Below are 225,463 nucleotides of genomic sequence, written 5' to 3'. Positions count from 1 at the left end.
CGTCGCCCGGCGGCGGTGGGGCTGGCGGCGGCGGTGCTGGTGCTGATGGCCGTCGGCGCGCTGGCCTACGCGGTCGCCGGCCTGGTCGCCCTCGGTGGCACTGTCGACCGGTTCCGGGCGGCGGCGGCCGGCACCACCGCCGGTTCCGGGGAGGCCGACGGCCTGGTCACCCTGCTGCGGCTGGCGGTGGTGCTCTCGGCGGTGCTGACCGTTCTGGTCGGCGTGGTGCTCGTCGGGCTGGCGTCCGGCCTGTTCGCCGGCCGGCCCGGGGCCCGGATGGCGACCTGGGTGGTCTGCGGGCTGGGCCTGGCCGTCGGCTGCTGCGGGCTCGCGGTGCTGGTCGGCCAGCGGGCCGTCCCGCTGCGGCTGTCCGGGAGCGACCAGGCCACCACCGCCGAGCTGCTCGGCCTGCTCGACAACGCCTATCCGTCCTGGTGGATTCCGGTCAACGCGGCCCTTTCCGTCGGCCAGGTGCTCGGCTACCTTGTGGTAACCGCGTTGCTGGCCCTGCCGGCCGCCAACGCGTGGTTCCGCCGAGGCCGCCCCGCGCCAATCCCGACCGGCCCCCCGCCGGCCGTGCCCCCGTACCCGATCCGCTGAGGACACCCGTGACGGCAGAGCAGGTTCCCGCCGAGCGCCGCGCGCTGGTCACCGGCGCGACCGCCGGCATCGGCGCGGAGTTCGCGCGCCGGCTGGCCGCTGACGGCTGGGCCCTCGTGCTGGTGGCGCGCGACGCCGCCCGGCTGGCGGCGGTCGCCGCCGAGCTGACCGGCCGGTACGGCCATCCGGTCGAGGTGATCGCGGCCGACCTGTCCACCGACGACGGTTGCGCCGACGTGGAACGCCGGCTGGCCGAGGGCAGCCCGGTCGAGCTGTTGGTCAACAACGCCGGGATCAGCCTCAACCAGCCCTTCCTGCGTTCCTCGGTCGCCGACGAGTCCCGCCTGCTGCGGCTGAACGTGCACGCCGTGCTGCGGCTGACCCTCGCCGCGGTCGGCCCGATGACCCGCCGGGGCCACGGGGCAGTGATAAATGTCTCTTCGGTCGCGGGCTTCGGGCCGGTGATGCCCGGCTCGACGTACCCGGCCAGCAAGGCGTGGGTCACCGCGTTCAGCGAGTCCGTCGACCTGGCCACCGCCGCCTCCGGGGTGCGCGTGATGGCCCTGTGTCCTGGTTACACCCGCACCGGCGCGCACGAGCGGCTCGGCATCGACCTGTCCGGCACTCCCGGGTTCATGTGGCTCCAGGCTGACCAGGTGGTCGACGAAGCCCTTCGTGACCTGCGGAAAGGCCGCTCGGTAAGCGTTCCGTCGCGGCGCTACAAGCTGGCCGTCGCCGGGGTCCGGCACGCGCCCCGCAGCCTGCTGCGGTTGTTCGTCCGGGACACCCGCGGTCGCGACGACCGCCGCGCCGGCTGACCTGCGGCGCAGCGCCGGCCGGCGGCCCCGACGGGACGCGTCCGGCCCGGCTCGGCGGCGGCAGTCGCACAGAGTAGCCGAACATCGCCAACCATCGGTCGCCCGCAGGACTGACCGGGGTGGACCCCACACACGGCTCCCAGAGTTGCGCAGTACCCTCTATCGCCATGGGGGACCACGACGACCTGCGTAAATTCATCACCGACCTGGCCGTGGTCCACGGGCGGGTGGTGCTCTCCTCCGGCCAGGAGGCGGACTGGTACGTCGATCTGCGGCGTGTCACGCTCCATCACCAGGCCGCACCGTTGGTCGGTCGGGTGCTGCTCGACCTGACCTCCGACTGGGAGTACGACGCCGTCGGCGGCCTGACCCTGGGTGCCGACCCCGTCGCCCTCGCAATGCTGCACGCCGCGTCGACGACCGACCGGTCGCTCGATGCTTTCGTCGTCCGTAAAGCGGGTAAGGCTCATGGTCTACAACGCCGCATCGAGGGACCGGACGTGGCCGGACGGCGGGTGTTGGCGGTCGAGGACACGTCGACCACAGGTGGCAGCGTGCTGACCGCAGTGGAGGCACTGCGCGAGGCCGGGGCCGAAGTGGTGGGTGTGGCGGTTATTGTTGATCGCGGCGCCGGCGACGCGGTGCGAGCCGCCGGACTGCCGTATCGGGCGGCCTATACGTTGGCTGACCTCGGCCTTGTGGCCTAAAAGTTTGCCGATTCGGATCTGCTGATATGCAGGCGGATCGATGCTGCTGGTGGAAGGATGGAATACGTGGGAACTGCGTTGGCTGAAATGACCATGCCTCAGATCTCGCCGCTTGCCGGCGAGCCGATCGAACGTGCCGACGCCGAGCGGCTCGCGGGGGTCCTCAAGGCCCTCGCGGACCCCGCCCGGCTGCGGCTGCTCAGCCTGATCCAGTCGGCGCCCGAGGGCGAGGCGTGCGTGTGCGACCTGACCGCACCGCTCGGCCTCTCCCAGCCGACGGTCAGTCACCACCTGCGTATCCTCACCGAGGCCGGCTTGCTGGAGCGGGAGAAGCGCGGTGTCTGGGCGTACTACCGGCTGGTGCCGTCCGCGATCGCCACGATCGCGGATCTGCTGACCCCGCCGCGCAAGCGGGCCACCAAGAAGGCCCGCTGACGAGGTTGCTGTTCCGGCCGTCCCACCTCGGGTCGGCATCGGGTGGCGTGCCAGGGGTGGCGCCACCACCGGACGGTGACGCCTGCCCGCGTCACCAGCAGCTACTTCGCTGATCCGTCCGCCGTCGATTCGACACGACTGACCGATGGCCGGTCCCCGCGCTGCGGGGACCGGCCATCGGCGCGTGTCGGCTCGCGCCGTCAGCGGCCCTCGCCCTGCTCCGGCCACCGCCCACCACCGTGCGGCGGCTGCTGCCCGTACGGCTGCTGCTGACCACCGTGCTGCTGCGGCCGGTCGGGGTGCTGGTGGTGCTGCTCGACGGTGTCCCGGACGGCCTCCACTGCGCCGGCGGCGCTGGCCGCCGCCACCACGGTCATCACCTCGCCGCGCTTGCGGGCGCGCCGGTCGCGGAGGAACTCGAAGAAGATCGGCAGCACCGAGATCACGATGATCAGCGCGACCACCGGCAGGATGTACCGGTCGATCTTGTCGCCGATCGCGTTGTAGATCTGTTCGGCGAGCAGGTAGCCGATCAGCAGGATGCCATCCACCCAGAGGATCGCGCCGACGACGTTCCAGAGCAGGAACTGCCTGGCCGGCATGCCGAGCGCCCCGGCCACCGGGTTGAGGAACGTGCGGACGATCGGGATGAACCGGGCCAGTACCACCGCCTTGGCCGGGCCGAACTTCTGGAAGTAGTACTCCGCCTTCTCCACGTACTCCCGCTTGAAGAGGCGGGAGTTGGGGCGCTCGAACATCCGCCGGCCGTACCGCGCGCCGAGCCAGTGCCCGAGCTGGGCACCGACGATCGCGCAGATCGGCCCGCCGATCAGCAGCCCGACCAGGGACAGCCGGGTGCCGTCGCCGAAGATCGCGTCCGCCACGGGCGACGCGGCGACGCCGGCCAGGAACAGCAGCGAGTCGCCCGGGAAGAAGAAGCCGACGAGCAGGCCCGTCTCGGCGAACAGGATCACCCAGACGCCGAGCAGCCCGAAGGTCTGGAGCAGGTCCTTCGGGTCGAGCGGGTTCAGGGCGACGGTCTCGACGACCGCTCGTGCCTTCTCTGCTGTGTCCACGGCCACACAGGCTACCGAACCCCGGTCCCACCCCCGGCCCGCACCGCCCCGGTCCACCCGGGCCGGTGCGTCACAGGCGGGGGTCGACCGGCTCGGACTCGCAGGCCAGGACGGCGAAGACCAGCTCGTGGCGGCGCCACAGCGGGGCGCCCGCCGCCAGCGCGTCCAGGGCGGCCAGCCCGAGGGCGTGCTCCCGCAGGGCCAGCCCCCGCTTGCGGCCCAGTGACCGCCGGCGTAGCGCGGTGAGCTGCTCGGGCCCGGTGTACCCGGGGCCGTAGATGATCCGCAGATACTCCCGGCCCCGGCACTTGATCCCCGGCTGGAGCAGCGACCCCCGCGACGACCGGGCGGCCGGCCCGGCGTACGGCTTGACCACCATGCCCTCCCCGCCGCCGGCGGTCAGCGCCAGCCACCAGTCGGTGGCGTCGGCCTCGGCCGAGGCGTCGGCCAGGTCGACGACCCGCCGCCGGGTGGGGGTGAAGAACCCCGGGTCGGCGGCGCACAGCCGGTCGGCCAGGTCGAGGTGCCAGCCGTGGTCCCGGTCGGCGTGGCTGGCACCGGCGGAGGCGAGCACCACGAACGGGGCGAGGGTCACCCCGCGCAGCCCGTCGGTCGGCGCCACGTACGCCCGGTAGGCCGCCGAGTACGCCTCGACCTCCGCGGAGCGGGCGGCCATCCGTTCCCGCAGCTCCCCGACCGGCAGGCCCCGGCCGGCCGCCGCGTCCAGGGTGGCCAGCACCGCCGGCAGGGCGGCCCGGCCGGCCGCGCCCACGCTCGCGTACTGCTCGCGGATCAGCCCGCCGGCCTTCGCCGACCAGGGCAGCAGCTCGCAGTCCAGCAACAGCCAGTCGGTGTCCAACTCCGCCCACAGTCCCGCCGCGGTCACCGCCGCCCGGACCCGGTCGAGCAGCTCGCCGTCCAGCGGCGGGCCGAAGAACGGCCGGCCGGTGCGGGTGTGCACCACGCCGCCGCCCGGCCCGAACGGGCCGCCGTCGGGGTCGCGGCAGACCAGCACCACGGCCCGCGAGCCCATGTGCTTCTCCTCGCAGACCACCCGGTCGACGCCGGCCGACCGGTAGTCGGCGAACGCCTGCGCCGGGTGCTCCAGGAACCCGTCGACGGTCGACGTCGAGCACGGCGCCATCGTCGGCGGCAGCCAGGTCAGCCAGCGCGGGTCGACCGCGAACCGGCTCATCACCTCCAGCGCGGCGGCGGCGTTCTCCGCCGGCACGGTCAGCGTCCCGTACGGGTGCTCGACGTGCCGGCGACCGGCGACGTCGCGCAGGTCCAGCACCGCGTCCGGGCGGGCCGGGGCCGGCGTGACCAGCGGCCGGACCGGGGCGTACCACTCCTGCACCGCGCCGACGGAGACCAGTTCCCGCTCCGGGTACCGCAGCGCGGTCAGCTTCCCGCCGAAGACGCAGCCGGTGTCGACGCAGATGGTGTTGTTCACCCACTCCGGCTCCAGGGCGGGCGTGTGCCCGTACACGACCATGGCCGAGCCCCGGTAGTCGCGCGCCCACGGGTAGCGCACCGGCATGCCGTACTCGTCGGTCTCGCCGGTGGTCTCCCCGTACAGCGCGAACGACCGGACCCGGCCCGACGCCCGACCCTGGTACTCCTCCTTGAGCCCGGCGTGCGCCACCACCAGCCGTCCGCCGTCGAGCACGAAGTGGCTGACCAGGCCGTCGACGAACGCCGCGACCTCCGCGACGAACTCCGCCGGTTCCGCCTCCAGTTGGGCCATCGTCTCGGCCAGGCCGTGGGTGAGCCGCACGTCCCGGCCGCGCAGCTTGCGCAGCAGCTTCTGCTCGTGGTTGCCGGGCACGCAGATCGCGTGCCCGGCCGCCACCATGCCCATCACCAGGCGGAGCACCCCGGGGGAGTCCGGGCCGCGGTCCACCAGGTCACCCACGAAGACCGCGGTACGACCAGCCGGGGGCACCGCGTCCACCGGGCGGCCCGCGTCGTCGCGGCGCAGGCCGTAGCCCAGCCGGAGCAGCAGCGCCTCCAGTTCCTCGCGGCAGCCGTGGATGTCGCCGACGATGTCGAACGGCCCGGTCAGCTCCCGCCGGTCGTTGAACAGCTTCTCGTACCGGATCTCCGCCGCGTCGATCTCCTCGACGCCGCGCAGCACGTGCACCTTGCGGAACCCCTCCCGGGCGAGCTGCCCGTACGACCGGCGCAGGTCCCGCTGCATCTGGGCCAGCACCGGCCGGCCGAAGGTGCGGTCGGCGCGGGCCTCCGTGCGCTCCCAGGCCAGCGCCTCCGGCACGTCCAGCACGATCGCCACCGGCAGCACGTCGTGCTCCCGGGCCACCCGGACCAGCCCGGCGCGGGCGTGTGGCTGGAGGTTGGTGGCGTCCACGACGGTGAGTCGGCCGCGCCGCAGCCGGATCCCGGCGACGTGGTGCAGCGCGTCGAACGCGTCCGCCGACGCCGACTGGTCGTTCTCGTCGTCGGCGACCAGTGCCCGGAACGTGTCGGAGGAGAGCACCTGACTCGGGGCGAAGTGCCGTCGGGCGAAGGTGGACTTGCCGGAACCGGAGACGCCGACCAGCGCCACCAGGGCCAGTTCGGGGATGTCGATCATCGGCCCGCCTCCTTCGGTGCGGTCGTCTGCGTCGTGGCATTCGTCGGCGTCGTGGTGAACACGGCGAGCTGGGTGGGGGCGCCGACCTCGGGGTCGTCGTCGCCGATCCCGCCGATCGTCGCGGCGTACCCGTGCGTGGCGGTGACCCGGTCGACCCAGCCGGCGAACTCCGCCCGGGTCCACTCGAAGCGGTGGTCCGGGTGCCGGAACCGGCCCGCCTCCAGCCCCTCGTAACGGACGTTGTGCTCGGCGTTCGGCGTGGTCACCACGACGGTGGCGGGCCGGGCGTGGCCGAACACCGCGTCCTCCAGCGCCGGCAGGCGCGACGGGTCGACGTGCTCGACGACCTCCATGAGCACCGCCGCGTCGTACCCGCGTAGCCGGTCGTCCCGGTAGGTCAGGGCGGACTGCCACAGCCGGATCCGGTCCCGCTGCCGCTCCGGCAGCCGGTCCAGCCCCAGCCGGCGGGCGGCCAGCGCGAGCGCCCGGGCGGACACGTCGGTGCCGACGATCTCGGTGTACCGGCGGTCGCCGACCAGCGCGGCGAGCAGCGCGCCGCCACCGCAGCCGAGGTCCAGCACCCGGCTCGCCTCGCTGGCCGCGAGGGCGGCGAGCACCGCCTCCCGGCGGCGCGCCGCCAGCGACGGCCGGTGCGGAGCCTCCCCGCCGTCGGCCTCGGCCACGCTGTCGGCCGGCGGCTCCTCGGCCAGCCGCTGCTCGGCGAGGCGGGCCATGGCCTCCCCGGCCAGGGCCCGGCGGTGGGCCAGGTAACGGCGGGTGATGGTGGACCGCTCCGGGTGACCGGCCAGCCAGCCGGCGCCCGCCCGGAGCAGCTTGTCGATCTCGTCCGGCGCCACCCAGTAGTGCTTCGCGTCGTCGAGCACCGGCAGCAGCACGTACAGGTGGTTCAGCGCGTCGGCGAGCCGCAGCGTGCCGGTCAGCGTCAGGTCGACGTACCGGCTGTCGCCCCAGTCCGGGTACGTCTCGTCGAGCGGGATCGGGTCGGCCGCCACCGCCCAGCCCAGCGGGGCGAACACCCGGGCGGCCAGGTCGGCACCGCCCCGGCAGCGCAGCACGGGCACCCGGACCTCCAGCGGGATCGCGGCGGCGGCCAGCTCCGGCCGGTCCCGCGACTCGCCGCGCAGGGCGGACCGGAACACCCTGGCCAGCGCCGAGGCGAGCAAGCTCGACGCGGCGTACGGCCGGTCGTTGACGTACTGGCCGAGGGTGAAGCTGTCCGGGGCGCTCGGCTGGCTCCGGCCGCGACCCCGGCCGCCGGCCAGCCGCAGCGGGTCCACGTCGACCAGCAGGGCGACGGTGCAGCGCCGCTCGTCCGCCTCGGGGTAGACCACGTGCGCGACGCCGACGGGCAGCTCGAAGGAGTGCACCCGGTCCGGGTGCTTGACCAGCAGGTACCCGAGGTCGGTCGCCGGCCGGTGGGTGGTGGTCAGGGTGAGCAGCACGCGCCCATGGTGTCAGGGACTTCGATCTTGCGCCGACCCGTTTTCGTCTGCCACGGTCGGGAAACGACGGTGCCCCGCCGACCCGGGTGGGTCGGCGGGGCACCGGTGATACCGGTGGGTCAGGCGACGAAGCGGGTCCGGCGGCGCTTGGCCACCAGGTAGCCGCCGACACCGGCCACGAGCAGCAGGCCGCCGATGCCAGCGAGCAGGCCGGTCGAGGTGCCGGTGATCGGCAGCGACCCGCCGCCGCCCTGGCCGCCGTCACCGGAGTTCAACAGGATCTTGGCGGTGTCGTTGCCCGGGTTCAGGTCCTTGGCGCGGCGCTCGTCCGGGCCACCGTGCCACAGCTCGATCTTGCCGACCGAGGTGCCTGCCTTCTCGATACGCACCGAGAACCGGAACTCCGCCTTCTTACCCTTGTTGACCACCTGCGGCACGAAGCAGGCGTACGCGGTGCCCCCGGGCTTGCCGGAGTCCTCACCGAACTCACCCTCGGCGTCCGCGCAGTACTCGGGGGCCTCGACGACTCTGGCACCCCTGGGCAGCGTCACCAGCGCCATCGTGGCCATGCCCTGCTCGCCGCCCGCGTTGATCGCCGCCGGCCCGTTGTTGGTGAAGCCCACCGTGAGCGGAACGGTTTTATCGACCTTGCCGTGCAGCGTGGCGCCGTTCGCGGCCACGTCCGCCTTCTGGTTGCCCTTGACCGTGAGCTGGAGCATCGTCTCGTTGTTGTACGGGTCCACGTCGGTCTGCGCGGCGCGGGACAGCACCTGTGGGGTGCTGACCGATTCCAGCCCGAGGAGTCCGTCGGTGCCCTTCTCTCCCAGCTCGCCGGCGGTCGGCACCTCGGCCCGGACCGCCTTCCAGTCGGCGGGCGTGAACCAGATTGCGAAGCCGTAGTCCCTGTTCGGCGCCCACGCGTCGCCGGGGACGGCGAAGCCGAACGAGTCGTCCAGCTTCAGGCCGGCACCCGGCTCCAGGCTGCTGTCGAGGGTGCAGGCGAAGGCGTTCACGTCGAAGTCGTCCTTGACGTACTCGCAGTTCGAGTACCGCTTGGAGGGCGTGAGGCTGTATGAGCCGAAGAAGAACAGCACCATGCCCTTGGCGGTCTTGTCGCCCTGGTTGCCGACCGTCAGTGGCGACTTCACAGTGGCGCCGGGCTTGCCGTCCAGGTAGACGAACGGCTCCGACACCAGGTCGACCCCTTCGCCGACCGAGACGGTGGAACGGAAGCTGGTCGATCCGGAGCCTGGGGTCGTGACGGTGAACGCGAGCTCACCCTCCTGCCCCGCCTTGGCCTTCTTCCTGGGCAGTACCACAAGGGAGAGCAGGTCGAGATCCGGTTCCTGGTCGTCCTTGACGGTGCAGGTCAGGACGGCGCCTGTCTCTGTGCAGGAGCCGTAGCCGACTGGCTTCTGGACCTCGGCGAAGCCGTCGACGCCGCTCCGGTCCACCTTGACGGTGTACTCGGTGAGTGGCTGGCTGATCAGAGAATAGAGCGAGACCAACTTCTCCGGGCCGCCTGGAGCGACGATGACGTCGTTCGCGTAGAGGTCGAAGCCTTTAGCCGCCTGCGCGTCGGCGGGGGTCGGGGCGGCGACGGCGGGGGTGGCGGAGGCGGCGACGAACACGCCTGCGACGCCGAGCCCGGCCAGCCAGCGCCGAGTCGAGTGCTTGAACATTGGGGGGTTCCTCCCGTGGGGGAATCAGGTGGAGTCCGTGGATCTTAAGGTTTACTTAAGTTCCCAGGTCACCCCGAACCCCCACGCGATTCCCGAACGATCCGAACGGCCGATCACTGCTGCCGCAACGTGCAGCCGGCCCTGCCCTACCGGTGCGACTTGATCCCGGAGTGTGGAACGGGCTCAGCGGTAGTCGTCCTCGTCGGGGGCGACCACCCGGGCCTGCTCCATGGCGTCCCAGTCGTCGACCTCCAGGCCCCGGCTCGGCTCCTGCTCACCGTCGGCCGGGTCGGTCGAGGCGGCCTGCTCCACGGCGTCGGCCGGGGACGCCTCCGGGTCCCGCTCCTCCGGAGCGAGGTGGTCGCTCGGAGTGAAGTCCTCGTCTGGCTGACCCATCGTCCCTCCCTGATTCCGGTGGAAAGCTACCCACACCGTACGGGCTGGCCCGGGTGTGCGCTCGGAGCCGGAAGAAGCCGAGTCGGCGGAATCGCCCCTCCGGGCCCGGCCGGCGGTGCCAGGATGGGGTGGTGGGTTTCCTGATCCGGCTGGCGATCACGGCGATCGCGTTGTGGATCACCACCCTGGTCGTGCCCGGCGTCGAGGTGGGCGGCCGATACGGCGGCCACACGGCGCTCACGCTGGTGGTGGTGGCGCTGATCTTCGGCGTGGTCAACGCCGTGCTGAAGCCGGTGATCAAGGTGGTGGGCTGCGTCTTCTACCTGCTGACCCTGGGGCTGTTCGCGCTGGTGGTCAACGCGCTGCTGTTCCTGCTGACCGACTGGATCGCCCGGCAGTTGGACCTGCCGTTCCGGGTGGACGGCTTCTGGGCCGCCTTCTGGGGGGCCATCGTGATGGCCGTGGTGAGCTGGCTGATCAGCGTCGCCGTGCCGGACCGGTGGGGGGCCCGGTGAGTCGGCGTGCGGGCGGCCCGACGCTCCGGTCACCGGCCCACGCCTCGGGCGGGCCAAGGGTCGGTTGTGCCTGTGGCCGCCTCCTACGGGATACTTCCGACGGAGGACAGCGCGGTCCGGCGCACCCACGGTAGACAGCGGCCAGTACGGCCGACAGCGGTAAGTAAGGAGCGTTCGACATGCCCATCGCTTCCCCCGAGGCCTACGCGGAGATGCTGGACCGCGCCAAGGCGGGCCGGTACGCGTACCCCGCGATCAACGTGACCTCCTCCCAGACGCTGAACGCGGCACTGAAGGGCTTCGCCGACGCGGAGAGCGACGGCATCATCCAGGTCTCCACCGGTGGCGCGGAGTACCTGTCCGGTCCGTCCGTGAAGGACATGGTCACCGGCGCCGTGGCGTTCGCCGCGTACGCCCACGAGGTGGCCAAGAAGTACCCGGTCAACATCGCCCTGCACACCGACCACTGCCCGAAGGACAAGCTGGACAAGTTCGTCCGGCCCCTGATGCAGATCTCCAAGGAGCGGGTCGCCGCCGGCCAGGAGCCGCTGTTCCAGTCGCACATGTGGGACGGCTCGGCCGTGCCGGTGGCGGAGAACCTGGAGATCGCCGCAGAGCTGCTCGACCAGGCCGCCCAGGCCAAGATCGTCCTGGAGATCGAGGTCGGCGTCGTCGGCGGCGAGGAGGACGGCGTCGAGAACGCCATCAACGACAAGCTCTACACCACCGTCGAGGACGGCCTGGCCATGGTCGAGGCCCTCGGACTGGGCGAGAAGGGCCGCTACATGGCGGCGCTGACCTTCGGCAACGTGCACGGCGTCTACAAGCCGGGCAACGTCAAGCTCCGCCCGGAGATCCTCAACCAGATCCAGGAGGCGGTCGGCGCCAAGTACGGCAAGGACAAGCCGCTCAGCCTGGTCTTCCACGGCGGCTCCGGCTCGCTGCTGTCCGAGATCCGCGAGGCGCTGGACTACGGCGTGGTGAAGATGAACATCGACACCGACACCCAGTACGCCTTCACCCGGCCGGTCGCCGAGCACATGTTCCGCAACTTCGACGGCGTGCTCAAGGTCGACGGCGAGGTCGGCAACAAGAAGCAGTACGACCCGCGGACCTGGGGCAAGCTCGCCGAGGCCGGGCTCTCCGCCCGCGTCGTCGAGGCCTGCGAGCACCTGCGCTCCACCGGCACCAGGATGAAGTAACACCCACCCGTACGACACGACGGCCGGCACCCCGGGAGGGGGCCGGCCGTCGTCGTCGCAGGGGGTCAGCCGCCGGTCAACACCCGGACCGCCTCCCGCACGTCGTCGGTGAGGTGCACGGTGCCGGAGAGGTCGCCGAACGGCGAGGTGGCCAGCAGCGGGTGCAGCAGCGCCTCGACCGGCAGCTCCGTCGTCCAGTAGGCCCGGTCCAGGAAGACGTACGCGCCGCTGGCCCCGTCCGTGCCGTAGAACGTCTTCGTCGCCGCCTGGAACACCTCCTGCACCGTGCCGGCCCGGCCGGGCGCGAAGACGATCCCGCCCCTGGCCAGCCGCAGGATGGTGTCCTCCCGGATCGCGTTCGAGAAGTACTTGGCGATCCGCCCGGCGAACAGGTTCGCCGGCTCGTGCCCGTACAGCCAGGTGGGGATGGCGAGCCCGCCGGCACGCGCCCAGTCCAGGTCGGCGCCGCGCTGCCGGGGCACGGCCGGCGGCGCCCCGTACCGGACCCGGACCTCCAGCGCGGCGGCGGTGTAGCGCTCGTGGTCGGTGAAGTCCGGCGCGGTCGCCAGCAGGTCGATCGCCGCCGTCAGCTCCTCGGCCGGCCGGCTCGACAGGTACGCGCCCAGGTTGGCCGCCTCCATTACGCCGGGCCCGCCGCCGGTCACCACCAGCCGGTCGGCCCGGGCCAGCTCCCAGCCCAGCACCGCCGCCATCCGGTACGGCGCGCTGCCCCGCCGCACGGCGTGCCCGCCCATCACGCCGACCACCGACTGCGGGCCGTACGCGGCCAGCCAGGTCCGGGTGGCGTCGGCCAGCGCGTTGTCCACACCGTGGTCGTGCAGCCGCTGGCCGAGCGCCTCCTTGACGTCCGGCAGCGCGCCACCGTGCGCCCGGAAGTGCGCGTACACGCGGGTGTCGTACATGTTCGCGAAGCCGCCCTCGACGAAGCCGGCGGCCAGCTCGTCCGGGGTGTAGAGGTGCGACGGTTGGGTCGGGTACGGCAGCCCGGAGAAGGGCGGCACCACGTTCGCGCCGCGCCGCACCAGGTCGGCGCCCACCTCGCGGGAGGCGAAGCGGCAGCCGACGAAGAGGGTGCCGGTCACCTCCGTCCCGGTGAGGTCGGGGACCGGGTCGAGGTCCAGGCGCAGGCCCTGGACGGTCAGCCCGGCCAGGGTGCCGGTGGTCAACCGCTGTTCGAAGGCGCTGCGGGTCTCGATCTCGGTGGCGCTGGTGTCGTGCGGGGAGATGACGTCCGCGGGAGGTGGGGTCGGCACCAGCCCATCCTGCCCGCCCGGGGCAACCCGCCAGACCCGCCCGCCGGCCCGCCGGACGACAGGAGCCCGGTGGCGAGGCCACCGGGCTCCTGCGTAACCGGGTCCTGGGGAGGCTCCGGACCAATAGTTGTAGTGGAGAACCGCTCCCGGCGGCATGGGCCGCAGGTCTCCCGGCATGGAGCCGCAGGCGTGACCAATGCCTCAACCGTTCAGCCAGCCGGGTCTGCCGACCCGCTCGCGCGGCGTAGAGCGAAGCGGGTTGAATGGGACGATGCAGAACCTGTTGCCTGAGCCGCCGGCCACCCTCCTGCCGGTCCACGACGAGGCCGACGCGACGCTCGCCGCCGCCACCGAGGCCGGCACCGACGAGGCGTACGCCGAGGTCGCGGCCCGCTTCCCGACCTACAGCGCCGGCTGGGCCGCGCTCGCGGGCCGCGCCCTGGCCGCCGGCCAGGTCGTCCCGGCGTACGCGTACGCCCGGACCGGGTACCACCGGGGCCTGGACCAGCTGCGCCGCAGCGGCTGGAAGGGGCACGGCCCGGTGCCCTGGTCGCACGCGCCGAACCAGGGTTTCCTGCGCTGCCTGTACGTGCTCTCCCGGGCCGCCGGCGAGATCGGCGAGGCCGACGAGGCGGCCCGCTGCGCCCAGTTCCTGCGCGACTGCGACCCCGCCGCCGGCGACGCCCTGGCCGGCGCCTGATCCCTGCGAGCCGGTGCGACGGCCGGCCCGGCGGGTGTCGGGCCGGCCGTCGCGCTGCTCAGAGCCCCTCGGCGACCGATGCGGCGATCTTCAACCAGGCGTCCCGGGTGGCCGAGGAGAGCCCTCCGTAGCGGATCGGCTCGCCGGTGTCGATCAACCGCTCGTACGGGGCCAGCAGCACCGCCCGGGTCCGGGCCGCGAAGTGTTCCTGGATGGCCGGCAGGTCGATCTCCTTGCGCGAGGGTGGCATGGACACCACCGTCACCGCCTGCCGGACGAGCCGATGCCGGCCGCTCTGCTCCAGGTGGTCGAGCATCCGGGCGGCGGTCTCCGCCGAGTCGTTGCGCGCCGACATGGTCACCACGAGCTGGTCGGTGGCGTCCATCGCGGCCTGCCAGTTCTGCGCCCGGACATTGTTCCCGGTGTCCACGAAGATCAGCTTGTAGAACCGGCTGACCACCTCCCGGATCTCGGCGAACGCCGCCGCGGTGAGCATCTCCCCGCCGGTGGCCGACTCGTCCGAGGCGAGCACGTCGAACATCCCCTCGCCCTGCGAGCGGACGTACTGCGACAGGTCGCCGACCCGCCCGTGGGCACCCTGGAACTGGCCCAGGTCGCGCAACATGTCGCGCACCGTACGGGAGTGGAAGTCCTGCTGGGCGCGCATCCCGAGGGTGCCCTGGGTCTCGTTGTTGTCCCAGGCCAGCACGTACCCGCCGCGCTTCTGCCCGAACGTCATGGCGAGCAGCAGGATCGCCACGGTCTTGCCCGCGCCGCCCTTCGGGTTGACCACGGTCACCTGGCGCAGCCCGCCGAAGTTGCGGCGCACCATCTCGATGTCGCGGCGCAACTCCTGCTCGTGCCGCCCCGGCGGCAGCTTGATCAGCCCGGTCTTGTTCACCACCGCCCGTACGCCCATCGTGGCCACCGGGTCGGCCGGGCGGACCTGCCGGCGGCGAGCGAAGTCCTCGGCGGTCGGCGCGGTCCCGAAGTCCGGCGTCCAGCCCGCGTCCGGGTACCCGGACGGCACCCGGGTCACCCCGTCCGCCTCGTGGTACGGCGGGTGCGTCACCGGGGCCACCGGCGGCTGGCCGGGCTGCGGCCAGCCCGGGGGGTACCAGCCCGGCTGCCCCGCGTCCAGGGGCCCGGGGCCGGGCTGCCCCGGCCCGGCGAGCGGCTGGTCGGGCCGGGGCGGTCCCGGTTGCGCCGGCCGGGCCGGGTCCGGCGGGGCCGCCGGGCCGGGCTGTGATCCCGACCCCCACCCCGCCGGCGGGCCCGGCACGGCCGCCGACCCTCGGGCGGCGTACGGGCCGGCTGCCGGTGGACCAGCGGCGTACGGGTCGGCCGGCGTGCCGTCGGTGGCTGGCGGATAGGGGGTCGGGGGCAGCGGCCCGGGCGGGTTCATCACCGGCGGGAACGGCCCCGGCGGGTGCGCCGCAGTTCCCGCCGGACCGGGGGTCGTACGCCCACCGGCGTCCGGCCCCGGGCCTTCCTGCCCCGTCCCGCCGGGCCGGTCGCCCGCCTCGGTCCCGCCCGCCGCCGTCCCGTCGGGTCGCCGGGCCGGCTCCGGTCCGCCCGGGCTGGGCCGCCTCGGTGGCAGCGCCCACGGGGACTCGGCCGCCCCCCGCGCCCCGTCGTTCGACTCCGGCACCGACCCACCGGTCGTTCCGTTCCGCTCGCCGGTGCCGTTCCCGGTCGCCCGGGCCGGTCCTGCCGCCGCAGCGTTCCGGGCCACCCGCTCCGGCCCGTCGTCGTCCGGGCCCGGCACCGGTGGCCCGCCACTCGCCGGCGGGCCGGTGAGCGCGGTCGGCCCACCGCCGGCGGGAGCCCCGCCCGCCCCCGGTCCGCCGCCCGTATCCGGTCCGCCGCCCGTAGCCGGGCCTGGAACCGTCGTCGAGTCGGCGACCGTCGTCGAGTCGGTCACCTGGGGGGTGGTCGGGCCGGCCGCCGGTGGGACTGTCGCCACCGGGACTGGCACCGGGGGCGCGGGCGTCGGCGGTGTCGACGGGTCGTCCGCCCCGAACGGGTCCACCGGCCGCCCGGACGGGGTCGGGGCGGTGGGCGGGGCCGGGAGCGCGGTGGCCGGCTCGTCCAGGGTGAAGGGCAGGTGTAGATCCACCGGCCCGGGCGTCGGGTGCCCGACCCGTGGGGCCGGTACGCCGCCCACGGGCGGCGGCGCCCACGCGGTCTCCGACGGCACCGGCGGCCACCCGTCCGATCCGTCCGCCACCCATCCGTCCGGCCCCGGCACGCTCCGGCCGTGGCCGTGGCCTTGGTCGTGGCCTTGGTCGTGGCCTTGGTCGAACCCGGCCTGCCCACCCTGTGGCCCGACAGCAGCCGGGTACCCGTCCTGCGGTCCAACCACGGGGTACCCGTCCTGCGGCCCGGCCTCGGGGTAGCCCGTCTGTGGCGCGGCGGCGGGCGGGTACGCGTCCCACTCCCCCGTCCCGGGCCGCGCGGCCGGCGAGGCGGTCAACGACGGGTACGCGCTCTGCGCGGCGGGCCCCGGCCCGGGGACCGGTGGAAGGGGTGTCGCCTGCTGGGGTGTCGGCTGGTGGGGCGTGCCCACGGCCCACGTGGGGCCGGAGTCGGCCGGCCCGGGATCGGTCGGTTCCGGCGGCCAGAGCGGTTCGATGTCCCGCTCCGGAGCCGGCTGCTGGCCGGGTACGTGGACCCGGTCGGCGTTGTCGTCCACGACGGTTCCTCCCCATTCCTTCTGCCGAGGATAGGCCCCGGGGCCGAACCGGCGGCCATCGACGCCGATCTCCGCCGGCCCCCGCCCGCATCTCCGCCAGCCCCGCCCGCGCCCGGAGTCGCTCCCCGGACACCCCCAGCGTGCCGGTGGCCGTACCCGGCCCGGTGGCCGTACCCGGCCCGGTGGCCGTACCCGGCCCGGTGGCCGTACCCGGGTCGGGGCGTCGCCACCGCGGACCGCCGGGGAAGTTGGTCAGGCCGTCCAGACCGCCCAGGCGCCCGGTTCGGTCCACCACGACCGCTTCCGGCTCAGCTCCCCCTCGACCCCGTCGTCGAGGTAGGGCACCCGCTCGTCGCGCGGGATGACGGCCACCGCCCGCCCCCGCGCCCGGCGTACCTCGAACCGCACCCGCTTCCTGCCCAACGCCGAGCGGGTCACCACGGGAACGGCCACCGCAACCTCGACCACGCCGTCCGTCGGGTCTCCGGCGGTGAGCAGGGGCAGCCCGTCGAGTCGGGCGTACCCGCCCGCGTTGCCGATGGCGCAGGCCAGGAGGGGATCGTCGCCCGCCGAGAGCACGGCGTCGTCGACCTCGACCCGGCCCCGCCAGTGCAGCGGCCGGCCGGCGTCGTCGGCGGCGCCGAGCAGCGCGCCGTCCAGCGTCACCGAGCCGCCGTCGTTGCGCAGCAGGTCGAGCCGGCGGGGGGCGCCGTCCAGCACCGCGGCGGCCACGGCAGCCGGGTCGCGCGGCAGCCCGAGCTGCGCCGCCAGGTCACGGTGCCCGCCGCCCCGGGCCGGATCGAGCGGGAGTACGCCCACCGGCGGCAGGTCCGGCACCGTACGGTTCCCGGGCAGGTCGGCTGGGCGGCGGCTGGGCGGTGGGGCGTACCGCCGGACGAGCCGGCGCACGACGGCGCGCAACTGGCCGTCGCTGGCCGTGGCGACGACCAGGCGGGTCTTCGAGTCGGGGTCGGGCCAGGTGAGGCCGTCGGGCCGGGGTGGGCCGTCGAGCCGGGCCAGCACCTCGTCGATCTCCGCGTCCGAGCGGGCGGTGACCATCTCCACCCGGGCGCCCCGGGCGGTCAGCGCGTCCGCGCAGGCCAGCACCGGCACCCGGGGGGTCTCGCACCGTTCCTCGGCCCGCTCGGGGGCGTCCCCGGTGGCACCGCCGCAGCAGGCTTCGCCGCTGCCGCAGCCCCCGCCGGGAGCGTCCCGCTCCGAGCCGAGGGTGAGCAGCACCACGTCGTACACGAAGGAGCCTCCTGACTCTCGACGAACCCCTGCTGGTCCCGCCGTGACCTCTTGTTAGCCTGACACCCCGGGCTCGCCGACCGGTCGCCACCTGGCACCCGAGCCTTCTGGAGGCGGAAAAGATGCCAGCGATCGTGCTCATCGGCGCTCAGTGGGGCGACGAGGGCAAGGGCAAGGTTACCGACCTGCTGGGTGAGCGGGTCGACTACGTCGTGCGCTACTCCGGCGGCAACAACGCCGGCCACACGGTGATCACCCCTGACGGGCAGAAGTACGCGCTGCACCTGATGCCGTCCGGCGCGCTCTCGCCGAGCGCGATGATCATCATCGGCAACGGTGTGGTGGTCGACCCGAAGGTGCTGCTGACCGAGATCGACGGCCTCGCCGAGCGCGGGGTGGACGTGTCCCGGCTGCGGATCTCCGGCGACGCGCACCTGATCATGCCGCACCACCGGGCCCTCGACCGGGTGGTGGAGCGGTACCTGGGCAGCTCCCGGATCGGCACCACCGGCCGGGGCATCGGCCCGGCCTACGGGGACAAGGTCGCCCGGATGGGCATCCGGCTCCAGGACCTGCTCGACCCGGGCATCCTGCGCAAGAAGCTGGAACTCGCGCTGCGCGAGAAGAACCAGATCCTGTTCAAGGTGTACAACCGCAAGGCGATCGACGTCGAGGCGACCGTCGAGGAGTACCTGGAGTACGCCGAGCGGCTCAAGCCGTACATCGCCGAGACCCGGGTGATGCTCTGGGACGCCCTCGACCGGGGCGAGACGGTCCTGCTGGAGGGCGCCCAGGCCACCATGCTCGACATGGACCACGGCACGTACCCCTTCGTGACCTCGTCGAACCCGACTGCGGGCGGGGCGTGCGTGGGCGCCGGCATCCCGCCGACGGCGATCAACAAGGTGATCGCGGTCAGCAAGGCGTACACCACCCGGGTGGGCTCCGGCCCGTTCCCGACCGAGCTGTTCGACGACAACGGCCAGCACCTGCGCAAGGTCGGCCACGAGTACGGCACGACGACCGGCCGGGAGCGCCGGTGCGGCTGGTTCGACGCCGTCGTCGCCCGGTACTCCTGCCGCCTCAACGGCGTCACCGACCTGGTCGTCACCAAGCTGGACGTGCTGACCGGCCTGCCCAAGGTGCCGATCTGCGTCGGGTACGAGATCGACGGCGAGCGCTTCGACGACATGCCGATGACGCAGACCGAGTTCCACCACGCGACTCCGATCTACGAGGAGCTCGACGGCTGGTGGGAGGACATCACCAAGGCGAGGACCGAGGCCGAACTCCCGGAGAACGCGAGACGCTACATCGCCCGCATCGAGGAGATCTGCGGCACCCGAGTCAGCATCGTCGGCGTGGGCCCAGGCCGCGAAGAAAACGTCACCCGCCACCCCCTCCTCCCCTAACCCACCCACCCACCTCCCTCCCTCCCTCCCTCCCACCCACCCCTCCAGCCCCGTTGATCATGAAGTTATTGCCCGCCATCTCGGCGTGTCGAGGCAATAGCTTCATGATCAACGCAGGCGGGTGGCGGGGGTTTTCCACAGGGGGGCGGGGGTTTTCCACAGGGGGTTTCGGGGGGCGGGTGGGGGCGGGAATCTGGTTTGGTGGATGCGGTGGGGGTGGTGCGGCGGGTTGCCGCTGCGCAGGACGGCGTCGTGACGTTGGCGCAGGCGCGTGCCGCCGGTCTCACCGTGCACGAGGTGCAACGGTTGTGCCGCTCGGGGCGGTGGCGGGCGATCGCGCGAGGCGGTTACCTCGTGGACGCCGACCTGTATGACGGCGTCCCCCGGGTGGCCCGGATCAGGGCGGCGGTGGCGTCCTTCGGCCCGGGCGCAGCCGCCGTCCTCGGGACCGCCGCCGAGTTGCACCGGATCGCGGGGCTGCCCCGGTCCGACGCAATACACCTGTCCGTGCCCGGGGCGGTCGCCAGGCCGGCCCGCGCCGCGCATCCCGAGGTGGTCGTCCACCAGTTGGTGATCGCGCCGGGTCAGCTCGGATCGGTCGGGGGGGTCGCGGCGACCGGGCCCCTGCGTACCGTCTCCGACCTCATCCTTCGTGAGCACCGCTACGCCGCTGTGTCCCTGCTCGACTCCGCGCTGAACCGAGGGCTCCTCGGGCCCGAGGAATTGCGCCTGATCCCGTCCATGATCCGGGGGAGGCGGGGAGCGGTCTCGGCCCGCCTCCACCTTACCGAGGCGGACGGTCGGGCGCAGTCGCCGTTGGAGACCCGGACGAGGCTGCGCTGCGTCGACGGCGGGGTGCCGCCCGAGGTGCTCCAGTTGGAGGTGCGTGACGCCGACGGTTACCTGCTCGGCATCGGTGACCTCGGTTGGCGTGCCGCGCGTCTGATCGCCGAGGCTGACGGGCGGGAGCCGCACAGCGGTCCGCAGGCGGTCTACGCCGACCGTCGACGCCAGAACCGACTGGTCAACGCGGGCTGGCGGGTCCTGCGTTTCACCTGGTCGGACACCCTGCGCCCCGACTACATCCCCTGGGCCGTCCGCCAGGCACTCAGGGCCGCCCACCTCCGTTGATCATGAAGTTGTTGCCCGCGACACGCCAGGCGGCCGACAACAACTTCATGATCAACGGGTGGGGGAGCGGGGGTGGGTAGGATTCCGGGTCGTGCGGGTACTTCTTTTGGGTGGTGGGGGGCGGGAGCATGCGCTTGCGCTCGGGCTCTGCGCGGATCCGGACGTCGAGGATCTGATCGCGGCGCCCGGTAATCCCGGGATCGCCGGGGTGGCCGGGGTGCGGGCGGTGGACGTTGCCGATCCCGCCGCGGTCGCCGCGTTGGCTGTGGAGACCCGGGCCGACCTGGTGGTGATCGGGCCCGAGGCGCCGCTGGTCGCCGGGGTCGCCGACGCCGTGCGCGCCAAGGGCGTCGCCGCGTTCGGGCCGTCCGCCGAGGCCGCCCGGCTGGAGGGCTCGAAGACGTTCGCCAAGGACGTGATGACCGCCGCCGGCGTGCCGACCGCGCGGGCGTACACCTGCGCCGACGAGGCGTCCACCGCCGCCGCGCTGGACGAGTTCGGCGCGCCGTACGTGGTGAAGAACGACGGGCTGGCCGCCGGCAAGGGGGTCGTCGTCACCGACGACCGGGCCGCCGCGCTGCGGCACGCGCAGGAGTGCGGCCGGGTCGTCGTCGAGGAGTACCTGGCCGGCCCCGAGGTCTCCCTCTTCGTGGTCACCGACGGCGAGGCGGCGGTGCCGCTGCTGCCCGCGCAGGACTTCAAGCGGGTCGGCGACGGCGACTCCGGCCCGAACACCGGCGGCATGGGGGCGTACGCGCCGCTGCCCTGGGCGCCGTCCGGCCTGGTCGACGAGGTGATGGCCGACGTCGTCCACCCGACCCTGGCGGAGATGCGCCGCCGGGGCACCCCGTTCGCCGGCCTGCTCTACGTCGGCCTGGCGATCACCGCCGACGGGCCGCGGGTGATCGAGTTCAACGCCCGCTTCGGCGACCCGGAGACCCAGGTCGTCCTCGCCCTGCTGGAGACCCCGCTCGGCGGCCTGCTGCACGCGGCTGCGACCGGCACGCTGGCCGCGCACCCGCCGCTGCGCTGGCGCGACGGCGCGGCGGTGACCGTGGTGGTGGCCGCCGACAACTACCCGGGCACCCCACGCACCGGCGACGTGATCACCGGTGCCGACCGTCCGGGCGTGATCCACGCGGGCACCGCCCGCCGGGCCGCCGACGGCGCGTTGCTCTCCGCGGGCGGCCGGGTCCTCTGCGGTACGGCCACCGGGGCCACCCTCGCCGCCGCGCGGGACGCCGCGTACGCGCTGGTCGGCGGCATCGGGCTGGCCGACTCGCACCACCGCACCGACATCGCCGCCGCGGCGGTCGACGGCCGGATCACGATCCCCGGCTGATCGGGCTGCCCCCGCTCCCGTCGGGTGGACGGCTCAGGGGCGACACCGGCCACTGTGGGCCCGGCTGTCACGTTCACTCCTGGTGGCGTGTCTGGGCCACCCGGACGCCGCCCCGAACGCGCGGGGCCGCGCGCGGCAGGGTGGCCGGCGTTCGCGGCGGCCGGCTCGGCCCGGCGGTCAGGCCAGGCCGAGGGCGGCGGCGATGACGGCCTGGGCGGTGACGCTCAACTCCTCGCCCTTGGCGTCCGTCGCGGTGATCGAGTACTCCACCCGGAACCGGCCGTCGCGCGTCGAGGCCACCGCGGCCAGGTAGCCGAACCGGGAGCCGGTCTTGGCCCACAGGGTCTCGCCGCTCGGCAGCGCCAGGGCGGTAAGCCCGGCGCTGTACCGGGCCGGCCCGCCCTCCGCATCGTCCACCGGCGGCAGGGTGAACATCTCGGTGAGCTGCGGCTCCGGCACCACTCGGCCGGCGAACAGCGCCGTCGTGAAGGTGTCCAGGTCGGCCAGGCTGGAGATGACGTCCCCGGAGGCCGGGGTGAAGGTCTGGCTCCAGGTGGTCGCATCCACCAGCTCGGTCGCCCCGCCGCGGACCACGGCCTGGTAGCCGTGCGCGTGCGGGCCGTGGATGCGCGGGTCGTCGCCCGGCGCGTAGGTGTCCCGCAGGCCGAGCGGCCGGGCGATCCGCCGGTCCAGCTCTGCCGCGTACGAGTGGCCGGTGACCTTCTCGATCAGCAGGCCGGCGACGATGTAGCCCATGTTGGTGTAGCGCTGCTTCTCCCCGGGCTCGAACTCCCGGCGGTTGTCCAGCCCGAGTTGGACGATCTGCTCCGGGGTCCACCGGTCGTACCGGTGGGCGAGCTGCCACTCGACGTCGCCCGGCACGGCCGGGCTGGGGATGCCGCTGGTGTGGTCGAGCAACTGGCGGACGGTCACGGTCGGGTAGTCGGCGGGCAGCAGGCCGGGCAGGTACCCCTGCACCGACCCGTCGAGGTCGACCCGCCCCTCGCTGGCGAGTCGCAGCACCAACGCGGCGGTGAAGACCTTGCTGACGCTGCCCACCCGGAACCGCGCGTGCGGCGGCACCGGGGCCTGGGTGCGCAGGTCCCGTACTCCGGTGGCGTCCGTCCAGCAGCCCTCCGGGGTGGTGATCCGCACCTGGGCGCTGGTCGCGTCGGCGCCGGGTAGGCCGGCGATCGCCGCCCGGAGGGGGCCGGGGTCGAGGGTGCCGGGCCGGCAGTCGGCGCCGCCCCGGCCGAGCGCCGCCGTCGAGGCCGCCCCGGAGCCGGCAGCCCCGGCGTCGGGGGTGCGCGGAGCGGCGGTGACCGCGCCGGGGGCGGTGATGGTCAGCAGGGCGCCGAGCGACGTGGCGACGAGGACGGTCCGGCGATTCATGATCTTCATGCCGTCGAGCCTGCCCGTCGGGGGAGCCCGGGGGCATCCGGGAGAGTCCCCCGGCACACCCCGGTCGGCGGCTCGGGAGAGACCCTGGTGTGCCCGGTCGGCGGGGAACCCCTCAGCCGTGCCGGGACGGCCCGTCAGCCGTAGTAGCGGCGCAGCTCGCGGCTCAGCACCTTGCCGGTGGCGTTGCGCGGCAGGTACTTCACGAAGACCACGTCCCGGGGTACGGAGAACCGGGCCAGGTAGTGCCGGACGTACTCGCGGACCGCCTCCGGGTCCAGCGTCTCGCCGGGACGCAGGGCGAGGAACGCGGCGAGTCGCTGGCCGTACTCGGGGTCCGGCACGCCGATCACGGCCACCTCCCGGACCTGGGGGAGCCGGGCGATCAGGTCCTCCACCTCGGACGGGAAGACGTTCTCCCCGCCGGAGACGATCATGTCGTCGGCCCGCCCGTCGACGAAGAGCAGCCCGTCAGCGTCGACCCGGCCGAGGTCCCCGGTGTCCAGCAGGCCGTCCCGGCTCTCCCGGCCCGCCCCCGAGGTGTAGCCCTCGAACAGCATCTCGTTGCCCACGAAGATCCGGCCGACCCGGCCGTCGGGGAGCGGTCGACCCTCCTCGTCGAGGATCCGCAGCCGGGTGCCGTGCGGCGGCCGGCCGGCGGTGGTGGGTGCCCGGCGCAGGTCGGCGGGGCCCGCGATGGACGCCCAGGAGACCTCGGTGGAGCCGTACAGGTTGTAGAGGACCTCGCCGTAGGCGTCCATGAACCTCGTGGTCAGCCCGCCGGGCAGCGCGGATCCGCTGACGGCGACCACCTTCAGCGGCGGCCTCCGGTCGGGCGGCGGAACCTCCATCAGCCGCTGCACCATCACCGGGACGGCGAACATGGCGTCGCAGCGCCGCGCCGCCAGCGCGTCCAGCGTGGCGGCCGGGTCGAAGCGGCGGTGCAGCACGATGGTCGCCCGCAGGGCGAAGCAGACCTGGAGGGCGGCGTACCCCCAGGTGTGGAACAGCGGCGCGGCGATCAGCACGGTGTCCCGGACGTGCAGCGGGATGCGGTCGATGATGGACACCAGCGGGCCGAAGCCGTGCGGGGTGGGCCGGCGGGCACCCTTGGGCGCGCCGGTGGTGCCGGAGGTGAGCACGACGGTCCGGCCGTCGCGCGGCGGCGGCCGGAGGTCGCCGGGCGGCCCGCCCGCGACCAGGTCCTCCAGCCGGGCCTCGTCGACCCGGTGCAGCCCGGCGGGGAGGCCGGGGAGCCGGTCGGCGAACTCGGCGTCGTGCACCAGGACCCTGAGCGCCTGCTCCTCGGCCACGGCGGCGAGCTGCGCGGCGGAGAGCCCGGAGTTGACCAGCACCGCGTCCGCGCCGAGCAGGGTGGTGGCCACCATGGCCTCGATCAGCCCGTGGTGGTTGCGGCAGAGCAGCCCGATCCGGTCCCCGACCTGGACGCCGAGCGCGCCGCGCAGCGACTTGGCCAGCCGTTCGGCCCGGTCCAGCAGGTCCCGGTACGTCAGCTCGGCGCCCAACTCGTCGACGACGGCGGTGCGGCCCGGGTCCCGGGCGGCGGCCTGGCGCAGCTCACCGGCGAGGCCCCAGCCCCACCTGCGCAGCGCGCTGAGCTGGGAGGCGACCCGGATCGGCCGGCCCGGGGTGAGCAGCCCGCGCCGGGTCAGCGTGGCGACGACGAACGGCAGGTCCATGCGCGGCCTCCTTCGGCGGTGCGTAAGGGCCCACCGGGGGCTCCTCGCCGGGCGTGGCTGGTCGGGTCGCCAGCGTCGTCCTGGGGGCCGGCCACGCCCGGCTCGCGGGCCCCTCCGGTGCCGGTCGCCACCGCGCCGGCGCTCGGTGGGGAGAGGCCGACGCGGTGGTCGCGCGTGGTGGTGCGAGGGTGCTGGGCCACAGGTCAGCGGACGTGTACGCCGGAGATGGCCCGGGAGATGACCAGCCGCTGGATCTCGGAGGTGCCCTCGAAGATGGTGTAGATCTTCGCGTCCCGGTACCAGCGCTCGACCGGGTGGTCCCGCAGGAAGCCGGCCCCACCGAGCAACTGGACCGCCTTCTCGGTGACCGACACGGCCACCTCGCCGGCCTTGAGCTTCGACATCGAGCCCTCGCCGGCGGTGAACGGGCGGTTGTTGCGGCCCATCCAGGACGCCCGCCAGACCAGCAGCCGGGCCGCGTCGATCTCCATCCTCATGTCGGCCAGCGCGAACGCGACGGCCTGGTTCTCGATGATCGGCCGGCCGAACTGGACCCGGTCCTTCGCGTAGTCGAGGGCGTACTCGTAGGCGGCCCGGGCCACGCCGAGCGCCTGCGCGCCGACGGTGGGCCGGGACAGCTCGAAGGTGCGCATCGCGGCCTGGCCGGAGGCGCGCTGGCCGGAGCGGGCCCGGTCGAGCCGCTCCAGCAGGGCCTCCCGGCCGCCGAGCAGGCAGCGGCCCGGCACCCGGACGTCGTCGAGGAAGACGTCCGCCGTGTGCGAGGCGCGCAGCCCCAGCTTGCGCAGCTTCCGGGTGGCGCTCAACCCGGCGGTCCCCGGCGGTACGACGAACGCGGCCTGGCCGCGCGAGCCGAGTTCCGGGTCGATCGAGGCGGTGACCACGTGCACCCCGGCGATCCCGCCGTTGGTGGCGTACGCCTTCTGCCCGCGCAGCACCCACTCGTCGGTGGCCTCGTCGTAGCCGGCCCGGGTGCGCATCGCGCCGACGTCGGAGCCGGCCTCCGGCTCCGTGGTGCAGAACGCCGCGACGGCGGGTGAGTCCACGTCGCCGAAGCACTGCGGGACCCACTCGACGAGCTGGTCGGGGGTGCCCGCGCCGTAGATGGCGGCCACCGCGAGCGAGGTGCCGAAGATGCCCAGGCCGATGCCGGCGTCGCCCCAGAAGAGCTCCTCGCTGGCGATCGGCAGGGACAGGCCGGTGGGGTCGGCCCAACAGGTGGCGAGGAACTCGAAGCCGTAGAGGCCGACCTTCGCCGCCTCCTGGATGACGGGCCAGGGAGTCTCCTCCCGGGCGTCCCACTCGGCGGCGGCCGGGCGCACGACCTCGGCGGCGAAGCCGTGCACCCAGTCCCGCAGGTCCCGCTGTTCCTCGTTCAGGTCGAGCGAGAACTCGGCCATGTCAGGCCTTGGGGATGTCGAACAGGTTGGCGATGTTGGCGGCCAGGCCCAGGTCGCCCTTGGCCTTCAGCTTGCCCGTCATGAACATCATGACCGGGTTGGCCCCGCCGGAGACGATCTTCAGGAACTCGACCGGGCCCATGGTGAGGCTCAGCTTCGGGTCGTGCTGCGGGGGCTCGTTGACCGTGCAGGCGCCGTCGGCGATGGCGATCTCGTACGTGTCGGTGCCACCGTCGGGGCGGCCGGTGATGTTCCAGTGGATCACCGCGTTGGTGGCCCCGGCCCGGTCGGCGCGGAACAGCGAGGGCATCCGGCCGAAGACCTCGCTCAGGACCTTGCCGCGCAGGTCGCCGGACATCACCTCGGCGATCTTGTCGTCGGGGGTGGACTTGACCAGCTGGGCGAACTCCTTCGGGCCGTAGTTGGCGAAGTTGGCCGGGTCGAAGTCGGTCATGGGAGATGCACCTCTCGGGCGGCGACTGTGGTTACTCAAGCGTAACCCTACGCATGAGTAGGTATGCTCGCAAGGTGTCCAGCACCCCCACCTTCAAGCGCCTGCCCCGGGCCGTACGCGAGCAGCAGATGCTCGACGCGGCCGTCCGGGTCTTCTCCCGGCGCGGTTTCCACGCGGCCAGCATGGACGAGATCGCCGAGGTCGCGGGCATCTCCAAGCCCATGGTCTACGCGTACCTCGGCACCAAGGAGGAGCTCTTCGTCGCCTGCCTGCACCGCGAGGGCACCCGGATGACGGAGGCCATCGCCGGGGCCGCCGCCCCCGATCTGGACGCCGACGAGCGGCTCTGGCGCGGGCTGCGGGCGTTCTTCGGCTTCGTCGGGGCGCACCGGGACGGCTGGGCGGTGCTCTACCGGCAGGCCCGGGGCTCGCAGCCGTTCGCCGGGGAACTGGCCGCCATGCGGTCCCGGCTCGTCGAGGTGGTCGCCGGGATGCTCGACCACGCGCTGCGCGCCCGGGGGCGCGAGGTGAGCGGCACCGACCTGGAGGTCGTCGCGTACGCCCTGGTCGGCGCGAGCGAGTCGCTGGCCGACTGGCTCGCCGACCACCCCGGGGCGGACCCGGAGAAGACCGCCACCCGGATGATGAACGTCGCCTGGCTCGGTGCCGACCAACTCCTGCGCGGGGTCACCTGGCGCCCGCCGGAGGAGTGAGGCCGGCACGGGACTGTCGGTGGGGTGCACGAGGATGTGGCCGTGCTTGACGGACTGGACCAGATCGACTGGCGGCGGCTCGGCCACGCCTACGGCTCGGCCGGCGACGTGCCCGGCCAGCTTCGCGCCCTGCGCTCGCCCGACCCGCAGGAGCGGCAGACGGCCATCGGCGCGCTGTACGCCAACATCTTCCACCAGGGCTCCCGGCACGAGGCCTCGGCGTACGCGCTGCCGTTCCTGCTCGAACTGGCCGGCGACCCGGCCACGCCGGACCCGGAGCTGGGGCTCTACCTGATCACGGCGCTCGCGATCGGCTACGACGAGAGGTGGCTGCCCGAGGGCTTCCCGGTGGCGGAGTTCCGCCGGGCCGCCGACGGTGGGCGGGAGCTGCTCGCCGCCAAGCCGCCCCCGTGCGACGAGGACGACGACGAGGACGACGAGGACGACGAGAAGAAGGAGTATGTCGAGTACGAGTACGTCGAGTCGCTGAGCGCGGAGGATCAGGGGCGGCTGTGGGGGTACATCGAGCTGGCCGCGTACGACGCGGCGCGGGCCGGGGTGCCCCTGCTGCGGAGCCTGCTCACCCGACCGGAACCGGGGGTGCGGGTCGGGGCGGCCTACGCCCTCGCCTGGTTCCCGGAGGACGCGGCCGGCAGCGTGGCCGCGCTGGCCGCGGTCCGCGACGCCGCGTCGGACGCCGACGAGGTGGCCACCGCCGTGGTGGCGTCCGGGCTGCTGGGCAGCGCGCCGGACGCCGGGTTGCTGGCCGACCCGCGCCCGGTGGTCCGCTGGGCCGCAGCGGTCGGCCGGGCCCGGGTGCTCGGCGCGGAGACCGACCAGGCGACGGTGGACGAGCTGCTGGCCTGGGTGGCCGCCTCGCCCGACGGGTCGCGACGTCGACCGACGGGCGACGGAGTCGGGGTGCCGTTCCACGACGGCGACCTGGCCGGGTACGCCGGGCTGTCCCTGCGCCTGGTGGACCCCCGGCACACGGACCGGGCGTTCGACGCGCTGCTCGGCCGGCTGCCCACCGTCACCGGCTCCGCGGCCCTGCCGGTGGCCACCGAGGCGCTGCGCCTCGCGTTCCCGGACGGCCGGTTGTCCGAGGGGGTGCCCCCCGCCGCGCTGGCCCCGCGCCAGCGCCGGCTCGTGGAGGTGCTGGCCCGCTCGCCCGAGCCCTGGCAGATCAACGGCCGGACGTTCGGCAACTTCAGCATGCTCGTCTGCGAGTACGGGCTGCCGCGCAGCCGGGAGGCCATGCTCACCTACCTGGGCGGCGACCCGGCCTAGCCGGCGGGCGCCAACAGGGTGCCCGTCCGGGCCGCCTTGCCCTCGGCGGTGGGCGAGCGGGAGGTCAGCACCACCGGGGTGCCCAGCGCCTCCTCCACCGCCGAGGGCCAGTCGGCCGGTGGGCCGTCGTCGTACACCGGGCGGGCCGCCAGCAGGCGGGCGGTGAGCGCGGCCTGCCGGTCCAAGTCGCCGGGCGGCCCGGGGTCCAGCCGGTCGACGCTGTCGTAGCGCCGGCATGTCCGCAGCCCCCGGTCGGCCAGGTCGAGGTGGGTGAGCGCGAGGCCGTCGACCCCGCCGGCCACCTCCAGCGCGTACCGGTGGGCGACCGCGTCGAAGTGGCCGAACCGGAACCGCCCCTGCCACGGGTTGGTCGGGTTGTGCGGGTCGGCCAGCGGCAGCGCCGGGTCCTCGGTGACCAGCGGCCCGGGGCCGTGCCGGGTGGTGGCGATCCGCAGCACGCCCAGCCGTTCGGCCCGCCCGGCCAGCCCCGCCTCGGCGAGCAGGGCCTCGGCGTTGGCGAACGTGGTGGTGCTCCACGTCGTGTACGGGTGGAAGCCGTGCCACTCGTCGAGCAACACCCCCTGCGCCCCCTCGAAGACGCAGGTCCCGGCGCGCAGCACCCCGGCCAGGTACGCCCGGTCGACGATCGCCACCCGGCCGGCGAACCCGATGAACGCGGGCAGGCAGTCCGCCACCGGCGGAGCGTCCAGCGGGCCGAGTTCGGCGGTCAGCCGGTCCCGCAGCGCGGCGAGCCGGCGGCGCAGCACCGCAGGATTGCGGCAGTCCGCCACCCGTGGTGCCTCGTCGGGGTGGGCGAGACCGTACGCGACGGCCTCGCCCACCCCCAGCCCGCAGGAGCCGTGCCGGTCGGCTCCCCGGGCCAGCTCCCGGGCCCGGTTGGCGGCCCGGTGGTACGGGGTCGCCAGCAGCGCCTCCCCGTCGACCGTGAGCCGGTCGAGCGCGTCGGGCACCCCCACCGAGGCGAGGTGGTCGGCCTCGGCGGCCAGGGCCAGCGGGTCCACCACCACGTGCCGCGCCAGGTGGGTCCGCACCCCGGGGCGGAACGTTCCCGCCCCGAACTGCGCGAACGTGTGGTGCCGCCCGTCGCTCAGGACGACGTTGTGCGCCGCCTGCGCGCCCCCGTTGAAGCGGACCACCGTGTGGACCGGCCGGGTCGCGCAGAGCCAGTCCACGACGGTGCCCTTGCCGGCGTCGCCGTAGCCGAGGTCGACCACCGTCACGTGGTTCACAGCCGGGTGACCCCCCTGGTCGCCGGCGGCGCCGACGGGGCCGGCAGCGCACACACCTGGTCCCGCGGGCCGCCGCCGAGTCGGGCCAGCGCCTTCGACACGGTGCCGGTGGCCGTCGAGCCGGCCCGCTTCAGGTCCGCCAGGCCCTGGTCCAGGTCGACGGCCTGCTCGCCGAGGCCGACGGTCAGCGCGATGGTCTCGCAGACGGCGTCCAGGTCGTCCAGCACGACGGCGTTCTGCCCGAGCAGGTCGCGCCAGAAGTCCAGCACCTTGGCGTTGCCGGCGTAGTGGCTGCTGGCGGGGAGCAGGTAGTACGTGTCCCAGCGGCGGGTCACCTCGTCGACGATCTGCCGCAGCGGCACGTCCTCGCCCAGGTCGTCGCCGATCAGGCGGCTGACCTGCCGCCGGTCCACCCTGGGGTAGGCCAGCTCGTCGCCGATGACGAACAGGTAGCCGCGCCGGCCCCGTTTCTCCCAGCAGTCGGTGACCGTGTGCCGGGCCATGTAGTACATGGCCAGCTCGTAGGACTCCGTCATCTGGCCGCCACCGCCGCCCTCCAGCACGATCCGGCCGAGGTCGTCGTCCATCCGGTTGTCCGACTCGAACTGCCCGACCTGCAACGGCACCCGGTCGCAGGTGGCGTCGCCGATCGCGCCGAACATGATCTGCGGGTCGCGGGCGTACCCCTGGCGCAGCAGCAGCCCGAGTAGCTGCGGCAGCTTGGTCTGGAGGGTGCGGGGCACGTTTCCCATCGAGCCGGTCACGTCGAACAGCACCGAGATGGCCGTCGACTGCGGGTGCTCGGCCGAGTCGCGGCTCTCCCGTACCGCGCCGCGCGGGTCGAGGGCCGGGTGCACGGTGCGCGCCCCGCTGTCGCTGTAGGAGAACGTGCTCTTGCCGGTGGCCCGGCGGTACCGGTCGGCGGCGTCGTACACGTCGGTGGACCACATTCCACTGCCCATGGCAGCCTCCCTAGGGATTGAGGGTGAAGGGTCGGAAGGTGCGCGGCCCGTAGAGCCGCTCCAGCACCTCGTCCAGCTCGCCGAGCAGCCGCCAGGCGTCGTCGGGCCGGGAGTTCAGGGCCGGTCGGCGGCAGCCGTCGGCGAAGTCGCGCAGCTCGCGCGGGGCCCGGTCGCCCATCAGCCAGGTCATGCAGCGGGCGGCCATCGCCAGGTCGGTGCCCGGCCCGCAGGGCCGCTTCGCGGCGACCTCGGGCGGGTACCAGTCCTCGTGGCCGGGCACCAGCGCCGGGACCGTGCCCTCGCCGACCACCGAGAAGCACCAGTCCACGAGCACCACGCCGTGCCCGTCCGGCTCGATCAGCACGTGCCGGGGCAGCACCGCGCCGTGCACCACGCCGGCCCGGTGGGCCAGGCCGAGGGCGACCAGCAGCCGCCGCCACATCCAGGCCGCGTCCCGGGCGTCCAGCCCGTCCGGGTACGCCCGGCGGACCTCGTCCAGGCTGTGCAGCCCGGGCGCGGTGGCCAGCACGCTGATCCGCCGCTGGGCGCCGGTCGCCGCGTCCCGGTGCCGGAAGGAGTCGACGAGCCGGGGCACGTAGGGCAGGTAGCGCGGGTCGCCCCGCTCCTCGACGGTGCGCAGGGCGTGCGCCTCGCGGTCCATCAGGTCGTTGTCGGTGGGGTCGCGGGGCAACTTGAGCAGCCGGTTCGCGCCGACGTCGTACAGGTCGGCCAGGTCGCCGGTGTGGGCGAGCGGGCCGAGCCGGTACGCCCCGAGGACGATCACCTGGTTGGCCCGCCAGCGGGTGGTGACCCGGACGAACGCGTCGGTGGCCTCGGCGCGTACCGCCTCGTCGAGCGCGCCCAGCCGGTCGGGGTGCAGGGCCGCGACCAGCTCGCGGTACCGGTGCGCCGACGCGTCGGCGCCGAACAGGTCGGCGTCGGTGCGGGCCGCCGCGACCAGCCGGATGGCCTCGTCGGTCCTCATCGCACCGTCTCCTCCCGCGCCGGGCGCAGCAGCGCCGGGTGCAGCAGCCGGGCGTCGCCGGCCCGGTAGAGCTTGGCGCGCGGGCCGCCGCGGGTGCCACCGCGCTCGGTGCTGGCGCCGGTGCTCTCCACGAAGCCCGGCACGGAGAGCACCTTGCGGTGGAAGTTGCCCGGGTGCAGCGGGTGCCCCCAGACCGTCTCGTAGACGCCGCGCAGCTCGGTGACGGTGAACTCGGCGTCCAGGAAGCGGGTGGCCAGCGGGGTGTACTCCAGCTTGGACCGGGCCCGCTCCAACCCGTCCTCGATGACCCGGGCGTGGTCGAAGGCGAGCTGCCGGCTGGCCAGCGCGCTGACCGGCAGCCAGAGCGCCTCGTCGGCGTCGCTGCCGGCGGCCGGGTCCGGCAGGTCGGGGGCGAACGCGAGGTGGGCCACCGAGACGACCCGCATCCGGGGATCCCGGTCGGGGACGCCGTAGCTGGCGAGCTGCTCCAGGTGGAGGCGGCGCAGCCGCTCGCCGCCGAGCCCGGTCTCCTCGGCCAGCTCCCGGCGTGCGCCGGCGGCCAGGTCCTCCTCGGGGCGGACGAAGCCGCCGGGCAGCGCCCAGTGACCCTCGAACGGCGGCGCGCCCCGGCGGACGAGCAGCAGGTGCAGCGCGCCCTCGCGAATGGTCAGCGCGACCACGTCCACGGTCACGGCGACGGCCGGATAGTCCCGTGGGTCGTAGCCGGCAAGGAACTCCTGCTCGTTCACGTCGTCTCTCTCACTCTGAGAACAACTCAATCTGAGAACAACCTATCCCACGAACGAGTGACCGACAAGCCCCCGGGCTCCGACAGGGGTGGGCGGTCAGTGGACGGTGCCCGCCAGGTGCGGGCGGCCGGCGCGCGCGTCGTGCAGGGCGAACGTCCAGGACGCGCCGTCGGTGGTCGCGGTGAGGGCCACCGTGGACGGCAGCGGCACCGGCAGCTTGAACGCCACGTCGACCGTGTACGCGTCCGGCAGCCGGCTCTCCAGGGCGGCCAGGCAGCGCGCCTTGCTCCACATCCCGTGCGCGATCGGGCGCGGGAAGCCGAACAGGCGCGCCCCGAGCCGGGAGGTGTGGATCGGGTTGTGGTCGCCGGAGACCCGGGCGTAGTCGGTGCCCACCCGGGGCGGCACCCGCCAGTGCGCGGTGGCGGCCGGCGCCGGGGGCCGCCCGCCCCGGTCGCGCCGCTCGCCGCCGCCGGCCGTGCGCTCCCGGCCGAGGTACGTCGAGACGCCCCGCCACACCTCCGTCCCGCCGACCGATCCGACGAGCACCACGTCGACCTGCCGGCCCCGGTCGTGCGGGCGCAGATCCTCGGCGTACGCCCGGAAGTCCAGCGTCTCGCCGGCCTCGACCGGCCGGTGCACGGTGATCCGGTTGGCCACGTGCACCACCCCGACCAGCGGCATCGGGAACTCCGGCGCGGTCATCAGCCGCAGCGCCAGCGGGAAGCCCATGACGTGCGGGTACGTCGCCGGCAGCCGGTCGGTCAGCCGGAACCCGCAGACCCGGTCGTAGTCGGCCAGGTGCGCCCGGTCGACGGCGACCCCGGCGACGGTCAGCTCGACCCCGGGCAGCGCGTCGCCGCGCCGGCGGCCGGCCCCGGGCAGGGCCCCGAGCAGGGCGCGCCGGTACAGCGGGCCGGCCTGCGGCAACCGGGCCAGCTCCACGACCGTCCTGGTCATCACGCCCCCAGCAGGCTCTGGCCGCAGACCCGGACGATGTTGCCGCTGATCGCGCCGCTGGCCGGCCAGGCCAGCCAGCCGATCGTCTCGGCCACGTCCACCGGCAGGCCGCCCTGGGACATGCTGTTCATCCGGCGGCCCGCCTCCCGGATCACCAGCGGGATGCGGGCGGTCAGCCGGGTCTCGATGAAGCCGGGGGCGACCGCGTTCACGCTGATCCCGCGCTCGCGCAGCACCGGGGCGAGCGACTGCACCAAGCCGATCACCCCGGCCTTGGAGGTGGCGTAGTTGGTCTGCCCCCGGTTGCCGGCGATCCCGGCGATCGAGGAGACCGAGACGATCCGCCCGCCGGCCGGTACGAGCCCGCGCTCCAGCAGCACGTCGTTGATCCGCTCCTGGCTGGAGAGGTTCACGTCGAGCACCTGGTCCCACCGGTCGGCGTCCATCCGGCCCAGGGTCTTGTCCCGGGTGATGCCGGCGTTGTGCACCACCACGTCGACGCGTCCGTGCCGGCCGGCCAGGTGGTCGGCGAGCCGGGTCGGGGCGTCCGGGGCGGTCAGGTCGAGCTGCACGGCGGTGCCGCCGATCTCGTTGGCCACGGCGGCCAGCTCGTCCCCGGCGGCCGGGACGTCCAGCGCGACCACCTTCGCCCCGTCGCGGGCCAGCACCCGGGCCAGCGCCGCGCCGATGCCCCGGGCCGCCCCGGTGACCAGGACGACCTGGCCGTCCAACGGTCGATCCCAGTCGGCCGGCGGCTCGGCCTGGCCCGCGCCGACCCGGATCACCTGCCCGGAGACGTACGCGGACCGGCCGGAGAGCAGGAACCGCAGGGTGGCCTCCAGGCCGGTGTCCGTGCCCGCGTCCCCGGCCGGGGTGACGTGGACGAGCTGGGCGGTCACGCCCCGCCCGAACTCCTTGCCGATGCTGCGGGTCAGCCCTTCGAGGGCGCGCTGGGCGGTCGCCTCCCGGGGGGAGCCGCACTCCTGCGGCGGGGTGCCCAGCACGATCACCCGGCCGCTGGGCAGCACCGAGCGGGCCTGCGGGTGGAAGAAGTCGTGGAGCTGGCGCAGGCCGGTGGAGTCGGTGATGCCGGTGGCGTCGTACACCAGGGCGGCGTGCCGCCGCTCCGGGCCGGGCGCGGCGGCCGGGTCGGCCAGGGCGACCCCGGCGGCGGTCAGGACCCTGCCGACCGGCTCGGCGAGCCGGCCGCCGGTTGCCGCGCCGAGCAGCACCGGCCCGGGGACCAGCGGGTCGCCGGGGGTGTGCCGGCGCAGTCGTGGCGGGTCGGGCAGCCCGAGGCGCTTGACCAGCGCGCGGCCGGCACCCGATCGGACGAAGCTCGCGTACCTGTCGGTCATAGGCGTAGCCTACTGGCCAGTAGGTTGTGGGCAAGTCCTGAATTGGAGGCGGGATCGTGCAGAGCATCCGGCGGGTCGCGGTCATCGGCGGCAACCGCATCCCCTTCGCCCGGTCCAACTCCCGGTACGCGAGCGCGTCCAACGCGGACCTGCTCGGCGCGGCGCTGGACGGCCTGGTGGCCCGGTTCGGGCTGGCCGGGCAGCGGGCCGGCGAGGTCGTCGCGGGGGCGGTGCTGAAGCACTCGAAGGACTTCAACCTGACCCGCGAGGTGGTGCTCGGCTCCCGCCTCGACCCGCGCACCCCGGCGTACGACATCCAGCAGGCCTGCGGCACCGGCCTGGAGGCGGTGATCCTGGTCGCCAACAAGATCGCCCTCGGGCAGCTCGACGTCGGCATCGCCGGTGGCGTGGACACCACCTCCGACGCGCCGCTCGCGGTCAACGAGGAGATGCGCCGCACCCTGCTCCGGCTCAACTCCGCCCGGACCCTCGGCGAGCGGCTGAGGATCGCGGCGAAGCTGCGCCCGCTCCAGCCGTTCCGGCCGGAGATCCCCCGCAACGCCGAGCCCCGCACCGGGCTGTCGATGGGCGAGCACGCCGCCCGCACCGCCCTGCGCTGGAACGTCGACCGGCAGGCCCAGGACGAGCTGGCGCTGCGCTCCCACCAGCGCCTCGCCGCCGCGTACGAGCGGGGGTTCTTCGACGACCTGATGACCCCGTACCTCGGGCTGACCCGGGACCAGAACCTGCGCCCGGACACCAGCCTGGAGAAGCTCGGCTCGCTGAAGCCGGTGTTCGGGCACCGGGGCCCGGACGCCGACCGGGCCACCATGACCGCCGGCAACTCCTCGCCGCTGACCGACGGAGCGTCGACGGTGCTGCTCGCGTCCGAGGAGTGGGCGCGCGAGCACAGCCTCCCGGTACTCGCCTGGTTCAGCTGGTTCGAGACGGCCGCGGTGGACTTCGTGCACGGCGACGAGGGGCTGCTGATGGCCCCCGCGTACGCCGTGCCCCGGATGCTGGACCGGGCCGGGCTGACGTTGCAGGACTTCGACCACTACGAGATCCACGAGGCGTTCGCCTCCCAGGTGCTGGCCACCCTGGCCGCCTGGGAGTCGCCGGAGTTCTGCAAGGACCGGCTGGGCCTGGACGGCCCGCTCGGCGCGATCGACCGGAACCGGCTCAACGTCAACGGCTCGTCGTTGGCCGCCGGGCACCCGTTCGCCGCCACCGGCGGGCGGATCGTGGCCACCCTGGCCAAGCTGCTCGCGGAGTCCGGCTCCGGGCGCGGGTTGATCTCGATCTGTGCGGCGGGCGGCCAGGGCGTGACGGCGATCCTGGAGCGCTGAAGGCGGATTCGACCCCACCGGCCGCGCCGGCCGGTGGGGTGCCGTGCGCTCGGAGCGGTCAGCCGTCCCGGTGGTAAAGCGGACTAAAGCCTACATCTAGTGCACGACCTCCTGAAGATGAGGACAGCTCGCTGTCCGAATTCTGGAGGTTCGTAATGAAGATTCCTCGTTGGGCGTTGGCCGCCCTTTCCGGGGCGGCCCTGGCGCTGGCACCCACGGCCGCGCAAGCCGCGGCCCCGAACGCCACCGATCAGGCCGGCGCGTCGGCGTCCCGCCAGGCGGGCGGGCTCCGGGCCGACGCCGGCCAGCCGCAGCCGGCGCAGGGCCTGTGCCGCCCAGGCAACCCGCCGAACGCGCCGCCCACCACGGCCCACTTCGACGACAACCCGCTGCTCGGCCCCGCCGTGCTGCCCGGCGCGCCGCCGGTCGGCCCGCTGCTGGCCGGCTACCAGCGCTTCGGCGGCCGCACCGGGACCGAGTTCCTCCGGCAGTTCGGCAACGCCACCGGGACCGGGTACGTCTACCCGCCCGCGAGCGGCTTCGTCCTCGGCCCCGACGGTCCGATCAAGAACCAGCAGACCCTGCTGCCCGGGTACCGGCTCGACCGCTTCGGCTTCCCGGGCGGCGCGTTCCTCGCCCCGCTCGGCACGCCGTTCGGCGCCCGGTCACTGCCGCCGTCGAACCTCAACACACCGGCCGGCGCCCCGCTGGCCAACTACCACGTCTACTGCGTGGTCAGGCCGTTCGCGGTCGACTCCGGGCCGATCGCGCCCTGGTTCGCCCAGTCCGGCCTGGGCACCCAGTTCCAGCTCAACCCGGGGTACCTGCCGCAGGCCGGGGCGACCCTGAGCATCACATGGCTGCTCCAGCACGGGTACCTGGTCGAGGAGGACCTGACGGCGGGGGCCTGCGCCCTTCCGCTCCAGCGCGGCTACGCTCCGGCCGTCTGCTGACGGGCGACGCGGAAGGGAGGCCGGGTGTGGACCGGTACGAGGTGCGCGGCGCCCTGCTGGCGGCGGGGCTGTCGCCGAACGCCTTCGAGATCGAGGACGTGCACGAGCACGTGCCGGTCCCGCCCGACTTCTGGTTCCTGCGCCGCTCGCCCGACGGGGGCTGGGAGATCGGCCTGTACGAACGCGGCGTGCACGACGTCCGCCAGGCGTACGACTCCGAGCAGGCGGCTGCCGCCGGCCTGTACGCCGCCCTGACCGGCCGCCCCGCACCCTACTGAGCCGGCCCCGGTCGCCGGCTCCCGCCCTCCTTCCCGCGGGGGCGTTCGCGCAGGTCAGTCGGCGTTGTCGGGGCTACCTACCGTGGGTGTCAGCCCGCCCGGACGTCCCGGTGGCGGTGCCTCCTCTAGGAGTGGTCATGCCCGGTCGAGCTCTGCTCCGCCCCGCTGCCGTCGTTGTTCTGGCCGCCGGGCTCGCGGCCAGCGGCTGCACGTCCACCGCCACGACGTCCACGGAGTCCACCGCGTCGACCACGGTGACCGAGGCCCCCGCCGCCGCGCCGGGATCGGCCGCCGCCGGCGGCGGCTCCGGCGACAACGGTCCCGGCTCCGGCGCGTCGGCCAGCACCGGCGCGAAGGGCGGCGGGTCAACGGGCGGCGGGTCGACCGGGGGCGGCGCGAAGGGCGGCGGCACCGGCAGCAGCGGTGGCGAGTCCGGCACGAAGTCGACGTCGAACGCGCCCGCCATCGCCTACTTCCGGGTCGCCGACAAGCCGTCCTGTCCGGCCGGGACCAGCGTCAACCCGATCGCCGGGAGCCCGGTCCTCGTGGAGTGGAAGGCCAGCAACGTCGACTCCGTCGCCCTCTCGATCGACGGCCCCGGCATCTACGCCGACGACTACCCGCCGGCCGGCAGCGAGGTCCTGAACTTCCCCTGCTCGGGTGGGGAGGGCGATATCCAGAAGCACACGTACACGCTGACCGTGCGCAACTCCCACGGCAAGCAGACCAAGACCATCGTGGTGAGCGCCCCGGTGCACGACGTGCCCAGGGTGTGAGCCGTGGTGGCCTGGCTGGGGTGACCAGCGCGGCGTGCGGGAGAATGAGGTACGTGACGACGATCCCGAACGTGCTCGCCCACCGGTACGCCTCGCCCGAACTGGTCGCCCTCTGGTCGCCCGAGGAGAAGGTGCGGATGGAGCGGCGGCTCTGGCTCGCCGTCCTCCGCGCCCAGCGGGACCTCGGCGTGGCCGTCCCCGACGGGGTCGTCGAGGCGTACGAGCGGGTGCTGGACGACGTCGACCTGGCCTCGATCGCCGAGCGCGAGCGGGTCACCCGGCACGACGTGAAGGCCCGGATCGAGGAGTTCAGCGCGCTCGCCGGGCACGAGCACGTGCACAAGGGGATGACCTCCCGGGACCTCACCGAGAACGTCGAGCAGCTCCAGGTGCGTGCCTCGCTGGAGCTGGTCCGGGACCGGGTCGTCGCCACGCTGGCCCGGCTGGCCCGGCTCGCCCACGAGCACTCCGGCCTGGTGCTGACCGGCCGTTCGCACAACGTCGCCGCGCAGGCCACCACGCTGGGCAAGCGCTTCGCGTCGGCCGCCGAGGAGCTGCTGATCGCGTACGAGCGGCTGGTGGACCTGATCGACTGGTACCCCCTGCGCGGGATCAAGGGCCCGGTCGGCACCGCCGCCGACCAGCTCGACCTGTTCGACGGCGACGCCGCGAAGGTCGCCGAGCTGGAGCGCCGGGTCGCCGAACACCTCGGCTTCGCCCGGGTGCTGGACAGCGTCGGCCAGGTCTACCCGCGCTCGATCGACATGGCGGTGCTCGCCGCGCTGGCCCAGGTCGCCGCCGCGCCGTCGTCGCTGGCCACCACGATCCGGCTGATGGTCGGTCAGGAGCTGGTCACCGAGGGCTTCAAGCCGGGCCAGGTGGGCTCCAGCGCGATGCCGCACAAGATGAACACCCGGTCCAGCGAACGGGTGAACGGCTTCGCGGTGATCATCCGGGGGTACCTGTCGATGGTCGGCGAGCTGGCCGGCGACCAGTGGAACGAGGGGGATGTCTCCTGCTCCGTGGTCCGCCGGGTCGCCCTGCCGGACGCGTTCTTCGCCGCCGACGGGCTGTTCCAGACGTTCCTCACCGTGCTGGACGAGTTCGGGGCGTACCCGGCGGTGATCAACCGGGAGTTGGAGCGCTTCCTGCCCTTCCTGGCCAGCACGAAGATCCTGGTCGCGGCGGTCCGGCGGGGCGTCGGCCGGGAGGCCGCGCACGAGGCGATCAAGGAGCACGCGGTCGCCGTGGCGCTGGCCATGCGGGAGCAGGGCGCCGCCGAGAACGACCTCTTCGACCGCCTGGCGGCCGACGCCCGCCTGGGCCTGTCCCGCGCCGACATCGACGCCCTGGTCGCCGACCGCACGGCCTTCGCCGGCGCCGCCGAGGCCCAGGTCAACGCGGTCACCACCCGCATCGCCAAGATCGTCACCGCCCACCCCACCGCGGCGAACTACTCCCCACCCCCCATCCTCTGACCCCACCCCCCAGCCCCCCACCCCCCGGCCTCGCCCCGCCGGCGGGTGTGGGGGCGGGGCAGGTGGGGCGGTGGGTGGGTCAGGAGTTGCGGGTGGGGGTTTCGGCGGCGGAGCTGAGGTTGGGGGCGCTGGCCGGTTCGGCGATGCCGCCGGGGGACCCGGTGATCGCCGGGTCGTTGGCCGTCTCGGCCGCGATCATGGGTTGGTCCGGAGGCATGATGTCCGGGGTCTTGGGGGCCACGATCACCGCCGTGCCGTACGCGCAGATCTCCATCCACATCTCGCCGCAGTCCCGGCTGTCGAAGCGCATGCCGATCACGGCGTTCGCGCCGAGCCGGCGGGCCTCCTCGCCGAGGCGGGCCACCGAGTCCGTCCGCCAGCGGGTCAGATTGTCCGGTGCCATCGGGTCGTACGCGCCGCCACGGAGGTTCTTCACCCCCTCGCGGTACGGGTTGCGCGTCCTGGCCATCGAGGACACCACTTCGCCGAGGATCTGGCGGATCTCGTAGCCGGGCAGTTGATCCGTCGTCACGACCAGCACGGTTCGATGCTGTCGTACCGGCCGGGGGCCGGTTCGTCGGCCGTGGTCAGCTGCCCGGATGCTGCAAAACGGGTCGGCGCGGACGGCCGGCGCTCCGCCGACCATCCGCGCCGCTCGCGGTGTCAACCACCCGACAGGCCCCAGACGGGCCGGGCAGGGTGACGGTCAGACACCGGCCACCGAGGTGATCCAGGCCCGGTTGTACGCGACGCTGCCGTAGTTCTGGATGCTCGACCCGTCGGCGGTGGAGGCCACCCCGACCTGCTGGCCGCTGTAGAACTGCGGGCCGCCCGAGTCGCCCCGCCACGCGTTGCCGTTGATCCGGGTGCTCCGGATCGCCTGGCCGCCGTACGCGTCGGTCACGCTGGTGCTGGTCACCTGGACGCTGGCGGTCTTGAGCTGGCTGGAGGCGGAGCAGCCGCTGTAGCAGGTCATACCCCAGCCGTAGATCGTGTTGGTGGAGCCGATCGGCGGGTTGCTGCTGGCCAGCGTCACGGTGGACGTGCTGACCGCGCTGGACAGCCGCAGCAGGGCCAGGTCGTAGCGGGTGTACGAGGCGCTCACGGTGCGGGTGGTGCCGCCCGAGGCGTAGTAGACGCTGCCGACCCGGACGGACATGGTGCCGCTGACGCAGTGCCGGGCGGTGAGCACCCACTGCGCGGCGATGACACTGCCGGAGCAGGTGAACGAGCCGTTGCTGAACACGGCGGCCGCCCAGGGGGCGGAGGAGACGGTGCCGCCGCCGATGATCGGCTGGGGACCGGCCGGGGCGGCGGCTGCGCCACCAGTGGCGCCCAGGACGCCGACCAGTGCGGTGCCGACCACGGCGAGCAGGGAACGGATACGCATCGGGACGTACTCCTTGCCTCACGGACCCGGGATCGCCGGGTCGGTCGCGCCGGTGGGGGTTGCGGGTCACCCGCCGGCCTTACATAGGGCTTTGTCGATGGATAGTAGGGGTCGGCGTATCTTGCGGCAAGGGCGTGATCGAGACTGGCCGATGTAACAATTTGGCATTCTGTGGCGTGGCTAACGGCCTGCTCGGGGACGTTTCACGCGGGATCGGACACCATGCCGCCCGCGTTCCGTCGGTTATGTTGATCACTGCCTGAACTGCCCCCGGCCGATGCGGCTGAGGCGGTATCTGCCAGGTAGGCTGGCTGCGCTCGCCCGTTGTGGGTCGGCACCCAACTGCGTACACAGTCAGGAGTGCCCAGTGCCTCGCGTCGTCGTCGACGTCATGCTCAAGCCCGAGATCCTCGATCCTCAGGGTCAGGCCGTCGCAAACGCGCTGCCTCGGCTCGGCGTCAGCGACGTCGCCTCTGTCCGGATCGGCAGGCGGATCGAGATCGATTTCACCGGTGAACCGGACCTTGACCGGGCCCGGGAGATCGCCGACAAGCTGCTCGCCAACCCGGTCATCGAGGACTTCACCGTCCGCGTGGTCGAGGCCGACGAGATCGTGGACGCGCACCCGTGACCGCGCGGGTCGGTGTGGTGACGTTCCCCGGCTCGCTCGACGACGGGGACGCGGCCCGGGCCGTCCGGATCGCCGGCGCCGAGCCGGTCCGGCTCTGGCACGGTGAGGCGGACCTGCGCGGGGTGGACGCCGTCGTCCTCCCCGGCGGCTTCTCCTACGGCGACTACCTGCGCTGCGGTGCCATCGCCCGGTTCGCCCCGGTGATGGAGACCCTGGTGGACGCCGCCCGGGGCGGCCTGCCGGTGCTCGGCATCTGCAACGGCTTCCAGATCCTCTGCGAGGCCCACCTGCTGCCCGGCGCGCTCACCCGCAACCAGCACCTGCACTTCCGCAACCGGGACCAGGTCCTGCGGATCGAGGCCGCCGGCACGGCGTGGACGAACACGTTCCAGCCGGGCCAGGAGGTGCTGATCCCGGTCAAGAACGGCGAGGGCTGCTACGTCGCCGACGCCGCGACGCTCGACCAACTCGAAGCCGAGGGCCGGGTCGTCGCCCGCTACGTCGGCGGCAACCCCAACGGGTCGCAGCGCGACATCGCCGCGATCACCAACCCCGCCGGCAACGTGGTCGGCATCATGCCGCACCCCGAGCACGCGGTGGAGGCGCTCACCGGCCCCTCCCTGGACGGCCTCGGCTTCTTCACCTCGGTGCTCAAGCACCTGGTGGGGGCCCCGGCGTGACCGTGCGCGGCACCACCGTTCGGCTCCATCGCCCCAGCGGCGGCGAGCGCAGCGAGGAGAGGCCATGACCACCCATCCGGACCCGGCGGTACGGGAGAACCCGGGCGGCTTCCCGGTCGCCCCGGCGGAGCCGTTCGCGGCCCCCGTGGCGCCGCAGGCCGGCCCGGTCGCCCCGGCTCGGCCCGTCGAGGCGGTCCGCCACCCCGACCAGGGCCGGTCCGCGCCGGCCGGTGACTGGGCGCACGGCCCCGACACCGTGCCGCGCGCCACGGACACCCCCGGCGAGCTCCAGCCGTACGCCGAGCTGGGCCTGCGCGACGACGAGTACGACCGGATCCGGCACATCCTCGGCCGTCGCCCCACCCAGACCGAGCTGGCCATGTACTCGATCATGTGGAGCGAGCACTGCTCCTACAAGTCGAGCAAGGTGCACCTGCGCCAGTTCGGTGAGAAGGCCCCGCCGAGCGACCGGATGCTGGCCGGCATCGGCGAGAACGCCGGCGTGGTCCAGGTCTCCGACAAGCTGGCGGTGACCTTCAAGGTCGAGTCGCACAACCACCCGAGCTTCGTCGAGCCGTACCAGGGCGCGGCGACCGGCGTCGGCGGCATCGTCCGGGACATCCTCGCCATGGGCGCCCGCCCGGTCGCCGTGATGGACCCGCTGCGCTTCGGCGCGGCCGACCACCCCGACACCGCCCGGGTGCTGCCCGGCGTGGTGGCCGGCGTCGGCGGCTACGGCAACTGCCTCGGCCTGCCCAACATCGGCGGCGAGGTCGTCTTCGACCCCTGCTACCAGGGCAACCCGCTGGTCAACGCGCTCTGCCTCGGCGTCCTCCCGGTCGACCGGCTGCAGCGGAAGGAGGCCACCGGCCCCGGCAACGTCGTGGTGCTGATGGGCGCCCGGACCGGCCGGGACGGCATCGGCGGCGTGTCGGTGCTGGCCAGCGCCACCTTCGACGAGGGCAGCGAGCAGCGCCGCCCGTCGGTGCAGGTCGGCGACCCGTTCATGGAGAAGCTGCTCATCGAGGCCTGCCTGGAGCTGTACGACGCCGAGCTGGTCGTCGGCATCCAGGACCTCGGCGGCGCGGGGCTGACCTGCGCGCTCACCGAGACCGCCGCCTCCGCCGGCACCGGCATGCGGGTCTGGCTGGAGCGGGTCCCGCTGCGCGAGGCCTCGATGGAGCCGCAGGAGATCCTGGCCAGCGAGTCCCAGGAGCGGATGCTGCTGGTCGTTGCCCCGGACAAGCTGGAGGCGGTGCTCAAGACCGCCGAGAAGTGGGGCGTCTGGGCCACCGCGATCGGCGAGGTCACCGCGCCCTCCCCGGACGGCCAGCCGGGCCGGCTGGTGATCACTTGGCGCGACCAGCTCGTGGTGGACGTCCCGCCGGGCTCGCTGGTCGACGACGGGCCGGTCTACGCCCGCCCGATGCGCGAGCCGGCCGACCTGATCCTGCTCCAGGCGGACCGGGCCGAGACGCTGCCCCGGCCGTCGACCCCGGAGGCGCTGCGCGAGACCGTGCTGCGCATGATCGCGTCGCCGAACCTGGCCGACAAGACCTGGGTCACCGAGCAGTACGACCGGTACGTGCTGGGCAACACCGTCCTCGCCCAGCCGGAGGACTCCGGCGTGATCCGGATCGACGAGGGCAGCGGCCTGGGCGTCGCCCTGTCGCTGGACGGCAACGGCCGGTACGCCCGGCTGGACCCGTACCACGGCACCAAGCTGGCGCTGGCCGAGGCGTACCGGAACGTGGCCGTGACCGGCGCGAAGCCGATCGCCGTGACGAACTGCCTCAACTTCGGCTCGCCGGAGGATCCGGGTGTGATGTGGCAGTTCGCCGAGGCCGTGCGCGGCCTGGCGGACGGCTGCCTGGAGCTGGGCATCCCGGTGACCGGCGGCAACGTCAGCTTCTACAACCAGACCGGCGCGGCGGCGATCCACCCGACCCCGGTGGTCGGCGTGCTCGGTGTGCTGGACGACGTGGCCGAGCGGGTGTCGATGGGCTTCGTCCCGCGCGCCGGCGGCGACCACGACCAGCTCTTCCTGCTCGGCGAGACGCACGTGGAGCTCTCCGGCTCGGAGTGGGCCTGGGTCACCCACGAGCACCTCGGCGGCATCCCGCCGCAGGTCGACCTGGCCCGTGAGCGGCAGCTCGCCGATCTGTTGGCCGAGGCCGCCCGGGTCGGGCACCTCAGCTCCGCGCACGACCTCTCCGACGGCGGTCTCGCCCAGAGCCTGGTCGAGTCCTGCCTGCGCCACGGGGTCGGCGCGCAGATCGCGGTGCCGGAGCAGTTCACCGGCGGCTCGATGCCGTTCGTCTTCCTGTTCAGCGAGTCGGCCGGGCGGGCCCTGGTCTCGGTGCCGCGCGGCCACGAGAAGGCGTTCACCGCCCTCTGCGCCGAGCGCGGCGTGCCGTGGGAGTTCGTCGGGGTCACCGACCCGGCCGGCGACGGCCTGGAGGTGCGCGGCCAGTTCCGGATCGACCTGGACGAGTTGCGCGTCGTGCACGGTGCCACGCTGCCCCGGCTCTTCGGCGGGTCGGAGCCGGCCGGGGCCGCCCCGGCCGGGCCGGGCGTCGCTCCGGCGGCGACCGCAGCCGCCGTGGCCCCGGTGCCGGCGGTCGACACCGTCGAGGTGGCCCGGGAGGCGGCGCCCGTCGCCGCGCCGGCCGATCAGGCAGCGCCGGAGCACACCGGGTCAGCCGTGGCCGACGGGCCGGTCGCCGACGACGCGCCGGCGCCGGCCGAGGCCGGACCCACCGCCCCGGACGCCCCAGGCTGGGGGCCCGAGCGGGTCGACGGCGCGGAGCGGGCCACCGGTCCCTCCGGGGCGACCGACCCCGACGCCGGTGGCGCCGACCGGTCCGCCGCGCCCGATCAGCGCTGAGGCGGTGGCCGCGGCCGTCTTCGCCCAGCCCGGCTCCGGCGCCCGGTTCGACTGGGGGCTGACCGGCGCGGCGGAGCTCGGTCGCGTCTGCGCCGTCCTGGTGGTGGTGGACGTGCTCTCGTTCACCACCGCCGTGGAGGTCGCGGTCGCCCGGGGGACGCGGGTGCACCCGTTCCCCTGGGGCGAGCAGGCGGCCGAGTACGCGCGCCGGGTCGGTGCGGTCGCCGCCGTGGGCCGTCGGCAGACGACCCCGGAGCATCCGTGGTCGCTCTCCCCGGCGGCGCTGCGCACCGCGCCGGTCGTCGCCGACCTGGTGCTGCCGTCGCCGAACGGCTCGGCGATCAGCGCCGCCGCCAGCGCCACCGGACTTCCGGTGGTCGCCGCCTGCCTGCGCAACGCGCGCGCCGTCGGGCGCTGGCTGTGCGAGCGGGGGTACGGCTCGGCCGACGCCCCGATCGGCGTGGTCGCTTCCGGCGAGCGTTGGCCCGACGGCTCGCTGCGGCCGTCGGTGGAGGACCAACTCGGGGCGGCGGGTGTGCTCGACGCCCTCTCCGCAGTGCCCGGCGGGCTGTCGGTGGAGGCCGCGATGGCCCTCGCCGCGCTGGCCAGCACTCCGGACGTGCCGGCCGCCGTGCGCGGCTGCGTCTCCGGCCGGGAACTCGTCGAGGGCGGCTTCGCCGGTGACGTGGAGGTGGCGGTCCAGGTCGACGTCTCGGACGTGGTCCCGGTGCTGCGCCAGGGGGTCTTCTCGGCCGCCTGAGCCGGCTGGTCCGCCCCTCGTCCGCCTTCCGCTGGCTTCGTCCCGGCCCAGACGGCGAGAGCGGCTGCCGACGGGGCAGCCGCTCTCTTCGTCGTGGTGCGGGCGGTGCGCCCGCGGGAGTCAGTCGTCCAGCCAGTCCAGCCGGCGTCCGCCCCGGTCCTGCTGCGGCGGGCCGTCCGGCCGGGCCCGACCGGACTGGGCCTGGTCGCCGTAGTAGCCGTCGCCCTGCTGGTCGTAGCCGGCCGGCTGGTCGTAGCCGCGGTCGGGGTAGCCGCCGCGCTGCTGCGGGGGCTCCTGGCCGTACCCGCCGCCCGGCTGGTCGTACCCGCCCGGCTGACCGTACCTGCCGCCGTGCTGGCCGTGGCCGCCCGGCTGACCGTGGCCGCCCGGCTGACCGTGGCCGCTCGGCTGACCGTGGCCGCCCGGCTGGCCGTAGCTGCCCGGCTGGCCGTAGCTCTCGCCACCGTAGCCGCCGCGCTGGTCGTAGCCGCGGCCGTAGCCGCCGCCCTGCTGACCGGCGTCGTAGCCGCCGCCCTGCTGGCTGTACCCGTCGCTGGCGGGCTCGCCGCCGCGGCCGTACTGTGCGGGCTCCTGCTGGCCGTAACCGTGGCCCTGGTCGGCCTGGTAGGTGCTGGTCGGGTAAGGATCCGCCGGTGGGGTGTACGAGCCGGTGTCGCCGCCGGTGTACCGGCCGGTCGGCTCGTCGTAGCGCTCGCCGTAGCCGCCGCCCTGGCCCGGCTGGACCCCGGCCGCCGCGCCCGCCGCGCCGTAGTCCCGGCTGCCGTACCCGCCGCCGGACGCCGGGGCGTCGGTGCCGTAGCCGCCGGGCGTGCCGCCGTACCCGCCGGTGGCGCCGTATCCGCCGCCGGTGGAGGTCGGGGCGTTGCCGTACCCGCCTCCGGACGCCGGGGCGTCGGTGCCGTAGCCGCCCGGCGTGCCGCCGTACCCGCCGGTGGAGGCGGGGGCGGTGCCGTAGCCGGCCCCGGAGGCGGGCGCGGTGCCGTAGCCGGCCCCGGAAGCGGGCGCGGTGCCGTAGCCGGCCCCGGAAGCGGGCGCGGTGCCGTAGCCGGCCCCGGAAGCGGGCGCGGTGCCGTAGCCGGCCCCGGAAGCGGGCGCGGTGCCGTAGCCACCGGCCGCGCCGTAGCCGCCGCCCTGGGGTTCGTCGCCGTACCCGCCGCTGCCGGCCCCCCAACCGCCCTGCTGGCCACCGGGGCCGTACGCGGGCGGCGGGGCGCCGTACGGGTCCGGCGGGACGTCGTCCACGACCGGCTGGTGCATCATGGTCGGGGCGTCGCTGAGCGAGGTGCCGCCGACCATCGTCGGGTCCGGCCCGGCGCCGACCCGGTTGACCACCCGGGTCTTGTCGTCCGCCCCGTGGTACGCCCCGCGGGCGGCGGGCACCGCGCCCGCCCCGGCGGCACCGGCCGGGGCGTCGTCACCGGTGTCGTCGCCGTTCTCCCGACGCTTCATCCAGAGCAGCACGATGGTGCCGACGCCGACGGCCACGAAGAGGCCGCCGAGCAGGATGAGCAGCCAGGACGTGAGGCCGCCGGAGTCCTCGTCGCTGGCGTTCTGCGGTGCCCCCGGGGTGGCCGCGGGGCTCTCGTCGGTGGTCTCCTCGGTCGCCTCGTCGGTGGGCAGCGGCTCCTTGGTGGCCGACGGGGTGGGGCTCGGGCTCACCTCGACCTTGATCGCCAGGCTGATCCGCTGCCCGGTCACGCTCTGCCCGGCGCTCGCGTCGAAGGACTTGGCGGTTTGGACCCCGCCCTGCACCGCACCGAGGTCGATCCGGCCGGGGGTGATCGGCCGGTCCTTGCTGCCGGTGAAGCGGAAGTTCCCGCTGCCGTCGCTGGTGGTCTCGTAGCGGTGGCCGGCACGGTCCTGGAGCATGACGATGGCGTTCGGCACCGCCTCCCCGTTGGCCGCGGCCACCACCTTGCCGGAGACCGACTTGACGGTCTGCACCTGCGGCTCCGTCGGCTCCGGCTCCGCCTTCGCCTTGACGCTGAGCTGGAAGTCCCGGCTGTTCTGGCCGCCCAGGGGGCTGGACGCGTTGACCGTCACCCGCTGGTTGTCCGCGTTCGGCGCGTCGCCGGAGGCGCGGAGCTGGACGACGTGGTTCACCGCGTCGGTGCCGTTGAAGTCGACCTTGCCGCAGCCGCTTGCGCAGCTCACGCCGCGGGGAAGACCCGCGACGCTGATGATGACGAACCTCTCGTCACCCCCCGGCGTCAGCTGCACGTTGACGGCGGTGGTGCCGCCGGCCTGGATGGTCGCTGAGCCAGGGGAGACGCTGATGTCGGCTGCCAGGGCGGGTGCGGCGGGGATGGCGAGCAGGGCGCCGATCACCAGCGCCACGACCACACCGGCCCGCTGCTTCCAGGCACGTCGGTGTGTTGACACGTCCACCGCCTTCCGGTCTGACTTCCCTGGCCGGCGGGGCGCCGGGCCGGGGATCATCACGGTACGAATACGCCGTCGGCAACTATGCCTTGTCGGACCGGATCGGCGCGACCCAGGGCCAGCGTCGAAAGCGCCGGAGCCGGGCCGTATCGTCCCGTCGTGTCCTCTCCGCACACAAACTCCGCAGCCGTGGCCGCCGCACTCGCCGCCCTCGATGAGGGTCGTACGCCCGAACGGCCGGTGTTCCGGGAGGCGGTCCGTACCCTGTTGGCCGCCCTTGCGGACCATGCCCCCGGCCGTTCGGTGGAGGTGCGTGTCCCACCTTACGGTGCAGTTCAGTGCATTCCCGGTCCCCGACACACCCGGGGCACCCCGCCCAACGTCGTCGAGCTGGACCCGACCGCCTGGCTGGAGCTGGCGACGGGCCGCCGGAGCTGGGCGGACGCGGTCGCCGAGGGCCGCGTACGGGTCAGTGGTGTCCGCGCTGACCTCTCCCCGCACCTTCCGCTCCCCCTGGGCGATTAGCCCCCGGCTCCGATTACGGAAGGGAGCGAGACCGTGACTTTCTGTATTGATACTGATTCGCGTACACTGGTGGGCGACGACAGTGGTCCCGGCCGAGGAAGCGCGGATCCGCCCCCGAGATCCCGCCCGGCCAGTCCAGACCCAGCATGAGGGAGCGGCAGGTGCCCCGAGGCGACGGCCGGCTGAGCCACGACCTTGATCCCCAACGACCCGGCCCGCAGGACGCGTGTGGCGTCTTCGGCGTCTGGGCGCCCGGGGAGGAGGTCGCCAATCTGACCTACTTCGGGCTCTACGCCCTCCAGCACCGGGGCCAGGAGGCCGCCGGGATGGCCGTCAGCGACGGCTCGGGCGTGGTGGTCTACAAGGATCTCGGCCTGGTGGCCCAGGTCTTCGACGAGCCCACCCTGGCCAGCCTGCGCGGGCACCTGGCGATCGGGCACGCGCGTTACTCGACGACGGGCGGCTCGACCTGGGAGAACGCCCAGCCGACCATCCGGTCCACCAGTTCGGGCATCACCATCGCGCTGGCGCACAACGGCAACCTGGTCAACACCGCCGAACTCCAGCGCGAGGTCGCCGAGCGGGGCCTGGTCGCCGACGGCTCGACCAACGACACCTCGCTGGTGACCATGCTGCTGGCCAGCCGGCCCGACCTCTCGGTCGAGGCCGCCGCGCTGGAGGTGCTGCCCCAGCTCCGTGGCGCGTTCAGCTTCGTCTTCATGGACGAGTCGACGCTCTACGCGGCCCGTGACCCGCACGGCGTGCGCCCGCTGGTCCTCGGCCGGCTGGAGCGCGGCTGGGTGGTGGCCAGCGAGACCGCCGCGCTGGACATCGTCGGTGCGAGCGTGGTCCGCGAGGTGGAGCCGGGCGAGCTGATCGCCATCGACGAGGACGGGCTGCGGTCCAGCCGGTTCGCCGCGCCGGAGCCGAAGGGCTGCCTCTTCGAGTACGTCTACATCGCCCGGCCCGATGCCACCATCGCCGGGCGCAACGTGCACGCCGCCCGGGTGCAGATCGGCCGCCAGCTCGCCAAGGAGCACCCGGTCGAGGCCGACCTGGTCATCCCGGTTCCGGAGTCCGGCACCCCGGCCGCGATCGGTTACGCGGAGGAGTCCGGGATCACCTACGGCGCCGGCCTGATGAAGAACCCGTACGTCGGGCGCACCTTCATCCAGCCGTCGCAGACCCTGCGTCAGCTCGGCATCCGGCTCAAGCTCAACCCGCTGCGGGAGAACGTGCGGGGCAAGCGGCTGGTCGTCGTGGACGACTCGATCGTGCGCGGCAACACCCAGCGGGCCATCGTGCGGATGCTGCGCGAGGCGGGCGCCCTGGAGGTCCACGTCCGGATCTCCTCCCCACCGGTCAACTGGCCGTGCTTCTACGGCATCGACTTCGCCACCCGGGCCGAGCTGCTCGCCAACGGGCTGGACAACGAGGGCATCCGGCGCTCCATCGGCGCCGACACGCTGGGCTACGTCTCGTTGTCGGGCCTGATCGCCGCGACCGAGCAGCCGAAGACCCGGCTCTGCCGGGCCTGCTTCGACGGGGAGTACCCGATCGAGCTGCCGGCCGGGAACCTGATCGGCAAGCACGTGCTCGAAGCGGTGGAGCGCCGGGTCGCTGGTGCCCCGGACGCCCCGGAGCACGTCGCCGCACCGCTCGTCGCCGCTCCGGGCGGCGCGACCGTACACCGCCCATAGCACCGCCCGACGCGGGCCCGCCGGTCACCCCCGGCGTCCCGCGAGAACCACAAAGGGGAGAACCGTGACGCACGTGTCCGAGCGCAGCGGCACAGGAAGCAGCCCGACCGGCGCCGGCGGCGACCGCCAGCCCTGGACGGCCGGCACCGGCCGCCCGGCGCGCAAACGCTCGGTCTCGTACGCGGACGCCGGCGTCTCGATCGAGGCGGGCGACCGCGCGGTCGAGCTGCTCAAGTCCAAGGTGAGGCAGACCCGGCGGCCCGAGGTCATGGGCGACCTCGGCGGCTTCGCCGGCCTGTTCCGGCTGGACACGAAGAAGTACAAGAACCCGATCCTGGCGTCCTCGACCGACGGCGTCGGCACCAAGCTGGTGATCGCCCAGCAGCTCGACATCCACGACACGATCGGCATCGACCTGGTCGCCATGGTCGTCGACGACCTGGTGGCCTGCGGCGCCGAGCCGCTGTTCCTGCTCGACTACATCGCCTGCGGCGAGGTCGTCCCGGACAAGGTGGCCGAGATCGGCGCCGGCATCGCCGACGGCTGCCGGTACGCCGGCTGCGCGCTGCTGGGCGGCGAGACCGCCGAGCACCCGGGCGTGCTGCGCCCGGACGAGTACGACGTCTCCGCCACCGGCGTCGGCGTGGTGGAGGAGAGCGAGATCCTCAGCCCGGACCGGGTCGAGATCGGCGACGTGGTCATCGCGATGCGCTCCTCGGGCCTGCACTCCAACGGCTACTCGCTGGTCCGGCACGTGCTGCTGGGGGCGGGCCGGATGCGGCTGGACGTGGTGATCGAGGACTTCGGCCGGCAGCGCACCCTCGGCGAGGAGCTGCTCACCCCGACCAAGATCTACGCCCAGGACTGCCTCAAGCTGATCGCCGAGGCCGAGGTGCGCTCGATCGCGCACGTCACCGGGGGCGGCATCCCGGGCAACCTGGTCCGCATCCTGCCGGAGCACGTCGACGCGGTGGTCAACCGGTCCACCTGGAAGCCGCAGCCGATCTTCGACCTGATCCAGTCCAAGGGCCGGATCGAGGACGCCGAGATGGACGCGACCTTCAACATGGGCGTCGGCATGTTCGCGATCGTCTCCGCCGAGGACGCCGACCGGGCCCTGGCCACCCTGACCGGCCGGGGCGTGGACGCCTGGCAGGCCGGCGAGATCATCGAGGGCACCGGCAAGGTGCAGATGGTCGGCCAGCACACCCGGGGTTGATCACCCAGCGCCGATCGTCCGACCACCTGATCGGGGGTTCACCCGAGTGGCCATCGCCGCCTAGCCTGAAGGGCGCCTTCGGGTCAGGAAAAGGAGGGCGATGGCTGCTCGGGGACGGCCGACGAGCGGGATGCGGGGAGTCTCCCCGGTCCCGTCGTACGTCGTGATGCAGCCGACCACCCTCTGCAACCTCGACTGCGCGTACTGCTACCTCCCGCACCGGTCGGCGGACCGCCGGATGTCGGTCGCGGTGGCCGAGGCGGTCGCCGCCTCGGTGAACCCGTGGGCGACGGCCGGCCGGTTCTCGGTGGTGTGGCACGGCGGGGAGCCGCTCGCGGCCGGCCGGGAGCACCTGGCCGCGCTGCTGGCCGCGTTCGGGCCGCAGGTCGAGCACCACGTGCAGACCAACGCCACCCTGATCGACGACGCCTGGTGCGAGTTCCTCACCGCGCACCGGGTGCGGGTCAGCGTCAGCGTGGACGGGCCGCGCGGGCGCAACGGCGACCGGGTCACCCGGGCGGGCCGGCCGGCGTACGACCGGATCGTGCGCGGGATCGAGACGCTGCGCCGGCACGGGCTGCCGTTCTCGGCGCTGGCGGTGGTCGGCGACCCGACCCCGGGCCGGGCCGCCGAGCTGTACGACTACTTCCTCGGCCTCGGCTGCGACGTGCTGGGGGTCAACATCGAGGAGACCGAGGGGGTCAACACCCGGGGCAACGCCCACGACGCGGCTCCGGTGCGCGCGTTCTGGGCCGAGCTGGTGGCCGCCTGGCGCCGGGATCCCCGGATCCACCTGCGCGAGGTGGAGTGGTCGCTGCGGTACGTGGCGGCGGTGCTCGACGGCAGCGCCGACGACCTGCTGCCGCGGCGGCTCGACCCGATCCCCACAGTGGGCCACGACGGGTCGGTGACCGTGCTCTCCCCGGAGCTGGCCGGCTTCACCGATCCCCGGTACGGCGACTTCAGCAGCGGCAACGTGCTGACCACCCCGCTGGCCGAGATCCTGGCCGGGGTGGAGCGGAGGACCCCCTGGGTGGGGGAGTTCCTGGCCGGCGTGGAGGCGTGCCGGGCGTCCTGCCCGTACTTCGGCTTCTGCGGGGGCGGGCACGCCGCCAACCGTTACTTCGAGCTGGGGCGTTTCGACGGTACGGAGACCGAGCACTGCCGCAACAGCAAGATCCACTTACTGGAGGGAGTGTTGGACCATGCCCGAGAGCACCGGAAACCGGCAGTCTGAGCGCGTCAGGGGAGTCACCGGGCAGCCGGTCGTCGACCGGGTGCGGGACACTGCCGCCGGCCTGGCCGACCTGCTCCAGGAGGCGGAGGACGCGCGCCGGCTGCGGTCGGAGGTGGCGGGGGGCGAGGGCGCGAGCGCGGTCTGCGCCTGGAACCACTTCGAGAACATCCCGACGTTCTACAACTGGAACAACCGGCCCCGCTGAGGGCGCGGGCCCGAGATCAAGGACCTGCCGCAGCGACCGGATCGGCTCCGGTACGGCAGGCCCCTGATCGTCGGGTGGGTAGGCCACCTTCCGGTGAGCACATACGTGAGCACGCGGGGGTCACCGCGTGCTCAGATGCGACCGGGGGTCAGCGGGTCGGACGGACCCAGGGATCCGGGTCCTCGTCCGCGTGGTCCTCGTCATCGTCGTCGACATACTCTTTGTAGTCGTCGTCGAAGTCGTGGTCCGACTTGCCGCTGCCGCCGAGTTCTCGCTGCAAGGCGGCGAGGTCGGTGGTCGGGGAGTGGTACTTCAACTCCCGGGCCACCTTTGTCTGCTTGGCCTTAGCACGGCCGCGCCCCATGGCTCGACCCCCTCGCACAGAATGCGGGGCAGCCCGAAGGCGGGCCCCGATGACGTCAGGCATCTCTCGTGGCTCTTACGGTACATGGGGATGCCGCTGTTCGGCACCTCGGGTTACTGTCTGCCGGCCCTGCGCGTCGCAGTGAGCCGGCCGTCACCAAGTGTACCGGGGTAAGGGGCGGATGCCGAACCGCCCGTGACACCGGACAGATGGGCAGTAATCACCCCTTCTTCCAGCTTAACGCCGCCGTCCGTCCGGTTTCGCCCGAGGAGCCCGACCCGGCACGGTTTCCGCACCGGGTCGGGCGTGGCGCTCAGCGCAGGTGGATGGTGCGCAGCCGGCCGACCTCCGCCATCCGGCGCTCGGCGAGCCGGTCCGCCGCCACCGCCGGGGGGACGCCCTCCTCGTCGGCCAGCCGCAGGATGTTCCGGGTGGTGTCGTAGATCTTCGTGGCCCGCAACTTGGCCCGCTCGAAGTTGAAGCCCTCGATCTCGTCCGCTACCTGGATCACACCGCCGGCGTTCACCACGTAGTCGGGCGCGTAGAGGATGCCCCGGTCGGCGAGGAGCTTCTCGATCCCCGGGTGGGCGAGCTGGTTGTTGGCCGCCCCGGTGACCACCTTCGCCCGCAGCGCCGGCACGGTCTCGTCGTTCAGGGTGCCGCCCAGCGCGCACGGGGCGTAGACGTCGATGTCGGCGGCGACCAGCGCGGCGACGTCGTCGACCAGCTCGACCTGTGGGTGGTTGGCGCGGACCCACTCGCGCGCCCGCGGGTCGACGTCGGTCGCCGCCACCTCGGCGCGGTCGTCGAGCAGGTGCCGGGTCAGGTGCTTGCCGACCTTGCCCAGCCCGGCCACGCCGACCCGCCGGCCGGCCAGGGTGGGGGCGCCCCAGACGTGCTCGGCAGCGGCCCGCATGCCCTGGAAGACGCCCCACGCGGTGAGCACCGACGAGTCGCCCGCGCCGCCGTGCTCCACGCTACGGCCGGTGACATAGCGGGTCTCCCGGGCGATCACGTCCATGTCGGCGACGTAGGTGCCGACGTCGCACGCGGTGTAGTAGCGGCCGTTCAGCGACTCGACGAAGCGGCCGTACGCGCGTAGCAGCGCCTCGCCCTTGAGCTGCTCCGGGTCGCCCCAGATCACCGCCTTGCCACCGCCCAGGTCCAGCCCGGCCAGGGCGTTCTTGTACGCCATGCCGCGGGACAGGTCGAGCACGTCGGCCAGCGCCGCGTCCTCGCTGGCGTACGGGTAGAACCGGGTGCCGCCGAGCGCGGGCCCCAGCGCGGTGGAGTAGATCCCGATGATCGCCCGGAGGCCGGTCTGCGTGTCCTGGCAGAACACGACCTGTTCGTGGCCGGTGGCTGACGGGCCGTCGGTGGTGGCGAATACGCCCATGGCTGACTCCTGTGTCGGTGTGCGTCCTTGTGGGGCGCGGACCTGTGGTGCGCCGGCGGGATGATGCCGGTGGGTCGAGCCTAATATCGGCCGACGCCGTACTGTCGTCCCAGCACGCCCGCCGTTCGGGCGGCCGGCGGGTGGGCAGGGATGTCGGGCGCGCGGCCGGGGCGCTGCCCGCGTCCGGATTCCGTCTCGTGGGAGGATCGCGCAGTGCCGTCGCTCTTCGCTTCGTACCTGCGGGTGTACGAGCCGCTGACCGCCTTCGACCGGGACCGCCAGTCGTACTGGCGGCGCTACGTGTCCGAGGGGCGGGCGGTGGCCCCGTCGGAGGGGCCGGGGCGGCAGCGTGCGGCGGTCATCGAGGCGCTGGGCGCGGGCTGGACCCGGCTGCCCGACCCGCCCGAGGAGGCGTACGTCCTGGAGGCCGACGACACCCTGCTGGTCTGCCCGTGGAACCTGCGGATCCGGGTGGCCGAGGCGGCGCTGAGCGCCCGCGACGGCGTGCCGTCGGTGCTGGCCGACGCGTTCGTGCCGCCGGTCCTCGCCGGTCAGGCCAAGGCGGTGGTGGAGGACTGGCGCAGCGGCGCCCGGGTGCTGGAGCACGGCGTCCCCCGGGTGCACGAGCAGATCGCCACCTGGGGCGTGCCGCTGCGCTGGTTCGTCCTGTTCGACGCCGAGGAGCGGGACCTGGTCACCCACCCGGGGCGACGCGCGTTGCGCTACCGGACGGAGATCTCCAAGGCCCGCCGCCGATCGTCCCGGGCGCTGTCGGTGTTGCGCAAGACCGTCGGTGAGGCGCCGATCACCGAAGCGGTCGAGGAGGCCGCCCGGTGGCTGGAGGAGTTCCACCCGCGCTCGGCGGTGGAGCTGGACTACGGCGGCCTCGTCCAGTTGTTGTCCGACGAGACGCTCGCCGCGGACGACTCACCCGCGCTCGTCGCGGCCGGCCTCGCCGGGCTCTCCAAGGGGGAGGCCGAGGACGCTTCCACGGCGTACGACACGTTGGTCGCCCGCTGGCGGGCGGTCCAGCTCCTGGAGCGCTGCAACTAGCCCCACCTGGGCGAAGAGCCGGCCAAGGGGCCACAAACCACCGTGGGAGCGCTCCCTACGCGAGGTGCGCTCGTAATTGGATCATCACGACCAGTGATTATGAGTCCGAATAAGGTGGTTTCTGACGCGTATTAGTCGTATAAATCGGGCATGGTTCATCCGTCCGTCTAGGGACCTTCGGCCGTTCGGCCCATGTCGGACATCGGGGACTAGCCGGACCATGGGAGACGCGTCGGCCGGCGGGACCCCGGCCGATGTCTATACCTGTGGAGGAGTGACCGATATGGCATCGCGAACGCACGAACCGGAGCCGCTGCTCACACCGGCCGAGGTGGCGTCGATGTTCCGTGTCGACCCGAAGACGGTGACCCGGTGGGCGAAGGCAGGCAAGCTCAGCGCCATCCGGACCCTGGGGGGGCACCGCCGTTACCGCGAGTCGGAGGTTCGGGCTCTACTGCAGGGGCAGATCCCCCAGCAGCGCCAGGGAGACTGACCAACGGGGATTCTACAGACGTACGAATCAGGGCGGCGGACACGGTCCGCCGCCCTGATTCCGTGTCCGGCCCGGGCGGTCACTCCGCGAGGCTGATCCGGATGCCCACCGTCCCCCGCTCCCCCCGCCGCAGCCGGCTGCCCAGCAGGCTGAGCCGACCCACCAGCCGGTACTTCTGCTTCAGCAGCTCGCGGATCCGGCGGGTGTCCGCCGGGCCGCAGATGGTCGCGTGGCCGGAAACCGCCTCGCCGTGCGGCCGGCCCCGCAGGTCGCACGGGGCCACCGTCACCTCGCCGCTGCGCCGGATCCGCTTCACCTTGCCCGAGTCGGTGACGGTCCAGGCGGCCAGCGCGTCGCCGTCGCGGACGGCCCACACCGGGGTGGGCACCGCCCGCCCGTCCCTGCGGAACGTGGTCAACAGCACGTACTTCTCCGCGGCCAGGCGGTCCAAGGTGGTCACGCCGCAAGGATACGACCGCGCGGCGTGACGCCAGTGGGGTTAGCGTGAACCCCGTGACCGGGGAACCCACGATCGGCGACGTCTTCGGCGAGCTGCTGCGCGACGCGCTCGCCGTACAGACCGGCATCGGCCCCCGGCCGATGGCCGGCGGGCGGCTGCCCCGACCCGTCATCGAGATCATCGAGCGGGACGACGGCCTGATCAACGGCGCGCCCGCCGCCCACTACCTGGCCGGCCCCGCCGAGTGGCAGCCGTACGACCACCGGGCGGTGGACCGGGTCCGGGGCGAGACGCTGGACGTCGGGATCGGCGGCGGCCGGATCGCGCTGCTGCTCCAGGAGCGCGGGGTGCCGGTGACCGGGCTGGACACCTCGCTCGGCGCGCTGAGGGTGTGCCGCCGGCGCGGAGTACGGGACCTGGTGCACGGCACGGTCGACGAGCACGTCGCCGACGGCCGGCGATACGACACCTTCCTGCTGCTCGGCAACAACCTTGGGCTGATCGAGGGGCGGGACCGGGCGCCGGCGTTCCTCGCCGCCCTCGCCGCGCTGGCCCGCCCCGGCGCGCAGGTCATCGCGCACGGCACAGACCCGTACGGCACCACCGACCCGGTGCACACCGGCTACCACGAACTCAACCGGCGCCGCGGCCGGCTCGGCGGCCAGCTACGACTGCGGCTGCGGTACCGGGAACTGGGCACCGGGTGGTTCGACTACCTGGTCTGCTCGGTGGCCGAGCTGGCCGACCTGATCCGGGGCACCCCGTGGCGACTGACCGACGTGGACGACCGGGACGCCCCGTACTACCTGGCGACCCTGACGCTGGCCGGCTGACCGGGGCGCGGGCGGCCCGGGTGCGCGGAAGGGGCCCCTGCCGGGCCGGAAGCCTCGACAGGGACCCCGTCCACACGCCTCAGACCTGGACGGTCGGGGGAAGCGGCTCGGGCGGGAGGCCACCGTCGCCGTCGACCACCTCGTCGGGGGTGCCGTCCTCGTCGATGTCGACCATGGTGATGTCCACCTTGCCGTCGCCGTCGGTGTCGAACTGGAACAGGTCAGCCCGGCCGTCGCCGTCGGTGTCGACGACCCAGACGTCGGTCTTGCCGTCGTTGTTGGTGTCGGCGCGGAGCAGGTCGACCCGCTCGTCTCCGCGGGTCTCCACGGTCTCCGCGTGCTGCCCGCTCTCCGGTGCCTGGCTCATGTTCCGGTCCTTCCCTCGGTTGACGGCCGCAGTACCCGGTTCGGCGCGCCCCCACGCATGCCGCCGATGCCGGTGCTGCATAGGGTCGCACCCATGAGCCAGCGGAGCGGGCGGCCCGGCGCGGCGGAGACCCCGCGCGTCGCCGCGCGCAGCGAGGAGACGTGATGAGTCGTTTTGTCGTCGTCGGGGCCGGCACGATGGGCCTCGGCATCGCCTACGTGGCGGCCGGCGCGGGATACCGCGTCGAACTGGTCGAGGTCGACCCCGACCGGGCGACCGCCGCCGAGGCGCGGCTCGGTGAGCTGTGGGAGCGGGCCGTCCGGCGGGGGAAGCTCGCCGCCGACGAGGCGGCGGCCAACCGGGGGCGGCTGACGCTGGTCGCCTCCCTCGGCGCCGTCGCGCCCGAGCCCGACGTGGTCGTGGAGGCCGTGCCGGAGCGGGCGGAACTCAAGCGTGCCGTCCTGCGGGAGGCCGCCGCGCTGCGCCCCGCGCTGCTGGGCAGCAACACCTCCAGCATTTCCATCGGGGAGCTGGCCGCCGGGCTGGACCGGCCGGAGCACTTCGTCGGGCTGCACTTCTTCAACCCCGTCTGGGCCATGGCGCTGCTGGAGGTCGTGGTCGGCCCGGCCACCGCCGAGGAGACCACCGTGGCGGCCGTCGCGCTCGCCGGACGGCTGGGCAAGGACCCCGTCGTCGTACGCGACCTGCCCGGCTTCGCCACCTCCCGGCTCGGGGTGGCCCTCGGGCTGGAGGCGATCCGGATGGTCGCCGACGGGGTGGCCGAGCCGGCCGACATCGACAAGGCGATGGTGCTCGGCTACCGGCATCCGGTGGGCCCGCTGGAGCTGACCGACCTGGTCGGGCTGGACGTCCGGCTCGACATCGCCCGCACCCTCCAGGCCGCGTACGGGGACCGGTACGCGCCGCCGCCGCTGCTGGAGCGGATGGTCGCCGACGGCAGGCTGGGCAGGAAGTCCGGGCAGGGCTTCTACCGCTGGGAAGGGGGCGAGAAGCGGTGAGCGGGCTACGGATCGACGAGCGGCCGGACCGGCTGGTGGTGACGTTGGACCGGCCGGAGAAGCGCAACGCGATCGACGCCGACCTGATCGGCGAGCTGCACGCCGTCTGCGCCGAGCTGGAGGCGCGGCCCCGCCTGCTGCTGCTCACCGGCGGCGCGGAGGGGATCTTCGCTGGTGGGGCGGACATCGGCCAGCTCCGCGAGCGGGGCCGGCTGGACGCGCTCGCCGCGATCAACTCCGCGGCCTTCGCCCGGATCCGGGCGCTGCCGTTGCCCACCGTCGCCGCCGTCGACGGGCCGGCGCTGGGCGGCGGCGCCGAGCTGGCGTACGCGTGCGACCTGCGGGTGTGCACGGCCCGCGCGGTCTTCGGCCAGCCGGAGGTGCGGTTGGGCATCCTCGCCGGCGCGGGCGCGACCCACCGGCTTCCGGCGCTGGTCGGCGAGGCCCGGGCGAAGGAGTTGCTGTTCACCGGTCGCCGGGTGGACGCCGCGGAGGCGCTGCGGATCGGGCTGGTCAACCGGGTGGTGGACGAGCCGGCCGAGCTGCTGCCCGCCGCGCACGGGCTGCTCGACGAGATCGCCAAGGGCTCCACCCTGGCGCTGCGGCTGACCAAACTGGCCGTGGACGCGCCGCCGGCCGCCCACCCGCACCTCGACCTGGTCAGTCAGGCGGTCCTCTTCGAGGACGAGGAGAAGCGGCGGCGGATGACCGAGTTCCTGGACCGCCGCCGGCCCCGCTGACCGCGCGCCGGCCGGCCCGGCCCGGTGCGCGCCGGACCCGCGCCGAGAACACGACGGCCGCCCCCGCGAGTCTGCCGGGGCGGCCGTCGCGCGTCGGGTCAGTGCCGGATCTGCACCCCGGAGTCGGCGAGCGCCCGGATCACCTGCGCGGACTCGGCGAAGCCGATGATCAGCACGGCCTCCGCGCCGTACTCCTTGATCTCCCGGGCGCCGGCGGTGAAGTCCAGCGGCGGGGCCTTCGCGTCGGCCGGCGGCTCGTACGTCAGCAGCTTCACCCGGTCGCTGCCGATGCCGGCCCGCTCCAGCTCGGCGCGGACGTTCTCCTGGAGACCCTCGCCGTAGGAGTCCTTCCGGGCGACCAGCGCGATCCGGTGTGGCCCGTCGCGGAGGATCACGTCCGCCAGCGCCCGGCCCTGGAGGCTGTCCGGCGGGGCGGTACGGAAGTAGAGGCCCTTGTCCTCCATCGAGGTCAGCCCGGCGTCGGTGTTGGACGGCGAGAAGAGCACCCGGCCGGCGGCCACCACGTCCGGCAGCACGGTGCGGGAGATGCCCGAGGCGCCAGCGCCGATGATGACGTGCGCGCCCTCCCGGATGTGCTTGGCCACGGTGGCCCTCGCGACGTCCGGGTTGGTGCCGTCGTCGCCGTCGAGCCAGACCACCGGCTCGCCGAGCACCCCGCCCGCGCTGTTGATCTCCTTGACCGCCAGCGCGACCCCGGCGGCCAGCGGCGGGTACGACAGGGCCAGGTCGCCGGTGCGCGGCAGCAGGCCACCGAGGACCAGCGGCGCCGAGGGGACCTTCCCGCGCTGCTTGCGCGGCCGGGGCGGGTTCTTGGTGCTCGCCGCCGAGTCGTCACCGGCGCCGACGAACTCGGTCTTGCCGTCGTCGAGCGTGCGCTCCCCGAAGGTCAGGGTGGCGTAGCTGGCCGTGGCCGGCTCCCCGGCGTCGGTGAACCCGGCCCGGTTGAGCGACACCCCCCGGTACTCGATGTCCTGGCCGTCGCGGGCCAGCCGCAGGCAGTCCGCCGCCTCCTCGCAACGCTGGCCGTTGTTGGTCACGCCGACGATCTGCTTGGCGATCTCCCCGGGCTCGGTGCTGCCGGCGAGCTGCGCGGCCAGCGCGCTGATGATCACCGCGTCGTACGACTCGCCGGCGTAGAGGTAGTCGCCGAGCTTCGGATCGACGGACCGGAGCCGGTTCTTGAAGGCGTCCGGCAGCGGCGTGAGCGGGGTGGTGCCCTTCATGCCGTCGATCAGATCGGCGCGCTCCTTCAGCTCCACGGCGTACGCATTGGTCATGTTGCCGTCGGTGCCGTAGAGGCGGACCTGGGTGGTGGTCGCCTCCTCTGGCTTGTCGGCGCCGCAGGCGGTACCGACGAGGAGCAACGCCCCGCAGGCCACCAGAGCGGCGGCGCGCGGGCCGTGTGATTCGAGCATGGTCGTCCTTCCTCCGGCGAAGGTCCGCTGCGCACATTAGCGTGCCGGGCTGTTCGGCGGGGCCGTGGATCCCGGTCAATCGCCTGCTAGTCCCGCATGTGCACGCAGGGTGACCGGGTCGGCGCTTTCGGGTGGTCACGGGTTGACCACCCGTCGTACAGTTCGCCGGGTGACGGACGTACCGCAGCAGACGCTGGACGACGCGACCCTCGTGCTCCACTCGGCCCTGGCCGGAGACGGCGACGCGGTGGTGGGCACCTTCGACGAGGTGGTCGACCGCGCCGGCCTCGCGGGGGCGTACGGGGTGGCCTGGTGCCTGGCGGCCACGATGGTCGGGGACGTGCCCGCCCCCGGCGGCGCGGCGCTGGACTTCCCCGGCATCGACGAGGCCGGCTACGACACCCGCTGGGTGGCCCGTTTCGTCAGCGCGTACGCCAACGCCGACGCCGACACCGGCGAGGCCCTGTTCGGTGCGGCGGTCGCCGACGGCCTGCTGCCGGACTGCCTGCTCACCCTCGCCGGCTCGACGGTGGCCACCCTGCGCAGCCGGGGCGCCTGACGCCCCGGCACCGGTCCGGGGGGACCGGCCGCCGGGGCGCCGCCGCTCAGAACGCGTGGTACGCGACCAGCGGCTCGTACTCGTAGCGCAGGTTGGAGAAGCGGACCCGGAAGTTCACCCCGTCCCGGACGTTGGTGGCCACCGTGATCCACCCGGACTGCGCCGGGAGATAGGTCCAGTAGTTGCAGCTGTTGGTCTTGTCGACGAAGACCACGCAGGCCTGGGTGCCGAAGCTGCTCGCGTTGCGGACGTTGACGTCCGCGCAGCGGCTGGTGGTCCGGTAGGTGCCGGCCTCCCCACCCCAGCTCCCGGTCTGGAAGTACGAGCGCACCGCGCCGCCGTAGCAGGTGGCGAGGGTGCCGGCGAGGTTCGTCACGGGCGCGCCCGCGTCGGGCCTCGTGGGCGCGGGGGCCGCCTGGGCGGGGGCCGCGAGGGCGAGCAGCGACGCCGCTGCCGTCGTCGTGGCCAGCAGGCGGACGGCCGGGGATGACATGGGCGCCTCCAACTGTCGACTGACCGTCCGTACCGGACGATTCACCAAACGCGACGATGATACGGGTCGATCGATCTCGCCGCCGGCCCCGCGGTGTCCGGGGCGGTGTGATAGCTCTGGTGGCATGTCGGAGGCCATGCTCGCCAAGGTGCGCAAGCTGCTGGCGCAGGCCGAGGACCCGGCCTGCACGCCGGAGGAGTCGGCCGCGTTCACCGCCAAGGCGACCGAGCTGATCGCCCGCTACGGCGTGGACCGGGCCCTGCTGGCGGCCCGCGACCCGGCCACCGACCCGGTCGGCGACCGGCTGGTCGAGGTCGTCGCCCCGTACGCCCGGGACAAGGCCGGCCTGCTCGCCGCCGTCGCCGCCCCGCTGCGCTGCCGCTGCGTCCGTCGCCGGCACGGCAGCGGCTTCACGATGCACCTGTTCGGCTTCGCCAGCGACCTGGAGCGGGTCGACCTGCTCTTCACCTCGCTGCTGGTGCAGGCGGCGCACGGGCTGGCCGGGGCGGTCGTCCCGGTGGGGGAGCACCCGGCCGCGTTCCGGCGCTCCTGGCTCGCCGGCTTCGCCCAGGTGGTCGGCACGCGGCTGGTCGAGGCGGAGGCCGGGGCGGTCGCCGACTCCGGCGGGCCCTCGGTCGCGCTCGTGCTGGCCGACCGCTCGGACCGGGTCCAGCGCCGGGTGGCCGAGGCCTACCCCCGGCTGCGCGCCGCCGCGCCGCGCCGGCTCGCCGGCACCGGTTTCGGCTCGGGTGCCGCAGCCGGCCGCCGCGCCGACCTGGGCGGCCAGCGCCTACCCCCCACCCGACCCCACCAACTCCCCCACTGACCGTGCGGTCGCCTGTCGGGTCAGGGCTGGGTGACCGAGGCCAGGTAGCGGGCGAGCAACTCGTGCCAGCCCGCGGTGAGCGCCTGCCGGTATCCCTCGGCGGCCTCGCCGTGCCGGTCGAAGTGCCGGTGCTCGACCTCCACCCGGGTCCGCTCCGACCCCTCCGGCAGGAACAGCACCTCCACCTCGCTGGCCCGCGCCGGGTCGGGGACCGGCACCCGGTCCGGGCCGATCTGCCAGGTGAACACCAGCCGCCGGGGCGGGTCCCAGGTGAGCACCCGGCCCCAGTCGCTCCGGAAGCCGTACGGGCCGATCTCGTAGAGCATGCCGCCGGCGCGCGGTTCGATGCCCAGCTCCGCCAGCGCCGCCGGGCCGGACCAGGTGTACTCCCGGACCCACCAGTCGGCCAGCGCCCCGGTGAACACGGCGAAGGCCTGTTCGGCGGAGGAAGGGACGAGGAGACTGCTGCGCAGCGAGTACCGCCCGACGTCCTGCCGGACGCCCGCAGGTCCGGCCATCTCCTGTCCCATAGGTCCGGACCATACCGGCTGATGCCCCAGCGTGCAGCTTCCTGCTTGCCCTGAATCGGACAGGGCGCGTCCGGATTGCGGACAGTCCCGATCCACCTGCGGACGCGACAGGGCGGTGAACGTGGGCACGATACGGGTGAAACGGGCGTCCGTAGCCGGATGCCGGATGATCGGGCGGCGCGAGCAGTTGGAAGCGCGCGACTATCGCGCCGAGATGACCGGCTCGACCCGCCCATCGTGGAAGCTGGAGAGCGTGGGGCACAGCGTCATCGAGCACCAGGGCACCTGCACCGCCCGGCTACGCGATTCGCCCTGGCCCCGCGCGCCCTTCCCAAAGGGCGCGCGGGGCGATTGCGGCCGTCAGCTAGTGCGAGAAGCTGTAGGAGGGCGAGAAGATCGTGCCGTAGGTCCGGAACACGTTGTGCTCGCCCGTCTTGATCGTCCGCGAGCCGAGGAAGACCTTCGCGCCGTTCCCGTGGGCATACACGTAGACAGGCTCAGTGCTGCCGGCGGCGAGCGTGATGCTCCAACACTTGCCCTGCGTGACCAGATAGCTGGAGAACCCGCCACGCGAGGGGAACTCCAGGGTCGCCGAGTAGGTCGCCTTGTTGCAGAGTCCGGTGCGGTTGGTGGTGGCGGCGCTTGCCGGCGTCGCGGTGGTGGCCATTCCTGCCAGGGCCAGGGCGCTGATCAGGACCGGTCGCCATACCTTGCGCGTGCGAGTCGAAGCTGTCATCTGGGCCTCCTGGGGCCTTGTCGTGGCGTAGTGCCGTGGATCAGTTGCGCCTGACACGCGTGTAGAAAGCGCGTCTATGGGGAGCACGGATGCGTCCGGTGGCTGGGTTCACGGAACCTTCATGTCGTCGGTCGCCACGCCTGTCCTCCGGTCGAGCGGCGGCCCGCAAGCGGGCCGCGCCGGTTCCGGCCCCGGCCTGCTGGCGACCTCCGGCCGGCATCGGCCGGGCCGGCCGGCCGCGTTGGTGTCCCGTCCGGACGAACCTGGCACCGTCCGGCTGTAGTCGGCACCACCGTGGCACCTGTCCGGACTGACTTGGCATCTACGCAGGGCCGCGCTGTTGATCATGACCCCGTGGCTTCCGCTCGCTGTCCACCCCCGGGGCACTCCTCCGGCGGGGCGTAGGCACGAATGGTGCCGTTGTGCCGCGCAACTCTTCCGTCAGCGGTGAGGGCTACGAGGCGTTTACAGACGGGGCACCGGCCCCGCTGGTGCTGCGAGCGCTGAGTCACCTTGCCTCCCCCGGGTAGGTCTCGTTGCACGTCTTCAGTTTCATCCGCCGAGCCATGCCGCCCATCGTTGCCGATCGAGGCTCGGAAGCGGGCTGACCACGGAAGGTGCCAGGTTCGGCCGGACGGGACAGTTGGCGGACTGCAAGAGCTATTGCCCTCCGGGCGGGGATCTTCGACAGAGACGGGGGGAGGCCCGTCCGGACGGTGCGGTAGTCGATGGTTGCGCGGGTCGCCATCTCCCCCATGAGTCCCAGGCAGAGCCGAGCGGGCCAGGGGCCGGTCACGCCCATCGACGGCGTGTAGGTACCGGCGGGCCGCAGCCATGGACGAGTGCCCGAGTCGCTTCATCAGGTCGGCCAGGGTCGCGCCGGTCTGCGCGGCGAGGTCTGCCCGGTGTGCCGCAGGTCGTGAAAGGCCAGATCGTCAAGGCGCTCCGCGCGGCGCGGGCCGGGGCGTGGTAAACGGCTCCTGCGGAGCCGCCGCCCCGCCCGCCTCCGGCGGCGGGGCGGAAAATCAACCGGCCCGGACCCCACGCCCCGCCCCGCGCGTCAGCCTGGGTCAGTGAGGTGACCCGACGGTGTGTGGGTCGGCGGCAGACGGGATGGCAGCAGCGGGGAGAGCGGGCGCGCGGCCCGTACGCAACGCTCCGGGTCAGCGAGCAGCTGAGGAGTGTGGCACCGCACCGAAACGATACAGCCGGTCTGAGAATCGATGGTGAGCTCGACGCTCGACCCAAAAGCTGTGGGAGCCGCCGTGTTATCTGCTTCAACCGTAGGAGGCCCGCAAACCGACACCGGATCAACCCGCAAGGGTCGTCCCGCCGGCTCGCCGGTGAGAAAGCCAAGGCCCAGCATCACGCCGGCTGCAATGACAAACCGAGGGTGCGGGCGTCGCAGAGGCGGCGAGCTGCGCGGTGGCACATCCAGATCAATAACGGGCATACGGCACGCTAGCGCCCTGGACTGCCCGAGGACCATCAGAAGGCTTGGACTCGCAAGCGGCGTGCAACGAACGACGGTGATCAAGGGTCAAGAGCGGTCAACCAGAGGCCACGGCGATTGATGCGCCGGGGGTACCAATAGCAAGGTCCCCACCGGCGTTTCCGCAGGTGGGGACCTCTGTAGCCCGGCGAAAGGCTATGTGGCCAGGGGCGGGGTCGAACCGCCGACCTTCCGATTTTCAGATGCGCGGAAGCTTATGCCGGGGCGTGCCGGCCGCAGCTCACGCCCCACCTCGCCCACCCTGGCACACGCCGTCATCCGTGGCTACTGCGGCCATCCGATGCGGCCACATTGTCAGCGCCCTGCTGGTCCACCAGGCAGTCGAGGTACCCCTGCCACCTGGACTCCCGAGCGGTCCGCCGCAGTGCGGCCGGCAACGCCCATCCGAAGTAGACAGCAGCAGCGGCGGCGAGGATGAGCCCCACGCCGGCCGGACGAGGGTGTGACGCGAGGGTGCTGATCGGTGCGGGGAGGGGTCGCAACGGGTTACTCCTTGGCGTGCCTGCCGTACTGGGAACCACCGATGAAACACCCGTTCTAAGCCGCCCGGTAGGCCATATGCCAGAACCTGCGCTGTGGGGCTTCCACGGGGTTTACGTGCGGGAATCCCATATGGTAAGCGTGACTCCTGGTGATCAATTGATGTCCGATTGCGCCTGGCCATACCTCCGGCGGCTACGGACAGTGTGCAAGTTGCATAGACCGGAATCGGTCAAGACGCAAGCCTGTCACAACTGCTCCATTGCAAATTGCCGAATGAAGCATCAAAACATGAAACCTGAAAGATAGCGGCCAATAAGGTCGAATCACTCAATCAGGACGGCGTACTGATGGCCCGGGTACGCCATCGGCAACCCGTCCGGAGGGGTGACCACCAGCATTGGCACGCCGTCCGGCATGCCGAACTCGGCCCGCTCGTCGGGGGTCGGCATGCGCGTCGAAACGCGGGATCCGGACTCGGCCGTGATCTCCTCCGGCTCGATCGGCTCCGGCACCCGGGTGGGGTAGCCGTGTCTCACGACCACGGCGCCATCGGCTCGCAGGGCCGCGATCGCGCGGCGCACCGTCGTGCGTCCCAGGCCGTACGCCTGGACCAGGTGCGCCTCGGACGGCAGCGCCGCGCCGGGCGGATACTCGCCCTGCCGGATGCGCTCACGCAGGTCGTCGGCCAACTGTCGCCAGGCCGGGGCCCCAGAACGGGGGTCGATCATGGACGGCACGGTATGGTGCGGCGACGGGAGGTCCACACGTGGACACGTGTACACGTGTGCACTCGAAGCGGGCGCGGCGGTTACTGGCCGTGGGCGCGGTCCAACGCTGGATCACTCGATCGCCGGTATCGTCGCCTATGGCAGGCCCGCCGGTTGTAGCGGTCGGCGGGCCGCCACCCAGACCGCTACCTGGGAAGGATGCGCCATGGCCATCAGCGCCCTCGGCCGACAGCTACGCGCCCAGCGCGGCCGCCGCCACATGACACAGGCCGGCCTCGCGTCGGCCGCCGGCGTCAGCGTCGACCTGATCCGCAAACTGGAGCAGGGACAGCGACAGCACGCCGGCCTGGACTCGATCGCCCGGCTCGCCGCCGCCCTGGACGTGACCCTGGCCGACCTCCTCGACAAGCCCCGCGGCCTGGCCGCCGGTGCTGAGGACGGCGAGCTGGGCGCCCTGCGACGAGCAATCCTCGGACTCACGCCCACCACCACCGCCGAGCCGCCGTCCCTCGACGAGATGCGGGCGGCCGTCGTCGATCTCTGGCAGACGTACTGGGCCGGCCAGTACGCCCACCTCGCCCGGCAGCTGCCCGATCGGATCACCCAGGCCCGCGCCCTGGCCGCCGCAGCAGCACCCCGTGACCAGGCAGCCGCGTCGACCTTGCTGGCGGGGGTGATGCAGCTGACGGGCAGCCTGCTGGCCCACCTGGCGCACGAGGATCTCGCCCATCTCGCCCTGGCCGCTGCGGACCGGGCCGCCGAGGCTGCCGGCGACGAACTGCTCCACGCCGCCCAGCAGGCCACCCGGGCATGGGTGCTGTCCCGGCAGGGCCTCTGGGCCGAGTCGGAGCACGTGGCCATGTCCACCGCCGCCGCGATCGAGCCCCGGCTGTCGCGGGCCACCGCCGATCACGTCGCGGTGTGGGGTGAGCTGCTGCGCTACGGGTGCACGGCGGTGGCCCGGTCGGGGCGGCACGGTGAGGCCACCGAACTGCTCGGCCTGGTCCAGGCCGCCGCCGCTCGGCTCGGCAGCGATGGGCCGACCCGCTACGTCGGTGGCGCGTTCGGCGTGACCGTGGCAGCGATGAAGGCCGTCGACGTCGCGGTTACGGCCGACCGGCCCCGAGCGGCTATCCGCCTGGCCGAGCGGGTCGAGCACCCGAACCGGGTGCCCACCGCGATGCACGCCAGATACCTGCTGAACGTCGCGTGGGCGCAGACCGCCGACTGGCGCAGCCAGGACGCCGTCGACACCCTGCGCCGCGTCGACCGGATCGCCCCCGAGGTGCTCGACCATCAGACCCTGGCGCGCGTGATCATCGAAGAGCTGCTGCCCCGCCGGTCCCGGCAGCGCCTGCCTGGCCTGATCGCACTCGCCGACCGGGTCGGCGTGCCCCGGTAGGACGCCAGTAGGACGTGGCGTCCTACTCGTCCGGACCGGCTTCCGCCCGAGTAGGACGGCGCGCCGCACCCGACCGCGTATCTGCCTGCCTACGGTCGGTCGTAGTCGTTCGGTCCGGCCCCCCGTCCAGACCGAACGGTCCCCCGGGTGGCGGCGGTGGTCCTTCCAATCACGCGATTTGTGCGAGCTGCCGTCGCCACCCTCCCACCGGACAGGGAGGCAACCGTGGTGGCGATCTGGTCCGAGCTGCGCGCGATCGTGCGATGGCTGGCACACCGTGACCCACTCCCGCCGCCCGACCCGCGGCCTGCGCGGGCGTGGGATGACGCCGACCAGGGCGCCGCGCGGCAGCGCATCCTGGACCAGGCGCAGCGGCTCCGCGCCACCCCCTGGCACTGCGAGCCGACCGTCATCCTCCCGGCGGTGCTGGAGGCCGGGCCGCGAACCCTCGGCCAGCGCACCGGCTACGGGACGACGAACGTACTTGCCGGCCTTGACCCTGCCGAGGTGCTCGCCGTCGCCCGCCTCATCGTCTCAGGCCACGACGACCGCGCCTGCCAGTGGTGCACCCCCGAGGGGTGCACGCACCTGGACTGGGGCCGCGCCCTGGTCAACCTGGCCGTGCACGAGCCGCACCAGTACCGGGCCCTGGTGGCGTCGTGGCGATGATCGAGATCCCGGCCGGTACCCGGCTGTCCCTGCGCGCCGGCGAGTGGGCCACCCACGCCGACCAGCTCGGCACCACGTCGATCGACCTGCGGGTGATGAACGTCGGCGGAGAGCCGACCGGCGTCCCCGGGTGGGTGCGGGTGCGCGGCCACGGCCTCGACTGCCGGCTGGCGCCGAGGTGCCTGCACCCGTGGTGCCTGGAGCTGCTGGTCCAGGTCGAGGCGCTCTACGACGCGGCGAACCGGTGAGCGTCGACGCGCCGGCTGCGCCGTGGTGGCAGCGGGATCTGGAGCTGCACCGGCAGCGCGACGGGCGCTGCCCGCGCTGCGGCACCCGGAAGCGGTGCTGGCCGTGGGCGACAGCCAACGCGGCGAGGGTGGTCGCCCGGATGACGGCGGGCCGGTGAGCGCGCACCGTGGATGATCTGCCCATAGGCCGCCGGGTCGCGTACTGGCGCAGCCGGCGGAAGATGACGCAGCAGCAGCTCGAGCTGGGTCGACAAGGTCGAGCGCGGTGTCCGCTCTCTGGACAAGGTGTCCAGCCTCCAGGCCATCGCCGACGGGCTCCAGATCGACCTGCGGCTGCTGCTCGGCAGGAACGCCGGGGAGGAGGTGGGCAACGGGCTGCTGGACCGGGTCAGTATCGACGAGGCCCGAGGCGCCCTGACCCGCTGGGGACCGGTGCAGCTCGCGCGCGGCCAGGCAACGCCCACTCTCGCCAGCCTGGGCAAGGCCGTCGATCATGCGTGGCTGGCCTACCAGCACGCGCGGTACGCCGACCTGGTCCGGTCGCTGCCGCGGCTGGTGACCGACGCCCAACAGGTCCGGACGGCCAACCGGTGCGCGGCCGCGGCGGACCGCCTGGCCGAGGCGTACCAGGTCACCTCGGCCGTGATGCGCAAGGTGGGAGCGGCGGACCTGGCCTGGCTGGCGGCGGACCGGGCCATGGCCGCCAGCCAGGACGCTGACGATCAGATCCTGACCGCAATGTGCGCCGTCCAGCTCGGGTACGCGCTGCTTGGGCAAGGGCAGTCCCGGCACGCGATGGAGGTCAGCATCGCGCTGGCCCACCAGATCGCCCTGCCCCGGCCGCTCGACGCCCCGGCGGCCCATCTGTCGATCTACGGGACGCTGCTCATCGTGGCCGCGCGAGGCGCTGCCGCCCTCGGGTACGCCGGCTGCGTCGCCGAGCTGATCGACCAGGCCGACGAGGCCGCGGCGGTCGTCGGCGACGGGCACGACCACTACTGGACAAGTTTCGGCCCGACCGCCGTCCAGCTGGCCCGTGTGGCGACAACGGTCGACCTCGGTGAGGGCGCCGCACTCGATCCGGCCGCGCATCAGCGGCTCGTCGAAGGCACCGCCTTCCGGCGGCTACCGCCGGAGCGCCGGGCGGCCTACCTGCTCGACGCGGCGAACGGGTTCATGCAGGCGGGTGACGTGGCCACCGCTGGCCAAGCGGTGGTGAGCGCTGATCGGGTGGCACCGGCGGAGGTCCGCCACCGGCCGCTGGGTCACGAGCTGCTGGCCACCCTTCTGCGCCGCGCGCCGACGATGAGCCTGGACCTTCAGCGCCTGGCCGACGAGATGGGAGTGGGTGTCTGATCGGTGGACCCGTCCGGCGATCCCGAGCTGGTTCGCCGACGTTCGTCGCAGCCGGTGGCACGGCCGTACCGAGATGAGGCCTTCCCACTATCGGCTGACCGACAGTGTTGTTTCGTTGCCTCTCTGCTCACCCTATCGTCGTGCCTCCATGCCCGTCCCCCTTCGATCGGGTGTGTTCAATTTGAAGGAGATTTCAGTTTTGCGTACGAAACTCACCATTCTTGGGTTTAGCCTGCTGGCGGCGACCGTCCTTGCGTGTGGCTCTGGCGAGAGCGATACCGCCGGGCCCGGCGCGCAGGATAAGGCTGAGACCGCGAAGACGGGTGGCAAGTCGATCGTGCTGGAGGTGACGGGCCCGAAGTCGGCGGATGTCACCTATGGGATCGGGACCGACCAGTCCCAGGACAACGGCGCAAAGCTGCCGTGGAAGAAGGAGCTGACCTCCAAGGAGGCGATCATCATCCCCACGGTCGTGGCACAGTCGAAGGGCTCCGGCAAGATTGCGTGCAAGATCACGGTCGATGGCAAGGTCGTTAAGGAGAACGCCTCTTCAGGCGAGTTCGCCGTGGTGACCTGCACGGCCGACAACCTCTGACAGGGACTCCACAACGTCGAAGCGGCTCCGGGCTCCCCTCACGGGAGACCGGAGCCGCTTCGCATGCTGGTCGGCGCCTGACCAGGAAGCCGCCGGCTTACCTGGGGGCGGTGAAGTCGTCGCGGTCCGGTGCCAGCGGTGCGGCCGGCGCTGCGGCGAGCCACGGCAGGAACGCGCGCAGGAACTCGTCGACGGCCGGGAGCGCCAGGACGCGGGTCACCGCGGCGGCGACGGCGAGCAGCTGCGCGACGGCGGGCACGGTGTCGACGCCGCCGGCGGCCGCGGCGACCGGGAGCAGGGTCAGCAGCGCCACGGTGACGGCGAACGCGGTGCGGACGGTTGCCCGCCACGGGTGGCGGGTCTGGGTCGGGTTCACGGGTGGGTACCTCCAGTCGGTGCGGGGTGGACGGTGCAGGATCGGCAGGCGGCCAGTTGGGCGCGCAGTTCGGCCACCTCGGCGGACAGCGCGGCGCGTTCCTCGCGCAGCCGGTCGCGCTCCAGCTCGGTGGCGCGCAGCTGGGCGGACTTCTCGATCAGGCTGGCTTCAACGACGGCCAGGCGGGCCCGGACGCCGTCGAGTTCCTTGCGCAGCAGCTCGTTGTGGGCGGTCAGGCTGGTCTGGAGCGATGTCCATACCTTTGTGCGGAACTCTTCGGCCTGGGCCTCGGTGAGTTCCGCGGTTGCGCGGTTCTGCCGCCGGGCCAGGAAGAAGGCGATCGGCGGCCCGAGCAGTGCAGCGACCCCACCGACCACCGCGGAGATCACCGCGGGGTCGGCGCCGCTCACCGGATCGGGTTCCGGTAGGCGGCCTGCCAGGTGCGCGGGCCAAGCTCGCCGTCGACCTGCAACCCCTGGTCGCGTTGGAACGCGCGCACCAGCTGGTTGTACTCGGTGCCGAACCGTCCGTCGTTGCCGGCCCGGGTCAGGTAGCGGCGGCCCTGGCCGATGGACCAGCCGCGCCGGCGCAGCTGGTTGGCCCACGTCTGGAGCCAGTACCGATCGGTGTGGCCGGCGAACCGTCGGCCGTGGAAGCCGCTGACGGACTGGTCGCCGCCGGACTCGGGGCCGAAGAAGTACCGCTTCGGCAGCGGGTAGGTGATCTCCGGGCCGGGTGCCGGGCGGGCCGGCTTGCTTGGCTGGGTCGGCGTCGGCTTGCCGGCGAGGCGGGCGGCGAGCCGCTCCACCTGGGCGACGCTGCCGACGATCTCAAAGTGCATGTCGTCGGGGCGGCCGGTGTAGTCGCCGCCCCACCGCACGACGCCGTCCAGCTCGGCCAGGATCTTGCGGATTTCGGCGCGCTGCGCCGGCGAGAACGTGTTGCGCTTGCCCATCGGGTGCTCGGGCGCGTTGAAGTCCACCGCCGTGCCGCTGGCGTGGTTGCTCAGGTCGTCGGATCCCTCGATCTGCTTGTAGTGGTAGCCCCAGCACCACCCGGGGTGGAGCGGCTCGACGCGGGTGTGCAGCTGGTAGGCCAGGAAGTGCAGCACGGTGGCGACGGGGCCGCGGCGCACGCCCTGGGGGAACGCGACGCCGGCGACCTTTGACGTGTCGAGTCCACCGATCTGCTCGGGGCTGCCGGCCTTCCAACCGTTCTGGGACAGAGGCATGTTGCTCCTTGGGCATGAAGAAGCCCGTCGGCGGTCGCCGACGGGCTGAGGGGGCAGGGGTCAGAAGAAACGAAACGACGATGACGACGCCGGGCGAGCCCGCAGGGGTTCCGGCGGCGGGTGGTTCAGGGGGATGGGTCAGAGGTGGGCCGTCAGGTCTTAGCCACCCACGTGATCGTGACGCCTGACCAGGTCTGAGCGGCGGAGCCGGCGTCCATGAGCTGAGCCCAGAGCCAGAACCCGGTCGCGGTCACGTTGTAGGCGCGAATGTCGTATCGGGCGGTCACGTTCGCCCCGGACATGATGTTGCACACCACGTTCGGCGGGCTCCTGAACGCCTCGGCGAACGTGACGGCCTGGCTGTAGGTCGCCAGGGTGGTGAAGCTGACGGATAGTTCCCCGCACTCCTCCTCACCCAGCCGGGCCGGCGTGAGCCTCATGCCGGATTTCCAGTGGGTCGAGCGCACAGCCATGAGTCCTCCTACAGCGACAGGGTGGCCGGTTCCCACACGTCAACGGCGGTGCCGGCCGGCCAGGCCAGTTGGATGCCGTTGAGTCCGCGGGCGGCGATGGTGGCGAGCTGCGGGCTGGTGGTGCCGGTGATCGTGGACAGCCGGATGCGCTCTCCACCGACCCGCACGTCAAGGGGCATGTCGACTGGGTCGGTGGTCCATGTGCCGTTCGCGGCGGTCGAGGCCAGGGACAGCGTCGCGGCGCCGGTGGCGGCCAGGGCGCCGGCGAGGGTCGACCCGTCGGCTGGCACGCGCTGGTCGGCGTCGACCACGGCCACATCCCACGGGGCCGCCGGCGAGCACGTGACCGACACGTCGAAGTCCTTGTAGCCCAGCTGCGTGGTGTGACCTTCCAGCAGTACGTCGATCAGCTGCCCGGCGACGTCGGCCGGCGGGTTGACGCCCTGGATGCGTGAGCCGATCCGGCAGTTGAGCCACGCGTCGATCAGGCCCGGCCGGGCGGCCAGGTTCATGGAGAGCTTCGGCCAGCGCAGGCCCGAGGTAGCCGACAGATGCAGGCGCCATCCGGCGACCTGTGCCACCTGGGAGTCGTAGGCTACGGCGACCTCGGCCGACTCTTCGTAGACCAGGGCGGCCCCGCTGGTGACGTCCGGTGCCTCGGCCACCGCGCTGGCCCCGTCCACGCGGTTGACCGTCCAACGATTGCGGTATCCCTGGTTGTCCGGGTCGGGTTGGGGCGCGTCGGCCAGGTCACCGGCACCGTTGAGCACCAGCGCGGGCGCCTGGTTGTACCGGGCGTCGCGGGGCTGGTAGGCCAGCCCGAACGGACGTTCGTACAACACCCCGCCGTCGACGTCTTCGCACTGCTGGTACAGCACCAGTGCCGATTCGACCGGCTGGGCGGACATGCGGGCGGCACCACCGACGTTGACGGCCGGGATGGCCAGCGGTATGCCGTCCTCGGCGCAGAAGCGCCGCAACCGCTCGTGCGCCGGCTCGGCCCGGTACCCGTCGGTGCCGCTGGCAGTGGACCCACCGCTGGTGCCGCTGGGCAGGTCGTACCCGTCGACCCAGTAGTTGTAGAGGCCGGCGGGTACGGGCGTCTGCGTGAAGACACCCAGGTGTCCGTACGGCAGTGCCAGAGTCGACGAGGCGCCCGAAGTGTTGACGCCGACGCGGGTAACACCGGCGAGGGTGCCCGACACCGTCCCGAGCAGCTCATAGCCTGCCGTCGCGTTGATGTAGCGCCAGCCGACCGAGATGGTGCCGGGGGCCGACTGCCACACCGACAGGGATGCGAAGTACGCGGACGTGGGCACACCAACCGGGGTGAAGACCTGCGTCGCCGTACCGGCGGCGTTGTAGGCCAGCACGGTCAAGCCGAACGGCGACGGGCGGTAGATCGCCTGCCACCGCACGAACGTGCCGCCGGGTGTCTCGGCCTCCAGGATCACGAAACTGCCGGTGATCTTCGACGTGTCGTACATCTGCAACACCGCACCGAGTGACCAGCGCGCCGCGGTCGCCGCAGTGACGGCGGCCGGCACAGGCGCGGCCAACTGGGCGCCGCCGGCGAGGTTAGCCAGCCGGCCGGTGCCGGGCATCGTCGCGGCACCCGACAACATGTCGGTGACCGCCGCGAACGACAGGCCGCCGGTGCTGATCGACAGCGGGGAATGCCCGGCGAACGCCGACCCGGCGACGGTGGCCGACGCGCCCTCTTCCATCGGCCAGTACGCGACGGCCTGGGCGGCAATGGACCGGCGCAACGCCGACCGCTTCGGCGGCGTACCGGTGCCCGGCTGCACCCGGTACAGGGTGCCCCGGGCGGTGACCTGCACGTACCGGTCTTTGCCCGCCTTGTCGCCCCACCGCGGCACCCACGCCGGCACGTACCCGCCGCACACGTCAACGTCGAGCCGGTAGCGGCTGTGCCGGACCAGCACCGGTGTGGGGTTGGTGTTGCCGGTGACCACCCACGAGTCGAGCCCGGCCTTACCCGCGCCGCGCAGGACGGCGTCGGTCGCGGTGAGCGTCCACGCCGGCGGCTCCGTGGCCGCGGCCGCCCAGACCTTGATGGCCAGCCGGTCGGCCACCACGCTGGCCCGTACCCGCATCGGCACGCCGGCGGTGTAGGTCAGGCCCGGCACCGGGCTGAGCGCGGCCACGTCGGTGAACGTGCCGCCGCCGGCGGTGTCGTATCGGGTGATCTTCACGGTCATGGTGCCGCCCGGGTTGAACTCGGCGCGCAGCCAGTAGTAGCCGCTGGAGTTGACCCGGTGCACGGTGCCGGTGACCACCGAGGCGCCGGCGGCCGCCACCGGCACGTCGACGTCAACGAGCTGCTCCACGTCGACCAGGTCGACGTCGAGCAGCGACCGGCGGATACCGCCGATGGTGACGTGCCGGTGCAGGCCCCGGCCGCCGGCCGCGGGGAACTGATCGGCCGGGCCGCCCGCGTGCGACCAGCCCGGCCCGTTGTCGGAGGTGCCCCACCCGGCGGGGCTGGTCCGCCCGAACTCGTCGAGCCCGCGGCGGATCCGGACCCGCAGCGGGGTGTCTCGCCCGAGCAGCCCATACCAGCGGCCCGCCGGGTTGTACTGCGAGAAGTCACCTGAGGTGTTGTCGAAGGTGAGCGAGCAGCTGCCCGCGTCGACGCTCTGGCCCCAGTCGCCGCGGCCCTCCTCGATGGTGATCCCGCCGGCGTAGCGCCAATCGCCGGTCACGTCGGCCCATGGCCAGGTGCCCGGGTCGGCGGTCAGCTGGGCGCCCGGGGCGATCTCGACGACGACGGGCAGCCCGGTGGTCGGGTACACCATCACACCCCTCCGAATCCGTACTGTCCGAACAGGCGGCGCAGGTACGCGACAGCGTCGCGGTCGCCGCCCACGACGATGACGCGCACCTCACCACCGGCCACGCCGCCGCCAGCGCCGCGGCCGCCGCCAGTGCCGCCGGTGGGCAGGGGGATAACCGACGCGCCGGCGCCCAGGTGCACGACCTCGGGCCCTTCCTCACCGACGATGGCGAGACCGGCCCGGGTGGCGGTGCCGCCCTTGGCCAGCATCGGCAGCTGGGGCATGTTGAACCCCTTCCCGCCGATACCAGGCACCCAGCTGGGCGCCTGAAACCGCAGCCTGCCAACGGTGTTGTTCCACAGGCGCGCAATCGCGTTAAAGGCGGCGCGGAACGGCGAGGAGATGATGCGGGAGATGTTGACCAGAGCCCGAATCAGCCGGCCCGGCAGCGAGAAGTACCAGTTCAGGAACGCCTTACCGCCGTTGATGATCCCGTTGTACGCACCCAAGATCCACCTGCGGTAGAGGGTGTTCACGAACCAGTCGCCGACCGCGGCCGCCGCAGCCTTGATCCACTTCCATGACGCTTTCCACGCGTCCTGAAACCACGTCGTTTTCGTAGCGATCAGGACAATGACGGCGATCAACGCCACGATGGCCAGGATGATCCACGTGGTCGGGCTGGCCATCTGCGCGATGTTCAGCGCCCACTGGGCGACGGTCTGCCAGATCGTCGCTATCCGGGCACCGAGCAGGGCGAACTTCTGGGCCACCCACGCCGCAACGGACCGCTTGGCGGCCATCTCGCCGGCGACGCTCGCCGCAGTGTTGGCCCGGCTGGCGGCCGCCGCGCCGCGAGCTACGGCGGTGTTCTCGACCAGCGCGGCGGTCTGCGCCTTGATGGCGGACCTCATGCCCCAGTTCGCGGCCACCTCGGCGGCCTTGAGCGGCAGCGACGCGACCGCGGCCACGTTCGCGCCGACCTGGGCCACACGGCTGATCACGAACCCGGCGGCGAGGAACGGCAGCGCCTTGGCCAGCAGGTCGGTGTGGTCGGCGGCAAACTTGAGCACCGGACCGGCGACGTTGAGCCCGTCGACGAACGCCGACCGGGGGCTGTCGGCCTGGGCGAACGCGCCGGCGATACCGCCGATGATGTTGCGCAGGCTGGCGAACACGGCCCGGATGCGCTCCTGACCCTCGGCCGACTCCGTCCAGGCGCGCAGCAGCGCGGCACCCCGTTGCAGGTTGGTGAGGAACGCCCCGCCGTCACCGCCGGCGCGGAAGATGGCGACCACCGACATGCCGACGTCGCGGGCGATGGCACCCAGCTGGGACAGCACGCCGAGAGCGCCGGCGATCCACTGGCGCATCCGGCCGGACTCCCGGGCCGCGGTCGACCAGCGTTCGAACCGCTGCGCGACGCTGCCCACGTTGCTGGCGAAGCCGGGCAAGAAGCTGGCACCGATGGTCGCCCACTGCAACAGGCCGTTGAGCACCGGCCGGACCGCGGCGGCGAGCCGGTGCACGGTCAGGGCGGTGGAGTCCAGGACGCGGCCGACGTCGGCCGCGGCCGACTGCGTCTTAAACAGCCCGAGGGACTCGCGGATGGCGAGGTTGAAGCCGCCGCCCATGCGCCGCAGCCAGGTCGTCACGCCGGGCAGGTAGATGCCGGACAGGGCCCGCAGGTCACCGGCGACACCGCGTAGCGCGGCCTGCTGGCCACCGCGGGCGGCGTCCTGCCACGCCGGGGCCAGGGAACGGAGTGTCCGGATCACGTCGCGGCCCGCCGGCGACAGCCGGGCGAGGGCCTCAGCGGCCGGGTCGATGCCGCCGGACGCCGCGCCGGCGGACGCCTCACCAACCGCGGCCTGCGCGTCGGCGAGGCGCTGCGCGGCGTCGGTCACGGCCTGCTGGGCGTCGCGCTGCCGCTGTAGCGCGTCCTGCACGGCGTCGCTGCCCTCGACACCCTTCTTCGCCCCGTCGGCCTGCTCCTTGCCCAGGTCGTCGACCCGGTCGCGGACCTCATCGAGCGTGTGTTGGCTCTGCCGGTACGCCAGGTCGGCGGCGATGATGTCGTCGACGTTGCCGGACATCCGGGCCGCGGCCAGCTCCCGCTCGGCCCGGGTGACGGCCTGCATCGCGGCTTCCTCGTCGAGCTTCGCGCCGACGACGGACCGGGACAGGTCCGACAGCCGCTCGGTCTCCTCCTCCCGGGCGCGGGTCACCGCGGCCTGGGCCACCAGGGCGTCGCGCTGCGCATCAGCCAGGGCCCGGGTCGCCGACTCGACCTGCCGCTGTGCCATGGCCACCCGCCGGCCGGCCCCCGCCGCGGCGCCGCCCCCACCGGTCGCCGCCTTCCCGGTCGCCGACCAGGCATCGCCCAGCCCGAACGTGACGGCCTTTGCGGCCAGCACCGTGGCGGCGGTCGCGGCGATCACGCCGGGCAGCAGCCCGATCGCCCCGACCGCACCCAGGGCCGACGACCCGAGCGCTACGGCGTACCCGGCGGCCGACGCCATGGCCCCGCCCAGCGCCACCGTCGACGCCGCGCCGGACAGGTTGACCGACCGCACGTTCTGCGCGGTCCGCTGCAACAAGGAGTTGACGCCCTTGTCCCTGCCGACCGCGTTGAACACCAGCGACGTGTCGGACACGTCACCACCCCCGATCTACTGGGCGCCGGACTGCTCGGCGGCCTGGCGGTTGAGCTCGTCGACGCGCTCGACGGCGGCGCGCAGCTGGTCGTGGGTCAGCTCGTCGAGCTGCGCCGGAGGGATGTGCAGGGCCTCCGCGATGGCCAGCCAGTACCGATCGGCTAGCTCGCGGACGGCGCTTTTCCCGGCAGGAACTCGCTCCCCGGCACCTCGCCCAGCGTGGTGACGTCGACCTGGTCGACGTCATCGGCGGCGCGCTGCTCGGCGGTGCGGATCTCGGCGTCGATCGCGGCCAGCGCCATCGCCCGCCGCTGCTCGTCGATGCCGGGTTCCGCCTCGGCGCCCGCGCGCATCTCCCGCAGCTCGGCGACGTCGAACTCCAACACCAGTTCGTCGTCGAAAAAGTCGACGTCCTCGTAGCGGGTGCGCGGGTGCTCGCGGCGGAGCAGGGTCCACAGCAGCGCCCGCCGGGCGGTCGTGGCGCCCTTGAGCAACGCCTCCTTGAACTCGGTGCCGTAGGCGAGGCCGGTGCGGCGCTCGATGGCCTCGCACTCGGCCACACGCAGCCGCCCCAGGTTGATGGGCCAGCTCTGGGTGGTCTCACCCTCGGGGCTGTAGGTCAGTCGCACGGTCAGTTCCTCCTGGCGATACGTCGTGCGCGGGCTTGTAGGGCCTTCTCGGCGGCGGCCCGCATGGCGGGGCGCCGGCGTAGCAGGGTGTCGTCGAACCAGCCCGGCTCACCGCGCTGGGTGACCCACACATCCGGGCTGAACACGGGGTGCCGCCAGCCGCGGCGGGCGTTGGTCCGCCGCGGGGCGTTGGGGAAGTTGCGCGGCATGCCGCGCTTGCGGACGCGGATCCGGGCGCCGGCGGCACCGGTGAGCCGGATCTCGGAGACCACGGCGGCGGCGATGGCCTGGCGCAGCGGCTCGCCGGCGTGCGGGAGCCCGCCCGGCATGGCGAGGATCGCCGCCCGTGCGGCGTCGACGCCGGGAGCGAGCGCAGCATGCAGCTCGGTGGCCAGCTCCCGGCGCCACTGCCGGCCGTCGGCCTCGGCGTCGAGCGCGGCCGCGACCCGCCGGAACGTGGCCGGATCGGGCCGGACCTCGACGACGTCCACGGTCAGGCCGTCGCGCGGACGACCGGGCCGCTGGTGGGGTAGGTGTGGTTGGACTCGTTGACGTCGCCCGGTGCGCCAGCGATCGGCGTCCACGACTTGACCAGGACGTTGCCGCTGTACTGCGGGTTCGACGTCCCGACGGCGGCCTGGCTGGCCCGGACCACGAACGGCACCACCGTGCCGAGCGCGTCCCACATGGCCTGATCCACGGCGGCCGCGGCGAGATCGTTCTTGAAGCTGAGCGCCAGGGATCCGGACTTGAGCCCGCCTACGACCTCCTTCCAGCCCAACGATTTGAAGGTGGTGACGTCCTTCTCTTCCACCTCGGCCGACAACTCGGCCTTGTTCAGGTCGCCTGACCGTTCGATGCCGGCGAGCGACACGTACGCGGCGGTGAGCACCATCTTGGGCATGGGGTGTCTCCTCTACTTGATGCCGACGGCGGCAGCGAACAGGAACGACGGGGCGGTGCCGGTGATGGTCCAGGACAGCCGCCAGTACGTATCGGTGATGGGGCCGGCGGCCACCCGCAGGGCCTGCCCGGTGCGGGCGGTCGCGGCGGTGAACGTGGCCCGGTCCGTCGGCGTGGTGAACCCGGCGTCGGCCGCGCTCTGCACCGTGACGGTCAGGGTCGGTGTGCCGGTGCCGGCGACGCTGAGCACGTGCAGGGACGCGTACACGTACTGACCGGCCAGCACAGCGGGACGCTGCACGGTCGTACCCGTGCCGGTCGCGGTGCGGGGTACGCCCGGGGCGTGCAGGCCCACGCCGCGCACCAGCGGCCACGTCGACGTCGCCGACGCGGCCCACGGGGCGACGTCGCCCGGCGACCCGAGCAGCGCGTACTGGGCGCGCAGCCCGTTGACGATCCACGCCACCGACCCGACGGCACCGCCGACGGGCCCGGACTCGTGCGGGTAGATCGTCCATGGGCCGATGCCGCCCAGCGCGGCCCAGGCGTCATCGTCGACCAGGCTGATGTCGCCGGCCTCCCACTGCCCGCCGGCAGTCACCTTGGCCGACCCGAGACCGCCGATCACCGACTTCCAGACGTCGCCGTTGGCGTCGACGTCGCCGAAATTCGTGGTGTCCTTGTCCTCGACCTCGGCGCCCAACTCGACCTTGTTCGACTGGCCGGTCAGGTCGGCGCCGCCGGTGAAGATGCGGACGTTACGGAGCTTGTGTACTGCCACGGCGTGCCTTCCTCGTGGGGGCCGGCGCCGGGGCGTCGGCCTGGTCGACGTCGTCGAGCGCGGCCAGCTCGGCGCGGGCCGCGATCACGCGCGGGTCGTCGTCGGGCTGGCCGTATCCGGCGAGCGCGGCCAGCTGGTCGACCAGGTGCGTACGGCGGGAAGATTTCCGCGCGCCGGCGTCCTCGAGCACGTCGCCGGCGGGAAATCCTCCGGTGGGGTCAGCCATCCCCGCCCCCGATCACCTCGACGGCCCAATCGGCACCGACGTAGGTCTCTGGCCCGAACGTGTAGAGGCGGTGGCCCTGCACCCCGGGCACGTGCAGGTCGTCGGCGGCGCCGTTCAGGGCGTACTCACCGGGGCCACCGCGGGCGGCCTCCAACGCGGCCTTGACCGACCCGGGGCCGGTGCCCATCAGGTCGAGCAGCTCGGCCTGGCCGGAGCCGTCCACGCCCAGGGACACCAGCAGGCGACAGGTCACCGTGACGGCCGCCAGGCCGCCGAACGTCTGGTCGTACCGGCCGACCACCTCGCCCGTGTAGAACGCCGGGGCGGTGATGCTGTCGGGCACGTAGGCGTACGTGGTCACGCCGGGGATGGTGGCGGCGGCCGCGGCGAGCTCGCGCAGCACGCGGCGCAGGTCCAGGGCCACGACGACTACACCTCCTCCAACACGAAGTCACGCAGCAGCGCGGCCACGTCGGGGTCGACGCGGGCCACCCGCGTGACGCCCCAGTCGGCGCTGCCAAGCACGCCCTCCGGGCTGTCCTTGCGCTTGTAGAGCCGCAGCGCCTGCATCCGGCAGGCCATGGCCACCTCGGCGGGCACGGCCGGCCAGCCGTGCAGCGCGGTGACCCGCACCCGGTCGCCTTGCCAGCCGCGCCACCGGCGCAGCAGCGTGACCGGTCGCCCGTCGGCCAGGGCGTTGCAGGGCTCGGTGTCCCAGTCGGTGACCTGCTCCCAGGTGCTGCCAGGGCTGGCCCGCAGCATCACGGCAAGGCCGGACAGGTCGCCGACGTCGTCGACCAGCAGCGCGTCGCCGTCGTCGCCGGCGACCACCCGGCCGATCGTCCGGTACTCCCGCGTGGTCGCCGTGGTGTCGAGCCAGAACCCGCGCCGGTTACACGTCTTGTCGATCTGCCGGGACGCGACGTCGAGCGCCTCGGTGAGCAGCTCGTCGCGGTCGTCGGGCCCGGCCGGGTCAAGCTTGAGCGACGCCTTGAGCCGCTCCAGCGAGGCATACCGGCGATCCGCCGGGGTTGGGCTGGTCATGGTGACCTCCGGGCATGAGACGACCGCCGGCGCGATGCCGGCGGCCGGACGTAGGTCAGGGGACAGCGGGGCGGACGGTCAGGAGTCGACCCGTGCCGGCCCGACGGGGTCAGCCACGCCGGCGGGCGCGCTTCGTCGGCGCAGGCGCCGACTCGTCGACGGACTCCGTGGGGCCCGGCGGCACCTGGTCGACGTCCTCGGCGGGCGGCTCGTCGACGGGCTGGGTCGGCGTGGGCGGCGGGTCGGCGTCGACGGCGGGCGGCTCGTTGACTGGCTGAGTCGGGCCCGGCGGCAGCAGGTCGACGTCGACGAACAGGTCCGGCCGCTCGGTGACCACCTGGGCGTCGTCGGGGTACAGCACCCCCTGATCGACCCGGGGTGCCGTGCCATCGGACAGACCGACAAACCCGGTGTATGTGCAGCGCTTCACGCTGGAGCCCCTTCTCTTCCTGGCCTGGGTACGGCGGTGGGCCCGGCGCCAGGATCGCCGAGCCCACCACTGCGCCCCGGGCCGCGCCCGGGGAGCTACTCGTCTGGTCAGGCCAGCGGGACCGCAACCGCGGGGTTGGACAGCTGGAGCAGGCGGAAGGCGTCCGGGTCGACGACGTCCGCGCCGACGCGCCAGAACGCGAACCAGCCGGCCTTGCCGGTCGGGCGGCCGTTGGCGCCCTTGAGCAGCGGATCGAACTGAATCGACATGCCGACCCGGTCGACGATGTAGTAGTTGGCGAAGTCGCCGGCGAGCAGCGGCAGGGCACCGGCGGCGATGGTGCCGGTCATGCTCGATGCCTCGCGGGCCGGCTGCCCCAGCAGCTCGTTGGGCCGCCCCATGCCCAGGTTGGCCCAGAACGCCGACCCGCCCGCCGTGTCGAACTGGCGAACCTTGTTGTAGATCCGCTTGTTCGCCAGCCACGTGGCGTTCGCGGCGTCTCGCGGCCGCAGCGCGTCGGCGACGGCGTACACGTCGGCCTGGGCGAACGCGCCGGCGGTCGCGCTGGCCACCAGGGAGCCGGCGACCGCGGCCACGGCGGCGACGACACCCCGCGGCCGGGACGCGCCGACGTTGGCCGTGGCGAACGCGGCACCCTCGTGCCGGGCCTTGGCGTCGGCCACCAGCCGGCCCAGCTCGGAGGCGAACCCCGAGTCGGCGAGAACCTCATACGTCCCGTCGATCCAGGTGTCGGCCCGCTTCGGGGTGATCTTCTTCGGCCCGAACGTCGGCGAGTTGTCGGCCACCTCGGCGCCCTCGTCCGTCCAGTTGGACGTGACGCCGGCGCTGGTGACGCCGTTCCAGTCGTCCGTGGCGATGGTCTTGATCGTGGAGATAGACCGGATGGGGTCCACGATGCCGGCGTTGGTCAGGATGATCGTGGGGTCGAGCGTGAACGGGACCAGGTAGCCGCCGTTGGCGTCGGTGAGGGACAGCGACGCGCGCAGCAGCTCGCCGGCGTAGCCGGTACGCATGTACTCGCGGAACTGCTTGTGGTAGTCCTTCGACCCGGTCATCAGGACGTGGCGGGCGATGGCCGGCGCCTGCCGGTTCCCCTCTTCGTCGTCCTCGTCGATCTCGCCGATCAGCTCGACGACGCGGGCGCGGGCGACGTCGGACATGTGCCGCGGCGCCTGCTCGACGGCGTACTTCGCCCGCTCGATCACGTCGCTCGGGGCGAACCGGCCCCGGGTGACCTCGGCGAGGGTGTCGTACGGGTCGACGGCCCGCTTGATGTACGGGCCCTGACCCGGGGTGATGCCGGCGCCGTGCTCGCGGTTGGCCGGGTTGGCCATCGCGGCCCGGACCAGCTCCATGCGCTGGTCCTGCTTCTCGGCCTCGGCGAGGTCGGCGGCGAGGGCCTCGTACTCGTCGAGCGCGGCCGCCGACCGGGCGATCTCCTCGTCGGTGGGCTCGTCGACCTGGTCCAGCTCGATGAGCTCGGCGCCGAGCGTGTCCATCGCGGCGCGGATGATGGCTGCCTTCTTCATTTGCGGATCCCCAAACGGATCATGTCGGCCCGGATACGGGCGCGACGGATGGCGAGCCGACCGGAGTGCACCGGCTGGTGCGGGTCCTCGGCGCCGGGCCCGGCGTTGGCCGGGGTGGCGGTGAGCGCGGCGAGCAGCTCGGCGCGCTGGTCGTCGTCGAGCTGGTCGACCAACTGGACGGCAGAGCGCACGGCGACGATCGCGGCGCCCTCGTAGTACGGGATCGGGGTCGGCCCGTAGTCGGACAACCCCAGCTCCAGCCGGGTGACCTTCGGCAACGGTTGGCCGGGCCGGGCTCGTGGGATGCGGCCCATCGGGTTGGAGCGGATCACGCGGCCGCGGAACGACTGCGCCTTGATGTCGCCGGCGTCGATCGCGGCCAGCACTGCGTCGGCGGTGTCCGACCGGTTGTAGCGGGTCACGGTGAGCAGCCCGCGGCCGTCCGGGCGGATCTCCAGCGGGGTACCCAGCGGCACCTGCAACGTGCCGTTGGGCTTCCCGTCCAGGGTCATGCCGTGGTTGTAGAGGCACACCGCCCGGCCCGCCTTCGCGGTCCGGTTGAACGCGGCCCGGTGGATCTCCTCGTGGTAGTGGCCGTGCTGGTCGCGGACTTCCGTGGGCGTGTCGAACACCGCGGCGTACGCGGTGACGGTCCGCCCGTCGCCGGTGCGCGACCGGCTGATGTCGTCGAGCGCCCACGTGCGCAGGTAGGTGGTCACCGCCGCTTGCCTCCCTTGCCTGAGTCCAGGAAGTCGCCCAGGTCGTCAGCCGGGTTGAACAGCGCGTCGAGCAGCGCGCCCTGGCCGTCCATCTGCTTGCGGTCATCGGCGAACAGGCCCAGCTGAACGTCGGACGTCTGCCGGCCGACCTGGGGCCGGTCGGCCAGCCCGATGGTCGACCGGGCACCAGGCCGGAAATCCGATTCAGCGCCGTCGATCGTGAGCTCTGTTGCCTTGACCTGTTCCCGGCGGCGGGCAGCGTTGGCCAGTGCCTTGCCCAGCTGGTCGGCCATACTGGCCGGTGGGGCCGCGGCGGGCGCCGCTTTCACCGCGCGTCCGTCAAAGGTGATGGTGTGGTTGTCCTCGTCGCCGATCCGCACCGCGGCCGCCCGGTCCCGGGACGTCAGGGACTTGGAATTGGTCACGGGGATGACCCTGGCATCAGGCCGGCGGGCGAGCTGCCGCAGCGCGTCGTCAACGTCCTGGCGGGACAGCCCGCGGGCGTCCAGATGGTCGCGCAGGTCAGCCAGCCCGAGCCAACCGCCCTGGGGCAGCAGCGCGTCGAACGCCTCCCGTACGGCCTGCTCAGGATCCGCCGGCGGCCGTGGGCCTGGCACTGCGGTTGAGGCGGCCGCTGGCGTGGGCGCGGCCTTGCGCGCCGGTGCCCCGGCGGGGGGTGGGCCCTTCACCGCGCGCCCGTCGAAGGTGATCGTGTGGTTGTCCTCGTCGCCGATCCGCACCGCGGCCGCCCGGTCCCGGGAGGTCAGCGACTTGGAATTGGCCACCGGGATGACCCTGACACCGGGCCGGCGGGCGAGCTGCCGCAGCGCGTCGTCGACGTCTTGGCGGGACAGCCCGCGGGCGTCCAGATGGTCGCGCAGGTCAGCCAGCCCGAGCCAACCGCCCTGGGGCAGCAGCGCGTCGAACGCCTCCCGTACGGCCTGCTCAGGATCCGCCGGCCCCACGGCCGCCGCCGGCGCGTTGGTGGCCTGGTTGGACTCCCGGCTGTGGCGTTCCCGCCGGCCCTCGGCGGTGATCTCGACGTACCGTTCAGCCTGCTCCCGGGTGCCAGTGAAGGCGTACCCGTTCTCTCTGCCGTCGGACGCCACCGACCACCGGCGGCCGTTCTTCACCACCGACAGGTCAGCCGCGTCGAGCCAGCCGGCGGGTCGCTCTACCCCGCCCACCGTCACCGGCGGCGACAGCTTGCGCCCCTCCGGCGCGACGGCGGCGGCCGCCTTCTTCGCCGGTGCGGCCTTCTTCGCCGGTGCCGCCTTCTTCGCTGGCGCGGCGTGCTCGGCCGGGTCGTGGCCGTGCAGCTTGCTGGCCAACTCCCGCAGCCCGCTGCTCTTGTCGCCGGGGACCTTGTACCGGCGACCGTGGTGCTTCTGGTCGTGCCGGCCGGGCAGATGCCGAGCCACCTCGCCGTCGACGTCGTCTTGGCCGTCGTCCTCGTCGACGTCGACGGCGGCGGCCGCGGTGGGCCGCCACCGCAGGTACTCGGCGACGTACGCGCGGGCGGCCGCCCGCTGGACGGCGTCGCGGCTGCCCGGGTGGTACGGGCAGCTGGTGACGGGGTGCCCGAGGCGGGCGGCCACCTCGCCCAGCTTCCGGGCCGTGGCCAGCATGACGCTCATCAGACGAAGTCCCTCCCGTTGCTGGCGGCCATGGCGGCCTCACGGCCGGCGTGGGCACGGCCGGACACGTTCTGTTGGAACTCCGTGAAGGTCATCCGCGGGTTCTGGGCCCAGTAGCGCAGCAGTTCTTCGCTCGCGTACTTCCGGGCCACGTGCATGGGCCCGCTGAACAGGGCAGCCGGGTCGATCTTCTTGGCCCGTCCCGCCTTGCTCAGCAGGTTGCCGCGGGTGACCAGCTCGGCGTCGAGATATTGCAGGTAGGTGTGTTCCTCGTACGCCTTGCGCAGCGCCTCCCGGGTGCCGCCCCGCTTGCCGCCGCCGGCGGCCGCGGCGGCCTCTTCGCGGCGCAGCTGGTCGACGTCGAGCCCGAGCACCTCGGCGTAGGCGTCGAGATAGTCGCGGCCCTTGGACACCAGCCGGTCAATCTCGGCGCTCTGCGCGTCGGTCGGCCCGCGCCGGGCCGGCGCCTTCCCCTTCGGGGTCCGGTCCGGCGGCCCGTACCGCAGTCGGTCGCCGGGGTCGACGTCCTGCTCTGCGGCCAGCTGCCGGTACTCGGCGAGGTACGCCGCGGCCCTCTGGGTGGGGGTGCGGTTGTCGACCCTCATGGCCTTGCCGACCTCGCGCGGGTCGGCGCCGTCGGGCAGCCCGAGGGCCCGACTGACCGCGCCCAGGTACCGCCGCGCGGTGGAGTCGTCGCCGGCCTTCCGGTCGGCGAGGGCCTGTTGCTCGATCTCGGCCCACACCTTCGCCACGCCGGCCACGTTCGCCGGCGGCAGGGGTGGCCGCGCCGGCGGCGCCGGCGGGGCGTCGGCCCAGCCGGTCAGCAGCCCGTAGTCGCGGCTGTCCTTCGGTTCCGTGATCGGCTCGGCGGCGTGCCGGGCGGCGTGCTGATACCAGGCCAGGGTCATGGCTGCCCGCTCGGCGGGCGGCCGCGGGTCGACCTTCTCCGCGGCCGTCACGGCCTTGTCGTCGGCGTCGTCGGGCAGGCCCAGCGCGCGGCGCTTGGCCCGGTCCAGCCGCACGCCGGCGGCAGCGCCGCCGTACTCGCGGAAGTTGCGGGCGTAGAACTCGACGTCGGCGACCTTGCCCATCGGGTTGAGCACCCACGCCGGGCCGGTCGGGGTGTCGGCCGCCGCGGCGGCGTCTCGGGCGGCGGCTTCGGTCCGCCGGTGCTGTTCCTTGCGCAGCGCGGCCAGGCGGGCCTGCCGGCGGTCGTTGGTGTTGTACCCGTCGGCCTCGATGTCGACGATGGCGGCCGCCACGTCGGCGTCGGTGAGGCTGGCCAGCGGGGCGCTCGCCCAGCGGTTGCGATCGGCGGCCAGCTGGTGCAGCCGTGCGGCCTCGGCGGCCGCGGCCCGGCCGCGCTCGTCCTTGCGTTCCCACGCGGCGTGGACGCGCTCGGACTCGGCGACGTCGCCCAGCTGTGCGGCGTACTGCCGGGCCTGCTCCAGCTCGTCGTCGCTCATGGCGTCGAGATCCCGCGCGAGGTACTCGCGGGCCGGCGCTTCCCGGGCGGCGACCTCCACCGCCAGGCGGCGGTCGAGCTCGGCGCCCAGCCGGTCGAGCGTCGGCATGTCCGGGTCACGGTCAACGGCGGACACCTGGGCGTACAGATCCATCACGTCGGCTTCGGGCAGGCCCCGCAGCTGCTCGCCGTCGGGCACCGACGCGACCAGCGCCCGGTACATGGCGGCCGAATCGCGCCGGTCCATCTCGTCGCCGAGCAGGTGAAACACGCGCCCGTCGTTGGCCACGGCCGGGTCATTGCTGAACTCGTGGAACAGCTCTTGCAGCCGCCGATCCGGCAGCCGGTCGACCGGCACGGTGCCGTCGACCAGGTCGGGAGCGCCGATACGCCGGAACCGGCCGCGGTGGTCGCGCGGGTGCAGCCCGGCATCCCACGCGCGCAGCAGTTCGTCGAGCAGATCCCACAGTCGAGCGCGCCGCTGCTCGTCGTCCTGCTCGTCGTCCTGGTCGTCGTCCTCGTCGTCGACGGCGTCGGGGTCGTCCTGGTCGCCGTCGTCGTCACCGGCGGGCGGGCCGTCGCCGTCGCCGACCAGGTCGGCGGCGGGGTCCGGTGGTGGGGCGTTCGGGTCGTGCATCTGGACGGAGACCATGCCCGAGTGCCGGAGCAACGACAGGTCGCCGGCGATGATCGCAGCGGTGACGCTCTCCGGTTCAAACCCGGCGGTGATCAGGGTCGACGCGGTCGCGGCCTGCGTCTGCATGGCCGTGGCCGACTCGGTCTCGCTCTCCTGGAGCGCGGCGATGTCGCCGACGTCGAACCACAACCGGTACCCGTCCGGCACGTCGACGACGCGGGCGAGCGCGGCGCACGCCGACCGCCAGTCAGGCCGTACGACCGTGTCCGCGAACGCCCGCATGCCCTGCCGGTACATCGACCAGGCGGCCGCATCCTGGCCCTGCTTGAGACCGGCCACGATGGCCGGCACGCCGATGGCCACCGCGATGCGGTTCTCCCCGGCGGCCATGATCTCGTCGAACTGGGCGTCGCTGAATTTCGACCCCACGATCATGGGGTCTGCGCCTTCGTCGAGCACCAGCGTGCCGCCGGCGTTGGCCGGGCCGGAGTGCCGGGCGGCGACGCTGTCGCGGATCCGGTCGCGCTGGTCCTTCCCCAGCTTGTTGGCGTACTTGATGATCAGGTTGGGCGTCGCGGCGTTGCGGAAGAACCGATCACGGTGCTCGGTCATCGCCATGTCCGCGTTGATCTCGCGCAGCGCCGGCGTGAGCGCGGACATGCCACGCCAGTTGGCCAACGGGTCGGGGATCGGCGCCCAGTGGGCGACCTCCTCGACCGGGTAGAACTCGGTGTCGCGCTCGGTGTCGCCGATCGGCTCGTACAGGTAGCCCACGACCTCGCGCAACTGCCGGCCGTCGGCGCCGTCGGTCACCCACGACACGATCGTGACCCAGTCCGGCCGGAGGCGCTCCAGCCGGTCGTCGCCGACCCGGCGGACGTAGGCGTTACCGGCCAGCGTGGCGTCCTGGCGCATCCGGGCGAGCAGGTCGCCGGTCGTGCCGTTCGGCCACGGCTCGTGCAGCAGCCGCAGGCACTCGTGGTCGACCAGCTTCTTGTTGGCGTCGCGCAGCCTGAACGTCGCTTCGCTGAACAGCCGGACCAACGCGTTGACGATGCCGAACACCGCGGCGTTGCCGCCGTACGCCCGTTCGGCGTACTGCTGGAACGAGGTGAGCACCTTCTCCGCGTTGGGCTCGCCGTAGGTCGAGAACATCCGCCAGTCCACCGGGCGGGCGGCCCGCTCGATCAGCTCCACCGTGGCATCCCACGCGGTACGGATCCGCTGCATGATCGCCACGGCGCGGCCTCCTCAGACGTAGAACGCGGACGGGTCGAAGTCCTCTTCAACCGCCAGGTGCTTGCGGGTTTCCAGCGTCAGTAGGGCGCCACCGAAGGCGACCCATGGGCTGATGTCGACGGCGCCCAGCCGTCGCGCGAACGCGAAGCGGTCGCCCAGCGGGCGGGTGCGCGCGTTTTCGAACGCGGCCGTCATCGCGGCCTGGCCCTCCTGGCGGATGGTGTCCTGCCGGATGCCGTCGACCAGCATCCCGGCGGCCGCCGCGGCCTCCCCGGCGTTGAGCACGACCAGGTCACCGCGCTCCGGCTCGCCGGCTCTCTTGGCGATGCCGACTTCAGCCAGGTCGGGCACGAGGGACATGGCGGGGCTCGCGCCGTCGATCGCCCAGCCGACCGGCTTCCATCGCTCGTTCAGCTCGGCGGCCCGCGCGGGTACCCAGTCGCTACCGGGCCGGTACTCGACCAGCTTCCCGTGACGGTGCGCCCCGGCCTGCTCGCTGCCGTCGTCGTAGGCGGTCCGGGTCGGGCAGCGCTCGATCTCGCACAGCCACACGGCGACGATGGCCGTTGCCGCCCGGCTCGGCGGCATGTCGATGGCGAACGCGACGACCTCGCCGGGCGCGGCCCGGTCGTCGAGGACTGCGGCCCACTCCTCGGGGGTGGGCATGTTCGGGTCCGGCGGCAGGCTCGATCCCTTGCGCCGGTTGAGGTACGCGCGGGAGAACTCTTCGCGGCCCAGCTTGCCCAGTTCGGCGCGGACTGCGGCCAGGCGCACGGTGTGCCGCCACCATCGGCGGCCGGTGCTGTCGACGCCGCAGATGCACTCGCCGGCCAGCTGGGGGCACAGGGCCGGCATGCAGGACAGCCAGGTGTCCGGACTGTTGTACGGCCCGTCGAGGTTGGACCATTCAAAATAGGCGCTCGTCGACGGCTCGCCGCTCTCGACGAGCGCGCGGCCCTTCTCGACCTTGTCGGCAAGGTAGAGAGACGCCTCCGTGCCCTCGGTCGAGACCCGCCAGTGCTGCGGCGACCACCGGGTGATCATCGCGGGCGAGAAAGCCTGCTCCAGGCGGGCGTCGATCGCCGCGAAGAACTCATCTTCGAAGCTCAGATCCAAGACCTTGCCGTGCCCGGCGGTCTCGGTGTTGCTGGTGATCCCGTCGTACGCGCCCGCCTTCCAGATCAGCGCTTCGGACCCGTTGGCCAGCCGCTTGCGGTACTTCGTGCGAAACGGGCTCGCCTCCAGGATGGGCAGCTGGTCGTCGACCCACTTCTCTCGGGCGTCCTGGCGGCGCTGGGCGGCGTACAGGATCCGCTGCCGGCCCTGCTGGTGCGGCGCGTACTTGCGGACCTCGCCGGGCATCGCCACGGCGCGGTGAACGCGCACCGGCAGGACGATGGTCGTCTTGCCTGACTGGCGGGGCAGCAGGCCCGTCACATCCCGGTAGACCAGTGCGTGCGACGCCGGGTCGACCTCCATCGAGGTGTCGGCGATGTACCGCTGGTGCGGCATCATCGGCTGGCCCAGCTGTGAGGAGATCCGGGCGATGGACGGCCCGTAGGTACGGCGGGACGGGTCGCGCAGTGTCGCCACCCGGGGCGGGCACGTCAGCCCGTACGCCTGGTAAATCTCCTCGCGGGTCATCCCCGGCCGTAGGTCGATCTGCTGCGGCGCGTGCGGGTCAGGTCGGGCCGTAGTCCTCCGCTTCGTCTTCGTCTTCACCGTCGCGGCCCTCCCACAGCTGTGTGAGCGCGGCGCGCAGCTCCTTGCTCACCGCGGCGGTTGCCATGCCGGCGCCGTCGTCCAGGGCGCGGGCATCGGCCAGCGCGATGGCCGCTAGCGGCTCCTCGATGCCGTCCAGGTCGCCGAGATCCTCGATTGCCTTGCGGGTCGCGGCTTCCACCTCCCCGCCGATCGGGGCGGTCGGGGCGTCCTGGCCGAAGAGGCGGGCGTACTCGCCGAGCAGGTCGCGGGGCGAGACGTCCAGGGCGGCGGCCAGCTGCACCAGCTCGTCGACGGTCACGCCGCGGCGGCCGGTTTCGACGTTGCGTAGCGCCGACGCGGTGAAGGTGGACGGGGCGCCGGCTTCCTGCGCGGCCGCGGCCAGTTCGTCGCGGGTGAGGCTGCGCCGGCGCCGTTCGGCGACCACCTGGGCGGCGATCACGGCGCTGATCCGATCGGTGATTGGCCCGCTCACCTGCTGATCACCAGGCACGATCACGGCCCCCCCTATGGCCCAGGGGGGAGAAAAAAGGAGACGGGGACGCGGGGTCTCCGCCGATGCCGCCCAAACTTCCCACCCCTACCCCCTTGTTTGTGCAGGTCAGAGGCTTGATGCATTGCGTTACGTTGATGCATGTGCTCACCAGTCAGGCGAGGTGACCCACAACGAGGGCACCTGCTTGGCCTGCCTGCTGCTGTTGCACCCGTAGTGCGCTGGCCTGCAATTGGCCAGGTCATACACAGCGCCACCCTTGGATCTGGGCACCACATGATCAACGCTGTAGCTCTTGGGGTGACGTGCTGGCCAGCCCTCGCTGATGGGCTGGTGGCACAGCCAGCACACCCAGGGATAGGCCCTCTTGACCTCGGCCACCAGGGCCCGCCAGCGGTGCCCGCTCAGGCCCCCCGCCACGGGCGACCCCCTCGGATGTGTCGCGCCCCAGGGGATAGGCAAGGGCCCCGATCATGTGATCGGGGCCCTTGGCCGGGAGCCTGTCTCCGGCATCGGCAAATCAAGCTTGTCGTGGGCGCACTGGTCCCACTGGCAGGTGAGCGTACGCCCAGCTCAGCGAATGATCAAGCCGGGACGTCCACCTGGTGCTTCGCGGCCTCCTCGGCGGCCTTCCGGGCCCTTTCGGCGGCCCGCTGGGCCCGCTCCAGCTCATCTCGGCGCCGCTGCTCGGCGACCTGGTCGAGGACGTCGAGGACGTCGCCGAAGCGGTAGCGGGCCCGGCCCCATTCGTCCCGGTCGACCTCCTCCGGTCCCTCGATCCCGTCAGCGAGCGCGACGGTGGCCGGCAGCAGCCGGCCGCGCTGGGCGAGGGCCCGTAGCTGGCCCGCCGTGCACGCCCGACCGAGCCGGGCCGCCGCGGTGGCCAGCTGCGTGGCAGTGCCCCGGACGTCGCGGGCCTCGGCGAGCAGCCAACGCACGCGCGGCCCGGTCTGGTGCACGGTGCCGCACCCGGGGCAGCGGACCCACGTCACCCCGGGCCAGGCGTACAGCTCGGTGGTGCACAGCTCGCCCGGCTTGTCGGGGAGCGGCTCGCAGCACGTACCCGCGTACCAGCGATCGGCCGGGTTCTCGACGACACGCCGGACGGCCGCAGCGGCGCCGAGGAGTTCCTCCCCGGCGTCCGAGGCGTCGGGCGTGTGCCGGAGCCACTCCAGTTGGCCGGCGACGAACCGGGCCGCGGCGGCGACGGGGTGCTCTCGTTGGTGGTGGCGGATGGCGTCGCAACTCGGGTGACCGCACCGGCCGGCCAGCACGGCCCCGGCGGCGCCGGCGCACAGCGGCCCGACCGGCCGCCGGTCGCGCTTGGGCAGCGGCACGCCGCGGGTCGTGGCGATGTGGTCCATCCACGTCACGACGACATGCGCGGCCGCCCACGAGGCTGCCGAGGCGTCCAGGTCGACAGGGATAGGCGGCTCGGCCGAGCGGGGCCCGTTCGTGGACCCGTAGCGGGCCTGCCGGGCGATGTTCACGGCCGGCTCATCGGCAAGCCGGACCATCTCCCGCAGGGCCTCGCCCACGGGCCGGAAGCAGGTCGGGCAGACGTAGCCGCCGGTCGGATCGGGCCGGGTGCACCAGGCGCAGGGAGGCGGGTTCGTCATCGGTTCTCCTGGTCGGGCTGGGGCGGGTGTCCGGCGTGGTGTTCAGGGGCGGGGCGGGAGGTACGCAGGTACGGGGAGCCGTGGATAGGTCCGCGGGGCGTGGTCGGGGGTCCGATGCGGTAGGCCGTGGGTTGGCCGGGGCGTGGGGGACCTGTAGAGGGAGCGGTGCCCGACCCGACCCGTCCCGTCCCGGGAGACGCGGCGACCTGAGTAAGAGCGCTGGTCTCGGTGCTGCTCTGCGGATAGACCGCCGCGTCGGTGCTGGTCGCAGGCGTTGTGACGGGTGGGGGACTTGGGTCCGGAGCTGAGTTCGGACTTGAGTCGGGACCTGGGTTCGGACTTGGATCCGGACCTGGGTCCGACGTAGGTCCGGGTGCAGGTTGCGCGTCGCCGGGTGCGGGCAGCAGCACCAGGCCGGCGGCCTCGGGGGTGCGCTTGCTCTTGCGCCGGTTGCAGCCGCGGCAGGCCACCACGAGGTTGGACATGCCGTCGGCCACCTCGGGGTCGACGTGGTCGAACGTCAGGCCGGCATCGCTGACGCGGTCGGAGTGCTGGCAGGCCCGGCCGCAGTACCGGCAGATGTCCCCGTCACGGGCACGCACGGCGGCCTTCAGCGCGGAGTTCTTCAACTCCTTGGCCTTGGCCCGGTGGACGTCGTTCTCACTGCGGCTGGGGTTGCGGTCGAGGTAGTCGTGGATGAGGAACTCGTAGTCGTCGACCCAGGCCCGGCCGGTCATGCACTCGCACTGTTCGCCGTCTTCGCGGCGGTGAAGAAGGGGCGCCCGGCCGTAGCGGGCGCGCAGTAGCCGCGCGTTGGCCTCCTCCCAGCCGAACAGGTCGAGGATGTCGGCGGTCAGGAAGCCGTCGCTACGTTCGCCGGACACCCAGGACAGCAGTTGAACCCACACGCCGAGGGCCTCGGCGCGCTGCCGCTTCGCGCGTAGCCCGGTGGCGCCCGGGTCTGCCAGCCCGCGAACCTTGACGGACATCGCCAACCGGTCGTCGATGCGTCCCCACGGCATTAGCGGCCCCCCGTCCGGACGCGTTGCCTACTGATCAACATCTATGGATCTCCCGGTATGGCGAGGCGCGGCCACCGCATCTCGGTGGCCGCGCCTGGGGGGTGTGGAACAGGGGACGGTCAGACCGCCAGCGTGTCGGCCGGTGAACCGGCCGGCTCGGCGAGCGCCGCGGCCTGCTGCGCGCGGGCCTCGGCAAGCACCCGCTCACCCAGACTGGTGAGCTTGTACGGGCGGACGCCGTCGCTGTCGGCCTCGTCGACCAGGACCACGAGCAGCGCCTTGCGCAGCGGCCGGAGCCGGGCGGTAGCGCGGCGGGTGTGGTGGGCGTTCTCGCTCAGCCGTTCGAAGTCGGGCCGGCTGAACCGAGGGTCACTGTGGACGCGGCCCTCGGCCACGGCGGCGAGTAGCTCCACCTGCTCCAGGTTGAGGCTGATCTCCATGCGGGGTGTCTCCGTTCGGTGGTGCGGGGCGGCCATGCCGCCGCAGTAGCGGGGGGTGGGGCGGCGCCGGGGGCGGTAGCGGTGGTGGGCCGAACCGCTCCAGCACGAGGGCGTCGATCAGCTCGTCACGAGTCACACGGCGGGATCACCTCGTGCCGCGGCCGCCACGGCGCAGGCCGCGCACTGACGCGGCCGCAACCGCACGGTGGCGGCGGTCATCAGGCCCGTGAGGGTGACGCCGCAGATGTGCGGGTACCGCTCGTCGACGGGCACCGGCCGGCCCAGCGCGATGCTCGCCGCGAGCCACCGTCCGGTCGTCACGGTGCGGCCCGCCCGTCGATCGCGTCGCCGGCGCGGATCCCGGCCCGCACGCCGGCGGCGTAGAGGGTCGACAGGTGCGCCGGGAGCAGGCCCAGGGCGCACAACACGTCAAGGGCCTGGTCGATGCCGGCCGCGTAGAACTCGGTGGAGGTGACGCAGTACCGGCCACCGCCGGCGAGGAACCGCACGTGCACTTCACCGTCGGGCCACCACTGCACGTCGGCCAGTTCGACGGTGCGGCCGGGCTGGCTGAGCACCGGCGCGGACGAGGTGAACGGGTGCGCGTACTGGCGGGGCACGGTCCGGGTACCGGCGTGCAGGACGTACGCGACCGCGGCGCGGAGCCGACTGATCTGCTGGACGGTCAGCCGGGCCGGCCCGTCGACGGGCGGCTGCTCGGCGGTGCAGCCCGCCGCGAGCGCCGGGGCGGGGGCCGGCGCCGGCCGGACGAACTCCGGCGCGACCTCGGCCACGGCGGCGATCCGCCGGCGCGGGTCGGTCTCGTACTGCTCGCCGACGCCGGCGAGCGGATCCGGGTCGGGGGTTACCCCCGCCCCGCCGGAGGAAGACGGCAGGGCGGGGGCTGGAGCGGCGCTGTCGACGTCGGGCACCACCGGCGTACCGGGTCGAACGGCCTCGGTGTCGACGTCCGCTCCATCCGTCGAGGGCGCCGGTCCCGCACCCTCAACGGCCGTTCTCGGCCAGCACTGCGCGCACCAGGTGGCCGCGTACGCCTCGCTGGCCAGGCCGGCGGTCGTGGTCAGGCCGGTCCGGGTCGACCGGTTGCACCGGGTCGACGTCTTCGACCGCGGGGCATGGCCGGTGATGCCCTGTCGGGCCGTGGCCATCCACACCTGGTCACCGGGGGCCGGCCCGACCACCGCGGCGGCGGGCGCCGGCGCGGGCCGGGTGGCGGCGTACGCCTTGCCGTCCGTGCCCCGGACCTTCCGAGGTGTTGCATCTGCAACACCTGCCGCTCGCAGGTCCCGGTTCACCGTGGCGGCATCCACGGCCAGCGCGGCGCCGATCGCACGCTGACTCATCCCGGCCAACTGCAACTCGACCACAGCCCGCTGGCGGTGCTCGACCGGCAGGCGTAGCCGCTCCGCACCGAACTCGCCGTCGACGTACCCCGCCCAGGACTCGTAGCCCAGGGCCGCCCAGTCCCGGCGCTCCCACGCAAGGGCGATCTCGGCGAGAGTCTCCAGGTAGCTGTGGATGCCCGCCCGGATGCGCTCGGCGCGGGCCCGCGCGACCGGCTCGGTGGACTGCTCGACCAGGTCGACGACGCCGCTCACCGCGACCACCGCCGGGACCACCGGGCCGACCGGCGGTAGGCACCGGCCCGCGTCCACGTGTAGCCGCAACGGATCTGCCCGCTGGCAGCGATGACGGTCCACGACCACCGCCGGCGCCACCACCGGCCCGAGGTCCGGGCCGGGCGGAACACGAACGGCGCGGTCCGGACCTTCCCCGGCGTCGAGCCGCCCGCGGGCTGCCCCTGATCGAACGGTGCCACCATCAATCCTCTCGGTCGGTCTCGCCCAAGATCGCGGCGTCGCGGGCCCGCCCCGCGGCCAGAAGCACCGGCGACACCGGCCGCCGGGCGGGCCGGGCCGGCGGGTGTCCGGGGTCGCCCGGCTCGCCCACCCGACGGCAGTTCCGGCAGGTGCGCCGGCGGCGGTGGTCCTCTGGGATGCCCGGATCGGGGTCGAACGCCTTGCACAGGCGGGGCTTCCTCACGGCTGCAACTCGCCGTTCAGGTCGTCGAGCAGGGTCGGGCCGACCTGGCCGGGGCCGCCCCGCCCGGCGAGGCCGGGCAGGGCGACCGGGGTGGCCTGGGCGCGGGCTTGGCGCCGGCGCTCACGCCAGCACTCCGACCCGATCCGCCGCGCCCGGGACGCCGCGTTGCGCAGCGGCCGGTCGCAGTCCAGGCACAACACCCGTGGCATGTCAGGCACGGCAGTCCGCACCCGCGACGTCGGCGGCCAGGGGCAGCACCGCCGTGGTGGCGACCACCGGCAGCGGGTCGTCCTGGGCAGCCCGGTCGGCCAGCTGCTGGATCCGGTCCCGGGCCTCCTCCGGCGAGCGGCTGGCCAGCACCACCCGGGCCGCGTCGCTCAGGGCATCCACCCGGCCGTCTCGGTAGCCGACCGCGTGCCCGTCGGCACGCACCGCGGCCGGGGTCACCGTGGGCCTGGTGTCGTTGTCGAACGGCGCGGCCTCGGCCACCAGGACCAGCTGCCCGTACTCGTCCACCGCCTCGGCCGGCGTGTAGTACCGGCCGCCATCGGCGGCGATCAGCATCTCCACGCCGACGTCGTCGGACTGCTCACGCCACGACACGGCGAAGAACAGGAATCCGTCCTGGGCGGTCCGCCAGGTCTGCCCGGCGTGCACCTTCGGCACGTGCGGGTGGACCTCCACGAGCGGCTGGTAGTGCTCGTCGACCAGCGGCAGGTGGATCACGTCCCGGTGACCCGGCAGCCGCACCTGGAGCTGGAGGTTGCCGTGCGCGACGATCTCCGCGCAGGGGATCACCAACCGCACCAGCGTGCCCGCCGGCGTACGCCCGTGCTGGTCGCTCATCGCAGCACCTCCGGGATGACCAGGTAGTCGGTGCACCGGCCCCGGTCGAGCAGCGGCCCGCCGGCGGCGTGCAGGCCGCGGTACCGGGCGACCTGGTCCCGGCGCTCCGCGACGGACGCGACCACGACCACCGCCCCGACCCACGCCAGGATCAGCACCGCCAACCCCGTGACCGCGGTCAACCCCGGCGGCCCCGGCACCGCCAACACGGCGGCGACGAGCGCGACGATCGCTGCGGCGGCCACCACCAACCCGACCACCGGAGACAGCCGCCGGCGCGGGGGCGGCGCCGGCCGCCGCGTCCGCAGCCGAGGCAGCCGCGGCGCCGCCAACGGATCGTGACCGGCCAACGCCGGATCCATCCGGCGCGGAAAGGCGGGGTCACCGTTGACGCGACGCAGCGGAGGCACGGACGACTCCGCCGCCGTCACCGGCACCAACGGCGACCCGCTGGCGAACACCTGACGCCGGACCGTTCGGACTACCGGGGGCCGCCGCCGGGTCCGCCAGGCGTCCAGGCGCCCCCGGATCCGCACCGACACCACGACCAGCGCCACCGCCAGCAGCAGCCCGCCCACCTCCGGGCCCGCCGCGCGGATCCCCAGCACGATCCCGGCACCCATCACGACACCGCCACAGGCGACGACACCACCGTGGCGGGCGCGTCGACCGGCGACGGCCGTACTGCCAACGGCACCGGGTCACCCTCCGGCGGCACCACCGCCGCCAGCACCAGCGCGTACCCACGCCACTGCGCCCACGCCGTATAGACGCGCACCTGGTGGCCGGACGCGGTGATCGTGTCCGCGATCTCCGCACCCTCGACGACGTCGAAGCGGACGGCCCACTGCGCGGCCTCATCGATCGTGTCGCAGCGGACCAGCACGACCTGGTCGTCGTGATCCATGAACCGGACCGTCACCGGCGCGGGCAAGGCCACCTGGTCGTCGACGGAGTACAGCAGCCGGGACAGCGACTGCAGCATTCCCGCCCGGGCGATCCGCCGCCCGGCCGGCTGCGGCACCGGCACCGGCCACACCAGCGGGCCAGCCGCCGCGTCCGGCGGCGTCAACAGCACCATCTGCACCGCGTGCCGCAGGTCGACGCCGTCGCCGCACCGCCGGCCGCCGTCACCGGCCATCACGCACGACGTCAGCCCGGCGGCGGCCACCGTGGCCAGCACGTAGTCCAAGTCGCCGGTGCACACGTACACCGAGCCCTCGGGGCGACCGTCGGGCCGCCCGGCGGCCGGACTGGCCAGCCCGACCCGGAGCGTCGCGGGGCCCCCGCATACGGGCAGCTCCGGCAGACCGCCCGGCACACGGGTGGCGAGGGCCTCGGGCGGCTGCGCCACGGCAGGTTGGGGTTGTAGGTTGGTCATCTCGACCGTCCTTCCTGACTGGGTTGGATCGGATGGGAATTCAGGGGTCACGGCTTGTCCGAGCCGTGACCCCGCCTTACTGATCTGGTTGAGCTCGTCAACCAGCTGCTGCCGCTCCCACGCCCGCTCCTCCGCCGGCGTCGCCGGCCGAATCGGCCGCGGGGCCTGCGTCACCGGAGCGGCCGGGGCGATCCCGGCCACGATCAGCAGCACTCCAACTACGAGCAGTGCGACTGCACGGACCAGGACCAGGGCGGCGTGGAGCTTTGGGCCCGTTCCTGCGCCTCCGGCCGGCCCGGAGCCGGCAGGTCCGGTCGGGTGGGTCATGCCGCTGTCCTGGTGCGTCGCTTCGCGGCCGCCTCGTCGCGGAGCCGCTGGCCGTACGCGTGGAGCGATTCAACAACGATGAGTCGCCGCCGGCCCCGCTCGACCGATTCGATCTCGTCGGCGTCCATCAGCCGATACACCTCGCGGCGGCTGAGGCCCAGAGCCTCCGCCCCCTCGTGGACCGATACGAAGATCGGGCCGAGTCGGGGCGGGGTGCCAGCGGTTCCGTTCATGGTGCCTGGTGTGCCAGGGGTTCCGTGCATGGAACCACCGTAGACATGCTCCGTGCGGGGAACCTCTCATCCTTTCGGCCAATTCTGCTGGCCAAGAAGTGGCCCTACTCTCGGTCCATGCGACTTCTTGTCACTGCTGGCACACGCAAGCGCGGTACGACACACCCGGGCAGGGGTGGGAGGTTCCGCGAAGAGAACTTGCGCCGTCCACGGGACGGACGTCCCGCGAACGGCACATATCGTCTGCTCATGCCCCCGTCGCTTGAAGTGCGGCGCGTCGCGTTCGCACGCTTCGTTGAGCGGGCCTTGCATGACGCGAAGGTCACCCGTGGCTGGAATCAGCGGCGGGTGATCGAGGAGTCCGGCGTCGGCAGGACGACTCTCTTTCGTTGGCTCAAGGGCAACTGGGTCGAGGATCCGGAAGCGGCGAAGGTCCGAGACTTCTGCGATGCTCTGGACATTCCGCCGGCGATTCCGTTTCTGATCCTGTGGCCGGGCAAGCGCAACCGCGTGGAACAGCCTGAGCCGTCGCCGATGGACCCCGATGTGGAGCGCGTGCTGCGGAAGCTCGCCGACCCGAACGTCCCGGACGTCGAGAAGTACCTCATCCGCGAGACCATCCGGTCCCTCGCCGCGCGGCCATCTCGGCCCGGCAGTCAGACCAGCTAGACCCCCACACCCTCTCAGCCGTATCCCTTGGTACAGCGGTGCGGCTGCCTCCGCCTGCCCTCGAAAGGGGAGTCATGGCATCCCGCCAGCCCAACCGCCGCCCGAAGATCCGCCCGTACGGCACTCGGTGGCGCATGGACGTCACGGTCGGCACGAAGCCCGACGGCGGCCTGGATCGCCGGAAGATCACCGGTAAGACCGCCGGCGCCGTCGCCGAGAAGTACGACAAGCTCATGAGCCAGCTTGCCCAAGGCCACGTGCCCGAGATCGGCAAGGCTCCCACCTTGGCCGAATGGCTGACCCACTGGCTGGAGCACATCGTCAAGCCGCAGCGGAAGTACAAGACCTACCGCGCCTATCAGCCGATCGTGAACCTGCACCTGGTCCCCCGGCTCGGCCAGTGGCGAATCGCCGGCAGCACCAAGACCCTCCAGCCGGAACACGTCGAGGCCGCGTACGCAGACCTACTGGAGTCCGGCATGGCGCCGGCCTACGTGCTCCAGTGCCACCGGGTCCTCTCGCGGGCACTCAAAATCGCGCACCGGCGCGGCCGGGCCTCCAGGAACGTCTGCACCCTCATCGACCCGCCCGACGGCACTGCCAAGCGGATCAAGCCCTTGGAGCTGGAACACGTCCGCAAGGTCATCCAGACCATCGGCACAGACCGCCTGGAAGCGCGCTGGCTCATCGCCCTGATGCTGGGCCTCAGGCAAGGGGAGACGCTCGGCTTGCACTGGAGCGTCGTGCATCTGGACGGGGCCACCCCATACCTGGAGGTGGAGATCCAGGCGCAGCGGCGCACCTGGAAGCACGGTTGCAAGGACCCGGCGGCCTGCGCCGCCGAGCGGTGCCGGACGAAGCCCTGCCCAACCCGGTGGGCGCACGGATGCGACGACGAGGGCACCTGCAAGGGGCGGCCGCACTACTGCCCCAAGCGGACCGCCCTGCCTGGTTGCTCGCGGCACACCCGTCCTTGTCCGCCTCTGTGCCCGACCGGCTGCACTGACCACGCCCGCGGCTGTCCGCAGCGTCGCGGCGGCGGCATTGTGTACACGGGGCTCAAGAGCGGGGAGAAAGGTGTCCGGCCGATCGGTCTGGACCCGGTCCTGGTCGCGGCGCTGCGCCGGCAGCAGGAGCGCCAGGAGGTCGAGCGGACGGCGGCCGGCGATCTGTGGGAGGAGCACGGGCTCGTGTTCACCCAGCCGACCGGGCGCCCGTACGACGCCCGGCAGGACCACGCACTCTGGGAGGAACTGCTCGTCCGGGCCGAGGTGCCCGATGCTCGGCTGCACGCCGCTCGACACACGGCCGGCACCCTGCTTGTGGCCAGCGGTACGGACATCCGGGTGGTTCAGGAACTGCTGGGCCACGCGCGGATCACCACCACGCAGCGGTACGTGGATCCGAGCGAGGAGATGAAGCGCCAGGCAGTCACGCGGCTGGGGGAGATGCTGATGTCCGGCCAGGTGGAGCTGTCGCTACTGCGGCCGTCTGGTGCGGCCACTCCGGGCATCACGTGATCTACGCAGCCAGACATAGCGAAAGCCCCTCATCGCGTTGCCGCAGATGAGGGGCTTCCTGTAGCCCGGCGAAAGGCTATGTGGCCAGGGGCGGGGTCGAACCGCCGACCTTCCGATTTTCAGTCGGACGCTCGTACCAACTGAGCTACCTGGCCGTGCCGCTCGGCTCATGGTACCCAAACGGCGGGATCACCGCCGGCCGGGGACCTGCTCCGATACGCAGAACGCCGCGCATGGTACGCGCGGCGTCAGCGCTTGCGGTCCTGACGGGACTTGAACCCGCGACCTCCGCCTTGACAGGGCGGCGAGCACTCCAACTGCTCCACAGGACCTGGCTGGTGTTGCTCCGGCTTGCGCCGGTCGTGCCCCCAACGGGATTCGAACCCGTGCTACCGCCTTGAAAGGGCGACGTCCTGGGCCGCTAGACGATGAGGGCGGCCCCGCCATCATTGCACACTCGCAACTTCAAGCGGACTTGCTCCCATCCGGCCCCGCCGGAGGCTTGGAAAGCATACGTGACGGGCGGCCCGCGAAACAAATCGGTATGGCCGAGGGCACGCCCGCCCGAAAACTCGCAGGTCAGGGCCGGTTCTAGCTGAGTCGCACCAGCCCGTAACGCCGCTTCAGGTCGCCGATGAGGTGGGCGCACGCGGAGATCGTGGCGGCCCGGTTCCCGCCGCCGTCGTGCATCAGCACGATCGCGCCGGGGCGGACGGCGCCGGTCACCCGACGCGTGATCGTCGAGGCGGACGGCTTGGCCCAGTCCTGCGGGTCGACGCTCCAGTGCAGCGGTCGCATGCCGAGCTGTCGGCCCACCGCCACGACCTCCGGGGTCCACTTCCCGCCCGGCTGGCGGTAGAACGGCACCTTGGCGCCCGGCACCGCCGCCTGGATGGCGCGGTTGGTGCGTACCAGGTCGGCCCGGATATCGGCGACCGGCCGCCGGCCGAGCTCCAGGTCGTGCCGCCAGCTGTGGTTGCACAGCTGGTGGCCCTCCCGGACGATCCGCTCGACCAGCTGGGGGTACGCCCGGGCCCGGGTGCCGATCACGCAGAAGGTGGCCTTCGCCCCGGCCCGGTGCAACTGGTCCAGGATCTTCGGCGTCCAGATCGGGTCGGGCCCGTCGTCGAAGGTCAACGCGACCGCCCGCCCGCCGGAGGTCCGGCGCAGCCCGGCCGGGAGCGTGGTGGGCGCCGGACGCAGCCTCGGCGGGACGGTCCGGGTCGGCTTGGGTGACGCGGTCGGCTTCGGTGTCGGTTTCGCTGTCGGCTTCGGCGATGTCGAGGCCGTCGGTGCGGGGGCGGCTGCCTCCGGGGAGCCGCCGGTCGTCCGCTCGCCGCAGCCGGCGAGGAACAGGATCAGGCTGATGCCGAACGCCAGGGCGGCGCGTGCACTCATCGTCACTCCGAGGGGCGGGTACGTGGGCTACTCGACGCTAGTGGACGGGACGCGAAAACGGCAGGGCGGTCAGTGCCCCGCCGGCTGGCCCATCGAGTCGCGTACCGCGAGGGCGAGCGCGACCGCCTCGGCGAGGTCGACCGGGCGGACCACGCCGGCCGGCAGGGAGTCCGCCCGCCAGCCCGGGCCGGCGGCCAGCACCAGCAGCGGCCGGCGCGGGCTGGCCAGCAGCACGGTGAGCTGGGCCGGGTCGGCGGTGGCCTGGAGGTGTGACCAGACCACCACGGCGGCCGGGCCGGTGCGGTTGACCGCCTCGACCAGGGCCGCCGCCGGCACCCGGGCACCGAGCATCCGGTACGCCACGCCGGCCTCGGCCAGCGCGGCGGCCAGTGCCTCCAGCGGCAGGGTGTGTTGTTCCTCATCGGCGCAGGAGAGCAGGATCCGGGCCGGGCCGGTGACCGGGCCGGCCCGGGTCACCGTGGCGAACGCCTCGGAGACGCACCGGGACACCACGTGCTCCACCTCGACCAGCCCGCCCGTGGCGGCGTGCCGCTCTCCGATGCCGACGAGCACCGGCCGCAGCAGCCCGTCCCAGGTGGCGACGACGCCGTCGGCGGCCAGGGCGCGGGCGATCGTCTCGCCGATCGCCACCGAGTCCAGCCGCATGGCGGCCCGGGCCAGCCCGCGGGCCGCCGGGCCGGCCCGACCGACCGGGATGGTCTGCCCGCCGCCGTCGCGGACCCCGAGGGGGCGGACCTCGACGAGGGTGCCGGTGGACACCTGGCCGGCCGGACCCGGGGCCGGCGTCTGCCGGGCCCAGCGGGCCGCCTCGGCCGGGGTGATCCCCTCCGCAGTCAGCCTGCGCATGATCTCCAGGCGGGCGAGGTCGGCCGCCGTGTACCGCCGGTGGTGGCCCGGCACGTGCTGGCTGGGGCCGAGTCCGTAGCGCTGGTGCCAGGTGCGCAGCGTGGTGACCGCGACGCCCAGTCGGCGTGCCACGGCCCCCGCGCTCAGCGCCTCATCGGCCACCCGACCGCTCCGACGCGTCATCCGCCGGAAGGCCGGCCGGGGCCGCGCTGGGACCGGGGGTGCCCGCCGAGGGACGCAGCAGGCGGTTCACCACCCCGCCCAGCCAGGGCGCGTACGCGCGGGGGTCGACGTCCAGGTCGGCCTCCAGCGCCGCCGGGTCGACCCAGCGCAGCTCGGCCACCTCGTCCGGGTCGGGACGCAGGGGCACGTCGGCCGGCACGTCGGCGCGCAGCACGTGGTCGTACTCGAACTCGACCCGCCCGGTGGTGGGGTCCTCCGCGTAGTAGACGTACACCCCGACCTCGGTGAGGTCGACGGGCCCGGCACCCAGTTCCTCGCCCAGCCGCCGGTTGGCGGCCTCGATCGGCGACTCACCCGGCGCCGGGTGGCCGCAGCACGAGTTGGCCCAGCGTAGCGGGAACCGGGTCTTGGCGGCGGCCCGGCGTTGCAGCAGCACCCGGCCGTCCGGGGCGACCAGCAGCACCGAGAAGGCCCGGTGCAGCCGGCCCGGCGGCTGGTGGGCGGCGGCCACCGAGGCCGCGCCGTGCGCCCGGCCGCCGTCGTCGACCAGTTCGACCAGGTGGCCCTCCCGGCCGCTCACCGGTTACCGCCCGTGACGCGGGCGGCGGCCAGCTTGCCGGAGATCAGGACCATCGGCACGCCGACGCCCGGTTGGGTGCCGGAGCCGACGAACACCACGTTGTCGAGCGTCCGGTGCAGGTTCGACGGGCGGAACGGGCCGGTCTGGAAGAAACTGTGTGCCGACGCGAACGGGGTGCCGGCTGCCATGCCCTGCTCGGCCCACTCGGCCGGGGTGACCGCGCGCAGCACCTCGACGCCGTCGCCGAAGCCGACGTACCCGCGTTCCTGGAGGGTCCCGACGAGCTGGTCGGTGTAGCGGCGGGTCAGGTCGCCGCGCCAGTCGAACGGGGCCCGGTCGAGGTTGGGCACCGGGGCGAGCACGTAGTAGGTGTGGCGGCCGGCGGGGGCGACCGCCGGGTCCGTTCGGCTCGGGTTGGTGACCAGCAGCGACGGGTCGGTCATCAGCTCCCCTCGCCGGATCACCTCGTCGAACGTGCCCTTCCAGGATCGTCCGAAGTGGATGTTGTGGTGGGCGATCTTCTCATAGCCCTGGCGGGACCCGATGTGCAGCACCACGCAGGACGGCGAGTAGGTGAGCCGGCGCCGCCGGGCCGCGGGGAGCAGGTCCCGGTAGGCCACCGGCAGGTCAGGGTTGAGCACCACCACGTCGGCCGGGATGAACTCGCCGTCCGCGGTGACCACGCCGGTGGCCCGGCCGTTCGCGGTCTCCACCCGGGTCACCGTGGTGCCGTAGCGGATCTGCACGCCGTGCTTCTCCGCCGCACCGGCCATCCCCTGGGAGACCGCGTGGATGCCGCCGCGCGGGAAGTAGACCCCGGCCACCGAGTCGAGGTACGCGATGACCGCGTAGATGGCCAGCGCGTCGTGCGGGGCGAGCCCGGCGTACATCGCCTGGAAGGAGAAGATCCGCTGGGTGCGCGGGTCTTTGAAGAACTGGCCGATCTTCGTCTGGAGCCGGCGGAACGCGCCGTTGGCCAGCAGCTTCAGCAGGTTGCCGGTGAGCAGGTCGGTCGGGGCGTCGAGGTTGCGCTCGATGAAGTCGGCCCGCTCCAGCCGCCACAGCTCGCGGGCGTAGTCGACGAAGCGCAGGTACCCGTCGGCCTCCCGGGGCCCGCAGACGGAGGCGATCTCGGCCGCCATCCGGGTGCTGTCGGTGATCACGTCGAGCGTCGAGCCGTCCGGGTAGTACGCCCGGTACGCGGGGTCCAGCGGCATCAGCTCGACCCAGTCGCCCAACTCCTCGCCGACCGCGCCGAGCGCCTCGGCGATCAGGTCGGGCATGGTGAGCACGGTCGGGCCGGTGTCGAACTCGTACCCGTCGACGCTGAGCCGGCCGGCCCGGCCGCCCGGCACCGGCTCCCGCTCGACCACCGTCACCTGCCGGCCGTCGCCGGCCAGGTGCAGCGCGCAGGCCAGCCCGCCGAGCCCGGCGCCGACGACCACCACCCGGTCGGTACGTCCCGTCACGGTCCGCACGTGACCACCTCCCTCGAAATGTCGCTCATCATGCCCACCGCTCGGTGGCGGCGGTGGCGAGGCCCGTCAGCGCGGTGCGCGCGGTACCCGTCGACCGGCGCGCTGTCCAGCCCGACCAGCCGGGCCACCTCCACCCCCTGGGCCAGGTCGTTCGGGAACGCGGCCAGTACGCCGCGGACCGGTTCGTCCGTCGCCTCCGGCTGTGCCGGCGCGACGCGGAGCGCCTTACCCGCAACTGCGTCGTTGGCCATGCGGGCGAGCGTACCCTAGGGTTACGAGTTGCGTCGATTCCTGCGTCGTTATCCGAGGAGGGCCGGTGAAAGTCGACCTCACCGCTGCCTATGATCGCTGCCGCGAGCTGCACAAACGTCATGGCCGCACCTACTATCTCGCCACCCGCCTGCTCCCCGCTTGGAAACGTCGGCACGTGCACGCCCTGTACGGTTTCACCCGGTACGCCGACGAGATCGTCGACCGCACCGAGGACCTGCCGCCCGCCGGGCGGGCCGCCCGGCTCGACGACTGGTCGGCCCGTTTCCTGGCCGGACTGCACGGCGCGCCGGTCGACGACCCGCTGCTGCCCGCCGTGCTGCACACCATCGCCGTCTTCGACCTCGACCGGGCCGACTTCGCGTCGTTTCTGCGCAGCATGGCGATGGACCTGACGGTCACCGCGTACCCGACCTACGACGACCTGCTCGACTACATGGAGGGCTCGGCCGCCGTCATCGGCAGCATGATGCTGCCGATCCTTGGCAGCTCCGACCCCGCCGCCGCCCGGGAGCCGGCCCGCCAGCTCGGCCTCGCCTTCCAGCTCACCAACTTCATCCGCGACGTGGCCGAGGACCTGGCGCGCGGCCGGACGTACCTGCCGGACGAGGATCTGGCCAAGTTCGACGTCACCCGCGAGGACCTGTCCGGCGCCGCCGCGCGCCGCCGCGCCAGCGCGAAGATCCGCGAGCTGATCGAGTACGAGGTGACCCGCGCCCAGGCCCACTACGAGGCCGCCGCCCCGGGCGTCACCCTGCTCTCGCCGGCCTCGCAGGCCTGCATGCGCACCGCGTACGCGCTCTACGGCGGCATCCTCGACGAGGTGGCCGCCCAGGACTACGACGTGTTCACCCGACGGGCGCTGGTGCCCCGGCGGCGGCGGATGGCCGTCGCCGGTTGGGCCCTGCTCACCCCGGCCGGCACCCCGGTCGCGGTCCCCGGGCCGGCCCTGGTGCCAGCCCGTAGCTGACCCGTAGCTGACCCGTACCTGCCCCGGACTCACCGTCGTCGAGCCCGGCGCGCTGCGCCCGGCCAGCGGCGACCGGGTCTGGCGCCGGTGGCCGCCGGAACGCGTTGGCCTGCGGGGCGGCGCGGTGGTGGCCGGTCGCGCGGTGCGGAATGCTGGCGGCATGGCGGAACCGGAACTGGTGGACGTGGTCGTGGTCGGGCTCGGCGTCGGCGGTGAGGAGGTGGCCGGGCGGCTCGCCGAGGCGGGCCTCAGCGTCGTCGGCATCGAGCGGAGCCTGGTCGGCGGGGAGTGCCCCTACTGGGGGTGCATCCCGAGCAAGATGATGATCCGGGCGGCGAACGCGGTCGCCGAGGCCCGGCGGGTGAACGACTTCGCCGGCGCGGCGCAGGTCCAGCCGGACTGGGCGCCGGTGGCGAAGCGGATCCGTGCCGAGGCCACCGACACCTGGGACGACCGGGTCGCGGTGGAACGGTTCACCGGCAGGGGCGGCCGGTTCGTGCGGGGCAGCGGCCGGCTCGACGGCCCCGGCCGGGTACGCGTGGGCGACCAGGTCTTCCAGGCCCGGCACGGAATCGTGCTCGGCACCGGCACCCGGCCCTCCGTGCCGCCGATCGCCGGGCTCGCCGACACGCCGTACTGGACGAACCACCAGGCCGTCGCGGTCGAGGAGCTGCCCGGGTCGCTGCTCGTGCTCGGCGGCGGCGCGATCGGGCTGGAGCTGGCCCAGGTCTTCGCCCGGTTCGGGGTGGCGGTGACGGTGGTCGAGGCGGCGGACCGGGTGCTCGCCGTCGAGGAGCCCGAGGCGTCCGAGGTGGCCACCGCCGCGCTGCGCGCGGACGGGGTGCGGATCTGCACCGGGATACAGGCCGAGCGGGTCGACCACGACGGGCGGGCGTTCACCCTGGGCGCGGCCGGCGGCGTCGAGTTCACCGTCGAGCGGCTACTGGTGGTGACCGGCCGGCGGGCGCACCTCGACGAGCTGGGGTTGGACGGCGTCGGGGTGGACCCGTCCCAGCGGTACCTCGCCGTCGACGACCGGATGCGCGTCGCCGAGGGCCTCTGGGCGGTCGGCGACCTGACCGGCGAGGGGGCGTTCACCCACATCGCCATGTACCAGGCGGCCATCGTGGTCGCCGACGTGCTCGACCACGTCCGGCGGGCGCGCTCCGGCGCGGACGCCAGCGGCACCGCCAGCGCGGTCGGCGGCGCGGCGAGCACGGCGGGGGCCGGGACCGCCGGCGGGGTGCCGCACGCCGACTACCGGGCGCTGCCCCGGGTCACCTTCACCGATCCCGAGGTGGGCGCGGTCGGGCTGACCGAGCGGCAGGCCCGCGAGCGCGGCCTCAACGTGCAGGTCGGCGTGAGCCAGCTCGGCTCGTCCACCCGGGGCTGGATCCACCGGGCCGACGGCCTGATCAAGCTGGTCGCCGACGCCGACCGGGGCGTCCTGGTCGGCGCGACCTCGGTCGGCCCGGCCGGCGGTGAGGTGCTGTCGGGCCTGGTGGTGGCGGTGCACGCGGCGGTACCGCTGAGCCAGCTCCGGCACATGATCTACGCGTACCCGACGTTCCACCGCGCCATCGAGGACGCTCTGCGCAACCTGAGGTAGCGCCGCGCGCTCCCTGATCGTCCGCCGTGACACCTCCCCGGCGGGTCGGGCCGGTGCGGTGCGGACGGTCAGGATGACGCGGGCGCGCCGTGCCGGCCGGCGCCTGCGGCGAAGCGGGCCGCGCCCGCCGCCCCGTCGGCCGCCAGCGACTCCGCGCCGTGGGCCAGCTCGACCGCGAGGGCCTCCGGCTCGGGCAGGTTGGCGCCGGCCAGCACCGCCGCCCGGTCGTTGCGCAGGCAGGTCTGCGGGTGGCGGGCGATCCCGGCGGCCAGCCGCTCGGCCTCCGCCCGGGCCTCACCCGGTGCGACCAGCCGGTTCACCAGACCCATCGCGTACGCCTCGTCGGCCGGCACCGGGCGGCCGGTGAGGATCAGGTCCATCGCCCGGCTCTCGCCGATCAGCCTCGGCAGCCGGAAAGTCCCCCCGTCGACCAGCGGCACCCCCCAGCGTCGGCAGAAGACCCCGAGCACCGCGTCGGCCTCGGCCACCCGCAGGTCGCACCAGAGGGCCAGTTCCAGCCCGCCGGCCACGGCGTACCCGGAGATCGCCGCGAGCACCGGCTTGGACAGCCGCATCCGCGTCGGGCCCATCGGGCCGTCGCCGTCCGGCTCGACCCGGTTGCCGCTGGGGGTGCCGATCGCCTTCAGGTCCGCCCCGGCGCAGAACGTCCCGCCCGCTCCCCAGAGCACGGCCACCGCCGCCTCCGGGTCGGCCTCGAAGGCGCGGAACGCGTCGGCCAGGGCCCGGGCGGTCGGCCCGTCGACGGCGTTGCGGGCCGCCGGTCGGTCCAGGATCACCGTGGTCACGGCCCCGGCGCGTTCGACCCGTACCCCCATCGGTGGCCCTCCCGGTCCGGCGGCTCGCCCCTCGGCCGCAGCCCATGTGGTGGTGTGCCCACCCCGATGTCGACCGTAGCGGTCCCGCCCGTCCCGACGGAGCACGGCGGGCGCGCACCGGTCCCGACGGATCCGGGCCGGGCCGCCACCGGGCGGCGCGGAAGCGGCCCCTCGCCGAGGCGGCGTGCCGGGACCGTTGGGCGACAACTGGCCGGCGAACGGTTGATTCATGAACCTCGATTACTGGGATAGCGTGACGACAGCCCTCGGTTACCGGCCGGCTACGTACGGGAGGATCTTCATGCGTGCCACCGTCAGGGTCCTGCTCGCCTCCGTCCTCACCACCCTCGGCCTGACCGCTGCCGTCGCCACCCCGGCCCTGGCCAGCGCCCCCGCGCCCTTCTGCGAGTCCGGCGCGTCGCAGTTCTACTGCGACGCCACCAGCACCGGCACGACGACCTGGACCGTCACCTGGTACTCGGGCAGCGTCGGCACCTTCACGACCGCCGGCTCGACCCTCTTCGCCGGCTGCCCGGCCTCCAACATCGGCCTGCCGGTGCGGGTCAGCTACAGCTACTTCGACGGCAGCGTGACCCAGTACAGCGACACCGGTAGGTTCACCTGCCGCAGCGGCCCCTGGCAGTAGCGGCGGGGTCCCGCGCCGCCGGAAGGTTCGGCCGCGCGGGACCCTCCGCCGGCACCCGGACGGGTGAGGTACGGCGGTGCCGGCCGCGTCCCCGGACGACCGGTCGACGCGTACGGCGACGGGCTCGTCACCGCCGCCCGGTTTGCGACCGCTCCTGCCGGGAAGTCGGACGGAATGCGGGCACTCTTGACGAGAATCGAACAGAATTCGGCGCTGGACCGGGTCGGGGACCGGTTGCAGCGTGCCGTTCAGGCCACCATCCGTCCGCAGCGGGTACGCGACCTGCTGCACGGCGTGTTCCTCGGGCATCCGCTGCATCCGGCGCTGGTGCAGGTGCCGGTGGGCTCCTGGATCAGCGCTGCCGTGCTGGACCTCATGCCCGGCCAGCGCCGGGCGGCCACCACACTGGTCGGGCTGGGCACGGTCAGCGCCCTCCCGGCGGCGGTCGCCGGGCTGAACGACTGGGCGGCCCTCGCCCGGGACCAGCGCCGGATCGGCCTGGTGCACGCCGCCGCCAACACCGTCGGCCTGGCCCTGTACGCGGGCTCGCTGGCGGCCCGGCTGCGTGGTCGGCACGGGACCGGGCGGGCGCTGGCGTACCTCGGGCTGACGGCGGCGAGCGCGGGGGCGTACGTCGGGGGGCACCTGGCGTACAAGCAGGGGGCACAGGTCAACCAGAGCGTGTCCGAGCTGCACCGGATCAGCGACGGCTGGCATCCGCTGGCGGACCTGGCCGGGCTGCCGCAGCGGAAGCTGGTCACCCGTGAGGTGGACGACGTCTCGGTGATCCTCTACCGGCACGGCGACGAGGTCACGGTGATGCTGGAGCGCTGCCCGCACCAGAGCGGCCCGCTCGGCGAGGGCGAGGTCACCGAGATCGACGGGCACGCCTGCGTGGTCTGCCCGTGGCACGGCAGCGCGTTCCGGCTCAACGGCGGCGAGGTCGTGCACGGGCCGTCCGGGAACGACCAGCAGATCCTGCCGACCCGGGTGGTCGACGGGGTGCTACAGACCCGCCTGCCCTGAGCGTTCCCGCCCCGCCCACGCCCCCGCCACCGCGCCGCCACCGCCACCGCGCCGCCCCCGTCGCCCCGCCGGGCCCGTCGCCCCGCACTTTCACGGAATGTGTGGCATCGGCGCGCGCCATGGCCACACATTCCGTGAAAGTGCGCGCAGGGGAGGGGGCCGGGTGCGTGGGCGGGGTGGTCGGGGTCAGCCCCGGCGGTGCCGGCCGGAGACCAGGGACCGTGCGCCGGCGGCGGCCCGGGCGACGGCCGGCCGGCGGCGCAACCCGAGGACCGCGCCGATCTGCGCCCCGACGATGCTGGCCACTGCGAGCACCGCCGAGACCGCGAGCGGCCGGTTCACCTGGTCCTCATCGCCCGCCCGGGAGGCTCCGGCGGCCATCGCCGGCTGCGGCCCGGTGGGCGGCTGGGCCACCTGCTGGGTGCCGCGGGTCGACCCGGCCGACGGATGGGCGGCCGACGGCGCGGGTGCCGGCCGGGTGGCCCGCGGCGTCACGGGCGGCGTCGCCGCCGGGGTCGTGGGTGCCTCGGCTCCCGGCGGGGACGTGGGTGTCCCGGCGGCTGGCGGGGTCGCGGGTGCCTCGGCTGCCGGCGGGGGAGTGACCGCGCCGCCGGGGGCGGGGGCCGTGGGCCGGACCACCAGCCGGCCGGTGGCGTGCGTACGGGCCCCGGCGTCGGCCGCGCCCTCGGGGAGCCTGATGAGCTGCCCCGGGCGGATCCGGTCGGGGTCGTGCAGCCGGTTCAGCTTCGCCACGTCCCGGTACCGGTCGAAGTCGTCGAGGTAGCGCTCGGCGACCTCGCCCAGGTAGTCGCCCTTCGCCACCCGGTACACGGTCGGCTGAGCCGGGTCGGGGAGCTGGGCCGCCGTGGTGACCACGACCGGCGACGCCGGCCGCGCGCCGACCGGGAGCGTCGTGGTGACCGCGCGCGCCTCGGCCGCCGCGACGACGGCCGGCTGTGCCGCGGTCGGGTGCGGGCCGGCCAGCACCGTCGCCGCGCTGGCGGCGGCCGGGCTCGCCGCGATGATCAGGGCCACCGACCCGACCAGCGCCGCCGCGGCCCGCTGCTGCCGGCCCATCCCGGGCAGCCGGGGCGCCGGCCGGCGCAGCGACTGCGCGCCCAACTCCACGAGCACCGAGAAGGCGAAGGTGGCCCAGCCGAACCAGCCGACCAGGGCCAGCGCCCGCAGGAAGAGCTGACCGTCGTCCCGGCTGGTCAGCGTGGTGCCGATCTCGGCGAGCGTGGGTACGTGGTCGGGCAGCGGGTTGCCGGCGAACGCGATCAGCGCCACCGGCCCCCCGACCAGCACCGCGATCAGCACGACCAGCGCGCCGAACCCGGTGAGAACCTGTCCGGTCCGCCGTGCGGCGGAGCGACCCGGTGCGGCCATGGCGTGCCTTCCTTCCTACGGGCCCTCGGTGAGGGCCCGCGCGGTGGCCTCACCGGAGACGGTGACGGTGTTGCCGAAGCCGAAGAAGCCGAGCATGTACCGGTCGTAGGTGACCGTGACGTGCACCCGGACGAGGGTCTCCCCGCCGACGACCGGGAACTCGACGGACGAGGCCGTCACCCCGGCCGCGTCGAGGTAGCTGTCCACTGCGGCCCTGGCGGCCACCTGGTCGATCACCTTGGGCCCGCCCTCGATGGCCTTCGCCCGGTCGATGGACTGGCCACCGGTCCGGGCCGCCTCCGCGGCCAGGTTGTCGGCCCGCTGCATGGACCGCAGTTGCCCGGCGCCGTCGAAGGCCAGCCCGATGATCGCGAGGACGCCGATCATCCCTGCCGCGAGGAACAGGCTGACCCGGCCGTCGTCGCCGCGGAGCCGGCGGGCGGTCACGACCGGCTCCGGTAGCGGTCCAGTGGGGAGGTGAAGGCGGCCGAGATCGTCCGGCTGGACGGCATCGCCGGCAGCAGCGACAGCTCGATGTCGGTGAAGGAGACCGTGCAGGCCACCCGCACGGTGACGGCGGCGGGGTCGCCGGGGTCGCTGGCGAATGCCTCGTCGAAGCTGACCGCCACGCCGTCGACCGAGCCGCTGAAGGTGAGCGCCGGCTGGCCGGCGCAGTTCGCCCGCTGCCAGTCGAGCTGGTTGTTCGCGGCGGCCAGGGCCTGCTGTCGGGCGGTGGTGGCGTCCCGGGAGATGGAGGCGGCCCGGGCGGCGTCGTGCGCCGCCGACTGGATCGCCTCCTGGGCGATCGCCGTACGCCCGGCTACGCCGGCCAGCACGAGCAGCGCGAGGAACGCCGGGGCGAGCACGGCCACCTCGACGGCGACCGAGCCGCGATCGTCCCGCCGTGGGTGGCGGGCGGCGACCGGAGCGTGTTCGTGCCGTTGGGAGCCGGTGGCCAACGGACCACCCCGGTCCCGTCCCGGGCGGTGGGCGGCGTCCGGGTCGCCGTCGGGGCGGCGCCGGCCGCGGACCACGGTCCGCGCGTACCGCAGGAGCCGGGCGGCCCGGAATCGGCGCCGCTCGCCGGCCGGCACGGCAGGCACCCGCACATCGCTCATCCCGTCGTCCACCGTTCGACCGTGCCGTGGGCGGTCTGCCGCACCGGGAACTCGACCCACGGGATGACCGACAGGGAAGTGCCGGTCACCGTGCAGGTCACCTCCGTGGCGGCCGTCTGGCAGTCGGGCCCCGGCGCGTCCCAGCCGACCAGCCAGTCGCCGGCAGAGCTGAGGAAGTCGGTCGCCCGCTGTGCCCCGGCCCCCTCCGGGGCCTGGTGGACGCGCTGGGCGTTGACCGCGCTCTGCGCGGCGTTCAGCGCGGTGGCCCGGGCGACGAACCAGGCGGCGGCCTGGATCGAGGCGAAGAGCAGCACCAGGATCGCCGGCATCACGACGGCCAACTCCACCGGGTTGGCGCCCCGCTCGGCCGGGCCGTCGGCGAGTCTCCGTCGGGCCCCGGCCAGCAGCCCTCGGGGCGCCTCCCCGGTTGGCCGCCGTACGCCGTCGCGCGCCCACCCGCCCGGTCGCCGCCGTACGCCGTCGCCCGCCCGCCCCGGTGCGCGCAGGCCGGTGGGCCGGTCGGCGGGTGCCGACCGGCTCCGGTCCGCGCGGGCGGGGCGGCCCGTCACGGTTTCGGGGCCTGCGGGGCGGTGTTGCTCGGGATGGCGTCCATCCAGTCTTTGGCCTTGGCCAGGGCGAGGCCGGTGACCGCCATGGCGACCGCGACCAGGCCGAAGATGATCACGGCGGTCGGTACCGGGCTGTCGCCGCGCTCGCCGTCGCGGCGCAGCTCGGTCAGCCGCGTCGTCAACGCGATGTGCAGATAGGCGATGAGGTGCATGACGTGCTCCTTCGAACTGGGGAGGGGGTTCACAACCGGGCGAGGAACGGGTAGACGGCGAAGCCGAGCAGCACGAAGACCAGCAGCGAGCCGGGGATGTCCAGCCGGCTGGTGACCGCCTCGGCCCGGGCCAGGTTGTCGGTGCGGATCTGGTCGCGCAGCGAGTCGGCCCGGCTGCGCAGCGTCTCGTGTACCTGCGCCCCCTCGCTGCCCGAGGAGCGCATGATCGCCCCGACGTCGCCCAGCTCCGGGATGCCGATCTTGTCGGCAAGTTCGCGCAGCTCGTCCCAGGGCGAGTGCATCTGCATCTGGGCGATCCGCAGCGACTCCCGGATCCGGTCGAAGACCCAGCCGTCGCAGACCGCCGCGGCCCGCTCCAGGGCCTGCACCGGGCCGTGCGCGGCGGAGAGCTGCAACGCCACCAGGTCCAAATAGGTGCAGACCGCCTGGCGGAACTCGCACCGGGCGGCGTCCGCGCGGGTCAGCACGCTGCGGTGCGCCACCAGGGCGGCGACCAGCGCCATCCCCAGGCTTCCCAGCAGCGGTACGACCACCGGCACGGACACCCCGCCGAGGAAGAGCACCGCACCGGCCAGGGTCGGGGTGACCAGGCCGATCAGTGCGGAGAGCAGCAGGGACAGGGCGTACTGCTCCGGGGTGCGGTCGATCAGGGCGAGCTGCCGGTGCGGCGGACGCAGCCAGCGGGCCAGCCCGCCGACCCAGTCGAGGTGCTGCGCACCGCTCGCGGCGGTCCGGCCGGTGCCGGCCGGCTGGTGCAGCCGGCGCAGGGCGGGGCCGAGCGCCGGGGCGGCCGGCAGCGCCTCCCGGACCACCAGGAACACCCCGAGCCCCACCGCCGCGCCGCCGCAGACGGCGACGGTGAGCTGCCAGTTGAGGATCAAGGGTGCCGCCTTTCGTTCGCGACTGCGGGGCTCGCAGGCTCACTCACGCGATCGCCTCCGTCGGGTCGGGGGCGGGCAGGAACCGCGCCGGCCGGGGCGGCTGGCTCATCGCCCGCACCCAGGCCAGCAGCCCGATGAACGCCCCGCCGAGCACGGCCATCACGAGCTGACCCACCGGCGTGCCGTACGGGCGGACGTACTCGGCGTTGACCAGGCCGTATGCCAGGGTCAGCAGGGTCATCCCGGTGAGGAAGCGGACCGCGAACCGGGGCTGGGTGCGTTTGGCCTCGATCTCGCGGCGGGTGGCCACCTCGGCGCCGGCCGCGCTCGCGATGGAGCCCAGCACGTCGCCGAGCCGCTCGCCCCGGTCGGTCAGGTGCAGGATCAGTGCCGCCACCACCTGGTCGGCGACCGGGTCGCCGATCTCGTGGGCGAACGCGAGCAGGGCCGTCCGGGCCTGCCAGCCCGCCTGGAGCCGGGCGGCGAGCGTCCGTACCTCCTCCGCGATCTCCTCGGGCGCGGTGGCGATGGTGCCGAGGATGGCCTGCTGGAGGCCCTGGCCCGTGGACGAGACGTCCTTGAGTCGGCGGGTCCACTCGCCGACCGCCTCGATCCGGGCAATGGCCCGCTGCTCGGCGCGGCCGACCGCGAACAGCCACGGCGCGCCGGGCACCGCGACGGCGACCAGCAGGCCGACCACCGGCAGCCCGGTGAGCAGGAACGCCAGCGCACCGGCGAGCACCGCCCCGCCGAGCAGCGCCTGGTGGTTGCGCTGCTCCCGGGCGGTGCTGCCGGAGCCGAGCCAGAGCCGGCGCAGCCCGCCGCCCGGGCCCGCCCCCGGAGCCGGGCCGGCGGGCCGGGTGGTGCCGACCAGCGCCACCACCGCCAACACCAGGCCGGCCACGCACGCCGCGCCGGACACCACGGCGATCAGCTCGATGTTCGCGGTCACCGGGCCACCGGCCGCGCGCCGAGCCGGCTGTGCCGGGGACGCTGCCACGCCCCGGCCCCGGCCTCGATCCACCGGCCCAGCAGCCGGGCGTCGTAGCCCACCCGCAGGAGTTGGTCCCGGACGCGTTCGGGCAGGTGCCGGGGGATGGCCCGGCCGTCCGGTCCCGGACCGAAGACGCTGGTGGTGGTGATCCGGCTGCCCTCGCCGACCCCGATCACCTCCTCCACGTGGGAGACGAAGCGGTACTTGCGGCCGCCGATCGCGGTCTCGTCCTCGACGGTGACGTAGACGATCAGGTCGAGGGCGTTGCCGGCCATCCGGCGGGCCTGGTCGACGGTCATCTCCCGGCCGTGCGCGAGCGCCAGCTCGACGATCCGCTCGCCCACCCCGGCGGGGGTACGGGCGTGGATGGTGCACATCGACCCGCGGCTGGTGGTCATCGCCTGGAGCATCGGCACGATCTCCCGGGACCGCACCTCGCCGACGATGATCCGCAGCACGCCCATCCGCAGCGAGACCGGGATCAGGTCGGCGATGCTCACCTCGCCGGCCGGGCGGCCGTCCAGCCCGCGCTCGCCGTGCCCCTCCCGGGCCTCGAAGCTCATCACCGCCCGGTGCTTGTGCCCCCGGCGGGCGGGCAGCAACTCCCGGCTCTCCTCCAGCAGCACGTACGGCTCGTCGGCCGGGATCTCGTCCATCAGCGCCCGGATGACGGTGGTCTTCCCCGCCCCGGCCAGCCCGGCGACCATGATGTTCAGCCCGGCCCGCATGGACGCACGCAGGAAGTCGCGCAGCAGCGGGTCGATCATCTCGTCCAGATCGCCCCGGCCGCCGGCGATGTCGTCGAGGCTCACCTCAAGGGTGTTGTGCTTGCGGATCACCGCGTACGGGCGGTGGCTGACCAGGAACACGGCGGCCAGCCGGCTGCCGTCGGGCAGTTGCAGGTCCAGAGTGGGCTTCGAGGTGGACAGCGACCGCTCGGTCGCCCCGGCCCGGCGGGCCGCCGCCTGAAGGATCTCCACCAGCTCGTCGTCGCTGTCGGCGATCGGGTCGGCCCAGTCGACGCCGCCACCGTGCCGGGTGATGCGCACCTGGTCGCAGCCGAGGATGTGCACCTCCTCGATGGTGTCGTCGACCAGCAGCGTCTGGAGCCGCCCGAGGCCGACCAGCTCGGCGGTCACCTGGTCGAGCAGCAGCCGCTCCTCACCGGCGGGCATCGGGGTGCCGGCCCGGCGGACCGCGTCGGCGTAGTCGGCGACCACCGCGACGGCGAGCCGGGCCCGCTCGACGTCCTCGGCGTCGGCGTCGAACTCCCGGCCGCGCTGCCACAGCGTGAGCCGTTCGCTCAGCTCCCGGCGCAGCTCCCGGACCACGGCGAAGTCGACCCGAGGCCGGGGCGGCGGCGGGGCTACGGGCGGCGGGGCGACGCCGGCCGGCGGCTGGGTCTGGTGGTGGTGCCCGTTCGGGGCCGGCGGCAGCGGCGGCGCGATGGAGGTCGCGCCCGGCTGCTGCGGGACCCGGGGGTCGTGTGACACCGGCTCAAACCGCATCCGGCACCCCTCGGGCAGCCGGCCAGGCCAGCCGGGCCCGCCGGCGGTCCAGCAGCGCCCGGATCGGCACCTCCAGGGCGCCGGCCGCGCGCGTCAGGGGCCGTCCGGCCCGCACGGTGCCGCCGAGGGTGAGCACCTCTGCGGTACGTGGGTCCTCCGGCAGCCGCGCGATCACCGGCAGCCGCAACGCCTTGCTGATCTCGCCCGGGCCGTGTCCGTCGCCGATCGGCAGCAGCCGCAGCGTGCCGGGCGGCACCCGGTGCTCGGTGAAGTCCCGCTCGATCGCCCGGATCATGGACCGGGCGGCGGAGAGGTCGGGCAGCTTCGCCCGGGTGACCAGGAGGACCACCGCGGCGGCGCGCAGGATCGGCCACGGCGGGCCGGCCACCTGGAGCCGTCCGCAGTCGACGAGCACGTCGTACGGGGGCTGGCCGCGTTCCAGGTCGAGGAAGAAGTCGGCGAACCGGTGCCAGAGCGGGGTGACGCTGCCGGCCTGTGCCGGGTCGACGACGCCGGGCAGCAGCAGCCGCTCCCGGCGGGGCGCGTCGAGGTCGACGAGCTGGGACCAGAACGCGGACTCCAGGCTCCCGTCGCGCAGCTCCCCGACGGCCAGCTCGCCGATGCCCCGGGGGCCGTCCAGCACCCCGCCGAGGTAACCGGCGAGGACCGACCCGCCGGACGGGTCGCACTCGGCGAGCACCAGCCGCCGGTGCCAGGTCAGGGCGCAGGCCAGCGCGGTGGTGGTGACGCCGGGCGAGCCCTTGGCCGAGACCAGCGCGATGATGGCCATGGTCAGGCCGACCCGGTCAACACGACCGCGATCCGGTCCTGGGCGGCCAGCGCCACGATGGCCGGCACGTCCCGGGCGGTGAGCGCCACGTAGACCACGACGCTGCTGCTGCTCGGCGTGGCCGTGTCGATCACGGTGGCCTCGAACCGGGTGCTGCCGGCGCTCTGCCCGTTGGCGTTGCGGTTCGGGGTGCTGACCAGCAGCACCCGGTCGCCGGGGTGCAGCCGCTTCGCCGGCACCTGGCCCGGGGAGAGGTCGAGGGAGATCTGCTGCTGGCCGGGGCCGAGCAGCGGGTCGTCGGTGAGCTGGGCGGGGGTGAGCAGGGTGCCCGGGGCCAGCGCGACGGCCGCCCGCTTGCCGACCACCTCGTTGAGCTGTCCCGCCGGCACCGGCCGCAGCCCCTGCCCGCCGGCCACCTGCACGGTGACCAGGTCGTCGGCGCTGAGCGTCCGGCCCACCTCGACCGGCCGGGCCACCGCGAGGTAGCTGCCGGTGGCCCGGACGGAGGTGACCGCGAACGCCGCGCCGAGGCCGCCGAGGGCGATCAGCAGCACCGCGAGGCCGAGCAGGCCGGGGCGGACCCGGCGCTGCCGGAGCACCTTGGGCGGGGCGATGGGGGCGTCCACCGGCCCCGTGCCGTTGCGCGTCGCCAGACTCACCGGGTCACCACCTGAAGCTCGTCGATCTCGATCTGGACCGTGCCGCTGGTCCGGGTCTGGGGGATGTCGCCGCTCTGGTCACCGCCGACCCAGTGCACGTTCCAGAAGGTGGTGGCGCTGACCCGGTACGTGCCGGCCCTGGGGTAGCCGCTGTCGTAGCCGCAGTCGGGAGAGGGCTGGCCGGCCTGCGGGCCGTCCGCCGAGTACGGGGTGCCGGGGCCGTCGCAGGTCTTCTGCTCGCCGTTGCCCAGGTCCCAGACGATCCGGTCCACGGTGGCGGTGATGGTCACCGTCAGCCCTCGGTCCGACGCCGAGGCGGTCAGCGGGCCGAAGTAGCCGGCACCCGGGCTGGCCCACATCCACACCGGCAGGCCGACCAGGCCGGGGCCCTTGTCCTTGCGCGGGGCGACCGCCGCCCGGGGCGGGAGCAGCGAGATCGAGGCGAGCGCGCGGCGGGCCAGCTCCTCCGGGTCGGGCGGGGTGCCGAAGCCGGGCGGCGGGGCGTCCAGCAGTTCGTCGCGGATACTGCCGATGTCCCCGCCGTTGCAGGTGAGCTCGTACCACTGCTTGCCCTCGGGGGCGGGTAGCTGCGGCTGCTTCAGCTTGTAGTAGCAGCCGTCGCCGTTGTTGAACCAGCCGAGGACGTCGTCGTAGCAGGGCAGGGTCCTGCCGTTCCACTGGCACTTGCCGGCCGGCCCGTCGTTGCCGCCCCCGCCGCCGCCGGGGTTCCCCCCGCCGCCCGGGGTGCCCGGGTCGTCGTCCCAGATGTTGCAGTCGTTCTGGCCGATGGGGCACTCCACCCCGCCACCCCGGGCCGCCGCCGCGACGGTGGCGGTGGGCGGGGCGACCGCGATCGCGAGCAGGAGGGCAAGGCCGGTCCCGGCGAGCAGCCGCCCGGGACGCGGGCCGGGGAGCCGGCGGCGGGCGGGCCGCGGACGCGCCGCGCCGCGCCGACCGGGGGCCGCGACCGCCCGTTCGTCCCGGGTCAGCACGGCTGGTCCTCGAAAGCCGCGCCGGAGCTGATCAGCCACCGGCCGTCCGGGTACCGGGTGGCCGTGGCGGTGGCCAGGTGCCGGCCGCCGCCCGAGCCGGGCACCACCTTCTTCGTCTTCGTGTAGACCAGCCGGTAGCCGGTGGCGTCCACGCAGTCCTGGATCTCCACGGTGGCCGGGACGCCGTCCAGGCTCACGGCGGTGACGGTGGGATCGGAAACGAGCGTTCCGGTACGCATGGCACCGTGCTCCTTCGCGTCGCGAATTGCTATTCGGACCCGGGTCAGCAATGGATCCGCCAGGAACCTGGTCAGTTCCGGGTGGAACGGATCGCTGCGCCGGTTCGCCGTCCGGGACGCCGCGAGATATCCGGAATAGGCGGTGAGTGCCGCTTGTCGGGCCGCCTGTTCCTCCGCCGCCGAACGGGTCGGGGTCGCCCTCGGTGGTGCCGCCAGGGGCTGCGCCGTAGCCTCGGGTTCCGTGCCGCAGGCAGCGACCGGGCCGGTCGCCAGGACCGCGACCAGGAAGATCGTCCATCGGCCGGGGTGCCGTGCTCGCAACGCCGCGCCTCCTAGCTGGCGACCCGGGCGGACGGCGCGCCGACCGCCACCGGGCGTGCGGCAACTGGCCGGATGATGTCATCCGGACCCGGTTTCGTCACCGCGGTATTTGCCTGTGCTGATCTTTGAAAAGCCGTGAACCGATGTCCTCGCGTTGCCTCCGACGCTGCTTGCGGGGTTGCGTCGTCCTCAAGGGGCGAGCATAAGCTGACGCCTGCCGATGCAACAGAGGCAATTCATACGAATACTCTCAGTGATGGGTGGGTGGTGGCCGGAATGGTGCGGGCAGATGCCGGGCGTCGCGGGTCGGGGCCGTCCCCGGGTTGCGCCGTGATGGCCGTCACATCGGTTGCGAGTGTGGGGTGTGTCGTCCTTTCGGCCGGTCAGCCGGCCCGCTCCGGGAGGGTCAGTCCGAAATGTCCGCCGGTCGGGGCGTTGCCCACACCCGGCGGACGGCCCCGCCGGCCAGCCGGCGGGGCTGGGCCGCAGCGGGGCGCGGCGGTGCCGGATTCGGCGTCATCCGCTACACCAGGGCGAACCGATGGTGACTCAACGTGTCGACCCCGACCCGGCCGCTCGGCCGCCCCGGGAGCCGGGCATGCCCGCTGACCGCCCACCCCGGCCTCCGGCGGCACCCGTCGAGCCGGCCGCGCCCGTGCCGGTCGAGCCGCTGAGCACGGCGGAGCCGAAGACTGCCGCCGTGCCGCGCGGGCGGCCGTGGGTGCGCCTGGTGGCGGCCCTGGCCGTCGCCCCGGTGCTCCGCCTCGCCGTCGCCCGGTACGCCGTACCGCCCGGGGAGCCGGACCGGACGGGCTGCCCGACCTGCGGCACGCCGCTCACGCTCGACCGGCCCTGGCCGGCGCTCGGCCCGGCGGCCCGCTGCCCGGCCTGTCGGTCCCGGGTCGGCGCGCCACCCGGCACGGTCGAGGTCGCCGTGCTCGCGGCGCTGGCGGTGCTCGTGTCGGTGGGCGGGTCGCCTGGCGAGCGGGCGGCCCTGGCGTGGTGGCTCGGCTGGGCGGTGCCGTTGGTCTTCGTCGACGCGGCCGTGCACCGGCTGCCCGACCGGCTCACCTGGCCGGCGGCCGTCGGCGGCCAGGCGCTGCTCGGGTTGGCCGCGCTGGCCGTGGGGCCCGCCCCCTGGCTGCGGGCGGCGGCGGCCGGGGCCGGCCTGGCGCTTTGCTTCGCCGCCACCACCCTGGTGCTCGGGCGGCGCGGCTTCGGCCTCGGCGACGCCAAGCTGGCCCTCGGGGCGGGCGCGCTGCTCGGCTGGTACGGCTGGCCCGTCCTGGTGCTCGGGGTGCTGGTGACGTTCACGCTCTCCGCGCTGACCAGCCTGGCGCTGCTGCTGGCCCGCCGGGTCCGCTGGTCCAGCCACCTGCCGTTCGGCCCGTTCCTGGTGCTCGGCACGGTCGCCACCCTGCTCCTCGTCCGCTGACCAGGCTCTTCCGTCAGTGGCCCCGGGCGGCGTCGGCCACCGGGCGGTCGGCCCGGCGCTCCCGGTGGCGCAGCACCCCCGCGACCGGTCGGGCCAGCAGCGGGGTGCCGACGGTGACCACGAGCGCGCCGAGGAGCAGGCCGGCGACCACGTCGTGCGGGTAGTGCACCCCGACGAAGGTGCGGGAGAACGCGGCGAGCACGGCCAGCGGGACCGCGTACCAGGCGAGTCGGGGGGAGAGCAGCAGGATGGCGGCGGCCAGCGCGCCGGCGATCGTCGAGTGGTTGCTCGGGAAGGACCAGTCACCCACGGGTGGGCAGTGCCCGGCGACGATCACCAGATCGGCCGGGGTGCGGCAGGGGCGCTCCTCGTCCACCAGCGTCTTGAGCAGCTCGCTGCCGCCGTACGCGAGGACGACCGCGACCGGCGCGGCCACGGCGAGCGCGAGGCTGCGCGGCCCGGCGCCCAGCCTCGGCAGGGCCGCCACCACGAACAGGAGCCCGAGCAGGATGATCGACCACTCGGTGAAGTGCGCGGCGAACCACTGCACCGCGGCGGGCGTGCCGTCCGCGAAGTCGACGATGTCGCGGTACCAGTCGACGCTGAACTGCGGGACATCCGACAAGACCCCATAAACCATGTCTCAACCTACCAAGTGTTCATGTTCCGTTCACCTGATCACACGGTAGGAGACCGAGCCGGATCCCCGCAGCGGACGAACGTCAGGTGGCCGCTGCGACCAGGGTCGGAGCCGGTCCGGGGCAGCTCACCCCTGGCCGGGTGCCGGCCGGGGCACGCCGCCCGACATCCGCTCGACGACCTCCTCCAGCGCCTCGAAGGCGTACGCCCAGTTGTGGCACTTGAAGCTGCGCAGCCCATCGATGGGCGTCCGGCAGTCGGCGCAGTGCACCCCGGCGATCGCGTCCGGCACCTCCGTGTTGACGTACCTGCGGTCGCCGAGGATCACCCGGGCGATCATCGCCGGGTCGTGCACGCCGTGCAGCGCCGACGAGACGATGTCGAGCCAGGTGATCCGCCGACCGCACTTCGGGCAGTCCGGCTCGTCACCGCTGACCCACAGCGGCGCCCCGATGCTGCGCGCCGGCATCCCGAGCAGCTTCTCGACCCGGCGGACGTCGTGCTCCGGGGTCACCCAGCGATGCCGGCCGGGCAGCGAGGCCGGTGAGTCGTACACGGCGCGGAACAGCACGGGGTCGACCTCGACGGTCTCTCGCTGACGGGTCATCGCGTACCTCCTCGACCTGGCGACGCCGACCTGGCCGGCGCCGCAGCCCCACCGTCGTCGCGGACGGACGACGGACACAACCGGATCAACGACACGCGGGCTCGCTGGCGGTCGTGCGGGTGCTAGACATTCAGGGCGCGACCAGAGCCACCCCAGTGGAGGACACCGTGACCAGCGAGCCGGCACCGACCGCATCCGACGTGGGGACGAGCGACGCCACCGGCGCCGGGGTGCCCGGGACAGCCGGGACGGGCGCCGAGAACCGGCCGAACGTCGCCCGGATGTACGACTACTACCTGGGCGGCTGCCACAACTTCGCCGTCGACCGGGCCGCCGCCCGGCAGGTGCTGGACATCTTCCCGGACACCGGCGTCGCCGCCCAGACCAATCGCGCGTTCCTGCGCCGCGCCGTCCGGTACGCCGTCGAGCAGGGCGTGCGGCAGTTCCTCGACATCGGCGCGGGGCTGCCCACCCAGGGCAACGTGCACGAGGTCGTGCAGTCCGTGGCCCCCGACTCGCGGGTCGTCTACGTCGACTACGACGAGGTCGCCGTCGCGTACGCCCGGCGGCTGCTCGGCGACGCGGCCCGCACGGTCGTGGTCCGGGGCGACCTGCGCCGGCCGGACGAGCTGCTGGCCGATCCCGACGTGACCGCGGCGATCGACCTGACCCGCCCGGTCGCCGTGCTGCTGGTGGCGGTGCTGCACTTCGTGCCGGACGCCGATGACCCGTATGCGGCGGTCGCCCGCCTGCGCGACGCCACCGCCCCGGGCAGCCACCTGCTGCTGTCCCACCTGACGCTCGACGGCGCGCCGCCCCTACCCGCCCAGCGGGGCCGGGAGGTCTACCAGCAGAGCACCGCCCAGCTGGTGCCTCGCACCCGCCCCGAAATCCTCCGCTTCTTCGACGGGTACGAGCTGGTCGAGCCGGGCCTGGCCTGGCTGGCCGACTGGCGGCCCGACGGCGAGCCGCGGGACGGGGTGTCGCACGGCTTCGGCGGGGTGGGCGTCCGCCGCTGATCAGGGTGACTGCTGGCCGGCCCCGCCGCGGCGCACCGCCTCGCTGGCCAGCCGCGACCGCCGCCGGTCCTCGTTGGAGGTCAGGGCGAACTTGTCGTACAGCCGGGACAGGTGCTTCTTCACGGCGCTCTCCGTGATGTGCAGGGCGGTCGCGATCGCGCGTACCGAGGGCGGCTCGGGGAACGGCTGGCCACCGGAGACGTACGGGCGGCAGAGCACCGTGACCACCTCCTGCTCGCGCGGGGTCAGGGCGGGCGGCGCGGGCGGCGGCTCGACGTGCAGGGTCCGGGTGCCGGGGTGCTCCGGCGGGGCGTGGAAGAGCAGCCGGGCCGGGCCGATCTCCACCCGGTCGCCGTCCCGCAGGATCTGCGCCTGACGCACCGGGCTGCCGTTGACCGTGGTGCCGTTGGTGCTGCCCAGGTCCCGGATCGACCAGCCGGACGGGTAGCGCTCGACCAGGGCGTGCAGGCGGGAGACGAGCTTGCTGTCGATGGGCAGCTCGTTGGTCTTCGCCCGCCCGATGGTCAGCGCGTCGGCGGTCAGCGGCACCAGCCGGACGCCGCCCGGGCCGTACACCTCGAAGTACCCTTCCGCCACCCGCGCCTCCGAACGGTCAGTCGCCGCAGTACGGCTCGGTCGTCGCGCTGGTCGGCACCGCGGTCCGTACGCTCGTCACGGTGGCGGTCGCCGTGGTGCAGCCGCCGGTCACCGGGAGCGGCTCGGTCCACAGCTCGAACGGCTGCCCCGTCGCCCGCTGCCGCGCCCCGGCCGGCCCGAGCGCGCCCTTCCTCCCGGGGCGGACCGCCAGGTCGACGTCCCAGGTGCCGCCGTCGGTCGCCGCGTTGTCCCGGTACTGCTTCCACACCCAGATGTACGCCATCGTGGCCCGGCAGGCCGGCGACCAGTACTGCTTCACCGAGATCGCGCGCAGGCCGCCGGCGTACCCGTACGCCGACGTGCCCACCTGGTAGGCGTCGTCGTAGCAGCGGCCCGGGGGCGCGTCGTCCCGGCTCGCCCGGCGCGGGTGGCCGGTGCCGACCACCCGGACGGTCACCGGGTCCGCCCGCCCGGTCACGCTCAGCGCCAGCACCGGCCGGCGCGGCCCCGGCTCACGGGGGGCGAAGACCAGCCGCACCTCGCACGACCGGCCGGGGGCCAGCGGCTGGGCCGTACAACTCTCGGCGGAGACCCGGAGGTCGCCGCCGTCGATGCCGGTCGCCGCCACCCGGTTCACCCGCACCGCCCGATCGCCCGGGTTGCGCACGGTCACCGGCTGCTCGGCGGAGTCCACGTTGACCTCCTGGTCACCGAAGGCCAGCTCCACCGGGACCTCGACCGGGTCCGGGGCCGGCAGGGCCGCCGACCAGCCGGTGGCCAGCACCGACACCAACGCGACCAGCGACCCGACGGCACGGGCCGGCGTGCGCCGGCGTACCCCGGTCGGCTGCCGGCCCTGCACGGTGGCGGTGAGGTCCAGGTCGAGGGCCGCCCGGCGGCGCGCGCTGAGCGAGAACCGGGGCCGGGGCGCAGCCTGGTCGCCGTCGGCGGCCGGGGCGTCGTCCGGCCACGGACCAGCGGCCCGCTCGTCCCCGCCGCCGGGCACGAGCGGGGTGACCGGCCGGCCGGTGCCGCGCTGCGCCCGCTGGAGATCCTCGGCGAAGGCCACCGCCGTCGGATGGCGCAGCGCCGGGTCCTTCGCCATCGCCCGCTCCAGCACCGCGCAGACCGCGTCGGGTACGCCGGCCGGCCGCAGGTCGGGCACCGGGTCGGCGGCGACCCGCCGGAGCAGCCGCGCCAGCGGTTCGGCGTCCGGCGGTTCCCCGCCCGGCGGCCCCTCGGCGAAGGCGGGGGTGCCCCGAATCCAGTGCAGCACCGACGACGCCAGCGCGTACACGTCCGAGGCGACCGAGGCCGGCTCGCCGCGCAGGATCTCCGGCGCGGCGTGCAACACGCTCGCGGTCACCCGGCGCCGCCCGGGGGCGGGCTCCGCCGCCCGGGGCCGGGCCAGCCCGAAGTCGGCCAGCTTCGGCTCGCCGTACCGGGAGATCAGGATGTTCTCCGGCTTCACGTCGCGGTGCAGCACGCCGGCCCGGTGCGCGGTCTCCAGCGCCCCCGCCACCGTGATCCCGCCGGACACCGCCGCCGGCCACCGCTGCGCCGCGGACTCCGCGCCGGGCCCGTCGCCCGCGCGGCCGGCGGCCAGCCGGTCGGCCAGCGAGCCACCCTCCTCGTACGCCATCAGCAGGTACGGGTTGCCGGCCGCCGTCCGCCCCGCCTGGTGCAGGGTCACGATGTGCGGGTGGTCGGAGAGCCGCCCCAGCACCCTGAGCTCGCGCTCGAAGCGGGCCCGGGACGGGCCGTGCCAGTCGGCGGCCAGCACCTTGACCGCCACCCAGCGGGAGAAGTCGGGCTGCCAGGCGCGGTAGACCACGCCGAAGCCGCCGCGGCCGATCTCCACCGCGTCCGTGCAGCCGGCCACGCCGAGGTCGAGCCCCGGGGCTCCCGCGACCTCCCCGGGGCGGTGGGGCGCCGACTGCTCTGTGTGGACCATGGAGGTCAATTATGACCGAGGGGTATGCCAGGATCGTCGTCCGCTACGGTCCGGTCACCGATCGACGGACCGTGCCGTGCACCACAGGGCGGGTAGCCGGTGGGGCCCGGTCGACGCCGGGCCCCACCCGACCGCTACGGCAGGTCCCGTGGGCAGACCGTCCGGTGCCAGGTGGAGTAGGCGGTACGGTCGCCGTACTCGAAGTTCTCCAGGCAGTGGCCGTACACGAGCATTCCGACCTGCACGGTCCTGCTGGCGTCCGAGTAGTAGATGAAGGTGATGCTCTCGTTGTCGTTGGGGTACGGCAGGGCCATGGCCGGGCTGGCCACGACCGCCGTGCTGCCGGCGACCGTCAGCAGGGTGGCCACGACGGCGTTCCGTACGAACTTCTTCAACTCAGGCACCTCTCGATCGGGCGGTCTGGATGCGTGAATGATAGTCGTTCATCGATATCCGGCCCAGGGGATGGACGCCGGCCCCGCCCCGGTCCCCCGGGAACTCGCCGACCCGGCAGACTGGGCGGATGGCGCTGGCGCACCGGGACACGGATGGCGTGACCGGGCTGCCGCCCGGGGCCACGGACAGGCAGGGTGAACCGGCTGGCATGACCGATCCAGACGACGGGGCACGGCTGGCCGCGTCACTGTCCGGCCGACTCGCCTCCCTGACCTTCGTGGACCTCACCACCGAGCAGCTCACCGAGCTGCTCATCGACACGATCGCCGACTGGGGCGCGGCGCAGGGCTGGCGGGTCTACCGGCGGGCGGCCAGCGTACTGCCGCTGCCGCCGCCGATGTCCGGGCAGCGATCCGTCATCGACATCGCCTGCGCCCGGCCCGCCGCGCCGCCCGTGGTGATCGAGGTCGACCACACCGACCGACGCCGTACGGTCGAGAAGCTCCTCGCCGAGGCCGCCGCCGGGCGGGTACCGATCTGGGTCCGATGGGGGACCCGTGGCTTCGTCACCCCACCGGAACCGGTCCGGATGGTCACCGTCACGGTCACCGCGCGGCGCAGCGAGGCGGGCGTGCGGCTGCACTCCCGCCAGCCGGCGCGGCAGCTCCCGCCGCCGGAGCACCGCGCCGCGCCGGTCACCGCCGGCCCACCGGACCCCCTCTTCGACCCCACCGGCGGAAGTTGACACGGCTGCCCGGCGGACCCCGGCCGGAACGGGCTGCCCGGTGGCTACAGCCAGCAGGCGGGCAACGGGTAGGTATGGTCGACCCGTCGGTGATCGGCTTGCGGTGGGCGGGACGGGCGCGTGTCGATGTTGCGGGTGAAGGTACGGGAGACGGCACCCGGCTCGGCCCGGCACGGCGGACACGACGTGCTGGTCGAGCTGGCGGAGGAGCGCACGACGACGCGGGAGCTGATCCGCAGGGCCGTCGAGGAGCAGGTCCGCTTGTTGGGTGACGATGCCGCGCGGCGCCGCGACATGCGCGATCGCCGGTACCTGCTGGCAGCGGAGATACGGGCGCAGGCGGCCACCGGGGCGATCCGGCTGCCGGCCGCGCCGCCCGCCCCGCCGGACGTCGCCGACGCGGTTGCCAGGGCACACCAGGCGTTCGAGCGGAACGCCTTTGTCGTCTTCGCCGGCGGACGCCAGCTCGACCGGCTCGATGAGGAGATCGTGCTGCGCCCCGGCGAGACCGTCGTCTTCCTGCGGCTGACCGCCCTGGCCGGCGGGTGAGCCGTGGTTGACGTGCCCGGCATGTACGCCGACGCGGTCCGCGACGAGCGGGACGCGCTGTGGCGGCTGGTCGACCAGGCCAGGGGCCTGGCGAAGACCGGTGACCTGGCGGGACTGCGGGATCTCGCCGGGGAGGTCCGGCGTCGGCTGGCGACCGGCGACAGTCTCGACCGGACCGGCGGGCATCTCGGCGCGAACATGGCGGACATCAGCGCCGCGCTCGACGACGTGTACGACGGGGCGTTCCCGGTCCGAGACCCGGACGACCCGGCCGAGGTGCTGGACGCGCCGTGGCCCAGCGTCCGCCGTGCGGCGATGCTGGCGTCCGCCGTGGACCGGGTGGGCTGGCCGACGCCGCCGCTCGAACCGTTGGCCGAGCGGGCGATCGCCGCCAACGACGTGCGCCTGCTGCGGCTGCTGGTGCTCACCCCGCTGGGCCGCGCGGGCCGGGAGACCGTGGTACGGATCATGGACGCCCTGCACGCGGCGGGCGCGCTCGACGTCGAGGTCATCGAGAAGGCCTTCGCCGACGACGCGTACCTGGGCAGGGCCATCGGCGGGGAGCCCCGGGCGGGCGGCGCCGGGGCGTCGACGCCCGCCGGCTGCGCCCCGGTCGTCCGCGACCACTTCGACGCGCTGGCCTGGCGGCTGACCTCGCCGCCCGAGCCCGACTGGGACGAGCTGCCCGAGGTGCTGGTGCCGCGTGGCCTGCGGTTCGCGCTCCGGGCCCTGGACCGGCCGCACGATCGCCGGATGGCCGAGCGTTTCGGCCCCGCCGAGCTGACCGACGACGAGCGGTCCGCCCTGGTGGAACACCTGCGTGACCGCACCGCCGAGGAGCGGCGGTACGCCTTCGAGCTGCGGCTGCCGGCCGGTGACGCGGAGGTGCTGCTGCCGGTGCTCGGGTTGCCGGGCGCGGTGCCGTTGCTGCGACTGGTGCTGGCGACCGCCGCGACGGAGGCGGTGCGGCAGGACCGGGCCGCCATCCTGGCCGCCGTACGGCAGGCCGGTGACGACGGTGCCCGCCGGCTGCTGGAACTCTGCCCGAGCGAGGTGGTCGCCGCCGCGCTGGGCTGGAACCGGGCGGCCGTCGAGAAACGGGTCAAGCGCAACGCGCTGTCCGGCATCGCCGCGTTCGGCCTGCTGCCGCTCGCTGGCGGCGAGACCGTACTCGATCGGTATCTGGCCCTGCGCGAGGTGGCGAAGCGGGGCCCGAGGCTCGGCCCCAACCGCCGGCACAGCCACGCCGCCGCGGTCGCGGTCGCGCTCGACCACCTGGCCCAGGTGGCGGGCCTGCCCGACGCGGACCGCCTGGAGTGGGACTGCGAGGCCCGCATCGCCACCGAGGCCCCGGGCGACTGGCGCATCGCCGACTACACCGTCGGGGTACGGCTCGCCGACGCCGATCCGGTTCTCACGGTCAGCAGGGCCGGCAGGACGCTGAAGTCGGTGCCGGCCACGGTCCGCGCCGACCCGCGCTACGCCGACGTGCGCGAACACCAGGAACGGCTGCGTGACCAGGCCCGCCGGATGCGTATCGGGATGATCGAACGGCTGGTCGCCACCGGTGGCACCCTCACCCCCGACGAGCTGCTCCGCCTGCGGCGGCTGCCGGCCGGACGGGCGATGTTGCCCGCGCTGATCTGGCAGGACCGGGCGGGCACGGTCGGCCTGCTCGACCAGATCGCCCTCGACGGCCCGGTCACCGCGGCGCATCCCTTCCTGTTGTACGAGCGACGCCTGCTGGCCCACTGGCAGGCGGAGCTGGTCCGGCGGCGGATCCGGCAGCCCGTGAAGCAGGCGTTCCGCGAGTTGTACCTGTTGACCCCGGCCGAGCGCGACGCCGTCGACGTGTCGCGACGGTTCGCCGGGCACCCCGTCGACGGCAGGGTGGCCGGTCAGTTGCTGTCCGGACGCGGCTGGTCGACCCACGGCGGGTACGACGAGCACCAGGCGACCCGGCCGGTGACCGCCGAACTCACCGCCGCGCTGGCCTGCGAACTGCACGGGTACTTCGGCGGCGGCGACGTGGTCGTCGGCGAACTACGCTTTCTCGCGGCCGGCTCGGTGGTCCCCCTGGCGGAGGTGCCACCGGTGGCGTTCTCCGAGGTCATGCGCGACCTGGACCTCGTCGTGTCGGTGGCCGGCACCGAACCGCACGGGTACGCCTCGCCGCCGCACGCGGCGAGCCGGGCCCAGCTCCTGGCCGCCCTGATCGACGATCTCGGCCTGGCCCGGGTGACCGTCGACGGCGCGTCGGCCGTGGTCCGTGGCTCCCGGGCGACCTACCGGGTGCACCTCAACAGCGGCAGCATCCACGTCGAGCCCGGGGGCTACCTGTGCGTGGTGCCGGCCTCGTTCGGCGACACCGCCCATCGCAGCCTGTTCCTGCCGTTCGCCGACGAGGACCGGATGACCAGCGTCATCCTCAGCAAGGTGCTGCTCCTCAACGAGGACGAGAAGATCACTGATCCGGCGATCCTGGCCCAGCTCGACGTGCCGGCGTGAGCTGATCCCGGACGGCGAGTCGCCAGCCGGGCGAGCTTGGCCCCGGTGAGCGGGCGGTCGACCTTCTCCTGGTAGAACGTGGCCGGCCCGGGTCGACGGCGATGGGCACCACCGCGCCCTTCGACGGCCACCAGCGGTAGGTCGTCTGCTTGCCGACGCCGGCCCGGCGCGCGATCGCCTCGATCGACATTCGGGGATACCCGAGCTCGGCGACAAGGTCGCGCGCTGCGGCCAGGATCGCCTGAGGCTGCCGCACCGCAGAGGCCGCTCAAGCTGGCGCGCGCGTCGTGCAACCCGACGGTCAGCGGCGCACCGATCGAAGCGCGCTCCGCACCGCCGCCCGCGGATCCTCCGCGCGCAGCAGGGCTTCCCCCGGCATCAGCAAGGCCACTTCCACCGGCTCCGAGCGCGCACGTGCGGCCAGATCGGCGCGTTCCCACAGCAGGACGACCTCCAGCAGTAGCCGGAACACGGTGGCGTCCGGCTCCTGGGTCGGACGCCAGAGCCACTTGTTCAGGCGCACCTGGGCGAACTCGGCGAACATGCCGCCCAGTTCGCTCTCGGCGCGCCGCGGGAAGGCGTCGTCGAGGATGGCCGTGAACGAGTATGCGAGAAACTCTGTAGCGAGCTCCACCCGATCGGTCGCGAGCAGTGCGGCGAGTGCGGATGCCGAGTCTTGCGCTTTGCGGGCCATGGCCCGAACTATCGTGCATCCCGGTGACCGGCCGGTTGTCGTGGGGTGACGGATGCTCGTCGTTCTCAGCCGGCCGTTCGTTCAGTCGCTTCTGTCCGGATCGTCTCCGGCACGGCGTGACCATCCGCCTGCGCCTGCCCAGCCGCTGCCACACCGTGGCCTCCGCCATCCGCACCGGCCTGACCCGACAGCGGAAACACTCCCGGCCTCTCTCAGGTGCGGGGTTCCGGTAGCCTGGTACGGCGGGCCGTTAGCTCAATGGCAGAGCTGAGGACTTTTAATCCTTAGGTTCTGGGTTCGAGTCCCAGGCGGCCCACAGCTTCTAGCTCCTGACCAGAAAATATAGCGTTCCATCGAGGTCTTGACGCATTGGTGTTGGTTGCTCCAGCGACGGTGCGTCGGATGCGGCCGGGCTCCAGCGGGCGACCACATGTGGTGGTTGTAGCGGATCTTGCCGAGTCCGTTCCTGCACTGGACTCGAGCCTTCGAAGGAGCTCAGGACCTCAGCACCAGCACAACTCCGACGACGACGGTGAGTGCGGCGGAGGATGCGCCCCGAGCGGTCACTGACCAGCCGGTGACCTCCGCCCAGCCGGCGGCCACCTCGATGCCGAACCAGACAGCGATGGCCGCGACCCCGACGACGAACCCGGCGGCAAGACCGATCAGCTCACCTCGTCCGGGCCGCGCGATCCCAATGTCGTGCCACGGACGCCGATCGAGATACCGGCGGAAGAGATACGTGACGAGCATCGTGGTGGCGAACACGGCAAGCGTCGCCAGGACCACAATCGACGTCGCGGCACCGGAACCGACGATCCCGAAGGTCACCACCGCCGCCGCGGCGAGGACCGTCACCACGTAGACAACAAGCCGGAGGGGAAGAAGGAGCCGGCGCTCCGAGTCGAATAACAGCCGCATGCGGTAGACGCTAGGCAGCCGGGCCGACGAGCAGTACCCGGCTGCCCCCAGACCTCGTTACGGACAACCTCAAGGGACATGAGGTCGCCCCGGTAGCTCGGGGGTGATGATGGGCCCCGGATCCGGTGGAGCCGGCTGTGTATTCCGGCTTCCGTGCTGGCCGGGGTCCGCACCGTGATCGACTCCAGATGCGGTACATCGGGGCATCCCAATACAGGGAGACCGCAGTGTGCCGTACCCGGAGTTGATCAAGCGGGCCCGGGGCGAATCCGCCGGGTCCGGCACCCGGATCAGGCGTGGGACAGGGCGAAGGCCACCAGGAAGCCCAGCACCGTGATCATGCCGACCAGCAGGTGGGCGTCCTCGAACGCCTCGGGAACCATGGTGTCGGTGATCATGGCGAGGATCGCGCCGGCCGCCAGCGCGGTGATCGAGGCGAGCACCTCCGGCGGCGCACCGCCCAGCAGGGTGTGCCCGGCCAGCGCCGCGAGGCCGCTCACCAGGGCGATCCCGGCCCACAGGAGGAAGACGTATCGGCGGGTGCGGCCGGCCCGACGCATCCCCGCCGCGCTGGACAGCCCCTCCGGGACGTTGCTGAGGAATACCGCGATCACCGTGACCACGCTGACCGCGCCGCCGGTGAGCAGGCTCGCGCCGATCACCACCGACTCGGGGATGCCGTCGAGCAGCGCCCCCACCGCGATCGCCGAGCCGGACCCCGGCTGCTCCCCCTCCGAGGGCTGCCGGTCGCCGGAGCGCTTGCGGTGCCGCGCGCCGCGCCGGGCCAGCAGGACGTTCGCCCCGGTGTACGCCAGCGCGCCGACCGCCGCCCCGAACGCCGTCGGCAGCAGCCCGCCCTGCTCGTGCGCCTCGGCGACCAGCTCGAAGGAGACCGCGGAGAGCAGCACCCCCGCCCCGAAGGCCATGACGGACGCGATGACCCGTCGCGGGACCGGCAGGAACCAGCCCAGCGCCGCCCCGACCAGCAGGGCCGACCCGGCCAGCAGACCCCAGCCGCCCGCCTGCAACCACTCCGGCATCCGTGGGACGGTACCCGGCCACCGGGCGGCGAAAACAGGGTCAGAAGTCCGCGTACAGGTAGGGCAGCCGGCGGGGGAAGAGGCGACGCAGCTCGGCGGCGGCGTCGGCCGGCACCTGGCCGAGGCCGCGGACGTCCACCTCCGCCGGGTCCAGCACCCCGTACACCAGGGCGGAGAGCCCGGCTGCGGTGAGCGTCGCGGTCGGCGTGGTGCCGGTGGCGGCGTCGGACACCAACTCCAGCCGGCCGGTGGTCCCGTCCAGCAGGTGACTGCCGCCCAGCCAGCGGTCCCCGGTCAGCGCGACCCGGGCCCGGCCGGGCCCGGCGGGGAGGCCGGCCAGCGCGTCCAGCGAGAGCAGCCGGGCCATCGGCGCCGCCGACCCGGGCCGGGCGACCCGGGCCTCGACGTGCACCGCCAGGTCGGTGAGCCACAGCTCGGGCAGTTCGTCGGCGGCCACCCGCAGCCGCACCCGGCCGACCTGGTCGACGTGCCGGGCCAGGAACGCCAGGATCAGCGCCCGGGCGTACGGGTCGGCGACCAGCAGGTCGTCGCCGGTCAGCTCGCCGCCGTGGTCGTCGATCCGGTACGTCAGCACGCCGACCGTCGCGCCGTCGACCCGGGCGGTGACCAGCCAGCGGTCGTCGTCGTCGCGCAGCCACGCCGCCCGGGTGTCGGGGAAGAGCGCGAAGCCGTGCCGCTCGGCCAGCAAGCGCTCGGTGAAGGCGCGGTGACCGGCGTATCCGGTGCCGGTCCGCTCCCAGCTCAGCTCGCCGGGCAGGTCGGCGCGGAGCAGCGGGGCGAGGTCGGCCGGCGTGAAGGTGACCGTGCGGGCCCGGGGCAGCCCGACGTAGCCGAACCGCTCGTAGAACGAGGCGCGGAACGGGTACAATGCGCTCACCAGGTGCCCCTCGTCGCGCATCTCGTCGAGCAGTTGGTGCAGCAGGGCCCGGACGTGCCCGCGCCGGCGGGCCAGCGGATGGGTGGCCACCCCGGCGACGCCGGCCATCGGCAGCACCGCCCCGCGCAGGTTCTGTCGCATCGGGATGGCGGAGACCACGGCGAGGGTCTCGCCGCCCTCCTCGACGACCAGGGTGCGGTTGGCCTCGCCGTACGGCAGATAGCGGCCGAACGCCTCGGCCCGCTCGGGTCGCTTCGGTGACGCCTCGAAGGCATACGCCTGGAGCGGGAACGAGGTGGTCAGGCGCTCGGAGTTGGTCACCCGCCGGATGCTCATCCCCCATCCCAACCCGCCCCGCCGGCCCGGCGCAACCACATTCGCCGGGCTGGCTGGCCGCCCCGCTCCCGCGCGCAGGGTCAGCCGGTCAGGCCGCGGTGACGTCGGAGACGACGACGGTGACGTTGTCCGGGGCGCCCGCCTGGTGGGCGAGCTTCACGAGCTGCTCGCCGCACTGCTGGCGGTCGCCGTACATGGCCAGGGCGGCGGCGATCGACGTGTCGTCCACGTAGTCCGACAGGCCGTCGCTGCACAGCAGCAGCCGGTCGCCGGCGAAGACGGTGAGCGTGCCGACCGCCGGGGGAGCGTCCACGCCCTGCACGGCCCGGGTCACCAGCGACCGCTGCGGGTGGTGCCGGGCCTGCTCCGGGGAGAGCGCACCCTGGTCGACCAGCGACTGGACGAAGGTGTCGTCCCGGGTGAGCTGGGCCAGCTCGTTGTTCCGCAGCAGGTAGCAGCGGGAGTCCCCGACCTGGGCGAGGACCAGGACGTCCCCGGCGAGCAGGCCGGCCGTGAGGGTGGTGCCCATGCCCTCGCGGGCCGGGTCGACGGAGATGGCGGCCCGGATGCGCCGGTTGGCGGTGCTCACCACGGACCGCAGCGCGTCGGCGGCCCCCTCGGTGGTGGTCGGCGGGTTCAGCTCGTCGAGGATCCGGATGACGATCTCGCTCGCCACCTCACCGGCGGGCAGGCCGCCCATGCCGTCGGCGACCGCGACCAGACGGTCACCGGCGAGGGCGGAATCCTCGTTGTTGGTCCGGACCAGGCCGACGTCGTTGAGGATGGCCGAGCGGAGGATCAGCGTCATACGACAAGCTTGCCAAGAAGACCCTCCCGTCGTCTCTACGCACTACTGCGTAGGGTGAAAAGAATGATGCCGGTCTCCATGGTCGGACGCGCCGGTGAGCTTGCCGAGCTCGACCGGGCGTGGTCCACGCTGGCGCTCCGTGGCCGGCCCGGCCCCGCCGTCGCGGTGCTCACCGGCGCGGCGGGCGTCGGCAAGAGCCTGCTGGTGGCGGCGGCCCTGGACGGCTTCGCCCCGCGTCCGGCGGTGGTGCTCAGCGGGGCCGCGCGGGTGCACAGCCCGGCGCCGTACGACTGGCTCGCCGCGGTCCTCAGCGGGCGGGACACCAGCCGGCTCGACCTGCCGCCCGACGCGCTCGCCTGGCTCGCCCAGCAGCCCACCGCCCCACGCGAACGGTACGCGCCGGGCACGCTGTTGCGGCTGGCCGTGCGCACGGTCCGGCTGCTGGTCGGCGCCGGCCCGGCGGTGCTGGTGGTGGAGGACCTGCACGCCCTCGACCCGGCCAGCCTGAACCTGGTCGGCGAGCTGGCCACCGCGCCCGACCTGCCGGCGCTGCTGCTGGTGGCGAGCCGGCCCGCGGCGGACGCGGTCGCGCCGGACCTCGCCGCCCGCGCCCTGTCCCGGTTCTGCGGGGTACGCGGCGCAGTCCGCCAGCACCTCGGCCCGCTCGGCCCGGCCGAGGTCGCCGAGGTGCTGACCCAGGTGTACGAGGGGACGCACCCGTCCCGCCGGCTGGCGGCCGCGGTGTGGCGGCGCACCGGCGGCAACCCGTACGTGCTGACCGAACTGCTCGCCGCGCACTCCGGCCAGGGGCCGGACGCCCTGCTGCGCCGGCCGCTGCCGGAGCACCCACGCACCCCCGCGCCGCGCGCCGTGCCCCCGCCCGACGCGGCGTACCCGACTGCTGCCCTGTTCCCGGCCGACCTGCTTCCGCCCGACGCCGAGCTGACCGGTCGGGAGGTCGAGGTGCTCGCCTGCCTGGTCGCGGGCATGTCCAACAAGCAGGCCGCCCGGGTGCTCGGCATCTCGGTTCGGACAGTGACCGTGCATGTGTCCAACCTGCTCCGCAAGACCGGGTCGGCGTCGCGTACCGAGGCCGCGCTCTGGGCCGTCCAGCACCGGCTCCCGGCCCGACCGGGCTGACCGCTGCCCGGCCCGGCCGCTGTCCTGGCCCGGCCGCGGCGAGGCGGCGGAGTGGTGGGGGTGCGGTGGGCGCGGGGGTGCGGGGTTGGCGGTCAGTGGCGGGGGTAGCGCAGTAGAAGGCTCGCCCACACCTCCTCGTCGCCGACCGCCGCGTAGCTGTGCGGCACGTCCGAGGTCCAGCGCAGGTGGCCGCCAGCCGTCGCCGTCAGCGGGGCGTCCGCCGGCCCGGCGCGGAGCACCCCGGCGAAGACGGTGACGTGCTCCGTGACCCCCGGCTGGTGCGCGGGCGAGAGCTGGCCGGGCCCGGGGGCGACGCGCATCCGGTACAGCTCGTACGTCGCGTCGGCCTCGGTGAAGACCTCCAGCAGGGTGGCGCTCACCGCCGCGCCGCGGACCGTCGGGGTCGCGGCCGGCCCGGAGAGCACGGCGGTCAGCGGTACCCCGAGCTGGGCGGTGATCGCGTATAGCGTCTCCAGTGTGGGGTTGCGGGTGCCGTTCTCCAGGCCGGAGAGGGTGGCCTTCCCGACCCCGGCCAACCGGGCCAGGGTGGACAGCGACATCCCCCGCTCCTCGCGCAGGGCGCGTACCCGGCAGCCGACCGTGCCGGTGCCCGGATCGGCGGCCCGTCCCCGGGTTGATGCTGGCAGCTCCATCCGGCTATCGTGCTACACGCTTCCGTTCCGTAAACGGAACGGGCGAGGGGGGAAGACGTGGCCGGCCTGCTGCAACCGGTGCTCGCCGGGCTGGTGACCGCGCTCGTGGGCTTCGCCAGCTCGTTCACCGTGGTGCTCGCCGGGCTGCGCGCCGTCGGCGCCGACGAGAGCCAGGCCGCCTCGGGGCTGCTCGCGGTCAGCGTCGCGTCCGGTGTCTGCGCGGTGTGGCTGGGGCTGCGGCACCGGCTGCCGATGGCGATCGCCTGGTCCACCCCCGGCGCGGCGCTGCTGGCGGCCACCGGTCCGGTCCCCGGCGGCTGGCCGGCGGCGGTCGGCGCGTTCGTCGTGTGCGGGGTGTTGATCGTCGCTGCCGGGCTCTTTCCGGCGCTGGGCCGGGCGGTGGCCGCCATCCCCGGCCCGATCGCCAGCGCGATGCTGGCCGGGGTGCTCCTGCCGCTGTGCACCGCGCCGGTCCGCGCCCTGGTCGAGGTCCCGGCGCTGGCCGCGCCGGTGGTCGTCACCTGGCTGGTCCTGCACCGGTTCGCCCGCCGCTGGGCGGTGCCCGCCGCGCTGGTGGTGGCTGCGGTCGCCATCGCGCTGACCACCCCGGGCGGGATCGGCGCACACGGCCTCAAGCCGGTGTTCACCCTCACCGCGCCCGAGTGGACGGTCCCGGCGGTGGTCGGGCTGGCGCTCCCGCTCTTCCTGGTCACCATGGCCGCGCAGAACGTCCCCGGGATGGCGGTGCTGCGCGGCTACGGCTACCGGCCGCCGCTCGGCGCTGCGCTACGCGTCACCGGCCTGGCCAGCGCCCTCGGCGCCCCGGTCGGCGGGCACGCGGTCAACCTGGCCGCGATCACCGCCGCGCTGGCCGCCGGCCCGGACGCCCATCCGGACCCGGAGCGCCGCTGGGTCGCCTCGGTCACCGCCGGGGTGGGGATGGCCCTGCTCGGCCTCGGCGCGGGCGTCGCCACCGCTCTGGTGCTGCTCTCCCCGCCAGTGCTGATCGAGGCGGTGGCCGGGCTCGCGCTGCTCGCCGCGCTGGCCGGTGCGGTGTCGGCGGCGGTCGCCGACCCGCAGGCGCGGGAGGCCGCCGTGGTGACCTTCGTGGTCACCGCCTCCGGGGTGAGCCTGCTCGGCGTCGGCGGCGCGTTCTGGGGGCTGCTCGCCGGCTGGCTGATGCTGCTCCTCTTCCGCCGCCACTCGGCTCCGCCCGCTTCGGCCACTCCGGCTCCGCCTGTCTCGGCCACTCCGGCTCCGCCTGTCTCGGCCACTCCGGCTCCGCCCGCCTCGGCCACTCCGGCTCCGCCCGTCTCGGTCCAGCCCGGCCCGCCGGTCGGGCCAGTCCCGCCGGTCGCCCCGGCCGGCTTCGCCCCGACGGCGGGGCAGGCAGGCGAATAGATCAACTCCATGTCGGTGACATGGGGGCATCCCGGCGTCGGGTCACCGCCATGTCATTGACCTGAAGTGGATCAACCCGCCCTGGGAGGGCAGCCTCGCCGTGGAGCGGATCAGTCCGCCTCGGCGGACACGCCGACCTCCATGATCCGCAGCCGGACCCCTGCCACGTTCTCCTCGACCATGCGGCGCAGCGCGCGGGCGTGGTCGAGGGTGTCGAGGGCGACCAGCACGTGGGCGGCCTCCCGGTCGGTGTCGTCCAGCCCCCACCAGCCGCGCACGAATCCCGGGCTGCGCCGCACCACGTCCGCCATGTGCGCGAACCGGCCCGTTGCTCGTCCGCGTCGACCGCCTCGGCCTGCTGCTCCCCGATCAGGATGTACATCGGCCCACCATAGGGCCCGTGGGCTGGGCCGGGGTCACTCCTGCGGGGGCAGGCTCGTGGCGGGGACTTCGAGGCGTATCCGGCCGTCGGCGATGCCGGCGATCTGGTCGGCCAGCACGTAGACGGCGCCGGTCGGGGCGAGTTCGGTGGAGACCTTCAGGTAGCCGGTACGCAGCAGGCGGGCGGCCAGGTCGGCTGGCACGTCCGGCTCCTCGACCGCCGCCGACTCGATCAACTCGTCCAGGCTGCCGCCGGGGTCCGCGTCCGGCGCCTGCACGGTCACCGCGTTCGGATCGCCCCGCTGGACGAGGTCGACGGTGCCGACCTCCGCCCCGGTCACGTCGACCACCGGCATCCCGGTGGTGACGCGGGAGATGGTCGCCTGCTGATCGGTGCCCTGCTGCTCCATCCTGGCGCGGTTCCCGGGCCGGCCGCCGGCTAAACGCCGTTCCCCCGCTCAGCCCGGTGGCGGCACCGGCCCCACACGCACCGTGGCGGCCCGGGCCGGCCCCGCCCAGAGCCGCCCCCGTAAACGGCCCGGCCGCCCCGTTCAGCGCCGCCCCGTTCAGCGCCGCCCCGTTCAGCGCCGCCCCGTTCAGCGCCGCCGCCCCGTTCAGGGTCGGGCGTCGGGTGCCGGCTGCCACGAGCCCGGCGGGCGGGGGGACAGCTCGCGCCAGTCGTCGGCACCGGCGAGCAGCGCCCGCACGGTCTCCTCCGCCTCCTCGACGCTCGGGTACTCGTAGAACTGGGAGACGCCCTCCGCGCCGCCGGCCCGCTGCTCGACGTGCCACTGGTCACCGTTCACCCGGAGGAAGACGTCCCGCCGCGCCAGCCGCCCCCACTTGCCGTTCCACCAGTGCTTCCGCTGCTCCATGGCGGGACTCTATCGAACATGTGTACGACACGAGTCGGCCCCCACGGAACACCCGTGGGGGCCGGTGTGCCGGCCGGTGAGTCAGCGCGGGGCTGGCGGCTCCGGCCTGCGACCGAGCACGTCGTCCAGGGCGCCCCGCTGCTGGCCCGGGGTGGCGTGCCCGGCGGCGACCAGCGCGTCCCGGATCTCGGTGAGCAGCTTGACCTCCTCGCTGGGGGCGGCCGGCGGCGGCTCCTCGCCGCGCTTACGCCGCTCGGCCAGCTTGTTCATCGGGTAGACGACCAGGAAGTACAGCGCCGCCGCGGTCAGCGCGAAGGTGATCGCCGCGTTGATGAAGCTGATCCAGTCGAAGTCGACGTTCCGTACGGTCCACGGAGTGCCCTCAAGGCCCTTGTCGCTGCCGGTGATCAGCACGGTGACCAGCGCGATCAGCGGCTTGAGGAACGAGTTGGTCAGCTGGGTGACCACTGACGTGAACGCGGCGCCGATGACGACGCCGACCGCGAGGTCGACGACGTTCCCGCGCATGATGAAGTCTTTGAAGCCCTTGAGCATCCGTACTCCCGTGATGTCCGGTTACCGTCCGGGGCAGGCTGTTCCCCCCGGCGAGGGCTCCAGAAAAGCACCGGCCTCGCGGGCTGCCAACCCCGGGTCGCCGTCCCGGATCGCGGCGACCAGCCGGTCGTGGTCGACGTACCGCTCGGGCTTCAGCTCGTCACCCATCGCCTGGGCGACGGTGCTGCGCAGCGCCGCGCCGACCGACGCGTACAGCTCGGCGAGCATGGCGTTGTGCGCGGCGGCCACCACCGCCGTGTGCAGCGCGGCGTCCGCCTCGACGAACTCGCCGACCCGGCCCGCGCGCCAGGCGGCCTCGCGGACGGCGAGCGCGTCGTCGAGGGCGGCCAGGTCCTCCGGGGTACGCCGCAGCGCGGCGAGCCGGGCGGCCTCCACCTCGAAGGCTCGGCGCACCTCGACCACCTCGGTCGTCCGGTCGTCGGTGAGCCGGCGGGCCACCACCGGGGCCAGCTCGTCGGTCGACACCACGTACGTGCCGGAGCCCTGACGGCACTCCAGCACGCCGGCGTGCACCAGGGCACGGACCGACTCGCGGACGGTGTTGCGCCCCACCCCGAGCGCGGCGACGAGTTGGGGCTCGGTCGGGATGCGCCCGCCGACCGGCCACTCGCCGCCGAGGATGCGGGACCGGAGCTGCTCGATCGTCTGCCGGACCCGGTGGCCGCGGGGTGGCACGGGCACGGAATCCACCGACGGTGTCACTGGTTACATCACCGGACCAAAATTCATCCCATGATTGTAGGTTGAAGGCCATGACCCCGCCACCGACCGCCATCGCGGACCCCGTCACCGGGACGGACCGGCCCGGCCCGGCCGCCGACGCCACCTCGGGTCCGGCCCCCGGTGCCGCACCCGCGCCGGTGCGGAGGGAGCAGCGGCCGGTCACCGGCGGGCTGCTGGTGCTGGTCGGCATGCTGCTGGTCGCGGTCAACCTGCGCGCCGCCGTGACCAGCCTCGGCGCCCTGCTCGACGAGGTCCGCACCGGCCTCGGGCTCTCCGGGGCGATGGCCGGGTTCGTCACCACCCTGCCGACCATCGCGTTCGCCGGGCTCGGCGCGCTGACCCCGTGGCTGGTCCGTCGGTTCGCCCCGGCCCGGGTGCTGGTGGTCGCCATGGCGTCCCTGGCCGTCGGGCAGGTGCTGCGGGTGGTCACCGACTCGGCGCTGGTCTTCGTGGTCACCAGCGCGCTCGCGCTGGCCGGCATCGCGGTGGCGAACATCCTGCTGCCCATGCTGGTCAAACAGCACTTCCCGCACCGCACCGGGCTGGTCACCGGGGCGTACACGATGGCGTTGACGGCGGGCACGACGGTGGCCGCCGCGTCGGCCGTGCCGGTCGCGCACGCCTTCGGCTCCTGGCGGGCCGGGCTCGGCGTCTGGGCCGGGCTGGCCGCGGTGGCCGTACTCCCGTGGGTGCCGCTGGCGCTGCGGGCCCGCGCCGCGCGCCGGGCCGGGACCCCGGCGGTGGCCGTCGCCGCGCCGGCCCGGGTCCGGCCGGCGCGGACCCGGCTCGGCTGGGCGATGGCGGTCTACTTCGGTGCCCAGTCGCTCAGCGGGTACGCGATCATGGGCTGGCTGGCCCAGCTCTTCCGGGACGCCGACTTCGCGCCGGAGGCGGCCGGGCTGCTGCTGGCCGGGGTGACCGCGCTCGGCGTGCCGGTGGCGCTGCTGATGCCGGCGCTGGCCGGTCGGCTGCGGACGCTGCGCCCGCTGGTGCTCGGGCTGACCGGCTTCTCCACGGCGGCCTACCTGGGGCTGGCGTTCGCGCCGCACGACGCCGCGCTGCTCTGGGTGGCCCTGCTCGCCCTCGGTCAGGGCGCTTTCCCGCTGATCCTCACCACCATCGGGCTGCGCGCCCGCACGGCCGAGGGGACGGTGGCGCTGTCCGCCTTCGCGCAGAGCACCGGGTACGTGATCGCCGCGCTCGGCCCGCTGCTGGTCGGCATCCTCTACGAGGCGACCGGCGGGTGGACCGCGCCGATCGGGTTCCTGCTCGCCGCCCTGGCCGTGCAGACGGTCGCGGGACTGGCGATCGCTCGTCCCCGGTTCATCGAGGACGAGCGCTGAAGGGTCGGTCAGGAGGTGGCCGGCGTGGGGTCGCCCGCGACGGCCTGCTCGACCGTCGGGTAGGTGTGCAGCACCTCGACCAGCCCGCTGACCTCAAGGATGCGCAGCACGCCGCGTTGCGGGGCGGCCAGCCGGACCACGCCGCCGGCCTCGTCGCAGCTGTTCTTGGCGCGCACGAACACGGACAGCCCGGTCGAGTCGCAGAACGAGACGTCGGCCAGGTCGAAGACGAGGCGGCTGCGACCCTTGTCGAGCAGGTCCGTGATCTGGTCCTGGAGCTGCGGTGCCGTCGCCATGTCCAGCTCGCCCGCGACCGAGACGACGACGACGTCGCCGCGCTGTTCCGTGTGCACCGTCAGGGACATTCGGACCTCCTGTTATCGGGTGGAACCGTATCCCACGTTCGGGGTTTTCCGCTGAACGGGAGCGGCGGCCGTGTCCGCCATCATTTCTTTGTCCCGTGACAACTAATTGCTGGGTGCCCGGTGGTAGAGTCCGGCCGGTCCAGGTCAGAGGGAGGATGCCCGTGGCGTTGAGCGCGGAGGAAAACGGTCGGCTGACCGGTCTGCTGAGCGAGCACGCCGAGCGGGTTGTACAGCGCTGGACGGAGGTCGCCACCGCGTCGCTGCGCGGCCGACTCAGCCAGGCCGAGCTGCGCCGCCAGGTGCAGGACCTGCACCGTAGCATGGTGGAAGCGGGGCGGGGCGGCTCGTTCGATCTTGAGTCGGAGTCGGCCGGCGAGCTGCGCGCCGTGCTCGCCGAGCTGTCCAGGGGCCGGGCCCGGCAGGGCTTCACCGCCACCGAGACGGCGGTCAGCGTGTACGGCCTCAAGGACGTCCTGCTGGAGCTGCTGGAGTCCGACGCGGACACCACCCTCCGCGACTATGTGGCCTTCTCCTCGCTGGTCGACCAGATGGGGCTGTTCACCTTCGAGAGCTTCGTCCGTACCCGGGAGGGCCTGATCGCGGACCAGGCCGAGCAGCTCCTCGAACTCTCCACCCCGGTCGTCAAGATCTGGGAGGGCGTGGTGGCCGTGCCGCTGGTCGGCACGCTCGACTCGGCCCGGGCCCAGGTGGTGATGGAGCGGCTGCTCCAGACCCTGGTCGACACCAGCTCGCCGTACGCGATCATCGACATCACCGGCGTGCCGGCGGTGGACACCCAGGTCGCCCAGCACATCCTCAAGACGGTGGTGGCCGCCCGGCTGATGGGCGCCGACTGCATCATCTCCGGCATCCGCCCGCAGATCGCCCAGACCATCGTCGCGCTCGGCATCGAGTTCGGCGACATCGCCACCAAGGCCAGCCTGGCCGACGCGCTGCGCCACGTGCTGCGGCTCACCGGGGCGGAGACCGCCCGCCGGCAGCCGCGCCGGGAGTCCTGATGGAGCGGGTGCCGGTCCTGAAGATCGGCGACATCCTGCTCGTGTCGATCCAGGTCGACATGTCCGACCAGACGGCGGTCCAGCTCCAGGAGGACCTGGCCGAGCGGATCGTCGCCACCGGCTGCCACGGCGTGATCATCGACATCACGGCGCTGGACATCGTCGACTCGTTCGTCGGCCGGATGCTGTCCACCATCGCCTCGATCTCCAGGGTGCTCGACGCCGAGACGGTGGTGGTCGGGATGCGTCCCGCCGTCGCCATCACCCTGGTCGAGCTGGGCCTGTCGCTGAACGGCATCCGTACCGCGCTGAACGTCGAGCGGGGCATGGAGCTGATCGCGGCAGCGCAGGCCGACGACTACGACTACTCCGCCGAGGACGAGCCGGACGACGAGACGACGGCCACGAGATGACCGCCGGCATCGACCTGGGCCACCCGCAGGCGCAGGCGATCCAGAGCGACGAGGACGTGGTGCGGGTCCGCCAACTGGTACGGACGGTGGCGGTGGCGGCCCGGCTCTCCCTGGTCGACCAGACCAAGCTGGTCACCGCGGCCAGCGAGTTGGCGCGCAACACCCTGGTCTACGGCGGGGGCGGCGTCGCCGAGGTGACCACCGTGGACAACGGCCTGCGGCGCGGCATCCGGATCGTCTTCGCCGACGACGGCCCCGGCATCGTCGACCTGGACCTCGCCCTCACCGACGGCTACACCACCGGCGGCGGCCTCGGACTCGGCCTCAGCGGCGCCCGACGGCTGGTCGACGAGTTCGACATCGTGACCGGGTCGGGCCAGGGGACCCGGATCACGGTCATCAAGTGGTCCCGATGACCGCCGACGCCGTGTCCGACCACGGCCTGTGGTTCCGGGTGGAGAGCGGCAGCGCGGCCAGCGCGGTCCGGCGGGCCGCCGAGCGGTTGGGCCAGCAGCTCGAAATCGGTGCGGTCCGCACGGCCGAGCTGGCGATCGTCGCCGCCGAGCTGACCAGCAACCTGGTGAAGCACGCCGAGGACGGGCTGCTGCTGCTGCGCCCGGTGCGCCGGGGCGGACAGGCCGGTGTCGAGCTGGTCGCCATCGACTCCGGGCCCGGCATGGCCGACCTGACCATGTCCTCCCGGGACGGGCACTCCACCGCCGGGACGCTCGGCATCGGCCTCGGCGCCATCCTGCGGCAGACCGACTGGTTCGACGGCTACTCCCGGCCCGGCAGGGGCACCGTCCTGGCCGTGCAGGTCTGGCCGCGGGGGCCCCTCCCGGCGCTGTCCTGGGCCGGCGGGCTCACCCGACCGCTCACCGGCGAGTCGGTCAGCGGCGACGGGTACGCCGTCCGGATCGCCGAGGGACGGCACCAGGTGCTGACCTGTGACGGTCTCGGCCACGGGCCGCTGGCGGCGGCGGCCACCGACGCCGCGCTGGCCGCGTTCCGGGCCGCCCCGGCCGGGTCGCCGGCGGCGGTGGTGCAGCACCTGCACCGGGCGATGTCGCACACCCGGGGCGCGGCGCTGGCCGTCGCCGAGCTGGCACCGGACGCGAAGCTGCTGCGGTTCGCCGGGCTGGGCAACATCTCCGCGTCCGTGGTGGCCGAGGGTGAACGGCGGCGGGGGCTGGTCTCCCTGCCCGGGATCGCCGGCCACCAGCGACCCGTCGTCCGGGAGTACGAATATCCCTTCCCGACCGGGGCGTCGCTGGTGATGCACAGCGACGGTGTGGTGGACCGTTGGCAGCTCGACGACTATCCCGGACTGGTCGCCAGCGGCCCGCTCGTGATGGCCGCGACCCTGCTGCGCGATGCCGGGCTGCGTCGGGACGACGCCTGCGTCCTGGTCGCCCGGGCGCCGTCGTGACCGGGCCGGCGGCCGGCCCGCCGCTGCTCCAGATGGCGCTGCGGGTCGAGCACGACATCTTCGTGGTCCGGCAGCGGGGCCGGGAGGTGGCCATGGCGGTCGGCCTGGAACACCAGGACCAGGTCCGGCTCGCCACGGCCCTCAGCGAGGTGGCCCGGGACCTGCTGCACGCCGTCGGCGGTGCGGACGTCATCTTCGCCGTCGACCTCGACGCGCAGGGCCCCCCGCAGGTGCGGGTGGACCTGGCCCCGGTGAGCCCGCTCCCCGACGGCCGGTACGAGCCGCACTCCGGCGCGGTGGCGCGACTGGTGGACATGTTGGGCGTGGTGGACCGGGAGGGCGATACGGTCGTGAGGATGTCCCGACGTGTCCCGGCGACCGCACAGGCGCTGACCCCGGAGCGACTTGCCGAGCTGCGAGCCGAGCTCGCCAGCAGCGCTCCCGGCAGCGCCCTGGACGAGCTCGCGTCGCAGAACGAGCAGCTCATCGCCGCCCTGGACGAGGTGCGTAGCCAGCGCGACGAGCTGGCCGTGCTCAACGAGGAGCTCCAGGAGACCAACCGGGGTGTGATGGCCCTGTACAACCAGCTCACCGAGGAGCTGGAGGAGACCAATCGGGGGGTGGTCGCGCTCTACGCCGAGCTGGACGAGAAATCCGCCCAACTCCGTACGGCCAGCGAGTCCAAGAGCCGGTTCCTGGCCAACGTCAGCCACGAGCTGCGCGCCCCGGTGACCGCGATCATCGGGCTGAGCCGGCTGCTGGCCGACTCCGCGTCCGACCCGCTGACGGAGGAGCAAGCCCAGCAGGTCGGGCTGATCCGGTCCTCGGCCACCGACCTGCTCAGCCTGGTCAACGAGCTGCTCGACCTGGCCAAGGCGGAGTCCGGGCGGCTGGAGCCGAACTGGGCCGAGGTGGACCTGCGGGCGGTCTTCGGCCAGTTGCGCGGCACCCTGCGCGCGCTGTCCACCAGGCCAAAGGTCGAGCTGGTGGTGGAGGACCCGCCCCCGCCGGGGACGGTCCGCTCCGACGAGGTGCTGCTCGCCCAGGTGCTGCGCAACCTGCTGCACAACGGGCTCAAGTTCACCGAGCGGGGCGAGGTCCGGATGCGGGCGGAGGTCCGCGACGAGCGGTGGCATCTGTCGGTAACCGACACCGGCGCCGGCATCGCCCCGGAGCTGCACGAGCGGATCTTCGAGGAGTTCTACCAGGTGCCGGGGAGCACCCGGATCGGCGGCACCGGCCTCGGCCTGCCGTACGCGCGCCGGGTGGTGCGCCTGCTCGGGGGCACCCTGGAGCTGACCAGCGAGCCGGGCCGGGGCAGCACGTTCACCGTCACCCTGCCGATCGGCGGGGGGTGACCGTGGAGGGCGGCCCGGTGACCGTGCTGGTGGTCGACGACAGCCGCACGAAGCGGTACCTGCTGGTGAGTTGGCTCCGCCGGGCCGGCTTCGCGACGCTGGAGGCGGAGACCGGCGGGGAGGCGCTGGCCCGGATCGGGGTGGACCCGATCGACCTGGTCGTGCTCGACGTCCGGCTGCCCGACCTGACGGGGTTCGACGTCTGCGAACGGATCAAGAAGGCCCAGCCGGCGATACCGGTGATCCACGTGTCGGCGCACGCCATCGACGTGGCGGATCGGGCCCAGGGCCTGACCCGGGGCGCGGACGCCTACCTGGCCGAGCCGATAGAGCCGGAGGAACTGGTCGCCACCGCCCACGCGGTGCTGCGCTACTACCGGGCCCGGCAGCGCGCCGAGCTGCTCGCCGAGCGGCTCACCGGGCTGGCCGAGACGACCGTGGCGGTGCACGCCGCGCCGAACTTCGCCCGGCTGCTGGAGGCGGCGGCGGCCGGTGCCGCCCGGATCTTCAAGGGCCCGGCGGTGGTGGTGGCGGAGACCTTCGACGGCGACTGCCTCGCCGGGGTCTGCGCCGGTCCGGGGGGCGAGCCCCGGATCGTGCCGTGGGTCGTCGACGACACGGGGGTGCCGACCGGCTCCACCGTGCGGATCGACGACCCCGGCGACTGGGGACTGGTCGACTGGCCGGCCGGCGACCGGGTGACCGTGGCCGCGGCGAAGCTGCGCGGGGACCGGGCACCGCTCTACGTGGTGGTGCCGACGGGCACCCAGACCCCCGGGTCGCCGGTGCTGGTGCAGGTCGCCCAGGCCGTGGCGGCGGCGGTGGAGGCGCAGCGCTCCTTCGACGAGGAGCACCGCATCGCGGTCACCCTGCAACGCAGCCTGCTGCCCCGCCGGATCCCGGAGATCGCCGGGCTCGACCTCGCCGTGCGGTACGAGCCGGCCAGCGCGCAGACCGAGGTGGGCGGCGACTTCTACGAGCTGGTGATGCTGGACGGCCACCTGCTGATGGCGATCGGCGACGTCGCCGGGCACTCCCTGCACGCCGCGACGGTGATGGCGGAGCTGCGGCACGCGGTGCGCGCGTACGCCGTCGAGGGGCACCAGCCGGGCGCGATCCTGCACCGGGTCAACGAGCTGATGCGGACGCTGCTGCCCAACGAGCTGGCCACCATCTGCCTGCTGCTGCTGGAGCCGAACTCCGGTCACGTCCGGCTGGCCAGCGCCGGCCACCTGCCGGCGCTGATCAGCCTGGACGGCGCGGTGGAGTACGTCCAGCACTCGGCCCCGCTGCTCGGCGTGCGCGCGGATCGCCCCGCCGACCTGGAGTTCGTGCTGCCGGCCGGGGCGACGCTGGTGCTCTACACCGACGGGCTGATCGAGCGGCGGGACACCACGATCGACGAGGGGCTGGCCGCCCTGGCCCGCTGCGCCGACGTGGTGGACGCCGACCTGGACGCGTTCTGCCAGCGGCTGCTGGTGGAGCTGGCCCCCACCGAGATCAACGACGACGTCGCGGTGGTGGCCCTCCGCCGCCGAAGGTGAACGGAGAGGCAGCTTGTTGACGCCCCCGGCACCGTCGGCGCCTCCGGCATAGCAGGCCCCCTTCAACTCCCGCTCTCGCGCAGCCAGCCGAGGAAGCGGCGGTACAGAACCCCGGCCGGCGGCGCGGTGTACGGATGCAGCCGGGTGAGCTGGTCGCCCGCCTCCAGCATCAGGCCGGCGAGGTACACGGCGAGCGTGACGGGGGAGTCGGCGTACTCGTGACGCAGCCGCAGCCGGGCCGGCGAGCAGGGCCACGGGCCCGCGCAGACCCGGCAGAGCCAGATCGGCCTGACCGGCAGGTGTTCCCGGACCACCGGCCGCCGGGCCGGCCGCGCCGCGGCCCGGGGCGGATCCGGCGGGTGGTTCTCCGGCATGGGGCCTGCCTCTCCGTTGCGCCTCGGGTGGTGCGGGGGCGGGCCGCCGTGCCCGGCCCGCCCCCGCGCGGTTCCGCCCGGGTCGGGGATCTCGGGGGGAGACGGCCGGGCGGTCCCGCTGGGTTCACAGTCTGGTGATCGGACGGTTACCGTGAGAAGGTTCGCCGCCCGGACCAGCCGGGCGTCGCGGCCGTGGTCCCGCAGGTCCCGAGGGTGTACGGAGGCTGTCCGTGGAGAGATCGCCGATGCTCGACCACTTCGCCGAGGAGTTGCGGCTGGCCCGGTCGGCCGCCGGGCTGTCCCAGGCGGCCCTGGCCGAGGCGGTCAGCTACTCGGCCGCCCTGATCGCCAAAATCGAGACCGGCGACCGGCGGCCGAGCGGGGACCTGGCCCGACGCTGCGACGCGGTGTTCGGCGCGGGCGGCCGGTTCGCCCGCATCCAGCGCCGGATCAGCCGGGAGACGGTGGTGCCGTACTTCCGCGAGTGGGCGGGGATCGAGCAGGAGGCGACGGCGCTGCGCGGGTACGAGCCGCTCTACGTCCCCGGCCTGCTCCAGACCGAGCGGTACGCCCGCGCGGTCCTCTCAGGAAGCGGACTGCTCTCGGCGCAGGAGGTCGAGCGGCAGGTCGCCACCCGGCTGGACCGGCAGGAGATCCTGACCCGGGACCGGCCGCCGACGCTGACCGTGGTGGTCGACGAGTCGGTGCTGCGCCGCCCGGTCGGCGGCCCGGAGGTGCTGCGGGAGCAGTTGCGCCACCTGGTCAAGGTCGGCGAGGGGCTGCCCCGGGTGCGGATCCACGTGGTGCCGCTCGCCGTGGGGGCCTACGCCGGGCTGGAGGGCCCGTTCGTCATCGCCACGCCGCCGGTGGGCGAGGATATGGTCTATGTGGAGACTCAGCTCGGCAGCCAGGTCACAGACCGCCCGGAGGACGTGCGCCGGATGGTCGACGTCTGGGAGTCGATCCGGGGCGAGGCCCTGCCCCACCAGCGGTCGGTCGAGCTGATCGCGGAGACGACGGAGGCGGAACCATGGACCTGAGCACTGCCCGGTGGCGCACCAGCAGCCGCAGCAACGGCACCGGCGGCAACTGCGTCGAGGTGGCCGTCAACCTGCCCGGCGTGGTGGCCGTACGCGACTCGAAGGACCGCTCCGGGCCGGTGCTGGCCTGTTCCCCGGCCGCCTGGCGGGCCTTCCTCACCGGCCTGCGGCCGGCCGGCTGAGCGACCGGGCGTACGCGGTCGGGGAGATCCCGGTGGCGGCGGTGAACTCGCGGACCAGGTGGGCCTGGTCGGCGTAGCCGAGGTCGGCGGCGAGGGCCGCCCAGTCCACCGGCCCACCGGCGGCCTGCTCGATCGCCTCCTGGACCCGGTACCGCCGGATCACCCACTTCGGGCCGACGCCCACCTGGTCGAGGAAGAGGCGTTGCAGCCGCCGGGTGGTGGTCCCGTGCCGCCGGGCCAGGTCGTCGACCCGCAGCACGCCCCGGTCGGCGCGGATCTCCTCGGCCAGCGCCATCGCCTCCGCCGTCGACGGGTCGGGGCGCGGGTCCCAGGCGGCCAGCAGGTCGTCCAGGGCGGCGCACCGCTCGTCGTCCGTACCGGCGCAGAGCCGTCGGCCCGCGACGAGGCCGGCGGCGAGCGGGCGGCGCTCGCCGGTCAGCTCGGCGACCGGCCGCCGCCAGAACGGCCGGAAGCCGCCCGGGCGGAACTGCACCCCGCTGACCCCGCCGGTGCCGGTCAGGGTGATCCGGAACAGCTCCCGCCCGACGCCGGCCACCTCGGCGGTCTCCCGACCGTCGCCGTCGCGCTGGAACGCCGCGTTGACCGCCGGGTGCGGGAGCACCCGCTGCTCGAACGGCTCGTCCAGCTCCCAGTCGATCAGCCAGTAGAGCTCGACGTACGGGCGCAGCGCGGCGGCGGGCAGCCGACGGCGGAAGCGGACCTCGCGCAGCAGCCGACGGGGGTCGAGGATGCCCCTGCTGTCCCCGCGCGGCTGGTGTCGCATTTCTTCAAGACCACCCTCGTACGCTGCCCTTATGGCCACGAAGACTAGTGAACTCCTGGCGGAAGCCGCGCCGCGCGCCGTCGCGGTGGTCCGGGCGATCCGTGACGACCAGCTCGACCTGCCCACCCCGTGCGCGGACTACTCCGCCCGGGACCTCATGAACCACCTGTACCAGGTGGTGGTCAACTTCCAGGAGTTGGCCGCCAAGCGACCGGCGAACTGGGACAAGACCGACTACCTGACCGACGGCTGGCGGGACCGGTTCGCCGCCGAGACCGAGCGGCTGATTGAGGCGTGGGCGGACCCGGCCGCGTTGGAGGGCGTTTCGCCCGGGATGGGGCTGCCCCAGGAGACGGTCGGGGAGATGGGGCTGATCGACCTCACCGTGCACGCCTGGGACCTGGCCCGGGCCACCGGCCAGCCGTTCGACGCCGCGCCGGACGCGATTGCCGTCCTGCACGCTTTCATGGACCGGATGGGAGAGACGGGCCAGCAGATGGGTGCCTTCGCCGCCCCGGTCGCCGCCCCGCCGGACGCCGCCCCGCTCGACCTCGTCCTGGCCCGGATGGGCCGGCACCCCGGCTGGTCGGCGAGCTGACCGGCAGCGCCGGCGGCCCACCGGGCTGCCCCGTCCGGAGGGCCGAACCGCCAGGGCGGCCGGACGTGGCGAGTTGACTCGACTATTCTCCCGGTGAATAGTGATTGGGGTGTCGACTCCACACGTGTTGCTCGGCCTGCTGGCGCAGGGGAGCAGGCACGGCTACGAGCTGAAACGGGCCCATGACCAACGGCTGCCCCGGGCCCGGCCGCTGGCGTTCGGGCAGGTCTACGCGACGCTCGGCCGGTTGCAGCGGGACGGGCTGGTGGCGCCCGCCGGCCAGGACCGCGACGGCGGGCCGGACCGCACGACGTACGCGCTCACCGGCGCCGGGCGCGACGCGCTGGACCTGTGGCTCGCGGAGGTCGAGCCGCCCCTGCCGTACGTCACCAGCACGCTCTTCGCCAAGGTGCTGGTGGCGTTGCTGGTCGCCGACGCCGAGCGGGCGAGGGAATACCTGGTCGCCCAGCGCCGGGCGCACACCGACCGGCTCCGCGAGCTGACCGCGGTCAAGACGGACCTCTCGGCCACCCTCGACGACGTCGTCGCGGCCGACTTCGCCATCGCCCACCTCGACGCCGACCTGAGGTGGTTGCACACCACCCTGGAGCGGGTCGCCGACTGGCACCGGGAGGTGCACTCGTGACGGAACTCCAAGCTCGCGGCGTGGTGAAGGCGTACGGGCCGACACCAGCGCTACGCGGGATCACCCTCGACGTCGCCGAGGGGGAGATCGTCGCGGTCACCGGCCCGAGCGGCTGCGGCAAGTCCACCCTGCTGCACTGCCTGGCCGGCATCCTCCGTCCGGACGCAGGCCAGGTCACCTGGCGGGGCGAGCGGATCGACACCTGGTCCGAGGCGGCCCGGTCAAGGCTGCGGCGTACCGAGTTCGGGGTGCTCTTCCAGTTCGGCCAGCTCGTGCCCGAGCTGACCGCGGCGGAGAACGTCGCACTCCCGCTCCTCCTCGCCGGCACGGGGCGGCGAGCGGGGCAGACGGCGGCGCTGGCCTGGCTGGACCGGCTGGGCGTGGCGGACCTGGCCGACACCCGGCCCGGCGAGATGTCCGGCGGGCAGCAGCAGCGCTGCGCGCTGGCCCGGGCGTTGGTCACCGAGCCCCGGGTGCTCTTCGCCGACGAGCCGACCGGCGCGCTGGACACGCTGGCCGGCGAGCAGGTGCTCGGCCACCTCGTCCGGCTGTCCCGGGAGCAGCGCACCACGGTCGTGCTGGTCACCCACGAGCCACGCGTCGCCGGGTACGCCGACCGCGAGGTGATGCTCCGTGACGGGGTGGTCGACGGCACGGGTCTGGGGATCGACGTTCCGTCGTCGGGCGGCCCGGGCCGGTCGACGGGCGGGCTCGGCCTGCTGGTCGGCGATGCAGGGGCCGGCTCGGTGCAGGACGGGCTGCGGTGAGGCCCGGCACCCTGGTCCGGCTCGCCCTCGCCGGCACCCGGACCGACAAGGTGCGGGTGGCGCTGACCGCGCTCAGCGCCGCGCTGGCCACCCTCGCCGGGCTGGCGGCGCTGACCGTGCTGGCCATCCCGACGCCGCTGCGCACCGACGACAACCCGGCCCGCTGGTCCCTCCAGTACGCCAACACGCTGCTGCGGGAGCCGGGGCTGCGCGGCGGGACGACCTTCGCGCTGCTGCTGCTCGCCGTCCCGGTGCTGGCGTTGGCCGGGCAGTGCGCCCGGCTCGGCGCACCAGCCAGGGACCGCCGGCTGGCCGCCCTGCGACTGGCCGGGGCCACCCCCGGCCAGGTCACCCGGCTCGCCGTGCTGGAGACCGGGGTGGCCAGCCTGTTCGGCACCGTCACCGGCCTGGTGGCCTTCCTGTCCGCCCGTGGGCTGCTCGACCGGCCCGACGCGCACGGCCAGCTCGCCCTCCCCACCGACGTGCTCCCGTCGCCGGTCGCGCTGGCGGCGGTGGTGCTCGGCCTGCCCGCCGTCGCGGCGGCGGGCACCGCGCTGCTGCTGCGCCGGGTCGCCACCACGCCGTTCGGAGTGGTCCGCCGAGCCGGCCGGGACCGTGCGCCACGCCCCTGGTTCGCGTTGCTCATCCTGGTCGGCCTGGCCGTGTTCGCCGCCTACCATCCGGTGAACTCCTGGTACCGCCACCGGGACATGGAACCGCCGCTGCTGCTCCTGCCGATGCTGCTCGTCGCTGGCGGGATCGCCGCCACGGTCGGGTCGGTGCTCGCCTCCGCCTGGTTCTCGCACACCGCCGGCCGGCTGTTGCACCACCTCGCCCGGGGGCCGGCAGCGCTGTTGGCCGCCCGCCGGCTCACCGCCGACCCGTGGGCCGGCAGCCGTACCTTCGCCGCGCTGCTGGCCGCCGTACTGCTCGGCGGCGGCGCGGCTGGCATGCGGGCCAACGCGCAGGCCAGGTACGACATCGAGCGGGCCGAGTACCGACTGATCGGGGACCTACACGCCCCGAACCCGTTCTACCTTCAGACCATCAGCCTGGTCGACCTCGCCGTCGCGATTGCCGTGACCATCGCGGCCGGCGGGTTGCTGGTCGCGCTGGTCGAGGGGATCGTGGCCCGCCGTCGGGCGTACGCGGCGCTGGTCGCCCAGGGCGTCCCCCGGGGTGTGCTGGGCCGGTCGATCGCCTGGCAGGCGCTCACCCCGGCGGTGCCGGCGGTGCTGCTCGCCCTGACCGTGGGGCTGCTGCTCGGCCGGCGCTTCGCGGGCCCGGTGCGCACCGGCGTCGTCAGCGGCAAGGTCTGCGAGGCGACCGCCGAACTCTGCGCCGACCCGGCCACCCGGGAGCGGTACCTGCGTACGATCGCCCCGCCGAAGCGGTACTTCATGCCCGACGTACCGCTGGAGCACCTGGCCTTGTTCGGGGCCGGCGCGCTGGCTGCGGTGTCCCTCACGGTCCTGGTCGGGTTGCTCTTTCTGCGCGCCAGCACGAGGGTGGAGGAGCTGCGGGCGACCTGACGGGTGTGCCGGTGCCGGGTGGTCGGCGCCCGGGTCGAGCGTGGCCTCGTCGTCGGCGGGAGGATGGCGGGATGGACCTCGTGACGCTCGACGACATCCGGGTCGCCGCCGACGACATCGCCCCGACCGTGCTTCGTACGCCGCTGTTGCGCGCCCCCTGGGACGGCGGGCTGTGGCTGAAGCCGGAGAGCCTGCAACCGGTCGGCTCGTTCAAGCTGCGCGGCGCCACCCACGCGGTCGCCCGCCTCGACGGGGCCGGGCGGGGCCGGGGCGTGGTCACCCACTCGTCCGGCAACCACGGGCAGGCTCTCGCGTACGCGGCCCGGGCGGCCGGTGTGCCGTGCACGGTGGTGGTGCCGGAGGGCGCCCCGGAGGTGAAGATCGCCCGGATGCGGGCGTTCGGTGCGGCGGTGCTGCTCGTCCCGCCGGTGCAGCGGCTGGCCGAGGCGCAGCGGATCGTCGCCGAGGCCGGGGCGGTGCTGGTGCCGCCTTTCGACGACCGGCGGATCATCGCCGGCCAGGGCACGGTCGGCACGGAGATCGTCGATGACCTGCCCGACGTGGACGTGGTGCTGGTGCCGGTCGGCGGGGGCGGCCTCGCGTCCGGGGTCGCCACGGCGCTGCGGGCGCTGCGCCCGTCGACCGCCGTGATCGGCGTCGAGCCGGAGCTTGCCGCCGACGCCCGGGAGTCGCTCGCCGCCGGGCGGGTGGTGCCCTGGGACGTCGAGCTGACCTACCGCACCTGCGCGGACGGGCTGCGCACCAACCTGTCCGAGCTGACCCTGGCCCACCTGCGGGACCGCCTCGACGGCATCGTCACGGTGACCGAGGAGGAGATCCGGGCGGCGGCCGGCCTCCTGATCAGGGACGCCCGGCTGGTGGTCGAGCCGAGCGGCGCGGTGGCGACGGCCGCCCGGCTGTTCCGCTCCGGCGAGCTGCCGGCGGGCCGTACCGTCGCCGTGGTGACCGGCGGCAACGTCGATCCGGCCCTGCTCGCCGACCTGGTCACCGCCTCCTGACGGCGCGCCCCGCCGCCGGCCACCGCCGCGCCCGCGGCCGGCCTCCGCCGGGTGGCGGAGGCCGGGTGGAGAGGGCTTCCCCCTACGCCGCTTTCAGACGGTCGAGGATCCAGGCGTTGATGAACGCCTCCTCGCGCCAGGAGTCGTACCGGCCGCTGGGGCCGCCGTGACCGGCGCCCATCTCGGTCTTGAGCAGGTAGTCGCCCCGGGGGGCGACCGCCCGCAGCCGGGCGATCCACTTCGCCGGCTCGTGGTAGAGCACCCGCGTGTCGTTGAGGCTGGTCACCGCGAGGATGGCCGGGTAGTCCACCGCCGTCACGTTCTCGTAGGGGGTGTACGACTTCATGTACGCGTAGACCTCCGGGTCGTCGAGGGGGTTGCCCCACTCCTCCCACTCGGTCACGGTCAGCGGCAGCGACGGGTCGAGGATCGAGGTGAGCGCGTCCACGAAGGGCACCTGCGCGACGATGCCGGTGAACGCCTCCGGGGCCAGGTTGGCCACCGCGCCCATCAGCAGGCCGCCGGCCGAGGCACCCCGGGCCACCAGCCGGTCCGTCGACGTCCAGCCCGAGCCGGTCAGGTGCCGGGCGCAGGCGACGAAGTCGGTGAAGGTGTTCTTCTTGGCCAGCAGCTTGCCCTCGTCGTACCAGCGGCGGCCCAGCTCGCCGCCGCCCCGGATGTGCGCCACCGCGAAGATCACCCCCCGGTCCAGCAGGGACAGCCGGGCCACCGAGAACCACGGGTCCATGCTCGCCTCGTACGAGCCGTACCCGTAGATCACGCAGGGGGCGGAGCCGTCGCGCGGGGTGCCGGCCCGGTGGACCAGCGAGATCGGGACGCGGGTGCCGTCGTCGGCGAGCGCCCAGTCCCGGTGCTGCTCGTAGTCGGCGGGGTCGTACTCCCGGCCGTCCGGGCCGGGCCGGACCGGCTTGCGCCGGCGCAGCACCAGCTTTCGGGTGACCAGGTCGTAGTCGTACACCGAGTCCGGGGTGACCAGCGAGGAGTAGCGCAGCCGGACCTGCCGGGTGTGGTACTCCGGGTTGCTGTCCAGCCCGACGCTGTAGATCGGCTCCGGGAAGTCGATGTCGTGGCCGTCGCCGCTGCCGATCGGCAGCACCCGCAGCCCGGTCAGCCCGTTGCTGCGCAGCGAGACGACCAGGTGGTCGGCGAAGGCGTCCACCGCCTCCAGCCGGGTGCCGGGGGTGTGCGGGATCAGCGGCACCCAGTCGCCCGGCGCGTCCGCCGAGGTGAACGCCAGCGCGAAGTCCTCGGCATCGTGGTTGTGCAGGATCAGGAAGCGGTGCCCGTGGTGCTCGACGCTGTATTCGACGCCCTGCCGGCGGGGGGCGACGAGGGCCGGTTCGCCGGTGGGGTTGCCGGCCGGGATCACCCGCACCTCGCTGGTGATCTTGCTGTGGCTGTCGATCAGGATGAACTTCTCCGACCGGGTCAGCTCGACGCCGACCCAGAACCGCTCGTCGTCCTCCTGGTGGACGACGACGTCCTCGGCGGCCCGGGTGCCGATCAGGTGCCGCCAGACCCGGTTGGGCCGCCAGGCGTCGTCCACCGTGACGTAGAACAGCACCGAGGCGTCCGCCGACCAGGCTGCGCCGTAGGAGGTGTCGGGCACCTCGTCGGGCAGCACCTCGCCGGTGCTGAGGTCCTTGACCCGCAGGGTGAACCGCTCGTCGCCGGAGAAGTCCGTCGAGTACGCCAGCCACCGGCCGTCCGGGCTGACGTCGAACGCGCCGAGCGAGAAGAAGTCGTGCCCCTCCGCCAGCAGGTTGCCGTCGAGCAGCACCTCCTCGCCGTCGAGCGGGGCGCCGTCGGCGCTCACCGGCGGCTCGGTCTCGCCGTCGCGGACGGCCCGGCGGCAGTGCACACCGTACTGCTGGCCCTCTACCGTGCGGGTGTAGTACCAGTGGCCGCCCTTGCGGGTCGGCACCGACAGGTCGGTCTCCTGGGTGCGGCGCCGGGTCTCCTCGAACAGGGTGCCGCGCAGCTCCTCCAGGTGGGCGGTGCGCGCCTCGGTGTACGCGTTCTCCGCCCTCAGGTGGGCGATCGTCTCCGGGTCGTCCTTGGCGGCCAGCCAGGCGTACTCGTCGACGACCTTGTCGCCGTGGTGGGCGCGCTCGGTGGGTACCTGCTTGGCGACGGGCGGGATCTCGGTGGTCACGCCGGTCAGGTTACCGGCCGGCCGGGTCGTCGCCGGGGCGCTGTGGGGGCCGGCATCCGCGTCCCCCGACTCCGGACGTGGCACCCCGCCGCTTTGTTCGAACACCTGTACGATAACCGCCATGGCGGCAGCAGCGCGGTCGACCGACCGGTCCGGGGCAATGAGCATCACCCGTCTACTCACCGAGATCTGCGGTCCGCCCTTCGCCCGCTTCGGCGGAGCGGCCGACGAGGTCGCCGGGCGGCCGGCCCGGTGGGTGGCGGTGCCCGGCGACCCGTCCGCCGCGGCCGAGGTGCTCCGGCTGGCCGCCGCTCACGACCTGACGGTGGTGCCCCGGGGTGCCGGCACGAAGATCGACTGGGGGGTCGCCCCGGAGCAGGTCGACATCATGCTCGACACCGGCCGGCTGGCCGGCATCGGTCACCAGCCGGCGGACGCCCCGGTGGCTGAGATCGGCGCGGGCACCCCGCTGCGCGCGGCCCAGGCGGTCCTGGAGCGCACCGGGCGGCGCCTCGCCCTCGACGCCCCCTCGCCCGGGGCCACGGTCGGCGGGGTGCTGGCCGCCGACGAGTCCGGCCCGCTGCGGCACCGCCACGGCGGCCCCTGCGACCAACTGGTCGGGGTGCGGTACCTGGCCGCCGACGGCGAGCTGACCAGCGCGGGCGGCGGCGCGCCCGGCCTGGAGCTGGCCCGGCTGCTCTGCGGCTCGCAGGGCGGCCTCGGGGTGCTGGTCTCGGCCACCCTGCGGGTGCAGCCGGTGCCGGCCAGCCGGGCCTGGGTCAGCCGCCCCGTGGGGAGCCCGCTGGAGCTGCCCGACCTGGTCCGGGCGGTGCTCGCCGCCCGGCTCGACCCTGCGGCCGTCGAGCTGGACCTGCCGGCCCGGGCGAACCGGGCGCGCCCGGCGCCGCATCCCGACGACCCGGCGGCGGCTGCCCGCGCCCGGCACCCCTCGATGTTCCGCCGCGCGGCGCCGCCGGCCGGGGCGGGCACCCTGGCGGTGCTGCTGGAGGGCGGCCCCACCGACGTCCCCGAACGGGTGGAGAGGCTGCTCGCCCTGCTCGGCGACGAGGCGACCGTCGACCACTCGGCGCCGACGTGGTGGCGGAGCTATCCGTTCGGCCCGGGCGAGACCGCGCTGCGCATCGAGGTGCCGACCACCGACCTCCACGCGGCCGTCTACGCGCTGCGCGACGCGGCCGGCGGCCCGGTCCCGATCCGGGGCTCCGCCGGGCAGGGCGTGGTGCACGCGGCCCTGCCCGGCTCCCTGCCCGCCGAGCGGGTGGCGACGATCGTCACCGGCGTGCGCCGGGTGCTGCTCGCCCGGCGCGGCCGGTGCGTCGTGGTCGCGGCGCCGCCGCCGGTACGACAGGCGGTCGACCTCTGGGGCGAGCTGACCTCGCTGCCCCGACTGCGGGCGGCGAAGCAATACCTCGACCCCCACCAGCGCCTGGCCCCCGGCCGCCTCCCGGGCGGCCTGTGACTGCCGCATCCTCCGCGCCGGGGACGTGGCAGCCGTTCCGGTCATGCGGAGGCGATCAGTCCAGCCACCACCGGTGCATGTCGCCGACGGCGGGGATGAGGCGAAGCAGGGGTAGGGCAACCGCGCTGACGATCCCCGCCAGCAGCAGGGCCCGGGCCGGGCGGGACAGCTCGTGCCAGGTCCGGGCGAGCAGCGGCAACGAGACCATGGCCAGCGCTGGGCTGACCAGGAAGCCGACCAGGTAGAGCAGCGCGACCAAGGCGTAGAACCAGGTGAACGGGTTCATCCCAGACAGTCCGAAGGGGACCAGATCCTTCGGGTCGTAGTGGCCGGTGAGCATGTCAGCGGGACCGGCCCCAGTTGCGGCCATCCGTCCGAGGTAGAGGGCGGTCACCAGCAGGAAGGCACCCGCGAAGGCCAGGTGAATCGTGGTCAGCAGCCGGACCGATGACGGGGCCCGCGCGCCGGTGGCCGCCGTCGTCGACATGCGGGGAACCTAGCACCCGCGGAGCAGGTGTGCTGCCCATCCTGCGCGTCGGCCCGCCTGTCAGGAGGGGCGCTCGGTGGTCCCCGGTCGGCCGGGGACCGTGGCCCGGGCGGAGCTGTGGGCGCGGCGGCTCGATGCCGTGGGACGCCGCCTATGGAGCTGAGTCGTCCACGTCATCACCGCTGGGCGGGGGCCACCGCCGTCGCGTTACCCACCGCCCCGTCCGGTCGCGGGTCGCCGGTCGCCGGTCGCGGTGGGCGTGGGTGATGTCGTATTCGACTCAGCTCCATAGGCGCCGGGAGGCATACCTGCTGTGGAGCGGCGCCCACGCCAGGACCCCCAGACTCCCTGACCAGAGCGGGCTCAGAGCCGGTCGTTGCGCAGTACCAGGATGGCGATGTCGTCGCGGGGCGCCTCGACCGAGAACCCGATCGCGGCCGAGCGCAGCCGGGCGGCCACCACGTCGGCCGAGTACCCGGCCAGCGGCGCGGCGGACTCCCGCAGCCGATCGGTGCCGAACAGCTCCCGGCCCCGGCGGCGCTCGGTCACCCCGTCGGTGTAGAAGATCAGCGAGTCGCCGGGGTCGAGCGCGACGCGTGCCGTCGGCGAGCTGATCGCGTCGAGCAGGCCGAGCGCGGTACCGCTGGCACCGACGAACTCGGCCCCGTCGCCCGCCCGCAACAGCACCGGCCGGTCGTGCCCGGCCAGGTGCAGGGCCACGTCCAGCCGGTCGCCCTCGCCCGGCCCGACCGCCGCCAGCGCCAGCGTGCAGTAGCGCCCGCCGCCCCGCTCGACCAGCGTCTCGTTGAGCCGGCCCAGGACCTCCGGCAGCGGCTTGCCGTCGCCGACCAGCACCCGGATGACGTCCCGGACCAGCCCGGTGACGGCCGCCGCCTCGACCCCCTTGCCGGACACGTCGCCGACCACCACCAGCCAGCGCCCGTCGGGCAGCGGGAGCACGTCGTAGAAGTCGCCGCCGACCTCCGCCTCGTCCCCGGTCGGCACGTACTCGGCGGCGAAGCCGATGCCCTCGACCACCGGCAGGACCGGCGGCAGCAGCGACTGCTGGAGGGTCTGCGCCACCCGGCGCCGCTCGGCGTGGATGCGGGCGTTCTCGATGGCCAGCGCGGCCCGCCGGGCCACGTCCTCCAGCACGGCGACCTCGTCCGGGTCGTGCCGGTGGCGCTGGTGGCGGCCGACCGCCAGGGTGCCCAGCCGCTGGCCGCGCGCCACGAGGGGGACGGCGAAGCCCTCCATCGGCCCGCCGAGCGGCACCTGCGACCCGGTCCGGGACGCCTCGCGCAGCCGGGCCTGCACCGAGTCCGTCCCCGTCTCCCGGAGCACCTTGTGCAACTGCGGCAGCACCGACTCGTCGGCGTGGGTGGCCGCCGCGAGCCGCAGCCGCCCCCACTCGTCGGCGGTGTGCACCGCGCACCACTGGCCGAGGCGGGGGACCACCAGTTGCGGGATCAGCGCCATGGTCAGCTCGACGTCCAGGGACTGGGCCAGCAGCTCGCTCGCCTCGGCCAGGAAGGTCAGCCACGCCTGCCGGCGGACATCGGCCCGGCGTAGCCGGTCGTTCTCCAGGTGCAGCGAGAGCCGCTCGGCGGTCAGCACCGCCAGCGGCCGGGCGTACGTCGAGGGGGCGGCGTCCAGCTCCAGCTCCCCGGCGTACGGCCGGTGCACCGCCAGCGGCACCCGGAGCAGCTTGTTGCCGGCGCGCGGGGTGCGGCCGTAGCGGGCCAGCACCTGCGTGCCCTGCCCGTCGCCCCGGTCCAGCCGGACCACGCCGCCGGCCGCGCCGACCATCTCGGCCAGCCGGGTGAGCAGGTCGGTGGCGAACTCGGGCAGCGGGTCCTCGGCGTACTGGTCGGGAGCCGTCTGCATCAGCTCGCTCATCGCCCCGGCGCTCGGCCCCGGGTGCTCGGTGGCCGGGCCGCCGGCGGAGCGGGTGGTCGCCGGGCCCCACCCGCCGGCGGGCGGCGGGCCGGCGGCGACCGGTTGCCCGCCGGCGTCGCGCCGGTCCAGCCGGAACCACACCCCCTTGCCGGTGGGCAGGTACGTGGTGCCCCACCGGCTGGCGAAGTGGTCGACCAGCAGCAGCCCCCGGCCCCGCTCGGAGACCTCGTTGATCTCGGAGCTGTCGTTGCGGACGCCCACGGTCAGCTCGTCGACCGAGCCGGCGGCGAAGTCGGAGACGGTGACGGTCAGCCCGACGTCGTCGGCGACGACCTCGATGTCCAGTTCGGTGCGGGCGTGCTCGACGGCGTTCGTGGTCAGCTCGGTGGTCAGCAGCAGGGCCTCGCTGAGCAGGTCGTCGAGGCGCGCCGCGGACAGCACGGACCGGACCAGGGCGCGCGCGGCGGCCGGCGTCCGCCGGTCGGCGGGCAGCCGTACCCGCCGGACGCGCTCGTCCGGCGCGTCGAAGGTCGCCGGCCCCGCCTCCGCTGACACCTTCGTATCCTCCACCGCCGCCCGCCGGTAAGCCAAGCCGGCCCGGGGGCCGGGCCGTGAGCTGCTTGGACGCGCGGCGTCCCGGCGGGCGGCGCGGCGCGGCATCGACGCTCGGCCGGGCACAATGATGGGATGGCCGGTGTGCCGGCAGGCCCCGGCGGCCCCGAACTGAGCGAGGAATGATGACCACGGCGAAACACTCGGTAGCCGCGGACCCGTCCGCGCCGGACCAGGCCGCCCTGCTCAGCGAGTTGGCGGAGGCGCTGCGCCGGGTGCGCGGCGGTGACCTGAAGGTCCGGCTGCCCCGGCGGGCGGGCCCGGCCGGCGAGGTGGCGGACGCGTTCAACGACGTGGTGGCCCTCCAGGAGCGGCAGCACCTGGACCTGCGCCGGATCAGCCGGATCGTCGGCCGGGACGGCCGGCTCACCGAGCGCCTCGACGAGGAGGGGCTGGAGGGCTCCTGGGCGGAGGGGCAGCGGGCGGTCAACTCGCTGATCGACGACCTCGGCCGCCCGACGACCGAGATCGCCCGGGTGATCGTGGCCGTGGCCGACGGCGACCTCTCCCAGCACATGGCGCTGGAGATCGACGGCCGGCCGCTGCGCGGCGAGTACCTGCGGATCGGCCGCACGGTCAACACGATGGTCGACCAGCTCTCGTCCTTCTCCAACGAGGTGACCCGGGTGGCCCGCGAGGTGGGCACGGAGGGCAAGCTCGGCGGCCAGGCCGACGTGCGCGGGGTCGCCGGCACCTGGAAGGACCTCACCGACTCGGTGAACACCATGGCGTCGAACCTGACCGGCCAGGTGCGGTCGATCTCCCAGGTGGCGACGGCGGTGGCCAAGGGCGACCTGTCGCAGAAGATCACGGTCGGGGCGCGCGGCGAGGTCGCCGAGCTGGCCGACACCATGAACTCGCTCACCGACACGCTGCGCCTCTTCGCCGAGCAGGTGACCCGGGTCGCCCGGGAGGTGGGCACCGAGGGCAAGCTCGGTGGCCAGGCGGAGGTGCCGAACGTCGCGGGCACCTGGAAGGACCTCACCGACAGCGTCAACTCGATGGCCTCGAACCTGACGGCCCAGGTGCGCAACATCGCCCAGGTGTCCACGGCCGTCGCCCGGGGCGACCTGTCGCAGAAGATCACCGTCGCCGCCCAGGGCGAGATTCTGGAGCTGAAGGACACCGTCAACACGATGGTGGACCAGCTCTCGTCGTTCGCCGACGAGGTGACCCGGGTGGCCCGCGAGGTGGGCATCGAGGGCAAGCTCGGCGGCCAGGCCCAGGTGCGCGGGGTCTCCGGCACCTGGCGCGACCTCACCGAGAACGTCAACCAGCTCGCGGGCAACCTGACCAGCCAGGTCCGCAACATCTCCCAGGTCTCCACCGCCGTCGCCAAGGGCGACCTGAGCCAGAAGATCACCGTGGACGCCCAGGGCGAGATCCTGGAGCTGAAGAACACCGTCAACACGATGGTGGACCAGCTCTCGTCGTTCGCCGACGAGGTGACCCGGGTGGCCCGGGAGGTGGGCACGGAGGGGAAGCTGGGCGGTCAGGCGCAGGTCAAGGGCGTGTCGGGCACGTGGCGGGACCTGACGGACAACGTGAACTCGATGGCGTCGAACCTGACGTCGCAGGTGCGCAACATCGCCTCGGTGACCACGGCCGTGGCGAAGGGCGACCTGTCGCAGAAGATCACCGTGGATGCCCGGGGCGAGATCCTGGAGCTGAAGTCGACGGTGAACACGATGGTGGACCAGCTCTCGTCGTTCGCCGACGAGGTGACCCGGGTGGCCCGCGAGGTGGGCACCGAGGGCAAGCTCGGCGGCCAGGCCCAGGTGCGCGGCGTCGCCGGCACGTGGCGGGACCTGACGGACAACGTGAACTCGATGGCGTCGAACCTCACGGCCCAGGTGCGCAACATCGCCCAGGTGTCGACCGCCGTGGCGAAGGGCGACCTGTCGCAGAAGATCACCGTGGATGCCCGGGGCGAGATCCTGGAGCTGAAGTCGACGGTGAACACGATGGTGGACCAGCTCTCGTCGTTCGCCGACGAGGTGACCCGGGTGGCCCGGGAGGTGGGCACGGAGGGGAAGCTGGGCGGTCAGGCGCAGGTCAAGGGCGTGTCGGGCACGTGGCGGGACCTGACGGACAACGTGAACTCGATGGCGTCGAACCTGACGTCGCAGGTGCGCAACATCGCCTCGGTGACCACGGCCGTGGCGAAGGGCGACCTGGGCCAGAAGATCACCGTGGACGCGCAGGGCGAGATCCTGGAGCTGAAGAACACCGTCAACACGATGGTGGACCAGCTCAGCTCGTTCGCCGACGAGGTGACCCGGGTGGCCCGCGAGGTGGGCATCGAGGGGAAGCTGGGCGGGCAGGCGCAGGTCAAGGGCGTCTCCGGTACGTGGCGCGACCTCACCGAGAACGTCAACCAGCTCGCCTCCACGCTCACCACCCAGCTCCGGGCCATCGCCCAGGTGTCGACCTCGGTTACCCGGGGCGACCTGACCCAACGAATCGCGGTCGAGGCCCAGGGCGAGGTCGCCGAGCTGAAGGACAACATCAACCAGATGATCGTCACCCTCCGGGAGACGACGAAGAAGAACGCCGAGCAGGGCTGGCTGGACTCCAACCTGGCCCGGATCGGCGGCCTGCTCCAGGGGCAGCGGGACCTCGGCGAGGTCTGCCGGATGATCATGATGGAGGTGACCCCGCTGGTCGACGCGCAGCTCGGCGCGTTCTTCCTGGTGGACATCTCCGACGGCAGCATGCGGCTGCGGCTGACCGCCTCGTACGGCTACGTGGCCCGGGGGCACGACGTCACGTTCGGCCCCGGCGAGGGGCTGGTCGGGCAGGCGGCGCTGTCCCGCCGGACGATCCGGGTGAGCGCCTCCCCGGACGGCCGGCTCACCCTGCGCTCGGGCCTGGCCGACACCCCGCCGGCCGACCTGGTGGTGCTGCCCGTGCTGTTCGAGGGCGAACTGCTCGGCGTGATCGAGTTCGCCAGCGTGGCCGCGTTCTCCGACCTGCACCTGTCGTTCCTGGAGCGGCTGGTGCTGACCATCGGCATCGCGGTCAACACGATCCAGGCCAACCGGCGCACCGAGGAGCTGCTGGCCCAGTCGCAGCGGCTGGCCCACGAACTCCAGGAACAGTCGGCCGAGTTGCAGCGCACCAACGCCGAGCTGGAGGACAAGGCCCAGCTCCTGTCCGAGCAGAAGGCGAACATCGAGACCCAGAACCGGGAGATCGAGCTGGCCCGGCTCGGCCTGGAGGACAAGGCCCAGCAGCTCACCCGGGCCTCGGCGTACAAGTCGGAGTTCCTGGCCAACATGAGCCACGAGCTGCGTACGCCGCTGAACTCGCTGCTACTGCTGGCCCGGCTGCTGGTGGAGAACTCGGAGCAGAACCTCACCCCGAAACAGATCGAGTTCGCCCGGACCATCCACGGCTCCGGCTCGGACCTGCTGCGGCTGATCGACGACATCCTCGACCTGTCCAAGATCGAGGCGGGCCGGATGGACGTGGAGCCGACCGAGGTCGGGTTCACCGAGATCCGCGGGTACGTCGAGCAGGCGTTCTCCCCGCAGGCCGAGGACAAGGGCCTCGACTTCCAGGTCCGGGTGGCCAAGGAGCTGCCCCCGGCGCTGGTCACCGACGCCGGACGGTTGCAGCAGATCCTGCGTAACCTGCTCTCCAACGCGGTGAAGTTCACCGACAACGGGGCGGTGACGCTGCGGATCGCCCCGGCGTCCGAGAACGTCGCCTTCGACGTGCCGGCGCTGACCAACGCCCAGCAGGTGATCGCCTTCACGGTGATCGACACCGGCATCGGCATCTCGGACGACAAGCTGTCGCTGATCTTCGAGGCGTTCCAGCAGGCGGACGGGACGACCAGCCGCCGGTACGGCGGCACCGGGCTGGGGCTGTCGATCAGCCGGGACCTGGCCCGCCTGCTGGGCGGCTCGATCACCGTGGCCTCGGCGCCCGGGGAGGGTTCCACCTTCACCTTGTACGTACCGGACGTGCTGGCCCCGGACGCGGTGGTGGCGCCGGCGCCACCGTCGCCGGCCCGCGCGGGCCTGCCCGCCTCGCTGCTGATGCCCCCGCCCGAGCTGCCGGAGGCAGTCGAGACGCCGGCCACCCGCCGGCTGGAGGGCGTCACCGTGCTGATCATCGATGACGACGTGCGGAACGTGTTCGCTCTGACCAGTGCATTGGAGTTGCACGGTATGACCGTGTTGTACTCGGACAACGGGGCGGACGGCGTCCGCCGGCTGGCCGAGCATCCGGAGGTGGACATCGTGCTGATGGACGCGATGATGCCCGACCAGGACGGCTACGAGACCACCCGGCAGATTCGCCGCAACCACCGCTTCGCCGACCTGCCGATCGTCTTCCTGACCGCGAAGGCGATGCCGGGCGACCGCGAGTCCGCGCTCGCGGCGGGCGGCAGCGACTACATCACCAAACCGGTTGACCTGGACGACCTGATCGAGCTGATGGCGTCCTGGGTGGGCGGCAGTCGAGGCGAGGAGAGAGTGTGACCCAGACGGCCAAGGCGCTGTTGGTCGACGACCGGCGGGAGAACCTGATGGCCCTGGAGGCGATCCTCCAGGGGCTGCCGGTGCAGTCGGTCGCCGTGGAGAGCGGCGAGGCGGCGCTCAAGCAGTTGCTGGTGGACGACTTCGCGGTGATCCTGCTGGACGCGCAGATGCCCGACATGGACGGCTTCGAGACCGCCAGCCACATCAAGCGGCGGGAACGTACCCGGCACGTGCCGATCATCTTCCTCACCGCGGCGGACAAGGACGCCCAGCTCGCCCTGCGCGGGTACGCGGTCGGCGCGGTCGACTACCTGACCAAGCCCTTCGACCCGTGGGTGCTGCGGGCCAAGGTGTCGGTCTTCGTCGAACTGTGGGTCAAGACCCGACAGCTCGCCGCCCAGTCGGACCTTGTCCGGGAGCGCGAGGCGCAGTGGCGCACGCTCACCGACGCCGTCGACGAGGCCACCACCCTGCTCCGGGCGGACGGCCCGGAGGCCCGAACCCGCGCCGCCGACCTGCTGGAACAGGCCCGCTGGGGAAACACCCGCTGACCTAGGCGGCTGACGAACCGCCGTGGCCCGTGGCGGCGCGGCGGGCCCGCCAGCGCTCGCCGAGCGAGTCGATCTCCTCCTGGATGAAGACGAAGAAGTCGCGCATCTCGGCGACCCGCTCGCCGGCCGGGCTGCTCCGGCCGGCGAGGGCGTCGAGCCCGCCGTCCGCGATGTCGATGAAGTTCTTGTAGAGGCCGGTCTTCGTGATCGTCCCCTCGTACCAGGGGTTGTCCGGCAGCCCGTAGCGGTCCCGGCGGGAGCCCTTCACCGGCTCGCGGACCAGCATCCCGAACTGGGTCAGGTAGCGGACCGCGCCGGAGACCGCCGCCGCGCTGACGTCGAGCCGCTCGCCGATCTCGGCGGCGGTCAACGTCTGGTCCGCGCTCATCACCGTGAACAGCACCCGGGCGGCCATCCGGGGGAAGCCGACATCCGCGAAGGCCATGGCCATCCGCTCGACGAAAAGGTGGACCGCCTCGTCGTTGCGGCGGGGCGGGTCGGCGGCGGTCATCCAACTCTCCTCGGCGTAGGTCGGGAATCTGATCGTGCCTCAGCTTCCACAGTCTTCACAACTTTCTGAAACGACTGTAGCTTCTGAAGTATGGAAACTCCGATAACGGTGACCGGCCTGGTGAAGACCTTCGGCCAGACCCGGGCGCTCGACGGGCTGGACCTGACCGTCCGCGCCGGTGAGGTGCACGGCTTCCTGGGGCCCAACGGCGCCGGCAAGTCCACCGCCATCCGGGTGCTGCTCGGTCTGCTGCGGGCGGACGCGGGGGCCGTCCGACTGCTCGGCGGCGACCCCTGGCGGGACGCCGTCGCGCTGCACCGACGGCTGGCGTACGTGCCCGGCGACGTGACCCTGTGGCCGAACCTCAGCGGGGGCGAGGTGATCGACCTGCTCGGCCGGATGCGCGGCGGCATCGACCGGGCCCGCCGCGACGAGCTGCTGGCCGCCTTCGAGCTGGACCCGCGCAAGAAGGGCCGGGCGTACTCGAAGGGCAACCGGCAGAAGGTCGGCCTGGTCGCCGCCCTGGCCTCCGACGCGGAGCTGCTGATCCTCGACGAGCCCACCTCCGGCCTCGACCCACTGATGGAGGAGGTCTTCCAGCACTGGGTGGGCCGGGCCCGGCAGGACGGCCGGACCGTCCTGCTCTCCAGCCACATCCTCGGCGAGGTCGAGGCGCTCTGCGACCGGGTGACGATCATCCGCAACGGTCGCGCCGTGGAGACCGGCACGCTCACCGAGCTGCGTCACCTCCAGCGCACCTCCGTCGACGCCGAGCTGGCCGGGCCGCCGCACGGGCTGGCCGAGCTGGCCGGCGTGCACGACCTGCGGGTGGACGGCGACCGGGTCCGCTTCGACGTGGACACCCCGGCGCTCGATGCCGCGCTGCGCCGGCTCACCGAGATCGGCGTACGGACCCTGGTCAGCCGGCCGCCCGCGCTGGAGGAGCTGTTCCTGCGGCACTACGGCTCGGCGAGCACCGCCGGGGTGGCCCGGTGACCGGCGTCCGGCACCTGGTCCGGCTGATCCTGCGCCGGGACCGGGTGCTGCTGCCGATCTGGGTGTTGCTGATCGCGGTGCTGCCGGCCAGCTACGCCGAGACGTACGCGGGGCTCTACCCGACCGCCGCCCAGCGCGCCGAGTACGCGGCCACCACCGCCGGCAACCCGTCGATCGTGGCGCTGCTCGGCCCGGTGCACGGCGACAGCGTCGGCGCGCTCGCCGCCCAGCGGGCCGGGCTGCTGCACCTGATCGTCGGCCTGATCAGCCTGCTCGTCGTCGTCCGGCACACCCGGACCGAGGAGGAGGCGGGCCGGCGGGAGCTGCTCGGCGCCACCGTCCTCGGCCGGTACGCCGGGCTGGCCGCGGCGCTGCTCGTCACGTACGCGGCGGACCTGCTGCTTGGGCTGCTCGTGGCCGGCGGGCTGGTCGCCGCCGGCCTGCCGGCGGCCGGGTCGCTGGCGTTCGGGCTCTCGGTCGCCCTCGCCGGGGCGGTCTTCGCCACCGTGGGCGCCCTCGCCGCACAGCTCACCGAGAGCGCGGGCGGCGCCCGGGGGCTGGGCATCGCGGCGCTCGGGGCGGCGTACCTGGTCCGGCTCGCCGGGGACGCGGGCGGGACGCAGTGGCTGAGCTGGCTCTCCCCGCTGGGCTGGGCCCAGCGCACCCACCCGTACGCCGGCGAGCGCTGGTGGCCGCTGGCGCTGCTCGCCGGGCTGGCCGCGCTGGTCGGCGCGGCGGCGTTCCGGCTCTCGGCGCGGCGCGACCTCGGCGCGGGCGTGCTGCCGCCGAGGCTCGGCCCGGCCGCCGCCGGCCCCGCCCTCGCCGGCCCGTGGGGGCTGGCCTGGCGGTTGAACCGGGTCGCGCTGCTCGGCTGGACGGTCGGCGCGGCGGCCCTCGGCGCGGTGCTCGGCGCCGCCGCCCAGGCGGCCGGGGCGGCGGTGGACGGCAACGAGACCGTCGCCCGGTTGATGGAGCGGCTCGGCGGCTCGGCGTCGATCGCCGAGGCGTACCTCGGGACGACCCTGAGCATCACCGCGCTCGCCGCCGCCGGCTACGGCATCCAGGCCGCGCTGCGGATGCGGACCGAGGAGACCGGCCAGCGCGCCGAGCCGGTGCTCGCCACCGGGGTGAGCCGGTCCCGCTGGCTGCTCGGCCACCTGGCCTTCGCCCTGCTCGGCCCGGCGGTGATGCTCGCGGTGACCGGCGCGGTGACCGGGCTCGCCTACGGCCTCAGCAGCTCCGACGTGGCGGGTAGGGTGCCCCGGCTGACCGGGGCGGCGCTGGCCCACGTGCCGGCGGTCTGGGTGCTGGTCGGCGTGGCGGTGCTGCTGTTCGGCCTGCTGCCCCGGGTCAGCGTCGGCGCGGCCTGGGCGGCGCTCGCCGGCTGCCTGCTCCTCGGCCAGCTCGGCGCGGCGCTGGAGCTGAGCCAGTGGCTGTTGGACCTGTCCCCGTTCACCCACACCCCGCAGGTCCTGGGCGGCCCGGTGCCCGCCACCCCGCTGCTGGCCCTGACCGGCACGGCCGCCGCGCTGGCCACGGCGGGCCTGCTCACCTTCCGCCGCCGAGACCTTCCCACCTGATCGCGATCGCGACCCCGCCGCCGGCCAGGGCGGCGGGGCGCGGGTGGCGGGAATCAGTCGGTGGGAGCGCCGTTGCGGATCATCAGGGCCGAGCGGAGGCCGGTGATGTCCAGGACCCGGAGCAGGAAGTCGCCGACGCCGGTGAGGATGAGCAGGCTCTGCGCGTGGCTGGCCTTGCGACTGAGCACGACCAGGGTGCCCAGCCCCTGGGAGTCGCAGAAGGTGACCCCGCCCAGATCGAGGACGATCCGCGGGGGCGGATCGGCGAGCGCCTCGTTGACGACGGTCGAGAGTTGGGTGGCCGTGAGCATGTCGATCTCACCGGCGAGGCGGAGCAGCACTTCATCGCCCGTGCGGTGTAGCGTGATGGACAGTTCGGCACGATCCACCCGGTCAGCCTAGCGCGAACCGGGTCCTCCGGCCCGTCGAGGCGTTCGCAGCCCGCCCGGCCAGCTCATCCGCGTGAGCCCGGTAACCCCGACCAGGGGTGGCTGCCGATTCGCCGTCCGGCGCTGACACAATGGCGGCATCGTGACCGATACCTTTTCCGCCGGATCCGGCCGCTACCCGGCTGACGCGCCGGCCTCCGAGGCCCTGTTCGACCGCGCCCGCGCCATCGTGCCGGGCGGGGTGAACTCCCCCGTGCGCGCGTTCCGCGCCGTCGGCGGCACCCCGCGCTTCATGGTCCGGGGGGAGGGGCCCTGGCTCTACGACGCGGACGACCGGCGCTACGTCGACCTGGTCTGCTCCTGGGGGCCGCTGATCCTCGGGCACGCCCACCCCGCGGTGGTCGAGGCCGTCCGGGACGCCGCCGGCCGGGGCACCAGCTTCGGCACCCCGACCCCCGGCGAGGTGGAGCTGGCCGCCGAGATCGTCGACCGCACCCCGGCGCGGCGGCCGGCGACACCATCGTGCTGCCGTACAACGACGTCGCCGCCGTCGAGGAGGCGTTCGCCGCCGAGGGGGCGCACATCGCCGCGGTGATCACCGAGGCGGCGGCCGGCAACATGGGCGTGGTCGCCCCCCGCGACGGGTTCAACTCCCAGCTCGCCCGGATCGCCCACGCGCACGGCGCGCTGCTGATCGTCGACGAGGTGATGACCGGGTTCCGGGTCACCCGTTCCGGGTGGCACGGCCTCGACCCCACCGACGCCGACCTGTGGACGTACGGGAAGGTCATGGGCGGTGGGCTGCCGGCCGCGGCGTTCGGCGGGCGCGCGGAGATCATGTCGCGGCTGGCCCCGGCCGGCCCGGTCTACCAGGCCGGCACCCTCTCCGGTAACCCGCTCGCGTGCGCCGCCGGCCTGGCCACGCTGCGGCTGGCCGACGACGCCGTCTACCGCAGGCTCGACGACACGGCCGCCGTGCTGGGCAAGCTCGCCGCCGACGCGCTCGCCGCCGCCGGGGTCCCGCACCGGCTGTCGTACGCGGGCAGCATGTTCTCGATCTTCTTCACGGACGCCGACGTGGTCGACTACGACAGCGCCCGGACCCAGCAGGTCCCGGCGTTCAAGGCGTTCTTCCACTCGATGCTCGCCGACGGGGTCTACCTGCCGCCGAGCGCGTTCGAGGCCTGGTTCGTCTCGGCGGCGATCGACGACGCCGCGTGTGAGCAGATCGCCGCGGCCCTGCCGGCGGCGGCGAACGCGGCGGCAGCGGCGGGCAACGGGGGGTAGTGGTGAGCGCGAGGAGTGAGCCGGTTTTGCGAGCCCCGCAGTCGCGAACGAGGGGGGCGTGGTGAGCGCGAGGAGTGAGCCGGTTTTGCGAGCCCCGCAGTCGCGAACGAGGGGGGCGTGGTGAGCGCGAGGAGTGAGCCGGTTCTGCGAGCCCCGCAGTCGCGAACGAGGGGGGCGCTGCGGTGAGCAAGACGGTGGTTCACGTGCTGCGGCACGGCGAGGTGCACAACCCCGCCCAGATCCTCTACGGCCGGCTGCCCGGCTTCCGCCTGTCGGAGCTGGGCGTGCAGATGGCCAAGGCGGCGGCCCAGGGGCTCGCCGAGCGGACCGTGGTGCACGTGGTGGCCAGCCCGCTCGAACGCGCCCAGCAGACCGCCGAGCCGATCGCCGCTCAGTTCGGCCTGCCGGTCGGGGTGGACGAGCGGTTGATTGAGAGCGCCAACTGGTTCGAGGGCAAGAAGGTCTCCCCGGGCGATGGGTCGTTCCGCGACCCGCGCAACTGGTGGGTGCTGCGCGACCCGGTCACCCCGTCCTGGGGCGAGGCGTACCGGGCCATCGCGGAGCGGATGTTCGCCGCCCTGCACGCCGCCCGGGTCGCCGCCGAGGGGCGGGAGGCCGTGCTGGTCTCCCACCAACTCCCCATCTGGACGCTGCGCCGCTACGTCGAGCGCAAGCGGCTCTGGCACGACCCGCGCCGGCGGCAGTGCGGCCTGGCCAGCCTCACCTCGTTCCACTTCGACGGCGCGAAGATCGTCGGGATCGGCTACAGCGAGCCGGCCGCGCACCTGGTCGCCACATCACCGACCGCCCGGACGGCCAAGGGGGCCTGATGTCAGCCCGGAGGTGGATCGCGGGGCTCCTCGCGGCCGTGACGACCACGGCGGCCCTGACCGGCTGTTCCTCCGACAGCCAGGAGCAGCGCTGCGCCACCACCGACGGGGTGATCGAGTGCGCCCCCGACCAGCGGTCCACCGCCCCGAAGCTGGCCGGTGAGCTGCTCACCGGCGGCAGCTACGACGTCGCGACGGACCGCGGCCAGGTGGTCGTGGTCAACTTCTGGGGGTCCTGGTGCCCGCCCTGCCGGGCCGAGGCCGACGACCTGGAGGCCACCTACCAGGCCACCAAGGCGTCCGGGGTGACCTTCCTCGGCATCAACGTGCAGGACAACCGGGAAAAGGCGCTCGCGTTCGAGGAGGGCCGGGTCACCTACCCCAGCCTCTTCGACCCGCCGAGCCGGCTCGCCCTCGCCTTCGACATCTCGCCCACCACCATTCCGGCCACCCTCGTGCTGGACCGGGACGGCAGGGTGGCCGTGGTGATCCGGTCGGCGGTGACCCAGGAGCGGCTGCAACCGATCGTCGCCCGGATCGCCGCCGAGCAGCCCGCCCCCAACGGTTCCCGCTGATGGGGGAGACCTTCCACGACGTCGCCCGGAGCGGACCGCTGCTGCTGGCCATCGGCGCGGCGGCGCTCGCCGGGCTGGTCAGCTTCCTGTCCCCGTGCATCCTCCCGCTGGTCCCCGGCTACCTCTCCTACGTCACCGGCCTGGCCGGCGCCGACCTGGAGGGCCGGAGAGCACCGGCAACGCCCCCGGTCGGCACCCCGGGCCCGGGGCAGGCCGACGGCGGCGGCGGGGCGGTGCGGGAACGTACCCGGGAACGGGGCCGGACCGCGGCGGCGGTCAAGGGCCGGGTGCTCGCCGGGACGCTGCTCTTCATCGCCGGGTTCACCGCCGTCTTCACCGCCACCGCGATCCTCTTCGCCAGCGTCGGCCGGGTCTTCATCCAGTACGAGCGGGCTCTGGAGATCGGTGCCGGTGCGCTGGTCATCGTGCTCGGGCTGGCCTTCGTCGGGGTGCTCCCCGGCCTCCAGCGGGAGTTCCGGATCCACCGGCTGCCCGCCGCCGGCCTGCTCGGGGCACCCGTCTTCGGCGCGGTCTTCGCCCTGAGCTGGATGCCCTGCACCGGCCCCACGCTCGCGGCGGTGCTCGGCATGGCCACCCCCGGCGGGCAGACCGATCGGGCCGTGGTGCTCGCCGTGGCCTACTGCCTCGGGTTGGGGATTCCGTTCGTCGCCTTCGGGCTGGGCTTCCACCGCCTGCTCGGGGTGTTCCGCGCCGTCCGGCGCAACAGCCGCTGGGTCACCCGGGTCGGCGGCGTCCTGCTGGTGCTGATCGGCCTCGCGCTGGTCACCGGCGGGTGGACCAACTTCGTCATCTGGTTGCAGACGACGTTCGGCGTGGGCGAGGTGAGCATCTGATGACGATCGTGGCGGACCGGGCCGATCCCGAGGCGCCCCGCCGCCGGCCCAACCGCGCGCTGGCCCTGCTGCGCAACTCGTGGCGGCAGCTCACCAGCATGCGTACGGCGCTGATCCTGCTCTTCCTGCTCGCCGTCGCAGCCATCCCCGGCTCGGTGCTGCCGCAGCGCGGGGTGAACCTGGAGAAGGTCAACCAGTACTTCGTCGACCACCCGGAGCTGGCCCCCAGGCTGGACCGGATCGGCGCGTTCGAGGTGTTCGGGTCGGTCTGGTTCTCCGCCATCTACCTGCTGCTGTTCACCTCGCTGATCGGCTGCATCGTGCCCCGGCTGCGCGACCACGCGCGCGCGCTGCGCGCGAAGCCGCCGGCCGCGCCGAGGCGGCTGGAGCGGCTGCCCCAGCACGCTGTCCTGACCGGCGTCGCCACCGACGCCGAGGCCGTCGCCACCGAGCTGCGCCGACGGCGCTGGCGGGTGGTGGTACGCGGAACCGAGGTCTCCGCCGAGAAGGGATACCTCAAGGAGACCGGCAACCTGCTGTTCCACACCTCGCTGATCGCCGTGCTGATCGGGGTGGCCCTCGGCTCCTGGTACGGCTGGCACGGCAACAAGCTGCTGGTGGCCGGGGAGGACGGGTTCTGCAACACCCGGCAGCAGTACGCCGAGGCGAAGCTCGGCCCCCAGGTGGACAGCGCCGACCTGCCGCCGTTCTGTCTGACCCTTAAGAACTTCGACGCGCGGTTCCTGGAGTCGGGCCAGCCGGAGTTCTACCGGGCCACGGTCGACGTGGAGCAGGCCGGCCGGGCCACCCGCACCGAGACCTTCTCGGTCAACTCCCCGCTGCGCCTCGGTGCCGCCAATGTCTACCTGCTCGGCCACGGCTACGCCCCGGTGCTGCGCTACACCGACCGGTACGGCAAGACCCAGACCAGCAACTTTCCCTTCCTGACCAGCGGGGACGCCACCCTCACCAGCGAGGGCGTGGCCGCGTTCCCGGACGTCAACGTCGACCCGAAGACCGGCAAGCGGGACTCGAACCTCCAGGTCGCCTTCGAGGGGCTGTACCTGCCCACCGCGCCGCAGCAGGGCCCGTTCAACCGGTCGGAGTTTCCGACCGAGCGCAACCCGGCCGTGGTGCTCGTCGCGTACCGGGGGAACCTGGGCATGGACGCCGGCATCCCCGGCTCGGTGTACCAGCTCGACCAGCGCCAGGTCACCAACGGCAAGCTCAAGCAGGTCGGCGACAAGAAGCTCGCCGTCGGCGAGAAGTGGACGCTGGACGACGGCAGCGTGCTGGAGTTCGTCGGCACGAAGCCGTACATCACCCTGTCGGTGCGCTACGACCCCGGCTCCACGCTGCTGCTCGGCAGCTCGGCGGTCTTGCTGGTCGGCCTGATGGGCGCCCTGTTCGGCAAGCGCCGCCGGGTCTGGTTCCGGGTGACGCCGGCCGCGAACCCGGCCGGCGATGCCGCCCCGACCTCTACCGACGACCCCGCCGGAGGATCTCCGACGGGCGGTAGTAGCTTGGTGGAGGCCGGTGGCCTGCCGCGCACCGACTATCCGGGGTTCGCCGACGAGTTCGCGCAGCTCGTCGCCGCCGTCAGCGGCGGCGGGGAGCCGGACGAGCGGGCCGGCGGGGGTCGCGACGCACGCGGTCCGGCCGGGACGCGAGAAGGAGCCGAGTGATGTCCGCACTCTCCGACCAACTGGTCACGTTCGCGATCCTGGCGTACCTGGTCGCGATGATCTGCCACGCCGTCGAGTACGCCCTGGGCAACGCCCGGGCCGTCGCCCCGGCCGCCGCAGCCAAGCGCGAACTGGTCGGCGCGGGGGTCGGCGGGGCCGGCGGCCCGGTCGACGTGCCCGCCGCCCCGGCCGATCCGCCGGCCCGGCTCGGCCGCTCGGCGCAGCAGGCCCGGCTGGCCGGCCGCGTCGCGGTCTGGATCACCGCGCTCGCCGCCGCGCTGCACCTCGCGGCCACGGTCACCCGCGGCATCGCCGCCGACCGGATGCCCTGGGGCAACATGTACGAGTTCGTGCTGACGGTCTCGTGGGTCAGCGCAGCGGCGTGGCTCGCCGTGCTCTGGAAGCGCCCCTCGCTGCGCCGCCTCGGGCTGTTCCTCACCCTGGTGATGGTGCTGCTGCTGGCGTTCGCCGAGCTGAAGCTGTACGTCGAGGTCGTGCCGTTGATGCCGGCGCTGCAGTCGGCCTGGTACATCGTGCACGTGTCGACGATCAGCTTCTCGTCCAGCATCTTCCTGCTCGGCGCGGTGCCGGCGATCGCGTTCCTGATGCGCAACGGGTACGAGCGGGGCAGGCGCAGCTTCCCGTACACCCTGGCGAAGCGGCTGCCGGCGGCGGACGGCCTGGAGCGGCTGACCTTCGTGCTGCACGCCTTCTCGTTCCCGATCTTCACCTTCGCGGTGATCGCCGGCGCGATCTGGGCGGAGGCCGCGTGGGGCCGGCCGTGGGGCTGGGACCCGAAGGAGACCTGGGCGTTCATCTCCTGGGTGGTGTACGCGGGCTACCTGCACGCCCGGGCCACTCCGAGCGTCAAGCGGAACGTGGCGACGTGGATCGCCATCCTCGGCTTCCTCACCATGCTGATGAACCTGTTCGGGGTGAACTTCTTCTTCACCGGCCTGCACTCCTACGCCGGGGTGAGCTGACCGACCCTCGGGCCCGGGGTGACCGCCGTCCCGCCGGTCAGGGCCGGGCGGCCCTCGTCGCGGTGAGCACCCGGTCCACCTGCCGGGTGAACTGGTAGGCCACCTCCGGCACGTCGGGCAGCTCGATCCGCTCGGCGCGCATGGTGAGCTGGGCGTGCAGTTCCCGGGCCACCGCGTCGCGGATCCGGACCAGCAGGGGGGAGAGGCCGTCCGGGTCTCCGGACACGTACGCGTCACTCATGCTGCCATCGTGCCCCCTGCGGGTGTTTCTCGGTGCCCGGCGCGGGAGCGGTCAGGTGCCGAACCAGCCCGGGACGTCTAGGCGGAAGAGGTCGGCGGCGGCGACCGTGCGCAGGTCGTCCTCGATCGCCGCGACCCGCTCGGGGCCGAGGGTGGTCGCCCAGCGGTCGCGCAGCGTGTCGAAGACCACCGCCGAGCGGGTCAGGCCGTCGCGGCCCCGAGCGGTCATCCGGACCAGCCTGCGCCGGGCGTCGCGCGGGTCGTCGGCGCGTTCCAGGTAGCCGAGGGCGACCAGCCGGTCGACCGTCTTGCCGGCAGCCTGCTTGGAGACGCCGAGGCGCTGACCCAGCTCGGTCGCGGTGGTGCCCTCCACCCCGACCGCCTGGAGGACGAAGCCGTGCAGCGGCCGTAGCTCCGGGTGGCCCTGCGCGGCCAGCTCCGCGTGCAGGTCGTCGATGAGGGTACGGAAGCCGGCCAGCAGCAGCAGGGGCAGCGCGAAGCCGGGCCGCCCGGGGTCAGCCGTTGCCACGTTCGACAACCACGTTTACTATCTGGACAACCACGTTGACTATCGTACGTCACGGCGGTCCCTCACCCCTACCCGAGAGCAGGTCACCGTGCCCGACCGCGTCTTCACCGCCCACACCCCCGAAACCGCGCCCGCCGCCGCCCGGCCGACCATCGAGGGGGTGCGACGGAAGTTCGGCTACCTTCCGGCTCCGGTCGCCCTGATGGCCGAGTCGCCGCACCTGCTCAAGGGCTTCCTCACCGTCAACGGGATCTTCGAGCAGAGCGACCTCGACCCGTTGGAGCGGGAGGTCGTCGTGCTGACGATCGCCACCCACAACGAGTGCCACGTCTGCGTGGCGCTGCACACCGGCACGCTGACCGGGCTGGCTGCCGACCCGGCGCTGATCGGTGCGCTGCGCTCCGGCGCGCCGCTGGCCGAGGCGCGGCTGGAGGCGCTTCGGCTGTTCACCCTGGCCGTGCTGGAGCACCGGGGCGCGGTCCCGGACGACGTGCTGCGCGCCTTCCTCGCCACCGGCTACCGCCCCGGGCAGGCCCTCGACGTGGTCCTCGGCGTCGGCACGTACACCATCTCCACCTTCGCCAACCGGCTCACCGGTGCCCCGCTCGATCCCCAACTCGCCGACCACGCCTGGACGCCCACCCCGGTGGCGGCCAGCGGCTGAACCGCCGCCGCCCGACCTCGGGGCGCGCCCGGGGCCTCCTCCGGGGTGCCCGGGGCCTCCCCGGGTGCGCCCAGCGGCCCGATCGGCGAGTGGGCCCGAGCCGAGGCGGCCCTCCTCGGTGCCCGGGTCAGGCCGGGCGGAGGAAGTCCAGCAGCAGGGCGAGGAGTTCCTCCGGTCGCTCCTCGTACAACCAGTGGCCGCAGTCCTCGATCACCTCGCCACGGACCGTCGTGGCGTACCGGCGGACCTGGTCGGCCACCTGGTCGCCGAGGCTGGCCCGGCCGCCGACGGCCAGCACCGGCATGGGTAGCGGCGTAGCCCGGTACGCGGCGTTGTCGGTGATGTCCTGACCGAAGGCGCGGAAGTACGCGAAGCTCGCCCGCAGGTGCGCCTCGTCCCGCAGGTGCCGGGCGTACTCCTCGACGTCGTCGGGGCCGATGCTGCCCTTGCGGACCATCATCGAGTCGGTGAACCGGTCCACCCAGAGCGTCTCCCGGCCGCTGACGAGCTGCTCGGGCAGCCCGTTGACGAGGCTGAAGAAGCCGAAGTTCCACACCCCAGGGCCGGCCGGGGTCAGCGCGGGGAACGCGTAGACGCTCTCGTCGGGGATCGGTGCCTCGCTGAGCACCAGCCGGCTCACCCGGTCCGGGTGAGCGGCGGCGTACGCGTAGGCGACCATCGTGCCGACGTCGTGGCCGACCAGCCGGATGTCGCCGGTCACGCCCAGCTCGTCGAGCAGCCCGTGCAGGTCGGCGGCGAGGGTCTTCTTGTCGTACCCGGCGGCCGGGGCGTCGCTGTCGCCGAAACCGCGCAGGTCGGGAGCGACCACGTCGAAGTGCCGGGCCAGCTTGGGCAACAGGGCCCGCCACATGTACCAGGACTCCGGGTAGCCGTGTAGCAGCACCAGGGGCGGCCCCTGCCCACCCCGGACATGGTTGATCATCACCTCGCCGACCCGCACCCGCCGCTCGCTGAACCCCTTCGGCACCCGTCCCCCACCCACCTGATCCCCTCCCACCAGACCCCTGAACTCCCACCCCCACCGGTGCCCGCCCCCGTGCCCGGCGGGGCGGGGCTGCTGACAGAGGGTTACTGGGAGCCTACCGTGCGGTTGGGAGTGGGGGTCAGGTTGGTGGAGGGACGTTGACGTTTGGGAGGGGGAGAGGGTGGTGGGGATGGCTCGACCTCGGGCTCACCGCCCAGCGGGCCTTCGTCGAGCTGGCCCATAGCCACTGACCCGGCGTGCGGCGGGTGATCGACTCGGCATGCAGCATGTCGCGGCATCCCGTCGTCCGGACACCGCAACATGCCGCACATCGAGTCGATCACATGCCGCAGGTCGAGTTGATCATGTGCCGCACGTTGAGTTGATCATGTTGGCGCGCGGGATCGCGGGCGTCACACCACCCGGCTTGGTCGACCTGGTGGCCGGTGCGGGAGACTGGCTGTCATGGCGGCTCGTGGCTTCCCGTACACCGATCTGAAGGACTTCCTCGCGGCCCTGGAGCGGGCGGGGGAGCTGCGCCGGGTCAGCGTCCCGGTCGATCCGACGCTGGAGATCAGCGAGATCGTCACCCGGACCGTGCGGGCCGGCGGCCCCGCGCTGCTCTTCGAGCGGCCGACCCGGGGTGAACTGCCGGTGGCGATCAACCTGTTCGGCACCGAGAAGCGGATGGCGATGGCGCTCGGCGTCGAGTCCCTCGACGAGATCGGCGCGCGGATCGGCGACCTGATCAAGCCGGAGCTGCCGGTCGGCTGGTCCGGCATCCGCGAGGGCATGGGCAAGGTCATGCAGCTCAAGTCGCTGCCGCCGCGCAAGGTGAAGACCGCCCCCTGCCAGCAGGTGGTGTACTCCGGCGACGACGTCGACCTGAACCGGCTGCCCGGCCTCCAGGTCTGGCCGGGTGACGGCGGCATCTTCCACAACTACGGGCTGACCCACACCAAGCACCCGGAGACCGGCAAGCGCAACCTCGGCCTCTACCGGCTCCAGCAGCACTCCCGCAACACCCTCGGCATGCACTGGCAGATCCACAAGGACTCCACCGCCCACCACGCGGTCGCCGAGCGGCTCGGCCAGCGCCTGCCCGTCGCGGTCGCGATCGGCTGCGACCCGGTGGTCTCGTACGCGGCCAGCGCGCCGCTGCCCGGCGACATCGACGAATACCTGTTCGCCGGGTTCCTGCGCGGCGAGCGGGTCGAGATGGTCGACTGCCTCACCGTCCCGCTCCAGGTCCCGGCGCACGCCCAGATCGTGCTGGAGGGGTACCTGGAGCCCGGCGAGCGGCTGCCCGAGGGGCCGTTCGGCGACCACACCGGCTTCTACACCCCGGTCGAGCCGTTCCCGGTGCTGCACATCGAGACGATGACCATGCAGCGCGACGCCGTCTACCACTCGATCGTCACCTCCAAGCCGCCGCAGGAGGACCACGGCCTCGGCAAGGCCACCGAGCGGATCTTCCAGCCGCTGCTCAAGCTGCTGATCCCCGACATCGTCGACTACGACCTGCCGGCCGCCGGGGTCTTCCACAACTGCGCGATCGTGTCGATCCGCAAGCGCTACCCCAAGCACGCCCAGAAGGTGATGAACGCGATCTGGGGCGCCCACCTGATGTCGCTGACCAAGCTGATCGTGATCGTCGACGAGGACTGCGACGTGCACGACTACAACGAGGTCGCGTTCCGGGCCTTCGGCAACGTCGACTACGCCCGGGACCTGCTGCTCACCGAGGGTCCCGTCGACCACCTCGACCACGCCTCGTACCAGCAGTTCTGGGGCGGGAAGGTGGGCGTCGACGCCACCCGGAAGCTGCCCACCGAGGGCTACACCCGGGGCTGGCCGGAGGAGATGAGCATGGCCCCCGAGGTCGTGTCCCTGGTCGACAAGCGCTGGAAGGAGTACGGGATCTGATGACCGCCGCCGTCACGGAGCCCGTCGAGCGTCCCGGCCGGGTCAAGTCGTTCCTCAGGCTCGTCGCGATCGAGCACTCCGTCTTCGCACTGCCGTTCGCGTACCTGTCGGCGCTGACCGCGATGCAGGTCCACGGCGGGCGGGTGCGCTGGCTCGACCTGCTGCTGATCACCGTGGCGATGGTCGGGGCGCGGACGTTCGCGATGGCCGCCAACCGGATCCTCGACCGGCGGATCGACGCGCGGAACCCGCGTACGGCCGCCCGGGAGCTGGTCACCGGGGCGGTGAGCCTGCGGACGGCCTGGACCGGCGCGACCGTCGCGCTGGTGGTCTTCCTCGCCGCCGCCGCCCTGCTCAACCCGCTCTGCCTGGCGCTCGCGCCGCTCGCCGTGGTCCCGCTGGTCGTCTACCCGTACGGCAAGCGGTTCACCAACTGGCCGCACGCGATCCTCGCGGTCGCCCAGGCGGTCGGCCCGGTCGGCGCCTGGCTCGCGGTCACCGGCACCTTCGCCGGCTCGTGGCCGGCCTGGCTGCTCGGCGTGGCGGTGGGCCTGTGGATCGGCGGGTTCGACCTGATCTACGCCTGCCAGGACGCCGAGGTGGACCGGACGATCGGCGTGCACAGCGTTCCCGCCCGGTACGGGCTGCGCTTCGCCCTGCACGCCTCCACCGTCGCGCACGTGGTGACGTTCGCGGCGTTCATCTGGTTCGGGGCGCTGGTCGGGTTCGGCTGGCTCTGGTGGATCGGGCTGGCGCTGACCGCCGTCGCGTTCGGCTACCAGCACCTGGTGGTGTCGCCGACCGACCTGAGCAAGGTCAACCGGGCCTTCTTCACCGCGAACGGGTTCGTCGGCATCGCGCTGTTCGTGTTCGCCCTGCTGGACCTGGTGGTCCGGCTCGGCCTGCGCCCCTGACCGAAGGTCAGTCCCGGTCGGCCGGGGTGAGGTAGCGGGCGCTCTCCAGGGTCCACTCGACGGTGCCCCGGACGGCGTCGGCGACCCCGTCGAGGTGGTCGGTGACGGCCTCGTCCAGCGTCGGGCCGAACGACGGCACGGCCGCGCGGAGTTCGACGAAGCGGCGCATCGCCGCCCGCCAGCGCTCGGCGGTCAGGTCGACCGCGGCGGCGATCGGGACGCCCCGCTCGGCGGCCAGCGCGAGCACCAGGTTGTGCCCGCCGGAGGCGGCCCGGTCCCGCTCCAGCGAGGCGATGTCGTTGTACCAGGAGAGCAGGTCGTTGCCGAGATCGGCGATCTCGCGCAGCAGCGGGTGGTGGTACACCGCGTCGGGCAGCGGCCGGCCGGTGACGAACTCGATCAACGGGTACGACACGTACGCCGCCGAGGTGGCCCGGCGCAGCTCGACGTACCGGGCCACGTCCGGCGGCCGACCGGCGGCCTGCTCCACCGCCTCCTGCCAGGTTCCGTGCAGGTGGTGGCCGACCGCGTCGGCGAACCGCAGCCGCCAGCGGGCGGGCATCCGGCGGCGCGGCTCCCGCCAGGCCCGCACCAGCAGCCGGCGCAGCGGGCCGGTGAGCCCCGGATGGCGGGCCCGGTGGCCCTCCCGCAGCAGCCACAGCGTTCCGTCGCGCAGCGCCCGGATCTGCTGCGGGGTCAGCCGGTGCGGGCCGTCGCAGGCGTCGTCGACCAGGAAGAACCAGGTGAACAGGGCGGTCACCACCCGCAGGTCGGCCTCGGTGGCCTGCGGGTAGAGCCGGCCGGCGTAGCGGGCGAAACCCGCGCGGGACAGCCGGTCCAGCGCCGGGCCGTCCAGCGGCAGGCCAAGGCCGGGCAGCCGGTCGTCGAGCCACCGCTGCACCCGCTCGGCGTGCGGCGACAGCCTCGGCGGGATGGGGCAGTCGGAGCGCAGCGACCAGAGGATGTCGCCGGTCATCATCGACTCCTCCCAGGGGCGTGGGATCGCGCCCACGGCAGCATGGCAGGTCGGTACCGTGGGCGGGGGGCCGGCCCGGCGGACCCGAGGGGGTGGCCGACGGCCGCCCGGCGTGACCAGGCAGGCTGGACGGTATGCGTGAGCCATGGGTGGTGGGGGTCTCCGGTGCGTCGGGCACGCCGTACGCCGCCGCGGTTCTGAGCGGGCTGCTGGACGCCGGCGAACCGGTGGACCTGATCGTGTCCCGCGCCGCGCGGCTGACCATCCTCGACGAGACCGGGCGGTCCTTCCGCGACGGGCACTGGGCCGAGGACCTCGCGGCCTGGCTCGGCCGGGACCTGGGCGACGCCGACGTGCGGCACTGGCCCGCCGGTGATCTTGCCGCCGGCCCCAGCAGCGGCTCCTACCGGGTACGCGGCATGGCGGTCGTGCCGGCCAGCACGGCCGCCTGCGCCGGAATCGCGATCGGGCTGTCCAAGGACCTGTTGCAGCGGGCCGCGGAGGTCAACCTCAAGGAGCGCCGGCCGCTGGTGGTGGTGCCCCGCGAGACGCCGGTGACCCGTAGCCACCTGGAGCACCTGATCGCCCTGCACGACGCCGGGGCGGTGGTGCTGCCCGCCAGCCCGGGCTTCTACGGTGCCGGCGCGTCCGCCTCGGCGCAGCAACTCGTCGACTTCGTGGCGGGGAAGGTGCTCGACGCCCTGGGCGTACCGCACACGCTGTTCCGTCGCTGGTCCGGCGAGCTGGGCACCGGCCGTACCGGCGACCCGGAGGGGCTGGCTGCCGGCCGCGGCTGAGCGCGGGCGGCGTCGGGACGCGGACCGGGCGGGCCGGTCCGCGTGCCCCGTCAGTGCACCTGGTCAGTACATCCCGGCGTTGGCCGGGCCGGGGCCGGTCGATGCCGCGGGACCGACATTGCGGGCCTTGCCCATGTCGTCCGCCTCGTCCAGCATGCCCTCCCCTTCCAGCAGGGCCCGCACCTCGGATTCCCGAAACCGGCGATGCCCGCCTGGAGTCCGGATGCTGCCTATCCGGCCGGCCGCCGCCCATCGCGTCACCGTCTTCGGGTCAACCCGAAACAGCGCGGCAACCTCACCCGGTGTCAGCAGGCGATCTCCAGTGTCCACAGCCCCCTCCTCGCGTCGACGAAGCCCCCGGCTGAACACACTGCCCCCGGCCGGTGCGAGCCCAGAGCCGTCATGAGGGACGTATGGCAATTACAGCACCAGCGACCTGGCCTGTCCGCCAAACGCGAAAAAAGCACTGAGTGGGAAGTTAGTAAATGTTACCGGCGCGGTTCTCCCTTGACCGAAGGTCTGCGAACACTCACCTGCTGTCATGTGCAACGTATGCCGAGCGCCGGACGTTACGCCCGAACGACTAGGGTCACAGTCCGTGGACGCCATCGACCGGAGCCTCGTCGCGCTGCTCCAGGGCAACGCCCGACTCTCGTACGCCGAACTGGCCCGCCAGGTCGGCCTCTCCGCCCCGGCCGTGCACGAACGGGTCGGCAAACTGGAGTCCGGCGGGGTGATCCGGGCGTACCGGGCGGAGGTGGAGCCCGAGTCGATCGGCCTCGGCGTGACCGCGCTGATCGGGATCGTCGAGGACTCCGGCGGGGACACCGACGACGTGCTGGAGGCGTTCCGGCGGATGCCCGAGATCGAGTCCTGCTACTTCATGGCGGGCGTCGAGTCGTTTCTGCTCAAGGCCAGGGTCGGCACCATCGCCGAGCTGGAGCAGCTCATCGTGCGGCTGAACCGGACCCCCGGGGTGGCCTCCACCCGCACCGGGATCGCCCTGTCGACGAAGTGGGAGAACCGCCCCCAGCCGATCGGACCGCCCGCCGCCTGACCGGGGACGGGCGTCGGCGGGCGCTGGCGCGCGGATCATCGAGGTGAACGCCCTCGGCGCGACGGCGGCAGCGCCGCCGGGCCGGTCCCGATCAGGTCTGACCCGGCTTGCTACGTTTTCGAACATGACTCATCTCGACCGGTGCGACGAGGCCAGCCGGACGTGGGTGACCGAGGCGATCGCCACGGTCGAGGCCGACGCCAACCGGTCCGCCGACACCCACCTGCTGCCGTTCCCGCTGCCCCGCGAGTGGGGCCTCGACCTCTACCTCAAGGACGAGTCGGTGCACCCGACCGGCTCGCTCAAGCACCGGCTGGCCCGCTCGCTCTTCCTGTACGGGCTGTGCAACGGCTGGATCGGCCCGGGGACGACCGTCGTCGAGGCGTCCTCCGGCTCGACCGCGGTCTCCGAGGCGTACTTCGCCCGGATGCTGGGGCTGCCGTTCATCGCCGTGATGCCGGCGTCCACCTCGCACGAGAAGATCTTTCAGATCGAGTTCCAGGGCGGGCGCTGCCACCTGGTCGACGACCCGGCCAAGGTGGTGGTCGAGGCGCGCTGGCTGGCCGAGGACTCCGGCGGCCACTTCATGGACCAGTTCACCTACGCCGAGCGGGCCACCGACTGGCGGGGCAACAACAACATCGCCGAGTCGATCTACGCGCAGCTCGCGCTGGAGCGGCACCCCGTGCCGGCCTGGATCGTGGTCGGGGCCGGGACCGGCGGCACCAGCGCCACCATCGGCCGCTACACCCGGTACCGTCGGCTGCCCACCAAGCTGTGCGTGGTCGACCCGGAGAACTCGGCGTTCTACCCGGCCTGGCAGGCGGCCGACTGGTCGGTGCGTACCGGCCGGGGCTCCCGGATCGAGGGCATCGGCCGGCCCAGCGTCGAGGCGTCGTTCCTGCCCGCCGTGGTGGACCGGATGGTCCAGGTGCCCGACGCCGCCTCCCTGGCCGCCATGCGGGCCGGCTCGGCCCTGCTCGGCCGGCGGGTGGGTGGCTCCACCGGCACCAACCTCTGGGGCGCGTTCGGCCTGATCGCCGGCATGCTCGCCGAGGGACGCACCGGATCGGTGGTCACCCTGATCTGCGACCCCGGAGACCGGTACGCCGACACGTACTACGCCGACGACTGGGTGGCCGGGCAGGGCCTCGACCTCGCCCCGCACCTGGCCACCCTCGAACGCTTCCTCACCACCGGCGCCTGGCCCGGGTGACGGAACGCCCGTCGACGCCCGCAGCGGCGGGGTGACCCTCCGCACGCGGGCGATCGGCCGCCGGGTCGGGGACGGGAGACTCCGACGCGCGCGTCAGCGCTCAGGGACGCGTTCCGCGAGGCCCGGATAGCGCAGCACCCAGCCGTCCGGGTCGACGTCCAGATCGGCGGTGAAGGTGCCGCTGGTGAACCGGACCCGGCCCGCGCCGAGCGCCGTGTAGACCTGCTCGGCGGGGACCACCGTCAGGCTGGGCACCAGCACCCACGCCACGGTGATCCGGTGCGCGGTGTCCGGCGCCGCGGAGGCCAGCCGCAGCCGGCGTACCGGGAGGGTGTTGAACAGCGGCGACCCGCCGAGGTCGACGTCGACCGCGTGGGCCAGCCGGTCCGGGTCGTCGGTGCCCGGCAGCCCGGCCGGGGGACGCCCGGCGGCCCGCAGCGCGGCGTCCAGGTCGCCCTGCTCGGAGGTGGTCACCCGCCACCGGTCACCGGCCGGCTCCAGCCGTACGCTCCGCTGCCAGCCCGCTCCCTCCGCCTCGACCGCCAGCCGGCGGACCGTCCAGTCCGGACCGGTGGTCAACTGGTACCGGCAGGTGCAGGCGATCGGGTCGACGGCCACCGCGACGCCGCGCGCGGTCAGCCCGTCCCGGTCGTCCAGCACGGCGTGCTCGGCACCGGCGGTGTCCGTCCGGGCCCAGAACAGCGACTTCGGCATGGTCGGCATGAACCGGACGTTACGCCACCGCGCAGGCGCCGGCAGCGCATGCGGAAACGCCGCCGCGGAGCGTGGGCTCCGCGACGGCGTTCCGGTCGTCGTCAGATCAGTGGGTACGCGCCGGCGGCCGTCCGCCGAACCCGCGCCGGTCGTCGCGCGGCCGGTCGTCCCGTCCGCGTCCCTCGGGCCGGAAGCCGCCCCGCCGGTCGCCGGTGCGCGGGTCCCCGCCGCGCTCGCTCCGCTCCGGGAAGCGGCGTTCGCCGTGCGGCCGGTCCCCGAACCGCCGCTCGCCCCGGTCGTCGAAGCGCCGGTCGCCGGCCGCCCGGTCGTCGAGCCGTCGCTCGGGCCGCGCGTCCCGGTCGCCGAACCGCCGGTCGCCGGTGGGCCGGTCGCCGAAGCGCCGTTCCCCGCCGGTCCGGTCGCCGGAGCGCTCGGTGCCGGGGCGGTCGCCGAAGCGCCGCTCGCCGCCGGTCCGCTCACCGGTCGGGCGGTCGGTGAACCGCCGCTCCCCCCGGTCGTCGAACCGGCGCTCCCCCGTGGGCCGGTCGGCGAAGCGCCGTTCGCCGGCGGGCCGGTCGGCGAAGCGCCGCTCCCCGGTGGGGCGGTCCCCGTAGCGGCGGTCGCCCCGGCCGCCCCGGTCCTCGAACCGGCGCGGTCCGGACGGGCGGTCCCCGTGCCGCCGGGTCGCCGCCGGCTCGTCGCGGACCGGTACGCCGCTGGGCTCACGGGCACCGATCAACTCAACCAGGGCCGGGTCGCCGGCCCGGACCCGGGTCTCCGTCGGCTCGACCCCGGCCTTGTCCAGCATCGCCAGGGTGGTCCGGCGCTGCTTCGGCAGCACCAGGGTGGCCACCGCGCCGGACTCGCCGGCCCGGGCGGTACGCCCCGCGCGGTGCAGGTAGTCCTTCGGGTCCTTCGGCGGGTCCACGTGCAGCACCAGGGACACCCCGTCGACGTGGATGCCCCGGGCCGCCACGTCGGTGGCGACCAGCACGTCCATCCGGCCCTCGCGGAACTCGGCGAGGGTACGGGTCCGCATGCTCTGGGTCTTCCCACCGTGCAGCCCGCCGGCCCGTACGCCGACGGCGGCGAGCTGCTCGACCAGCCGGTCCACGCCGAGCTGGGTCCGGGCGAAGAGCATGGTCCGGCCGGACCGGGCCGCGATCGAGGCCGCCACGGCGAACTTCTCGTGCGGCGGGATCAGCAGCAGGTGGTGGTCCATGGTGGACACCGCGGCGGTGGCCGGGGCGGTCGAGTGGGTGACCGGGTCGGTCATGAACCGCTTGACCAGGGAGTCGACGTCACCGTCCAGGGTGGCCGAGAAGAGCAGCCGCTGGGCGCCCGCAGGAGTCTTCGCCAGCAGCTCGGTGACCTCGGGCAGGAAGCCCATGTCGGCCATCTGGTCGGCCTCGTCGAGCACGGTCACCTCGACGTCGTCCAGGACGCAGACGCCCCGGTTGATCAGGTCGCCCAGCCGTCCGGGGGTGGCCACCACGATCTCCACCCCGCGGCGGAGCGCGTCGATCTGCCGGTCGTACGGCACGCCGCCGACGGCGGTCTTGAGGAAGATCCCGACCGCCTTGCCGAGCGGCACGAGCGCGTCGTTCACCTGCATGGCCAGCTCCCGGGTGGGGACCAGCACCAGGGCTCGCGGGTGCAGCGGACGGGCCCGGTTGCGCTCGGCGAGCCGGGCGATCAGCGGCAGGCCGAAGGCGAGGGTCTTGCCGGAGCCGGTCTGGCCCCGGCCGAGGACGTCCCGGCCGGCGAGGGCGTCGGGGACGGTGGCCCGCTGGATCGGGAACGGCGTGGTGATGCCCTGCCGGTCGAGCGCCCGGACGAGCGCCTGGGGCAGCCCGAGGGCGGCGAAGTCGACCTCGGGCTGCGGCGTGGCGTCGACCTCGGCGGCCACGGCCGCGCCGGCGTCGAGGTCGGCGGCCGGGGCGGGCTCGCCGGGGGCGGTGGCGACGGCGGCGTCACCGGTGCCGGCCGGAGGGGTCTGTCCCGCCGGGGCGTCGAAGGCGGACGGGAACGTGCTGGGGTCAGCAAAGGTGGTCAAGAAATGCCTTTCGAGCGGGGCGCATCTTCGCGATGGCCTGCCGCAGCTGAACGCCGCCGAATCGCCCGCAAGATCGCCCATGGGCGCGCCTCGTGCGCGCCAGGTCAGTGATCACGACAAGTGTACGGCGGCCCGGCAAACCCGCCACCGCCGCGAGGCGGTAGTGGGCGGGCTCACCATTGCCCGTGGCGTCACTTGTCGAGCAGACCCCCCACCAACCCGTCCATCGCGTCGCCGGCGACCAGGACGAGCAGGACGCCGATCGCGACGAGCAGGCCGAGCGACACCGCCAGGACGACCACGACCTTGGCGGTGCTCGACTTGGGCGTCGGGGCGTCGGCCCAGCCCTGGGCGAGGATGTGCCCGGTCAGGGAGCCCGAGTTGTCCAGCGTGCCCCCCGTCGGCAGCGCGACCGTGGCGAACCCCGGCCCGTCGGTGCCGTACGCGGTGCCGGCCAGGTCGGTGGTCGCCGGATCAGGCCGGCCGAAAGTCCCGGCCGGGACCCTGCCGCCCGGCACCCCGCTCGACGGCGTCGCCGCCCAGGCGGTGGTCGGGGCGGCGCCGTACAGGCCGGGGGCCGGTCGGTCGGCGGCCGGAGCGGGTACGCCGGCGACCGGCCGGCCCGGTGCCGCCGGAGCCGACGGGGTCGGGTGGCCGGTGGGGCCGTCGCGGTGGGAACTCGGCTCGGGCGGTGGCCAGGCCGGCAGCGCGGGAGCCGGGACCACCAGCGGTGGCGTGGCGGCCGGCGGCGACGAGGGCTCGGTCGGGAACGCCGGCACGGCGCGGCCCGCCGCCCGGCCCGACGGCGCGCCGGACACCGGCGGCGCGGAGGCCGGCGGGGCGGACACCGACCGGCTCGCGGGCGGCGCGGAGGCCGGCGGGGCGGACGACGGCCGGCTTGCGGGCGGTGGCCCGCCTGCGGTGGGGCCCGGGGTACCCAGCGTGGGCGCCGGCCACCCCGAGCCGGCGTTCGGAGCCGGCGGGGCGGAGGCCGGCCGGCCCGGGAGGAACTGCACCGACGCTGCCGTCGCGGACGCGGTCAGCGGCGGCGGCGGGAACGGCGGCGCGGGCATCGGACCGGGGGGCGGTGGCGGCGGTGGTGGCGGCCCGGGCACGGGCGGTACCGGTCCCGGACCGGGCGGCGGGATCGGTCCCGGACCGGGCGGCGGGATCGGTCCCGGACCTGGCGGGATCGGTCCCGGGCCCGGCGGCGTCGGCTCGGGAACCGGGGGGTTCGGCGACGGCGGGGTGGGGCCGGGGACCGGCGACGGCGGGGTCGGCTCGGGCCCGGGTGGCACGGGCACCGGGGCGGGCTCCGGTGCCGGGACGGGCGGCGTCGGCGGCTCGGCCGGCTCCGGGGGCCGCGCCGGCTCGGGCGGCTCGGGGCTCACCGGGGCCGACCGGTACACCTTGGCGCTGCCGTGCACCGTCCCGCCGGAACTCGGGGAACCGGCGTTCCCCGCCGCCCCGGGCGCCCCGGCGGCCATCTCGCGCGCGGAGATCCGGTTCAGGCCGGGCACCGAGGCGCTGGCCCGGGCGGAGGCGGGCGGGGCGTCGCCGCTGCGCTGGGCCGGTACGGCAGACGCCGGCCGGGCGGCCGGGGCGGCGCCGGAGAGATCATCGCCACCCATGGCGGGGTTGCCGGCGGGGGCTGCCGGTCCCCCGTCGGGGGGCGTCGGGACCGGACCTCCGTCACCCGTCGCGGGCGCGGTGGTGCGGCGTTCGGCCGTGGCGGTACCCGACCAGGACGACGAAGCGGCCGGCGCGGCGGGGCGGTGCTGGTCCAGGGGCGGCGCCGGGGGCTGGCCCTGCGCCGGCACGGGGACGGCGCCGGCCGAGGGCGCACCCGCGCGGTAGGTGGTCCCGCCGCCCGCGGCGGCGGCCGGCAGCGTCACCCCATGCGGCGGGGCGGCGGCGGTGGCGACGCTCACCCGGGCCCGCGCGGCCACGGCCGGCACGGTCGCTCGGCCGGTCGGCCCGGACGGGTCGCCGGTGGGGCCGGGTGTCACCGCCGGGTCGTCACCTGTGGCTGCACCGGCCCTGGCGTCCTGCGAGCCGGCCGCGCGGTCGGCGGGGCCGGGCGCGGATCCGGGGCCGACCGTCTCCGCCGGAACCTCTTGCTCGCCCATGGTCGTCCTCCGTGCCCGCGCTCGCCCCCGTACCCGTACCCGTGGCACCGGGCCGGGAGTGTCTGGGTGTCACGGTGCCACATTCCCGCCCGGCCGCACAGCCGGAGTGGACGGTTGGCCTCAGCCAGCCTCGGTCGTCGACGCCTTCGGCGAGGCGCTGTCGCTCGGCGCAAGGCTGCTGGACTGGGTGGTCGGCACCGGAGACGGGGACGGGGTGTCCGCCGGGCTCGGCGACGGCGAGTGGGACGGGCTCGGCGACGAGCTGGACGGCGTCGCGGACGGGGTCGTCGGCTTCGGCGTCGTCGGCTTGGGCGTCGGGGGCGTCGTCGGCTTGGGGCTGAGCGTGGGCTTCGGCGTCTTCGTCGGCTTCGGTGTGGGCGTCGGCTTCGGCGTGGGCGGCGTGGTCGTGGCCGGCACCGCGCCGACGACCCGGGTCGCGGCGTAGAGCCGGGACCAGCCGACCGTGGAGATCTTCACCGTCTGGCCGGTGGTCGGGGCCTGGACCATCTTGCCTCCGCCGATGTACATCCCGACGTGGTGGATCGTCGTCCAGCTACTGCCGGAGGCGAAGAAGAGCAGGTCGCCGGGGAGCAGGGCGCCCTGGCTCACCGCCCGACCCCGGGTCGCGTAGTACTGGTCGCGGGAGACCCGGGGGAGCTGGTAGTAGCCCGCCGACCGGTAGGCGGCCCACATCAAGCCGGAGCAGTCGAAGGCGTCCGGGCCCTCCTCGGACCAGACGTACGGGTCGCCGAGCTGGGCCAGGGCGTAGCGCACCGCGGCCAGCGCGACCGGGCTGGCGGTGAGGCCGTTGGCGCTCTGCCCCTGGACGTACGACGCGCCGAGCTGCTGCTCGATCGCCTCCTGCTGGCGCTCCAGCTCGATGAGCTGCGCGGCGTTGTCCTTGCGCAGCTTGAGCAGCTTCGCCTCCTGCTCGCGGAGCGACTTCTCCACGGCGGCGAACTGCTCCCGGACGGCGCGTACCCGGGTGTCGGCGGCCACCCACGCCTGGTAGGCGACCTGTTCGGCGACGCGGGCCCGGGCCAGCTCGCCGGCGGCGGCGGTGGTGGCGCCGTCGGCCTGCTCGCCCCGGGTGATCTGCGTGAGCATGTTGAGGCCGTGCAGGTCCCGGGCGAACTCGCCGGGCGGCAGCGCGGCGGCGGCCTTGAACGCGCCGGCGGCGGCGGTGTCGGCGCCCTCCTGGGCCTTGGCCAGGCTGTCCCGGGCGGCCTTGAGGTCCCGGTCGGCGGTGGCGAGCTGGGTCTCCGCCTCAGTGCGGGTCTGGCGCAACCCGAGTAGTTGGTCGCCGAGGAGCCCCACCTGGGCCTCGGCGGCGCCGATCGCGGCGGCGAGCGGACCGTTGCCGAGCGGCGTCACCGGCGTGCCGGGGATGCCGCTGCCGGGAAGCCCGCCGGGGCCGTTCAGGCCGGGCAGCTGGACTCCGCCGGCGGCGACCGGGCGGGACCCGGTGTCGGGGATGGCGTTGGGCAGCGGTTCGGCGTACGCGGGGGTGACGAGCGCGGCCGTGGCGACCGCGCTGAGCAGGGCGGACCAGAGCATCGGCCGAAGCACCGGAGAGAACAGCGGGGGCCTCCGTCGTTGCCGTCGTCGGCTCTGCTGGCTCTGCACCATTCCGCTCCCCGTCCGGCGTGACTGGACCGCGCTCGGTCGGCGCGGCGGCGGCGGCGCCCCCCGGTGTAACGCGCCCCACCCTGTCTTACCGCACCGGAGCAACGATGTCGATGCGGTAGCGGGTAACGACCGGCTGAGAGTTCGGTGAAGTACGTCGCTGTGCCCGACCGGGCAGACATCGGGTCGGCGACCCGACGTAGGCTCGACGGGACCGCAGGTGGAAGGGACGTGGCTTTCGATGGACGCCGGACTCAAGCGTGAGCTCGAAGCGAAGGTGTACGCGGGGGAGCGGCTGACCCGCGAGGACGGGATCGCCCTCTACGACAGCGACGACCTGACCTGGCTGGGCCGGTTGGCCCACCACCGACGCACCGAGCTGAACGGCGACCGGGTGATGTTCAACGTCAACCGGCACCTCAACCTCACCAACGTCTGCTCGGCGTCGTGCGCGTACTGCTCCTTCCAGCGCAAGCCCGGCGAGAAGGACGCGTACACGATGCGCATCGACGAGGCGGTCCGCAAGGCCAAGGAGATGGAGGACGAGCAGCTCACCGAGCTGCACATCGTCAACGGCCTGCACCCGACGCTGCCCTGGCGCTACTACCCGAAGGTGCTGCGCGAGCTGAAGGCGGCGCTGCCGGACGTCAAGCTCAAGTGCTTCACCGCGACCGAGGTGCAGTGGTTCGAGAAGATCAGCGGCCTGAGCGCCGACGAGATCCTCGACGAGCTGATGGACGCCGGCCTGGAGTCGCTGACCGGCGGTGGCGCGGAGATCTTCGACTGGGAGGTCCGGCAGCACATCGTCGACCACGCCTGCCACTGGGAGGACTGGTCGCGGATCCACGCGCTGGCCCATTCGAAGGGCATGAAGACCCCGGCGACGATGCTGTACGGCCACATCGAGGAGCCCCGGCACCGGGTCGACCACGTGCTGCGGCTGCGCGAGCTTCAGGACTCCACCGGCGGCTTCGCGGTCTTCATCCCGCTGCGCTACCAGCACGACTTCGTCGACTCGGCGGACGGCAAGGTCCGCAACCGGATCCAGGCCCGCACCACGATGGCCTCCCCGGCCGAGTCGCTGAAGACCTTCGCGGTCTCCCGGCTGCTGTTCGACAACGTCCCGCACGTGAAGAACTTCTGGGTGATGCACGGCCTCTCGGTCGCCCAGCTCTCGCTGAACTTCGGCGTGGACGACCTGGACGGCTCGGTCGTGGAATACAAGATCACCCATGACGCCGACTCGTACGGCACCCCGAACACGATGCACCGGGACGACCTGCTGCACCTGATCTGGGACGCCGGCTTCCGTCCGGTCGAGCGCAACACCCGCTACGAGGTCGTCCGCGAGTACGACGCCGCCCCGTCGCTGGCCGAGCGCCGGTCCGAGCCGCAGCAGGTCTGGGCCTGACCAGCCCGTACCCTCGTAGGTCATGAGCGAGTCGAGTGAGCCGGACCAGGGTGGGTTTCCCCGGCGCGATGCCCAGGGGCGGGTCGTCGCGCTCGGCGACCTGCTCGGGGTGAGCCTCGCCGGTCTGGTGATCGGCCTGCTCGCCCTGCTGCTGTTCGACTGGGGCTTCGCCACGGTCGGCGCGGGCGACTTCGGCCGGGCCAACGGCTGGCTGGCGATCATCCTGCCCGCCTGGCTGTACTGGGAGGACTTCCGGGCCTGGGAGTTCGGTGCGGCCCGGGTGGTGGCCGCGCTGGCGGCGACCGCGCTGGCCGTGGTCGGCGGCCTGCTGGTGGCCGGTTTGGCCGACGGGCTGCCGTCGCTGGTCTCCGGCGGGCTCGCGGCTGCGGCGTTCACCGTGGTGTACGCGGTGGTGTGGTTTCCTGGCGTCCACTGGCTGGCCCGGCGGACGGGCTGAACCAACCTCCCGTCCGGCGAGCCGGCGGAGAACGGAGTGCGAACGTGAGCGCGGCGGTCAAGTACACGCTGGGCCGGATCGGGCTGTTCGTGGTGGTCTTCGCGGCGCTCTGGCCGGTCGGTATGAACATCTTCCTGAAGCTGATGCTGGCGCTGGTGTTCTCCGCCGCGCTCTCGTTCTTCCTGCTCAGGGGCTGGCGGGACGAGATGGCCGGGGAGATGGGGGAGGCCGCCGAGCGGCGCCGGGCCGAGAGGGAGCGGCTGCGCTCCGCGCTGGCCGGCGACGACCAGCCCGCCGGGGGCGACACCGACGACAAGCGCCCCTGAGCGGCGCCCGGCCCGGCCCGTCCCAGGGGACGGGCCGGGCCCGGCTGTGCTCCTACCAGTTGGTCGAGCCCGGGACCACCGGCCAGGGCCGGTTCGCCGGCTTGACCAGGTACGCGATGCCGCCGGACCCGCCGGCCACCGTGCCGTTGGCCCGGTAGCGCTTGGTGCGCAGCCAGATCTGCTCGAACTGTTCCCGCTTGTAGACGTTGCGCACCTCGGCGTTCGACGAGGACGCCGGGTCGTTGACGATCACGTCACCCTCGGCGGTGAAGCCGACGACCACGAAGAGGTGGCCGGCGGTGCCGTAGTTCGACCCGTCCAGCTCGGTGTCGAGGAAGGACTGCGAGGTGATCACCGGGATGCCGGCCTTGATGAACCGCTCCACCTCGTCGAGGGAGTGCAGCCGGGTCACCCGGGCGTCGATGCCGGGGAAGCTGGCCGCGTACGCGGTGTTGAACGGCCAGTTGCCCGAACCCTCGTACTCGTAGTCCCAGGTCATCCGGGCGGCGTGGGCCACCTGCGGGTCGGTGTAGCCGGGGGTGACCCAGGCCAGGTCCTGCGCCGACGGCAGCTTGCCGTAGTACTCCAGCACCATCGTGGTGGACGTCGGGCTGCACCAGACCTGGCCGCCGCCGCCCCACTCGGGGTAGTTGCCCCGGTGGATCATCTGCGAGCGGGCCGGGACGGCCAGCTCGGTGCCCCAGGCGATCCCGCCCCGGCTCGGGGTGACGGTGAACCGGTCCGGGACGTTGGAGCTCATCGCGCCGAGCATCCGGACCCGGGGCGACGCCGCCTGGCCGGGCTTGCGGTAGAGGCTCAGCCGGAGCTGGTACGACCGCAGCAGCACCCCGGCGTCGGCGTCGTCGATGGCGAACGTGTCGGTCCACACGCTCGACCACGGGTCGCCCTGACCGTCCAGGGTGGCCCGCTTGACGTCCTGGTCGCCGGAGGCCCAGCGGCCCATGACGTACCACGGGGTCTGGTCACCGGTGTTGTACGTGCCCTGGAGCTCGACCTGGATCCAGGTGCCCGCCGGGGTCTCGGCGTTCCACGAGGCGACCAGTTCGGTGGCGTCGAAGCCGACCCTGGTGGTCGGCGAGGTCCAGGTGGCGTACTCCCAGGTGGTGGTGGCGCCGCTGTGCTCATCGGTGAACTCGGTGGTGCCGGCGGGCCGGTCGATGGTGATCCCGGTGCGGTGTCCGGGGACGGCCCGGGTGCCCCGGTGGTCGCCGGAGCGCCAGTCGGGGTGGCGGGACCACTCGTGGAAGGTGATCTCCTCGTCGTGCGTGACGGCGGGGGGCCGGGCGCCGGCGGAGGCGGGGACGGCCGTGCCGCCGAGGGCGAGCGCGGCGACGCCGACGAAGGCGACCGCGCGCAGGGCTCTGCTGACCATGGGATCTCCGCTAGGTGAGGCGGGTCTGGGGCGTGCTTGCCGGTCACTATCCCGCTTGGAGGGAAGTTTCGCCAGATGTTGAAGGATGGAAAATCGTTGCCGATATGAGGATCAGGCCGGGATGTCGAAAACAGTGAAGCATATTGATATGACCATGTGACGGGTGGTGAAGTATTCGACACAGAACGGGATCTCCCCGTACCCCGAGGAGGTTGTCCATGGCCTTCCGTACTCCCGCCCGCCTGCGTCGCGCGTTGGTGCTCGCCACCGCCGCCGGCCTGGGCCTCACCGTCGCCACCGGACCGGTCTCCGCGCGACCGGCCCCGGAGAGCACCGCCGAGCCGGCCGCCGCCGAGTACCGGGTGCTCGGCCCGCGCACCCTGGCCGACCGCAACGCGGTAGCCCGCACCGGCGCCGCCATCGACTCCAGCGAGCACGGCATCCTGCACGTCTCGGCCACCACGGACGAGGCGGCGGCGATCCGACGGCTCGGCTTCCGGCTGGAGAAGGAGGTGGTCCCGGCCGCGCCCGCCGGAGAGATCGGCACCCTGGGCTTCCCGTCCGCCGACTCGAACTACCACGACTACGCCGAGCTGACCGCCGTGGTCAACCAGGTGGTCGCCGACCACCCGACCATCGCCCGCAAGATCAGCATCGGCCGGTCGTACGAGGGCCGCGACCTGATGGCGGTGAAGATCTCCGACAACGTCGCCACCGACGAGGCCGAGCCGGAGATCCTGTTCAACTCCCAGCAGCACGCCCGCGAGCACCTGACCGTCGAGATGGCGATCTACCTGCTCAACCTGTTCACCGACAGCTACGGCAGCGACTCCCGGATCACCAACATCGTCAACTCCCGGGAGATCTGGATCGTCCCCACGGTCAACCCCGACGGCAGCGAGTACGACATCGCCACCGGCTCGTACCGCTCGTGGCGCAAGAACCGGCAGCCCAACAGTGGCGCCTCGGCGGTCGGCACCGACCTCAACCGGAACTGGGGCTACAACTGGGGCTGCTGCGGCGGCTCGTCCGGCCTCCCGTCGTCGTCGACCTACCGCGGCCCGTCCGCCTTCTCCGCCCCCGAGACCCGGGCGATGCGCGACTTCGTCAACAGCCGGGTCGTCGGCGGGGTGCAACAGATCAAGGCCAACATCGACTGGCACACGTACTCGCAGCTCGTGCTCTGGCCGTTCGGCTACACCACGGCGAACACCACCACCGGGATGACCGCCGACCAGTACAACACCTTCGCCACCCTCGGCCAGCGGATGGCGGCCACCAACGGGTACACCCCCGAGCAGTCGAGCGACCTCTACATCACCGACGGCGACAGCCTCGACTGGATGTGGGCGGCGCACGGCATCTGGGCGTACACCTTCGAGATGTACCCCGGCTCGTCCGGCGCCGGCGGCGGGTTCTACCCGCCCGACGAGGTCATCCCCGCGCAGACCTCGCGGAACAAGGAGGCGGTCCTGCTGCTCTCCGAGTACGCCGACTGCCCGTACCGGGTGATCAACAAGCAGGCGCAGTACTGCGCCTGACCGTCCTGCGGGGTGGGGCCCGTGCCGGGCCCCGCCCCGTGACGGCATGTGCGCGGAGAGAGATAGCTCCTAGATCAGCCAGGTGCGCGTGGGGGGTGCGCTACCGTGGCACCGACCATTCCGCAGCGAAGCCGGTGCGAACCCGGTGCTGTCCCGCAACTGTGATGCCCCACCCGTGGCGTCCGGCCCCCTCCCGGGGCGGACGCGGGGGCCGGCCACGACGGCCGGCTCCGTTTCAGGCGTCGGCCGGTCGGCCGGCGCCGCCGTGTGTGGCGAGCCAGGTCGCCTGCGGCGCGGTCGCGACACGCGCTCTCGAGGAAGGGCGCCTCGCGGACGGGCATCCGCACCACGGCTCCTGTCGGCGAAGCACCACACTCCTCGACCGACAGGAGGACATGTGTTCCGACGTACCCCCCGGATCTTCGCCGCGACCCTCGCGGTGGCCGCGCTCGCGCTCGGCGCCTGCGCCGAGAAAAGCTCCGACGACACGCCCGCCGCCGGCGGCAGCTCGGCGGCCGGGGCGTTCCCGGCCACCGTCGGCAAACTGACGCTGGAGAAGCGCCCGGAGAAGATCGTCTCGCTCTCGCCGAGCGCGACCGAGATGCTCTTCGCCATCGGCGCAGGCACGCAGGTCACCGCCGTCGACGACAACTCGAACCACCCGCCGGAGGCACCGAAGAGTGGCCTGTCCGGCTTCCAGCCGAACGCCGAGGCGATCGCCGGCAAGGCCCCCGACCTGGTGGTGCTCTCCAACGACACCAACAAGATCGTCGATCAGCTCACGACGCTGAAGATCCCGGTGCTGCTCGCCCCGGCGGCGGCCACGCTGGACGACTCCTACCGGCAGCTCACCGACCTGGGCACGCTGACCGGCCACGCCACCGAGGCCGCCGACGTCGTGCGGCGGATGAAGGACGACATCGCCAAGCTGACCAAGGACCTGCCGCAGCGGTCGACGAAGCTGACGTACTACCACGAGCTGGGCCCGGAGCTGTACAGCGCGACCAGCAAGACCTTCATCGGCTCGATCTACGCCCTCGCCGGCCTGGAGAACATCGCCGACCCGTCGGACGCCGACGGGCGCAACGGCGGCTACCCGCAGCTCTCCCAGGAGGTCATCGTCAAGGCGAACCCCGACTTCGTCTTCCTGGCCGACACCAAGTGCTGCAAGCAGAGCCCCACGACCGTCAAGTCGCGCAGCGGCTGGGCGGGCGTCACCGCCGTCAAGAACAACCAGGTCGTCGCGCTCGACGACGACATCGCCTCGCGCTGGGGCCCGCGCGTCGTCGACCTGCTCCGGTCCGTCGTCGACGCCGTCGCCAAGGTGCCGGCGTGACCCTCGGCGGCGGGCGTTGAGCGGGCTCACCGCCGTGCGGAGGGCACCGGCCACCACCCCCGTGGGCCGGCCGGCCGGGCTGCGGCCCGGCTGGCTGGCCGTGGGGGTGGTGGCCGTGCTGGTCGCGCTCGTCGCCGGGGTGTCCCTCGGGCCGGTCAGTCTGCCCCCCGGCAGGGTCGCCGCCGAGCTGGTCAACCTGCTGCCCGGGGTCCGCCTGGACAGCGGGCTGACCGAGCGCGAGATCGCCATCGTCACCGAGCTTCGGCTGCCGCGGGTGGTGCTCGGGCTGCTGGTCGGCGGGCTGCTCGCCCTGGCCGGGGGCTGCTACCAGGGCGTCTTCCGCAACCCGTTGGCCGATCCGTACCTGCTCGGGGTGGCGGCCGGGGCCGGGCTCGCCGTCACCGCCGTGATCGCCCTCGGCGCCGGGGCGGGCGGCGCGCTGACCGGGCTCCCGGTCACCATCCCGCTGGCCGCGTTCGTCGGCTCGCTCGGCGCGGTCGCCATGACCTACCTGCTCGGGGCGACCGGCGGGCGGGGACGCTCGACGGCGACGCTGATCCTGGCCGGAGTGGCCGTGTCCGCGTTCCTCTCCGCCGGCCAGACGTACCTGCTCCAGCGCAACTCCGACACCATCCAGCAGGTCTACTCCTGGCTGCTCGGGCGGCTGGCCACCGCCGGCTGGCACGACGTCCGGCTGGTCCTGCCGTACTTCCTGATCACCACCGTCGTGGTGCTGCTGCACCGCCGCGAGCTGGACGTGCTGTCGGTCGGCGACGACGAGGCCACCGGCCTCGGCCTGCACCCGCAGCGCTCCCGTTACCTGCTGATCGCCGCCGCCTCGCTCGGCACCGCCGCCGCCGTGTCCGCGTCCGGGCTGATCGGCTTCGTCGGGATCATCGTCCCGCACACCGTGCGGCTGCTCGCCGGGTCGAGCTACCGGGTGATCCTGCCGCTGTCCCTGCTCTTCGGCGGGGCGTTCCTGGCGCTGACCGACGTGGTCGCGCGGACCGCCGCCGCCCCCGCCGAGATCCCGATCGGCGTGGTAACCGCGCTGCTCGGCGGCCCGTTCTTCGTCCTGGTCCTGCGCACCGCCCGCCGGGTGCTGACGTGAGCGCCCCGGCCGCCGGTGCCTCCACCACGTCCAATGTCTCCGGCGCGCCCGCCGTCGAGGTGCGGGACCTGCGCGTCACCCTGGGCGGCGCGCCGGTGCTGCGCGGCGTCGACCTGCGCGTCGAGCCGGGCGGGTGGGTCACCGTGATCGGCCCGAACGGCGCCGGCAAGTCGACCCTGCTGCGCGCCGTCGGCGGCCTGCTGCCCGCGCCGGGCGCCATCTCCCTGTTCGGTACGCCGAGCGAGGCGCTGCGCCGCCGCGACCGCGCCCGGGTGGTGGCCACCGTCGCCCAGTCCCCGGTCGTCCCGGCCGGCATGTCGGTCTTCGACTACGTGCTGCTCGGCCGGACCCCGTTCATCCCGCCGCTGGGCCGGGAGTCCGCCGCCGACCTGGCCGCCGTGCGGGACGTCCTGGACCGTCTCGACCTGGCCGGCTTCGGCCGCCGGGAACTGGCCACCCTCTCCGGGGGCGAGCGGCAGCGGGTCTTCCTGGCCCGGGCGCTTGCCCAGGGCGCCACCCTGCTGCTGCTCGACGAGCCGACCAGCGCCCTGGACATCGGCCACCAGCAGGAGGTGCTGGAGCTGGTCGACCAGCTCCGCCGCGAGCACGGCCTCACCGTCCTCGCCACCATGCACGACCTCTCCCTGGCCGGCGAGTACGCCGACCGGATGGTCCTGCTGGCCGCCGGCCGGGTCGCCGCCGCCGGGCCGCCCCGCGACGTGCTCACCGAACACCTCCTGGCGACCCACTACCGGGCCTCCGTCCGCGTCCTGCCCGGCGAGCACGGCCCGCTGGTGGTCCCCGTCCGCCCCCGCGCCGGACTCAGCCGGCGAGGGCGATGACGGAGAAGAGGGCGCCCTGCGGGTCGCGGAGGGCGGCGAGCCGACCCTGGGGGATGTCACGGGGCGGGACCAGGATCGTGCCGCCCAGCTCGGCGGCCCGGGCGGCGGTGGCGTCGGCGTCCGCCACGGCGAAGTAGACGGTCCAGTACGCCGGCAGATCGGCGGGGAAGCCGTCGCCCAGCGGCGGGATCATCCCGGCCACGACCCGTCCGCCCAACCGCCACCCGGTGTACGTGACGGGCTCCGTCGGCTGCTCCTCCGGATGCCAGCCGAAGACCAGCTCGTAGAAGACCTGCGCACCCTCCGGATCCGGGGTGACCAGCTCGTTCCAGCTCATCGCCCCGGGGGCGTTGAACAGCTCCGCCCCCGGGTGGGCCATCGGTTGCCAGACGCTGAACACCGCGCCGGCCGGGTCGGCGAAGACCGCCATCCGACCCTGGTCGAACACGTCGAACGGGGTGACCAGCACCTGCCCGCCGGCCGCCTCCACCCGGGTGGTGACCAGGTCCGCGTCGTCCGTCGCCACGTACGTCGACCAGATCGGCACCTGGTCCCGGGTGGCCGGTGGCCCGGCGCCCGCCACCGACCGGCCGTCCTTGAGGAAGGTGGTGTAGCCGGCCGCCTCCGGCTGCGGGGCGACCCGGCCGGTCCAGCCGAACAGCTCCGGGTAGAAGCGCCGCGCGTCCGCCAGGTCCGGGGTGGCCAGGTCGGCCCAGCACGGCGTGCCGGGCGGGACGGTGCTCACGCTGACCCCTCTCCGCAGGGGGCGGCCCCGGCGGGACGCCCTGCCCGCATCCTGGCATCGCCGCCGGGCCGGGCGGGCGGAATTGGGGCGAACTGCCCCGGGTGGGCGTCGACCGCCGGGCCTCCGCGCGGCGCGTCAGTGGAAGCGGCGTCCCTCGTCGCGCCGGTACGCCCACCCGGCGAGGGCCGCCAGCACCACGATCCAGACGCCGAGCATGGCCACCGACAGCGGCGCGGGACGCCAGGGGCCGACCGCCGCCCACATCAGCTCGACCGCCCCCCGGGTCGGCAGGTACGGCGCGATCGTCTCGACGAACGCGGGCGCGTCGCCCGGGGCGGAGAGCAGCCCGCCGCCGAACGCCAGCGGGAAGAAGACGACCTGGGCCACCACGATCGCCGCCTTGCTCGGCAGCGCGTACCCGATGGCCAGGCCCAGCAGGGTGAACGGCACCGAGATCAGCCCGACCGCGGCGACGGCGAGGCCGAACGCCCCGGGGCTGATCCGGGCGTCGGTGAGCAGCGCCGCGATCACCACCACCGGCAGCAGGGAGAGGAGGGTCAGCGCCAGCCCCGCGAGCACCCGGCCCGCGAAGCGCGGCGCCGGCCCGGCCGGCAGCGTGCGGGTGTACGGGTTCCAGGGCTGGGCGCGGTCCTCGGCCACCCCGACGCCGTACTGGAAGATGTTGGCGCTCATCACGGCGAAGGTGACCATGGCGGCGGTGGCGTAGGTCGCGCCGGTCGGGTCGTCCCCGGCGAACGGGACCACGAAGAAGAGCATCGACACGGCGGGGAAGAAGGCGCTGCCGAAGACCGCCACCGGGATGCGGATCGTCTCCAGCAACTGGTAGCGGGCGTGCACGAGGGCGAGTCTCACGGGAACCGGTGTCTCCTCAGGAGGCGGCGGGCTGGCCGGCGTGGTCGGTGGCGGTCGGTGGGGCGTCCGCCCCGGCGGGGACGGCGTCCTGCCCGCCGGGCGCGGTGATCGCGAGGAACGCCTCCTCCAGCGAGGTCGGGCGCACCTCCAGGTCGTGGAACGGCGCTCCGCTGGCCACCAGTTCCCGCACCAGCCGGTCGGCGTCGGTGGTGAGCAGGTGGGTACGGTCCTCGACGCGCTCGACCCGGACCACCCCGGGCAGCGCCGGCAGGTCGTCCGCGACCAGGCTGACCCGGCGCACGCCGACCACCCCGCGGATCGCCTCGGTGGTGTCGTCGGCCAGCACCCGGCCCTGTCCGATCACCACCACCCGGTGCGCCAGCGCCTCCACCTCCTCCAGGTAGTGGCTGCTCAGCAGCACGGTGCCGCCGTCGGCGTGGAAGCCGCGGATCGCCTCCCAGAGGGTGCGCCGGGCCTCGACGTCCAGCCCGGTGGTCGGCTCGTCGAGGACCACCAGCCGGGGCCGGCCGATGAAGGCGAGCGCCACGGCCAGCCGGCGGCGCTGGCCGCCGGAGAGCCCGCCGGTCTGCCGCCGGGCCTGGTCGGTGAGGCCGAACCGGTCCAGCAGCTCGCCCCGGGGGACCGGGTCCGGATAGTGGGCGGCGACGAAGTCGACCACCTCGCCGACCCGCAGTGTGCCGGGCAGGCCGGTCTCCTGCGGGGTGACCCCGATCTGCCGGCGGTGGGCGGGGTCACGCGGGTCGCCGCCGAACAGCTCGACCCGGCCGGCGGTGGGCCGGCGCAGCCCGACCAGCAGGTTCAGCAGGGTGCTCTTGCCTGCGCCGTTCGGGCCGAGCAGGCCGACCAGCTCGCCCGCGCGTACGTCGAGGCTGACCCGGTCGAGGGCGAGCACGTCGCCGTACCGGCGGGTGGCCTGGTCGGCGCGGGCGAGGATCATGACGGCTCCTTCGGATCGGCGGGCGGACGGCTGCCGCCGCCCTATGGTGTACCCCCCGCGCGCCACCGGGGACAGAGGCATTCGGCCGGTCCCGCGATCGCCTAGAGCCGGTGCGGTGCGGCTGACCCGTCGTTCAGTCCAGCGGGGCGGGCAGCGGGGCGGTGTGCAGCACCGTCAGGCGGGAGACCGCCCGGGTGAGCGCCACGTACAACCGGTGCAGCCCGCGCGGCTCGGCGGCCACGATCGCGGCCGGCTCGACGACCACGACGTGGTCGTACTCCAGGCCCTTGACCAGGGTCGCGGGCACCACGGTGACCCGCGCGGCGGCCTCCACCTCGTCGGCGGTGGCGGTGTCGATCCCGGCGGCGGCCAGCGCCGCGCGCAGCCCGGCGACCGCGTCGTCGGCGGCGATCACACCCACCGAGCCGTCGTGGCCCAGCGCCGCGCGCACCTCGACCACCGTCGCCGCCGCCGGGTCGGCCACGGTACGCACGTCCAGCGTCCCGTCGCGGCGCAGCGACTCGGCCGGGGGCACGTCGACCTCAAGCGCCGGAAGCAGCCGGTTGGCGAACGCCACCACGGCGGCGGGTACCCGGAAGCCGACGCTCAGCGGCACCACCGCCGCGTCCGGCTTGCCCAGGTGGGCCAGGGACTCCCGCCAGTTGCGGGCGGCCCACGGGGCGGTGCCCTGGGCCAGGTCGCCGAGCAGGGTGATCGACCCGTGCTCGCTGCGCCGGGCGATGGCCCGGCACTGCATGGGGGACAGGTCCTGCGCCTCGTCGACCACCACGTGCCCGAAGCCGGCGGGGCGCTCCAGCAGCCCGGCGGCCTCGTCGACGAGCACCGCGTCGGCCGCCGTCCACTTCGTCGCCTTCGGGGTGCGCGCCGGCTTCGCCCAGGTCAGTAGCGCCTGCTCGGCGTCGGTGAGCACCCCGTCGGCCGCCGCCGCGAGCGCCGCCGGGTCGGCGAGCAGGCTGTGCACCAGGCCCTCCGGGGTGAGCGCCGGCCAGGCCGCGTCCAGGAAGTCGGCGACCGGGCGGCACTTGCCCATCCGGCGCAGCCAGGCATCGCCCGGCGACTCCGCCCGGCGGGCCTCGGACTGGCGTTGCAGCAGGCCGACCACCCGGGCCCGGACCCGCTCCCGCCCGGTGGTGTACGGCAGCCCCTCCCGGCGGGTCTCCTCGACCACCCGGTGCAGCGGGTCGAGGCCGATCCGCCAGCGGAACGACCCGTCGGACACCATGATCGGCTCGGCCGGCACGGCGACCCGCGACTCGACCGCCCGGCGCAGCACCTCGGCCATCCGCGGGTCGTGCTTGAGGGTCGCCACCGCCGGGTCCTCGACCGCCCGCACCGGCACCCGGGTGATCAGATCCTCCACGGTCGCCTGCGCGACCTCGACCTCGCCGAGCGCCGGCAGCACCGCCGCGATGTACGACAGGAACGCCCGGTTCGGCCCCACGATCAGCACCCCGGAGCGGCGCAGCCGTTCCCGGTGCAGGTAGAGCAGGTATGCCGCCCGGTGCAGGCCGACCGCCGTCTTCCCGGTGCCCGGCGCGCCCTGCACGCAGATCGAGTCGGCCAGGTCGGCGCGGACCAGTTCGTCCTGCTCCGGCTGGATGGTGGCGACGATGTCCCGCATCGGCCCGACGCGGGGGCGCTCGATCTCGGCGGTGAGGATGCGGCTGGCCGTGCCCAGTTCCTCGCCCCGGTCCAACCGCTCGTCCTCGAAGCTGGTCAGCGCGCCACGGTCGAAGCCGAAGCGGCGGCGCACGGTGACGTCCTGCGGGTCGCGGGCGCTGGCCCGGTAGAACGCCCGGGACACCGGCGCCCGCCAGTCCAGCACCATGGGCTCGCCGAGGTCGTCGGTGACGTGGCGGCGGCCGATGTGGTGCTCCTCGTCGCCGAACGTGAGCCGGCCGAAGAACAGCGGGGTGTCGGGCTGGTCGGCCAGCTCGGCGACGCGACGGGACAGGGTGCGCCCCAGCGTCTCGGCCGTGAACGCGTCGCCGGCGACGTTGTGGCCGGTGGCGAAGAGGGCCTCGGTCCGTTCGCGCATGCGGGCCAGCGCGGCACGGGACGCGTCCAGGTGGGCCCGTTCGGCGGCCAGTTCGGTGTCGAGTGAAACGGGGGCGTGCAGGGTCATCCGACGTACTCCTCGGCGAGGGAAACAAACGCTGCCGCTCGCGTTTCCGACATCGGGGGCCGGCGCGGGACGTCCGCTGCGGTGCTCGACACCGCGGCCGTCGGCGGGGGCGAACAGTCTACGCCCCGTCCGGCTGCCCCGTCGCGGACGTACTCGGCCACGTCGGAGCGCATCCAAGGTCGGTGCGGATCTGACGTCGAGCAACGCCGCTATTCGTGCTGTTCCCGTGCTCCCAGCACAAACGTGCCTTTTCCCTGGCGACCCTCGATCAGGCCCTCGGCACAGCGACGACGATCAGCGGTTGAACGACGCCCTCCTCGACGGGTCGATGGCACCGGCGACCCGTGGGCGGGATCATGGGGGCCATGACCGAGGCACGGCCCGAGCGGCAGCGGGTGACGATCAGCGATCCGCAGGTGATGCGGGCGTTGGCCCACCCGGCCCGGCTCGCGATCATGGAGCATCTCAGCTCGCTTCCGGGCGGGGCCACCGCCACAGAGTGCGCGGAGCTGGTCGGGCTTTCGCCGAGCGCGACCAGCTACCACCTGCGGGCGCTGGCGGGGTTCGGCCTGGTCGAGCAGGCGCCGAGCCGGGGGGACGCCAGGGAACGGGTGTGGCGGGCGTTCAGCCCGTCCTACCACGTGGACGCGGGTCAGGCGGCCGACTCCGAGGCGCGGGCCGCCGAGCTGGCCCTCGTGGAGGCGCACATCGCGCGGGACACGCAGCGGACCCGGGACTGGCTCCGCCGGGCGCCTGAGGAGTCCCCGGAGTGGTACGCCGTCGGCTCGTTCAGCGACAGCGTGCTGCTGCTCACCGCCGAGGAGTTGGCCGCACTCAACGAGGCCGTCCATGGCCTGCTGGAACCGTACCGCCGCCGGCTGCGGCAGGACCCGCCGGCCGATGCGCGCACCGTCGCGGTGCAGTGGCGGTCGGTACCCATCGACTGAGCGGCCCTGCCGGGCTGGAGGGGATTGCCAGCGGCAAGTGTGAAGGATTATTTTCGAAGCATGTCCTTCGCATCTGTTCGGTCGCGCTGGTCCGACGTCTGGCTCGCCACCGTCGCCCGGGGCGTCTCCAGTTGCGGGGACTTCCTCGCGGCGAGCGCCCTCACCCTGGCCCTGCAGTCCGCGGGGGCCGGCGGGACGGCCGTGTCGGGGCTGCTGATCGCGGCGACCCTGCCGCTGGTCGCGCTCGCCCCGCTGACCGGGCGGCTCGCCGATCGGGTGGACTCCCGCACCCTGCTGGTCGGGGCTGGCCTGGCCCAGGCCGCGATCTGTCTGGCCCTCGCGTACGCCCGGCACCCGGCCCTGGTGATCGGCCTGGTGGCGTTGCTCGCGGCCGGCCTCGCGGTCACCCAGCCGGTGCTCTCCGCGCTGGTGCCGGCGATGGTGCGGCCGGCCGACCTGCCCCGGGCCAGCGCCCTCAACCAGACCGCCGGCACCCTCGGCGCACTCGCCGGCCCCGCGCTGGCCGGTCTGCTGGTCGGCGGGTTTGGCACCCGCCTGCCGCTGCTCGTGGACGCCGCCAGCTACCTCGTCCTGGTCGCCGCCGGTCTGCTGATCCGGACGCGCCGGGGCGGTGCCCGGTCCGCCGCCCTGACGCCCGGGGCAGGGCCGACGCCCGGGGCGGAGCCGGCGACGCGCGGGGCCGGGCCGACCGCAGCGGGCTGGCGGCTGCGCCGGGACCGGCTGCTCGTCGCGATGGTGGCCTCGCTCGCCGGGGTGATCGGCGCGGTGGGGGCGATCAACGTGATCGAGGTGTTCTTCATCCGGGAGACGCTGGGCAGTTCCACCACGGTCTACGGGCTGGTCACCGGGTCCTGGACGCTCGGCGTCGTGCTGGGTGCGTGGGCGCTCGCCCCGCTGGCCCGCCGGCTCACCGACGACGGCCGGCTGCTCGGCACGGGCCTGCTCCTGCTCGGCGGCTGCTGCGTCGCGGTGCTGGTCTCCGCCGCGGTGCCGTCCGCCTGGCTGCTGGTGCCGGTCTGGCTGCTCGGCGGGGTGGCCAACGGCGGGGACAACGTCCTGAACAACGTGCTGATGGCACGCCGGGTGCCGCAGGTGGCGCTGGGCCGGGCGTACGCCGTGTTCGGCGCGGCCACCCAGGGCGCCTCGATGGTCGGGTTCGCGGCGGGCGGCCTGCTGCTGGAGCTGGCTGAGCCCCGACCGCTGGTGGCGGCGTGCGGCCTCGCGGGGACGCTGGCGGTCGGGGCGTTCGCCGTCCCGGTCGCCCGGGCAGCTCGCGCGGAGCGCGTCGCCGCCGCCCGGCGGGGCGGGGCGGTCCTGCGGCCGGATGCGGAATTGGCCACTTCGAGAGCCGCCCGCTGAGCCCCGGACGGGCCCCGGGGATACGGTCACAGCATGGCTGACCGCATCGCCCGCCCCCGGGTCGGACACATCCAGTTCCTGAACTGCCTGCCGATCTACTGGGGTCTGATGCGCTCCGGTGCCCTGATCGACGTCGATCTGCACAAGGACTCGCCGGATCGGCTGAGCGCCGCGCTCGTCGCCGGTGACCTGGACATCGGGCCGATCTCGCACGTCGAGTACCTGCGCCACGCCGACGAGCTGCTGCTCCTGCCCGACCTCGCGGTGGGCAGCGACGGCCCGGTGCTCTCGGTCAACGTGGTGTCGACCCGGCCGCTCGCCGAGCTGGACGGGGGCCGGGTGGCCCTCGGCTCGACGTCCCGCACGGGCGTGCTGCTGGCCCGACTGCTGCTGGGCGAGCGGTACGGCGTGCACCCCGAGTACTTCCGCTGCCCGCCCGACCTGACCCAGATGCTGCTGGAGGCGGACGCCGGGGTGCTGATCGGCGACGTGGCGCTGCGGGCGCTCTACGAGGCGCCCGGGCGCGGCCTGGAGGTCACCGACCTCGGCCAGGCCTGGCGGGACTGGACCGGGCTGCCGATGGTCTTCGCCGTCTGGGCGGTACGCCGGGACTTCGCCGCCGCCCACCCCGGCCTGGTGAAGGAGGTGCACGAGGCGTTCCTGCGCTCGCGTGACCTCTGTCTCGTCGAGCTGGACCAGGTGGCCGAGGCGGGCGCCCGGTGGGAGCCGTTCGACGCGGACACCCTGGCCACGTACTTCCGGGCGCTGGACTTCTCGCTCGGCGCGCGGCAGGTGGCCGGGCTGCGCGAGTTCGCCCGTCGGGCCGCCGAGATCGGCGAGGCCCCCGCCCTGCCCGAGGGCGGCCCGCGGTTCTTCGCCGGCTGACGGCGTGGACCGGGTGGGGTGCGGGGACGCCCACACCGGGCCCCCCGGACCGGCCACCCCGCCGTCGCGGGGCGGGGACACGCCCGCCCGTCAGGTGGTCGAGCGCAGCACCGCCTCGGTGATCTTCTGGCAGTTCTTCATGCCGTACTCGTAGCCCATGCCGATCGGGTAGCGGACCATCACGCCCATCGTCCAGTCGTCGCCGATGGCCAGACAGTTGATGTGCATCTCCTGCTCCCTGGTCCGGTCGATCCAGCCGTTCTTGATGGCGATCTTCTTCTGCTCCGACTCTGGGAACGCCTTGCGGATGCCGAAGTCACCGGCGCCCCGGACGAGCCGCATCTCGTTGATCAGCCACTTGGTCCACTCGGGTCCCGCCGCGCGACCGTCCTTGATGCACGCGCCGAGTCGCGCGGTGTCCCGGGGGGAGAGGTTCGTCCGGCTCCAGCCCCCGTCGGCGGCGACGCTGCTGTCGGTGGTCTTGCAGATGGAGATGAGCCGCTTGATCGACGCGGACCGGCCGACGGAGTTGTAGAACTGCTCGGCCCGGGTGTTGTCGCTGTCCCGGATGATCCGGGTGGCGTCGGCGAGCTTCGCGTCGCTCGGCGTCTGCCCGGCCTCGTCGGCCCGGCGCAGGTAGTCGGCGACGATCCAGGCCTTGATCAGCGACGCGGTGGTGCTGGTCTCGTCCATGTTCTTCGAACCGATGATCTTCCCGGTCCGGGTGTCCAGCACGCTCCAGGCGTACCAGCCCTCGATGTCGAGGTCGATCTGCCTGTCGGCGAACGGCAGCGGCTCCGGCGACGGCGACGGGCTGGCGCTGGGGCTGGGGCTGGGGCGCGAGCTGCGGTCCGGCGGGGCGTCGGCCGCCCGGTCGACCGGGGCGGACGGGTCACCCCACCTGGCGGCGGCGGCCGAGGCCAGCGGGGAGCCGGGCATCAGCCGTAACGACACCAGCACGAGCCCGATCAGGACGACGGCGATCACGATCAGCCGCAGCGGAGATGCCTCCCCGCCGCGGGCCCGGCGGCTGCCCGCCATCAGAGCTTCCCGACCGGCTGCTGCGGCACCTTGAGCGCGGCGCCCGGCTGCGGGGTGACCAGTTGGGTCGCCACGCTGGCGCAGACCTTCGCGCCGTAGGACAGACCGCTCTTCTGCGGGTAACGCAGCATGACGGCGAGGCTCCACTTCTCGGTGACCGCAAGGCAGTTGACGTGCCAGTTCCCGTCGTAGTTCAACGGGGTCCAGCCGTTCTTGATACTGACCGGGCCCTGCGTCCTTATCTCGGCGGGCAGCCCGTCGACGATTCCCCACTTGCCGCCGCCGGAGCGGGTCTGCTGCTCCTTGACGCTGCCGCGAACCTTGCTCATCTCGTCCAGCAGGTACGACGTCCACTTGGGGCCGGCGGCCGTGCCGTCGGCGACGCAGTCGCCGAGCCGGACCGCGTCCCGGGGTGACATCCGGGTGAAGCTCCACCAGCCGACGTAGCCGGGCACGTTGCCGGACTTGGTGTCGGTCAGCTCACAGGTGCTGATCATCCGCTTGATCGTCGCGGCCTTGCCGACTGCCGAGTACAGCGCGTTGGCCGAGTCGTCGTTGCTGTCCCGGATCGCCGTGCTGATCTGCTTGCGCCGTTCGGCGGGCAGCGGCTTGTCGCCGAGCTGCCGCAGGTAGTCGGCGGCGAACCAAGTCTTGATCATCGACTCGGTGGAGTTGGTCGAGGCCAGGTTCTTCGAGCCGGAGATGGTGCCGGTGGCCCGGTCCATCAGGGCCCAGGAGAAGAACTCGCCGGAGAAGCTCACCGAGACCGGGCCGGCGGCCAGGGTCGGTGGCGGTGGGGCGGTCGGCTCGGGGACCGGCACGCTCTGCGCGCCCCCGCCGGATCCGCCGGTGTCGTCGTCGGAGAGCCGGGCGTACGCGGCGGGAACCAGCATGGCGCTGCCGAGGAGGACCGCCACGACGGCGAGCACCATGGCCACGCGAGGTCGCATGAGTGGATGAGCTCCAGATGTCAGGGCCGGGGGACCGGTCGTTTTCCGAAAGGGTCGGCGTGATCGCCGAGGCCGGGGGAAGTGGCCTCCGTCTGGCGCTGGCAATCGTCGGCAGCCGATCGGTGTGACCGGCAAAGTCTACGTCCGGACGGCCCTGACGCCAGGATCCGACGCCTGTCAGGTTGCTATGAAGGCGGGATAATGGACCGCTTTGCCATTCTTGGGGGCTTTCACCTTTGTTCAGTGACCCATGTCATATCCGCCATCCAGCCTGCGTCGGCACCCTGAGTGGCCGATTCGTGGCGGAAGGTGTCTTCGGAAACCTGTGACACCCTCTGGTGTCAGGCGTCGCGAGCTGTAACACTTGTTGTCATGTATGGCAACGACTTCCCCGCCCCGCAGGACGCGCCCGGCGGTGGCCTGCTCGGCGAGGTGGAGGCGGCGGAGACGGCGCTGCGGGATGCGGCGGCCCGGCAGCGCGTCGGCGCCCCCGGTCCGGACGCCGACCTGGAGACGTACTTCGTCGACGTGATCGACGCCGACCAAAAGATCGAGCCCCGCGACTGGATGCCCGAGGCGTACCGGAAGACGCTGATCCGGCAGATCGCCCAGCACGCGCACTCCGAGATCATCGGGATGCAGCCGGAGGGGAACTGGATCAGCCGGGCGCCCTCGCTCAAACGCAAGGCGATCCTGCTGGCCAAGGTGCAGGACGAGGCCGGGCACGGCCTCTATCTCTACGCCGCCGCGGAGACCCTCGGCGTCAGCCGGGACGAACTGGTGCAGCTCCTCCTCGACGGGCGGCAGAAGTACAGCTCGATCTTCAACTACCCCACGCTGACCTGGGCGGACGTGGGCGTGATCGGCTGGCTCGTGGACGGCGCGGCGATCGTCAACCAGGTCCCGCTCTGCCGCTGTTCCTACGGGCCGTACGCGCGCGCGATGATCCGGGTCTGCAAGGAGGAGTCGTTCCACCAGCGGCAGGGCTACGAGATCCTGCACATCCTGGCCCACGGCACCCCCGCCCAGCGGGCGATGGCGCAGGACGCGGTCGACCGCTGGTGGTACCCGTCGCTGGCCATGTTCGGCCCGCCGGACGGCGACTCCACCCACTCCGCGCAGTCGATGGCGTGGAAGATCAAGCGGTTCTCCAACGACGAGCTGCGGCAGCGCTTCGTCGACATGTGCGTGCAGCAGGCCGAGATCCTCGGCCTCACCCTGCCCGACCCCGCCCTGCGCTGGAACGACGAGCGGCAGGCGTACGACTACACCCAGCCCGACTACGACGAGCTGATGCGGGTGATCAAGGGCCAGGGGCCGTGTAACCGGCAGCGGATGGAGCACCGCCGCCACGCCCACGCCGACGGCGCCTGGGTGCGGGAGGCGGCCACGGCGTACGCCGCCAGGCAGGCGGAGCGGGCTGCCCAGCGGGCGGCGGAGCAGGAGAGGGTGGCAGCGTGAGCGAGCGCGGCGAGCGAGCGGGACAGCAACCGGCGGCACCGGAGCCGTCGCCGCTCTGGGAGGTGTTCGTGCGGGCCCGGCGCGGGCTGGCGCACACCCACGTCGGCAGCCTGCACGCCCCCGACGCCGAGTTGGCCCTGCGCAACGCCCGGGACCTGTACACCCGCCGCCAGGAGGGGGTGTCGATCTGGGTGGTGCCGGCGGGCGCGATCACCGCGTCCAGCCCGGACGAGAAGGACGCCTTCTTCGACCCGGCGGCCGACAAGGTCTACCGCCACCCCACCTTCTACGAGGTCCCGGACGGGGTGGCCCACCTGTGAACGGCCCCTTCGACCTCGCCCTCGCCCTCGGCGACGACGCGCTGATCGCCGCGCAGCGGCTCGCCGAGTGGACCACCCGCGCCCCGGAGATGGAGGAGGACGTCGCGCTGGCCAACATCGCCCTCGACCAGCTCGGCGCGGCCCGGCTGTTGCTCACGTACGCGGGCGAGCTGGAGGGCGCCGGCCGGGACGAGGACGCGCTGGCGTACCTGCGCGACGACCGGGAGTTCCGCAACTGCCTGCTGGTCGAGCTGCCCAACGGCGACTTCGCGGTGACCATGGCGAAGCTGCTCTTCCTGTCGGCGTACCAGCTCCCGCTGTACACCGCGCTGGCCGGCTGCGCCGACGAGCGGCTCGCCGCGATCGGGGCCAAGGCGCGCAAGGAGTCCGCGTACCACCTCGACCACGCCTCGCTCTGGGCGCGGCGGCTCGGCGACGGCACCGCCGAGTCGCACCGCCGGATGCAGGCCGCCGTCGACCAGGTCTGGCCGTACGTCCACGAGCTGTTCGCGCCGTTCCCGGGCGCGCCGGTCGACCCGACCACCCTGCGCGCGGCGTTCGACGCCACCGTCGACCCGGTGCTCGCCGAGGCCACGCTGGCCCGGCCGGCGGACGGCTGGGCACCGGCCGGCGGGCGGGACGGCCGGCACACCGAGCACCTGTCGTACCTGCTCGCCGAGATGCAGGTGCTGCACCGCGCCCACCCGGGGGCGACCTGGTGAGCGCGAGGAGTGCAGCGAAGCGGAGCCCCGCAGTCGCGAACGACGGGCGGCCATGGTGAGCGCGAGGAGTGCAGCGAAGCGGAGCCCCGCAGTCGCGAACGAAGGATGGTACTGGTGAGCGCGAGGAGTGCAGCGAAGCGGAGCCCCGCAGTCGCGAACGAAGGATGGTACTGGTGAGTGACCCCAGGGCGGCCGTGGCGGCGGTGGTGGACCCGGAGATCCGGGTGGTCACCATCGACGAGCTCGGCATCCTGCGGGCGGTCGACGAGGACCCGACCACCGGCCGGGTGACCGTGACCATCACGCCCACCTACACCGGCTGCCCGGCGATGGACGTGATCCGCGCCGACATCCGCCGCGCGCTCGCCGCCGCCGGCCACCCGGACGCGGCGGTCCGCACTGTCTACAGCCCGGCCTGGAGCACCGACTGGATCTCCGCGACCGGTCGGGCGAAGCTCGCCGACGCCGGCATCGCCCCGCCCGGCCCGGCCCGGTCCGGTCCGGCCGTGCCGCTGACCCTCGCCGTCCGCTGCCCACGCTGCGGCTCCCCGGAGACCGAGCAGGTCAGCCGGTTCGGCTCCACCGCGTGCAAGGCGCTCTGGCGCTGCCGTTCCTGCTCCGAACCCTTCGACCACCTGAAGGCGCTGTGACTGTCACGATCACCCGCCCGGTCCGTCGCCGGCCGGCCTTCCATCCGCTGCCCGTCGCTGCCGTCGACCGGCTCACCGCCGACGCCGTGGCGATCACCTTCGCCGTGCCCGAGGAACTGCGGGAGACCTTCGCGTTCCGCGCCGGTCAGCACCTCACCGTGCGGCGCGTCGGGGAGGACGGCCAGGACGTGCGGCGGTCGTACTCGATCTGCTCGACGCCGGACGACCTGGCCCGGCACGGCCGGCTGCGGGTCGGGGTGCGGGAGATCCCCGGCGGCGCGTTCTCCGGGTACGCCTGCGGGAGCCTGCGCGGCGGCGACACCGTCGAGGTGCTGCCCCCGCTCGGGAACTTCACCACGGCGTTCGCGCCGGACCGGGCCCGCCGCTACGGCGCGGTGGTCGCCGGCTCCGGCGTCACCCCCGTGCTCGCGCTGGTCGCCACCGCCCTGGCCGTCGAGCCGGCCAGCACCTTCACCGTGGTGTACGGCAACCGCACGGCGAACTCGGTGATGTTCGCCGAGGAACTGGCGGACCTGAAGGACCGGTACCCGGCCCGGCTGCACCTGGTGCACGTGCTCTCCCGCGAGCGGGGCGAGTCGCCGCTGCTGTCGGGGCGGATCGACGCCGGGCGGCTGGGCCGGCTGCTGGACACCATCGTGCCGGGCGACGCGATCGAGGAGTGGTTCCTCTGCGGCCCGTACGGGATGGTGGTCGACGCGAAGGCGGTGCTGGCGGAGCGCGGCCTGCCGGAGTCGGCGGTGCACACGGAGCTGTTCCACGTCGCCGAGGCCCCCGAGCCGCCGAGCCGCCCCGCCGACCGGCCCGGCGCCGGGGCGGAGGTGACGATCGTGCTCGACGGCCGGTCGTCGTCGGTCACGATGGGCCGTGAGGAGCGGGTCCTCGACGCGGCGCTGCGGGTGCGCGCCGAGCTGCCGTACGCGTGCAAGGGCGGGGTCTGCTCGACCTGCAGGGCCAAGGTCGTCGACGGCGCGGTCACGATGGCCCGCAACTACGCCCTGGAGCCGGACGAAGTGGCCGCCGGGTACGTCCTGACCTGCCAGTCCAGCCCGCTCACCGACACCCTCACGGTCGACTATGACGCCTGACGGGCGGTGTGGTGCCAGAGCACGCCGATCGGGGCGAACGAGCTGCCGGCGACCCGGCCCAGCCAGTTGCCGTGCTCGACCACTGAGACGCCGGCGCTTCGGAGCACGTCGGCGAGCCAGGGGATGGTGGGGTCAGCTCGGTGATCATTTATGCATGTTAATGTACCGATTTATCCCGGGGTAAGTCCTCGCGCGTCCGGCTGTCCCGGGACGGGCTGTGTCGTGTTCGACAGGAGTCCGGTCCGGCCGGCCGGGGGCGGGGCGACGTAGGCTCGGGGGCGTGAGTGTGAGCCGGGAGATCGACGACATCCTGCAGCGCGGCGCGGACGGCGGGCGGATCACGCCCGAGGAGGCCCTGCTGATCTACACCGAGGCGCCCTTCCACGCCCTCGGCGAGGCGGCCGACGCGGTGCGCCGGCGGCGCTATCCCGACGACATCGTCACGTACCTGATCGACCGCAACATCAACTACACGAACGTCTGCGTGACGGCGTGCAAGTTCTGTGCCTTCTACCGCGCGCCGAAGCACCGGGAGGGGTGGACCCACCCGACCGAGGAGATCCTGCGCCGCTGCGGCGAGGCGGTCGAGCTGGGCGCCACCCAGGTCATGCTCCAGGGCGGCCACCACCCCGACTACGGGGTGGAGTACTACGAGGAGCTGTTCTCCTCGGTGAAGAAGGCGTACCCGCAGCTCGCCATCCACTCGATCGGGCCGAGCGAGATCCTGCACATGGCCAAGGTCTCCGGCGTCGGCCTCGACGAGGCCATCGCCCGGATCAAGGCGGCCGGGCTGGACTCGATCGCCGGCGCCGGCGCCGAGATGCTGCCGGACCGGCCGCGCAAGGCCATCGCGCCGCTCAAGGAGTCCGGCGCGCGCTGGCTGGAGGTCATGGAACTGGCCCACCGGCAGGGCCTGGAGTCGACCGCGACGATGATGATGGGCACCGGCGAGACCAACGCCGAACGGATCGAGCACCTGCGGATGATCCGCGACGTACAGGACCGCACCGGGGGGTTCCGGGCGTTCATCCCGTGGACGTACCAGCCGGAGAACAACCACCTCAAGGGCCGCACGCAGGCCACCACGCTGGAGTACCTGCGGCTGGTCGCGGTGGCCCGGCTGTTCTTCGAGACGGTCCCGCACCTCCAGGCGTCCTGGCTGACCACCGGCAAGGACGTCGGGCAGCTCGCCCTGCACATGGGGGTGGACGACCTCGGCTCGATCATGCTGGAGGAGAACGTCATTTCCTCGGCCGGCGCCCGGCACCGCTCCAACCTGCACGAGCTGATCGGCATGATCCGCTCGGCCGACCGCATCCCGGCCCAGCGGGACACCCTCTACCGCCGGCTCGCGGTGCACCGCACCCCGGCCGACGACCCGACCGACGACCGGGTGGTCTCGCACTTCTCGTCGATCGCCATGCCCGGCGGCGGTGCGGGCCGGCCGCTGCCGTTGGTCGAGGTCAACTGACCCACCGCGCACCGGCGGGCACGCTGGGCGAGCGCTCACCGGCCGGTCGGCCGGTGAGCCGATCGGCGGTCCGGACAGTTCTGCTCGGCCTGTCGGACCTGGTGTGCGTCCTGTCGCCCGGAAGGGTCGCGCAGGCCAGCGCGGGTCGCTAACGTCCCTCGCGACGTGGTTCGAGGCCCAGTCCTCCATCGGCCCGTGGGGGCCGTTCACATAGAGCACGGCGGTGGGGGCGGGATGGGTGACCATCCCGCCCCCACCGTCGTAACGGGTGGGGGCCGGACGGATGAATTGCCGAGTCCACTCCTGGCGCATTCGATCTACCTCGGATAACGTCCGCTCGGTTCCGCAAAACCTCCCTCCTTCCCTAACCCCGGGGGATCAATGACCTCGTTCCACCGTTCGGCCCTGGCCCGGGTGGGCGCCGTGGCGCTGCTGGCCGCCGGTGGCCTGGCCACCGCAGCGGCCCCGGCCCAGGCAGCCGACCAGGCCGACCTGGCGCTCGTCCCGATCAGCGAGAACCTGGCCCTGGGCGTCAAGGCGGCCAAGGCCAAGCCGTTCAAGTTCATCGTCAACAACACCCGCAGCTCGGTGGCGGCCCGGGACGTCCGGGTCACCGTGGAGACGAAGGGCCTGACCAAGCGGGTCGGTGTCGTGGTCCCCGACGGCTGCGACGTCTCCGGCACCGCCTTCACCTGCCTGCTCGGCGACCTCGCCGGCGGCACCAGTGAGGACTTCGGGATCCCGCTGTTCAGCACCGGCGCCCGGGGCAAGGGCGGCGCGCTGACGGTGACGATCACCTCGGCGACCGCCGACCCGAACACGGACGACAACAGCGAGACCGTCGACGTCACCGTCACCCGACCCGGCTACGACCTCACCTCCTGGGTCCAGGACGGGTACGCCAACGTCGTGGTCGACGGCGCGCAGAGCAACGAGCCGGACCTCAAGCCGATCCCGCGCGGCGCGACCGCCCCGCTGGACTGGGCGATCTACAACGACGGCAGCCGCCGGGCGACCGGCGTCTTCTACACCATCACCCTGCCGGCCAAGGTCAGCTTCGCGAAGCTGCCCGAGAACTGCGTCGAGCAGGAGATCCGCGGCCTGGCCCAGGCGTTCTGCGAGGACTCCGGCGCGGTGCTCCGGCCGGGCGAGTACTACACCGACGACGTCCGGGTGAAGGTCGCCGCGGACGCCGACCAGCCGGTGCTGCGCATCGGCGAACTCTTCGCGTATGGGCTGGACGAGGCGCAGGGTGCTCCCGAGTCGGAGCCGCAGGTCGCCTCGGCGGCCCAGCGGCGCGCCTTCACCGAGACGGACGAGGTCGACAACCAGGCCGTCTTCGACGTCTTCGTGGACCTGTCCGCGCAGCCCACCCCCACCCCCACCCCCACCCCGACGTCGACCGGCACCCCGACCCCGGGCTCGTCCGGCGAGCCGAGCGCGACCACCTCGCCGGGCACCGGCGGTGGTGGTGGCGGGCTCCCGGTGACCGGCGCGCAGGCCGGGCTGATCGGTGGCGTCGGCGGCGCCGTGCTGCTGGCCGGTGGGGCGCTGCTGGTGCTCTCCCGCCGCCGCCGGGTGCTGCTGGTGACCCCGGGGGACGAGAAGTCGAACGACTGACGCGTCCGGTGCGCCGGCACGGGCGGGGTGGGCGACCACCCCGCCCGTCCGCGTTTTCCCGCACCGCCCCGGCGCCGGTCGGTGGGACGCCGGCTGGCAGAGTGGAGGGGTGAGCCGTACCCCGCAGGGCCAGCGCGCCAACCTGGACAAGCAGCCGCACGAGGTCGCCGCGATGTTCGACGGCGTGGCGGCCCGTTACGACCTGACCAACACCGTCCTCTCCTTCGGGCAGGACCGGTTCTGGCGGCGGGCCACCCGGGCCGCGCTCGGGCTCGGCCCCGGCGACCGGGTGCTGGACGTCGGCGCGGGCACCGGCGTCTCGACCGAGGAACTGGCCCAGTCCGGCGCGTACGCGATCGGCGCGGACCTCTCCCTCGGCATGCTGCACGCGGGCAAGCGGTCCCGCCCCTCGGTGCCGCTGCTGGCCGGGGACGCGCTGCGGCTGCCCTTCGCCGACGCGAGCTTCGACGCGGTGACCATCTCCTTCGCGCTGCGCAACGTGTCGGACACCGACGCCGCCCTGCGTGAGCTGGCCCGGGTCACCCGGCCCGGTGGCCGGCTGGTGGTCTGCGAGTTCAGCACCCCGGTGAACCCGGCGTTCCGCACGGTCTACCTGTCGTACCTGATGGGTTCCCTGCCGGCGGTGGCCCGCACCGTGTCCAGTAACCCGGACGCCTACGTCTACCTCGCCGAGTCGATCCGGGCCTGGCCCGACCAGCCGGCCCTGGCGGCGCGGATCGGCGCGGCCGGCTGGGGCCGGGTGGCCTGGCGCAACCTCACCGGCGGCGTGGTCGCCCTGCACCGGGCGGTTCGCGACTGACCCGGTCCGACTGCGGCGCGTTTCGTGAATATGCCGAATTAGTCCACTTTGCCCCGTAAGCTCGCTCCATGACGGGAGCAGAGCCGGCGCGCGCGACGCCGAGTGACGATGCCGTGGAACTCGTCGCCCAGCTCAGGGAGTTGGCGGGGGTCGACCCGGCCGACGTCCGTCAAGTGGTGGCGGAGGTGCTGGCGGCCCTGGACCGCGCGGCCGGCGGCGCCCTGCGGGACCACCTGCCGGAGGCCATCCGGGTCGACGCGGGTCTGGACGAGCCCACCTCCGCGCCGCATTGACCCCTTTGTGGAGCCCGGCGGCTCCCACCTCGGCAAGTTAGGGCCACCTAACCCGGCGGGGACGTAACGCCGGTCCTAGACTCCACCCGACTGGCTTGTGAAGGATTTCACGAGCGCGCGGGAGGAGGCGCAGATGACCGCGGTGGAGAACGACGCCGACGTGATCGTCGTGGGCGCCGGTCCCGGTGGCTCGGCGACGGCCTACCACCTGGCGCGGCACGGCGTGCGGGTGCTGCTGCTGGAGAAGACCGAGTTCCCCCGGGAGAAGGTCTGCGGCGACGGGCTGACCCCGCGCGCGGTCCGGCAGCTCATCCGGATGGGCGTGGACACCTCGACCGAGGCGGGCTGGCTGCACAACCGGGGCCTGAGGGTGATCGGCGGCGGCGTCCGCCTGGAACTGGACTGGCCGGACCTGGCCAGCTTCCCCAACTACGGCCTGGTCCGCACCCGGCTCGACTTCGACGACCTGCTCGCCCAACGCGCCGTCTCGGCCGGGGCGAAGCTGCGCACCAGCGTCAACGTGATCGGCCCGGTGCTCGACGCCGACGACCGGGTGGTCGGGGTGGAGGCCGAGGTCGGCCCGGACAAGGAGCCGGCCACCTACCGCGCCCCGCTGGTGGTCGCCGCGGACGGCGTCTCCGGCCGGTTCCCGCTCGCCCTCGGGCTGGCCAAGCGGGAGGACCGGCCGATCGGGGTGGCCGTCCGGCGGTACTACCGCTCACCCGCCAAGCACGACGACAACTACCTGGAGTCGTGGCTGGAGTTGCGCAGCAAGGACAGCGGCGACAACCTGCTCCCCGGGTACGGCTGGATCTTCGGCCTCGGTGACGGGCGGGTCAACGTCGGCCTCGGCGTGCTCAACTCCTCCACCGCCTTCGGCAAGACCAACTACCGGCGGCTGCTCACCGACTGGCTGGCCAACACCCCCGAGGACTGGGGGATGACCGACGAGGCGAACGCCGAGGGGCCGATCCTCGGCGCGGCGCTGCCGATGGGCTTCAACCGGGTGCCGCACTACACCCGCGGCGTCATGCTGGTCGGCGACTCCGGCGGCATGGTCAACCCGTTCAACGGCGAGGGCATCGCGTACGCGATGGAGTCCGGCGAGCTGGCCGCGGAGATCGCGGTGCAGGCCCTTGCCCGGCCGGCCGGCGCCGAGCGGGAGCGGGCGCTGATGGCGTACCCGCAGGAGCTGAAGGCCCGGTTCGGCGGCTACTACCGGCTCGGCGGGATCTTCGTGAAGCTGATCGGCCGTCCGGAGATCATGCGGGTGGCCACCAAGCACGGCATGCCGCACCCCGCCCTGATGCGCTTCGTGCTCAAGCTGCTGGCCAACCTGACCGACCCGAGCGGCGGGGACGCGATGGACCGGGTCATCAACGCGATGACGAAGGCGGCGCCAGCCGTGTAGCGCGAGGAGTTCGCGTGAGCCCGCAGGCCGCCGACGAGTGCGGGACTGCGGCCGGGACGGTCGACGAGGACCGCAGGCCGGACCGGGATCGACCCCGCCGACAGCTGTCGTGAGGGACGTGAATAGTGTGATTTTGGCCAACCACCGCCGAGGGCAGGGAAGGACGAGCAGGAGACCACAATGACGCTCTCGCCTTACGCACCCATCATCGGGCTGTTCGCCCTCGCCGCGGCGTTCGCGCTGTTCTCCGTGGCCGCCGCCCGCTTCGCCGGCCCGCTCCGGTACAACAAGGCCAAGCTCGAGGCGTACGAGTGCGGCATCGAACCCAGCCCGCAGCCCGTCGGGGGCGGCCGGTTCCCGATCAAGTTCTACCTGACGGCGATGCTCTTCATCGTCTTCGACATCGAGATCATCTTCCTCTACCCCTGGGCGGTCTCGTTCGACGCCCTGCCGATCTTCGGCTTCGTGGAGATGGTCCTGTTCATCGTCGCGGTCTTCGTCGCGTACGCCTACGTGTGGCGGCGCGGCGGCCTGGACTGGGACTGAGAGAGGCACGCAGATGGGTATCGAGGAGAAGCTTCCCGCCGGCGTCCTGCTCACCTCCGTGGAGAAGCTGGTCAACTGGTCGCGGAAGACGTCCTTCTGGGGCGCCACCTTCGGCCTGGCCTGCTGCGCCATCGAGATGATGGCCGCCGGTGGCCCGCACTACGACCTGGGCCGCTGGGGCATGGAGGTGTTCCGCGCCTCGCCCCGGCAGGCCGACCTGATGATCGTGGCCGGCCGGGTGAGCCAGAAGATGGCCCCGGTCCTGCGCCAGATCTACGACCAGATGGCCGAGCCTCGCTGGGTGCTCTCGATGGGCGTCTGCGCCAGCAGCGGCGGCATGTTCAACAACTACGCCATCGTGCAGGGCGTCGACCACATCGTGCCCGTCGACATGTACCTCCCGGGCTGCCCGCCCCGGCCGGAGATGCTCATCGACGCGATCCTCAAGCTCCGCGAGAAGGTCATGCACGAGCCGCTGGGCCCGAACGGCCGCAAGATGCTGGAGGCCCGCCGGGAGCGCGGCGACCTGCCGGTCGTCCCGTACGGCTCGATGCCGTCGTCGTACCGCAGTGACAAGGCCCGCCGCGCCGAGTGGACCAAGGCGGTCCGCGAGGGGCGCGAGGAGCAGCTGCGGATCGAGAACTGGATGAAGGCCCAGAACCACCTCCACCCGCACGGGGGCATCAAGTGAGCGCGATGGGCGCACCTTCCGACAAGCCGAACACCGGTGGCCTGCCGGTGCCGGTGACGCCGGCCGGGGCCAGCAGCGGCGCGCCGGCCGAGCACCCGCCGGCCAGCCCGGCCGGGCGCGGCATGTTCGGCATCCACGGCACGGGCGACGTCTCCGGCTTCGGGGGACTGGTCCGCCAGCGCCAGCCGGTCGAGGAGACCCCCCGGCCGTACGGGGGCTACTTCGACGAGGTCCGCGACGCGCTGGAGGAGGCGTACCCGGCGTTCGGCGACGCGATCGAGAAGGTCGTGGTCGACCGGGGCGAACTGACCCTGCACGTCCGCCCGGAGCGGATCGCCGAGGTCTGCCAGGTGCTGCGGGACGACCTGGCCCTGCGCTTCGAGCTGTGCTCCTCGGTCTCCGGGGTGGACTACCTCGGTGCGGACGAGCGTCGGCTGCACGTGGTCTACCAGCTCACCTCGATGACGTACCGCCGCCGGGTGCGGCTGGAGGCCGCGGTGTCCGCCGAGGCCCCGCACCTGCCGAGCGTCACCGGCGTCTACCCGACCGCCGACTGGCAGGAGCGGGAGGCGTACGACATGTTCGGGATCGTCTTCGACGGGCACCCCAACCTGACCCGGATCCTCATGCCGGACGACTGGGAGGGGCACCCCCAGCGCAAGGACTACCCGCTGGGTGGCGTGCCGGTCGAGTACAAGGGCGCCGAGATTCCGCCGCCGGACCGGAGGAGGTCCTACCAGTGACCACGTCCAACTACGCCACCGAGCGCGAGACCACCGAGGGCAGGGTCTTCACCGTCACCGGTGGGGACTGGGACCAGATCGTCTCCGGCACGGACCCGATCAACGACGAGCGGATCGTCGTGAACATGGGTCCGCAGCACCCGTCCACCCACGGCGTGCTCCGGCTGGTCCTGGAGCTGGAGGGCGAGACCGTCCGGGAGGCGCGGTCGGTCATCGGGTACCTGCACACCGGCATCGAGAAGAACCTGGAATACCGCAACTGGGTCCAGGGCTCGACCTTCGTGACCCGGATGGACTACCTCGCTCCGCTGTTCAACGAGACGGCGTACAGCCTCGCGGTGGAGAAGCTGCTCGGCATCACCGACGACATCACCGAGCGGGCCACCACGATCCGGGTCCTGATGATGGAGCTGAACCGGATCTCCTCGCACCTGGTCTGGGTGGCCACCACGGCCATGGAGCTGGGCGCGATCAACATGATGCTGTACGGCTTCCGCGAGCGGGAGTACATCCTCGACATCTTCGAGAGCATCACCGGCCTGCGGATGAACCACGCGTACGTCCGGCCGGGCGGCGTGGCGCAGGACGTGCCGGACGAGGCGATCGTCAAGATCCACAAGTTCCTCAAGATGCTGCCGAAGAGGCTCAAGGAGTACGAGGACCTCCTCTCCGGCCAGCCGATCTGGACCGAGCGCACCAAGAACGTCGCGGTGCTCGACGCGACCGGCTGCCTCGCGCTGGGCGTCACCGGCCCGG

The 225,463-nt window shown here is 73.6% G+C and carries 224 protein-coding genes, 5 tRNA genes and 3 pseudogenes (2 of these 232 running past the window's edge); 108 read left to right on the top strand and 124 right to left on the bottom strand.

Going from position 1 to position 225,463, the window contains the following annotated elements; all coding sequences use genetic code 11:
• The 4 genes from OOK41_RS01725 to OOK41_RS01710 all read left to right on the top strand — a co-directional run.
• Positions 1-600 carry the 3' portion of a hypothetical protein gene (locus tag OOK41_RS01725; RefSeq protein WP_266262607.1) on the top strand. The gene continues 27 nt to the left of window position 1, outside the view, so 600 of the gene's 627 nt are visible here — the last part of the coding sequence; its start codon lies beyond the left edge, outside the window; it ends in the stop codon at positions 598-600.
• Between the two features lie 8 nt (positions 601-608).
• Positions 609-1,418: an SDR family oxidoreductase gene (locus tag OOK41_RS01720; RefSeq protein WP_266262606.1), complete on the top strand. Its 810-nt coding sequence runs from the start codon at positions 609-611 to the stop codon at positions 1,416-1,418.
• 167 nt (positions 1,419-1,585) lie between these two features.
• A complete protein-coding gene (gene pyrE, locus OOK41_RS01715; protein WP_117668022.1) occupies positions 1,586-2,125 on the top strand; it encodes an orotate phosphoribosyltransferase in 540 nt (179 codons plus the stop codon).
• A gap of 57 nt (positions 2,126-2,182) precedes the next feature.
• Complete coding sequence (locus OOK41_RS01710; RefSeq protein ID WP_007454255.1) at positions 2,183-2,560, top strand: helix-turn-helix transcriptional regulator; 378 nt, start codon at positions 2,183-2,185, stop codon at positions 2,558-2,560.
• A gap of 200 nt (positions 2,561-2,760) precedes the next feature.
• Here the strand turns inward: OOK41_RS01710 and OOK41_RS01705 are convergent, their stop codons facing one another.
• From OOK41_RS01705 to OOK41_RS01685, 5 genes are all read right to left on the bottom strand, one after another.
• Complete coding sequence (locus OOK41_RS01705) at positions 2,761-3,642, bottom strand: DedA family protein (RefSeq protein WP_266262595.1); 882 nt, start codon at positions 3,640-3,642, stop codon at positions 2,761-2,763.
• A 64-nt stretch (positions 3,643-3,706) separates the two neighbouring features.
• Positions 3,707-6,229, bottom strand: a complete 2,523-nt coding sequence (locus tag OOK41_RS01700; protein ID WP_266262594.1) for a polynucleotide kinase-phosphatase — start codon at positions 6,227-6,229, stop codon at positions 3,707-3,709.
• Positions 6,226-7,692: a 3' terminal RNA ribose 2'-O-methyltransferase Hen1 gene (locus tag OOK41_RS01695; RefSeq protein ID WP_266262593.1), complete on the bottom strand. Its 1,467-nt coding sequence runs from the start codon at positions 7,690-7,692 to the stop codon at positions 6,226-6,228. The genes OOK41_RS01700 and OOK41_RS01695 overlap by 4 nt, the downstream gene beginning before the upstream one ends.
• Before the next feature lie 119 nt (positions 7,693-7,811).
• The gene (locus OOK41_RS01690) at positions 7,812-9,374 is read right to left on the bottom strand and encodes an LPXTG cell wall anchor domain-containing protein (protein ID WP_266262592.1); all 1,563 of its coding nucleotides are present in this window, start codon (positions 9,372-9,374) and stop codon (positions 7,812-7,814) included.
• A gap of 183 nt (positions 9,375-9,557) precedes the next feature.
• Positions 9,558-9,770 (bottom strand): hypothetical protein, encoded by a 213-nt coding sequence (locus OOK41_RS01685; protein ID WP_117667979.1) that lies wholly within the window; start codon positions 9,768-9,770, stop codon positions 9,558-9,560.
• Between the two features lie 131 nt (positions 9,771-9,901).
• Between OOK41_RS01685 and OOK41_RS01680 the strand changes: the two genes are divergently transcribed.
• Together OOK41_RS01680 and fbaA are read left to right on the top strand one after the other, a co-directional pair.
• Positions 9,902-10,285 carry a phage holin family protein gene (locus OOK41_RS01680; RefSeq protein WP_266262591.1) on the top strand — a complete coding sequence of 128 codons (384 nt, stop codon included), beginning with the start codon at positions 9,902-9,904 and terminating at the stop codon, positions 10,283-10,285.
• Positions 10,286-10,464: 179 nt separating this feature from the next.
• Complete coding sequence (fbaA, locus tag OOK41_RS01675) at positions 10,465-11,487, top strand: class II fructose-bisphosphate aldolase (protein ID WP_266262589.1); 1,023 nt, start codon at positions 10,465-10,467, stop codon at positions 11,485-11,487.
• A gap of 65 nt (positions 11,488-11,552) precedes the next feature.
• On the opposite strand, the gene OOK41_RS01670 is transcribed toward fbaA, so the two are convergent.
• Positions 11,553-12,761, bottom strand: coding sequence for an LOG family protein (locus tag OOK41_RS01670; RefSeq protein WP_117667975.1), 1,209 nt, complete (start codon positions 12,759-12,761; stop codon positions 11,553-11,555).
• Positions 12,762-13,032: 271 nt separating this feature from the next.
• On the opposite strand from OOK41_RS01670, the gene OOK41_RS01665 reads away from it, so the two are divergent.
• The gene (locus OOK41_RS01665; RefSeq protein WP_266262586.1) at positions 13,033-13,461 is read left to right on the top strand and encodes a DUF3151 domain-containing protein; all 429 of its coding nucleotides are present in this window, start codon (positions 13,033-13,035) and stop codon (positions 13,459-13,461) included.
• 58 nt (positions 13,462-13,519) lie between these two features.
• On the opposite strand, the gene OOK41_RS01660 is transcribed toward OOK41_RS01665, so the two are convergent.
• Together OOK41_RS01660 and OOK41_RS01655 are read right to left on the bottom strand one after the other, a co-directional pair.
• On the bottom strand, positions 13,520-15,493 hold the full coding sequence (locus tag OOK41_RS01660) for a chromosome partitioning protein (RefSeq protein WP_266267708.1): 1,974 nt from the start codon (positions 15,491-15,493) through the stop codon (positions 13,520-13,522).
• A 915-nt stretch (positions 15,494-16,408) separates the two neighbouring features.
• Positions 16,409-17,407 carry a hypothetical protein gene (locus tag OOK41_RS01655; RefSeq protein WP_266262584.1) on the bottom strand — a complete coding sequence of 333 codons (999 nt, stop codon included), beginning with the start codon at positions 17,405-17,407 and terminating at the stop codon, positions 16,409-16,411.
• A gap of 122 nt (positions 17,408-17,529) precedes the next feature.
• Here OOK41_RS01655 and OOK41_RS01650 point away from each other — a divergent pair, with 122 nt between their 5' ends.
• The 3 genes from OOK41_RS01650 (at position 17,530) to purD (ending at position 21,292) form a co-directional block, all read left to right on the top strand.
• Positions 17,530-18,819: an adenylosuccinate synthase gene (locus OOK41_RS01650; RefSeq protein ID WP_117667971.1), complete on the top strand. Its 1,290-nt coding sequence runs from the start codon at positions 17,530-17,532 to the stop codon at positions 18,817-18,819.
• Positions 18,820-19,020: 201 nt separating this feature from the next.
• Positions 19,021-19,950: a type IV toxin-antitoxin system AbiEi family antitoxin domain-containing protein gene (locus OOK41_RS01645; protein ID WP_323136150.1), complete on the top strand. Its 930-nt coding sequence runs from the start codon at positions 19,021-19,023 to the stop codon at positions 19,948-19,950.
• A 91-nt stretch (positions 19,951-20,041) separates the two neighbouring features.
• Positions 20,042-21,292 carry a phosphoribosylamine--glycine ligase gene (gene purD / locus OOK41_RS01640; protein ID WP_266262580.1) on the top strand — a complete coding sequence of 417 codons (1,251 nt, stop codon included), beginning with the start codon at positions 20,042-20,044 and terminating at the stop codon, positions 21,290-21,292.
• Positions 21,293-21,469: 177 nt separating this feature from the next.
• Here purD and OOK41_RS01635 read toward each other — a convergent pair whose 3' ends face one another.
• From OOK41_RS01635 to OOK41_RS01620, 4 genes are all read right to left on the bottom strand, one after another.
• On the bottom strand, positions 21,470-22,693 hold the full coding sequence (locus OOK41_RS01635) for a serine hydrolase (protein ID WP_266262579.1): 1,224 nt from the start codon (positions 22,691-22,693) through the stop codon (positions 21,470-21,472).
• Between the two features lie 134 nt (positions 22,694-22,827).
• Complete coding sequence (locus OOK41_RS01630; protein ID WP_266262578.1) at positions 22,828-24,390, bottom strand: AMP-binding protein; 1,563 nt, start codon at positions 24,388-24,390, stop codon at positions 22,828-22,830.
• A 203-nt stretch (positions 24,391-24,593) separates the two neighbouring features.
• Positions 24,594-25,808 (bottom strand): acyl-CoA dehydrogenase family protein, encoded by a 1,215-nt coding sequence (locus OOK41_RS01625; RefSeq protein ID WP_117667967.1) that lies wholly within the window; start codon positions 25,806-25,808, stop codon positions 24,594-24,596.
• Position 25,809: 1 nt separating this feature from the next.
• Entirely contained in the window at positions 25,810-26,262 is a 453-nt protein-coding gene (locus OOK41_RS01620) for an SCP2 sterol-binding domain-containing protein (RefSeq protein ID WP_266262576.1), read from the bottom strand.
• Positions 26,263-26,336: 74 nt separating this feature from the next.
• Between OOK41_RS01620 and OOK41_RS01615 the strand changes: the two genes are divergently transcribed.
• The gene (locus OOK41_RS01615; RefSeq protein WP_266262574.1) at positions 26,337-26,975 is read left to right on the top strand and encodes a TetR/AcrR family transcriptional regulator; all 639 of its coding nucleotides are present in this window, start codon (positions 26,337-26,339) and stop codon (positions 26,973-26,975) included.
• Between the two features lie 42 nt (positions 26,976-27,017).
• A complete protein-coding gene (locus tag OOK41_RS01610; protein WP_266262572.1) occupies positions 27,018-28,265 on the top strand; it encodes a hypothetical protein in 1,248 nt (415 codons plus the stop codon).
• Here the strand turns inward: OOK41_RS01610 and OOK41_RS01605 are convergent.
• From OOK41_RS01605 to OOK41_RS01580, 6 genes are all read right to left on the bottom strand, one after another.
• Entirely contained in the window at positions 28,262-29,515 is a 1,254-nt protein-coding gene (locus tag OOK41_RS01605) for an adenylosuccinate synthetase (protein WP_266262570.1), read from the bottom strand. The two genes, OOK41_RS01610 and OOK41_RS01605, sit on opposite strands and share 4 nt — an antisense overlap.
• Positions 29,512-30,477 carry a hypothetical protein gene (locus tag OOK41_RS01600; protein WP_117667963.1) on the bottom strand — a complete coding sequence of 322 codons (966 nt, stop codon included), beginning with the start codon at positions 30,475-30,477 and terminating at the stop codon, positions 29,512-29,514. The genes OOK41_RS01605 and OOK41_RS01600 overlap by 4 nt, the downstream gene beginning before the upstream one ends.
• A gap of 10 nt (positions 30,478-30,487) precedes the next feature.
• Positions 30,488-31,462: a serine/threonine protein kinase gene (locus OOK41_RS01595; RefSeq protein ID WP_266262568.1), complete on the bottom strand. Its 975-nt coding sequence runs from the start codon at positions 31,460-31,462 to the stop codon at positions 30,488-30,490.
• Positions 31,459-32,211 carry an NUDIX domain-containing protein gene (locus OOK41_RS01590; protein ID WP_117667961.1) on the bottom strand — a complete coding sequence of 251 codons (753 nt, stop codon included), beginning with the start codon at positions 32,209-32,211 and terminating at the stop codon, positions 31,459-31,461. Before OOK41_RS01590 ends, OOK41_RS01595 begins: the two co-directional genes overlap by 4 nt.
• A 96-nt stretch (positions 32,212-32,307) precedes the next feature.
• Positions 32,308-33,171, bottom strand: coding sequence for a MaoC/PaaZ C-terminal domain-containing protein (locus OOK41_RS01585; protein WP_266262566.1), 864 nt, complete (start codon positions 33,169-33,171; stop codon positions 32,308-32,310).
• The gene (locus OOK41_RS01580) at positions 33,171-34,529 is read right to left on the bottom strand and encodes a 3-oxoacyl-ACP reductase (protein WP_266262564.1); all 1,359 of its coding nucleotides are present in this window, start codon (positions 34,527-34,529) and stop codon (positions 33,171-33,173) included. The genes OOK41_RS01585 and OOK41_RS01580 overlap by 1 nt, the downstream gene beginning before the upstream one ends.
• A 56-nt stretch (positions 34,530-34,585) precedes the next feature.
• Between OOK41_RS01580 and OOK41_RS01575 the strand changes: the two genes are divergently transcribed.
• The 5 genes from OOK41_RS01575 to purB all read left to right on the top strand — a co-directional run bounded on the left by OOK41_RS01575 (position 34,586) and on the right by purB (position 39,363).
• Positions 34,586-35,878 (top strand): acetyl-CoA C-acetyltransferase, encoded by a 1,293-nt coding sequence (locus OOK41_RS01575; RefSeq protein ID WP_266262563.1) that lies wholly within the window; start codon positions 34,586-34,588, stop codon positions 35,876-35,878.
• 155 nt (positions 35,879-36,033) lie between these two features.
• The gene (locus OOK41_RS01570; protein ID WP_266262562.1) at positions 36,034-36,831 is read left to right on the top strand and encodes a TNT domain-containing protein; all 798 of its coding nucleotides are present in this window, start codon (positions 36,034-36,036) and stop codon (positions 36,829-36,831) included.
• A 26-nt stretch (positions 36,832-36,857) separates the two neighbouring features.
• Positions 36,858-37,109, top strand: coding sequence for a hypothetical protein (locus OOK41_RS01565; RefSeq protein ID WP_117667956.1), 252 nt, complete (start codon positions 36,858-36,860; stop codon positions 37,107-37,109).
• A gap of 137 nt (positions 37,110-37,246) precedes the next feature.
• Positions 37,247-37,885, top strand: coding sequence for a hypothetical protein (locus OOK41_RS01560; RefSeq protein ID WP_128763555.1), 639 nt, complete (start codon positions 37,247-37,249; stop codon positions 37,883-37,885).
• Positions 37,886-37,938: 53 nt separating this feature from the next.
• A complete protein-coding gene (gene purB, locus OOK41_RS01555; RefSeq protein WP_266262559.1) occupies positions 37,939-39,363 on the top strand; it encodes an adenylosuccinate lyase in 1,425 nt (474 codons plus the stop codon).
• A 79-nt stretch (positions 39,364-39,442) separates the two neighbouring features.
• Here the strand turns inward: purB and OOK41_RS01550 are convergent, their stop codons facing one another.
• Positions 39,443-40,009, bottom strand: coding sequence for a YbjQ family protein (locus OOK41_RS01550; RefSeq protein ID WP_266262557.1), 567 nt, complete (start codon positions 40,007-40,009; stop codon positions 39,443-39,445).
• 60 nt (positions 40,010-40,069) lie between these two features.
• Positions 40,070-40,753: a DUF1986 domain-containing protein gene (locus OOK41_RS01545; RefSeq protein ID WP_117667952.1), complete on the bottom strand. Its 684-nt coding sequence runs from the start codon at positions 40,751-40,753 to the stop codon at positions 40,070-40,072.
• A 367-nt stretch (positions 40,754-41,120) separates the two neighbouring features.
• On the opposite strand from OOK41_RS01545, the gene purS reads away from it, so the two are divergent.
• The 4 genes from purS (at position 41,121) to OOK41_RS01525 (ending at position 45,711) form a co-directional block, all read left to right on the top strand.
• A complete protein-coding gene (purS, locus tag OOK41_RS01540) occupies positions 41,121-41,384 on the top strand; it encodes a phosphoribosylformylglycinamidine synthase subunit PurS (protein ID WP_266262554.1) in 264 nt (87 codons plus the stop codon).
• Entirely contained in the window at positions 41,381-42,064 is a 684-nt protein-coding gene (gene purQ / locus OOK41_RS01535) for a phosphoribosylformylglycinamidine synthase subunit PurQ (RefSeq protein ID WP_117667950.1), read from the top strand. Before purS ends, purQ begins: the two co-directional genes overlap by 4 nt.
• A gap of 64 nt (positions 42,065-42,128) precedes the next feature.
• On the top strand, positions 42,129-44,951 hold the full coding sequence (purL, locus tag OOK41_RS01530) for a phosphoribosylformylglycinamidine synthase subunit PurL (RefSeq protein WP_266262551.1): 2,823 nt from the start codon (positions 42,129-42,131) through the stop codon (positions 44,949-44,951).
• Positions 44,952-44,955: 4 nt separating this feature from the next.
• Complete coding sequence (locus OOK41_RS01525; protein ID WP_117668018.1) at positions 44,956-45,711, top strand: 2-phosphosulfolactate phosphatase; 756 nt, start codon at positions 44,956-44,958, stop codon at positions 45,709-45,711.
• Positions 45,712-45,831: 120 nt separating this feature from the next.
• On the opposite strand, the gene OOK41_RS01520 is transcribed toward OOK41_RS01525, so the two are convergent.
• On the bottom strand, positions 45,832-48,114 hold the full coding sequence (locus OOK41_RS01520; protein WP_323136149.1) for a carboxypeptidase regulatory-like domain-containing protein: 2,283 nt from the start codon (positions 48,112-48,114) through the stop codon (positions 45,832-45,834).
• 189 nt (positions 48,115-48,303) lie between these two features.
• Between OOK41_RS01520 and OOK41_RS01515 the strand changes: the two genes are divergently transcribed.
• The 5 genes from OOK41_RS01515 to amcA all read left to right on the top strand — a co-directional run bounded on the left by OOK41_RS01515 (position 48,304) and on the right by amcA (position 53,000).
• Positions 48,304-48,639: a sterol carrier family protein gene (locus tag OOK41_RS01515; RefSeq protein ID WP_117668017.1), complete on the top strand. Its 336-nt coding sequence runs from the start codon at positions 48,304-48,306 to the stop codon at positions 48,637-48,639.
• A 161-nt stretch (positions 48,640-48,800) separates the two neighbouring features.
• Entirely contained in the window at positions 48,801-50,339 is a 1,539-nt protein-coding gene (gene purF, locus OOK41_RS01510) for an amidophosphoribosyltransferase (RefSeq protein WP_117668016.1), read from the top strand.
• Positions 50,340-50,403: 64 nt separating this feature from the next.
• A complete protein-coding gene (gene purM / locus OOK41_RS01505; RefSeq protein ID WP_117667947.1) occupies positions 50,404-51,558 on the top strand; it encodes a phosphoribosylformylglycinamidine cyclo-ligase in 1,155 nt (384 codons plus the stop codon).
• A 130-nt stretch (positions 51,559-51,688) separates the two neighbouring features.
• Positions 51,689-52,795: a cyclophane-forming radical SAM peptide maturase AmcB gene (amcB, locus tag OOK41_RS01500; protein WP_305792064.1), complete on the top strand. Its 1,107-nt coding sequence runs from the start codon at positions 51,689-51,691 to the stop codon at positions 52,793-52,795.
• Positions 52,764-53,000: a multiple cyclophane-containing RiPP AmcA gene (gene amcA / locus OOK41_RS01495; protein ID WP_117667945.1), complete on the top strand. Its 237-nt coding sequence runs from the start codon at positions 52,764-52,766 to the stop codon at positions 52,998-53,000. The genes amcB and amcA overlap by 32 nt, the downstream gene beginning before the upstream one ends.
• Before the next feature lie 148 nt (positions 53,001-53,148).
• On the opposite strand, the gene OOK41_RS01490 is transcribed toward amcA, so the two are convergent.
• Both OOK41_RS01490 and OOK41_RS01485 read right to left on the bottom strand, forming a co-directional pair.
• The gene (locus tag OOK41_RS01490; protein ID WP_117667944.1) at positions 53,149-53,364 is read right to left on the bottom strand and encodes a DUF3073 domain-containing protein; all 216 of its coding nucleotides are present in this window, start codon (positions 53,362-53,364) and stop codon (positions 53,149-53,151) included.
• Between the two features lie 313 nt (positions 53,365-53,677).
• On the bottom strand, positions 53,678-54,760 hold the full coding sequence (locus OOK41_RS01485; RefSeq protein WP_266262544.1) for a Glu/Leu/Phe/Val dehydrogenase: 1,083 nt from the start codon (positions 54,758-54,760) through the stop codon (positions 53,678-53,680).
• A gap of 213 nt (positions 54,761-54,973) precedes the next feature.
• Between OOK41_RS01485 and OOK41_RS01480 the strand changes: the two genes are divergently transcribed.
• Together OOK41_RS01480 and OOK41_RS01475 are read left to right on the top strand one after the other, a co-directional pair.
• Positions 54,974-55,813, top strand: coding sequence for a hypothetical protein (locus tag OOK41_RS01480; protein ID WP_117667942.1), 840 nt, complete (start codon positions 54,974-54,976; stop codon positions 55,811-55,813).
• A gap of 283 nt (positions 55,814-56,096) precedes the next feature.
• On the top strand, positions 56,097-56,306 hold the full coding sequence (locus tag OOK41_RS01475; protein ID WP_007073996.1) for a BldC family transcriptional regulator: 210 nt from the start codon (positions 56,097-56,099) through the stop codon (positions 56,304-56,306).
• Between the two features lie 79 nt (positions 56,307-56,385).
• On the opposite strand, the gene OOK41_RS01470 is transcribed toward OOK41_RS01475, so the two are convergent.
• Entirely contained in the window at positions 56,386-56,766 is a 381-nt protein-coding gene (locus OOK41_RS01470; protein WP_117667941.1) for a PPOX class F420-dependent oxidoreductase, read from the bottom strand.
• Positions 56,767-56,819: 53 nt separating this feature from the next.
• On the opposite strand from OOK41_RS01470, the gene OOK41_RS01465 reads away from it, so the two are divergent.
• Positions 56,820-57,599 carry a bifunctional 2-polyprenyl-6-hydroxyphenol methylase/3-demethylubiquinol 3-O-methyltransferase UbiG gene (locus OOK41_RS01465; protein WP_266262541.1) on the top strand — a complete coding sequence of 260 codons (780 nt, stop codon included), beginning with the start codon at positions 56,820-56,822 and terminating at the stop codon, positions 57,597-57,599.
• Between the two features lie 79 nt (positions 57,600-57,678).
• Here OOK41_RS01465 and OOK41_RS01460 read toward each other — a convergent pair whose 3' ends face one another.
• Positions 57,679-57,966, bottom strand: a complete 288-nt coding sequence (locus OOK41_RS01460) for a hypothetical protein (RefSeq protein WP_117667940.1) — start codon at positions 57,964-57,966, stop codon at positions 57,679-57,681.
• Positions 57,967-58,127: 161 nt separating this feature from the next.
• On the opposite strand from OOK41_RS01460, the gene OOK41_RS01455 reads away from it, so the two are divergent.
• Entirely contained in the window at positions 58,128-58,985 is an 858-nt protein-coding gene (locus OOK41_RS01455) for a 3-hydroxyacyl-CoA dehydrogenase family protein (RefSeq protein WP_117667939.1), read from the top strand.
• Positions 58,982-59,725 carry an enoyl-CoA hydratase/isomerase family protein gene (locus OOK41_RS01450; RefSeq protein ID WP_117667938.1) on the top strand — a complete coding sequence of 248 codons (744 nt, stop codon included), beginning with the start codon at positions 58,982-58,984 and terminating at the stop codon, positions 59,723-59,725. Before OOK41_RS01455 ends, OOK41_RS01450 begins: the two co-directional genes overlap by 4 nt.
• A gap of 98 nt (positions 59,726-59,823) precedes the next feature.
• Here the strand turns inward: OOK41_RS01450 and OOK41_RS01445 are convergent, their stop codons facing one another.
• Positions 59,824-61,161, bottom strand: a complete 1,338-nt coding sequence (locus tag OOK41_RS01445) for an ABC transporter substrate-binding protein (protein ID WP_266262538.1) — start codon at positions 61,159-61,161, stop codon at positions 59,824-59,826.
• Between the two features lie 169 nt (positions 61,162-61,330).
• On the opposite strand from OOK41_RS01445, the gene OOK41_RS01440 reads away from it, so the two are divergent.
• Positions 61,331-61,720 (top strand): hypothetical protein, encoded by a 390-nt coding sequence (locus OOK41_RS01440; RefSeq protein WP_266262536.1) that lies wholly within the window; start codon positions 61,331-61,333, stop codon positions 61,718-61,720.
• 46 nt (positions 61,721-61,766) lie between these two features.
• On the opposite strand, the gene OOK41_RS01435 is transcribed toward OOK41_RS01440, so the two are convergent.
• Complete coding sequence (locus OOK41_RS01435) at positions 61,767-62,213, bottom strand: hypothetical protein (RefSeq protein WP_117667935.1); 447 nt, start codon at positions 62,211-62,213, stop codon at positions 61,767-61,769.
• A gap of 124 nt (positions 62,214-62,337) precedes the next feature.
• Here OOK41_RS01435 and OOK41_RS01430 point away from each other — a divergent pair, with 124 nt between their 5' ends.
• Positions 62,338-63,039, top strand: a complete 702-nt coding sequence (locus OOK41_RS01430; protein ID WP_117667934.1) for a DUF2786 domain-containing protein — start codon at positions 62,338-62,340, stop codon at positions 63,037-63,039.
• Between the two features lie 20 nt (positions 63,040-63,059).
• Here the strand turns inward: OOK41_RS01430 and OOK41_RS01425 are convergent, their stop codons facing one another.
• The 4 genes from OOK41_RS01425 to OOK41_RS01410 all read right to left on the bottom strand — a co-directional run bounded on the left by OOK41_RS01425 (position 63,060) and on the right by OOK41_RS01410 (position 66,990).
• Positions 63,060-63,569 carry an SRPBCC family protein gene (locus tag OOK41_RS01425; protein WP_266262534.1) on the bottom strand — a complete coding sequence of 170 codons (510 nt, stop codon included), beginning with the start codon at positions 63,567-63,569 and terminating at the stop codon, positions 63,060-63,062.
• A gap of 364 nt (positions 63,570-63,933) precedes the next feature.
• Positions 63,934-64,305 carry a hypothetical protein gene (locus OOK41_RS01420; RefSeq protein ID WP_266262532.1) on the bottom strand — a complete coding sequence of 124 codons (372 nt, stop codon included), beginning with the start codon at positions 64,303-64,305 and terminating at the stop codon, positions 63,934-63,936.
• 1,653 nt (positions 64,306-65,958) lie between these two features.
• Positions 65,959-66,045 (bottom strand) — tRNA-OTHER (locus OOK41_RS01415).
• 579 nt (positions 66,046-66,624) lie between these two features.
• On the bottom strand, positions 66,625-66,990 hold the full coding sequence (locus tag OOK41_RS01410) for a GntR family transcriptional regulator (RefSeq protein ID WP_266262530.1): 366 nt from the start codon (positions 66,988-66,990) through the stop codon (positions 66,625-66,627).
• Between the two features lie 244 nt (positions 66,991-67,234).
• On the opposite strand from OOK41_RS01410, the gene OOK41_RS01405 reads away from it, so the two are divergent.
• The 6 genes from OOK41_RS01405 (at position 67,235) to OOK41_RS01380 (ending at position 71,299) form a co-directional block, all read left to right on the top strand.
• Complete coding sequence (locus OOK41_RS01405; RefSeq protein WP_266262529.1) at positions 67,235-68,431, top strand: helix-turn-helix domain-containing protein; 1,197 nt, start codon at positions 67,235-67,237, stop codon at positions 68,429-68,431.
• Between the two features lie 225 nt (positions 68,432-68,656).
• A complete protein-coding gene (locus OOK41_RS01400) occupies positions 68,657-69,100 on the top strand; it encodes a hypothetical protein (protein ID WP_266262528.1) in 444 nt (147 codons plus the stop codon).
• Positions 69,097-69,348 carry a hypothetical protein gene (locus OOK41_RS01395; protein ID WP_266262527.1) on the top strand — a complete coding sequence of 84 codons (252 nt, stop codon included), beginning with the start codon at positions 69,097-69,099 and terminating at the stop codon, positions 69,346-69,348. Before OOK41_RS01400 ends, OOK41_RS01395 begins: the two co-directional genes overlap by 4 nt.
• The gene (locus OOK41_RS01390; RefSeq protein WP_266262525.1) at positions 69,345-69,506 is read left to right on the top strand and encodes a hypothetical protein; all 162 of its coding nucleotides are present in this window, start codon (positions 69,345-69,347) and stop codon (positions 69,504-69,506) included. The genes OOK41_RS01395 and OOK41_RS01390 overlap by 4 nt, the downstream gene beginning before the upstream one ends.
• 127 nt (positions 69,507-69,633) lie before the next feature.
• Positions 69,634-70,704 (top strand): transcriptional regulator, encoded by a 1,071-nt coding sequence (locus tag OOK41_RS01385; RefSeq protein WP_266262524.1) that lies wholly within the window; start codon positions 69,634-69,636, stop codon positions 70,702-70,704.
• Between the two features lie 148 nt (positions 70,705-70,852).
• Positions 70,853-71,299, top strand: a complete 447-nt coding sequence (locus tag OOK41_RS01380) for an MmpS family transport accessory protein (protein ID WP_266262523.1) — start codon at positions 70,853-70,855, stop codon at positions 71,297-71,299.
• Between the two features lie 97 nt (positions 71,300-71,396).
• Here the strand turns inward: OOK41_RS01380 and OOK41_RS01375 are convergent, their stop codons facing one another.
• From OOK41_RS01375 to OOK41_RS31825, 31 genes are all read right to left on the bottom strand, one after another.
• Complete coding sequence (locus OOK41_RS01375) at positions 71,397-71,675, bottom strand: hypothetical protein (protein ID WP_266262521.1); 279 nt, start codon at positions 71,673-71,675, stop codon at positions 71,397-71,399.
• The gene (locus tag OOK41_RS01370; RefSeq protein WP_266262520.1) at positions 71,672-72,085 is read right to left on the bottom strand and encodes a hypothetical protein; all 414 of its coding nucleotides are present in this window, start codon (positions 72,083-72,085) and stop codon (positions 71,672-71,674) included. The genes OOK41_RS01375 and OOK41_RS01370 overlap by 4 nt, the downstream gene beginning before the upstream one ends.
• Entirely contained in the window at positions 72,082-72,906 is an 825-nt protein-coding gene (locus OOK41_RS01365) for a M15 family metallopeptidase (protein ID WP_266262519.1), read from the bottom strand. Before OOK41_RS01365 ends, OOK41_RS01370 begins: the two co-directional genes overlap by 4 nt.
• Positions 72,907-73,058: 152 nt before the next feature.
• Complete coding sequence (locus OOK41_RS01360) at positions 73,059-73,379, bottom strand: H-type lectin domain-containing protein (protein WP_266262518.1); 321 nt, start codon at positions 73,377-73,379, stop codon at positions 73,059-73,061.
• Positions 73,380-73,387: 8 nt separating this feature from the next.
• The gene (locus OOK41_RS01355) at positions 73,388-76,198 is read right to left on the bottom strand and encodes a hypothetical protein (RefSeq protein ID WP_266262517.1); all 2,811 of its coding nucleotides are present in this window, start codon (positions 76,196-76,198) and stop codon (positions 73,388-73,390) included.
• Positions 76,198-78,834: a hypothetical protein gene (locus OOK41_RS01350; protein ID WP_266262516.1), complete on the bottom strand. Its 2,637-nt coding sequence runs from the start codon at positions 78,832-78,834 to the stop codon at positions 76,198-76,200. Before OOK41_RS01350 ends, OOK41_RS01355 begins: the two co-directional genes overlap by 1 nt.
• 161 nt (positions 78,835-78,995) lie before the next feature.
• Complete coding sequence (locus tag OOK41_RS01345; protein ID WP_266262514.1) at positions 78,996-79,463, bottom strand: hypothetical protein; 468 nt, start codon at positions 79,461-79,463, stop codon at positions 78,996-78,998.
• 2 nt (positions 79,464-79,465) lie between these two features.
• Positions 79,466-79,954, bottom strand: a complete 489-nt coding sequence (locus OOK41_RS01340) for a hypothetical protein (RefSeq protein WP_266262512.1) — start codon at positions 79,952-79,954, stop codon at positions 79,466-79,468.
• A 2-nt stretch (positions 79,955-79,956) separates the two neighbouring features.
• A complete protein-coding gene (locus tag OOK41_RS01335) occupies positions 79,957-80,358 on the bottom strand; it encodes a hypothetical protein (RefSeq protein WP_266262510.1) in 402 nt (133 codons plus the stop codon).
• A gap of 21 nt (positions 80,359-80,379) precedes the next feature.
• The gene (locus OOK41_RS01330; RefSeq protein WP_266262509.1) at positions 80,380-81,147 is read right to left on the bottom strand and encodes a hypothetical protein; all 768 of its coding nucleotides are present in this window, start codon (positions 81,145-81,147) and stop codon (positions 80,380-80,382) included.
• Positions 81,125-81,373: a hypothetical protein gene (locus OOK41_RS01325; RefSeq protein WP_266262507.1), complete on the bottom strand. Its 249-nt coding sequence runs from the start codon at positions 81,371-81,373 to the stop codon at positions 81,125-81,127. Before OOK41_RS01325 ends, OOK41_RS01330 begins: the two co-directional genes overlap by 23 nt.
• Positions 81,366-81,797 (bottom strand): hypothetical protein, encoded by a 432-nt coding sequence (locus tag OOK41_RS01320; RefSeq protein ID WP_266262506.1) that lies wholly within the window; start codon positions 81,795-81,797, stop codon positions 81,366-81,368. Before OOK41_RS01320 ends, OOK41_RS01325 begins: the two co-directional genes overlap by 8 nt.
• Before the next feature lie 5 nt (positions 81,798-81,802).
• Complete coding sequence (locus OOK41_RS01315) at positions 81,803-82,417, bottom strand: phage gp6-like head-tail connector protein (RefSeq protein WP_266262505.1); 615 nt, start codon at positions 82,415-82,417, stop codon at positions 81,803-81,805.
• A gap of 109 nt (positions 82,418-82,526) precedes the next feature.
• Entirely contained in the window at positions 82,527-82,778 is a 252-nt protein-coding gene (locus OOK41_RS01310) for a hypothetical protein (RefSeq protein ID WP_266262504.1), read from the bottom strand.
• Positions 82,779-82,954: 176 nt separating this feature from the next.
• Positions 82,955-84,397 (bottom strand): phage major capsid protein, encoded by a 1,443-nt coding sequence (locus OOK41_RS01305; protein ID WP_266262503.1) that lies wholly within the window; start codon positions 84,395-84,397, stop codon positions 82,955-82,957.
• The gene (locus OOK41_RS01300) at positions 84,394-85,116 is read right to left on the bottom strand and encodes an HK97 family phage prohead protease (protein WP_266262502.1); all 723 of its coding nucleotides are present in this window, start codon (positions 85,114-85,116) and stop codon (positions 84,394-84,396) included. The genes OOK41_RS01305 and OOK41_RS01300 overlap by 4 nt, the downstream gene beginning before the upstream one ends.
• Positions 85,113-86,753, bottom strand: a complete 1,641-nt coding sequence (locus tag OOK41_RS01295) for a hypothetical protein (protein WP_266262501.1) — start codon at positions 86,751-86,753, stop codon at positions 85,113-85,115. Before OOK41_RS01295 ends, OOK41_RS01300 begins: the two co-directional genes overlap by 4 nt.
• Complete coding sequence (locus OOK41_RS01290; RefSeq protein ID WP_266267707.1) at positions 86,753-90,085, bottom strand: phage portal protein; 3,333 nt, start codon at positions 90,083-90,085, stop codon at positions 86,753-86,755. The genes OOK41_RS01295 and OOK41_RS01290 overlap by 1 nt, the downstream gene beginning before the upstream one ends.
• Before the next feature lie 21 nt (positions 90,086-90,106).
• Positions 90,107-91,816 carry a hypothetical protein gene (locus OOK41_RS01285; protein ID WP_266262500.1) on the bottom strand — a complete coding sequence of 570 codons (1,710 nt, stop codon included), beginning with the start codon at positions 91,814-91,816 and terminating at the stop codon, positions 90,107-90,109.
• Positions 91,776-92,258: a helix-turn-helix domain-containing protein gene (locus tag OOK41_RS01280; protein ID WP_266262499.1), complete on the bottom strand. Its 483-nt coding sequence runs from the start codon at positions 92,256-92,258 to the stop codon at positions 91,776-91,778. The genes OOK41_RS01285 and OOK41_RS01280 overlap by 41 nt, the downstream gene beginning before the upstream one ends.
• A 198-nt stretch (positions 92,259-92,456) precedes the next feature.
• Positions 92,457-92,660 (bottom strand): HNH endonuclease, encoded by a 204-nt coding sequence (locus OOK41_RS32000; protein ID WP_353962212.1) that lies wholly within the window; start codon positions 92,658-92,660, stop codon positions 92,457-92,459.
• Positions 92,661-92,893: 233 nt separating this feature from the next.
• Positions 92,894-93,928, bottom strand: coding sequence for a hypothetical protein (locus tag OOK41_RS01275; RefSeq protein WP_266262498.1), 1,035 nt, complete (start codon positions 93,926-93,928; stop codon positions 92,894-92,896).
• Positions 93,925-94,917, bottom strand: a complete 993-nt coding sequence (locus OOK41_RS01270) for an HNH endonuclease (RefSeq protein ID WP_266262496.1) — start codon at positions 94,915-94,917, stop codon at positions 93,925-93,927. The genes OOK41_RS01275 and OOK41_RS01270 overlap by 4 nt, the downstream gene beginning before the upstream one ends.
• A 152-nt stretch (positions 94,918-95,069) precedes the next feature.
• Positions 95,070-95,390, bottom strand: a complete 321-nt coding sequence (locus OOK41_RS01265; protein WP_266262495.1) for a hypothetical protein — start codon at positions 95,388-95,390, stop codon at positions 95,070-95,072.
• Positions 95,391-95,522: 132 nt separating this feature from the next.
• Positions 95,523-95,711, bottom strand: a complete 189-nt coding sequence (locus tag OOK41_RS01260; RefSeq protein ID WP_266262494.1) for a hypothetical protein — start codon at positions 95,709-95,711, stop codon at positions 95,523-95,525.
• Complete coding sequence (locus OOK41_RS01255; RefSeq protein ID WP_266262493.1) at positions 95,708-97,009, bottom strand: hypothetical protein; 1,302 nt, start codon at positions 97,007-97,009, stop codon at positions 95,708-95,710. The genes OOK41_RS01260 and OOK41_RS01255 overlap by 4 nt, the downstream gene beginning before the upstream one ends.
• Before the next feature lie 441 nt (positions 97,010-97,450).
• Positions 97,451-97,663: a DUF6011 domain-containing protein gene (locus OOK41_RS01250; RefSeq protein ID WP_266262492.1), complete on the bottom strand. Its 213-nt coding sequence runs from the start codon at positions 97,661-97,663 to the stop codon at positions 97,451-97,453.
• Position 97,664: 1 nt separating this feature from the next.
• A complete protein-coding gene (locus OOK41_RS01245; protein ID WP_266262491.1) occupies positions 97,665-98,300 on the bottom strand; it encodes a hypothetical protein in 636 nt (211 codons plus the stop codon).
• On the bottom strand, positions 98,297-98,923 hold the full coding sequence (locus OOK41_RS01240; RefSeq protein WP_266262490.1) for a hypothetical protein: 627 nt from the start codon (positions 98,921-98,923) through the stop codon (positions 98,297-98,299). Before OOK41_RS01240 ends, OOK41_RS01245 begins: the two co-directional genes overlap by 4 nt.
• On the bottom strand, positions 98,923-99,681 hold the full coding sequence (locus tag OOK41_RS01235; protein ID WP_266262489.1) for a hypothetical protein: 759 nt from the start codon (positions 99,679-99,681) through the stop codon (positions 98,923-98,925). The genes OOK41_RS01240 and OOK41_RS01235 overlap by 1 nt, the downstream gene beginning before the upstream one ends.
• A gap of 323 nt (positions 99,682-100,004) precedes the next feature.
• Positions 100,005-100,241, bottom strand: coding sequence for a helix-turn-helix domain-containing protein (locus OOK41_RS31825; RefSeq protein ID WP_323136148.1), 237 nt, complete (start codon positions 100,239-100,241; stop codon positions 100,005-100,007).
• Positions 100,242-100,490: 249 nt separating this feature from the next.
• Here OOK41_RS31825 and OOK41_RS01225 point away from each other — a divergent pair, with 249 nt between their 5' ends.
• Both OOK41_RS01225 and OOK41_RS01220 read left to right on the top strand, forming a co-directional pair.
• On the top strand, positions 100,491-100,910 hold the full coding sequence (locus OOK41_RS01225; RefSeq protein ID WP_266262486.1) for a transcriptional regulator: 420 nt from the start codon (positions 100,491-100,493) through the stop codon (positions 100,908-100,910).
• Between the two features lie 134 nt (positions 100,911-101,044).
• Positions 101,045-102,430: a tyrosine-type recombinase/integrase gene (locus tag OOK41_RS01220; protein WP_266262485.1), complete on the top strand. Its 1,386-nt coding sequence runs from the start codon at positions 101,045-101,047 to the stop codon at positions 102,428-102,430.
• An 81-nt stretch (positions 102,431-102,511) separates the two neighbouring features.
• Here OOK41_RS01220 and OOK41_RS01215 read toward each other — a convergent pair.
• The 8 genes from OOK41_RS01215 to OOK41_RS01180 form a co-directional block, all read right to left on the bottom strand.
• Positions 102,512-102,585 (bottom strand) — tRNA-Phe (locus OOK41_RS01215).
• Between the two features lie 103 nt (positions 102,586-102,688).
• Positions 102,689-102,762, bottom strand: a tRNA-Asp gene (locus tag OOK41_RS01210).
• A 31-nt stretch (positions 102,763-102,793) separates the two neighbouring features.
• Positions 102,794-102,866: transfer RNA gene (locus tag OOK41_RS01205), tRNA-Glu, on the bottom strand.
• A gap of 155 nt (positions 102,867-103,021) precedes the next feature.
• A complete protein-coding gene (locus OOK41_RS01200; protein WP_266262484.1) occupies positions 103,022-103,828 on the bottom strand; it encodes a polysaccharide deacetylase family protein in 807 nt (268 codons plus the stop codon).
• Positions 103,829-103,897: 69 nt separating this feature from the next.
• The gene (locus OOK41_RS01195; RefSeq protein ID WP_266262483.1) at positions 103,898-104,857 is read right to left on the bottom strand and encodes a MerR family transcriptional regulator; all 960 of its coding nucleotides are present in this window, start codon (positions 104,855-104,857) and stop codon (positions 103,898-103,900) included.
• Positions 104,847-105,458, bottom strand: a complete 612-nt coding sequence (gene idi, locus OOK41_RS01190) for an isopentenyl-diphosphate Delta-isomerase (protein ID WP_266262482.1) — start codon at positions 105,456-105,458, stop codon at positions 104,847-104,849. The genes OOK41_RS01195 and idi overlap by 11 nt, the downstream gene beginning before the upstream one ends.
• Positions 105,455-106,936: a phytoene desaturase family protein gene (gene crtI / locus OOK41_RS01185; protein WP_266262481.1), complete on the bottom strand. Its 1,482-nt coding sequence runs from the start codon at positions 106,934-106,936 to the stop codon at positions 105,455-105,457. Before crtI ends, idi begins: the two co-directional genes overlap by 4 nt.
• A complete protein-coding gene (locus tag OOK41_RS01180) occupies positions 106,924-107,187 on the bottom strand; it encodes a hypothetical protein (protein WP_266262480.1) in 264 nt (87 codons plus the stop codon). Before OOK41_RS01180 ends, crtI begins: the two co-directional genes overlap by 13 nt.
• A gap of 65 nt (positions 107,188-107,252) precedes the next feature.
• Here OOK41_RS01180 and OOK41_RS01175 point away from each other — a divergent pair, with 65 nt between their 5' ends.
• The gene (locus OOK41_RS01175) at positions 107,253-108,176 is read left to right on the top strand and encodes a phytoene/squalene synthase family protein (protein ID WP_266262479.1); all 924 of its coding nucleotides are present in this window, start codon (positions 107,253-107,255) and stop codon (positions 108,174-108,176) included.
• A gap of 160 nt (positions 108,177-108,336) precedes the next feature.
• Positions 108,337-109,785, top strand: a complete 1,449-nt coding sequence (locus OOK41_RS01170) for an NAD(P)/FAD-dependent oxidoreductase (protein WP_266262478.1) — start codon at positions 108,337-108,339, stop codon at positions 109,783-109,785.
• A gap of 68 nt (positions 109,786-109,853) precedes the next feature.
• On the opposite strand, the gene OOK41_RS01165 is transcribed toward OOK41_RS01170, so the two are convergent.
• Positions 109,854-110,621, bottom strand: a complete 768-nt coding sequence (locus OOK41_RS01165) for a crotonase/enoyl-CoA hydratase family protein (RefSeq protein WP_117667926.1) — start codon at positions 110,619-110,621, stop codon at positions 109,854-109,856.
• Between the two features lie 301 nt (positions 110,622-110,922).
• On the opposite strand from OOK41_RS01165, the gene OOK41_RS01160 reads away from it, so the two are divergent.
• Positions 110,923-111,267, top strand: coding sequence for a hypothetical protein (locus tag OOK41_RS01160; protein WP_117667925.1), 345 nt, complete (start codon positions 110,923-110,925; stop codon positions 111,265-111,267).
• A gap of 174 nt (positions 111,268-111,441) precedes the next feature.
• Positions 111,442-112,293: a Rieske 2Fe-2S domain-containing protein gene (locus OOK41_RS01155; RefSeq protein ID WP_117668013.1), complete on the top strand. Its 852-nt coding sequence runs from the start codon at positions 111,442-111,444 to the stop codon at positions 112,291-112,293.
• Between the two features lie 186 nt (positions 112,294-112,479).
• Here the strand turns inward: OOK41_RS01155 and OOK41_RS01150 are convergent, their stop codons facing one another.
• The 12 genes from OOK41_RS01150 to OOK41_RS01095 all read right to left on the bottom strand — a co-directional run bounded on the left by OOK41_RS01150 (position 112,480) and on the right by OOK41_RS01095 (position 121,881).
• Complete coding sequence (locus OOK41_RS01150) at positions 112,480-113,682, bottom strand: LysM peptidoglycan-binding domain-containing protein (RefSeq protein WP_266262477.1); 1,203 nt, start codon at positions 113,680-113,682, stop codon at positions 112,480-112,482.
• 15 nt (positions 113,683-113,697) lie between these two features.
• Positions 113,698-114,129: a pilus assembly protein TadG-related protein gene (locus OOK41_RS01145; protein ID WP_117667923.1), complete on the bottom strand. Its 432-nt coding sequence runs from the start codon at positions 114,127-114,129 to the stop codon at positions 113,698-113,700.
• The gene (locus OOK41_RS01140; RefSeq protein WP_266267706.1) at positions 114,126-114,641 is read right to left on the bottom strand and encodes a TadE/TadG family type IV pilus assembly protein; all 516 of its coding nucleotides are present in this window, start codon (positions 114,639-114,641) and stop codon (positions 114,126-114,128) included. Before OOK41_RS01140 ends, OOK41_RS01145 begins: the two co-directional genes overlap by 4 nt.
• Positions 114,642-114,796: 155 nt before the next feature.
• The gene (locus OOK41_RS01135; protein WP_117668011.1) at positions 114,797-115,207 is read right to left on the bottom strand and encodes a TadE/TadG family type IV pilus assembly protein; all 411 of its coding nucleotides are present in this window, start codon (positions 115,205-115,207) and stop codon (positions 114,797-114,799) included.
• A 158-nt stretch (positions 115,208-115,365) separates the two neighbouring features.
• Positions 115,366-115,581: a hypothetical protein gene (locus OOK41_RS01130; RefSeq protein WP_266262476.1), complete on the bottom strand. Its 216-nt coding sequence runs from the start codon at positions 115,579-115,581 to the stop codon at positions 115,366-115,368.
• Positions 115,582-115,610: 29 nt separating this feature from the next.
• Entirely contained in the window at positions 115,611-116,480 is an 870-nt protein-coding gene (locus OOK41_RS01125) for a type II secretion system F family protein (RefSeq protein WP_266267705.1), read from the bottom strand.
• Positions 116,481-116,526: 46 nt separating this feature from the next.
• Positions 116,527-117,435: a type II secretion system F family protein gene (locus OOK41_RS01120; RefSeq protein ID WP_266262475.1), complete on the bottom strand. Its 909-nt coding sequence runs from the start codon at positions 117,433-117,435 to the stop codon at positions 116,527-116,529.
• On the bottom strand, positions 117,432-118,985 hold the full coding sequence (locus tag OOK41_RS01115) for a CpaF family protein (protein ID WP_266262474.1): 1,554 nt from the start codon (positions 118,983-118,985) through the stop codon (positions 117,432-117,434). Before OOK41_RS01115 ends, OOK41_RS01120 begins: the two co-directional genes overlap by 4 nt.
• Complete coding sequence (locus OOK41_RS01110; protein ID WP_117667919.1) at positions 118,975-119,775, bottom strand: ParA family protein; 801 nt, start codon at positions 119,773-119,775, stop codon at positions 118,975-118,977. Before OOK41_RS01110 ends, OOK41_RS01115 begins: the two co-directional genes overlap by 11 nt.
• A gap of 2 nt (positions 119,776-119,777) precedes the next feature.
• Complete coding sequence (locus tag OOK41_RS01105) at positions 119,778-120,434, bottom strand: SAF domain-containing protein (protein WP_117667918.1); 657 nt, start codon at positions 120,432-120,434, stop codon at positions 119,778-119,780.
• Entirely contained in the window at positions 120,431-121,288 is an 858-nt protein-coding gene (locus OOK41_RS01100; RefSeq protein ID WP_243639437.1) for a hypothetical protein, read from the bottom strand. The genes OOK41_RS01105 and OOK41_RS01100 overlap by 4 nt, the downstream gene beginning before the upstream one ends.
• A gap of 131 nt (positions 121,289-121,419) precedes the next feature.
• Positions 121,420-121,881 carry a hypothetical protein gene (locus OOK41_RS01095; protein ID WP_243639435.1) on the bottom strand — a complete coding sequence of 154 codons (462 nt, stop codon included), beginning with the start codon at positions 121,879-121,881 and terminating at the stop codon, positions 121,420-121,422.
• A gap of 703 nt (positions 121,882-122,584) precedes the next feature.
• On the opposite strand from OOK41_RS01095, the gene OOK41_RS01090 reads away from it, so the two are divergent.
• Positions 122,585-123,421, top strand: coding sequence for an A24 family peptidase (locus OOK41_RS01090; RefSeq protein WP_243639416.1), 837 nt, complete (start codon positions 122,585-122,587; stop codon positions 123,419-123,421).
• Between the two features lie 13 nt (positions 123,422-123,434).
• Here OOK41_RS01090 and OOK41_RS01085 read toward each other — a convergent pair whose 3' ends face one another.
• Positions 123,435-124,061, bottom strand: coding sequence for a phosphatase PAP2 family protein (locus tag OOK41_RS01085; RefSeq protein ID WP_266262473.1), 627 nt, complete (start codon positions 124,059-124,061; stop codon positions 123,435-123,437).
• Positions 124,062-124,187: 126 nt separating this feature from the next.
• Positions 124,188-124,667 carry a hypothetical protein gene (locus tag OOK41_RS01080; RefSeq protein WP_117667913.1) on the bottom strand — a complete coding sequence of 160 codons (480 nt, stop codon included), beginning with the start codon at positions 124,665-124,667 and terminating at the stop codon, positions 124,188-124,190.
• Positions 124,668-124,834: 167 nt separating this feature from the next.
• On the opposite strand from OOK41_RS01080, the gene OOK41_RS01075 reads away from it, so the two are divergent.
• Positions 124,835-125,686, top strand: coding sequence for an SAM-dependent methyltransferase (locus tag OOK41_RS01075; protein ID WP_266262472.1), 852 nt, complete (start codon positions 124,835-124,837; stop codon positions 125,684-125,686).
• Here OOK41_RS01075 and OOK41_RS01070 read toward each other — a convergent pair whose 3' ends face one another.
• The 3 genes from OOK41_RS01070 to OOK41_RS01060 form a co-directional block, all read right to left on the bottom strand.
• A complete protein-coding gene (locus OOK41_RS01070) occupies positions 125,687-126,283 on the bottom strand; it encodes an FHA domain-containing protein (RefSeq protein ID WP_117667912.1) in 597 nt (198 codons plus the stop codon). It lies immediately after the preceding gene.
• Between the two features lie 16 nt (positions 126,284-126,299).
• Entirely contained in the window at positions 126,300-128,237 is a 1,938-nt protein-coding gene (locus OOK41_RS01065) for a protein kinase (protein ID WP_266262471.1), read from the bottom strand.
• 134 nt (positions 128,238-128,371) lie between these two features.
• Entirely contained in the window at positions 128,372-128,632 is a 261-nt protein-coding gene (locus tag OOK41_RS01060) for a hypothetical protein (protein WP_117667910.1), read from the bottom strand.
• A gap of 209 nt (positions 128,633-128,841) precedes the next feature.
• On the opposite strand from OOK41_RS01060, the gene OOK41_RS01055 reads away from it, so the two are divergent.
• The 3 genes from OOK41_RS01055 to OOK41_RS01045 all read left to right on the top strand — a co-directional run bounded on the left by OOK41_RS01055 (position 128,842) and on the right by OOK41_RS01045 (position 132,435).
• Positions 128,842-129,378 (top strand): hypothetical protein, encoded by a 537-nt coding sequence (locus tag OOK41_RS01055; RefSeq protein WP_266262470.1) that lies wholly within the window; start codon positions 128,842-128,844, stop codon positions 129,376-129,378.
• Positions 129,379-129,498: 120 nt separating this feature from the next.
• Positions 129,499-129,927: a hypothetical protein gene (locus OOK41_RS01050; RefSeq protein ID WP_165878075.1), complete on the top strand. Its 429-nt coding sequence runs from the start codon at positions 129,499-129,501 to the stop codon at positions 129,925-129,927.
• A 3-nt stretch (positions 129,928-129,930) separates the two neighbouring features.
• A complete protein-coding gene (locus tag OOK41_RS01045; RefSeq protein WP_266262469.1) occupies positions 129,931-132,435 on the top strand; it encodes a DUF4132 domain-containing protein in 2,505 nt (834 codons plus the stop codon).
• 106 nt (positions 132,436-132,541) lie between these two features.
• Here the strand turns inward: OOK41_RS01045 and OOK41_RS01040 are convergent.
• A pseudogene (locus tag OOK41_RS01040) lies at positions 132,542-132,691 on the bottom strand (helix-turn-helix domain-containing protein); the annotation flags it as partial.
• 45 nt (positions 132,692-132,736) lie between these two features.
• Positions 132,737-133,129, bottom strand: coding sequence for a hypothetical protein (locus OOK41_RS01035; RefSeq protein ID WP_266262468.1), 393 nt, complete (start codon positions 133,127-133,129; stop codon positions 132,737-132,739).
• Positions 133,130-133,373: 244 nt separating this feature from the next.
• Between OOK41_RS01035 and OOK41_RS01030 the strand changes: the two genes are divergently transcribed.
• Positions 133,374-133,445, top strand: a tRNA-Lys gene (locus OOK41_RS01030).
• 179 nt (positions 133,446-133,624) lie between these two features.
• On the opposite strand, the gene OOK41_RS01025 is transcribed toward OOK41_RS01030, so the two are convergent.
• The 4 genes from OOK41_RS01025 to OOK41_RS01010 all read right to left on the bottom strand — a co-directional run bounded on the left by OOK41_RS01025 (position 133,625) and on the right by OOK41_RS01010 (position 137,132).
• The gene (locus OOK41_RS01025) at positions 133,625-133,987 is read right to left on the bottom strand and encodes a hypothetical protein (RefSeq protein WP_266262467.1); all 363 of its coding nucleotides are present in this window, start codon (positions 133,985-133,987) and stop codon (positions 133,625-133,627) included.
• 353 nt (positions 133,988-134,340) lie between these two features.
• Positions 134,341-135,090 (bottom strand): ZIP family metal transporter, encoded by a 750-nt coding sequence (locus OOK41_RS01020; protein ID WP_117667905.1) that lies wholly within the window; start codon positions 135,088-135,090, stop codon positions 134,341-134,343.
• Positions 135,091-135,130: 40 nt separating this feature from the next.
• Positions 135,131-136,324 (bottom strand): enhanced intracellular survival protein Eis, encoded by a 1,194-nt coding sequence (locus OOK41_RS01015; protein ID WP_117667904.1) that lies wholly within the window; start codon positions 136,322-136,324, stop codon positions 135,131-135,133.
• An 88-nt stretch (positions 136,325-136,412) separates the two neighbouring features.
• Positions 136,413-137,132 (bottom strand): PP2C family serine/threonine-protein phosphatase, encoded by a 720-nt coding sequence (locus OOK41_RS01010; protein ID WP_117667903.1) that lies wholly within the window; start codon positions 137,130-137,132, stop codon positions 136,413-136,415.
• Positions 137,133-137,195: 63 nt separating this feature from the next.
• On the opposite strand from OOK41_RS01010, the gene OOK41_RS01005 reads away from it, so the two are divergent.
• Positions 137,196-138,272, top strand: coding sequence for a LuxR family transcriptional regulator (locus OOK41_RS01005; protein WP_266262465.1), 1,077 nt, complete (start codon positions 137,196-137,198; stop codon positions 138,270-138,272).
• A gap of 92 nt (positions 138,273-138,364) precedes the next feature.
• On the opposite strand, the gene OOK41_RS01000 is transcribed toward OOK41_RS01005, so the two are convergent.
• On the bottom strand, positions 138,365-138,925 hold the full coding sequence (locus tag OOK41_RS01000) for a helix-turn-helix domain-containing protein (RefSeq protein WP_117667901.1): 561 nt from the start codon (positions 138,923-138,925) through the stop codon (positions 138,365-138,367).
• Between the two features lie 57 nt (positions 138,926-138,982).
• Here OOK41_RS01000 and OOK41_RS00995 point away from each other — a divergent pair, with 57 nt between their 5' ends.
• Positions 138,983-140,326 carry a benzoate/H(+) symporter BenE family transporter gene (locus OOK41_RS00995; protein WP_266262464.1) on the top strand — a complete coding sequence of 448 codons (1,344 nt, stop codon included), beginning with the start codon at positions 138,983-138,985 and terminating at the stop codon, positions 140,324-140,326.
• 110 nt (positions 140,327-140,436) lie between these two features.
• Here the strand turns inward: OOK41_RS00995 and OOK41_RS00990 are convergent, their stop codons facing one another.
• The 5 genes from OOK41_RS00990 to OOK41_RS00970 all read right to left on the bottom strand — a co-directional run bounded on the left by OOK41_RS00990 (position 140,437) and on the right by OOK41_RS00970 (position 142,860).
• Positions 140,437-140,637, bottom strand: a complete 201-nt coding sequence (locus OOK41_RS00990) for a hypothetical protein (RefSeq protein ID WP_266262463.1) — start codon at positions 140,635-140,637, stop codon at positions 140,437-140,439.
• A gap of 105 nt (positions 140,638-140,742) precedes the next feature.
• Positions 140,743-141,117, bottom strand: a complete 375-nt coding sequence (locus OOK41_RS00985; protein WP_117667898.1) for a hypothetical protein — start codon at positions 141,115-141,117, stop codon at positions 140,743-140,745.
• Between the two features lie 204 nt (positions 141,118-141,321).
• The gene (locus OOK41_RS00980) at positions 141,322-141,582 is read right to left on the bottom strand and encodes a hypothetical protein (RefSeq protein WP_117667897.1); all 261 of its coding nucleotides are present in this window, start codon (positions 141,580-141,582) and stop codon (positions 141,322-141,324) included.
• Positions 141,583-141,663: 81 nt separating this feature from the next.
• Entirely contained in the window at positions 141,664-142,137 is a 474-nt protein-coding gene (mscL, locus tag OOK41_RS00975) for a large conductance mechanosensitive channel protein MscL (protein ID WP_266262462.1), read from the bottom strand.
• 21 nt (positions 142,138-142,158) lie between these two features.
• On the bottom strand, positions 142,159-142,860 hold the full coding sequence (locus tag OOK41_RS00970; protein WP_117667895.1) for a FadR/GntR family transcriptional regulator: 702 nt from the start codon (positions 142,858-142,860) through the stop codon (positions 142,159-142,161).
• A gap of 209 nt (positions 142,861-143,069) precedes the next feature.
• Here OOK41_RS00970 and OOK41_RS00965 point away from each other — a divergent pair, with 209 nt between their 5' ends.
• The gene (locus tag OOK41_RS00965; protein WP_266267704.1) at positions 143,070-144,224 is read left to right on the top strand and encodes an MFS transporter; all 1,155 of its coding nucleotides are present in this window, start codon (positions 143,070-143,072) and stop codon (positions 144,222-144,224) included.
• A gap of 8 nt (positions 144,225-144,232) precedes the next feature.
• On the opposite strand, the gene OOK41_RS00960 is transcribed toward OOK41_RS00965, so the two are convergent.
• The gene (locus OOK41_RS00960) at positions 144,233-144,589 is read right to left on the bottom strand and encodes an STAS domain-containing protein (protein ID WP_266262461.1); all 357 of its coding nucleotides are present in this window, start codon (positions 144,587-144,589) and stop codon (positions 144,233-144,235) included.
• Between the two features lie 161 nt (positions 144,590-144,750).
• On the opposite strand from OOK41_RS00960, the gene OOK41_RS00955 reads away from it, so the two are divergent.
• From OOK41_RS00955 to OOK41_RS00930, 6 genes are read left to right on the top strand one after another with little or no spacing between them, the layout of a single operon-like run.
• Positions 144,751-145,608, top strand: a complete 858-nt coding sequence (locus OOK41_RS00955) for an STAS domain-containing protein (protein ID WP_266262460.1) — start codon at positions 144,751-144,753, stop codon at positions 145,606-145,608.
• Positions 145,608-146,021 carry an STAS domain-containing protein gene (locus OOK41_RS00950; protein WP_117667891.1) on the top strand — a complete coding sequence of 138 codons (414 nt, stop codon included), beginning with the start codon at positions 145,608-145,610 and terminating at the stop codon, positions 146,019-146,021. The genes OOK41_RS00955 and OOK41_RS00950 overlap by 1 nt, the downstream gene beginning before the upstream one ends.
• Positions 146,018-146,437, top strand: coding sequence for an ATP-binding protein (locus OOK41_RS00945; RefSeq protein WP_266262459.1), 420 nt, complete (start codon positions 146,018-146,020; stop codon positions 146,435-146,437). Before OOK41_RS00950 ends, OOK41_RS00945 begins: the two co-directional genes overlap by 4 nt.
• Positions 146,434-147,450 (top strand): SpoIIE family protein phosphatase, encoded by a 1,017-nt coding sequence (locus OOK41_RS00940; RefSeq protein WP_266262458.1) that lies wholly within the window; start codon positions 146,434-146,436, stop codon positions 147,448-147,450. Before OOK41_RS00945 ends, OOK41_RS00940 begins: the two co-directional genes overlap by 4 nt.
• 32 nt (positions 147,451-147,482) lie before the next feature.
• Positions 147,483-148,808 (top strand): sensor histidine kinase, encoded by a 1,326-nt coding sequence (locus OOK41_RS00935; RefSeq protein WP_266267703.1) that lies wholly within the window; start codon positions 147,483-147,485, stop codon positions 148,806-148,808.
• 2 nt (positions 148,809-148,810) lie between these two features.
• A complete protein-coding gene (locus OOK41_RS00930) occupies positions 148,811-150,352 on the top strand; it encodes a SpoIIE family protein phosphatase (protein ID WP_266267702.1) in 1,542 nt (513 codons plus the stop codon).
• Between the two features lie 62 nt (positions 150,353-150,414).
• On the opposite strand, the gene OOK41_RS00925 is transcribed toward OOK41_RS00930, so the two are convergent.
• Positions 150,415-150,726 (bottom strand): hypothetical protein, encoded by a 312-nt coding sequence (locus OOK41_RS00925; RefSeq protein ID WP_266262457.1) that lies wholly within the window; start codon positions 150,724-150,726, stop codon positions 150,415-150,417.
• Between the two features lie 230 nt (positions 150,727-150,956).
• Here OOK41_RS00925 and OOK41_RS00920 point away from each other — a divergent pair, with 230 nt between their 5' ends.
• Both OOK41_RS00920 and OOK41_RS00915 read left to right on the top strand, forming a co-directional pair.
• Complete coding sequence (locus OOK41_RS00920) at positions 150,957-151,766, top strand: helix-turn-helix transcriptional regulator (RefSeq protein WP_117667889.1); 810 nt, start codon at positions 150,957-150,959, stop codon at positions 151,764-151,766.
• Complete coding sequence (locus tag OOK41_RS00915; protein ID WP_117667888.1) at positions 151,757-151,948, top strand: DUF397 domain-containing protein; 192 nt, start codon at positions 151,757-151,759, stop codon at positions 151,946-151,948. Before OOK41_RS00920 ends, OOK41_RS00915 begins: the two co-directional genes overlap by 10 nt.
• Here OOK41_RS00915 and OOK41_RS00910 read toward each other — a convergent pair.
• Positions 151,923-152,732 carry an AraC family transcriptional regulator gene (locus tag OOK41_RS00910; RefSeq protein WP_266262456.1) on the bottom strand — a complete coding sequence of 270 codons (810 nt, stop codon included), beginning with the start codon at positions 152,730-152,732 and terminating at the stop codon, positions 151,923-151,925. The two genes, OOK41_RS00915 and OOK41_RS00910, sit on opposite strands and share 26 nt — an antisense overlap.
• A 31-nt stretch (positions 152,733-152,763) precedes the next feature.
• Here OOK41_RS00910 and OOK41_RS00905 point away from each other — a divergent pair, with 31 nt between their 5' ends.
• The 5 genes from OOK41_RS00905 to OOK41_RS00885 all read left to right on the top strand — a co-directional run bounded on the left by OOK41_RS00905 (position 152,764) and on the right by OOK41_RS00885 (position 157,294).
• Positions 152,764-153,330, top strand: a complete 567-nt coding sequence (locus tag OOK41_RS00905) for a TIGR03086 family metal-binding protein (RefSeq protein ID WP_266262455.1) — start codon at positions 152,764-152,766, stop codon at positions 153,328-153,330.
• Positions 153,331-153,439: 109 nt separating this feature from the next.
• On the top strand, positions 153,440-153,976 hold the full coding sequence (locus OOK41_RS00900) for a PadR family transcriptional regulator (protein ID WP_266262454.1): 537 nt from the start codon (positions 153,440-153,442) through the stop codon (positions 153,974-153,976).
• Entirely contained in the window at positions 153,973-154,743 is a 771-nt protein-coding gene (locus OOK41_RS00895) for an ABC transporter ATP-binding protein (protein WP_266262453.1), read from the top strand. The genes OOK41_RS00900 and OOK41_RS00895 overlap by 4 nt, the downstream gene beginning before the upstream one ends.
• Positions 154,740-156,275, top strand: a complete 1,536-nt coding sequence (locus tag OOK41_RS00890) for an FtsX-like permease family protein (protein ID WP_266262452.1) — start codon at positions 154,740-154,742, stop codon at positions 156,273-156,275. The genes OOK41_RS00895 and OOK41_RS00890 overlap by 4 nt, the downstream gene beginning before the upstream one ends.
• Positions 156,276-156,346: 71 nt before the next feature.
• Positions 156,347-157,294, top strand: coding sequence for a threonine/serine dehydratase (locus OOK41_RS00885; RefSeq protein ID WP_266262451.1), 948 nt, complete (start codon positions 156,347-156,349; stop codon positions 157,292-157,294).
• Positions 157,295-157,376: 82 nt separating this feature from the next.
• On the opposite strand, the gene OOK41_RS00880 is transcribed toward OOK41_RS00885, so the two are convergent.
• Positions 157,377-159,470 carry a S9 family peptidase gene (locus OOK41_RS00880; RefSeq protein ID WP_117668003.1) on the bottom strand — a complete coding sequence of 698 codons (2,094 nt, stop codon included), beginning with the start codon at positions 159,468-159,470 and terminating at the stop codon, positions 157,377-157,379.
• Positions 159,471-159,591: 121 nt separating this feature from the next.
• Between OOK41_RS00880 and OOK41_RS00875 the strand changes: the two genes are divergently transcribed.
• Positions 159,592-160,950, top strand: a complete 1,359-nt coding sequence (locus tag OOK41_RS00875) for an FAD-binding oxidoreductase (protein WP_266262450.1) — start codon at positions 159,592-159,594, stop codon at positions 160,948-160,950.
• 55 nt (positions 160,951-161,005) lie between these two features.
• Here OOK41_RS00875 and OOK41_RS00870 read toward each other — a convergent pair whose 3' ends face one another.
• Both OOK41_RS00870 and OOK41_RS00865 read right to left on the bottom strand, forming a co-directional pair.
• Positions 161,006-161,437, bottom strand: a complete 432-nt coding sequence (locus tag OOK41_RS00870; RefSeq protein WP_266262449.1) for a hypothetical protein — start codon at positions 161,435-161,437, stop codon at positions 161,006-161,008.
• A 363-nt stretch (positions 161,438-161,800) separates the two neighbouring features.
• Complete coding sequence (locus OOK41_RS00865; protein ID WP_266262448.1) at positions 161,801-163,891, bottom strand: SpoIIE family protein phosphatase; 2,091 nt, start codon at positions 163,889-163,891, stop codon at positions 161,801-161,803.
• A 182-nt stretch (positions 163,892-164,073) separates the two neighbouring features.
• Here OOK41_RS00865 and OOK41_RS00860 point away from each other — a divergent pair, with 182 nt between their 5' ends.
• Complete coding sequence (locus tag OOK41_RS00860; RefSeq protein ID WP_266262447.1) at positions 164,074-168,441, top strand: HAMP domain-containing protein; 4,368 nt, start codon at positions 164,074-164,076, stop codon at positions 168,439-168,441.
• Positions 168,438-168,992: a two-component system response regulator gene (locus OOK41_RS00855; RefSeq protein WP_117668367.1), complete on the top strand. Its 555-nt coding sequence runs from the start codon at positions 168,438-168,440 to the stop codon at positions 168,990-168,992. Before OOK41_RS00860 ends, OOK41_RS00855 begins: the two co-directional genes overlap by 4 nt.
• Before the next feature lies 1 nt (position 168,993).
• Here the strand turns inward: OOK41_RS00855 and OOK41_RS00850 are convergent, their stop codons facing one another.
• A complete protein-coding gene (locus OOK41_RS00850) occupies positions 168,994-169,503 on the bottom strand; it encodes a GbsR/MarR family transcriptional regulator (protein WP_266262446.1) in 510 nt (169 codons plus the stop codon).
• 90 nt (positions 169,504-169,593) lie between these two features.
• On the opposite strand from OOK41_RS00850, the gene OOK41_RS00845 reads away from it, so the two are divergent.
• Both OOK41_RS00845 and OOK41_RS00840 read left to right on the top strand, forming a co-directional pair.
• Positions 169,594-170,499, top strand: coding sequence for an ABC transporter ATP-binding protein (locus OOK41_RS00845; RefSeq protein WP_266262445.1), 906 nt, complete (start codon positions 169,594-169,596; stop codon positions 170,497-170,499).
• Positions 170,496-172,079 carry an ABC transporter permease gene (locus OOK41_RS00840; RefSeq protein ID WP_266262444.1) on the top strand — a complete coding sequence of 528 codons (1,584 nt, stop codon included), beginning with the start codon at positions 170,496-170,498 and terminating at the stop codon, positions 172,077-172,079. The genes OOK41_RS00845 and OOK41_RS00840 overlap by 4 nt, the downstream gene beginning before the upstream one ends.
• Before the next feature lie 53 nt (positions 172,080-172,132).
• Here the strand turns inward: OOK41_RS00840 and OOK41_RS00835 are convergent, their stop codons facing one another.
• Entirely contained in the window at positions 172,133-172,468 is a 336-nt protein-coding gene (locus OOK41_RS00835; protein ID WP_266262443.1) for an STAS domain-containing protein, read from the bottom strand.
• A gap of 142 nt (positions 172,469-172,610) precedes the next feature.
• On the opposite strand from OOK41_RS00835, the pseudogene OOK41_RS00830 reads away from it, so the two are divergent.
• The 6 genes and pseudogenes from OOK41_RS00830 (at position 172,611) to ccsB (ending at position 178,682) form a co-directional block, all read left to right on the top strand.
• A pseudogene (locus tag OOK41_RS00830) lies at positions 172,611-173,755 on the top strand (aminotransferase class III-fold pyridoxal phosphate-dependent enzyme).
• A 182-nt stretch (positions 173,756-173,937) separates the two neighbouring features.
• Positions 173,938-174,585: a histidine phosphatase family protein gene (locus tag OOK41_RS00825; protein ID WP_117668372.1), complete on the top strand. Its 648-nt coding sequence runs from the start codon at positions 173,938-173,940 to the stop codon at positions 174,583-174,585.
• Positions 174,585-175,160, top strand: coding sequence for a TlpA disulfide reductase family protein (locus OOK41_RS00820; RefSeq protein WP_117668373.1), 576 nt, complete (start codon positions 174,585-174,587; stop codon positions 175,158-175,160). Before OOK41_RS00825 ends, OOK41_RS00820 begins: the two co-directional genes overlap by 1 nt.
• Entirely contained in the window at positions 175,160-176,014 is an 855-nt protein-coding gene (locus tag OOK41_RS00815) for a cytochrome c biogenesis CcdA family protein (RefSeq protein ID WP_266262442.1), read from the top strand. The genes OOK41_RS00820 and OOK41_RS00815 overlap by 1 nt, the downstream gene beginning before the upstream one ends.
• Positions 176,014-177,699, top strand: coding sequence for a cytochrome c biogenesis protein ResB (locus OOK41_RS00810; RefSeq protein WP_266262441.1), 1,686 nt, complete (start codon positions 176,014-176,016; stop codon positions 177,697-177,699). The genes OOK41_RS00815 and OOK41_RS00810 overlap by 1 nt, the downstream gene beginning before the upstream one ends.
• Positions 177,699-178,682 (top strand): c-type cytochrome biogenesis protein CcsB, encoded by a 984-nt coding sequence (ccsB, locus tag OOK41_RS00805; RefSeq protein WP_266262440.1) that lies wholly within the window; start codon positions 177,699-177,701, stop codon positions 178,680-178,682. The genes OOK41_RS00810 and ccsB overlap by 1 nt, the downstream gene beginning before the upstream one ends.
• A gap of 37 nt (positions 178,683-178,719) precedes the next feature.
• Here the strand turns inward: ccsB and OOK41_RS00800 are convergent, their stop codons facing one another.
• Positions 178,720-178,923 (bottom strand): hypothetical protein, encoded by a 204-nt coding sequence (locus OOK41_RS00800; RefSeq protein WP_117668377.1) that lies wholly within the window; start codon positions 178,921-178,923, stop codon positions 178,720-178,722.
• 51 nt (positions 178,924-178,974) lie between these two features.
• On the bottom strand, positions 178,975-179,451 hold the full coding sequence (locus OOK41_RS00795; protein ID WP_266262439.1) for a MarR family winged helix-turn-helix transcriptional regulator: 477 nt from the start codon (positions 179,449-179,451) through the stop codon (positions 178,975-178,977).
• An 88-nt stretch (positions 179,452-179,539) separates the two neighbouring features.
• On the opposite strand from OOK41_RS00795, the gene OOK41_RS00790 reads away from it, so the two are divergent.
• Entirely contained in the window at positions 179,540-180,115 is a 576-nt protein-coding gene (locus tag OOK41_RS00790) for a carboxymuconolactone decarboxylase family protein (protein WP_243639538.1), read from the top strand.
• Between the two features lie 127 nt (positions 180,116-180,242).
• On the opposite strand, the gene OOK41_RS00785 is transcribed toward OOK41_RS00790, so the two are convergent.
• On the bottom strand, positions 180,243-181,103 hold the full coding sequence (locus tag OOK41_RS00785; RefSeq protein WP_266262438.1) for an alpha/beta fold hydrolase: 861 nt from the start codon (positions 181,101-181,103) through the stop codon (positions 180,243-180,245).
• 462 nt (positions 181,104-181,565) lie between these two features.
• Between OOK41_RS00785 and OOK41_RS00780 the strand changes: the two genes are divergently transcribed.
• On the top strand, positions 181,566-183,026 hold the full coding sequence (locus OOK41_RS00780) for a menaquinone biosynthesis decarboxylase (RefSeq protein WP_117668380.1): 1,461 nt from the start codon (positions 181,566-181,568) through the stop codon (positions 183,024-183,026).
• Positions 183,026-183,940, top strand: a complete 915-nt coding sequence (gene mqnP, locus OOK41_RS00775; RefSeq protein ID WP_266262435.1) for a menaquinone biosynthesis prenyltransferase MqnP — start codon at positions 183,026-183,028, stop codon at positions 183,938-183,940. Before OOK41_RS00780 ends, mqnP begins: the two co-directional genes overlap by 1 nt.
• Before the next feature lie 7 nt (positions 183,941-183,947).
• On the opposite strand, the gene OOK41_RS00770 is transcribed toward mqnP, so the two are convergent.
• Positions 183,948-184,916: a terpene synthase gene (locus tag OOK41_RS00770; protein ID WP_266267701.1), complete on the bottom strand. Its 969-nt coding sequence runs from the start codon at positions 184,914-184,916 to the stop codon at positions 183,948-183,950.
• A 134-nt stretch (positions 184,917-185,050) separates the two neighbouring features.
• Between OOK41_RS00770 and OOK41_RS00765 the strand changes: the two genes are divergently transcribed.
• Positions 185,051-185,713, top strand: a complete 663-nt coding sequence (locus OOK41_RS00765; RefSeq protein ID WP_117668384.1) for a UbiX family flavin prenyltransferase — start codon at positions 185,051-185,053, stop codon at positions 185,711-185,713.
• Positions 185,714-185,776: 63 nt separating this feature from the next.
• On the opposite strand, the gene OOK41_RS00760 is transcribed toward OOK41_RS00765, so the two are convergent.
• The gene (locus OOK41_RS00760; protein ID WP_117668385.1) at positions 185,777-186,043 is read right to left on the bottom strand and encodes a BldC family transcriptional regulator; all 267 of its coding nucleotides are present in this window, start codon (positions 186,041-186,043) and stop codon (positions 185,777-185,779) included.
• A gap of 268 nt (positions 186,044-186,311) precedes the next feature.
• Between OOK41_RS00760 and OOK41_RS00755 the strand changes: the two genes are divergently transcribed.
• Positions 186,312-186,770: an Lrp/AsnC family transcriptional regulator gene (locus OOK41_RS00755; RefSeq protein WP_117668386.1), complete on the top strand. Its 459-nt coding sequence runs from the start codon at positions 186,312-186,314 to the stop codon at positions 186,768-186,770.
• Positions 186,771-186,894: 124 nt separating this feature from the next.
• Positions 186,895-187,986, top strand: a complete 1,092-nt coding sequence (locus OOK41_RS00750) for a PLP-dependent cysteine synthase family protein (protein WP_266262434.1) — start codon at positions 186,895-186,897, stop codon at positions 187,984-187,986.
• A 93-nt stretch (positions 187,987-188,079) separates the two neighbouring features.
• On the opposite strand, the gene OOK41_RS00745 is transcribed toward OOK41_RS00750, so the two are convergent.
• The 4 genes from OOK41_RS00745 to OOK41_RS00730 all read right to left on the bottom strand — a co-directional run bounded on the left by OOK41_RS00745 (position 188,080) and on the right by OOK41_RS00730 (position 194,514).
• Complete coding sequence (locus OOK41_RS00745) at positions 188,080-188,709, bottom strand: putative glycolipid-binding domain-containing protein (RefSeq protein WP_266262433.1); 630 nt, start codon at positions 188,707-188,709, stop codon at positions 188,080-188,082.
• A 97-nt stretch (positions 188,710-188,806) separates the two neighbouring features.
• Positions 188,807-190,756 (bottom strand): DEAD/DEAH box helicase, encoded by a 1,950-nt coding sequence (locus OOK41_RS00740; protein ID WP_266262432.1) that lies wholly within the window; start codon positions 190,754-190,756, stop codon positions 188,807-188,809.
• A gap of 191 nt (positions 190,757-190,947) precedes the next feature.
• Positions 190,948-191,604: a hypothetical protein gene (locus OOK41_RS00735; protein ID WP_266262431.1), complete on the bottom strand. Its 657-nt coding sequence runs from the start codon at positions 191,602-191,604 to the stop codon at positions 190,948-190,950.
• 1,401 nt (positions 191,605-193,005) lie between these two features.
• Positions 193,006-194,514 carry a C40 family peptidase gene (locus OOK41_RS00730; protein WP_266262430.1) on the bottom strand — a complete coding sequence of 503 codons (1,509 nt, stop codon included), beginning with the start codon at positions 194,512-194,514 and terminating at the stop codon, positions 193,006-193,008.
• A gap of 238 nt (positions 194,515-194,752) precedes the next feature.
• Between OOK41_RS00730 and mqnE the strand changes: the two genes are divergently transcribed.
• The 3 genes from mqnE to OOK41_RS00715 are packed head-to-tail and all read left to right on the top strand — an operon-like array spanning position 194,753 to position 196,705.
• Positions 194,753-195,922 (top strand): aminofutalosine synthase MqnE, encoded by a 1,170-nt coding sequence (mqnE, locus tag OOK41_RS00725; RefSeq protein WP_117668390.1) that lies wholly within the window; start codon positions 194,753-194,755, stop codon positions 195,920-195,922.
• 22 nt (positions 195,923-195,944) lie between these two features.
• Complete coding sequence (locus tag OOK41_RS00720) at positions 195,945-196,379, top strand: hypothetical protein (RefSeq protein WP_117668391.1); 435 nt, start codon at positions 195,945-195,947, stop codon at positions 196,377-196,379.
• Between the two features lie 44 nt (positions 196,380-196,423).
• Positions 196,424-196,705: a DUF4229 domain-containing protein gene (locus OOK41_RS00715; RefSeq protein WP_117668392.1), complete on the top strand. Its 282-nt coding sequence runs from the start codon at positions 196,424-196,426 to the stop codon at positions 196,703-196,705.
• Positions 196,706-196,757: 52 nt separating this feature from the next.
• Here the strand turns inward: OOK41_RS00715 and OOK41_RS00710 are convergent, their stop codons facing one another.
• Positions 196,758-198,098 carry a C39 family peptidase gene (locus tag OOK41_RS00710; protein ID WP_266262429.1) on the bottom strand — a complete coding sequence of 447 codons (1,341 nt, stop codon included), beginning with the start codon at positions 198,096-198,098 and terminating at the stop codon, positions 196,758-196,760.
• Positions 198,099-198,316: 218 nt separating this feature from the next.
• On the opposite strand from OOK41_RS00710, the pseudogene OOK41_RS00705 reads away from it, so the two are divergent.
• The 4 genes and pseudogenes from OOK41_RS00705 to OOK41_RS00690 all read left to right on the top strand — a co-directional run.
• Positions 198,317-199,633, top strand: a pseudogene (locus tag OOK41_RS00705) (M14 family metallopeptidase); the annotation flags it as partial.
• Between the two features lie 403 nt (positions 199,634-200,036).
• Positions 200,037-200,975: an ABC transporter substrate-binding protein gene (locus tag OOK41_RS00700; protein ID WP_266262428.1), complete on the top strand. Its 939-nt coding sequence runs from the start codon at positions 200,037-200,039 to the stop codon at positions 200,973-200,975.
• 34 nt (positions 200,976-201,009) lie between these two features.
• Positions 201,010-202,086: an iron ABC transporter permease gene (locus OOK41_RS00695; RefSeq protein ID WP_117668398.1), complete on the top strand. Its 1,077-nt coding sequence runs from the start codon at positions 201,010-201,012 to the stop codon at positions 202,084-202,086.
• Entirely contained in the window at positions 202,083-202,928 is an 846-nt protein-coding gene (locus OOK41_RS00690) for an ABC transporter ATP-binding protein (protein WP_266262427.1), read from the top strand. The genes OOK41_RS00695 and OOK41_RS00690 overlap by 4 nt, the downstream gene beginning before the upstream one ends.
• Here the strand turns inward: OOK41_RS00690 and OOK41_RS00685 are convergent.
• From OOK41_RS00685 to OOK41_RS00670, 4 genes are all read right to left on the bottom strand, one after another.
• Positions 202,909-203,673 (bottom strand): VOC family protein, encoded by a 765-nt coding sequence (locus OOK41_RS00685; RefSeq protein ID WP_266262426.1) that lies wholly within the window; start codon positions 203,671-203,673, stop codon positions 202,909-202,911. The genes OOK41_RS00690 and OOK41_RS00685 overlap by 20 nt on opposite strands.
• Before the next feature lie 135 nt (positions 203,674-203,808).
• Complete coding sequence (locus tag OOK41_RS00680) at positions 203,809-204,546, bottom strand: ABC transporter permease (protein WP_117668400.1); 738 nt, start codon at positions 204,544-204,546, stop codon at positions 203,809-203,811.
• 16 nt (positions 204,547-204,562) lie between these two features.
• Positions 204,563-205,504, bottom strand: coding sequence for an ABC transporter ATP-binding protein (locus OOK41_RS00675; protein ID WP_117668401.1), 942 nt, complete (start codon positions 205,502-205,504; stop codon positions 204,563-204,565).
• A 133-nt stretch (positions 205,505-205,637) separates the two neighbouring features.
• Positions 205,638-207,650, bottom strand: a complete 2,013-nt coding sequence (locus OOK41_RS00670; RefSeq protein WP_266262425.1) for an AAA family ATPase — start codon at positions 207,648-207,650, stop codon at positions 205,638-205,640.
• A 365-nt stretch (positions 207,651-208,015) separates the two neighbouring features.
• Between OOK41_RS00670 and OOK41_RS00665 the strand changes: the two genes are divergently transcribed.
• The 3 genes from OOK41_RS00665 to OOK41_RS00655 are packed head-to-tail and all read left to right on the top strand — an operon-like array spanning position 208,016 to position 210,862.
• Complete coding sequence (locus OOK41_RS00665) at positions 208,016-208,597, top strand: helix-turn-helix transcriptional regulator (protein ID WP_117668460.1); 582 nt, start codon at positions 208,016-208,018, stop codon at positions 208,595-208,597.
• 60 nt (positions 208,598-208,657) lie between these two features.
• The gene (locus OOK41_RS00660; RefSeq protein ID WP_117668403.1) at positions 208,658-209,977 is read left to right on the top strand and encodes an MFS transporter; all 1,320 of its coding nucleotides are present in this window, start codon (positions 208,658-208,660) and stop codon (positions 209,975-209,977) included.
• Between the two features lie 33 nt (positions 209,978-210,010).
• The gene (locus tag OOK41_RS00655; RefSeq protein ID WP_117668404.1) at positions 210,011-210,862 is read left to right on the top strand and encodes a menaquinone biosynthetic enzyme MqnA/MqnD family protein; all 852 of its coding nucleotides are present in this window, start codon (positions 210,011-210,013) and stop codon (positions 210,860-210,862) included.
• 90 nt (positions 210,863-210,952) lie between these two features.
• Here OOK41_RS00655 and OOK41_RS00650 read toward each other — a convergent pair whose 3' ends face one another.
• The gene (locus tag OOK41_RS00650; RefSeq protein WP_266262424.1) at positions 210,953-211,903 is read right to left on the bottom strand and encodes a hypothetical protein; all 951 of its coding nucleotides are present in this window, start codon (positions 211,901-211,903) and stop codon (positions 210,953-210,955) included.
• Positions 211,903-212,853, bottom strand: coding sequence for a hypothetical protein (locus tag OOK41_RS00645; protein ID WP_266262423.1), 951 nt, complete (start codon positions 212,851-212,853; stop codon positions 211,903-211,905). Before OOK41_RS00645 ends, OOK41_RS00650 begins: the two co-directional genes overlap by 1 nt.
• Before the next feature lie 372 nt (positions 212,854-213,225).
• Between OOK41_RS00645 and paaA the strand changes: the two genes are divergently transcribed.
• The 14 genes from paaA to OOK41_RS00575 form a co-directional block, all read left to right on the top strand.
• Positions 213,226-214,314 (top strand): 1,2-phenylacetyl-CoA epoxidase subunit PaaA, encoded by a 1,089-nt coding sequence (gene paaA / locus OOK41_RS00640; RefSeq protein WP_266262422.1) that lies wholly within the window; start codon positions 213,226-213,228, stop codon positions 214,312-214,314.
• A complete protein-coding gene (gene paaB / locus OOK41_RS00635) occupies positions 214,311-214,634 on the top strand; it encodes a 1,2-phenylacetyl-CoA epoxidase subunit PaaB (RefSeq protein ID WP_266262421.1) in 324 nt (107 codons plus the stop codon). Before paaA ends, paaB begins: the two co-directional genes overlap by 4 nt.
• Positions 214,631-215,356 carry a 1,2-phenylacetyl-CoA epoxidase subunit PaaC gene (paaC, locus tag OOK41_RS00630; RefSeq protein ID WP_266262420.1) on the top strand — a complete coding sequence of 242 codons (726 nt, stop codon included), beginning with the start codon at positions 214,631-214,633 and terminating at the stop codon, positions 215,354-215,356. The genes paaB and paaC overlap by 4 nt, the downstream gene beginning before the upstream one ends.
• 173 nt (positions 215,357-215,529) lie before the next feature.
• A complete protein-coding gene (gene paaD, locus OOK41_RS00625) occupies positions 215,530-216,006 on the top strand; it encodes a 1,2-phenylacetyl-CoA epoxidase subunit PaaD (RefSeq protein ID WP_266262419.1) in 477 nt (158 codons plus the stop codon).
• Complete coding sequence (gene paaE, locus OOK41_RS00620; protein WP_266262418.1) at positions 216,003-217,112, top strand: 1,2-phenylacetyl-CoA epoxidase subunit PaaE; 1,110 nt, start codon at positions 216,003-216,005, stop codon at positions 217,110-217,112. The genes paaD and paaE overlap by 4 nt, the downstream gene beginning before the upstream one ends.
• A 280-nt stretch (positions 217,113-217,392) precedes the next feature.
• The gene (gene mqnC, locus OOK41_RS00615) at positions 217,393-218,583 is read left to right on the top strand and encodes a cyclic dehypoxanthinyl futalosine synthase (RefSeq protein WP_117668418.1); all 1,191 of its coding nucleotides are present in this window, start codon (positions 217,393-217,395) and stop codon (positions 218,581-218,583) included.
• Positions 218,584-218,964: 381 nt separating this feature from the next.
• The gene (locus OOK41_RS00610; protein WP_266262417.1) at positions 218,965-220,203 is read left to right on the top strand and encodes an LPXTG cell wall anchor domain-containing protein; all 1,239 of its coding nucleotides are present in this window, start codon (positions 218,965-218,967) and stop codon (positions 220,201-220,203) included.
• A 109-nt stretch (positions 220,204-220,312) separates the two neighbouring features.
• The gene (locus tag OOK41_RS00605; RefSeq protein WP_117668420.1) at positions 220,313-221,023 is read left to right on the top strand and encodes a demethylmenaquinone methyltransferase; all 711 of its coding nucleotides are present in this window, start codon (positions 220,313-220,315) and stop codon (positions 221,021-221,023) included.
• Between the two features lie 68 nt (positions 221,024-221,091).
• The gene (locus OOK41_RS00600) at positions 221,092-221,316 is read left to right on the top strand and encodes a hypothetical protein (protein ID WP_117668421.1); all 225 of its coding nucleotides are present in this window, start codon (positions 221,092-221,094) and stop codon (positions 221,314-221,316) included.
• Positions 221,317-221,449: 133 nt separating this feature from the next.
• Positions 221,450-222,727, top strand: a complete 1,278-nt coding sequence (locus OOK41_RS00595; protein ID WP_266262416.1) for a geranylgeranyl reductase family protein — start codon at positions 221,450-221,452, stop codon at positions 222,725-222,727.
• Between the two features lie 180 nt (positions 222,728-222,907).
• On the top strand, positions 222,908-223,273 hold the full coding sequence (locus OOK41_RS00590; RefSeq protein WP_117668423.1) for an NADH-quinone oxidoreductase subunit A: 366 nt from the start codon (positions 222,908-222,910) through the stop codon (positions 223,271-223,273).
• A 13-nt stretch (positions 223,274-223,286) separates the two neighbouring features.
• Complete coding sequence (locus tag OOK41_RS00585) at positions 223,287-223,964, top strand: NADH-quinone oxidoreductase subunit B family protein (protein WP_117668424.1); 678 nt, start codon at positions 223,287-223,289, stop codon at positions 223,962-223,964.
• 5 nt (positions 223,965-223,969) lie between these two features.
• Entirely contained in the window at positions 223,970-224,707 is a 738-nt protein-coding gene (locus OOK41_RS00580) for an NADH-quinone oxidoreductase subunit C (protein ID WP_266262415.1), read from the top strand.
• On the top strand, positions 224,704-225,463 hold the 5' portion of the coding sequence (locus OOK41_RS00575; protein ID WP_117668426.1) for an NADH-quinone oxidoreductase subunit D. 566 nt of this gene lie beyond the right edge of the window; the window shows 760 of its 1,326 coding nt (coding positions 1-760); it begins with the start codon at positions 224,704-224,706; its stop codon lies beyond the right edge, outside the window. Before OOK41_RS00580 ends, OOK41_RS00575 begins: the two co-directional genes overlap by 4 nt.

The organism is Micromonospora sp. NBC_01655, assembly GCF_026339755.1.
Classification (GTDB): domain Bacteria; phylum Actinomycetota; class Actinomycetes; order Mycobacteriales; family Micromonosporaceae; genus Micromonospora.
The sequence above is the reverse complement of the archived record's forward strand: the minus strand, read 5'-3'. Positions and strand labels throughout refer to the sequence as shown.

Bases quoted from the DNA above. Each gene is read 5' to 3' on its own strand.
- pyrE (WP_117668022.1), top strand. From the start codon at position 1,586: ATGGGGGACCACGACGACCTGCGTAAATTCATCACCGACCTGGCCGTG.
- OOK41_RS01710 (WP_007454255.1), top strand. From the start codon at position 2,183: ATGGAATACGTGGGAACTGCGTTGGCTGAAATGACCATGCCTCAGATC.
- OOK41_RS01700 (WP_266262594.1), bottom strand. From the start codon at position 6,229: ATGATCGACATCCCCGAACTGGCCCTGGTGGCGCTGGTCGGCGTCTCC.
- OOK41_RS01690 (WP_266262592.1), bottom strand. From the start codon at position 9,374: ATGTTCAAGCACTCGACTCGGCGCTGGCTGGCCGGGCTCGGCGTCGCA.
- OOK41_RS01685 (WP_117667979.1), bottom strand. From the start codon at position 9,770: ATGGGTCAGCCAGACGAGGACTTCACTCCGAGCGACCACCTCGCTCCG.
- fbaA (WP_266262589.1), top strand. From the start codon at position 10,465: ATGCCCATCGCTTCCCCCGAGGCCTACGCGGAGATGCTGGACCGCGCC.
- OOK41_RS01665 (WP_266262586.1), top strand. From the start codon at position 13,033: ATGCAGAACCTGTTGCCTGAGCCGCCGGCCACCCTCCTGCCGGTCCAC.
- OOK41_RS01650 (WP_117667971.1), top strand. From the start codon at position 17,530: ATGCCAGCGATCGTGCTCATCGGCGCTCAGTGGGGCGACGAGGGCAAG.
- OOK41_RS01635 (WP_266262579.1), bottom strand. From the start codon at position 22,693: ATGAAGATCATGAATCGCCGGACCGTCCTCGTCGCCACGTCGCTCGGC.
- OOK41_RS01630 (WP_266262578.1), bottom strand. From the start codon at position 24,390: ATGGACCTGCCGTTCGTCGTCGCCACGCTGACCCGGCGCGGGCTGCTC.
- OOK41_RS01625 (WP_117667967.1), bottom strand. From the start codon at position 25,808: ATGGCCGAGTTCTCGCTCGACCTGAACGAGGAACAGCGGGACCTGCGG.
- OOK41_RS01620 (WP_266262576.1), bottom strand. From the start codon at position 26,262: ATGACCGACTTCGACCCGGCCAACTTCGCCAACTACGGCCCGAAGGAG.
- OOK41_RS01600 (WP_117667963.1), bottom strand. From the start codon at position 30,477: ATGGGCAGTGGAATGTGGTCCACCGACGTGTACGACGCCGCCGACCGG.
- OOK41_RS01595 (WP_266262568.1), bottom strand. From the start codon at position 31,462: ATGAGGACCGACGAGGCCATCCGGCTGGTCGCGGCGGCCCGCACCGAC.
- OOK41_RS01585 (WP_266262566.1), bottom strand. From the start codon at position 33,171: ATGACCAGGACGGTCGTGGAGCTGGCCCGGTTGCCGCAGGCCGGCCCG.
- OOK41_RS01580 (WP_266262564.1), bottom strand. From the start codon at position 34,529: ATGACCGACAGGTACGCGAGCTTCGTCCGATCGGGTGCCGGCCGCGCG.
- OOK41_RS01570 (WP_266262562.1), top strand. From the start codon at position 36,034: ATGAAGATTCCTCGTTGGGCGTTGGCCGCCCTTTCCGGGGCGGCCCTG.
- OOK41_RS01560 (WP_128763555.1), top strand. From the start codon at position 37,247: ATGCCCGGTCGAGCTCTGCTCCGCCCCGCTGCCGTCGTTGTTCTGGCC.
- OOK41_RS01550 (WP_266262557.1), bottom strand. From the start codon at position 40,009: ATGGTCGGCGGAGCGCCGGCCGTCCGCGCCGACCCGTTTTGCAGCATC.
- OOK41_RS01545 (WP_117667952.1), bottom strand. From the start codon at position 40,753: ATGCGTATCCGTTCCCTGCTCGCCGTGGTCGGCACCGCACTGGTCGGC.
- purL (WP_266262551.1), top strand. From the start codon at position 42,129: ATGACCACCCATCCGGACCCGGCGGTACGGGAGAACCCGGGCGGCTTC.
- amcB (WP_305792064.1), top strand. From the start codon at position 51,689: ATGCGGGGAGTCTCCCCGGTCCCGTCGTACGTCGTGATGCAGCCGACC.
- amcA (WP_117667945.1), top strand. From the start codon at position 52,764: ATGCCCGAGAGCACCGGAAACCGGCAGTCTGAGCGCGTCAGGGGAGTC.
- OOK41_RS01490 (WP_117667944.1), bottom strand. From the start codon at position 53,364: ATGGGGCGCGGCCGTGCTAAGGCCAAGCAGACAAAGGTGGCCCGGGAG.
- OOK41_RS01485 (WP_266262544.1), bottom strand. From the start codon at position 54,760: ATGGGCGTATTCGCCACCACCGACGGCCCGTCAGCCACCGGCCACGAA.
- OOK41_RS01475 (WP_007073996.1), top strand. From the start codon at position 56,097: ATGGCATCGCGAACGCACGAACCGGAGCCGCTGCTCACACCGGCCGAG.
- OOK41_RS01460 (WP_117667940.1), bottom strand. From the start codon at position 57,966: ATGAGCCAGGCACCGGAGAGCGGGCAGCACGCGGAGACCGTGGAGACC.
- OOK41_RS01445 (WP_266262538.1), bottom strand. From the start codon at position 61,161: ATGCTCGAATCACACGGCCCGCGCGCCGCCGCTCTGGTGGCCTGCGGG.
- OOK41_RS01435 (WP_117667935.1), bottom strand. From the start codon at position 62,213: ATGTCATCCCCGGCCGTCCGCCTGCTGGCCACGACGACGGCAGCGGCG.
- OOK41_RS01430 (WP_117667934.1), top strand. From the start codon at position 62,338: ATGTCGGAGGCCATGCTCGCCAAGGTGCGCAAGCTGCTGGCGCAGGCC.
- OOK41_RS01425 (WP_266262534.1), bottom strand. From the start codon at position 63,569: ATGGGACAGGAGATGGCCGGACCTGCGGGCGTCCGGCAGGACGTCGGG.
- OOK41_RS01420 (WP_266262532.1), bottom strand. From the start codon at position 64,305: ATGACAGCTTCGACTCGCACGCGCAAGGTATGGCGACCGGTCCTGATC.
- OOK41_RS01405 (WP_266262529.1), top strand. From the start codon at position 67,235: ATGGCCATCAGCGCCCTCGGCCGACAGCTACGCGCCCAGCGCGGCCGC.
- OOK41_RS01395 (WP_266262527.1), top strand. From the start codon at position 69,097: ATGATCGAGATCCCGGCCGGTACCCGGCTGTCCCTGCGCGCCGGCGAG.
- OOK41_RS01380 (WP_266262523.1), top strand. From the start codon at position 70,853: ATGCCCGTCCCCCTTCGATCGGGTGTGTTCAATTTGAAGGAGATTTCA.
- OOK41_RS01365 (WP_266262519.1), bottom strand. From the start codon at position 72,906: ATGCCTCTGTCCCAGAACGGTTGGAAGGCCGGCAGCCCCGAGCAGATC.
- OOK41_RS01360 (WP_266262518.1), bottom strand. From the start codon at position 73,379: ATGGCTGTGCGCTCGACCCACTGGAAATCCGGCATGAGGCTCACGCCG.
- OOK41_RS01355 (WP_266262517.1), bottom strand. From the start codon at position 76,198: ATGGTGTACCCGACCACCGGGCTGCCCGTCGTCGTCGAGATCGCCCCG.
- OOK41_RS01335 (WP_266262510.1), bottom strand. From the start codon at position 80,358: ATGGTGCTCACCGCCGCGTACGTGTCGCTCGCCGGCATCGAACGGTCA.
- OOK41_RS01325 (WP_266262507.1), bottom strand. From the start codon at position 81,373: ATGGCTGACCCCACCGGAGGATTTCCCGCCGGCGACGTGCTCGAGGAC.
- OOK41_RS01315 (WP_266262505.1), bottom strand. From the start codon at position 82,417: ATGACCAGCCCAACCCCGGCGGATCGCCGGTATGCCTCGCTGGAGCGG.
- OOK41_RS01305 (WP_266262503.1), bottom strand. From the start codon at position 84,397: ATGAAGAAGGCAGCCATCATCCGCGCCGCGATGGACACGCTCGGCGCC.
- OOK41_RS01295 (WP_266262501.1), bottom strand. From the start codon at position 86,753: ATGAGCGTCATGCTGGCCACGGCCCGGAAGCTGGGCGAGGTGGCCGCC.
- OOK41_RS01290 (WP_266267707.1), bottom strand. From the start codon at position 90,085: ATGCAGCGGATCCGTACCGCGTGGGATGCCACGGTGGAGCTGATCGAG.
- OOK41_RS01275 (WP_266262498.1), bottom strand. From the start codon at position 93,928: ATGACGAACCCGCCTCCCTGCGCCTGGTGCACCCGGCCCGATCCGACC.
- OOK41_RS01270 (WP_266262496.1), bottom strand. From the start codon at position 94,917: ATGTCCGTCAAGGTTCGCGGGCTGGCAGACCCGGGCGCCACCGGGCTA.
- OOK41_RS01265 (WP_266262495.1), bottom strand. From the start codon at position 95,390: ATGGAGATCAGCCTCAACCTGGAGCAGGTGGAGCTACTCGCCGCCGTG.
- OOK41_RS01250 (WP_266262492.1), bottom strand. From the start codon at position 97,663: ATGCCACGGGTGTTGTGCCTGGACTGCGACCGGCCGCTGCGCAACGCG.
- OOK41_RS01245 (WP_266262491.1), bottom strand. From the start codon at position 98,300: ATGAGCGACCAGCACGGGCGTACGCCGGCGGGCACGCTGGTGCGGTTG.
- OOK41_RS01240 (WP_266262490.1), bottom strand. From the start codon at position 98,923: ATGGGTGCCGGGATCGTGCTGGGGATCCGCGCGGCGGGCCCGGAGGTG.
- OOK41_RS01235 (WP_266262489.1), bottom strand. From the start codon at position 99,681: ATGACCAACCTACAACCCCAACCTGCCGTGGCGCAGCCGCCCGAGGCC.
- OOK41_RS31825 (WP_323136148.1), bottom strand. From the start codon at position 100,241: ATGAACGGAACCGCTGGCACCCCGCCCCGACTCGGCCCGATCTTCGTA.
- OOK41_RS01225 (WP_266262486.1), top strand. From the start codon at position 100,491: ATGCCCCCGTCGCTTGAAGTGCGGCGCGTCGCGTTCGCACGCTTCGTT.
- OOK41_RS01220 (WP_266262485.1), top strand. From the start codon at position 101,045: ATGGACGTCACGGTCGGCACGAAGCCCGACGGCGGCCTGGATCGCCGG.
- OOK41_RS01200 (WP_266262484.1), bottom strand. From the start codon at position 103,828: ATGAGTGCACGCGCCGCCCTGGCGTTCGGCATCAGCCTGATCCTGTTC.
- OOK41_RS01180 (WP_266262480.1), bottom strand. From the start codon at position 107,187: ATGGCCAACGACGCAGTTGCGGGTAAGGCGCTCCGCGTCGCGCCGGCA.
- OOK41_RS01170 (WP_266262478.1), top strand. From the start codon at position 108,337: ATGGCGGAACCGGAACTGGTGGACGTGGTCGTGGTCGGGCTCGGCGTC.
- OOK41_RS01165 (WP_117667926.1), bottom strand. From the start codon at position 110,621: ATGGGGGTACGGGTCGAACGCGCCGGGGCCGTGACCACGGTGATCCTG.
- OOK41_RS01160 (WP_117667925.1), top strand. From the start codon at position 110,923: ATGCGTGCCACCGTCAGGGTCCTGCTCGCCTCCGTCCTCACCACCCTC.
- OOK41_RS01155 (WP_117668013.1), top strand. From the start codon at position 111,442: ATGCGGGCACTCTTGACGAGAATCGAACAGAATTCGGCGCTGGACCGG.
- OOK41_RS01150 (WP_266262477.1), bottom strand. From the start codon at position 113,682: ATGGCCGCACCGGGTCGCTCCGCCGCACGGCGGACCGGACAGGTTCTC.
- OOK41_RS01130 (WP_266262476.1), bottom strand. From the start codon at position 115,581: ATGCACCTCATCGCCTATCTGCACATCGCGTTGACGACGCGGCTGACC.
- OOK41_RS01115 (WP_266262474.1), bottom strand. From the start codon at position 118,985: ATGCGGTTTGAGCCGGTGTCACACGACCCCCGGGTCCCGCAGCAGCCG.
- OOK41_RS01110 (WP_117667919.1), bottom strand. From the start codon at position 119,775: ATGGCCATCATCGCGCTGGTCTCGGCCAAGGGCTCGCCCGGCGTCACC.
- OOK41_RS01090 (WP_243639416.1), top strand. From the start codon at position 122,585: ATGCCCGCTGACCGCCCACCCCGGCCTCCGGCGGCACCCGTCGAGCCG.
- OOK41_RS01085 (WP_266262473.1), bottom strand. From the start codon at position 124,061: ATGGTTTATGGGGTCTTGTCGGATGTCCCGCAGTTCAGCGTCGACTGG.
- OOK41_RS01080 (WP_117667913.1), bottom strand. From the start codon at position 124,667: ATGACCCGTCAGCGAGAGACCGTCGAGGTCGACCCCGTGCTGTTCCGC.
- OOK41_RS01065 (WP_266262471.1), bottom strand. From the start codon at position 128,237: ATGGTCCACACAGAGCAGTCGGCGCCCCACCGCCCCGGGGAGGTCGCG.
- OOK41_RS01055 (WP_266262470.1), top strand. From the start codon at position 128,842: ATGACCGATCCAGACGACGGGGCACGGCTGGCCGCGTCACTGTCCGGC.
- OOK41_RS01035 (WP_266262468.1), bottom strand. From the start codon at position 133,129: ATGGCCCGCAAAGCGCAAGACTCGGCATCCGCACTCGCCGCACTGCTC.
- OOK41_RS01020 (WP_117667905.1), bottom strand. From the start codon at position 135,090: ATGCCGGAGTGGTTGCAGGCGGGCGGCTGGGGTCTGCTGGCCGGGTCG.
- OOK41_RS01015 (WP_117667904.1), bottom strand. From the start codon at position 136,324: ATGAGCATCCGGCGGGTGACCAACTCCGAGCGCCTGACCACCTCGTTC.
- OOK41_RS01010 (WP_117667903.1), bottom strand. From the start codon at position 137,132: ATGACGCTGATCCTCCGCTCGGCCATCCTCAACGACGTCGGCCTGGTC.
- OOK41_RS01005 (WP_266262465.1), top strand. From the start codon at position 137,196: ATGATGCCGGTCTCCATGGTCGGACGCGCCGGTGAGCTTGCCGAGCTC.
- OOK41_RS01000 (WP_117667901.1), bottom strand. From the start codon at position 138,925: ATGGAGCTGCCAGCATCAACCCGGGGACGGGCCGCCGATCCGGGCACC.
- OOK41_RS00990 (WP_266262463.1), bottom strand. From the start codon at position 140,637: ATGGCGGACGTGGTGCGGCGCAGCCCGGGATTCGTGCGCGGCTGGTGG.
- OOK41_RS00985 (WP_117667898.1), bottom strand. From the start codon at position 141,117: ATGGAGCAGCAGGGCACCGATCAGCAGGCGACCATCTCCCGCGTCACC.
- OOK41_RS00980 (WP_117667897.1), bottom strand. From the start codon at position 141,582: ATGGAGCAGCGGAAGCACTGGTGGAACGGCAAGTGGGGGCGGCTGGCG.
- mscL (WP_266262462.1), bottom strand. From the start codon at position 142,137: ATGCTCAAGGGCTTCAAAGACTTCATCATGCGCGGGAACGTCGTCGAC.
- OOK41_RS00965 (WP_266267704.1), top strand. From the start codon at position 143,070: ATGCTGCTGGTCGCGGTCAACCTGCGCGCCGCCGTGACCAGCCTCGGC.
- OOK41_RS00960 (WP_266262461.1), bottom strand. From the start codon at position 144,589: ATGTCCCTGACGGTGCACACGGAACAGCGCGGCGACGTCGTCGTCGTC.
- OOK41_RS00950 (WP_117667891.1), top strand. From the start codon at position 145,608: ATGGAGCGGGTGCCGGTCCTGAAGATCGGCGACATCCTGCTCGTGTCG.
- OOK41_RS00945 (WP_266262459.1), top strand. From the start codon at position 146,018: ATGACCGCCGGCATCGACCTGGGCCACCCGCAGGCGCAGGCGATCCAG.
- OOK41_RS00940 (WP_266262458.1), top strand. From the start codon at position 146,434: ATGACCGCCGACGCCGTGTCCGACCACGGCCTGTGGTTCCGGGTGGAG.
- OOK41_RS00935 (WP_266267703.1), top strand. From the start codon at position 147,483: ATGGCGCTGCGGGTCGAGCACGACATCTTCGTGGTCCGGCAGCGGGGC.
- OOK41_RS00925 (WP_266262457.1), bottom strand. From the start codon at position 150,726: ATGCCGGAGAACCACCCGCCGGATCCGCCCCGGGCCGCGGCGCGGCCG.
- OOK41_RS00915 (WP_117667888.1), top strand. From the start codon at position 151,757: ATGGACCTGAGCACTGCCCGGTGGCGCACCAGCAGCCGCAGCAACGGC.
- OOK41_RS00910 (WP_266262456.1), bottom strand. From the start codon at position 152,732: ATGCGACACCAGCCGCGCGGGGACAGCAGGGGCATCCTCGACCCCCGT.
- OOK41_RS00905 (WP_266262455.1), top strand. From the start codon at position 152,764: ATGGCCACGAAGACTAGTGAACTCCTGGCGGAAGCCGCGCCGCGCGCC.
- OOK41_RS00885 (WP_266262451.1), top strand. From the start codon at position 156,347: ATGGACCTCGTGACGCTCGACGACATCCGGGTCGCCGCCGACGACATC.
- OOK41_RS00875 (WP_266262450.1), top strand. From the start codon at position 159,592: ATGGCGGCAGCAGCGCGGTCGACCGACCGGTCCGGGGCAATGAGCATC.
- OOK41_RS00870 (WP_266262449.1), bottom strand. From the start codon at position 161,437: ATGTCGACGACGGCGGCCACCGGCGCGCGGGCCCCGTCATCGGTCCGG.
- OOK41_RS00860 (WP_266262447.1), top strand. From the start codon at position 164,074: ATGACCACGGCGAAACACTCGGTAGCCGCGGACCCGTCCGCGCCGGAC.
- OOK41_RS00850 (WP_266262446.1), bottom strand. From the start codon at position 169,503: ATGACCGCCGCCGACCCGCCCCGCCGCAACGACGAGGCGGTCCACCTT.
- OOK41_RS00845 (WP_266262445.1), top strand. From the start codon at position 169,594: ATGGAAACTCCGATAACGGTGACCGGCCTGGTGAAGACCTTCGGCCAG.
- OOK41_RS00820 (WP_117668373.1), top strand. From the start codon at position 174,585: ATGTCAGCCCGGAGGTGGATCGCGGGGCTCCTCGCGGCCGTGACGACC.
- OOK41_RS00815 (WP_266262442.1), top strand. From the start codon at position 175,160: ATGGGGGAGACCTTCCACGACGTCGCCCGGAGCGGACCGCTGCTGCTG.
- OOK41_RS00810 (WP_266262441.1), top strand. From the start codon at position 176,014: ATGACGATCGTGGCGGACCGGGCCGATCCCGAGGCGCCCCGCCGCCGG.
- ccsB (WP_266262440.1), top strand. From the start codon at position 177,699: ATGTCCGCACTCTCCGACCAACTGGTCACGTTCGCGATCCTGGCGTAC.
- OOK41_RS00800 (WP_117668377.1), bottom strand. From the start codon at position 178,923: ATGAGTGACGCGTACGTGTCCGGAGACCCGGACGGCCTCTCCCCCCTG.
- OOK41_RS00780 (WP_117668380.1), top strand. From the start codon at position 181,566: ATGGCGGCTCGTGGCTTCCCGTACACCGATCTGAAGGACTTCCTCGCG.
- mqnP (WP_266262435.1), top strand. From the start codon at position 183,026: ATGACCGCCGCCGTCACGGAGCCCGTCGAGCGTCCCGGCCGGGTCAAG.
- OOK41_RS00770 (WP_266267701.1), bottom strand. From the start codon at position 184,916: ATGACCGGCGACATCCTCTGGTCGCTGCGCTCCGACTGCCCCATCCCG.
- OOK41_RS00765 (WP_117668384.1), top strand. From the start codon at position 185,051: ATGCGTGAGCCATGGGTGGTGGGGGTCTCCGGTGCGTCGGGCACGCCG.
- OOK41_RS00750 (WP_266262434.1), top strand. From the start codon at position 186,895: ATGACTCATCTCGACCGGTGCGACGAGGCCAGCCGGACGTGGGTGACC.
- OOK41_RS00745 (WP_266262433.1), bottom strand. From the start codon at position 188,709: ATGCCGACCATGCCGAAGTCGCTGTTCTGGGCCCGGACGGACACCGCC.
- OOK41_RS00730 (WP_266262430.1), bottom strand. From the start codon at position 194,514: ATGGTGCAGAGCCAGCAGAGCCGACGACGGCAACGACGGAGGCCCCCG.
- mqnE (WP_117668390.1), top strand. From the start codon at position 194,753: ATGGACGCCGGACTCAAGCGTGAGCTCGAAGCGAAGGTGTACGCGGGG.
- OOK41_RS00720 (WP_117668391.1), top strand. From the start codon at position 195,945: ATGAGCGAGTCGAGTGAGCCGGACCAGGGTGGGTTTCCCCGGCGCGAT.
- OOK41_RS00710 (WP_266262429.1), bottom strand. From the start codon at position 198,098: ATGGTCAGCAGAGCCCTGCGCGCGGTCGCCTTCGTCGGCGTCGCCGCG.
- OOK41_RS00675 (WP_117668401.1), bottom strand. From the start codon at position 205,504: ATGATCCTCGCCCGCGCCGACCAGGCCACCCGCCGGTACGGCGACGTG.
- OOK41_RS00670 (WP_266262425.1), bottom strand. From the start codon at position 207,650: ATGACCCTGCACGCCCCCGTTTCACTCGACACCGAACTGGCCGCCGAA.
- OOK41_RS00665 (WP_117668460.1), top strand. From the start codon at position 208,016: ATGACCGAGGCACGGCCCGAGCGGCAGCGGGTGACGATCAGCGATCCG.
- OOK41_RS00660 (WP_117668403.1), top strand. From the start codon at position 208,658: ATGTCCTTCGCATCTGTTCGGTCGCGCTGGTCCGACGTCTGGCTCGCC.
- OOK41_RS00655 (WP_117668404.1), top strand. From the start codon at position 210,011: ATGGCTGACCGCATCGCCCGCCCCCGGGTCGGACACATCCAGTTCCTG.
- OOK41_RS00650 (WP_266262424.1), bottom strand. From the start codon at position 211,903: ATGGCGGGCAGCCGCCGGGCCCGCGGCGGGGAGGCATCTCCGCTGCGG.
- OOK41_RS00645 (WP_266262423.1), bottom strand. From the start codon at position 212,853: ATGCGACCTCGCGTGGCCATGGTGCTCGCCGTCGTGGCGGTCCTCCTC.
- paaA (WP_266262422.1), top strand. From the start codon at position 213,226: ATGTATGGCAACGACTTCCCCGCCCCGCAGGACGCGCCCGGCGGTGGC.
- OOK41_RS00610 (WP_266262417.1), top strand. From the start codon at position 218,965: ATGACCTCGTTCCACCGTTCGGCCCTGGCCCGGGTGGGCGCCGTGGCG.
- OOK41_RS00600 (WP_117668421.1), top strand. From the start codon at position 221,092: ATGACGGGAGCAGAGCCGGCGCGCGCGACGCCGAGTGACGATGCCGTG.
- OOK41_RS00595 (WP_266262416.1), top strand. From the start codon at position 221,450: ATGACCGCGGTGGAGAACGACGCCGACGTGATCGTCGTGGGCGCCGGT.
- OOK41_RS00590 (WP_117668423.1), top strand. From the start codon at position 222,908: ATGACGCTCTCGCCTTACGCACCCATCATCGGGCTGTTCGCCCTCGCC.
- OOK41_RS00585 (WP_117668424.1), top strand. From the start codon at position 223,287: ATGGGTATCGAGGAGAAGCTTCCCGCCGGCGTCCTGCTCACCTCCGTG.
- OOK41_RS00580 (WP_266262415.1), top strand. From the start codon at position 223,970: ATGGGCGCACCTTCCGACAAGCCGAACACCGGTGGCCTGCCGGTGCCG.